Origin of the sequence: Brenneria roseae subsp. roseae (assembly GCF_003115845.1) — a bacterium.
Classification (GTDB): domain Bacteria; phylum Pseudomonadota; class Gammaproteobacteria; order Enterobacterales; family Enterobacteriaceae; genus Brenneria; species Brenneria roseae.
On sequence record NZ_KZ819025.1, the window covers coordinates 1 to 230,686 of the forward strand.

200 protein-coding genes, 3 tRNA genes, 1 other RNA gene and 6 pseudogenes (1 of these 210 cut by a window edge) are annotated in these 230,686 nt (G+C 51.4%); 112 read left to right on the forward strand and 98 right to left on the reverse strand.

Annotated elements, in window-relative coordinates; translation table 11 throughout:
• Nucleotides 1-328: 328 nt before the first annotated feature.
• Nucleotides 329-622 carry a type II toxin-antitoxin system TacA family antitoxin gene (locus DDT52_RS06110; protein WP_136155584.1) on the forward strand — a complete coding sequence of 98 codons (294 nt, stop codon included), beginning with the start codon at nucleotides 329-331 and terminating at the stop codon, nucleotides 620-622.
• The gene (locus DDT52_RS06115) at nucleotides 619-1,113 is read left to right on the forward strand and encodes a GNAT family N-acetyltransferase (protein ID WP_136155585.1); all 495 of its coding nucleotides are present in this window, start codon (nucleotides 619-621) and stop codon (nucleotides 1,111-1,113) included. The genes DDT52_RS06110 and DDT52_RS06115 overlap by 4 nt, the downstream gene beginning before the upstream one ends.
• Before the next feature lie 486 nt (nucleotides 1,114-1,599).
• On the opposite strand, the pseudogene DDT52_RS06120 reads toward DDT52_RS06115, so the two are convergent.
• Nucleotides 1,600-1,820, reverse strand: a pseudogene (locus DDT52_RS06120) (transposase); the annotation flags it as partial.
• A 49-nt stretch (nucleotides 1,821-1,869) separates the two neighbouring features.
• Nucleotides 1,870-2,612, reverse strand: a pseudogene (locus DDT52_RS06125) (IS630 family transposase); the annotation flags it as partial.
• Between the two features lie 268 nt (nucleotides 2,613-2,880).
• On the opposite strand from DDT52_RS06125, the gene DDT52_RS06130 reads away from it, so the two are divergent.
• On the forward strand, nucleotides 2,881-3,972 hold the full coding sequence (locus DDT52_RS06130) for a hypothetical protein (protein WP_136155586.1): 1,092 nt from the start codon (nucleotides 2,881-2,883) through the stop codon (nucleotides 3,970-3,972).
• A 682-nt stretch (nucleotides 3,973-4,654) separates the two neighbouring features.
• Here DDT52_RS06130 and DDT52_RS06135 read toward each other — a convergent pair.
• From DDT52_RS06135 to mobC, 5 genes are all read right to left on the reverse strand, one after another.
• The gene (locus DDT52_RS06135) at nucleotides 4,655-5,629 is read right to left on the reverse strand and encodes a retron St85 family RNA-directed DNA polymerase (RefSeq protein ID WP_136155587.1); all 975 of its coding nucleotides are present in this window, start codon (nucleotides 5,627-5,629) and stop codon (nucleotides 4,655-4,657) included.
• Nucleotides 5,616-6,566, reverse strand: a complete 951-nt coding sequence (locus DDT52_RS06140; protein ID WP_136155588.1) for a retron St85 family effector protein — start codon at nucleotides 6,564-6,566, stop codon at nucleotides 5,616-5,618. Before DDT52_RS06140 ends, DDT52_RS06135 begins: the two co-directional genes overlap by 14 nt.
• A gap of 531 nt (nucleotides 6,567-7,097) precedes the next feature.
• The gene (ccdB, locus tag DDT52_RS06145) at nucleotides 7,098-7,403 is read right to left on the reverse strand and encodes a type II toxin-antitoxin system toxin CcdB (protein ID WP_136155589.1); all 306 of its coding nucleotides are present in this window, start codon (nucleotides 7,401-7,403) and stop codon (nucleotides 7,098-7,100) included.
• Between the two features lie 2 nt (nucleotides 7,404-7,405).
• A complete protein-coding gene (gene ccdA, locus DDT52_RS06150; RefSeq protein ID WP_136155590.1) occupies nucleotides 7,406-7,624 on the reverse strand; it encodes a type II toxin-antitoxin system antitoxin CcdA in 219 nt (72 codons plus the stop codon).
• Between the two features lie 58 nt (nucleotides 7,625-7,682).
• Nucleotides 7,683-8,426 (reverse strand): MobC family replication-relaxation protein, encoded by a 744-nt coding sequence (gene mobC, locus DDT52_RS06155; protein WP_136155591.1) that lies wholly within the window; start codon nucleotides 8,424-8,426, stop codon nucleotides 7,683-7,685.
• Nucleotides 8,427-8,518: 92 nt separating this feature from the next.
• Between mobC and DDT52_RS20900 the strand changes: the two genes are divergently transcribed.
• Complete coding sequence (locus DDT52_RS20900) at nucleotides 8,519-8,740, forward strand: hypothetical protein (protein ID WP_168709745.1); 222 nt, start codon at nucleotides 8,519-8,521, stop codon at nucleotides 8,738-8,740.
• Nucleotides 8,741-9,211: 471 nt separating this feature from the next.
• Here the strand turns inward: DDT52_RS20900 and DDT52_RS06165 are convergent.
• Nucleotides 9,212-9,546, reverse strand: a pseudogene (locus DDT52_RS06165) (hypothetical protein).
• A gap of 185 nt (nucleotides 9,547-9,731) precedes the next feature.
• Between DDT52_RS06165 and DDT52_RS06170 the strand changes: the two are divergent.
• Both DDT52_RS06170 and DDT52_RS06175 read left to right on the forward strand, forming a co-directional pair.
• Nucleotides 9,732-9,923, forward strand: a complete 192-nt coding sequence (locus DDT52_RS06170; RefSeq protein ID WP_136155592.1) for a YlcI/YnfO family protein — start codon at nucleotides 9,732-9,734, stop codon at nucleotides 9,921-9,923.
• A gap of 302 nt (nucleotides 9,924-10,225) precedes the next feature.
• Nucleotides 10,226-11,146: a 5'-nucleotidase gene (locus DDT52_RS06175; RefSeq protein ID WP_136155593.1), complete on the forward strand. Its 921-nt coding sequence runs from the start codon at nucleotides 10,226-10,228 to the stop codon at nucleotides 11,144-11,146.
• A 216-nt stretch (nucleotides 11,147-11,362) separates the two neighbouring features.
• Here DDT52_RS06175 and DDT52_RS06180 read toward each other — a convergent pair.
• The 4 genes and pseudogenes from DDT52_RS06180 to DDT52_RS06195 form a co-directional block, all read right to left on the reverse strand.
• Nucleotides 11,363-12,624 (reverse strand): annotated as a pseudogene (locus DDT52_RS06180) (tyrosine-type recombinase/integrase).
• 544 nt (nucleotides 12,625-13,168) lie between these two features.
• Nucleotides 13,169-14,098, reverse strand: a complete 930-nt coding sequence (locus DDT52_RS06185; protein ID WP_136155594.1) for a nucleotidyl transferase AbiEii/AbiGii toxin family protein — start codon at nucleotides 14,096-14,098, stop codon at nucleotides 13,169-13,171.
• Nucleotides 14,085-14,867, reverse strand: coding sequence for a type IV toxin-antitoxin system AbiEi family antitoxin domain-containing protein (locus tag DDT52_RS06190; protein WP_136155595.1), 783 nt, complete (start codon nucleotides 14,865-14,867; stop codon nucleotides 14,085-14,087). The genes DDT52_RS06185 and DDT52_RS06190 overlap by 14 nt, the downstream gene beginning before the upstream one ends.
• A 342-nt stretch (nucleotides 14,868-15,209) precedes the next feature.
• Nucleotides 15,210-16,142, reverse strand: coding sequence for a COG2958 family protein (locus DDT52_RS06195; RefSeq protein WP_136155596.1), 933 nt, complete (start codon nucleotides 16,140-16,142; stop codon nucleotides 15,210-15,212).
• Nucleotides 16,143-16,516: 374 nt separating this feature from the next.
• On the opposite strand from DDT52_RS06195, the gene DDT52_RS06200 reads away from it, so the two are divergent.
• From DDT52_RS06200 to DDT52_RS06215, 3 genes are all read left to right on the forward strand, one after another.
• Complete coding sequence (locus tag DDT52_RS06200; protein ID WP_136155597.1) at nucleotides 16,517-17,116, forward strand: ash family protein; 600 nt, start codon at nucleotides 16,517-16,519, stop codon at nucleotides 17,114-17,116.
• On the forward strand, nucleotides 17,113-17,334 hold the full coding sequence (locus DDT52_RS06205) for a helix-turn-helix domain-containing protein (protein WP_136155598.1): 222 nt from the start codon (nucleotides 17,113-17,115) through the stop codon (nucleotides 17,332-17,334). The genes DDT52_RS06200 and DDT52_RS06205 overlap by 4 nt, the downstream gene beginning before the upstream one ends.
• 754 nt (nucleotides 17,335-18,088) lie before the next feature.
• Nucleotides 18,089-18,958, forward strand: coding sequence for an integrase domain-containing protein (locus tag DDT52_RS06215; RefSeq protein WP_136155599.1), 870 nt, complete (start codon nucleotides 18,089-18,091; stop codon nucleotides 18,956-18,958).
• A 258-nt stretch (nucleotides 18,959-19,216) separates the two neighbouring features.
• Here DDT52_RS06215 and DDT52_RS06220 read toward each other — a convergent pair whose 3' ends face one another.
• Together DDT52_RS06220 and DDT52_RS06225 are read right to left on the reverse strand one after the other, a co-directional pair.
• Nucleotides 19,217-20,476: a tyrosine-type recombinase/integrase gene (locus tag DDT52_RS06220; protein WP_136155600.1), complete on the reverse strand. Its 1,260-nt coding sequence runs from the start codon at nucleotides 20,474-20,476 to the stop codon at nucleotides 19,217-19,219.
• 163 nt (nucleotides 20,477-20,639) lie between these two features.
• A tRNA-Phe gene (locus DDT52_RS06225) sits at nucleotides 20,640-20,715 on the reverse strand.
• Nucleotides 20,716-21,377: 662 nt separating this feature from the next.
• Here DDT52_RS06225 and DDT52_RS06230 point away from each other — a divergent pair.
• Complete coding sequence (locus DDT52_RS06230) at nucleotides 21,378-23,534, forward strand: ornithine decarboxylase (RefSeq protein WP_136155601.1); 2,157 nt, start codon at nucleotides 21,378-21,380, stop codon at nucleotides 23,532-23,534.
• 117 nt (nucleotides 23,535-23,651) lie between these two features.
• Here DDT52_RS06230 and DDT52_RS06235 read toward each other — a convergent pair whose 3' ends face one another.
• Nucleotides 23,652-24,284, reverse strand: a complete 633-nt coding sequence (locus tag DDT52_RS06235; RefSeq protein WP_136155602.1) for a TetR/AcrR family transcriptional regulator — start codon at nucleotides 24,282-24,284, stop codon at nucleotides 23,652-23,654.
• Between the two features lie 278 nt (nucleotides 24,285-24,562).
• Here DDT52_RS06235 and DDT52_RS06240 point away from each other — a divergent pair, with 278 nt between their 5' ends.
• Both DDT52_RS06240 and DDT52_RS06245 read left to right on the forward strand, forming a co-directional pair.
• Nucleotides 24,563-25,774 carry a Tm-1-like ATP-binding domain-containing protein gene (locus DDT52_RS06240; protein WP_136155603.1) on the forward strand — a complete coding sequence of 404 codons (1,212 nt, stop codon included), beginning with the start codon at nucleotides 24,563-24,565 and terminating at the stop codon, nucleotides 25,772-25,774.
• Between the two features lie 9 nt (nucleotides 25,775-25,783).
• Nucleotides 25,784-26,625 (forward strand): annotated as a pseudogene (locus tag DDT52_RS06245) (phosphoenolpyruvate hydrolase family protein).
• Nucleotides 26,626-26,706: 81 nt separating this feature from the next.
• Here DDT52_RS06245 and mltC read toward each other — a convergent pair.
• The 3 genes from mltC to mutY are packed head-to-tail and all read right to left on the reverse strand — an operon-like array spanning nucleotide 26,707 to nucleotide 29,209.
• Nucleotides 26,707-27,780: a membrane-bound lytic murein transglycosylase MltC gene (gene mltC, locus DDT52_RS06250; protein ID WP_136155604.1), complete on the reverse strand. Its 1,074-nt coding sequence runs from the start codon at nucleotides 27,778-27,780 to the stop codon at nucleotides 26,707-26,709.
• Nucleotides 27,781-27,833: 53 nt separating this feature from the next.
• A complete protein-coding gene (locus tag DDT52_RS06255) occupies nucleotides 27,834-28,106 on the reverse strand; it encodes an oxidative damage protection protein (protein ID WP_109052742.1) in 273 nt (90 codons plus the stop codon).
• Complete coding sequence (mutY, locus tag DDT52_RS06260; protein WP_136155605.1) at nucleotides 28,103-29,209, reverse strand: A/G-specific adenine glycosylase; 1,107 nt, start codon at nucleotides 29,207-29,209, stop codon at nucleotides 28,103-28,105. Before mutY ends, DDT52_RS06255 begins: the two co-directional genes overlap by 4 nt.
• 164 nt (nucleotides 29,210-29,373) lie before the next feature.
• On the opposite strand from mutY, the gene trmB reads away from it, so the two are divergent.
• From trmB to DDT52_RS06275, 3 genes are all read left to right on the forward strand, one after another.
• Nucleotides 29,374-30,093, forward strand: coding sequence for a tRNA (guanosine(46)-N7)-methyltransferase TrmB (trmB, locus tag DDT52_RS06265; RefSeq protein ID WP_136155606.1), 720 nt, complete (start codon nucleotides 29,374-29,376; stop codon nucleotides 30,091-30,093).
• A 1-nt stretch (nucleotide 30,094) separates the two neighbouring features.
• Nucleotides 30,095-30,439: a YggL family protein gene (locus tag DDT52_RS06270; protein ID WP_136155607.1), complete on the forward strand. Its 345-nt coding sequence runs from the start codon at nucleotides 30,095-30,097 to the stop codon at nucleotides 30,437-30,439.
• A gap of 200 nt (nucleotides 30,440-30,639) precedes the next feature.
• Nucleotides 30,640-31,353 carry a YggN family protein gene (locus DDT52_RS06275; RefSeq protein WP_136155608.1) on the forward strand — a complete coding sequence of 238 codons (714 nt, stop codon included), beginning with the start codon at nucleotides 30,640-30,642 and terminating at the stop codon, nucleotides 31,351-31,353.
• A 136-nt stretch (nucleotides 31,354-31,489) separates the two neighbouring features.
• On the opposite strand, the gene DDT52_RS06280 is transcribed toward DDT52_RS06275, so the two are convergent.
• From DDT52_RS06280 to mutH, 4 genes are all read right to left on the reverse strand, one after another.
• Nucleotides 31,490-32,530: an NADP(H)-dependent aldo-keto reductase gene (locus DDT52_RS06280; protein ID WP_136155609.1), complete on the reverse strand. Its 1,041-nt coding sequence runs from the start codon at nucleotides 32,528-32,530 to the stop codon at nucleotides 31,490-31,492.
• A gap of 268 nt (nucleotides 32,531-32,798) precedes the next feature.
• Nucleotides 32,799-33,017: a YgdI/YgdR family lipoprotein gene (locus DDT52_RS06285; RefSeq protein WP_136155610.1), complete on the reverse strand. Its 219-nt coding sequence runs from the start codon at nucleotides 33,015-33,017 to the stop codon at nucleotides 32,799-32,801.
• 287 nt (nucleotides 33,018-33,304) lie between these two features.
• Nucleotides 33,305-34,021, reverse strand: coding sequence for a TerC family protein (locus tag DDT52_RS06290; protein ID WP_109052754.1), 717 nt, complete (start codon nucleotides 34,019-34,021; stop codon nucleotides 33,305-33,307).
• Nucleotides 34,022-34,229: 208 nt separating this feature from the next.
• Nucleotides 34,230-34,913 (reverse strand): DNA mismatch repair endonuclease MutH, encoded by a 684-nt coding sequence (gene mutH / locus DDT52_RS06295; RefSeq protein WP_136155611.1) that lies wholly within the window; start codon nucleotides 34,911-34,913, stop codon nucleotides 34,230-34,232.
• A gap of 698 nt (nucleotides 34,914-35,611) precedes the next feature.
• On the opposite strand from mutH, the gene rppH reads away from it, so the two are divergent.
• The 4 genes from rppH (at nucleotide 35,612) to thyA (ending at nucleotide 40,283) form a co-directional block, all read left to right on the forward strand.
• Complete coding sequence (rppH, locus tag DDT52_RS06300; protein WP_109052756.1) at nucleotides 35,612-36,145, forward strand: RNA pyrophosphohydrolase; 534 nt, start codon at nucleotides 35,612-35,614, stop codon at nucleotides 36,143-36,145.
• A gap of 12 nt (nucleotides 36,146-36,157) precedes the next feature.
• Entirely contained in the window at nucleotides 36,158-38,404 is a 2,247-nt protein-coding gene (gene ptsP, locus DDT52_RS06305; protein WP_136155612.1) for a phosphoenolpyruvate--protein phosphotransferase, read from the forward strand.
• Nucleotides 38,405-38,582: 178 nt separating this feature from the next.
• Nucleotides 38,583-39,449, forward strand: a complete 867-nt coding sequence (gene lgt / locus DDT52_RS06310; RefSeq protein ID WP_136155613.1) for a prolipoprotein diacylglyceryl transferase — start codon at nucleotides 38,583-38,585, stop codon at nucleotides 39,447-39,449.
• A gap of 39 nt (nucleotides 39,450-39,488) precedes the next feature.
• Nucleotides 39,489-40,283 (forward strand): thymidylate synthase, encoded by a 795-nt coding sequence (thyA, locus tag DDT52_RS06315; protein ID WP_136155614.1) that lies wholly within the window; start codon nucleotides 39,489-39,491, stop codon nucleotides 40,281-40,283.
• 195 nt (nucleotides 40,284-40,478) lie between these two features.
• Here thyA and potE read toward each other — a convergent pair whose 3' ends face one another.
• The 3 genes from potE to speFL all read right to left on the reverse strand — a co-directional run bounded on the left by potE (nucleotide 40,479) and on the right by speFL (nucleotide 44,447).
• Nucleotides 40,479-41,795 carry a putrescine-ornithine antiporter gene (gene potE / locus DDT52_RS06320; RefSeq protein ID WP_136155615.1) on the reverse strand — a complete coding sequence of 439 codons (1,317 nt, stop codon included), beginning with the start codon at nucleotides 41,793-41,795 and terminating at the stop codon, nucleotides 40,479-40,481.
• A gap of 59 nt (nucleotides 41,796-41,854) precedes the next feature.
• On the reverse strand, nucleotides 41,855-44,041 hold the full coding sequence (speF, locus tag DDT52_RS06325) for an ornithine decarboxylase SpeF (RefSeq protein ID WP_136155616.1): 2,187 nt from the start codon (nucleotides 44,039-44,041) through the stop codon (nucleotides 41,855-41,857).
• 301 nt (nucleotides 44,042-44,342) lie between these two features.
• Complete coding sequence (gene speFL / locus DDT52_RS06330) at nucleotides 44,343-44,447, reverse strand: leader peptide SpeFL (protein WP_136155617.1); 105 nt, start codon at nucleotides 44,445-44,447, stop codon at nucleotides 44,343-44,345.
• A 793-nt stretch (nucleotides 44,448-45,240) separates the two neighbouring features.
• Between speFL and DDT52_RS06335 the strand changes: the two genes are divergently transcribed.
• From DDT52_RS06335 to recD, 8 genes are read left to right on the forward strand one after another with little or no spacing between them, the layout of a single operon-like run.
• The gene (locus DDT52_RS06335) at nucleotides 45,241-45,744 is read left to right on the forward strand and encodes a prepilin peptidase-dependent protein (RefSeq protein ID WP_136155618.1); all 504 of its coding nucleotides are present in this window, start codon (nucleotides 45,241-45,243) and stop codon (nucleotides 45,742-45,744) included.
• Entirely contained in the window at nucleotides 45,738-46,319 is a 582-nt protein-coding gene (locus DDT52_RS06340; protein ID WP_136155619.1) for a prepilin peptidase-dependent protein, read from the forward strand. The genes DDT52_RS06335 and DDT52_RS06340 overlap by 7 nt, the downstream gene beginning before the upstream one ends.
• Nucleotides 46,316-46,771 carry a YgdB family protein gene (locus DDT52_RS06345; protein WP_247595494.1) on the forward strand — a complete coding sequence of 152 codons (456 nt, stop codon included), beginning with the start codon at nucleotides 46,316-46,318 and terminating at the stop codon, nucleotides 46,769-46,771. Before DDT52_RS06340 ends, DDT52_RS06345 begins: the two co-directional genes overlap by 4 nt.
• Nucleotides 46,772-46,778: 7 nt before the next feature.
• Nucleotides 46,779-47,201, forward strand: coding sequence for a prepilin-type N-terminal cleavage/methylation domain-containing protein (locus DDT52_RS06350; protein WP_136155828.1), 423 nt, complete (start codon nucleotides 46,779-46,781; stop codon nucleotides 47,199-47,201).
• 31 nt (nucleotides 47,202-47,232) lie between these two features.
• A complete protein-coding gene (gene recC / locus DDT52_RS06355) occupies nucleotides 47,233-50,625 on the forward strand; it encodes an exodeoxyribonuclease V subunit gamma (RefSeq protein WP_136155620.1) in 3,393 nt (1,130 codons plus the stop codon).
• Between the two features lie 36 nt (nucleotides 50,626-50,661).
• On the forward strand, nucleotides 50,662-53,610 hold the full coding sequence (gene ptrA, locus DDT52_RS06360) for a pitrilysin (RefSeq protein WP_136155621.1): 2,949 nt from the start codon (nucleotides 50,662-50,664) through the stop codon (nucleotides 53,608-53,610).
• On the forward strand, nucleotides 53,607-57,155 hold the full coding sequence (gene recB, locus DDT52_RS06365) for an exodeoxyribonuclease V subunit beta (protein ID WP_136155622.1): 3,549 nt from the start codon (nucleotides 53,607-53,609) through the stop codon (nucleotides 57,153-57,155). The genes ptrA and recB overlap by 4 nt, the downstream gene beginning before the upstream one ends.
• A gap of 5 nt (nucleotides 57,156-57,160) precedes the next feature.
• The gene (gene recD, locus DDT52_RS06370) at nucleotides 57,161-59,029 is read left to right on the forward strand and encodes an exodeoxyribonuclease V subunit alpha (RefSeq protein WP_136155829.1); all 1,869 of its coding nucleotides are present in this window, start codon (nucleotides 57,161-57,163) and stop codon (nucleotides 59,027-59,029) included.
• A gap of 33 nt (nucleotides 59,030-59,062) precedes the next feature.
• On the opposite strand, the gene DDT52_RS06375 is transcribed toward recD, so the two are convergent.
• Nucleotides 59,063-60,088 (reverse strand): LacI family DNA-binding transcriptional regulator, encoded by a 1,026-nt coding sequence (locus tag DDT52_RS06375; protein WP_136155623.1) that lies wholly within the window; start codon nucleotides 60,086-60,088, stop codon nucleotides 59,063-59,065.
• Nucleotides 60,089-60,446: 358 nt separating this feature from the next.
• On the opposite strand from DDT52_RS06375, the gene DDT52_RS06380 reads away from it, so the two are divergent.
• Nucleotides 60,447-61,643, forward strand: coding sequence for an L-talarate/galactarate dehydratase (locus tag DDT52_RS06380; protein ID WP_109052768.1), 1,197 nt, complete (start codon nucleotides 60,447-60,449; stop codon nucleotides 61,641-61,643).
• A gap of 99 nt (nucleotides 61,644-61,742) precedes the next feature.
• Nucleotides 61,743-63,056, forward strand: a complete 1,314-nt coding sequence (locus DDT52_RS06385; protein ID WP_136155624.1) for an MFS transporter — start codon at nucleotides 61,743-61,745, stop codon at nucleotides 63,054-63,056.
• A gap of 125 nt (nucleotides 63,057-63,181) precedes the next feature.
• Here the strand turns inward: DDT52_RS06385 and argA are convergent, their stop codons facing one another.
• The gene (argA, locus tag DDT52_RS06390; RefSeq protein ID WP_136155625.1) at nucleotides 63,182-64,510 is read right to left on the reverse strand and encodes an amino-acid N-acetyltransferase; all 1,329 of its coding nucleotides are present in this window, start codon (nucleotides 64,508-64,510) and stop codon (nucleotides 63,182-63,184) included.
• 419 nt (nucleotides 64,511-64,929) lie between these two features.
• Between argA and amiC the strand changes: the two genes are divergently transcribed.
• Complete coding sequence (amiC, locus tag DDT52_RS06395) at nucleotides 64,930-66,171, forward strand: N-acetylmuramoyl-L-alanine amidase AmiC (RefSeq protein ID WP_136155626.1); 1,242 nt, start codon at nucleotides 64,930-64,932, stop codon at nucleotides 66,169-66,171.
• Nucleotides 66,172-66,319: 148 nt separating this feature from the next.
• On the opposite strand, the gene DDT52_RS06400 is transcribed toward amiC, so the two are convergent.
• Both DDT52_RS06400 and DDT52_RS06405 read right to left on the reverse strand, forming a co-directional pair.
• Nucleotides 66,320-66,396 (reverse strand) — tRNA-Met (locus DDT52_RS06400).
• A 48-nt stretch (nucleotides 66,397-66,444) separates the two neighbouring features.
• Nucleotides 66,445-66,521 (reverse strand) — tRNA-Met (locus DDT52_RS06405).
• A gap of 471 nt (nucleotides 66,522-66,992) precedes the next feature.
• Here DDT52_RS06405 and mltA point away from each other — a divergent pair.
• Entirely contained in the window at nucleotides 66,993-68,240 is a 1,248-nt protein-coding gene (gene mltA, locus DDT52_RS06410) for a murein transglycosylase A (RefSeq protein WP_136155830.1), read from the forward strand.
• 113 nt (nucleotides 68,241-68,353) lie between these two features.
• Here the strand turns inward: mltA and DDT52_RS06415 are convergent, their stop codons facing one another.
• The 8 genes from DDT52_RS06415 to DDT52_RS06450 all read right to left on the reverse strand — a co-directional run bounded on the left by DDT52_RS06415 (nucleotide 68,354) and on the right by DDT52_RS06450 (nucleotide 77,370).
• The gene (locus tag DDT52_RS06415; RefSeq protein WP_136155627.1) at nucleotides 68,354-69,271 is read right to left on the reverse strand and encodes a 4-hydroxy-tetrahydrodipicolinate synthase family protein; all 918 of its coding nucleotides are present in this window, start codon (nucleotides 69,269-69,271) and stop codon (nucleotides 68,354-68,356) included.
• Between the two features lie 43 nt (nucleotides 69,272-69,314).
• Nucleotides 69,315-70,001, reverse strand: a complete 687-nt coding sequence (locus DDT52_RS06420; protein ID WP_136155628.1) for a TetR/AcrR family transcriptional regulator — start codon at nucleotides 69,999-70,001, stop codon at nucleotides 69,315-69,317.
• A gap of 71 nt (nucleotides 70,002-70,072) precedes the next feature.
• Entirely contained in the window at nucleotides 70,073-71,293 is a 1,221-nt protein-coding gene (locus DDT52_RS06425; RefSeq protein ID WP_136155831.1) for a M20 aminoacylase family protein, read from the reverse strand.
• 26 nt (nucleotides 71,294-71,319) lie between these two features.
• On the reverse strand, nucleotides 71,320-72,099 hold the full coding sequence (locus DDT52_RS06430; RefSeq protein ID WP_136155629.1) for an SDR family oxidoreductase: 780 nt from the start codon (nucleotides 72,097-72,099) through the stop codon (nucleotides 71,320-71,322).
• 4 nt (nucleotides 72,100-72,103) lie between these two features.
• Complete coding sequence (locus DDT52_RS06435) at nucleotides 72,104-73,840, reverse strand: ABC transporter ATP-binding protein (RefSeq protein ID WP_136155630.1); 1,737 nt, start codon at nucleotides 73,838-73,840, stop codon at nucleotides 72,104-72,106.
• Entirely contained in the window at nucleotides 73,837-74,748 is a 912-nt protein-coding gene (locus DDT52_RS06440; protein ID WP_136155631.1) for an ABC transporter permease, read from the reverse strand. The genes DDT52_RS06435 and DDT52_RS06440 overlap by 4 nt, the downstream gene beginning before the upstream one ends.
• A gap of 1 nt (nucleotide 74,749) precedes the next feature.
• Complete coding sequence (locus tag DDT52_RS06445) at nucleotides 74,750-75,736, reverse strand: ABC transporter permease (RefSeq protein ID WP_136155632.1); 987 nt, start codon at nucleotides 75,734-75,736, stop codon at nucleotides 74,750-74,752.
• 47 nt (nucleotides 75,737-75,783) lie between these two features.
• Entirely contained in the window at nucleotides 75,784-77,370 is a 1,587-nt protein-coding gene (locus DDT52_RS06450; RefSeq protein ID WP_136155633.1) for an ABC transporter substrate-binding protein, read from the reverse strand.
• Between the two features lie 454 nt (nucleotides 77,371-77,824).
• On the opposite strand from DDT52_RS06450, the gene DDT52_RS06455 reads away from it, so the two are divergent.
• Both DDT52_RS06455 and tcdA read left to right on the forward strand, forming a co-directional pair.
• Nucleotides 77,825-80,083 carry a molybdopterin-dependent oxidoreductase gene (locus DDT52_RS06455; RefSeq protein WP_136155634.1) on the forward strand — a complete coding sequence of 753 codons (2,259 nt, stop codon included), beginning with the start codon at nucleotides 77,825-77,827 and terminating at the stop codon, nucleotides 80,081-80,083.
• Between the two features lie 46 nt (nucleotides 80,084-80,129).
• Nucleotides 80,130-80,948 carry a tRNA cyclic N6-threonylcarbamoyladenosine(37) synthase TcdA gene (gene tcdA, locus DDT52_RS06460; RefSeq protein ID WP_136155635.1) on the forward strand — a complete coding sequence of 273 codons (819 nt, stop codon included), beginning with the start codon at nucleotides 80,130-80,132 and terminating at the stop codon, nucleotides 80,946-80,948.
• 11 nt (nucleotides 80,949-80,959) lie between these two features.
• Here the strand turns inward: tcdA and csdE are convergent, their stop codons facing one another.
• Entirely contained in the window at nucleotides 80,960-81,415 is a 456-nt protein-coding gene (gene csdE, locus DDT52_RS06465; RefSeq protein ID WP_136155636.1) for a cysteine desulfurase sulfur acceptor subunit CsdE, read from the reverse strand.
• Nucleotides 81,416-81,423: 8 nt separating this feature from the next.
• Nucleotides 81,424-82,629 carry a cysteine desulfurase CsdA gene (gene csdA, locus DDT52_RS06470; RefSeq protein WP_136155637.1) on the reverse strand — a complete coding sequence of 402 codons (1,206 nt, stop codon included), beginning with the start codon at nucleotides 82,627-82,629 and terminating at the stop codon, nucleotides 81,424-81,426.
• A 184-nt stretch (nucleotides 82,630-82,813) separates the two neighbouring features.
• Here csdA and DDT52_RS06475 point away from each other — a divergent pair, with 184 nt between their 5' ends.
• From DDT52_RS06475 to rlmM, 4 genes are all read left to right on the forward strand, one after another.
• Nucleotides 82,814-83,035, forward strand: a complete 222-nt coding sequence (locus tag DDT52_RS06475) for a YgdI/YgdR family lipoprotein (RefSeq protein WP_109052784.1) — start codon at nucleotides 82,814-82,816, stop codon at nucleotides 83,033-83,035.
• A gap of 369 nt (nucleotides 83,036-83,404) precedes the next feature.
• Nucleotides 83,405-84,328, forward strand: coding sequence for a transcriptional regulator GcvA (locus tag DDT52_RS06480; protein ID WP_136155638.1), 924 nt, complete (start codon nucleotides 83,405-83,407; stop codon nucleotides 84,326-84,328).
• A 52-nt stretch (nucleotides 84,329-84,380) separates the two neighbouring features.
• Nucleotides 84,381-84,776 carry a DUF423 domain-containing protein gene (locus DDT52_RS06485; protein ID WP_109052786.1) on the forward strand — a complete coding sequence of 132 codons (396 nt, stop codon included), beginning with the start codon at nucleotides 84,381-84,383 and terminating at the stop codon, nucleotides 84,774-84,776.
• Complete coding sequence (gene rlmM, locus DDT52_RS06490; RefSeq protein WP_109052787.1) at nucleotides 84,769-85,869, forward strand: 23S rRNA (cytidine(2498)-2'-O)-methyltransferase RlmM; 1,101 nt, start codon at nucleotides 84,769-84,771, stop codon at nucleotides 85,867-85,869. The genes DDT52_RS06485 and rlmM overlap by 8 nt, the downstream gene beginning before the upstream one ends.
• A 109-nt stretch (nucleotides 85,870-85,978) precedes the next feature.
• Here the strand turns inward: rlmM and xni are convergent, their stop codons facing one another.
• From xni to queF, 3 genes are all read right to left on the reverse strand, one after another.
• Nucleotides 85,979-86,743, reverse strand: a complete 765-nt coding sequence (gene xni / locus DDT52_RS06495; protein ID WP_136155639.1) for a flap endonuclease Xni — start codon at nucleotides 86,741-86,743, stop codon at nucleotides 85,979-85,981.
• A gap of 133 nt (nucleotides 86,744-86,876) precedes the next feature.
• Nucleotides 86,877-88,241, reverse strand: coding sequence for a nucleotide 5'-monophosphate nucleosidase PpnN (ppnN, locus tag DDT52_RS06500; protein WP_136155640.1), 1,365 nt, complete (start codon nucleotides 88,239-88,241; stop codon nucleotides 86,877-86,879).
• Between the two features lie 191 nt (nucleotides 88,242-88,432).
• Nucleotides 88,433-89,302 carry an NADPH-dependent 7-cyano-7-deazaguanine reductase QueF gene (gene queF / locus DDT52_RS06505; RefSeq protein WP_136155641.1) on the reverse strand — a complete coding sequence of 290 codons (870 nt, stop codon included), beginning with the start codon at nucleotides 89,300-89,302 and terminating at the stop codon, nucleotides 88,433-88,435.
• A gap of 69 nt (nucleotides 89,303-89,371) precedes the next feature.
• Between queF and syd the strand changes: the two genes are divergently transcribed.
• The 4 genes from syd (at nucleotide 89,372) to DDT52_RS06525 (ending at nucleotide 92,244) form a co-directional block, all read left to right on the forward strand.
• Nucleotides 89,372-89,920 (forward strand): SecY-interacting protein, encoded by a 549-nt coding sequence (gene syd / locus DDT52_RS06510; protein WP_136155642.1) that lies wholly within the window; start codon nucleotides 89,372-89,374, stop codon nucleotides 89,918-89,920.
• Nucleotides 89,921-90,601: 681 nt separating this feature from the next.
• Entirely contained in the window at nucleotides 90,602-90,982 is a 381-nt protein-coding gene (locus tag DDT52_RS06515; protein WP_136155643.1) for a YqcC family protein, read from the forward strand.
• Nucleotides 90,975-91,772 carry a tRNA pseudouridine(65) synthase TruC gene (gene truC, locus DDT52_RS06520; protein WP_136155832.1) on the forward strand — a complete coding sequence of 266 codons (798 nt, stop codon included), beginning with the start codon at nucleotides 90,975-90,977 and terminating at the stop codon, nucleotides 91,770-91,772. The genes DDT52_RS06515 and truC overlap by 8 nt, the downstream gene beginning before the upstream one ends.
• Before the next feature lie 16 nt (nucleotides 91,773-91,788).
• The gene (locus tag DDT52_RS06525; protein WP_136155644.1) at nucleotides 91,789-92,244 is read left to right on the forward strand and encodes a flavodoxin; all 456 of its coding nucleotides are present in this window, start codon (nucleotides 91,789-91,791) and stop codon (nucleotides 92,242-92,244) included.
• A 54-nt stretch (nucleotides 92,245-92,298) separates the two neighbouring features.
• On the opposite strand, the gene DDT52_RS06530 is transcribed toward DDT52_RS06525, so the two are convergent.
• From DDT52_RS06530 to map, 4 genes are all read right to left on the reverse strand, one after another.
• Nucleotides 92,299-92,688, reverse strand: coding sequence for a DUF3461 family protein (locus tag DDT52_RS06530; RefSeq protein ID WP_136155645.1), 390 nt, complete (start codon nucleotides 92,686-92,688; stop codon nucleotides 92,299-92,301).
• A gap of 185 nt (nucleotides 92,689-92,873) precedes the next feature.
• On the reverse strand, nucleotides 92,874-93,701 hold the full coding sequence (dapD, locus tag DDT52_RS06535) for a 2,3,4,5-tetrahydropyridine-2,6-dicarboxylate N-succinyltransferase (protein WP_109052795.1): 828 nt from the start codon (nucleotides 93,699-93,701) through the stop codon (nucleotides 92,874-92,876).
• A 28-nt stretch (nucleotides 93,702-93,729) separates the two neighbouring features.
• Complete coding sequence (gene glnD / locus DDT52_RS06540; RefSeq protein ID WP_136155646.1) at nucleotides 93,730-96,414, reverse strand: bifunctional uridylyltransferase/uridylyl-removing protein GlnD; 2,685 nt, start codon at nucleotides 96,412-96,414, stop codon at nucleotides 93,730-93,732.
• Nucleotides 96,415-96,615: 201 nt separating this feature from the next.
• Entirely contained in the window at nucleotides 96,616-97,410 is a 795-nt protein-coding gene (map, locus tag DDT52_RS06545; protein WP_136155647.1) for a type I methionyl aminopeptidase, read from the reverse strand.
• 350 nt (nucleotides 97,411-97,760) lie between these two features.
• Between map and rpsB the strand changes: the two genes are divergently transcribed.
• From rpsB to tilS, 19 genes are all read left to right on the forward strand, one after another.
• Complete coding sequence (rpsB, locus tag DDT52_RS06550; RefSeq protein ID WP_109052798.1) at nucleotides 97,761-98,486, forward strand: 30S ribosomal protein S2; 726 nt, start codon at nucleotides 97,761-97,763, stop codon at nucleotides 98,484-98,486.
• A gap of 114 nt (nucleotides 98,487-98,600) precedes the next feature.
• Nucleotides 98,601-99,458 carry a translation elongation factor Ts gene (gene tsf / locus DDT52_RS06555; protein ID WP_136155648.1) on the forward strand — a complete coding sequence of 286 codons (858 nt, stop codon included), beginning with the start codon at nucleotides 98,601-98,603 and terminating at the stop codon, nucleotides 99,456-99,458.
• A 144-nt stretch (nucleotides 99,459-99,602) separates the two neighbouring features.
• Entirely contained in the window at nucleotides 99,603-100,334 is a 732-nt protein-coding gene (gene pyrH, locus DDT52_RS06560; protein ID WP_109052800.1) for a UMP kinase, read from the forward strand.
• 254 nt (nucleotides 100,335-100,588) lie between these two features.
• Nucleotides 100,589-101,146, forward strand: coding sequence for a ribosome recycling factor (frr, locus tag DDT52_RS06565; RefSeq protein ID WP_109052801.1), 558 nt, complete (start codon nucleotides 100,589-100,591; stop codon nucleotides 101,144-101,146).
• A 226-nt stretch (nucleotides 101,147-101,372) separates the two neighbouring features.
• Nucleotides 101,373-102,575 (forward strand): 1-deoxy-D-xylulose-5-phosphate reductoisomerase, encoded by a 1,203-nt coding sequence (ispC, locus tag DDT52_RS06570; protein WP_136155649.1) that lies wholly within the window; start codon nucleotides 101,373-101,375, stop codon nucleotides 102,573-102,575.
• A gap of 200 nt (nucleotides 102,576-102,775) precedes the next feature.
• A complete protein-coding gene (gene ispU, locus DDT52_RS06575) occupies nucleotides 102,776-103,537 on the forward strand; it encodes a (2E,6E)-farnesyl-diphosphate-specific ditrans,polycis-undecaprenyl-diphosphate synthase (RefSeq protein WP_136155650.1) in 762 nt (253 codons plus the stop codon).
• A gap of 9 nt (nucleotides 103,538-103,546) precedes the next feature.
• The gene (cdsA, locus tag DDT52_RS06580; protein WP_109052804.1) at nucleotides 103,547-104,404 is read left to right on the forward strand and encodes a phosphatidate cytidylyltransferase; all 858 of its coding nucleotides are present in this window, start codon (nucleotides 103,547-103,549) and stop codon (nucleotides 104,402-104,404) included.
• A gap of 16 nt (nucleotides 104,405-104,420) precedes the next feature.
• On the forward strand, nucleotides 104,421-105,776 hold the full coding sequence (gene rseP, locus DDT52_RS06585; protein WP_136155651.1) for a sigma E protease regulator RseP: 1,356 nt from the start codon (nucleotides 104,421-104,423) through the stop codon (nucleotides 105,774-105,776).
• Nucleotides 105,777-105,811: 35 nt separating this feature from the next.
• On the forward strand, nucleotides 105,812-108,244 hold the full coding sequence (gene bamA, locus DDT52_RS06590) for an outer membrane protein assembly factor BamA (RefSeq protein ID WP_136155652.1): 2,433 nt from the start codon (nucleotides 105,812-105,814) through the stop codon (nucleotides 108,242-108,244).
• A 128-nt stretch (nucleotides 108,245-108,372) separates the two neighbouring features.
• Nucleotides 108,373-108,870, forward strand: coding sequence for a molecular chaperone Skp (gene skp / locus DDT52_RS06595; protein ID WP_109052807.1), 498 nt, complete (start codon nucleotides 108,373-108,375; stop codon nucleotides 108,868-108,870).
• Between the two features lie 3 nt (nucleotides 108,871-108,873).
• Nucleotides 108,874-109,896, forward strand: coding sequence for a UDP-3-O-(3-hydroxymyristoyl)glucosamine N-acyltransferase (gene lpxD / locus DDT52_RS06600; RefSeq protein WP_136155653.1), 1,023 nt, complete (start codon nucleotides 108,874-108,876; stop codon nucleotides 109,894-109,896).
• Nucleotides 109,897-110,113: 217 nt separating this feature from the next.
• Nucleotides 110,114-110,587 (forward strand): 3-hydroxyacyl-ACP dehydratase FabZ, encoded by a 474-nt coding sequence (fabZ, locus tag DDT52_RS06605; protein ID WP_210732682.1) that lies wholly within the window; start codon nucleotides 110,114-110,116, stop codon nucleotides 110,585-110,587.
• A 4-nt stretch (nucleotides 110,588-110,591) separates the two neighbouring features.
• Nucleotides 110,592-111,380, forward strand: a complete 789-nt coding sequence (lpxA, locus tag DDT52_RS06610) for an acyl-ACP--UDP-N-acetylglucosamine O-acyltransferase (RefSeq protein ID WP_136155654.1) — start codon at nucleotides 110,592-110,594, stop codon at nucleotides 111,378-111,380.
• A 3-nt stretch (nucleotides 111,381-111,383) separates the two neighbouring features.
• Nucleotides 111,384-112,532 carry a lipid-A-disaccharide synthase gene (lpxB, locus tag DDT52_RS06615; RefSeq protein WP_136155655.1) on the forward strand — a complete coding sequence of 383 codons (1,149 nt, stop codon included), beginning with the start codon at nucleotides 111,384-111,386 and terminating at the stop codon, nucleotides 112,530-112,532.
• Nucleotides 112,529-113,125 carry a ribonuclease HII gene (gene rnhB / locus DDT52_RS06620; protein ID WP_136155656.1) on the forward strand — a complete coding sequence of 199 codons (597 nt, stop codon included), beginning with the start codon at nucleotides 112,529-112,531 and terminating at the stop codon, nucleotides 113,123-113,125. The genes lpxB and rnhB overlap by 4 nt, the downstream gene beginning before the upstream one ends.
• 80 nt (nucleotides 113,126-113,205) lie before the next feature.
• Nucleotides 113,206-116,688, forward strand: a complete 3,483-nt coding sequence (dnaE, locus tag DDT52_RS06625; RefSeq protein ID WP_136155657.1) for a DNA polymerase III subunit alpha — start codon at nucleotides 113,206-113,208, stop codon at nucleotides 116,686-116,688.
• 12 nt (nucleotides 116,689-116,700) lie between these two features.
• Nucleotides 116,701-117,660, forward strand: coding sequence for an acetyl-CoA carboxylase carboxyl transferase subunit alpha (gene accA, locus DDT52_RS06630; RefSeq protein WP_136155658.1), 960 nt, complete (start codon nucleotides 116,701-116,703; stop codon nucleotides 117,658-117,660).
• A 160-nt stretch (nucleotides 117,661-117,820) separates the two neighbouring features.
• A complete protein-coding gene (locus DDT52_RS06635) occupies nucleotides 117,821-118,210 on the forward strand; it encodes a VOC family protein (RefSeq protein WP_109052815.1) in 390 nt (129 codons plus the stop codon).
• A 3-nt stretch (nucleotides 118,211-118,213) separates the two neighbouring features.
• Complete coding sequence (gene tilS / locus DDT52_RS06640; protein WP_136155659.1) at nucleotides 118,214-119,527, forward strand: tRNA lysidine(34) synthetase TilS; 1,314 nt, start codon at nucleotides 118,214-118,216, stop codon at nucleotides 119,525-119,527.
• A gap of 86 nt (nucleotides 119,528-119,613) precedes the next feature.
• Here the strand turns inward: tilS and rof are convergent, their stop codons facing one another.
• Together rof and DDT52_RS06650 are read right to left on the reverse strand one after the other, a co-directional pair.
• Nucleotides 119,614-119,874, reverse strand: a complete 261-nt coding sequence (rof, locus tag DDT52_RS06645) for a Rho-binding antiterminator (protein WP_109052817.1) — start codon at nucleotides 119,872-119,874, stop codon at nucleotides 119,614-119,616.
• Nucleotides 119,861-120,061, reverse strand: a complete 201-nt coding sequence (locus DDT52_RS06650) for a YaeP family protein (RefSeq protein ID WP_109052818.1) — start codon at nucleotides 120,059-120,061, stop codon at nucleotides 119,861-119,863. The genes rof and DDT52_RS06650 overlap by 14 nt, the downstream gene beginning before the upstream one ends.
• Before the next feature lie 239 nt (nucleotides 120,062-120,300).
• On the opposite strand from DDT52_RS06650, the gene DDT52_RS06655 reads away from it, so the two are divergent.
• Nucleotides 120,301-120,849 carry a YaeQ family protein gene (locus DDT52_RS06655; RefSeq protein ID WP_136155660.1) on the forward strand — a complete coding sequence of 183 codons (549 nt, stop codon included), beginning with the start codon at nucleotides 120,301-120,303 and terminating at the stop codon, nucleotides 120,847-120,849.
• A gap of 147 nt (nucleotides 120,850-120,996) precedes the next feature.
• Complete coding sequence (nlpE, locus tag DDT52_RS06660; RefSeq protein WP_136155661.1) at nucleotides 120,997-121,689, forward strand: envelope stress response activation lipoprotein NlpE; 693 nt, start codon at nucleotides 120,997-120,999, stop codon at nucleotides 121,687-121,689.
• Nucleotides 121,690-121,753: 64 nt separating this feature from the next.
• Here nlpE and mutS read toward each other — a convergent pair whose 3' ends face one another.
• Nucleotides 121,754-124,321, reverse strand: coding sequence for a DNA mismatch repair protein MutS (gene mutS / locus DDT52_RS06665; RefSeq protein WP_136155662.1), 2,568 nt, complete (start codon nucleotides 124,319-124,321; stop codon nucleotides 121,754-121,756).
• A 146-nt stretch (nucleotides 124,322-124,467) separates the two neighbouring features.
• Between mutS and DDT52_RS06670 the strand changes: the two are divergent.
• A pseudogene (locus tag DDT52_RS06670) lies at nucleotides 124,468-124,871 on the forward strand (integrase); the annotation flags it as partial.
• An 851-nt stretch (nucleotides 124,872-125,722) separates the two neighbouring features.
• On the opposite strand, the gene DDT52_RS06675 reads toward DDT52_RS06670, so the two are convergent.
• The 10 genes from DDT52_RS06675 to grxB all read right to left on the reverse strand — a co-directional run bounded on the left by DDT52_RS06675 (nucleotide 125,723) and on the right by grxB (nucleotide 136,462).
• On the reverse strand, nucleotides 125,723-127,453 hold the full coding sequence (locus DDT52_RS06675) for a nitrilase-related carbon-nitrogen hydrolase (RefSeq protein WP_136155663.1): 1,731 nt from the start codon (nucleotides 127,451-127,453) through the stop codon (nucleotides 125,723-125,725).
• A 105-nt stretch (nucleotides 127,454-127,558) separates the two neighbouring features.
• The gene (locus DDT52_RS06680) at nucleotides 127,559-128,200 is read right to left on the reverse strand and encodes an ANTAR domain-containing response regulator (protein WP_136155664.1); all 642 of its coding nucleotides are present in this window, start codon (nucleotides 128,198-128,200) and stop codon (nucleotides 127,559-127,561) included.
• On the reverse strand, nucleotides 128,190-129,356 hold the full coding sequence (locus tag DDT52_RS06685) for a transporter substrate-binding domain-containing protein (RefSeq protein WP_136155665.1): 1,167 nt from the start codon (nucleotides 129,354-129,356) through the stop codon (nucleotides 128,190-128,192). Before DDT52_RS06685 ends, DDT52_RS06680 begins: the two co-directional genes overlap by 11 nt.
• Before the next feature lie 69 nt (nucleotides 129,357-129,425).
• Complete coding sequence (locus DDT52_RS06690; protein ID WP_136155666.1) at nucleotides 129,426-130,415, reverse strand: acetamidase/formamidase family protein; 990 nt, start codon at nucleotides 130,413-130,415, stop codon at nucleotides 129,426-129,428.
• 52 nt (nucleotides 130,416-130,467) lie between these two features.
• Entirely contained in the window at nucleotides 130,468-131,187 is a 720-nt protein-coding gene (locus DDT52_RS06695) for an ABC transporter ATP-binding protein (protein ID WP_136155667.1), read from the reverse strand.
• The gene (locus DDT52_RS06700) at nucleotides 131,184-131,918 is read right to left on the reverse strand and encodes an ABC transporter ATP-binding protein (protein ID WP_136155668.1); all 735 of its coding nucleotides are present in this window, start codon (nucleotides 131,916-131,918) and stop codon (nucleotides 131,184-131,186) included. Before DDT52_RS06700 ends, DDT52_RS06695 begins: the two co-directional genes overlap by 4 nt.
• Nucleotides 131,915-132,943: a branched-chain amino acid ABC transporter permease gene (locus DDT52_RS06705; RefSeq protein ID WP_425591537.1), complete on the reverse strand. Its 1,029-nt coding sequence runs from the start codon at nucleotides 132,941-132,943 to the stop codon at nucleotides 131,915-131,917. The genes DDT52_RS06700 and DDT52_RS06705 overlap by 4 nt, the downstream gene beginning before the upstream one ends.
• 78 nt (nucleotides 132,944-133,021) lie before the next feature.
• A complete protein-coding gene (locus DDT52_RS06710; protein WP_136155670.1) occupies nucleotides 133,022-133,891 on the reverse strand; it encodes an ABC transporter permease subunit in 870 nt (289 codons plus the stop codon).
• A 98-nt stretch (nucleotides 133,892-133,989) separates the two neighbouring features.
• Nucleotides 133,990-135,234 (reverse strand): urea ABC transporter substrate-binding protein, encoded by a 1,245-nt coding sequence (locus tag DDT52_RS06715; protein WP_247595496.1) that lies wholly within the window; start codon nucleotides 135,232-135,234, stop codon nucleotides 133,990-133,992.
• Nucleotides 135,235-135,826: 592 nt separating this feature from the next.
• On the reverse strand, nucleotides 135,827-136,462 hold the full coding sequence (gene grxB, locus DDT52_RS06720) for a glutaredoxin 2 (protein ID WP_136155671.1): 636 nt from the start codon (nucleotides 136,460-136,462) through the stop codon (nucleotides 135,827-135,829).
• Nucleotides 136,463-136,764: 302 nt separating this feature from the next.
• Between grxB and DDT52_RS06725 the strand changes: the two genes are divergently transcribed.
• Together DDT52_RS06725 and mltB are read left to right on the forward strand one after the other, a co-directional pair.
• Complete coding sequence (locus DDT52_RS06725; RefSeq protein ID WP_136155835.1) at nucleotides 136,765-137,106, forward strand: zinc ribbon domain-containing protein YjdM; 342 nt, start codon at nucleotides 136,765-136,767, stop codon at nucleotides 137,104-137,106.
• A 124-nt stretch (nucleotides 137,107-137,230) separates the two neighbouring features.
• Nucleotides 137,231-138,313, forward strand: a complete 1,083-nt coding sequence (gene mltB / locus DDT52_RS06730) for a lytic murein transglycosylase B (protein WP_136155672.1) — start codon at nucleotides 137,231-137,233, stop codon at nucleotides 138,311-138,313.
• On the opposite strand, the gene DDT52_RS06735 is transcribed toward mltB, so the two are convergent.
• From DDT52_RS06735 to DDT52_RS06755, 5 genes are all read right to left on the reverse strand, one after another.
• Nucleotides 138,307-139,014, reverse strand: a complete 708-nt coding sequence (locus tag DDT52_RS06735; protein WP_136155673.1) for a GGDEF domain-containing protein — start codon at nucleotides 139,012-139,014, stop codon at nucleotides 138,307-138,309. The two genes, mltB and DDT52_RS06735, sit on opposite strands and share 7 nt — an antisense overlap.
• 7 nt (nucleotides 139,015-139,021) lie before the next feature.
• Entirely contained in the window at nucleotides 139,022-139,465 is a 444-nt protein-coding gene (locus DDT52_RS06740) for a DUF1987 domain-containing protein (protein ID WP_210732683.1), read from the reverse strand.
• A 1-nt stretch (nucleotide 139,466) separates the two neighbouring features.
• Complete coding sequence (locus tag DDT52_RS06745; RefSeq protein WP_210732684.1) at nucleotides 139,467-140,018, reverse strand: SiaB family protein kinase; 552 nt, start codon at nucleotides 140,016-140,018, stop codon at nucleotides 139,467-139,469.
• A 17-nt stretch (nucleotides 140,019-140,035) separates the two neighbouring features.
• The gene (locus DDT52_RS06750) at nucleotides 140,036-141,277 is read right to left on the reverse strand and encodes a SpoIIE family protein phosphatase (RefSeq protein WP_136155674.1); all 1,242 of its coding nucleotides are present in this window, start codon (nucleotides 141,275-141,277) and stop codon (nucleotides 140,036-140,038) included.
• Between the two features lie 84 nt (nucleotides 141,278-141,361).
• A complete protein-coding gene (locus tag DDT52_RS06755; RefSeq protein ID WP_247595498.1) occupies nucleotides 141,362-142,468 on the reverse strand; it encodes an alpha/beta hydrolase in 1,107 nt (368 codons plus the stop codon).
• A gap of 439 nt (nucleotides 142,469-142,907) precedes the next feature.
• Here DDT52_RS06755 and DDT52_RS06760 point away from each other — a divergent pair, with 439 nt between their 5' ends.
• Nucleotides 142,908-143,639, forward strand: coding sequence for an FCD domain-containing protein (locus tag DDT52_RS06760; RefSeq protein ID WP_136155676.1), 732 nt, complete (start codon nucleotides 142,908-142,910; stop codon nucleotides 143,637-143,639).
• Between the two features lie 126 nt (nucleotides 143,640-143,765).
• Here the strand turns inward: DDT52_RS06760 and DDT52_RS06765 are convergent, their stop codons facing one another.
• Entirely contained in the window at nucleotides 143,766-145,298 is a 1,533-nt protein-coding gene (locus tag DDT52_RS06765) for a mannitol dehydrogenase family protein (protein WP_136155677.1), read from the reverse strand.
• A gap of 294 nt (nucleotides 145,299-145,592) precedes the next feature.
• Between DDT52_RS06765 and uxuA the strand changes: the two genes are divergently transcribed.
• The 5 genes from uxuA (at nucleotide 145,593) to DDT52_RS06790 (ending at nucleotide 151,741) form a co-directional block, all read left to right on the forward strand.
• On the forward strand, nucleotides 145,593-146,786 hold the full coding sequence (gene uxuA / locus DDT52_RS06770) for a mannonate dehydratase (RefSeq protein ID WP_136155678.1): 1,194 nt from the start codon (nucleotides 145,593-145,595) through the stop codon (nucleotides 146,784-146,786).
• Nucleotides 146,787-147,051: 265 nt separating this feature from the next.
• A complete protein-coding gene (locus DDT52_RS06775) occupies nucleotides 147,052-148,101 on the forward strand; it encodes a type II asparaginase (protein WP_210732685.1) in 1,050 nt (349 codons plus the stop codon).
• Nucleotides 148,102-148,346: 245 nt separating this feature from the next.
• A complete protein-coding gene (aroL, locus tag DDT52_RS06780; protein WP_136155680.1) occupies nucleotides 148,347-148,868 on the forward strand; it encodes a shikimate kinase AroL in 522 nt (173 codons plus the stop codon).
• Between the two features lie 138 nt (nucleotides 148,869-149,006).
• Nucleotides 149,007-149,291, forward strand: a complete 285-nt coding sequence (gene ppnP, locus DDT52_RS06785) for a pyrimidine/purine nucleoside phosphorylase (RefSeq protein WP_109052837.1) — start codon at nucleotides 149,007-149,009, stop codon at nucleotides 149,289-149,291.
• Nucleotides 149,292-149,950: 659 nt separating this feature from the next.
• Nucleotides 149,951-151,741 carry a methyl-accepting chemotaxis protein gene (locus DDT52_RS06790; RefSeq protein WP_136155681.1) on the forward strand — a complete coding sequence of 597 codons (1,791 nt, stop codon included), beginning with the start codon at nucleotides 149,951-149,953 and terminating at the stop codon, nucleotides 151,739-151,741.
• Between the two features lie 83 nt (nucleotides 151,742-151,824).
• Here the strand turns inward: DDT52_RS06790 and rdgC are convergent, their stop codons facing one another.
• Nucleotides 151,825-152,754, reverse strand: a complete 930-nt coding sequence (gene rdgC / locus DDT52_RS06795) for a recombination-associated protein RdgC (protein WP_136155682.1) — start codon at nucleotides 152,752-152,754, stop codon at nucleotides 151,825-151,827.
• A gap of 141 nt (nucleotides 152,755-152,895) precedes the next feature.
• Here rdgC and mak point away from each other — a divergent pair, with 141 nt between their 5' ends.
• Nucleotides 152,896-153,807 carry a fructokinase gene (gene mak, locus DDT52_RS06800; RefSeq protein WP_136155683.1) on the forward strand — a complete coding sequence of 304 codons (912 nt, stop codon included), beginning with the start codon at nucleotides 152,896-152,898 and terminating at the stop codon, nucleotides 153,805-153,807.
• A gap of 12 nt (nucleotides 153,808-153,819) precedes the next feature.
• Here mak and DDT52_RS06805 read toward each other — a convergent pair whose 3' ends face one another.
• Together DDT52_RS06805 and sbcD are read right to left on the reverse strand one after the other, a co-directional pair.
• Entirely contained in the window at nucleotides 153,820-157,503 is a 3,684-nt protein-coding gene (locus DDT52_RS06805) for an AAA family ATPase (protein ID WP_136155684.1), read from the reverse strand.
• Entirely contained in the window at nucleotides 157,500-158,723 is a 1,224-nt protein-coding gene (gene sbcD, locus DDT52_RS06810) for an exonuclease subunit SbcD (protein ID WP_136155685.1), read from the reverse strand. Before sbcD ends, DDT52_RS06805 begins: the two co-directional genes overlap by 4 nt.
• Nucleotides 158,724-159,113: 390 nt before the next feature.
• Here sbcD and phoB point away from each other — a divergent pair, with 390 nt between their 5' ends.
• From phoB to proY, 6 genes are all read left to right on the forward strand, one after another.
• Nucleotides 159,114-159,803 carry a phosphate response regulator transcription factor PhoB gene (gene phoB / locus DDT52_RS06815; protein WP_109052848.1) on the forward strand — a complete coding sequence of 230 codons (690 nt, stop codon included), beginning with the start codon at nucleotides 159,114-159,116 and terminating at the stop codon, nucleotides 159,801-159,803.
• Nucleotides 159,804-159,830: 27 nt separating this feature from the next.
• Entirely contained in the window at nucleotides 159,831-161,153 is a 1,323-nt protein-coding gene (phoR, locus tag DDT52_RS06820) for a phosphate regulon sensor histidine kinase PhoR (protein WP_136155686.1), read from the forward strand.
• A 119-nt stretch (nucleotides 161,154-161,272) separates the two neighbouring features.
• A complete protein-coding gene (locus DDT52_RS06825; RefSeq protein WP_136155687.1) occupies nucleotides 161,273-162,310 on the forward strand; it encodes a PstS family phosphate ABC transporter substrate-binding protein in 1,038 nt (345 codons plus the stop codon).
• A gap of 214 nt (nucleotides 162,311-162,524) precedes the next feature.
• Nucleotides 162,525-163,631, forward strand: coding sequence for a cobalamin-independent methionine synthase II family protein (locus DDT52_RS06830; RefSeq protein ID WP_136155688.1), 1,107 nt, complete (start codon nucleotides 162,525-162,527; stop codon nucleotides 163,629-163,631).
• 576 nt (nucleotides 163,632-164,207) lie between these two features.
• Nucleotides 164,208-165,527, forward strand: a complete 1,320-nt coding sequence (gene brnQ / locus DDT52_RS06835; RefSeq protein ID WP_136155689.1) for a branched-chain amino acid transport system II carrier protein — start codon at nucleotides 164,208-164,210, stop codon at nucleotides 165,525-165,527.
• Nucleotides 165,528-165,603: 76 nt separating this feature from the next.
• Nucleotides 165,604-166,965 (forward strand): proline-specific permease ProY, encoded by a 1,362-nt coding sequence (gene proY / locus DDT52_RS06840; RefSeq protein ID WP_136155690.1) that lies wholly within the window; start codon nucleotides 165,604-165,606, stop codon nucleotides 166,963-166,965.
• A gap of 81 nt (nucleotides 166,966-167,046) precedes the next feature.
• Here proY and DDT52_RS06845 read toward each other — a convergent pair whose 3' ends face one another.
• From DDT52_RS06845 to DDT52_RS06855, 3 genes are all read right to left on the reverse strand, one after another.
• Complete coding sequence (locus DDT52_RS06845; protein WP_136155691.1) at nucleotides 167,047-168,318, reverse strand: mechanosensitive ion channel family protein; 1,272 nt, start codon at nucleotides 168,316-168,318, stop codon at nucleotides 167,047-167,049.
• Between the two features lie 241 nt (nucleotides 168,319-168,559).
• Nucleotides 168,560-169,162 (reverse strand): peroxiredoxin C, encoded by a 603-nt coding sequence (locus DDT52_RS06850; RefSeq protein WP_109052855.1) that lies wholly within the window; start codon nucleotides 169,160-169,162, stop codon nucleotides 168,560-168,562.
• Nucleotides 169,163-169,364: 202 nt separating this feature from the next.
• Complete coding sequence (locus DDT52_RS06855) at nucleotides 169,365-169,946, reverse strand: ACP phosphodiesterase (RefSeq protein WP_136155838.1); 582 nt, start codon at nucleotides 169,944-169,946, stop codon at nucleotides 169,365-169,367.
• 113 nt (nucleotides 169,947-170,059) lie between these two features.
• Between DDT52_RS06855 and queA the strand changes: the two genes are divergently transcribed.
• From queA to secF, 5 genes are all read left to right on the forward strand, one after another.
• Nucleotides 170,060-171,127, forward strand: coding sequence for a tRNA preQ1(34) S-adenosylmethionine ribosyltransferase-isomerase QueA (gene queA / locus DDT52_RS06860; protein ID WP_136155692.1), 1,068 nt, complete (start codon nucleotides 170,060-170,062; stop codon nucleotides 171,125-171,127).
• 132 nt (nucleotides 171,128-171,259) lie between these two features.
• Nucleotides 171,260-172,405, forward strand: coding sequence for a tRNA guanosine(34) transglycosylase Tgt (gene tgt, locus DDT52_RS06865; protein ID WP_136155693.1), 1,146 nt, complete (start codon nucleotides 171,260-171,262; stop codon nucleotides 172,403-172,405).
• A gap of 99 nt (nucleotides 172,406-172,504) precedes the next feature.
• Nucleotides 172,505-172,837, forward strand: coding sequence for a preprotein translocase subunit YajC (yajC, locus tag DDT52_RS06870; RefSeq protein WP_048635837.1), 333 nt, complete (start codon nucleotides 172,505-172,507; stop codon nucleotides 172,835-172,837).
• Nucleotides 172,838-172,864: 27 nt separating this feature from the next.
• Complete coding sequence (gene secD, locus DDT52_RS06875) at nucleotides 172,865-174,712, forward strand: protein translocase subunit SecD (protein ID WP_136155694.1); 1,848 nt, start codon at nucleotides 172,865-172,867, stop codon at nucleotides 174,710-174,712.
• Nucleotides 174,713-174,722: 10 nt separating this feature from the next.
• Nucleotides 174,723-175,691: a protein translocase subunit SecF gene (gene secF, locus DDT52_RS06880; protein WP_109052859.1), complete on the forward strand. Its 969-nt coding sequence runs from the start codon at nucleotides 174,723-174,725 to the stop codon at nucleotides 175,689-175,691.
• 69 nt (nucleotides 175,692-175,760) lie between these two features.
• On the opposite strand, the gene DDT52_RS06885 is transcribed toward secF, so the two are convergent.
• On the reverse strand, nucleotides 175,761-176,330 hold the full coding sequence (locus DDT52_RS06885; protein WP_136155695.1) for a SadB/YajI family lipoprotein: 570 nt from the start codon (nucleotides 176,328-176,330) through the stop codon (nucleotides 175,761-175,763).
• 217 nt (nucleotides 176,331-176,547) lie between these two features.
• Between DDT52_RS06885 and nrdR the strand changes: the two genes are divergently transcribed.
• From nrdR to pgpA, 6 genes are all read left to right on the forward strand, one after another.
• Nucleotides 176,548-176,997 carry a transcriptional regulator NrdR gene (gene nrdR, locus DDT52_RS06890; RefSeq protein WP_109052861.1) on the forward strand — a complete coding sequence of 150 codons (450 nt, stop codon included), beginning with the start codon at nucleotides 176,548-176,550 and terminating at the stop codon, nucleotides 176,995-176,997.
• Between the two features lie 52 nt (nucleotides 176,998-177,049).
• Complete coding sequence (gene ribD / locus DDT52_RS06895; protein WP_136155696.1) at nucleotides 177,050-178,186, forward strand: bifunctional diaminohydroxyphosphoribosylaminopyrimidine deaminase/5-amino-6-(5-phosphoribosylamino)uracil reductase RibD; 1,137 nt, start codon at nucleotides 177,050-177,052, stop codon at nucleotides 178,184-178,186.
• Between the two features lie 210 nt (nucleotides 178,187-178,396).
• A complete protein-coding gene (gene ribH / locus DDT52_RS06900; protein ID WP_109052863.1) occupies nucleotides 178,397-178,873 on the forward strand; it encodes a 6,7-dimethyl-8-ribityllumazine synthase in 477 nt (158 codons plus the stop codon).
• Between the two features lie 27 nt (nucleotides 178,874-178,900).
• Nucleotides 178,901-179,320: a transcription antitermination factor NusB gene (gene nusB / locus DDT52_RS06905; RefSeq protein WP_109052864.1), complete on the forward strand. Its 420-nt coding sequence runs from the start codon at nucleotides 178,901-178,903 to the stop codon at nucleotides 179,318-179,320.
• Between the two features lie 142 nt (nucleotides 179,321-179,462).
• On the forward strand, nucleotides 179,463-180,452 hold the full coding sequence (gene thiL, locus DDT52_RS06910) for a thiamine-phosphate kinase (RefSeq protein WP_136155697.1): 990 nt from the start codon (nucleotides 179,463-179,465) through the stop codon (nucleotides 180,450-180,452).
• Nucleotides 180,433-180,945, forward strand: coding sequence for a phosphatidylglycerophosphatase A (gene pgpA, locus DDT52_RS06915; protein WP_136155698.1), 513 nt, complete (start codon nucleotides 180,433-180,435; stop codon nucleotides 180,943-180,945). Before thiL ends, pgpA begins: the two co-directional genes overlap by 20 nt.
• A 63-nt stretch (nucleotides 180,946-181,008) precedes the next feature.
• Here pgpA and DDT52_RS06920 read toward each other — a convergent pair whose 3' ends face one another.
• The 5 genes from DDT52_RS06920 to xseB all read right to left on the reverse strand — a co-directional run bounded on the left by DDT52_RS06920 (nucleotide 181,009) and on the right by xseB (nucleotide 185,728).
• Nucleotides 181,009-181,920, reverse strand: coding sequence for a type III effector (locus tag DDT52_RS06920; protein WP_136155699.1), 912 nt, complete (start codon nucleotides 181,918-181,920; stop codon nucleotides 181,009-181,011).
• 68 nt (nucleotides 181,921-181,988) lie between these two features.
• On the reverse strand, nucleotides 181,989-182,423 hold the full coding sequence (locus DDT52_RS06925; protein ID WP_136155700.1) for a CesT family type III secretion system chaperone: 435 nt from the start codon (nucleotides 182,421-182,423) through the stop codon (nucleotides 181,989-181,991).
• Nucleotides 182,424-182,549: 126 nt separating this feature from the next.
• Nucleotides 182,550-184,415, reverse strand: a complete 1,866-nt coding sequence (dxs, locus tag DDT52_RS06930; protein ID WP_136155701.1) for a 1-deoxy-D-xylulose-5-phosphate synthase — start codon at nucleotides 184,413-184,415, stop codon at nucleotides 182,550-182,552.
• A gap of 156 nt (nucleotides 184,416-184,571) precedes the next feature.
• Nucleotides 184,572-185,483 carry a (2E,6E)-farnesyl diphosphate synthase gene (gene ispA, locus DDT52_RS06935; protein WP_136155702.1) on the reverse strand — a complete coding sequence of 304 codons (912 nt, stop codon included), beginning with the start codon at nucleotides 185,481-185,483 and terminating at the stop codon, nucleotides 184,572-184,574.
• Between the two features lie 2 nt (nucleotides 185,484-185,485).
• Nucleotides 185,486-185,728: an exodeoxyribonuclease VII small subunit gene (gene xseB, locus DDT52_RS06940; RefSeq protein WP_109052871.1), complete on the reverse strand. Its 243-nt coding sequence runs from the start codon at nucleotides 185,726-185,728 to the stop codon at nucleotides 185,486-185,488.
• A gap of 249 nt (nucleotides 185,729-185,977) precedes the next feature.
• Between xseB and thiI the strand changes: the two genes are divergently transcribed.
• Nucleotides 185,978-187,426 (forward strand): tRNA uracil 4-sulfurtransferase ThiI, encoded by a 1,449-nt coding sequence (gene thiI / locus DDT52_RS06945; protein ID WP_136155703.1) that lies wholly within the window; start codon nucleotides 185,978-185,980, stop codon nucleotides 187,424-187,426.
• 46 nt (nucleotides 187,427-187,472) lie between these two features.
• Here the strand turns inward: thiI and DDT52_RS06950 are convergent, their stop codons facing one another.
• Complete coding sequence (locus DDT52_RS06950; protein ID WP_210732686.1) at nucleotides 187,473-188,336, reverse strand: MurR/RpiR family transcriptional regulator; 864 nt, start codon at nucleotides 188,334-188,336, stop codon at nucleotides 187,473-187,475.
• Nucleotides 188,337-188,570: 234 nt separating this feature from the next.
• Between DDT52_RS06950 and DDT52_RS06955 the strand changes: the two genes are divergently transcribed.
• The 5 genes from DDT52_RS06955 to DDT52_RS06975 are packed head-to-tail and all read left to right on the forward strand — an operon-like array spanning nucleotide 188,571 to nucleotide 193,677.
• On the forward strand, nucleotides 188,571-189,623 hold the full coding sequence (locus DDT52_RS06955) for a polyamine ABC transporter substrate-binding protein (RefSeq protein ID WP_136155704.1): 1,053 nt from the start codon (nucleotides 188,571-188,573) through the stop codon (nucleotides 189,621-189,623).
• A gap of 49 nt (nucleotides 189,624-189,672) precedes the next feature.
• Entirely contained in the window at nucleotides 189,673-190,818 is a 1,146-nt protein-coding gene (locus DDT52_RS06960; RefSeq protein ID WP_136155705.1) for an ABC transporter ATP-binding protein, read from the forward strand.
• Entirely contained in the window at nucleotides 190,811-191,719 is a 909-nt protein-coding gene (locus DDT52_RS06965; RefSeq protein WP_136155706.1) for an ABC transporter permease, read from the forward strand. Before DDT52_RS06960 ends, DDT52_RS06965 begins: the two co-directional genes overlap by 8 nt.
• Before the next feature lie 7 nt (nucleotides 191,720-191,726).
• Entirely contained in the window at nucleotides 191,727-192,569 is an 843-nt protein-coding gene (locus tag DDT52_RS06970; RefSeq protein WP_136155707.1) for an ABC transporter permease, read from the forward strand.
• Between the two features lie 10 nt (nucleotides 192,570-192,579).
• Entirely contained in the window at nucleotides 192,580-193,677 is a 1,098-nt protein-coding gene (locus tag DDT52_RS06975) for a DmpA family aminopeptidase (RefSeq protein WP_136155708.1), read from the forward strand.
• Between the two features lie 51 nt (nucleotides 193,678-193,728).
• On the opposite strand, the gene yajL is transcribed toward DDT52_RS06975, so the two are convergent.
• Both yajL and panE read right to left on the reverse strand, forming a co-directional pair.
• The gene (yajL, locus tag DDT52_RS06980; RefSeq protein WP_136155709.1) at nucleotides 193,729-194,319 is read right to left on the reverse strand and encodes a protein deglycase YajL; all 591 of its coding nucleotides are present in this window, start codon (nucleotides 194,317-194,319) and stop codon (nucleotides 193,729-193,731) included.
• Nucleotides 194,282-195,190, reverse strand: coding sequence for a 2-dehydropantoate 2-reductase (panE, locus tag DDT52_RS06985; protein WP_136155710.1), 909 nt, complete (start codon nucleotides 195,188-195,190; stop codon nucleotides 194,282-194,284). The genes yajL and panE overlap by 38 nt, the downstream gene beginning before the upstream one ends.
• A 280-nt stretch (nucleotides 195,191-195,470) precedes the next feature.
• On the opposite strand from panE, the gene DDT52_RS06990 reads away from it, so the two are divergent.
• A complete protein-coding gene (locus DDT52_RS06990) occupies nucleotides 195,471-195,962 on the forward strand; it encodes a YajQ family cyclic di-GMP-binding protein (protein WP_136155711.1) in 492 nt (163 codons plus the stop codon).
• A 36-nt stretch (nucleotides 195,963-195,998) separates the two neighbouring features.
• Here the strand turns inward: DDT52_RS06990 and DDT52_RS06995 are convergent, their stop codons facing one another.
• From DDT52_RS06995 to DDT52_RS07030, 8 genes are all read right to left on the reverse strand, one after another.
• Entirely contained in the window at nucleotides 195,999-197,366 is a 1,368-nt protein-coding gene (locus DDT52_RS06995) for an MFS transporter (RefSeq protein WP_136155712.1), read from the reverse strand.
• A 179-nt stretch (nucleotides 197,367-197,545) separates the two neighbouring features.
• On the reverse strand, nucleotides 197,546-198,436 hold the full coding sequence (cyoE, locus tag DDT52_RS07000; protein WP_136155713.1) for a heme o synthase: 891 nt from the start codon (nucleotides 198,434-198,436) through the stop codon (nucleotides 197,546-197,548).
• 14 nt (nucleotides 198,437-198,450) lie between these two features.
• Nucleotides 198,451-198,783: a cytochrome o ubiquinol oxidase subunit IV gene (locus DDT52_RS07005; protein WP_136155714.1), complete on the reverse strand. Its 333-nt coding sequence runs from the start codon at nucleotides 198,781-198,783 to the stop codon at nucleotides 198,451-198,453.
• Complete coding sequence (locus DDT52_RS07010) at nucleotides 198,780-199,397, reverse strand: cytochrome o ubiquinol oxidase subunit III (RefSeq protein ID WP_136155715.1); 618 nt, start codon at nucleotides 199,395-199,397, stop codon at nucleotides 198,780-198,782. The genes DDT52_RS07005 and DDT52_RS07010 overlap by 4 nt, the downstream gene beginning before the upstream one ends.
• Nucleotides 199,387-201,378: a cytochrome o ubiquinol oxidase subunit I gene (gene cyoB / locus DDT52_RS07015; RefSeq protein ID WP_136155716.1), complete on the reverse strand. Its 1,992-nt coding sequence runs from the start codon at nucleotides 201,376-201,378 to the stop codon at nucleotides 199,387-199,389. Before cyoB ends, DDT52_RS07010 begins: the two co-directional genes overlap by 11 nt.
• A 4-nt stretch (nucleotides 201,379-201,382) precedes the next feature.
• Nucleotides 201,383-202,345 (reverse strand): cytochrome o ubiquinol oxidase subunit II, encoded by a 963-nt coding sequence (cyoA, locus tag DDT52_RS07020; RefSeq protein WP_136155717.1) that lies wholly within the window; start codon nucleotides 202,343-202,345, stop codon nucleotides 201,383-201,385.
• 417 nt (nucleotides 202,346-202,762) lie between these two features.
• A complete protein-coding gene (gene ampG / locus DDT52_RS07025; RefSeq protein WP_136155718.1) occupies nucleotides 202,763-204,247 on the reverse strand; it encodes a muropeptide MFS transporter AmpG in 1,485 nt (494 codons plus the stop codon).
• Nucleotides 204,248-204,310: 63 nt separating this feature from the next.
• Nucleotides 204,311-204,889, reverse strand: coding sequence for a lipoprotein (locus tag DDT52_RS07030; protein ID WP_136155719.1), 579 nt, complete (start codon nucleotides 204,887-204,889; stop codon nucleotides 204,311-204,313).
• A 326-nt stretch (nucleotides 204,890-205,215) separates the two neighbouring features.
• Here DDT52_RS07030 and bolA point away from each other — a divergent pair, with 326 nt between their 5' ends.
• From bolA to DDT52_RS07080, 9 genes are all read left to right on the forward strand, one after another.
• Complete coding sequence (gene bolA, locus DDT52_RS07035; RefSeq protein ID WP_136155720.1) at nucleotides 205,216-205,530, forward strand: transcriptional regulator BolA; 315 nt, start codon at nucleotides 205,216-205,218, stop codon at nucleotides 205,528-205,530.
• Nucleotides 205,531-205,834: 304 nt separating this feature from the next.
• A complete protein-coding gene (gene tig, locus DDT52_RS07045; RefSeq protein ID WP_136155721.1) occupies nucleotides 205,835-207,139 on the forward strand; it encodes a trigger factor in 1,305 nt (434 codons plus the stop codon).
• Between the two features lie 392 nt (nucleotides 207,140-207,531).
• Nucleotides 207,532-208,155 carry an ATP-dependent Clp endopeptidase proteolytic subunit ClpP gene (clpP, locus tag DDT52_RS07050; RefSeq protein ID WP_109052891.1) on the forward strand — a complete coding sequence of 208 codons (624 nt, stop codon included), beginning with the start codon at nucleotides 207,532-207,534 and terminating at the stop codon, nucleotides 208,153-208,155.
• Nucleotides 208,156-208,317: 162 nt separating this feature from the next.
• Nucleotides 208,318-209,592: an ATP-dependent protease ATP-binding subunit ClpX gene (gene clpX, locus DDT52_RS07055; protein WP_136155722.1), complete on the forward strand. Its 1,275-nt coding sequence runs from the start codon at nucleotides 208,318-208,320 to the stop codon at nucleotides 209,590-209,592.
• A 191-nt stretch (nucleotides 209,593-209,783) separates the two neighbouring features.
• Nucleotides 209,784-212,168: an endopeptidase La gene (lon, locus tag DDT52_RS07060; protein ID WP_136155723.1), complete on the forward strand. Its 2,385-nt coding sequence runs from the start codon at nucleotides 209,784-209,786 to the stop codon at nucleotides 212,166-212,168.
• A 196-nt stretch (nucleotides 212,169-212,364) separates the two neighbouring features.
• The gene (gene hupB / locus DDT52_RS07065) at nucleotides 212,365-212,637 is read left to right on the forward strand and encodes a nucleoid-associated protein HU-beta (RefSeq protein ID WP_109052894.1); all 273 of its coding nucleotides are present in this window, start codon (nucleotides 212,365-212,367) and stop codon (nucleotides 212,635-212,637) included.
• A gap of 403 nt (nucleotides 212,638-213,040) precedes the next feature.
• Complete coding sequence (gene ppiD / locus DDT52_RS07070; RefSeq protein WP_136155724.1) at nucleotides 213,041-214,921, forward strand: peptidylprolyl isomerase; 1,881 nt, start codon at nucleotides 213,041-213,043, stop codon at nucleotides 214,919-214,921.
• 138 nt (nucleotides 214,922-215,059) lie between these two features.
• Nucleotides 215,060-215,422, forward strand: a complete 363-nt coding sequence (locus DDT52_RS07075; protein WP_136155725.1) for a helix-hairpin-helix domain-containing protein — start codon at nucleotides 215,060-215,062, stop codon at nucleotides 215,420-215,422.
• Nucleotides 215,423-215,532: 110 nt separating this feature from the next.
• Complete coding sequence (locus DDT52_RS07080; protein ID WP_136155726.1) at nucleotides 215,533-215,937, forward strand: acyl-CoA thioesterase; 405 nt, start codon at nucleotides 215,533-215,535, stop codon at nucleotides 215,935-215,937.
• A gap of 120 nt (nucleotides 215,938-216,057) precedes the next feature.
• Here DDT52_RS07080 and queC read toward each other — a convergent pair whose 3' ends face one another.
• A complete protein-coding gene (queC, locus tag DDT52_RS07085) occupies nucleotides 216,058-216,753 on the reverse strand; it encodes a 7-cyano-7-deazaguanine synthase QueC (protein ID WP_136155727.1) in 696 nt (231 codons plus the stop codon).
• 125 nt (nucleotides 216,754-216,878) lie between these two features.
• Complete coding sequence (locus tag DDT52_RS07090) at nucleotides 216,879-217,955, reverse strand: PLP-dependent cysteine synthase family protein (RefSeq protein WP_136155728.1); 1,077 nt, start codon at nucleotides 217,953-217,955, stop codon at nucleotides 216,879-216,881.
• Between the two features lie 117 nt (nucleotides 217,956-218,072).
• Between DDT52_RS07090 and DDT52_RS07095 the strand changes: the two genes are divergently transcribed.
• The 3 genes from DDT52_RS07095 (at nucleotide 218,073) to DDT52_RS07105 (ending at nucleotide 222,165) form a co-directional block, all read left to right on the forward strand.
• A complete protein-coding gene (locus tag DDT52_RS07095; RefSeq protein ID WP_109052900.1) occupies nucleotides 218,073-218,534 on the forward strand; it encodes an Lrp/AsnC family transcriptional regulator in 462 nt (153 codons plus the stop codon).
• An 81-nt stretch (nucleotides 218,535-218,615) separates the two neighbouring features.
• Entirely contained in the window at nucleotides 218,616-220,385 is a 1,770-nt protein-coding gene (locus DDT52_RS07100; protein WP_136155729.1) for a SmdA family multidrug ABC transporter permease/ATP-binding protein, read from the forward strand.
• Nucleotides 220,378-222,165 carry a SmdB family multidrug efflux ABC transporter permease/ATP-binding protein gene (locus DDT52_RS07105; RefSeq protein ID WP_136155730.1) on the forward strand — a complete coding sequence of 596 codons (1,788 nt, stop codon included), beginning with the start codon at nucleotides 220,378-220,380 and terminating at the stop codon, nucleotides 222,163-222,165. Before DDT52_RS07100 ends, DDT52_RS07105 begins: the two co-directional genes overlap by 8 nt.
• Nucleotides 222,166-222,337: 172 nt before the next feature.
• Here the strand turns inward: DDT52_RS07105 and DDT52_RS20905 are convergent, their stop codons facing one another.
• Nucleotides 222,338-222,490 (reverse strand): hypothetical protein, encoded by a 153-nt coding sequence (locus DDT52_RS20905; RefSeq protein ID WP_168709746.1) that lies wholly within the window; start codon nucleotides 222,488-222,490, stop codon nucleotides 222,338-222,340.
• Nucleotides 222,491-222,613: 123 nt separating this feature from the next.
• On the opposite strand from DDT52_RS20905, the gene glnK reads away from it, so the two are divergent.
• Both glnK and amtB read left to right on the forward strand, forming a co-directional pair.
• The gene (gene glnK / locus DDT52_RS07110; RefSeq protein ID WP_002208627.1) at nucleotides 222,614-222,952 is read left to right on the forward strand and encodes a P-II family nitrogen regulator; all 339 of its coding nucleotides are present in this window, start codon (nucleotides 222,614-222,616) and stop codon (nucleotides 222,950-222,952) included.
• 36 nt (nucleotides 222,953-222,988) lie between these two features.
• Entirely contained in the window at nucleotides 222,989-224,275 is a 1,287-nt protein-coding gene (gene amtB, locus DDT52_RS07115; RefSeq protein ID WP_168709747.1) for an ammonium transporter AmtB, read from the forward strand.
• 113 nt (nucleotides 224,276-224,388) lie between these two features.
• On the opposite strand, the gene tesB is transcribed toward amtB, so the two are convergent.
• A complete protein-coding gene (gene tesB / locus DDT52_RS07120; protein ID WP_136155732.1) occupies nucleotides 224,389-225,252 on the reverse strand; it encodes an acyl-CoA thioesterase II in 864 nt (287 codons plus the stop codon).
• Nucleotides 225,253-225,603: 351 nt separating this feature from the next.
• Here tesB and DDT52_RS07125 point away from each other — a divergent pair, with 351 nt between their 5' ends.
• Complete coding sequence (locus DDT52_RS07125; RefSeq protein WP_136155733.1) at nucleotides 225,604-226,197, forward strand: YbaY family lipoprotein; 594 nt, start codon at nucleotides 225,604-225,606, stop codon at nucleotides 226,195-226,197.
• Between the two features lie 22 nt (nucleotides 226,198-226,219).
• Here DDT52_RS07125 and DDT52_RS07130 read toward each other — a convergent pair whose 3' ends face one another.
• Nucleotides 226,220-226,540, reverse strand: a complete 321-nt coding sequence (locus tag DDT52_RS07130; RefSeq protein WP_109052906.1) for an MGMT family protein — start codon at nucleotides 226,538-226,540, stop codon at nucleotides 226,220-226,222.
• A 185-nt stretch (nucleotides 226,541-226,725) separates the two neighbouring features.
• Here DDT52_RS07130 and ffs point away from each other — a divergent pair.
• Nucleotides 226,726-226,822, forward strand: an RNA gene (gene ffs, locus DDT52_RS07135) — signal recognition particle sRNA small type.
• A 496-nt stretch (nucleotides 226,823-227,318) separates the two neighbouring features.
• On the opposite strand, the gene DDT52_RS07140 is transcribed toward ffs, so the two are convergent.
• The 5 genes from DDT52_RS07140 to DDT52_RS07160 form a co-directional block, all read right to left on the reverse strand.
• Nucleotides 227,319-227,522, reverse strand: a complete 204-nt coding sequence (locus DDT52_RS07140; protein ID WP_009114000.1) for an HHA domain-containing protein — start codon at nucleotides 227,520-227,522, stop codon at nucleotides 227,319-227,321.
• Between the two features lie 56 nt (nucleotides 227,523-227,578).
• Nucleotides 227,579-227,947 (reverse strand): Hha toxicity modulator TomB, encoded by a 369-nt coding sequence (gene tomB / locus DDT52_RS07145; RefSeq protein WP_109052907.1) that lies wholly within the window; start codon nucleotides 227,945-227,947, stop codon nucleotides 227,579-227,581.
• 552 nt (nucleotides 227,948-228,499) lie between these two features.
• A complete protein-coding gene (gene ykgO, locus DDT52_RS07150; protein ID WP_072036587.1) occupies nucleotides 228,500-228,643 on the reverse strand; it encodes a type B 50S ribosomal protein L36 in 144 nt (47 codons plus the stop codon).
• A 17-nt stretch (nucleotides 228,644-228,660) separates the two neighbouring features.
• Nucleotides 228,661-228,909 (reverse strand): type B 50S ribosomal protein L31, encoded by a 249-nt coding sequence (locus tag DDT52_RS07155; RefSeq protein ID WP_136155734.1) that lies wholly within the window; start codon nucleotides 228,907-228,909, stop codon nucleotides 228,661-228,663.
• A 157-nt stretch (nucleotides 228,910-229,066) separates the two neighbouring features.
• Nucleotides 229,067-230,686, reverse strand: partial view of an efflux RND transporter permease subunit gene (locus DDT52_RS07160; protein ID WP_136155735.1) — the 3' portion only. 1,527 nt of this gene lie beyond the right edge of the window; the window shows 1,620 of its 3,147 coding nt (coding positions 1,528-3,147); the start codon falls outside the window, past its right edge; its stop codon occupies nucleotides 229,067-229,069.

Sequence of the window (230,686 nt, forward strand, 5' to 3'; positions counted from 1 at the left end):
CAAAGTCCTGGCCGGCAGGCCAGGACTTTGTCATCAATCTGAAACCAGCCGTTAGGCTGGTTTCTTTAAATCAGAGGTGCCGGACTCGGAATCATTCAGCTTTCTATTAAGTTGAAATACAGCATAAATTTTAACCGCATCTATTGTCAAGACCCGTGGATTGACCCGTATTTTAATAGATAGATCAGAATGATGGGTCACATGCGATAAAGAAATGCCCGGTTCGTTCCTTTGGTTCGATTCCCTATGATACCGATAAATCGTAATGACATTAGCGTTACGGTTGCTGTATGATTAATATCCAGAGAGTAGGCCGGAGGATAACATCATGCCAGTGACGAACAACGTTTCTGTTAAACGCGAAACATTGAATTTGCGCATCAAGCCCGCTGAACGCGATCTGATCGATCGTGCAGCGAAGGCCAGAGGAAAAAATCGTACTGATTTTGTCCTTGAGGCCGCTCGTGCTGCCGCAGAGGAAGCGTTGATCGATCAGCGCATCATCATGGCAGATCCTGATGCTTATCAGGAATTTCTTGCTCGTTTGGATCAGGCTCCTGCACCAAATGCCGCGCTGCGAAAAACCATGCAAACGCCTGCACCGTGGGAACAGAAAAAATGATTTCCGCCCCTGAGCCACTCCGCGCCGAACATGTACTATCTTCCTTCTGTTGCGGCGTGGAGTCTATGGACAACTGGCTGAAACAGCGGGCGATGAAAAATCAGGTCACTGGCGCATCACGAACTTTCGTCAGTTGCGATGGCGCTAAAGTGTTAGCGTATTATTCATTGGCTTCCAGTGCCGTAGCAATGAATGCCGCCCCTGGACGTTTTCGCCGCAATATGCCCGATCCGATTCCGGTGGTAGTGCTGGGACGTCTGGCGGTGGATACGTCATTGCATGGTCAGGGAGTTGGCCGGGCGCTGGTACGAGATGCTGGGCTGCGGGTGATTCAGGTTGCTGAGACTATCGGCATTCGCGGGATGCTGGTTCATGCGCTATCTGACGAAGCGCGGGATTTTTACCTACGGGTGGGGTTTGAGCCTTCACCAATAGACCCGATGATGCTGATGGTGACGTTGGGGGATTTGGTGGGGAGTTTATCAATTTGAAATTGATGTTTTGCCTGTGCATCTCAAAAATGAATAGTTTGTTGTAGCTGGATACTTAGATTGGTACACAAGGAATGTCTGGAGCCCTGTAGAGGGTAAACTACGGTGGGAGGCGGGAACTGAACGGGGAAAGATTCAATGTTGTTGCTCATTAGACCTTTTCTGGTCGGCTCTTGTTCATACAGCGAACAGCGTTAGTCTGGCGAAAAATCGGTGAGTGTGATGAATACAGTATTTTTGTAACCGTAGGTTAAGCTTCTTGTGGAGACCTACGCTGGCTATGAGCGGACACCTCAACTACGGCGGGTGCGAATTCACCGTAAGCTGCTTAAATTACGTCTAATATTTATTGAAATGTCTGTGAAACTGAATGATCATCCATCAAGGTAAAGTCTAACGATCAAGCTGTCCTAAATGTCCTGGTCACTTGTCTAGCTTGGTAATTGACAGCTCAAGCGATTTTGCCCGCATACTGACACAACTTTAATCTGGGAAACGCAGCGAGATTTCCATTAGTGCAAAAATGGAATCAATAAATCCCTGTGCGGCCTGCAGGTTCAGGCGGAACATGCGTTTAACCACCAGAACAGTGGGAATAGCAAGGTCGGAATAGCACTAGGATTTCCCCATTATAAGAGTATTGCAGACTCATACCAGTCCAGAATGGCCTTGTTGTCCAACAAGAAAGTGGCAGAGCCACGGTTGATGAGGGCTTTTCTGTAAGTGCTCTAAATAGCTTCGCATATTACCGCTCCATTTTGCCAGTCCGTGTTGATTGTTGGGGAACGGCGATGCAGCATTCATAAACTGATTTACCTGTTCCAGTAACTGCCACATATATCGGCATTGATGATTTCGCGTTATGGTTTCGTGTAACGACAACCACAGCTGTTCTATCGGATTCAGCCACGGCGAGTACGTCGGCAGGAACAGTAACCGGAACTTCTTGTTCTCTGCCAGCCAACGCGCCACTTTGCGGCTTTTATGGATGATGTAGTTATCCACGACCAGCGTCATAGTTTTCACTCGCCGGTAAGTTCGGCGTAATGTTTCTAATAGTTTGATAAAAAAGTCAGAATTCTTGCTGCCGCCGCTGACGTAGTGGACTCGTCCCGTACCCGAATGGAGCGCGCCAGCCAGATAATGTTTTTGATTCTGCCCCGGTGTAACAATGCGTTTTTGTTGCCCTTTTGGCATCCAGTCCGCACCGATTTTCGGGTTCAGGTCGATATCGACTTCATCCTGATAGAACACGGGATGGTCCGTCCGGGCCTGAGGCTTTTTAGTCCTTCAACACCATGTAAAGTAAACCAATTTATCCATCTTCCAACGGATGAGCGAGCGGCACAAAGCATTTTGGCAACGTCGGTAACGGTCATTCCCTGATGAAGCATCAGCATGGCAATGAGCCGTCTGGCATGGTTTTTATCACGGGTTTGTTGGGCTTCTTTTCTCATCAGGCGTCGTTCTTCATCGGGGATAAATGCTATGATCGGCATAACTCAGTCCGGTTGGTGATTTGTGATGTTTGGCGATTGATCAGATCGCACAATTCGGACTGAGTTCCCTTCAGGTGATCTACTATTTTGCGAAGTTATTTAGTTAGTGATTCTGAATTTCTGCTTCGCCACTAGACTTCCTGCGTCATAAGGATGATGCGTGATCTGATCCTGTCATTTAGCAAAAGTTCGATTTATTAAACAAACTCGGTATTAGGTGTAAACTAAACCCATAATATTCTAGAACGAGATCTGGAGATTGATGAAAATGGATAAACGCTCTGATATTAAATTCATAAGACCCTGTCATTTTATATATGAAGACGGAAAAAAACTTACTCCAGAGTATACTTTACAGCTATTGAAAAAGAGAAGAGTGGTTCAGATAAACTTAGATAACTGCTCGCTTCAGAGGATGGAGGAATTATCACCAACCGCCACCTTAGAGGATGTACGAAGAGTCGGATTATTACCTTTGGTTGAATTATTACAAACCGGAGAGGTATGTTTGACAGCAATCGGAGTAAATGAGATGCCTGACTCGTGGGTTGAAAAATCCATGGCAGCATATCAGAACTTTTGCCGTCTATTCTGGCCAGGCCATATTGACGACCCTGATGCAACGTTCAGAGATTACTCTTCAGATCCTGAGAAAAATAAGGTTCTTTTTCAGGATCTGTCAGATGAAGCCAGGACAGTTTATGGGTTTCATTACGTGCCAATGCTTCAAATACAAAACATCAAACTTAGCTACAAATCCTTCACGCCTGAAAAGAAATTTGAGATATATCTCTTTAGCATTATTAACTTTATTGACATTATTAGCGCTTACGATCTTGAAATTGCTAAATACGCTTTCTGGGATATCGATTCAAATACAATAAATTGCTTACCAGAACAAATCCATAAACGGCGAAAATACATAAAAGCAAACTTTTACAGAAATGGAAGTAGTTTAGAAAAATGTCGTTGGCATGCTTTTGATTCAGCAATGGATTTGCATTGGTTGACAGGAGCAAACTTCTCTGAAGATATAGGTTCTCATATTACTATTAGAGGAGAAAAAATTATTGTTGAACATTGGGTTGGTACTACCGATCATAAATTGTACTATATTTCGAAAGACATTCATCATGTATATCATGATGGCTCAACTATGAAAGCACTCATGTCACCAAGAGAAGGTGAGCTTTCTGAATTTAATTACTGGAAAAGTGTCGATCGTCTTGCGGAAAACGTGCTTAGGTTCAGACAGCAATCAAAAAAAGGTATGCCGTCAAACATTACTGAACGCATAGATTTAGCAGTGAAGGTAATTGAAAAAGAATTATCAATATATTTTGATTCTGTCAAAAAATAAGGGTCTAGATTATTTTAGTAAGTGGGAAGCAAGTCGTCTGGGGTCTAACTGTACTATCTGTATATATAAATGGTTAGTAGCTCAAGTGACCTGCCTCCAGGTTAAATATAAACGTCAAGAGCTTTAGGGATTTTCTACTATTCCAGTTCTATATCCTAGAAGAGGAAATGACATATTTCCTAACTCTTCGATTTCGATAAAACGCTCAAAGATCTCCAGTCTGGGCAGGTCATTTATCGGGATACTTACACCACCAATGCTGTTTTAAAGTGTAATAGTTATTTTTAATAAGGCCGTTTATGGCGGCCTTGATGCAAATTTACTATATCTTGCCAGATTCTAAGGATTATAGTAAATTTTATTAATTACATCCTTAATGAATGGAAAATCATAAGTTTTGCAATCATTCATTAGGAATTTAAGAAAATGATCTTTTTCCTCATTTGGGAATATGAATTGAAAGTCATAAGGTGACCTGCTCCCCGTTGATTAATACACCGCGATGTTAGTTATGTCTTCATCAGCAATGTGAGGGCATCCCCATGAAGAAGCGTATTTCCGACTAACAGATCATCAACATCCTCCGCGAGCTCGAAGGCGGGGTTTCTGCCTAGGAACTCTGCCGCAAGCATGCTATTTCAGACACAACCTTCTACACTTTATTTGTAGTACATATGATTTACTATATCTCCTTATGAGGAATTAGATCCGATCGAGTGTAATTATTTTCTATTTTTTTTATTTCCTTAAAATATTTTCTGGATATTTTGGTATAAAAGTTTGCATCAGCATTTTTTACATAAGCTAAATATCCAGAGAGGATGTTTATTTCATTCTCATCTAATCCTTTTTTGTTTAAATGACTTAGATATAATCTTATCTTATCTTTCATTTTCTTATGAATAGTTAAATGACTATCATGACATATTCTCAATCCAGTAATAATTGCACTTCCACCAGAAGAACTGCATATTTTTAACTTTTGTTCATTTAAATGAAAGGTGGCATTGCATTTATCAACGCTTTTTCTAATAATAGAAATTAACGCTGAGTGAATCCCTTTTTTGCAAGACGAAATCACTAGGTCATCAGCGTATCGTGTGTATATAGGGTTTGCGTCATTAATGTTATTTAATTCCGATTGGATTATTTCATCAAGCTCTCTTGCTATAAAGTTTGCTATGAAAGGTGATGTTGGAAAACCAATTGGGAGAGTTTTTTTGGGTCCGATAAAACAAGCTTCTTTTATTGTTTTTAATAAGTCATTGTCATATTCTTTGGGGAAGTTTATATCTGCTCTGTACTTATTGAATGTGTATGAAAAATCCTCAAAATTTATAGAGGGGAAAAAATCTTTAATATCGGCTTTGACAAAATATTTATTCTTAGATTTTGAGTGTCTTAGTGCATTATCTTTTATTGACCTGTTTTTTATAAATGCAAATGCTGCATCATTTAGTGGAATTAAACAGAAAACCCGCTGTAATAACCAATACTGTAAAACTTTTCTTTTGGCAGATGGATGATAAATAACTCTGATACCCCCATTTCTTTTAGGTATAGTCCACCTTCTTGGTTCTTCAGGGGAGGATAAAATATCAAAAACAAAACCTTTTTTCATTTTTAGATCATTTTCTATCAAATCATATAGCATCATAAATGAGTCGTCTTGGATAGTTTTTAAGTATAAATGACTTGAAAATGGATGATACTGAATCTATGTCAAAATCATATTTTAGATGATGAATTCTTTCGCGTGAGAAATAACAATCTTGTCTGTCAGCATCAATGATATTTATCGCTCGTAATATTCCCAGATGCTTTTGAATCGGTTTTTTATATGAAAAACTATCACCAAATATTTTTGAGCATATTTCAATTATTTCTCTTAGATTTAATGGGCCAAAAATGAAAATCAAGTCGTGAATAAATCTTACTGAGTCCTTATCGAATTTTAGATGAGGGTTAAGATTTTCTTTGGCTAAAGTTCTAGAATTTGTTCGTGTATTTGGATATAGTATTTGGTAAAGAGAGTTAAAAATATCACCTATTCCATCAACTCGCTCAATTGAAGATTTCCCTTCAAGCATATTATAATGTAATAGGTTTTTGTTTTTAGTTACATCTTTTATCGCTTTCACCGGACCATGGTTTATAAAAGAATTTGCATTTATATATTTAGTATCATTAATAACTATTAGTTTTTTCCTTAATTCTTTACTATATGAAAATGCTCCTAATTCAGCAAACGATGAGTAACTTTCGAGTACAATTACTATGGAGTCGGCTAAGTTAGATAGTTCAGTTTCTACATCTAGTAAATTATCAGATAAACTATTATTTGAATTGGTCGTAAGTTCTTTAAAAACTAGCTCAGCTAAGAAGAAATGACAGTTAGGAAGATTTCTATATGAGAAATTTAAAAGTTCTTCTCTTCTAGCAGAGGGAGAGCCATTTTCTCTATTAGCACCGCATAAGAAAACAAATTTTTTCACATTGCCTGGGCATTTTACTTTCCCATTTTCCAAGAAATAATCAAATGCCGTTATTGCCCTATTTAACTCAGTCTTGGATCTGTTTAATTGCATAAGCATCAAAAATACTCCGCGACATATAAATTATATGTCAAAAATCAATTAAGTATTTAGTCTTAAAATAGTAACCAAACCTACTAGAGCACGTCATTCAGTTTCCTGAGCGACGGCCACCAGCCGCCGCTCAGGAAACTGAATGACGGGCATTGGTTAAATCTTAGGCGAAACCGTGGTTCACGGCCCGATGAGCTTATGCCCATAAATTGCTAGGTTTGGTTTTATTAAAGGTTCCATATTTTTTATATAAATACAAGATATTTTAACGTTTTATTGACTTTTATTGGGCGGGGAATTCATGTTAACAATGATATCTTGAAGTAATTATTTGATATATATGGTTTAGTTTTCCGCTTGTTCAGGGTGTTAGATCCAAGTAATCTGCCTGCTATTCCATCATTTGCTTACATTTCCCTGTATGCATTTTGGTAAACCGCGCAGTTCGCTTTTAAAGATCTTCCGACATACAGATTATGTCCCCCTGGGAGAGTTTCCATGCGTGATGCTCATTCACTAATCAATATAGAATGGCTCTCAAATCCCCCAAAACATAAGATTAATAGCATCCTTAATCTCATCCGCATACTCCCCAAGATCCGCAATTTCTCCACCAATCACCTCAAAAGGAATGCTCGACAGCTCCGTAGTCATCAGTCGATAATCTTCCCCAACGATGCGGATCAGAGGGAACAGCATTTTATTCACTTTCTCAGACAGGTGATGCGACTCGATAAGCGGAATGACCATGCGCCGTTTTGGTGTCTCGACAATATCACTTTGCACATCAACAAACATTTTGTAGTGACTGGCGCGTTTGTATTGATAAACAATAAATTGCATGATTACCAGTTCCTGTTTTCATCCGCAAAGGAGCCATTCTGTGCGATAAATCGGGCGACTTCCTTCATCCCTTCGCGGTTTTCCTTCTTCCACTCCTCAGCTTTTATACGGCGGGCTTCTTTGCCAATGACATCGTTCACCAGCCCAGAAATATTGACTCCGGCAGCACTCAGAACCTGATAATTGTCTTTGTCTACGGTAACGCTAACGCGGTGTTTCATGATGGTGCTCCTATTTTATGCATACTGTTAGTATATACTTTGCATGATTGTTCGGCAATTAGCCAAAATTCAACGCTAACCCCCTCAACTCCTCAAACGTATAAACCCGAAAAACATGGCGGTGCTTCGTTTCCAGCGCGATGTGCTGATGATTCACGATGACGTGTTTGATGCTATTGAACAGCAGTTCGATAGCCCGTTTTTTCTGTGGGTCTGGCACGATGTAGAAAACGTACATCCAGAGCTTTTGAGTACGCGCCAGTAAATGGTTGGCGATAATCGACTGGTAGCGGGCTTTAGTTTTCAAGCGGCGTTCGGTTTCAATCGCGATGACCGTTCCATTCGGGAGTGTTATTACCCCATCCGGGCGGTGTTTGGTCTGATAACGGCGGCTGAATACCGGGCAGTCGCCGTGAAGCCGCCCATAAGCGCCTTTCTTTTCTAAAATAATCCGAGCGAGCTGGTTATCAAGGTGATGCTCCAGCGTCCAGCCGGTGATTTTGGCAGGCTCAAAGCGTGCAGGAAAAACGTCATCATCTGGCGTAACGACAGCGGCCAATCCGTTGTTGGTTATCCCCCACAGTGAGATTTTCTCTATCCTTGTGCAAAACGTCTGCTTTTGAATGAATCCCATGTTGATGGCTTTTGCCAGCAACAGATAAAGCGGCTTGTGATTTTTATAATCAAAAAGCAGCATCAGCGTTTTAAAGTCGCTGTAGGTTTCTTCTTTCAGAAAGGTGAGCAGAAGTCGCATTTTTTCGTGACTACGCGCCCGGCGTTTACGGTAATTGGAAATAAGCATGGTTCCTTCTTCGCATTTTACGGGGGGGCTCTTTCGGTTTTATCGCCTCATGGCTTCGGCTCATATTTCCGTGAATGGCATGGGTCCATGCGATGCGCCGACAGCGTGAGGCGAATGCGATGGCCGCTTCGCAGCCATGCGCCGGAAAATACATTTCCCGGCACAAAACGGCGTGCGCCAGTTCATGCGGGCTGGACGCCCTTATTGCCTGTCGCATGGGGGTAATGTCGCGGCTGGACGCCACGCCAAAACCCCCTAAGGTCAACGGCGGCACACCGTCGCGCCTCGCTACCGGCTGGTGGCCGGAGACTTAGCCACGACGGTGTGCGGGGCTGATGCCCCCCAAATAGACCGGCGCGTGGGCGCGTCTTTTTGCTCGCTGGGGCGGCAAAATTTATTCGGCTCCCCCCGGCCTGCTCGGTTTCCCTTGGGGGAACGCTCGCGGGTGGGTTCGGGCGACGCAAATTAGCAATTTTTGCGAAATTGAATTTACTCGCCTCACTCCACGGGTGAATGCCCGCGAGGTGCAGGCATTCACCCGCCTAACCCCGTCGCGTCTTGCATTGTGGCTGAATGGCCTGTTGAGCGCTGTTAGCGTTGCGAAAATAAAACGTGTTGGCATGTCTACCCCGCTGAAATCAGCCAGTAGGAAAGGCTATCGTGAAAGGGCGGTGTTGCCTGCAAACAACTCAATATCGAATAGGAAGAATTATTGTTATTCAGCCTCGGACGTAAAGCTCTGACCTAACGGCAGAGCTTTAATCAGGCAGGCTATATTCAAATGGCTATCTGGCGGTGAGTGAATGTGCGCGTTTGTGCATCGTGGTAAGGGCAGGGATGAGTAAACTGATTGCGGTTAACCCATGCCCCAACTGGCACAAACTTTCTGGCGTCGATTCGCACACGTCATTATCGGCAAAGGTAATCAGCGCATCGCCAATGAAATTCAGACAATGGCAAAGCCCGGCCTGTGTTTCGGCGCAATACTCAGTGACCAGCGAGAGTTCGTTATTGTCCATGTTTGAAAAATTCAAATGAGCCAGCGCGGCACTCATGGCCGGTTCTCATAATCCGGCAGTGATTGATAGGACGAGCCCGTGTTACTATCGGTGTCAGCCATAGCATTAGTCCTCATAATGTTGTGGTCAGAAGCCCGGTTAGTGTTGGCGCACTGCCGGGTTTCGTTTTTCACCATGAATTCGCTCTTGGTGTTCATACACCTTAACGCTAGGTGCACATACACTTCAGCGTGTTTAAAAATATTTTTCCTTGTATAGTGTGCGTTCAGCGAGAAAGGAAAACGACATGCCTACAGGTTCTAAAAACAAGCGTTCAATCACAAAGGGAATTCGCTTCCCGCATGAGCTTATCGAAGAAATAAACGCCAGCGTTGCGCAGGAGAAAACGGAAGATCCCGATGCTAATTTTTCAGCTTGGGTTCTGGATGCTTGCAACCGAAAACTGGCAGCGCCAAAACGCGATAAGCCTATTAAATAATAGTCTGTATTTTTAATCTGCATTGTACGAAATTGAAAAGGAAGGATGCGATGAATCTTGTGAGTGAAAAGCTTACGGTGTAGATTAATCGGAGACGAAAACTTCGTTTACACTCTCCGTGCAGGCTGCGTAAATATTAGCAAGTTCCCAATATTGGGGGAATCGAATATATGGGTTTATTATTTTTAATAGATAGTCCCTCTGAAGAATAGTGAAATTTATCGCGGTTGAATTTTTTTCATTTTCATCTGATAGAAAAAACCATTAGTGTTATAAATATTTATTTTAAGGATAATGAGTTTATGGCATACGATCTTGAAAGTCGCTTAGTCATCGGTGTAGCATCCAGCGCAGTATTTGATTTGACCGAATCAGACGAGGTATTCAAAAGTGAAGGGGAGGAAGAGTATCGGAAATTTCAAGAATCAAACTTGAATACTCCTTTGCCAACAGGAATTGCATACCCTTTTATAAAGAGATTACTTGCTTTAAATGATTTAAGTGATGACACTTTAGTTGAAGTTGTATTACTGTCAAAAAATGATCCAGATACAGGTCTTAGGGTCATGAAAACAATTGAACATTATGGTTTAAACATAACTCGTGCAATATTTATGCAAGGTAGGTCTCCCTATGAGTATATACCAGCATTAAATATTTCTTTATTTCTATCGGGAAATAAAGAAGATGTTGATGTTGCAATTAAATCAGGATTTCCAGCGGGCAGAGTTCTTGACTCAAAATTCATTGATGATGAGACTGATAATTCTCTTCGAATCGCATTCGACTTTGATGGTGTTCTTGCTGATGACTCTTCCGAATCTGTTATGCAGGCATCGGGGCTTGATGAATTCCATGCTAATGAAGTGAAAAATGTTATGGAGCCTCATACTCCTGGCCCCCTTAAGGAGTTTTTGGTCAGAGTTTCAAAGATTCAATCTGTGGAAGAGAAATATAAAATATCTCATCCAGAGTATGAGAATCGCCTCAGAATATCTATAGTAACTGCAAGGAATGCTCCTTCACACGAAAGAGCTTTGAATACACTTAAGAAATGGGGAGTTATGACGAATGATGCATTTTTCTTGGGAGGAATAGAGAAAAGAAAGGTGCTTAGTATTTTAAAACCTCATATTTTTTTCGATGATCAGTCTAGCCATCTGCAACTTGCTAGCTCCGTAGTTCCTTCAGTACATATCCCATTTGGAATAACGAACCAATGAAATATATCTTCGTATTTTAATCGTGATATATATCAAATATTTTTCATAATATCATGATTTTTTCTGCTAGAAAATTAGGTAACTCGGCTTCGATTCATAAGAGGGCTTTGGCAGAATGCTCAGGTGCCAAAAGATACTCGAATGATTTTATGACAACGCTCCTGACGGATTTTCTATCACATAGAAAGCCCGTCAGAAGCCAACAAGCGCAGCGCGTTAGCCCGCCGTATAACTTCGCGCATAAATATACGGCGCGACATATCCTTCGCGGCTGACGTCCAGATAATCCGACCACCACTGCATCATTTCGATTCTGGCTTCCAGATGCTCCGCTTTATGCACGTAGGCAGCTCGTACGCCGTTTCGCTCTTTGTGACTCATCTGCCGCTCAATAGCGTCTTTTGACCAGCGTCCCGACTCGTTCAAGGCGCTACAGGCCATGGTCCTAAAGCCGTGGCCGCACACCTCGGTTTTGGTGTCATAGCCAATCACGCGCAGCGCCTTGTTGAAGGTGTTTTCACTCATCGGCTTGTTCAGGGTATGTGCGCCCGGAAAAACGAAGACCGATTCGCCAGAAATCGCCTGAATCTGTTGCAGCAGGGCGACCGCCTGCCGTGACAGCGGCACCAGATGTTCATCCCTCATCTTTGCGCCACGCTCTGAGAACCTTACGCCTTTTACGGTTTCACGCTTTGCAGGTACTGTCCAGATATGGGCTTTCAGGTTGAACTCATCCCAACGGGCGAGTCGCAATTCGCTGGCTCGCAGAAAAACATGCAGATTCAATTCCAGCGCCAGACGAGTCAGCATCCGGCCTTTATAGCTATCCATCTTCTCCAGTAGTTCAGGCAGGCGTTTCAGCGGCAGGGCGGGGTGGTGTTGGGTCACCACCGGGGTCACGACGCCATCCAGATCGTAAGCCGGATTATATTTAATCACGCCCTGCTGTACCGCGTGGCGCATGATTTTGGTCAGATGCTGACGTACCCGCCCGGCGACGTCATGCACGCCTTTATCGTCGATGGTTTTAACCAACTGCGCCAGATGGCGGGTCTCAATCTGAGCGATATCCATCGCGCCGATATCGGGAAAACGTAGCGTTTCAGGCAGGTGAGGATCTTATCGGCGTGAGCGTCCGACCAGAGCTTAAGGCAACTGGTGTGCCATGCGGTGGCGATGTACTGAAAGGTGCGGGATTCATCAACGGCGGTATTATCCGTTTTGCGGATCAAGGAAGGGCTGATGCCGGACGCCAGCAGTTTACGCGCCGTGTCGCGCTTTTCACGGGCTTCCGCCAACGTAATCTGAGGATAGCGGCCAAAGGCCAGACGGTTTTCCTTACCGCCGAAGCGATAGCGGAAATACCATAACTTAGCGCCGCTGGCGGATACCGTCAGGTACAGACCTTGCGAATCGGTAAGTTTGTAGGATTTTGCGAGAGGTTTGGCTGCGCGGATTTTACTGTCATTCAGGGCCATGTGAGGGTCTCCTTCGTTCATCGAACTGAACGACCCGCAATCTGACCCCAAATTTTCCGGATACGAAGGGATAAATCAAAACGTATCGGGAAAGATTTTTACGCCAACTTATTGAATTACATACACATGGGGATTTATAAGGAGGCATAAAAAAGGAAAGGTGGCGGACTCGGAATCATATCGACGATTAACATGCTGTTTATTATTGGTTTAATTGCGAAATTATTGAAACAGAGCCCCCACTAAAGCCCCCATAAAAAATCGCTTTGTTTTTGTGAGGGTTATCACGATGAATCGGTGTGTTGGCGGTGAACCGTTTCGTTATGTGCGGAGTTAGGTCCACACATAACGGCCTGAAGTCCACATATCATGGTGCTAAACGAAGGGACAACATATGAATTAGGTGTTTTTGAGATAATGTATTGAAATGGATATGATTAGTTTATTGATTTAATTTGTATTTTTTTTGTTTTTTTGAGATATCGTCAGAATTCAGTTGAGATAATTAAACATCATGGCTCAATCTAGTCCCTCTGAACCCTGATCAAAAGCACTGTTCTAGAATCCTCTCAAGCTTGCTCACCGCCGCCGCATACTTAGCCGGATTTTTAGCGTTCAGCACCGCTAAGTTACGTTGTTTCCAGCGAATGGCGGGAAGATACTGAATATCAGGATAGCGATACAGCGACCAGTCAGGGTTGTTTTGCTTATAGCTGAGTAAGAACTGTCGATCCTGAGCGGTAAAATGAGATTTCAATGCCTGCGGTAGTAGAGTCGTTACTGATAAAAGCGATTCCAGAGAAGTCTCCTGCTGCGTCATTCCTGAAAATTCCTGCTGGTATAGCGTGGCGATCCGCGCCGTGTCCCAGTTTGGGGCCAGCAGTTCGGCTATGGGACGTGGATGACCTGCCAGATAACAAAGAAAACCATCAAAAATCTCACGTGTCAGGCTCGGTTTCTTCAGCATATTCAGTACGTCAAACAGATCGCGTGGATGCTGACGATCGAGTGCGGCGCAGATTTTACCGCCGTAAAGATCTGCCAGTGAGACGACATTTATGGTGGTAAAACCGTATTCCATTTCCACCTGCTCGCATACTGGCATCTCTGTTGGTGGCAACAGCAATCCACGCCAGACCGGGCTGACTTCAATCTTTATCTGCGCATCAGCGGCGTTAACGATGATGCGCTTTTCATCGGCTTTATTCTCCTGCCGAATAGCTGTGATCCCCGCTCTGCCGTTCAGCGATTCCGTAATACGCATTAAGGCGTCATTGATGGCCGACAGATCGGTATCGCGGTCCATGAAGGTTTTATAAACCAGATCGATATCTACCGATAGACGAGGGAAATTCTGCACAAATAAATTAATTGCCGTACCGCCTTTCAGCGCGAAACAGGACTCTCTCGCTACATGCGGCAGAGCCGTCATCAACAGCTTGACCTGTCGGGCGTAAATATCACGCTGATCCATCTTCGACTCCTTCTGGTTTAAATTCCTTGGGGACAGTGATCTGATAATCCGGTTCCAGCCAGCCGCCAGAGACGATTTGCCGCTTTCCTGCACCTGTTTCTATGCGGTGTTGATCGAGATACTGAAAATAAGGATGTCCGTTGCGTTGCGCGAGATAGAGCACCACCCGATTGGTTTTAATCGAATGACTGGCGCAGAGCAGCGCCTGTAATTTACGAGGGCTGAGAAGGTTCAGCCCTTGAAACAGAGTGTCGGCATGTTCAAACGAGATCTGTGCGGGAACGCCGCTGGCGATTTCATACGCGGCAAGTTCCGGGCAACTGCCCATTAATCTCCGATCGCCGATTTTCAGTTCTGTAGTGAATGGTGTTACATCAGCGGACAGGCCCGACGTATATAGCGTGACAAAGGTGGCGGATTGTTTAAAGGTGGCGAACCATCCTGGTAGCTTGACGTAAGCCGGGAGCGTGAGCCAGACCTGCGGCCTGCCCGGTTCGGTATAGTGAGCATGGCCCTGTAGCGCAAGACTGGTCAGCCCTGCCACCCGCACCGGTTTTTCCCACTGCGTTTGCAGGCAAGAAACCGCATCGACCCAGTCTGGTTCACGGCCCGTCCGACAGTAAACGCCATGCGCGATCCGCCTGAGCCAGCCGTTCTGTACATAGCGGTAAGAGAGCTTACGATCTATGCCGTTGCAGGTGAGCCATGACTGGAGAAGCACCTGACCGGGTAGGGTGTTTTGCATCAGCCAGTTTAGATAGTTTGTCAAATGCCGCCTCTGGATCGACAAAAAACTAAATTATTAAACCAATATATTACGTGACTGTGTACAGATACAATGTTTGGTTTAATTATTTTTGTAAAAGTCGATTAAAGAGCGACATTAAAGATAAAATATAAACGAATGTTCTATGTGGCAGGAGGATACCCGATTAATGAAATATCATATTGCCAGTCTGACACGGTTAACTGGCAGTGTGGCGTCTATCTCTTCAGACCAAGCAGGAGCAACCACCGTTACTTGTCTGTAGTACTGATCATTATGCATAAATACTTCCTGAACTTGAATAATGATCCATCACTGATGTATAGAGCAAAGGGGAGTGATGCGCTACTTATTCCATAACGCCTTATGTACTTTTCCGGTCTGGTGATACTCAGCCACTAGATCGATAAACTCTTTAAAGTCTTTGTTCTCTTCCACCAGCCGGTTAACAGATTGCCAGTCGATGCTGGTCCGCTCGCGCGCCGGGATCAACGTCTGGCTATTGCCCGGGTCCTGTGGGTTAAGCAGGATCACCCCAATGCCGTGCAGCGCGCACAGCATCTGAAGCTCTCGCTCAACGCCGCGCTGCTTATCTTCGTTAATCTCGGTGGCGACCAGATAGCCAAAGTGCGCCCAGCTTGAATTGCTCACTGCCTGAAAGAAACATTCGCGCACGTTGCTACGGTTAAGCTGTCGTTTTACTTCAAATGACCACAGGCGGGTTAAACGCCCTTCACTATGGCGGACACAGTTTTGCACCACGGTATCCCAGCCCTTATCAAGAGGCTGCAACGCAACAATATCGGGATAAAGCCAGTGGTTGGCCCCCAGGCCTTTGTTGTTGCTTGAGCGCTTCTCATCAATACGGCGGCAGAGTAAATCCTCTTCTTCAGAGAGATACTCAATCAGCAACGGATAAAGCGCATGTTCAGAGAAACTCACCGTTTCCGCCGAAGGTACCGGGGTGATATCAGAAGGCAATTGCACCTGAGCCCCGGCCGCAGGCTCGCCTCCCCAATAAAACAGCCTAGGTCGGGGCTTATCACGCGTCATTACTAACGGGCACATGGCTTTTGCCTTCACGGTGCGGCTACCGCCCACCTCTGCCGTTATCTGGCTCAAAAAAGCGTCATCGCTGGCAAAACGCGGATTCTTACGTTTTTCAGCCAACTCATCCGCATAGGTTTCGATGATTTTTTGCGCCAACTGACGAGCAGTAAATTGCTTATCAGGATTCGCCTGTAATACGTTGATAATCATTTGGGGACGACTGGTCATGGACACGCCTGTAAGAGCCACATTCAACGCAGGTAGCGCTGATGTCTTTGGTTAATAACTCCTGTAAAGGTACTCAGTTTACCTTTACAGGGTAGAAGAACCAAGATCGGTGTCATCTTGCATAACATTTCTGAAATGATGGTTGAATCTCACTTTCATTGCGATAGCGATCGCAATAACTTCAACTAGTTAACACCACTCTATATGGTATTACGAAAAACACGATAACCCCCTTGCCGTTTATTCCCTGTCGCGCTATCTTTAAACCGCACCTGCAAAATCAGGTGTCGGGATTGGTCTCCTGAAATACTTCATTGGCGACATAGGACGCGCCAGCGTCTTTTTTTATGTCGTATGCTTAGCTATGCCGAATTATGGTGGGCTGGGCGGGGGCACCGCAAGGTGCGCCGGTGTCCGATGAGGCCGGTAAGACCAACTCCGTTCAGTCCACCACCCGCAAGATTGGTCTCTTCGGTGGTGGTAATATTCCTTACTCATCGGAGGCTGCCACTATGGCTACAACCCTCAACCAGACTCACCCGTTACTCACTGTTCCTTTCAGCACCGCTACGGATTTCACCGTACTGGCCGATCATTGTGAAAAGTGCGCAGATACTCAGGCGGAAAGCTACGATCCTGTACTGAAGATGGCTCTCTGCGGTCGGCTTGCCGCCGGTCTTGCGCTGCTGAAACCGGGCCTAAGCGATCCCATTCCGCCTCACCTGATAGACAGCCTGACCGTTGATACCTTGCCCACAAACTCTCCCCGTTTTGCCCCCGATGCGGATACGCTTTGCGATTACTGTTTTACCCTGACTCAGCTTCTGCTTTGCCGGATGTTTCCGCCACAAGCGGAAGAACAATTGCGCTGGCTCTTAGCGGAACTGGTTGATTACTTTGCTTCTGAACTGAAAGCCCCGCGCTGGATACGTACAGCGGATGGTGTGAAATGTATTGATGAGGAGGCGGCATGAATCAACAGGACTGGCATCCCGCCGATATTATTGCGGCGCTGAAAAAGCGGGGAACGTCGCTGGCGGCGGTTTCGCGTAACGCGGGGCTGGCCTCTTCCACGCTGGCGAATGCGCTAACAAAACACTGGCCCAAGGGAGAACGGCTGAGTGCGGAAGCGTTGGGTGTTGCGCCTGCGGAAATCTGGCCTTCCCGTTACCGCAAGCCAGAGGAGCACTAAAGTAAAACAATCTATCCCGCCCTGTTATCGGCGAACGCGGATAACAGGGCGGGAGAAAGCAAGCGAAGCGCGGCAGCTTGTCATTCATAAAATGGCGAAGAAATCAACAAACAACTGTGTAAAAGCAAAAAACAGTTTTCCCTTTCCGCGTTATTGCCACGGGTGTAAGTTTTCGCCTGCACAAAATGCTTCACGACCTGAGAGAAGCGCCTGATGAATCAGGATGGTCAATCCCTTACCGGCGGCTACCTTTGCAAACCGCCGGGCCATCCTACCGATGGTTAAGGTCATCCTTCACTCTCTGCTCCAATCTATAAACATGACAGGCTTTGCTGCCGCGTGACCGCGATCCTGAACCAGAATTTTCAATTTTCACTCACTGCGCCAGTCCAGTGCGTCACTTTAACCGCGCCAAGCGGGAAAGTGACGCACCAGCGCTATGTTACTGCACCAGACAATTCCACTGCGCCAACGCACGGCGAGATTCTGACACCGTGATTTCACCCACTTTCACTCACAGGAGAACTTGAACCGATACCGGAGGGGGATCAGGACGATCCGGGGGATAACCCGCACAAGCGGGCGGCTGTTCAGAGAGCACAACCGAAGCCCCACAACACCTCAACGGTTGCCGCCCCGGCGCTCAGGTATCGTTCGCAGCTCCGACAAAAAATCAGGGGCTATCGGCCTATGCGCCGGGGAAGGTTGTATCTGTTTTGGATTTTGCGGCAATCATGAAAAGGGGAAAGAGAACATGGGCATTCTGGAGCAGGAAATGAAAACGCTGGCGCGACAGGCGGGCGGCAGTCATAAAACCGTTCACGACCGTATGGCGCTGGCGCAACGATTTTGTGAGCGCTTACTGGGGCAGAATGTACAGATCCGGCGGGTGGAGCAACTGAAAGCGCGGCATATTGAAAGCTATATCCGGGAACGGCTGGAACGGGGCATAACGAAACGTAGTCTGCAAAACGAGATGGCAGCGATCCGCTGTCTGCTGAAGCAGGCCGGGCGTGATCGTTTGGCCGCCAGTGAACGGCTGTCCAATAAATCGCTCGGTTTGTCCGGCGCATCCCGCAACGGCACCCGGCAGGCCATTACGAAGGAGCATTATCGGCAGGTGCTGGAAACCGCTCGCGCAAAAGACGCCAGAATGGCGGCGGCACTGGAACTTTCAAGGTTGATGGGATTACGTTCACAGGAAGCGGTGCAGTGCGCGCAATCGCTCAGAACGTGGAAACAGGCGCTGGAGCGTGGTGAAATCCGGCTCACCGTGGTTTTTGGCACCAAAGGCGGACGGCCTCGCGAAACGGTAATTCTGGATGCTGGCGCAGTCAGAAAAGTGCTGGAAAATGCGCTGGCTGTGACGGAACAACGCAACGGCAGGCTGATTGATAAACCCGACCTGAAAAGCGCGATGAAATACTGGCACGGTCAGGCGTCGCGTATCGGCTTGACCGGCGCATATTCCCCGCATTCATTGCGCTACGCCTGGGCACAGGATGCTATTCGCCATTATCTGGCGCAGGGATTCAGTGAAAAAGAGGCGCTGGCGCTGACGGCGATGGATCTGGGCCACGGCGATGGGCGCGGGCGCTATGTGGCGCAGGTTTATGGGCGTTGAAACGAAGGAGTTATTCTTATCTCTGGTGCAGTAAAAAGAAAAAGGGCCGAAAGGGTAAAGGGATGCCAAGGGTAACAGCGCCAAACCGGAAAGGGCCAAAGGGCTGAAAAGGCCGTGATTGGCGCTGTTCTATGTTCGTTCGACGGGGAATCTGGTGCAGTTCTGCGATTTTCCGGCGTCAGTGAACTGGAGCAAGTAAAAAAAGCAGATCCCCCGCTGGCGCAGAGATCTGCTTTTCGGCGTCAATCAGTCGCGGGTTCAGGCAACCTGAATATGCCTCTCAAAACGGTAAGCCGGGATGAATTTCTGCCGACAGGCGTCGAGATAGTCCGACCACCATTGCATCATCTGTGTGCGTTCGTCGAGGTGCTCCGCCTTGTGGATATACGCGGCGCGGACGTGGTTACGCTCTTGATGGCTCATCTGCCGCTCCACGGCGTCTTTCGACCAGCGCCCGGACTCAATCAGCGCGCTACAGGCCATCGTGCGAAAGCCTTGACCACACACGTCCACTTTTGTGTCATATCCAATCACTCGCAGCGCTTTGTTGATGGTGTTTTCACTCATTGGCTTACGCGGATCGTGGTCGCCGGGAAATAACAACTCGCTGTTACCGGACAGCAGTTTTAGCTGCTTCAGTATAGTTACCGTCTGTGTTGACAGCGGCACCAGATGCGGTGTTTTCATCTTCGCGCCGCGCTCTGAATAACGCACGCCCGGAATGGGTTCACGTTGCGCGGGGATGGTCCACATTGCGGCATCCAGATCGATCTCCGTCCAGCGGGCAAAGCGTAGCTCGCTGGAGCGAATAAAGATCAGCAGGTTAAGCTGCACCGCCAGACAGGTTAGTAATCTGCCGGAATAGCCTTCGATCCGTTCCAACATCTCCGGCAGCTTCTCCAGCGGTAGGGCGGGGTAGTGGTTTTTTGGCGGCGGCGCAATGGCTCCGGCCAGATCGTTGGCAGGGTTGCTGGCAATCAGTCCCTCCTGCACTGCATAGCGCATGATCGCCGTGGTGCGCTGCTGTATTCGTGCGGCGGTTTCCAGATTGCCTTTTCTTTCCGCCACCCGCAGCGGGATTAGCAGGTCAGCCGTTTTCAGGTCGGCAACGGGGAGTTTACCGATCAGCGGAAAGACGTGCAGTTCCAGCGAGTGCAGGGCTTTGGCGGCATGGGCTTCAGTCCAGCGGATATTACCCGCCACCCACTTGCGGGCGATCTCTTCAAAGGTATTGCCGTTTTTGCGCGAATGTTTCTCCTGCTGCTTTTTTACGCCGGGATCGTCGCCTGCGCTGAGTACCGCACGGGCTTCCTCACGCAGTTTACGGGCATTTGCCAGCGTGACGGTGGGGTAAGCGCCAAACGCCAGCTTTTTTTCCTTTCCGCCAAAGCGGTACTTAAGATGCCAGAGCTTGGAACCGTTGGATTTGATCAGCAGGTATAAGCCCTGCGCGTCACTGAGTTTGTAAGGTTTATCGAGCGGCTTGGCGTTGCGGATGGCGGTATCAGTCAGAGGTATGGTGGGGGCTCCATAGTTTATCGAACCGACGGGCCCCCAATTAAGCCCCCAAAAACTACGGATGTCAAAAAATCTGGCAGTACCTATTGGTACTCCAGATTCTTATCAACTTACTGATTTTTCAATGTTCCCGGACGCATAAGGGCATCCTGAAACTAAATTATGGTGCCCGGACTCGGAATCGAACCAAGGACACGAGGATTTTCAATCCTCTGCTCTACCGACTGAGCTATCCGGGCAACGGGGCGCATTAAACCGTATTGGCTGCATGTCGTCAATGTGTTTCTGTCACAAACCCGCGTGCTTGCTCTATTTTCAGGCAAAAACGGTGTTCTTTCACCGTTTCGTTTCTCCTTTTCGTGCATCAGTATGGCTGCGGTTTGATTCGCGCCGCGGTTTTTGGGCAACGTCATATTTTGCGGTAAAAAGGGGGGGTGCCGTTTCTTGAATTTGATGAAAAATAATGCCAATATTGCGCGGTTTTCAACTTTCTATTCATCTGAACTCCCTGTTCACCTGTGGCTAAAGAGGGCTGCTGATATGTCGGATTCATTGTTCATGGCGCAAAATCAGTGCGCCGGATCTGTGATGATGTCATGGCGTTTTTCTCGTTTTAGCCGCGTTGTTGGTGCATTTTCCTGTCGATTATCCTTTGCCACCATGCGGTGAGGCGTTCGTACGCTCGCTGTTAGGCATGAGTAAAAATAGAGTCTCCCTCTGATTTTACTGATGTCTATCGGATGGTGCTGGCTCCAGTTTTTCCATTCTTAACCTACAGTCATGATTGTGGGCGTCATACGCCTGTCGTGACTGATTGACATTGTGATTGGTCGGGATTGTTATCCCTGCGCTGTGTCTTCCGGGCACGTACACTCATCCTTAACCGTTTGGGTTTGGTTAAATGAAACAGTTAAAAATTGCGGCTAATGCGGCGGTTGCCCGTCGTTTAATCACTACACGTGAAATTGTCGCGCTGAGTCAGACTGACTTTACTGATGTGGCGGCAGTGGTTGTTTCCGTTGAGGAAGCCCGTAGCGGGATTCTGTCGATATTGCATCACACCGGCTTTACCATTCCCGCCTTTGTCGTCAGGGAGAATGATGCGGATTCACTGGCTGAAATGTTGCCGACGGGCAGCGAGTGGTTACTGTTGGATGCTGCTGGCGAGCATGCGGATGTGCTGGAACATGCTGCGCAAGGCTATCAGGATGCATTGCTGCCGCCATTTTTCGATACGCTGACCAAGTATGTCGAGATGGAGAATACGACTTTCGCTTGTCCTGGCCATCAGGGAGGACAGTTTTTCCGCAAGCACCCTGCCGGGCGGCAGTTTTTCGATTTTTATGGCGAAAATATTTTCCGTTCCGATATTTGTAATGCCGACGTCAGGTTGGGCGATTTGCTGATTCATGAAGGGGCCGCGAAAAAGGCGCAGAAGTTTGCCGCACGCGTGTTTAACGCCGATAAAACCTATTTTGTTCTGAATGGGACTTCGTCGGCGAATAAGGTGGTGACCAACGCATTGCTGACCCGCGGCGATTTGGTGTTATTCGATCGCAACAACCATAAGTCGAATCATCACGGCGCCCTGATTCAGGCTGGGGCCACGCCCGTTTACCTCGAAACGGTGCGTAATCCTTTCGGCCTTATCGGTGGGATTGATGCGCACTGTTTTGATGAAGCCTATCTGCGTAATCTGGTGCGTGACGTCGCGCCGGAGCGTGCCGATGAACAGCGTCCGTTCCGTTTGGCGGTGATTCAGCTTGGCACTTATGACGGTACGATTTATAACGCGCGTCAGGTGGTCGACAGCATCGGGCATCTATGTGATTACATTCTGTTTGATTCCGCGTGGGTGGGATACGAGCAGTTTATTCCGATGATGGAACAGTGCTCGCCACTGCTGCTTGATTTGAATGAAAACGATCCGGGGATCTTTGTTACCCAATCGGTGCATAAACAACAGGCCGGCTTCTCCCAGACTTCGCAGGTGCATAAGAAAGATACGCACATCAAAGGGCAAAAACGCTTTTGCAACCATAAGCGATTCAATAATGCGTTCATGTTGCATGCCTCCACCAGTCCGTTCTATCCGCTGTTCGCGGCGCTGGATGTGAATGCCAAAATGCATGAAGGTAACAGCGGACGCCGCTTGTGGCTGGATTGTGTGAAGCTCGGTATTGATGCGCGTAAGCAGCTGTTTTCGCGTTGTTCTTTGATCAGGCCGTTTGTTCCTACCACGGTGGCGGGGCTTCCCTGGCAGGATCATGATACGGACGTGATTGCGCATGACGTGCGTTTTTTCAACTTCGAACCGGGCGAGAAATGGCACTCGTTTGAGGGATACGCGCAGGATCAGTATTTTATCGATCCGTGTAAATTGCTGCTAACAACGCCGGGTATTGATGCGATCAGCGGCGAATATACCGATTTTGGTATTCCCGCCACGATCCTGGCAAATTATTTGCGTGAGTACGGCATTATCCCTGAGAAATGCGATCTTAACTCGATCCTGTTCCTGCTGACGCCTGCGGAAGACAGCCTGAAAATGCAGCGTCTGGTTGAGGCACTGGTTTATTTTGAGGCAATGATTGCCCGTGACGCGCCGCTGAGCGAAGTGTTGCCGAGTCTGTATCAAAAGTATGAACAGCGTTATCGCGGCTATACGCTGCGTCAACTCTGTCAGGAAATGCATGACTTTTATGCCAGTCACCAGGTGAAAGATCTGCAAAAGGCGATGTTCCGTAAGGCGTCACTGCCGCAGGTAGCCATGTTGCCGCAGGATGCAAATAGCGCTTTTGTTCGCGGTGAGATAGAACTGGTGCCAATTGCGCAGATTGAAGGCCGTATCGCGGCAGAAGGCGCGCTGCCTTATCCGCCGGGCGTGCTGTGCGTGGTGCCGGGGGAAATCTGGGGCGGGGCGGTTCAGCGCTATTTCCTGGCGTTGGAAGCCGGGGTTAACCTGCTGCCGGGATTTTCCCCCGAATTACAGGGCGTTTACAGCGTAGCCGAAGAAGATGGCACTAAACGTCTGTATGGCTATGTGATCGAGCAGTAAAAGCCCGAGCTTGGGGAGGTACTGGCGGCGTTATCGCCGCTTATCGCGCTTTGTCATCACCTCGCCTCGGGTTAACGAGGCGTTTATCTTTCAGCGCGCCTGTTTTCACGGGGATTTTTACTTTTCCTGCGTTGACGGCAGCAATTCCGCATCCTCTTCCGCCTGTCGCAAAATCGCTTTGGCAACCCACTGCGTAACATCCTGAATGCCGTTTTCGTCCAGATCCCAAATATCTTTCAAAACCAGAAAAACCTCGGAACCATAAATGAGCGACAGTGCATGAATCACGCGTTGCTGTGCGTCGGCGGAGATTTTACCTGTTAACGGTTCCACCGCTATTTTGAGCAGGCGTTTACGGTTACCGCGTTCCAGTTTTTCAGTGGTTACGCGATTGGAACGGCGGTTGGCCCACTGTTGAAGTGAGAGTTGTAATGCGGCGCGCAACGCGCCTTCGTGTTGCAGCATCCGTGGATAGGCAAAATGCAATAATTCCTCAACCCGTTGCCTGGCATCAGGCTGAGTGGGATGCCACGACAGCACCGGACCCAGACTTTCGCCAACGACGGCAGAAACCAGTGCGCTTTGCGTGGGGAAATACCGATATGCCGTGGCGCGTGAAAGTTGAGCCGCATTGGCAACGTCGGTGATCGAGGGAAAAATGCCCTGATCGAACATGTTAATTGCCGTATCGACGAGCAGTCGGCGGGTTCTTGCTCGTGTAGATGTTAGTTTGTTATCCCTTTCAATCACATGGACCTCATTTTATTTGCGGGCCGGGCGGGAGAGCGCCATTGTCCAAACTATAACAAGATGAGTGATTCTTGTACCACGTCAAGCTTTTTTCTAACAGAAGCAATGAGGGGAGAATATTAAATGATACTCAAGTCTTATTTGTGAATTTAACGGTTGTTTTTTTGATACTACAGTCTCAATATGATTTAAAAATAATCTATCTTATCTTTACTTTTAAATAATTAATAACAATATCAGTAGCTAATGATTCCCGTTGCTGGTGAGAGGAATACCCTATGAAAAAGGTAGTTGGCAGCGTTTACATTGCAACAACATCAGATACTAAAGGGAAAGAACAGAATTATGTCCGCGATCTGATTGCGGCGACAGGTCTGAAAACGGTCACGGTAGACCTCTCGACAACATCACCGTCGGCTGCCTCTCCGGCGGATATTAACGCCTCAACGGTTGCCGCTTACCATCCACAAGGCGCAGAAGCGGTATTTTGCGGCGATAGAGGTCGGGCGATTCACGCAATGGCCGTTGCCTTTGAACGCTTTATTCTGTCACGTCACGATGTCGCCGGATTGATTGGGCTGGGCGGCTCGAGCGGTACGGCGCTGATTACGCCGGCGATGCAGATTTTGCCCATTGGTTTGCCAAAGCTGATGGTATCGACGATGGCATCTGGCGACATTTCCGGTTATATCGGCGCCAGTGATATCAGCATGATGTATTCCGTGACCGATGTTGCCGGCTTGAACCGCATTTCCCGCCAGGTGCTGGGTAATGCCGCGCACCAGATTGCCGGAGCCGTAAAATTTCATATTCAGGAAAGCCACGACGCTAAGCCGGCCATCGGTCTGACCATGTTTGGCGTCACTACTCCCTGTATTCAGGCGGCCAGTAAAGCGCTGGAAGAGGAATTTGACTGTCTGGTGTTCCATGCGACCGGTAGCGGCGGCAAGGCGATGGAGAAGCTGGTGGACAGCCATCTGCTGGCCGGAGTGCTCGATCTGACCACGACGGAAGTATGCGACCTGTTGTTTGACGGCGTGCTGGCCTGTGGGCCGGAGCGTTTTGATGCCATTGCCAAAATGCAGGTGCCCTGTGTGGCGTCCTGCGGCGCACTGGATATGGTGAATTTGGGTGCGCCGGCCAGCGTACCGGAGAAATACGCCAACCGTCTGTTTTATAACCATAACGCTCAGGTCACGCTGATGCGCACCACGGTGGCAGAGAATATCGCCATGGCGCAATGGATCGGGGAGAAACTCAATCGCTGTGAAGGCGAAGTGCGCTTCTTGATCCCGGAAGGCGGTTTTTCCGCTCTGGATGCGCCGGGTCAGGCTTTCTGGCATCCCGAAGCGCGTGATGCCTTTATAAATACGCTGGAACGTATTGTTCAGCAAACAGAAAAACGGCGGATCGTGCGTCTGCCATTCCATATTAACGATCCTTTATTCGCCAACGCCGCCGTTGAGGCGTTCCGCGCAATATTTAACTAAAAGGGGAACATGATGTCTGCGATACGTCGTCAGCAGTTGTTAGCAAAATTCAGAGAGATGATTGCTCGCCGGGAACCTATTATTGGCGGTGGAGCGGGGACCGGGCTTTCCGCAAAGTGCGAGGAAGCGGGTGGGATTGATTTGATCGTGATTTACAATTCCGGTCGTTACCGCATGGCGGGACGCGGTTCGCTGGCCGGTCTGCTGGCTTACGGTAACACGGTAACGCCAATGAAATCGTGGTGGATATGGCGAAAGAAGTGCTGCCGGTGGTGCGTCATACACCCGTTTTAGCGGGCGTGAATGGCACTGACCCGTTCTGCCAGTTCGATAAATTTCTGGATGATCTGAAGGCGTTGGGTTTTTCCGGCATGCAGAACTTTCCGACGGTCGGCCTGATTGATGGTAACTTCCGCGCCAATCTGGAAGAGACGGGGATGGGATATGGGCTGGAAGTCGAAATGATCCGCCTGGCGCATGAGAAGGACATGTTGACCACGCCTTATGTGTTCAGCGCCGCCGATGCGGTTGCGATGACGAAGGCGGGAGCGGACATTATTGTGCCGCATATGGGGTTAACCACCGGCGGTAATATCGGCGCGGAAACCGCGCTTACGCTGTCGGATTGCGTCCCGCTGATTAACCAGTGGGCTGAAGCGGCCAAAGCCGTGCGTAAAGACGTGATAGTGCTGTGTCATGGCGGGCCGATTTCAACGCCTGAAGATGCGCAGTACATCATGGACAACTGCCCGCAGTGTGATGGGTTCTATGGCGCAAGCTCAATGGAACGGCTGCCGACAGAAGTGGCGTTAACAGCCACGACGCAACAATTCAAAAATATTAAACGTTAAGTTTCCGACACCACTTGGCGTCAACATCAGGTATTGAGTTAAGCCTCTGGAGATGTGACTCCAGAGGCTTTTTTCGCAGCTTTAGCGGCGGTAATTTTTCTGCGCGGTATTCACCTTGTACAGATAGCGTCGGGATTCGGCTGACGGATGTTTGGTCGTCAGCGTATCGTATACCTCGCCCGGCGACATTTTGTTGATAACACTGACCGCCCGATTTCTGTCGCTGGAGAATACCCGCAGTACGCTGCCCGCGCCGCCGTTGTAGGCGGTGATCACGGCGTAACGCCGCGAGGTTGGATTCTCGATGCCGACCAGATAGCTGTTTTTCAGAATCGACAGATAGGCGGTGCCTGCATCGATGTTATTTTCCGGATCGAACAGATAGCTGCGGCTTGGCTGACCCCATTTCCCTTTCATTTTGAAGACATCGCGGCCTGCGCTGTGCTGGACCACCTGCATCAAACCGAGTGCGTCAGAGCGGCTTACCGCATAAGGGTTGAAACTGGATTCTGTCTGCATGATGGCCAGAATCAACGACTCTTCAATGCCATAGCGATCGGCGGCTTTACGCACCAGCGGCAGATATTTGTGCGCACGTTTATCCAGATGGTTGGGGACCAGTTGAATGGTGACGGACCAGATAATATGCAGCCCGGAGTTCCGTTTCTGCAAACGGTTCTGGAGCAGATAATCAGCAAAACTGGCGGCTCGGCCTTCCCAGCGGATCGGCTGACCCGTGTTATCCAGCACCTGACCGTACAGCATCGGCTCCCGGCTGATCTGAATATCATTGGCGTCCGAGTAAAGATCGGTATTGGTGGCGTCGTCACCCATCAGCAGGGTGGTAATAATCGCCTGACGCAGGCTGACGACGGAATCGGTTGCCGAAATAGTTTCAATGGTGATGGTACCGGCATCGAAGTTAATGTGGCTACGCGTCTGGTATTGATCGGTATATTTTACGTAATCTTTCGGCCCGGCAATCAGGACTTCGTTCATGCCCCAGATATTCTCAATGTTATGGGCGAATTGCCCCATCAGAATATCAAAGGCGTTGGTATCCTTGATAAATGCTTCATTGTCAGCGCTACCTTTGTTTCCTGAGCAGGAAACCAGTAACGGTGCGATAACCAGCAGAGCTAAAATTTTCTTCATATAAAAAGCCGTGTCGGAATAAAGACGTAACAGGGTCAGCGGACCCTGCGGTATCAATGACTCGGAGGCGTATAGCCTTCGATATTCACGTCCTTACCTTCAAACAGGAATTTGATCATTTCCTGTTCCAGCAGCTTACGATCGGCGACATTCATCATGCTGAGTTTCTTTTCGTTAATCAGCATGGTTTGCTTGGTTTGCCATTGCGCCCAGGCCTCTTTGGAGATCTCGTTATAGATGCGTTTCCCCAGATCGCCCGGATATAGCTGAAAATCCTGCCCTTCGGCATCGCGTTGTAAAAAAGTGCAAAAAATCGTTCTGCTCATGCTTCTTCCTCATCAATTGCGCAGGAATGTAATTGTGCTGACTGCGGTTGGGTCAACTCCCGTAGCAGGCGTTCAACCGGGGTAGCCAATCCGACCGAAGGCGGTTGCGCTAAGTTATACCAGAGACCTGCGCCTTCATCCATGCAGACCCCTTTGGGCGAGATATCCATTGTTGAGACGTCCAGCCAGAGTGGTACGACATCCAGATGGAAATGGCTGAATGTATGGCGGAATGCGACGAGCTGCCGCAACCCGTCAGCGTTCAGACCGCGTTGTTGCAGCCAGAGTTCCAATTCACTGCGTTCGCTGAACTGCGGAAAGCAAAATAGTCCGCCCCATAGCCCGACGGCAGGGCGCTGTTGCAGCCATACTTTTGATCCCTGTTGCAGCAGCAGAAACCAGCCGGTTTTCTCCGGCAGCGTTTGTTTGGGCTTTTTGCCGGGATACTGCGCCCAGCTATGGTTGGCATAAGCGATACAGCCGGTATTGAGCGGACACAGCTCGCATTTGGGGCGACTGCGAGTGCACACCATGGCGCCTAAATCCATCATGGCCTGATTGAACTGGCTGACGCCTTCGGCGGGTGTGACGTCTTCGCTTAACGTCCACAGCCGCTTTTCGACATCTTTTTTACCCGGCCAGCCGTCAACGGCGTAGCAGCGCGCCAGTACGCGTTTTACATTGCCGTCCAGAATCGGGTAGTGCTGTCCCAGCGACAGCGACAGGATGGCGCCGGCGGTGGAGCGGCCCACGCCGGGTAAATCGGCCACTTCATCAAACGTGGCGGGGAACACGCCGCCGTGTCGGGAAGCGACGATCTGCGCCGCTTTATGCAGGTTACGAGCGCGAGCGTAATAGCCCAGCCCGGTCCACAGGTGCAGCACTTCGTCCAGCGGCGCATTCGCCAGGGCGTTTACATCGGGGAAACGGGCCATAAAACGCTGAAAATAGGGAATGACTGTGGTGACCTGCGTTTGTTGCAACATCACTTCTGACAGCCATACTTTGTAAGGCGTTTTCTCTAGCTGCCATGGCAGGGTTTTGCGGCCATAACGCTGATACCAGTTCAGCACCTGGTGCGCGAACTGTTGCGCTTGCATCATAAAATGGAATCACTATCCGGCAGGTAAAAGTCTGACAGCGATTCCAGCACAGAGTCATTGTGCTGTAAACCGGAACTTTCCGAGGCAGTAGACTTGCTAAACCACGGTATCCTTGCATAATGCGCGTTTCCTTAATGAAATCGGACAGACAGTAAGCACTTTTTATGATTAACAACGTCATCTCACCGGAATTTGATGAAAACGGACGCCCACTGCGTCGCATACGCAGTTTTGTTCGTCGTCAGGGACGTCTGACCAACGGGCAGCAGCTGGCGCTGGATAACTATTGGCCGGTGATGGGCGTGGAATATCAGACGGAGCCGCTGGTATTCGCCTCGCTGTTTGGCCGTGAAGCGCCGGTGGTGCTGGAAATTGGTTTTGGCATGGGCGCGTCGTTGGTGACCATGGCGACGCAACATCCGGAGCAGAATTTTCTGGGCATTGAAGTGCATCTGCCGGGCGTGGGCGCCTGCCTCTCTTCCGCGCATGATGCCGATGTCGGCAACCTGCGCGTTATGTGTCATGACGCGGTGGAAGTGCTGGAAAACATGATCCCCGATGGTTCGCTGTCGATGGTACAGCTTTTCTTCCCCGATCCGTGGCATAAAGCCCGGCACAACAAACGCCGTATTGTGCAGGCGCCTTTTGTGGAATTGGTACAGCGCAAGCTGAGGATCGGCGGCGTTTTTCATATGGCGACAGACTGGGAACCTTATGCGCAACATATGCTCGAAGTGGTGAGCGCTGTCGCAGGCTATCGCAACCTTTCTGATAATAATGACTATGTTGAGCGGCCGGCATCACGTCCGCTGACGAAATTTGAAGCTCGCGGCCAGCGTTTAGGGCATGGTGTTTGGGATCTGATGTTTGAGAGGATGATATAAAATGGCACAAGCTCGTAGCCGTCGTTTACGTAAAAAACTACACATTGATGAGTTTCAGGAATTAGGTTTTTCAGTCAGTTGGCGTTTCCCGGAAGGGACCAGCGTCGAAGATATCGATCGGATAGTGGACAAGTTTGTCGATGACGTAATTGAACCGAACGGTCTGGCGTTTGAAGGCAGCGGCTATCTGCAATGGGAAGGATTGATCTGCTTGCAGAAAATTGGTCATTGCACCGATGAACACCGCCAGTTGGTCAGCCGCTGGCTGGAAGAGCAGAAACTGACGGATGTTAAAGTCAGCGATGTGTTCGACATCTGGTGGGATCTGCCGGAAAACCTGCTGTAGCCGCAGTTGAGTAACAGGCTGAACCTGATTTCAGGGACGCGGATAAAGGGATGGGATTAGCGAGTCGGCTGTTCCATCCCGTTATTCCGTGCTTTCACTGAGGGAAATTGGCGTATTAGCCTCGTCTTCAGCTGCCTTCTTATTCAGCAGAGGGCGTGCGTCATATCCCGCAGTTGCCGTTGTTTTCTTCAGGAGAAAATATGTTGCGTAAAATGACTCTCGGTTTGCTGCTGTTACTGTCCTGGCAGGCTCAGGCGGAGTACCAGTGTAGCGTTAACCCGCAGGATGATATCATCATCAGCCCTCAGCATGTGCAGGTTGTCGGCGCCAGTGGGAATTTACAGATTTCACCGCAGGGAGACATTATACGTAACGGAACGCCGTTGACGCTGGACGCCACGCAGCGCCAGCAGTCGCAAGCCTATCAGGCCGATCTGCGCCAGCAAATTCCATGGATCGATCAGGGTGCTCAGCAGCATCTGGAAAAAGCGCGCGTCGCGCTGGATAAAATCATTGTGCAGGAGCTGGGCAGCGACAGTAATGTGCGTAACCGGCTGACTACGCTGGATAAGCAGCTCAAGCAGCAGATGAATCGCATTATTGAACACCGTAGCGATGGATTGACCTTCCACCATCAGGCGATCAAACAGGTTGAGCAGGATGGCAAGCAACTTGTACAGCAGAGCATGGGCGGTGTTTTGCAGGATAGTCTGAATGAGATGGGGGTTAAGCAGATGTCCAACGGCGGTAACCCGTTGCAGGCGATGATGGGGAATCTCGGCGGTTTACAGAAAGCGATTCAGACCGAGTGGAATAATCAGGAAATGGAATTTCAGAGCTTTGGCCGCGATGTGTGTAACCGCGTCATATCGTTGGAGAATCAGCGCAAGAACTTGTTGCAGACGTTAAAATAGTCTCTACCCGTCATGACTGCGGAGGCAGGCGATGCGCCTGCCTCCGCGTCGCTATCAAATACCGAACCCCGGTTACTTGCCCCGTCCATGAGGCTTGTTCTTTAATGCGCAGTGGCGATGTCGCAATATAGAGAAATCAAGGCGCCGGGAAGGTAAAACGGCGGTGTATCGCTTCCAATTCGTTGAGAATCTCGCTATCCAACGTCAGTTTCTGACTCGCCAGATTGATCCTGAGCTGCTCCACCGAGGTTGCTCCCAACAAGGTCGTTGCCACAAACGGCTGCTGACGGACGAAAGCCAGCGCCATTTGCGCCGGATCCAGGCCGTGCTTCTGCGCCAGCGCGACGTACTCGGCGGTAGCCTGCTGAGCGTGGGGCGACGTGTAGCGGGTAAAGCGGCTGAACAGCGTATTACGGGCACCTGCCGGTTTTGCGCCATTAAGGTATTTTCCCGTCAGCGTACCAAAAGCCAACGAAGAATATGCCAACAACTCTACGCCTTCATGCTGACTGATTTCCGCCAGCCCGACTTCAACGCTGCGGTTGAGCAGGCTGTACGGATTTTGAATCGACACAATGCGCGGCAGGTCATGTTTCTCGGCCAGATGCAGATAGCGCATCACGCCCCAGGGCGTTTCGTTGGACACGCCGATATAACGAATCTTACCGGCCCTGACTTGCTCATTCAGGGCTTCCAGCGTCTCCAGCAGGGTAACGGCCGGTTTATCCTCAGTATACTGATACCCCAGTTTGCCAAAACAGTTGGTTTGGCGTTGCGGCCAGTGCAACTGATACAAATCAACATAATCGGTGTTCAGGCGCTTAAGGCTTGCGTCCAATGCGTCACGAATGTTTTTACGATCCAGCGCCTGCTGTGGGCGAATGGCGCTATCATTGCCGCGCACGGGACCGGCGACCTTGCTTGCCAGAATGAGCTTCTCACGCCCACCGCGGGATTTCAGCCACGAACCAATATAGCTTTCGGTCAGCCCCTGGGTTTCTGGCCGTGGCGGAACCGGGTACATCTCTGCTGTGTCAATCAGGTTAACACCAGCGGCAATGGCGTGATCCAACTGTGCATGCGCTTCAGCTTCACTGTTCTGTTCGCCAAAGGTCATCGTGCCAAGGCCCAGCACACTTACTTCTAAAGAACTATGGGGAATACGGTGATATTGCATTGCCTGCTTCCTTGTATGTCTGAAAATAGCAGATGTATCGCTATACCCGTCATCTTTCCAATTGCGGAGACGATGGTTTTCTCTCCGGCTGGTGACTATGCCATTTCGGCGTTGGGAGGGGAGAGGGGTTGCCGTTTTCCTGCAACGTGAAATCTTTTGGGATGACACACCTGAATTTGACTATAACGAAGCCGCGCGATGTGGGGAAGCCTCTTTACTCTCTGACGGGGTGGTATTGGTGTCGGGCAGGGAGAAAAATATCGACCAGTCAGCGTTCGATAATCTGAGAAATGTTATCGCTGTTAATCTGTTTTTCGTTTCCATGTTCATCAATGTAACTGAGCATTCCCGTCTCTTTATCCAGAACCGGCTTATTTTGTGTCAGCAGCATCTGGCCCTCTTTCGTTGCCATGACATACCGGCTGGAGCAGCCGCAAAGAGTGAATAATATCACCAGCGCCACTGCCATTTTTACCCGTACTTTCATCGTTATCTTTACCTGTTTCACCTGCCTTTCGACAGCAAAAAAATTGAAGGTTCTTGAACAAGTCTAACAAATAGTCCGTGGGGATTAAGTAGGAATAATGGAAAAAACTAATGAGAAAACGGTTAATTTTGGTTAAAACGAACGACGGAATATGTCAGAACGAAGATGGAAAGAACAAGATGCAGAAATAACGCGGTGCGAGGCGTTGTAAAGCGTGCCTCATCACCGCATTTTCTTCATTATGCCCTGTCGCGCCCGGTTTGAAGGAGGAAACACGCTGCGGGCGATTAGTCGGCCTCTTTGGCTTTTTTGCCGCGCAACAGGTTCAGGGCTTCGACAGACATTGAGAAGAACATCGCAAAGTAAATATAGCCTTTCGGTACATGAATATCGAAACTTTCCAGAATCAGCGTGAAGCCGACCAGGATCAGGAATGACAGCGCCAGCATTTTGACGGACGGATGACGTTCGACGAACTCTCCGATGGTGCGGGCGGAAAACATCATCACGCCAACCGCGATAACCACGGCGGCCATCATAATAAACAGGTGATCGGAAAGCCCTACCGCCGTGATCACGGAATCCAGGCTGAAAATAATATCCAGCAGCATGATTTGCACGATCGCGCCGAAGAAAGAGTGCACCTGTGACGCATGTTCTTCTGAGCTCCCTTCCACGGTTTCATGGATTTCTTTGCTCGATTTCCAGATCAGGAACAGGCCGCCGAAAAACAGGATCAGATCACGGGTAGAAATATCATTACCCAGCACGGTAAATAAAGGATTGGTCAGGCGGATCACCCAGGCAATCGAAGCCAATAGTCCCAGACGCATGAGCATGGCGCCCATGAGACCGATACGGCGGGCCTTATTTTGCTGAGCTTTAGGAAGTTTGGAGACAACCAACGACAGGAAAATAATGTTGTCGATGCCAAGAACGATTTCCAGAATAGTTAGCGTTCCCAGCGCCAACCAGGCATTCGGATCAACAATCCAATCAAACATTGTATCAATACACCTTAAACGAAACGTAAACGATATTATACGCCGCTACATGAGTAAACGGGCAAGTGAAAGTGTGGTTGGCGGTACTCTTCATCTTTTTTCGGGCATACAGAGGTGCGGGTTTCCCGGTTTATTTCCCCATAAACGCAGGAGCGTTTTTCAACGTCACGTAGTGACGGCCCACAGGGTGACGGGCAAGGACAGCCCGTCATAAAAAATGGCGCGCCAGCAGCGGCGTGGTAAACGTTTTCTTCAGATAGAAGCCACGGGGCAGCGTCATGATGGGTTGCCCGAATTCACCGATTGCTTCCGTCAGGACGCGACTGTTGGCGGCTTTGGGACGCAACTGTAGCACTTCCCCATGACGCGCCGTGATGCTTTCAACTTTTCCGAGCACAATCAAGTCCATTAATTCTTCCCAGTCGCGGCGCAGTTGTTCTTCCTCTTCTTCGCTTGGGCTCCAGATGAGCGGCGTACCAATTCGTCGTTCACCTAACGGAATCGGCCGTGAGCCTTCAACCGGAATCCACAGCACGCGCGCCAGCTTGTGCCGAACGTGGCTGCTCTTCCAGGTGACGCCGCTATTGCCGGTCAGCGGCGCGACGCAGACAAATGTGGTTTCCAGCGGTCGGCCCTGTTCATCAACAGGAATGGTTTTCAGTTCAATACCGATATCGGGAAAATCCTGCTCGGGTTTACTGCCCGCGGTGGCGCCCAGAAAACGTTCCAGCAGAATGCCAATCCAGCCTTTATCACGTTTCAGGGTTTCCGGCAGCGGCAGTCGGGCAATGCCGGCCAGCTCAGCCAGATTGTAGCCCGCAAGCGATTGGGCTCGCTGTAGTAATTCCTGTTCATTATGTGGTGGCGCAGTAAGAACCGACGGTGAATTCATGGCATGTCTAACCTGATATTTTCCGCTCAAAAAAAACACAGCGGGTGAAAAACATTAATGCACCGTCTGAGAGACGGCTGAGGAATTCAATAATAGCATGATTCGTAGCGCTTTTTTTTAGTGTGAAAACGAGAGGGGGATCCGGTTTTTCAAACTGTGCACTTGTAGAAACCAACAATGAACAGGATCTTACACCAGGTTATCCACAGATTTCTTGGATAACCTGCATAAAGATGGATTACTGGTTTGATTTACAGCCTTGACGTCGGCGCTTTTTGCTGTTTTTGCTTATTTATTGTCTGATGTCGCCATTGCATCTGTGGATAAAATCGACATAGAACGATCTTTCGCCAGCACGGCGTTGATCATCATTCGATCAGGATCCTTTGCGGTGATTTTGCTGTGAAGAATATGCTTAATTTTATGAAAAAAAAGCAGTATTTTTTAACTCCGTCAGCAATTCTTTATCTGCAAAAAATAAGTTTTACTCACTTTTTCATGGGTTCTGCACAAAGATGTCCACAGAAATAGTGAATAAACCGGCATTCCTTGACTTCATATGTTTATAACTTTGCTTTGATCTGTGGGTTATCTTCATTTTATTAGAGTGATAACTGCGCTAAGCAGTGGTTTACCGTCTGCCGGGAGTGTGAAACAATCAGGTTATCTTTGCATTTAAAGTTTATCGAGGTAGTCCGGTGATCGATGATGATGGCTACCGCCCGAACGTTGGTATCGTAATCTGTAATCGGCAGGGACAGGTGTTGTGGGCCCGTCGCTACGGTCAACACTCCTGGCAGTTTCCTCAAGGGGGGATAAACCCCGGAGAGAGCGCGGAGCAGGCGATGTACCGTGAGCTGTTTGAAGAAGTGGGTCTGAAGAAAAAAGATGTCCGCGTTCTGGCATCTACCCGCAACTGGTTACGTTATAAGTTACCGAAACGTTTGGTGCGTTGGGATACTAAACCGGTCTGTATCGGCCAAAAACAAAAATGGTTTCTGCTACAGTTGATGTGTAATGAGTCTGATATCAATATGCAAAGCAGTGGCACGCCTGAGTTTGATGGCTGGCGTTGGGTCAGTTACTGGTATCCGGTTCGTCAGGTTGTGTCTTTCAAACGTGATGTTTACCGTCGCGTAATGAAAGAATTTATCAGCCCGGTGATACAACTCCAGGAGAATACGGCGGCACGGACGGCACCACCGTCTGGCTCCCGACGAAAAAGAGGGTAATTCACGCACATTATGCTCACGCGTTTGCGAGAAATTGTCGAAAAAGTAGCCTCAATGGCTCGCCTTAATGATGCGCTGGAAATCCTGGTCAATGAAACCTGTCAGGCAATGGACACGGAGGTCTGTTCGATTTATCTGGCTGACCACGATCGCCAATGCTATTACCTGATGGCAACGCGCGGGTTAAAGAAACCGCGCGGCCACGCGGTCACATTGGAGTTTGGGCAAGGGGTGGTCGGTCTGGTCGGTCAGCGCGCCGAACCGATTAATCTGGCTGATGCCCGTACTCATCCCAGTTTCAAATTTATTCCCGCCGTAAAAGAGCAACATTTCCGCTCTTTTCTGGGCGTCCCCATTATTCATCGTCGTCAACTGCTGGGCGTGCTGGTCGTCCAGCAGCGTGAACATCGCCAGTTTGACAAGAATGAAGAGTCATTCATGGTCACGCTGGCGACGCAGATGGCGGCCATTCTCTCTCTATCTCAGATTAAGACGCTGTTTGGTCAATACCGTCAGACGCGAATTAATGCGCTGGTCGCCGCGCCCGGTGTGGCGATCGCGTCGGGCTGGCAGGATTGTAGCCAGCCTTCTCTGGATCAGGTTTTCCCCGCGTCAAGTCTGGACCGCGAACGTGAACGTTCCCGGCTGACGCGGGCGTTGGAAGAGGCCACGGCGGAGTTCCGGCGTTTCAGCAAACGTTTCAGCGCCAGCGCCCAAAAAGAAAGCGCCGCGATTTTCGATTTGTACTCTCACCTGCTGAATGATGCGCGTCTGAAGCGCGAACTGTTTCAGGAAGTGGACGCCGGCAACGCGGCGGAATGGGCGGTCAAACTGGTGATTGAACGTTTTGCGGCCCAGTTTTCCAATTTGCAGGATACCTATCTGCGTGAACGGGCCGGGGATTTGCGAGCGCTGGGCCAACGATTGTTGTTCCATCTTGATGACAATGCGCAAAGCATCGGGCAGTGGCCCGAGCGTTTCATTCTTGTCGCAGATGAACTGACGGCCACCTTACTGGCGGAGCTTCCCCCGGAACGTCTGGCTGGCGTGGTGGTATACGACGGCGCCGCCAATTCCCATGCCGCGATTCTGGTGCGGGCAATGGGGATCCCTACGTTAGTCGGCGCGGATATTCAGCCCGAACTGCTCCATCAGCGTCTGCTGATTATTGACGGCTATCGTGGCGAGCTGCTGGTGGATCCTGAACCTGTGTTGGTGCAGGAATATCAGTGTCTGCTGATTGAAGAAAATGAACTGACCCGTCTGGCGGAAGACGATATGGAACGTCCCGCCGTTCTGAAAAGTGGCGAGCGCATTCAGGTCATGTTGAACGCGGGGTTGAGCGCGGAGCATGAGAAACGGTTTATCAATCAGGTCGACGGCGTCGGTCTGTACCGCACCGAAATCCCCTTTATGCTCCAGAGCGGTTTTCCATCTGAAGATGAACAGATGGCGCAATATCAAAGCATGCTGCAACTCTATCCGTCACGTCAGGTCATGTTGCGTACGCTGGATATTGGCGCGGATAAACCGTTGCCTTATTTGCCCATCAGCGAAGAGAATCCTTGTCTGGGCTGGCGCGGTATCCGTATTACGCTCGATCAGCCGGAAATCTTTTTGATTCAGGTTCGCGCCATGCTGCGGGCGAACGCGCATCTTGGCAACCTGAATATCCTGCTGCCGATGATCAGTAGTCTGGATGAGGTTGATGAGGCCCGGCGCCTTATCGATCAAGCGGCGGGTGAAGTGGAGGAAATGCTGGGGTTTCCACAGCCTAAGCCACGCATCGGTATCATGGTGGAAGTCCCCTCCATGATTTTCCTGTTGCAGCATCTGGCTTCCCGTATTGATTTTGTTTCGGTTGGCACCAACGATCTCACTCAGTACCTGCTGGCCGTCGATCGCAACAACGCCCATGTCGCTTCCCTGTACGACAGCCTGCACCCGGCTATGCTCCGAGCGCTGAACCTCATCGCGATTGAGTGTCAGCGTCACAACATTGCGCTTTCCGTGTGTGGCGAGATGGCGGGGGAAGCATTAGGCGCATTGCTGCTGACCGGGCTCGGGTATCGCACGTTGAGTATGAATGGTCGTAGCGTTGCCCGCATTAAGTACCTGCTGCGCCAGATCGCGCTGCCCGACGCGCAGTCTCTGGTACAGCAACTGCTGAATGCGCGAACCGCCAGCGAAGTCAGACAATGGGCATCGATCTTCATCGAAGAACGCGGACTGGGCGGATTGGTCCGTGGCGGACGCTGATTCCTGCCGATTTTAAGGGAAGGCTTTACAGATCTTTTCCCTGCCGGATAACCACCGGGTCTGCTGCGCTATGCTATGATTCGCAGCCGCGGTTTGCAGGAAAGGATGATATTCCTGCCCTGGCATATCAATGCTCCCCGCCTGCGGGGGGATAATACAACAAAATATGTGGTGAACGATGACGACGAGCTATCTGGCGTTTCCTCAGTTTGATCCAGTGATTTTTTCAATTGGCCCGGTGGCGCTGCACTGGTATGGACTGATGTATTTGGTTGGTTTTGTGTTCGCCATGTGGCTGGCTGGCCGTCGGGCTAACCAACCGGGCAGCGGCTGGAAGAAGGATGAAGTCGAAAACCTGCTGTATATGGGCTTCCTCGGTGTCTTTGTCGGCGGACGTCTGGGCTATGTCCTGTTCTATGCATTTCCATCGTTTCTGGAAAACCCGCTCTATTTGTTCAAAGTCTGGGATGGCGGCATGTCGTTCCACGGTGGTCTGGTGGGCGTGATTTGCGTTATGCTGTGGTTTGCCCGCAAAACCAAACGGCATTTTTTTCAGGTATCTGATTTTATTGCACCTTTGATTCCATTCGGTTTGGGCGCGGGGCGTCTTGGAAACTTTATCAACGGCGAACTGTGGGGGCGTGTCACAACCAATACGCCATGGGCCATGCTGTTTCCCGGCTCACGCAGTGAAGATCTGGAACTGGCGGTCAGCAATCCCCAATGGCAGGCTATTTTCAATCAATACGGCATGTTGCCGAGACATCCATCCCAGCTGTACCAAATGCTGCTTGAAGGGGTACTGCTGTTTATCATATTGAATGTGTTTATTCGTAAACCCCGCCCGATGGGCAGCGTTTCGGGGCTTTTCCTGATTGGCTACGGTCTGTTTCGGATTATTGCCGAATTTTTCCGCCAGCCGGATGCGCAACTGGGCCTGTTCGGCGGTTTCTTCAGTATGGGGCAGATTCTTTCACTGCCGATGGTGATCGTGGGCATCCTGATGATGGTGTGGGCGTATCGCCGCGAACCAGTACAGCAGTAATTGTCAGCCGTCATTCTCTAATATTTGTGGTGAGGTAGTATGAAACAGTATCTGGATCTGATGAAAAAAGTGCTTGATGAAGGAACGCCCAAAGCGGACCGCACCGGCACCGGCACCCGCTCTATTTTCGGTCATCAGATGCGTTTCAATTTGCAGGAAGGTTTTCCGCTGGTCACGACCAAGCGCTGTCATCTGCGATCCATTATTCATGAGCTGCTCTGGTTTCTGAATGGCGATACCAATGTTGCCTATCTGCATGAGAACAAAGTCAGTATTTGGGACGAGTGGGCAGATGAAAACGGCGATCTCGGGCCGGTTTACGGGAAACAGTGGCGCGCCTGGGGCGCGGCCGACGGACGTCAGATCGATCAGTTGAAAAAGGTACTGACGCAGTTGAAGCAGGATCCGGACTCCCGCCGCATTATTGTTTCAGCCTGGAACGTCGGGGAACTGGACAAAATGGCGCTGGCGCCGTGCCATGCCTTTTTCCAGTTCTATGTCGCCGATGGTAAATTATCCTGCCAGCTATATCAGCGCTCATGCGATGTGTTCCTGGGGCTGCCGTTCAATATCGCCAGTTATGCGCTGCTGGTGCACATGGTGGCGCAACAGTGCGATCTGGACGTGGGTGATTTTGTCTGGACCGGCGGCGATACGCACCTCTATAACAACCATATGGAGCAGACTCACCTGCAATTGAGCCGTGAGCCGCGCGCGCTGCCGAAACTGGTGATTAAACGCCGTCCCGATACGCTGTTTGATTACCGTTTTGAAGACTTTGAGATCGAAGGCTACGATCCGCACCCGGCAATCAAGGCGCCGGTGGCGATTTGATCGCTATCGCGTAGAAATGGACGTTGATGGCAAAGCTTGTCTCCTCCGTCATCCCCGCGCGGGCGTGACATATTAGGGCCCGACGTTGCGAATAGCGGCGTTGTCAGCCGTCAGAATGGCCGCTTTTGCGGCCATTTTTGTTCCTGATAATGTTATCCCTTCGCACCTTTCATTGTTTCGCAGGGATAGGATTACTCAGCTATTGTGGCGAGGTATTTCAAACCGCGGTGATACCAGACCATATAGCGTCCAGCCCAGGAATGTCACAATCGCGCCATACATCATTGCTTCCTCGCCAGACGAATACAGCGCATAGAAGCTATATATTGCCCCAGCCAATGCGATCGCGTTTGTCGTGCGAGCCTTCCCGGAGGCCACGTTTGCCTGTTTCTGGATAATACAGACCGCCGCCATGGAGAGAATATAAGGAATGATATTAGTGACGACCGCCAGATTAACCAATACGTTGAATTGCTTGTTCAGTGAAGGGCTAATCGTCAGCAGGGACAGCAGCGACTGGATAATAACAATCGCCAGCATACCCTGTACCGGCGCATCAAACTTATTGAGTTTAGAGAACAGTTTTGGGAAATAACCGCTGTCGGAAGAGGATTTGAACACCTGCGCAATAGTAAACTGCCATCCCAGCAGCGAACCGCAACAGGACATAACCATCAGCGCCATAATGATTTTACCGACTGCCGGCGTAAACATCTGTGCGAAGGCCAGTCCGAAAGGCGCGGTGGAGTTGGCCAGGTCCATGTTCGGTACTATACCGGCGATCACGTTGGTTGAGATAATATAAATGATGGCGGCTCCCAGGGTTCCTCCGAGAACGGCGATAGGTACGTTCTTTTCTGGGTTATCCACGGCTTCCGAATTGGCACACGCCGATTCCATTCCCAGAAATGCCCATAAAGTCATCGCAATAGACGAGCCAACCGCTTCAAACGTCGGGACATTATGCGGGTTCCAGGAGGACACGTACAATTCGGGACTGAACCAGAACCAGCCAATCACGGATATACCGGCGACAGGAATGATAACCCCCCATACGGTGATGCCGCTAATCTGCCCGGTAATGCGTGCGCCGGCGAAGTTGGGGAGGGTACATATCCATAACACGCCAATTGTCGCCAGACCGATGCTGAGAGGGCTCAGGCTGATTCCGAAGAATTCGGTGCCGTATCCCACTGCCGAAATGGCAATCGCTACATTGGCAATGAGCAGCGACACCCCATAGGTATAGTTCGCCATAAAATTACCGGACTTACCGAAAGTATATTCGGCATAACCGCCCATACCACCGCTCTTGCGGCTGAACATCCCGCATTTGGCAAACGCATAGGCCAGCGCCATTGAGCCGACGGCCGTAACCAGCCAGGACACGATAGAAATTGTTCCGACTTCGGCTAACTTGGTCGGCAACATGATAATCCCTGACCCCATCATGTTGACGGCGGTTAGAATAGTGAGCTGTAGCACGCTCATTTTATTTCTGGATTTACTCATCATCTGTTCCTTAACAAACAGGTCAGCGGAGAGAATGATCTCCGCTGAGATCATTCCGATCAGGCATTTTTGCTGACAGGTTCGTTTTTAATCACATAGCCGTAAGCGCGCTTGCGTCCGTCCTCGTCCTGGATATAAACCCCTTGCAATTCAGGGGCGAAGCCCGGCAGGCGGTTGATCCCTTCTTCCAGTGCCAGGAAGTAGTGCTGCACCGGGCCATTCCATCTTTCTCCCGGTACCACGCATAGCACGCCCGGTGGGTAAGGGAGTGCGCCTTCCGCGGCGATCCGGCCTTCGATATCGGCCAGCGCAACCAGTTCGACATTACCGCGCACAAATTCGATATTGGCTTGCTGCGGATTCATAACGGAATGCGGGAAATAGGCCTTACGGAACATCTCTTTTTGCAACGTTTTGACGTCGTTTCTGACGTACAGATCGTGCATTTCCTGGCAGAGTCGGCGAAGTGTGTAACCGCGGTAACGTTCCTCGTGATTACGATAAATGCCGGGGAGCACTTCGGAGAGCGGCGCATCTTCTTCCAGCAGGCGTTCGAATTGAGCGATCAGTGCGACCAGATGGCGCATCTTTGCCATATCCTCTGCTGGCGTCATCAGGAATAAGATCGAGTTGAGATCGCATTTTTCCGGCACGATCCCGTTTTCACGCAGGTAATTGGCCAGAATGGTCGCAGGTACGCCAAACGCTTCATATTCCCCGGTTTTGACATCAATGCCCGGCGTCGTTAGCATCAGTTTGCATGGGTCGACAAAATACTGATTTTCCGCATAATTTTCAAATGAATGCCAACGCTCGTTCGGCACGAAATTGAAGAAACGAAGATCGTTGGCCATTTCTTCCGTCGGGTATTCTTCCCATTTCTGACCATCGACCGTGGTCGGGATGAAAGGGCGGATGTAATGGCAGAGTTTCAGCAGCAATTTACGCGTTTCAATCCCGTTTTTGACGCACTCCATCCACATTTTTTTCCCGCTTTCACCCTCGTGCATTCTGGCATTGACATCCAGTGCCGCAAATAAGGGATAGAAGGGGCTGGTGGAAGCATGCATCATAAAGGCGTTGTTCATGCGTTTATGATTGACGTACCGTGCTTGTCCCTTGATATGGCTGTCTTTTTTATGAATCTGGGATGTTTGAGAGAAGCCAGCCATTTGCTTATGTACGGACTGTGTGACCAGAATACCCGGATCGTTTTCGTTCAGCTCCAGCAATAGCGGAGAACAGGCGTTCATCATTGGAATGAACTGCTCATAACCTACCCAGGCGGAATCGAACAATATGTAGTCACACAGGTGGCCGATTTTATCGACAACCTGGCGGGCGTTATAAATCGTGCCGTCGTAGGTGCCCAGTTGGATCACGGCGAGCCTGAAGGGGCGTTGCTCCGATTTCCGTTCTGGCGCCACTTCTGCAACCAGCTCGCGCAGGTATTTATCTTCAAAACAATGTGCGTCGATTCCCCCGATGAAACCAAACGGGTTGCGGGCCGTTTCCAGGTAAACAGGCGTCGCGCCTGCCTGAATCAGAGCGCCATGGTGGTTGGATTTATGATTATTACGGTCGAACAGCACCAAATCGCCGGGACTTAATAGCGCGTTTAATACCACTTTATTTGAAGAAGAGGTCCCATTGAGAACGAAATAAGTTTTATCGGCGTTGAAAACCTTGGCGGCGTGCTGTTGGGCCAGACAAGGCGCACCTTCATGAATGAGGAGATCGCCCATTGCCACATCCGCGTTGCAAAGGTCGGAACGGAAAAGCGTTTCGCCAAAGTAATCAAAGAACTGCTGGCCAGTCGGGTGGCGACGGAAGAATTGCCCGCCCTGATGTCCCGGGCAGTCAAACGCGGTATACCCCTGTTCTACGTAATCGACCAGTCGTCCAAAGAAAGGCGGGAGCAACTCGCTTTCATATTTATCTGCCACCGATGTTAGCTGCCTACCGTAATAATCCGCATTGCCGTCATTCAATTCGAAAACGCCTCTGACGCGCAGCAGATAGTTTGCCGGTATGTTTTCACCCTGGATTACAGCAATAAAAACAGGTAAATCGAATGCGGTCTGCTCTATCTTATCCAGCATCCCTGATACCGCATCCTGTAAGGAAAGTACTGCGGCACAGACATCAATAAATGATGTGTTTTTAATATCAACTGTTTCACGCTCGGTATTGAAACTATGGATAACATCTGAACTAACGGCTACTTTTAAATTAAGCTTAGCCATAATATCCTCTTTTTTTAAATACGGTCATGCCTATGCATGGAATAAGTTTGCATATAAAGGTATTGCCTGTTTTTTTCGCGCAGGAATGAGCGGTAAAGGAAATAAATGACCTTTACGGGGTTTCTGGCGAAAATACGAGTATCTCTCTTCGAAAAATAAATTATTTCGAATAATAAATGGTCTGATTAATGTGATAAAATATGAGCTACCCTAGACGAAGTTATCGTCAGGCAGATTTTTACACATGTATTAAAGAAAACATGACCATCCTGAAAAGGGATACTCAGTTTTTGAGGTAGGTTTATCTGGCGTTGAAAAGATGAAAGTCAAAGCAGCTGCGGTGGGACATTTGCATTATGTGGGTCGTGCGCCTGATGTGGGCAGATTTTCTGTTGTTGTTTTCCACTTTTTCCTCCTTATAACTATTCATTGAGTCTTATGACTCGGTGCCAGTATATTGCATAAAATATAAGTTTTTGTGATTCACTTCAAAAAAATTCCTTCATTTTTAAATAATTATTCATTTTGTATTCATTTTTAATTGCATAAACAATGCATACTTTTTTCTTATGGGTGCTGAAGGCCAGATGTGATATGCAACAGTTTTTGTCATTGGTACCACGCCCATGCCTTTATTTTTCTGGTAAATGCTCATTTTTTTACCATAAAAGTAAAAAAACTGTTAATGGTTGTGTTTTTTATGTGGAATTAGCTAATGACTAGCTATGCAATTAAAATAAAGCTATACGCATTATATTTCGACTTTGGGAAACGTGTTATTTATAGCTGTGAATAGATTAAACGTTGAGGATCGGTATGTCTGAATGAAATGGACTTTTGTGATCAGCGGTGCTTCGAGGTTTCATTACCCTGTAGCGTCAGGCGCTTTTATTCTACCATTTGCTTAAGACATGTTTTCCTTTGTGGAAAAGTGCGGTTGTAAGTATGAATGGGATATACGATCTATTTAATCATCTGATGAAAGACACGTTTTCTGACTATTCTTTCCCGCTAACATATTCATATTTTCGATAAAAGAATATTTAAAGATAGAGATGCCCATGCAATGCTTCCCTGTATTTCCTGACGCTTCGCAAGTTTTTCCTGCTGTTACATCGTTGCAATAAATCATTGCGTATCGGTATGTATAAAAGTGCTAATGCGCTGTATTTAATGGCAAAAGTACCTAGTCTGTCGTCATGAATATACGAAATCGGCAACGGCGGGGGTTTACCTTGCTTGAGATATTAGTCGTCTTAACCATTGTCGCTCTGTTGGCTGGCGGCAGTATGCACGCCTGGATCGGCTATCAACAGGCGCTGCGTCTGGAGCAGAGCGCACAGCAACTACTGGATTTTTTTAACCGGGTTCAGGCCAATGCCTATTGGCATAATAAAACCCGCACGGTACGGCTGATACAGCAGGGAGAACGCTGGTGTATGGTCAGTGATGCTGAACCGCAGGAGGAAAATACGGCCTGCCGTGAAGAGAACCTTCTGCAATATGTCCGCACAACCAAAGAGATTTCGGTATCGAAGGCGACCAGCAATAGTTTTGCTTTTTATGGTTTGCGCAGTACCGCGCAGGCCGGTCACATTACGCTGATGAATTCGGCGGGAAAGTTACGCCTGATCATATCCGTTCGCGGACGTATGCGTCTGTGCAGTGAAGAACAGCCGGTTCTGGCGATCCCGCTATGTTGAGACCTGTGCATATGGGCTTCACGTTGCCCGAAATTCTGTTGGCGCTAAGCCTGAGCAGCCTGATTATGCTATCCGCAGCACAGTGGTATCCCATTTTGCGCAGCCAGAGCCAAAACAGTGCGCAATATTTCCGCCTGGAACAGTTATTCAGTCAGGCGGCTTCCGGTATTGAAAAAGATATTCGTCGTGCTGGTTTTTGCGCGGGAGCGTGTCAGGGAACGTCGATAACCCTGGGGCACTATCCGGGAGAAATGGCCAATAGCTGTCTCAATGTCTCTTACGATCTGAATCGCAATGGAGCCTGGGACGGAGGAGAGCAGCAGGAAGAAGAGTCGTTTGGTTATCGCCTGCGTGCCGGGGCGCTGGAGATTCAAAGCGGGGCACACAACTGTTATGGCGATCGTTGGGAGAAACTCTTTGATCCGCAGGAAGTGATTTTGACGTACTTTCATGTACGGCCATTGGGGGGAACGACGGGAGCCCGGTTGTACGAATTGCAGCTGACGGGGTTCTGGACAAAACGTCCTGCCATTCAGCGCACGATCACGCGGTTGATTCTGGGGCGGAACCAATGAAAAGAGCAGAACAGTACGGCAGCAGCACGCTGGTCATGGTGATGTTGATTTCCGTTATCGGGCTGCTGCTCATGTCTGGCCTGCAACGCCAGCTTGATGCGGCCATACAGATGGGAAATGATGAGCGCCATTACCTGCGGGCGTTTAATCAGGCATTATCTTCCCTGAATTGGGGTATGCATTTAGACTGGCCCCCGCTACAGGATGACTGGACGTGTCAGACGCTGGCAGCCGATGCGCTGAACGTATGCCTGAAAAGGGCTTCTGATGAAGGGCTGGGGTTATTGCGCGGGGAAGGTTTGCTGCCGTCTCAGCATCGGCCGCTTTTTCTGTACCAGCGGGTGGCTTTCTCTGGCCTGGCATCAGAGCGTATTACGCTTCAGATCGTTTCCCGTGGCTGGCTGGATTTTTGCCCGGATAAACAGGCGGGGCGCTGCGTTGAGCCGGAATAAAGCCGCGATGACCGGAAATATCTACCCGCAGAGAGGGTTTAGTCTGCCGGAAACGCTGGTCGCGGCATTATTATTAACGGTGTCGCTGCTGGGGTTACTGCAATATCACCAGATATTGCAACAGTCATTTCTGCATCAATGGCAGCAGCGGCAGGCATGGCGGCTGCTTGTGCAGCAGTTGGAAGCGTATGAGGCGGGAGTGAAGTACACTATAGGGTTCAATGATAACGCGGGCTCTAACGACAAGATTAGTGACAAAACGGCGCTTGATCGCGCGACCGGGTCTGGACAAGAGTGGCGGTTCAGTTTGTCGGAACAAATGATGACGGCTGAATGCAGGAAAGTGACGGCGGCCATCGTTACGCCGGGAAATTATCAGGCACAGCTCACCCGCTGGTTTTGTCCGGCGGCGCAATCCGTCAGTGGATAATTCGTCACACAGTGGCATGACAGGAGCCAGAATGTTTACGGTTTATCATTCCAACCAGTTGGATATTTTGAAAAGGCTGATGGTCGAGCTGATGAGGCGTCAGCCGCTTCAGGATCCTTTTCAGCAGGAAGTCATTCTGGTGCAAAGTCCCGGAATGGCTCAGTGGTTGCAGATTGAACTGGCCGGACATTTTGGGATTGCCGCCAATATCCATTTCCCACTGCCCGGCGTTTTTTTGTGGGAGATGTGCCGTCACGTTTTACCCGATATACCGAAAGAGAGCGCTTTCAGCAAAGAGGCGATGACCTGGAAGCTGATGCATTTGCTGCCTGAACAGCTGGATCAGCCTGATTTTGCGCCTTTGCGCCATTACCTACAGGATGATGACGATCAGCGCAAGCGCCACCAGCTTGCCGGACGTATTGCCGATCTCTTCGATCAATATCTGATATATCGTCCGCAGTGGATCGCTCAATGGCAAGCGGGTAACCAGGTTGATGGCCTTGGCGGCAACCAGCCCTGGCAGGCGGCTTTGTGGCGCGCATTGGTTGATTATACCCGGGAACTGCAACAGCCTGACTGGCACCATGCGATCTTGTACCAGCGCTTTATTCAAACGCTGGAACAGGCGAAAACCTGCCCATCCGGGCTGCCGCCCCGGGTTTTTATCTGTGGTATTTCCGCTTTGCCGCCGATCTATTTGCAGGCGCTGCATGCGCTGGCCCGCCATATTGATGTGCACCTGCTGTTTACCAACCCCTGCCGCAACTACTGGAGTGACATTCAGGATTATAAGTTTCTGGCCAGGCTGAAAAATAGCTATCGCCGATTGCATCGCTGGGACGGCGCTCAGCCTGAAAGCCACCGCCCCTTATTTCGCGATCCGCAACGGGCCGATGGATTGTTTAATGCCGAAGGGGAACAGCGTCTTAATAATCCGTTATTGGCGTCCTGGGGGAAGTTAGGCCGCGATCAATTGTATCTACTGGCTGAACTCGATGCGGTACAGGAAGTGGATGCGTTTGTGGATCTGGACGGCGATAACCTGCTGCAAACCCTGCAACGCGATATTCTGGAACTGGAAGATCATGCCGTGGTGGCCGTTAGTAGGGAATCGTTGGCAACCAGCTTGAAGAAGCGTCCGCTGGAGCATCACGATCGTTCTGTTGATATCCATGCCTGCCACAGCCCGCAGCGTGAAGTGGAAGTGCTGCACGATCGGCTTTTGGCCATGATGGCCGACGATCCGGAGCTGACGCCGCGCGACATCATTGTCATGGTGGCGGATGTCGACGGCTATACGCCGTTTATTCAGGCGGTATTTGGTAATGCCCCGGCAGAACGCTATTTGCCTTTCGCGATCTCCGATCGGCGCGCACAACATGCTCACCCGGCACTACAGGCGGTGATCAGCCTGCTGGATTTACCCAACAGCCGTTTTACCGCCGAGCAGGTGCTGGCTTTGCTGGAAGTCCCTGCGTTAGCGGCGCGGTTCGGCATTCAGGAAGAAGGGCTGCGCCGCTTGCGGCTATGGGTCGTGGAGTCGGGTATTCGCTGGGGGTTGGACGACGATAACGTCCGGGAACTGATGCTCCCGCCGACCGGACAGCACACCTGGCGTTTCGGGTTGACGAGAATGCTGTTGGGCTACGCCATGGACAGTCAGGCCGGAGACTGGCAAGGCGTGTTGCCTTACGATGAATCAAGCGGTCTGGTCGCCGAGCTTGCCGGGCAACTGGCCGAATTGCTGATGCAGCTTAACGTGTGGCGCCAGCGCCTGCGTCAACCCCGCACGTTAGTGGAATGGTTGCCCTTGTGCCGCCAACTGCTGGAAACCTTTTTTGACGCGGATAGTGACACGGAAGCCGCGTTGGCATTGATCGAGAAACAGTGGCAGCAGGTGCTTGGCATGGGAACGGCGTCCCGTTATCCACAGCCGGTGCCGGTTTCGCTGTTGCGCGACGAACTCTCCCGCCGGCTTGATCAGGAGCGGCTCAGCCAGCGTTTTCTGGCTGGCTCAATCAATTTCTGTACGCTGATGCCGATGCGTTCAATTCCCTTCAAGGTGGTTTGTCTGCTGGGAATGAATGACGGTGTTTACCCGCGAACCTTGCCGCCCCTTGGGTTCGATCTGATGGGGAAAAGTACCAAACGTGGCGATCGCAGCCGCCGCGATGACGATCGCTATCTGTTTCTGGAGGCGATGCTATCTGCGCAGAACAAGCTGTATATCAGCTATATCGGCCGTTCTATACAGGATAACACCCGCCGCTATCCTTCCGTGTTGGTCAGTGAACTGATGGAATACATTGCGCAAAGTCACTATCTGTCGGGGGACGAAGCGCTCGATATTGATAGCAGTGCGGAGCGGGTTATGCGTCATCTGTGTCGCGAACATAGCCGGATGCCGTTTGATGCAAAAAACTTTCTGGCGGCGCCGACGCCGCAGAGCTTCGCCGCGGAATGGCTGGCGGCGGCCAACCGGCAGGGGCGACCACAGCCTGACTTTGACTGTCAGCTACCGCAGGAACGCTATACCGACATCAGTCTGGACGATTTAAAACGTTTTTATCGGCACCCGGTTCGGGCTTTCTTTCAGCTCCGGCTGGGCGTGGGGTTCATGCTGCAAAACGATGAACTGCTGGATGAAGAGCCATTTACCGTCGACAACCTGAGTCGCTATCAGTTAAATACTGAACTGCTTAACACGCTGATTGTTGAAGAAGATCCTGAACGGTTATACCGGCGCGTCCGTGCTGCGGGCGGACTGCCCTTTGGCGCATTTGGCGAACTGTACTGGCAGGCTCAGCAAGAGGAAATGGCGGAACTGGCCGCGCGCATACGTGAGGACATGACGCCGGGTATGGCGGATAGCCTGGAAATCGATATCCGAATTGATGACATGCATCTTCGTGGCTGGTTAGCCCAGGTACGGCAAGATGGTTTATTGCGCTGGCGTCCCGGAAAACTCTCCATGACAGACGGCATGATTTTGTGGCTGGAGCATCTGGTTTATTGTCTCTCGGGCGGGAAGGGGGAAAGCCGGATGTATGGACGTGAAAAAACGGCATGGCGGTTTGCCCCCATGTCAGAGAAGCAGGCTCTTGAGTTTCTGCAACAGATGCTGGATGGCTATCAACAGGGCATGAATAAGCCACTCCTGCTGCTCAACAAATCGGGCAGCGCGTGGTTAACGCAGTGTTATGACCGTGAAAGTGATAGTATTCAATGGGATGATGAAACGCAGAGCAAGGCTCGCGCCAAACTGCTATTAGCCTGGCAAGGCAATATGGGATTTCCCGGTGAGGGTGAAGACGACTATCTGCAACGAATTGTGCGTGAATTGGATGAAAGACGAATGAATGCGGTCATTGAGGCGGCGCAAATCTGGTTGCTGCCGCCGATTCGTTCTAATCTGGCTTGATTGATGTTGAATACGTGAAGGCTATTGGAGAATTGCATGCGTAAACAGTTTGTCTGGATTACCGGATTGTTTTTTTTATTCACTTTCTGGCTTCCACTGAGTTGGGCTGATACGGGTTGGCAGCCCCTTGCTCAGACTATCCGTAAAAGTGAGAAGGATCCGCGTCAGTACCAGGCGATAAAACTGGATAATGGAATGACGGTACTGTTGGTTTCAGATCCGCAGGCCACGAAATCCCTGGCTTCATTGGCCTTGCCGGTGGGATCGCTCGAAGATCCGAACAGTCAACTGGGGTTGGCGCATTATCTGGAACACATGGTTTTGATGGGTTCCAAACGTTATCCCGAGCCTGAAGCGCTGTCAGAGTTTCTGAAAAAACACGCCGGCAGTCACAATGCCAGCACCGCGTCTTATCGCACGGCATTTTATCTGGAAGTGGAAAACGATGCGCTGCAACCTGCGGTGGATCGTCTGGCCGATGCCATTGCCGAACCTCTGCTTGATCCGGTGAATGCCGACCGTGAACGTAATGCGGTCAACGCCGAAATGACCATGGCGCGCTCCCGTGATGGTCACCGCATGGCGCAGGTCGGCGCAGAAACGTTGAACCCCGAGCATCCCAGCGCGCGCTTTTCCGGGGGCAATCTTGAAACGCTCAGCGATAAGCCCGGCAGTAAATTGCATGATGAGCTGGTGAAGTTTTACCAGCGCTATTATTCCGCCAATCTGATGAAAGGCGTGATTTATAGCAATCAGCCTCTGCCTGCGTTGGCAAAACTGGCTTCGGAGACCTTTGGCCGCATTGCCAATCATCAAGCCAGCGTGCCCGCGATTACGGTTCCTGTTGCGACCGAAAAACAGCGCGGTTTGATGATTCACTATGTCCCGGCACAGCCGAGAAAACAGCTGCGCATTGAATTCAGGGTCGATAACAACAGCCAGGCATTCCGTAGTAAAACCGATACCTATATCAGCTATCTGCTTGGTAACCGCAGCCAGAATACGCTGTCTGACTGGCTACAGAAGGAAGGGTTGGTTGAATCGATTGGCGCGGGCGCCGATCCGATGGTCGATCGCAACGGCGGGGTTTTTGCAATTTCAGCATCGTTGACGGATAAAGGGCTGGCGCAGCGTGATGAAGTCATCGCCGCAATATTCAGTTACTTGCAGCAGATTCGCCGCGAGGGTATTCAACAGCGCTATTTTGACGAAATCGCCCACGTTCTGGATCTGGATTTCCGTTATCCGTCCATCAGCCGTGATATGGATTACATCGAGTGGTTGGTTGATACCATGTTACGGGTGCCGGTCGAACATACGCTGGATGCCATGTATCTTGCCGACCAATATGATCCCAGGGCGATTGCGGAACGTCTGGATGTCATGACGCCGCAGAATGCGCGTATCTGGATGATTAGCCCGAATGAGCCGCATAACAAGGTGGCCTACTTTGTTGAAGCGCCTTATGAAGTCAATAAGATTCCGGCAGAAACGTTTGCCAAATGGAAAACGCTGGGACAGAAGATTTCATTGTCGCTGCCCGCAGCCAACCCTTATATTCCCAATGATTTTTCTCTGATCAAAGGCGATACCCGTCTGACTCATCCGAAAGTTCTGCTGGAGGAACCGGGGCTGCGTGTGCTGTATATGCCAAGTCGTTATTTCGCGGATGAGCCTAAAGCTGAAATTACCTTGCTGCTGCGCAATCAGGAAGCCCGCAGTACCGCGCGTAATCAGGTGTTGTTTGCGCTGAATGATTACCTCGCCGGTCTTGCGCTGGACGAATTGAGCTATCAGGCATCGATTGGCGGGATTAGCTTTTCCACCAAAAGCAATGATGGCCTGGTGATTAACGCTGATGGCTACACTCAGCACCTGCCGCAGCTCTTTCTGGCGCTGGCCGAGGGTTATTCCTCGTTTACCTCGACAGAAGAACAGCTGGAGCAGGCCAAATCCTGGTATCTGCAACAGCTGGACTCGGCAGAAAAGGCAAAAGCGTTTGAACAGGCCATACAGCCAATCCAGTCGCTGTCTCAGCTGCCGTACAGTGAACGCGAGGAACGCCGTCACTTGCTGAAAGACATCAACTTGCAGGAACTGGCTGATTATCGGAAGGATTTACTGCAAAAAGCGACGCCGGAAATGCTGGTGGTAGGTAATCTGCAACCTGAAAAGGTCACCGAACTGGCGAGAACGCTGAAAACCCGCCTGAACTGCGGCGGCGAAACGCTTTGGCGTAGTGATGAGGTCAGGATCGCCCAACCGCAGAAGGCCAATATGCAGCGCACGGGCAGCAGCACCGACTCTGCGTTGGCCGCGGTTTACATTCCTGCCGGTTATACCGAAACGCAAAGTATGGCGTACAGTTCAGTGCTGGGGCAGATTATTCAGCCCTGGTTCTACAGTCAACTGAGAACGGAAGAACAGCTTGGCTATGCGGTGTTTGCTTTCCCGATGTCCGTCGGGCGGCAATGGGGGATGGGTTTCCTGCTGCAAAGCAACAGTAAACAGCCGGCCTATTTGTACCAACGTTATCAGGATTTTTATCAGAAGGCGGAAAAGCGCCTGCGCGGGATGAGCGAGGAAGAGTTTGCGCAATATAAACAGGGCGTCATCAATGAGTTGAGCCAGCGCCCGCAAACGCTGAGCGAAGAAATCAGCCGTTTGCGCAATGACCTGGACCGGGAGAACTTTGCGTTTGATACCCGTGAGAAGTTGATTGCTGAAGTTAAACCGCTGACGGTGGGGCAACTGGCGGATTTTTTCCAGCAGGCGTTAACACCGCAAGGGTTGGCCGTGCTGTCGCAAATTTCCGGCAGCCATCATGGTAAGTCGGATTATGCCGCGCCGCAGGGATGGACGACCTATCCGAATGCGTCTTCATTACAGAAAACGTTGCCCGTTGATAGCTCGCCGGCAATCAATAAAGCACCTGTTTCCTCGTCTGAAACCGCAACCTCTGTCAACAAGGCAACGGCAAAATGAAACAGGCTGCGCCGCAATCATTAAACGTCATGACGTTGCCGCTCTTGGGAGAGCGGCTGATTGAGGCATCGGCAGGTACAGGGAAAACCTACACGCTGGCGGCGCTGTATCTGCGTTTGCTGCTGGGGTTGGGAAAGCAGTCTGCCTACCCGCGTCCGCTACTGGTTGAGGAAATCCTGGTCGTCACATTTACGGAGGCGGCCACAGAGGAGCTTCGCGAACGTATTCGGGAGAAAATCCACGTATTGCGTATTGCCTGTATTCGTGGGGAAAGCCAAGAGCCGCTGCTGTCGGAACTGTTGGCTGAAATCCCGGATCGTCAGGATGCGGCAGAGACGCTATTGTCTGCTGAACGGCAGATGGATGAAGCGGCGATTCACACTATTCATGGTTTTTGTCAGCGGATACTGAGTACCAATGCATTTGAGTCCGGCGTCCTGTTTGAACAGGTGCTGATAGAGGATGAGCATCCGTTACGTCGTCAGGCCTGCGCGGATTTCTGGCGGCGCTACTGTTATCCGCTGCCAATGGATATCGCACGCGTTGTCGGTATGGAGTGGAGCGGGCCGGAGAGCCTGCTCGCCGATCTGATGCCTTACCTGCAAGGTGAAAGTCCGGTTTTTCGCCACCCTCCCGATGAGGATGAAACGCTGATAAGCCGGCATCAGAAAATTGTTGCCGTTATCGATGCTTTTAAACGGCAGTGGCTGGTTTCAGTGGCGGAACTGGAAGAGGTGATCAACGCATCCGGTGTGGATAAACGCAGTTACAGCAGCAAAAACCTGCCTAACTGGTTGCAGAAAGTCACACAGTGGGCAGAACAGCAGACGCAGGATTATCAACTGCCAAAAGATCTGCAACGGTTTAGCCAACCGATTCTGGCGGAGAAAACCAGAAAGGGCGAAGCGCCTGAACACGCGGTGTTTGAGGCTGTCGAGCGTTTACTGGAGGAATCGCTTTCTTTGCGCGATGTTGTCATCGTGCGCGCGCTGAGCGAAATTCGTCAGTCTGTGCGTGAGGAAAAACGACAGCGCGCGGAATTGGGCTTTGACGATCTTCTCAGTCGGCTGGATGAGGCGTTGCAACAGCCGGGAGGCGAACAGTTAGCCAGTTCCGTGCGGCAACGTTACCCCGTTGCGATGATCGACGAGTTTCAGGATACCGATCCCCAGCAATACCGTATTTTTCGCGCGCTGTATGGTGGGCAACCGCAGTGTGGTCTGCTGTTGATTGGCGATCCCAAACAGGCGATATACGCATTCCGCGGCGCGGATATTTTTACCTACATGCGCGCTCGATCTGAAGTGAGCGCGCACTACACGCTGGGAACCAACTGGCGCTCATCGCATCCGATGGTGCAGGGCGTGAACCGCTTATTTCAGCGCCTTGAATGCCCGTTTATTTTTGAAGACATTCCTTTTCTGGCGGTTGAACCCGCAGCGCCTAAACGCGATCTGGTTTTTGAGGTTGCCGGCGTGCCTCAACCCGCGCTGCAATTTTGGCTGACGGGTGAGGAAACCATTGGCGTTGGGGATTATCAACAGTTAATGGCCCGGCAATGTGCGCTACAGATTCGGGACTGGCTGGCGGCCAGCCAACGCCGGCAGGCCTGGCTGGGTACCGGTAAAGAACGGCGTCTGGTTCAGGCGTCCGACATGAGCGTTCTGGTGCGCAGCCGCCATGAGGCCGCATTGGTGCGGGAGGCGTTGGGCAGGCTGGCTATTCCATCGGTCTATTTGTCCAATCGCGACAGCGTTTTCACCACGCCGGAGGCCCGCGATATTCTGTGGATCTTGCAGGCGGTGCTGGCCCCGGAACAAGAGAGAACATTACGCAGTGCGATGGCGACCTCATTGATGGGGTTGGATGCCCCGACGCTGGATGCTTTGAGTCATAGTGAAGACGACTGGGATGAACGGGTCGAAGAGTTTGCCGACTACCGCACGCTTTGGCGACTGCGTGGCGTACTGCCAATGCTGCGCGCGCTGATGAGTCGGCATCAACTGGCTGAAAACCTGCTGGCCAGCGATGATGGTGAACGGCGGTTGACCGATGTGCTGCATATTGGTGAATTATTGCAGGATGCCTCATCGGCGCTGGATAGCGAACATGCGTTGGTGCGCTGGCTTTCGCAGCAGATTATTCAGCCTAATCCACAGGCGGAGAATCAGCAGTTGCGTCTGGAAAGCGATCGTCATTTGGTGCAGATCGTGACGATCCATAAATCGAAAGGGCTGGAGTATCCGCTGGTCTGGCTGCCTTTTATCAGTAATTTCCGGGTTCAGGATCAGGGCATTTATCATGACAGAAGCAGCTATCAGGCTTTGCTCGATCTGCGTAACGGCGAAGCGAGCCAGGCGCTGGCGGAAGAAGAGCGGCTGGCTGAGGATTTGCGCCTGCTGTATGTGGCGCTGACTCGTTCGATCTATCATTGCAGCGTTGGTGTTGCGCCGTTGCAACGTTCACGCAGGAAAAGCGAAAGCAGCGATATGCACCAGAGTGCATTGGGCTATTTGCTCCAGAGAGGCAAAGAGGCCGATGCGGCAACGCTGGTGGCCGAGCTTAAAACACTGGCCGGAGACGGCGTGGCCGTAACCCTTGCACAGCCTGGCGAGGAACAACCATGGCAACCCGATGAACCTGCTCAGGTGACGTTGCAGGCCCGCCGCAACGAGCGGGTATGGCGCAATGGCTGGCGAGTGACCAGCTATTCCGGTTTGCAGCAGCACGGTTCCTCCGTCGCGCAGGATTTGATACCTCGTCTGGATATTGAGGCGATGGGAGAACGGCAGGAAGAGCCGGAAACGTTGTTTACTCCGCATACGTTTCCACGAGGCGCGAGTCCGGGAACGTTTTTACATGGCCTGTTCGAGACACTGGATTTTACCCAGCCAGTGGATGACGCATGGCTGGCCGAACAGCTGTTATTGCAAGGTCTGGATACTGCCTGGCATCCGGTGTTGCGGTCGTGGATGGCGGTGATTTTGACCACGCCGCTCAACGATGACGGCATTACGCTATCGGCGCTGGACGCACGGCATAAACGCGCGGAGTTGCAGTTTTATTTGCCTATTGAGGCGCCGATGCAGGCTGCACAGCTTGATGAACTGGCGAAACGAGATGATCCGCTGTCTGCCCAGTGCCCTCCGCTATCATTTCAGCAAGTGCAAGGTATGTTGAAAGGGTTTATCGATCTGGTGTTCTGCTGGGAAGGGCGCTATTACCTGCTGGACTACAAATCCAATTGGCTGGGCGCAGATGCCAGTGCTTACACGCAGCCTGCGATGGCGCAGGCGATGGCCGAGCATCGTTATGATTTGCAATATCAGCTTTATAGTCTGGCGTTACACCGCTATTTGCGTCATCGCATTGCGGACTATGACTATGAACGGCACTTTGGCGGTGTGTTTTATCTGTTTTTACGTGGGATCGACGAACGCTACCCCGGTAACGGGGTGTTTTATTGTCGGCCACAGGCTGCTTTTGTCGCCGGATTGGACCGGTTGTTTCAGGGGAGCCAGGCAGAAGAGGCCGATACGCCATGACTACCATGATTGACTTACTTGAAATGGCATTGCAGCGTCGGCTGCTGCGCCCGCTGGATATGCAATTCGCCAGAATGCTGGCTGATGATGAACACCCTCATTTATTGTTGGCGGCGGCCTGTCTGAGTGCTCAGTCTGGCGCGGGTAACGTGTGTTTGCCATTGGAGAGACTTCAGCCGCCATGGTTATTCGATGGCCGCGACCATGAACTGGCTCAGCGGATCGGGGCATTGCTTGGACAGCCGGACGTTGCAGCCTGGCAGCGGCATTTATTGGCATCGGCAGCGGTCAGCGATGGCAGCCGGCCGACGCCGCTGGTGTTGCAACAGAACAGGCTGTATCTACAGCGAAGCTGGCAAAGTGAAGGACGCGTAGCCGCATTTATTGCCGGCGGGCATCAGGCATTGCCCAATGATGAGCCGCAGATTCGTACCGTGCTGGATAGCTTATTTCCTGCGGTAGACGGTGAGGTTAACTGGCAGAAAATTGCTGCTGCGGTGGCGTTGACCCGGCGTATCGCCATTATTTCCGGCGGCCCGGGAACGGGAAAGACCTCGACGGTTGCCAAACTACTGGCCGCGCTGATTCAGTTGAACGGCGACGGGGACGCGTTACGAATTCAGTTAGCGGCGCCGACGGGTAAGGCGGCGGCCCGTTTGACCGAATCTCTGGGGACGGCATTGAACAACCTTTCGTTGGGTAATGCGCGCCGTGACGCTTTTCCACAGGAAGCGGCAACGCTGCACCGTTTATTGGGGGCGGTGCCGGATAGTCAGCGTCTGCGTCACCATCAGGGCAATCCGTTGCATCTGGATGTGTTGGTCGTGGATGAAGCCTCCATGGTTGACCTGACGATGATGGCTAACCTGATCGCCGCTCTGCCTGAACAAGCCAGACTTATCCTGTTGGGCGATCGCGATCAGCTTGCTTCTGTAGAAGCGGGCGCGGTGCTGGGCGATATCTGCCGTTTTGCCGAGGCTGGATATAGCCGTAACAGGGCGCACCAGCTACAGCGTTTGACGGGCTGCCAATTGGATGAGATGAGCACGGAAAGTCAGGTCACCGTTGGAGACAGTATCTGCCTGTTACGCAGAAGCTATCGTTTCGATCAGCACTCAGGGATCGGACAGTTGGCGCTGGCGGTGAATAACGGCGATGAACCGCGGGTGCGGGCCGTATTGAATGGCGCTTTTGCGGATATCACCTGTTGTCCGCTGTCGGAAACGGAGGATTACCCGCGTATTCTGGAGCAGAGCGTCGAGGGGTACCGGGACTATTTACAGCGTATGGCGGCCGGTGAGCGTCCCGAGGCGGTACTGCTGGCGTTTCAGCGTTACCGTCAACTGTGCGCGTTGCGTGAAGGGCCGTTCGGCGTCGCGGGGCTGAATCCGCGTATTGAACAGGCGTTGCATAAAGCCGGGCTTATCAGTCGAAATCGCAATCCGCTCAACCGTTGGTATATGGGGCGTCCGGTGATGATCGAACGAAACGACGCGGTGCTGGGCTTGTTTAATGGTGATATCGGTATCGCGCTGATGAGTGAAAAAGGTGAATTGCGAGTCTATTTCCAATTGCCTGACGGCAAGCTCAAAGCCGTCGCGCCCAGCCGTTTGCCGCCTCATGAAACCGCCTATGCGATGACGGTACACAAATCACAGGGATCGGAATTTGAGCATACGGCGCTGGTGTTGCCAAACCACTATTTGCCGGTGTTAACGCGCGAACTGGTCTATACCGCGATTACCCGCGCACGCAAGCGTTTGTCGCTGTTTGCGGATATGAATATCCTGTGTCGGGCAGTAAAAACACCAACCCAACGGCATAGTGGGCTGGTGGAAAGAATCATCATGATGTCTTCTGGCAAGACAGTATAACTTCCGGTGTAATGTTATGTTTTATAAAAAATATTATGATGATTCCCGCTCAATCAGTGAGAACCCGATATCGACGATTGGGTCGGAGATCGGTTTGCCTTCAATTTTGTCCGCCAGCATCATGGCCGCGTCTTTGCCAATTTTCCAGCGGTCGATCCTGACCGTCGTGATCGACGGGGTGTTGTGCGCCGCAAAATTCAGGTCGCCAAACCCGATGACCGCCAGTTTGTCCGGTACGCTCAAACCTCTTGTTTCTGCTTCCATGATGGCTCCCTGAGCGAGAGTATCAGAACTGCAAATGATGACATCGAACCTGTTGTTATCCTCTGCAAACAGCATGCTCAATCCCTGACGGCCCAGCGCCAGCGTTGCCGGTAGCGGCACCGTAATTTCATGAACATGGCAATCTGGTTTCTTTTGTATAATCTCATAGATCCCTTTTTTTCTTTGTCCCGCTCTTCTGTCCTCGGTCCAAAGCAGACCAAATTGTGAATAGCCTTTATTTAAGAGGTACTGGCCAATCGTATTGCCAATTTTTTCATGGGAAAATCCGACCAGCATATCAAGCGGCGTGGGCGTTAAATCCCAGATTTCAACGACGGGAAGATTGGCGTTCAGAATAATTTTCTTGAGCGCAGGGGAATGATGAATGCCTGTAAGCACAATGCCATCCGGGCGACGCGAGAGAATAGTCGTCACGATATCGGCTTCGGACTCATGCGTGTAGCCGGCAACGCACAGCAGCATATGATAACCGCGAGTAGCCAGTTCGTCGCTGATAGCCTGAACCGTATCAACAAACATGCTGTTATTGATTTGAGGGATGATGACGGCGATGAGTTTGCTGCGTTTTGAGGCTAACCCTCCCGCTAACATGTTAGGAATGTAACCTGTCGCGCGGATGGCTTCCATGACGCGGGACAGGGTCACTGCCCGAACAATTTTGGGATTATTCAATGCTCTGCTGACGGTCATCGGCGAAAGCCCCGCCGCTCTGGCCACATCTTCCAGTGTGGGGGGGCGTGTCGGGTTATTGATAGCGTGTTTATCACTCTTCACTCGATGTTCCCCAATGTGTTCCTGACTTCCTGCATATCAGATTATCGTTGAAGTGGGTCATTTTCCAGCCAAGATTTATGAATAAGGATGATGTGTGCCGGATTGCGCCTGCTCCGATCGGGGAGGTATATTCCCTGCGCGTGACTTTTTCCTGATCCTGTGCGTTTGCATGAAATGATTGCGCTACCATTGTGATTTTTCATCATGAATATCATCTGTTTATTAATGGTTATTTTGTCGTTTTAGTCTCTTTTTCGGTTAAATTGTGATCTGTTTTGCATTCATGTGTTCTTTTTCTGTTCATTTCTGATATTTGGATTAATTATGTTAGCGCAATCATTCATGAAGGAGAAAGAACATGACACTTAGCGCTAATTCAGATGCCGTGAGCTACGCGAAAGCGAGTAACGCCAAAACTGCCGCTGATACCGGGGATAGAATCGAGTGGGTAAAAATTTCGTTGGCTTTTTTGCCACTGGCGACGCCGGTCAGTGATGCCAAGGTTCTGACCGGTCGGCAAAAACCGCTTACCGAAGTCGCTATTATTTTTGCTGAAATCCACAGCCGGGATGGGTTTGAAGGCGTCGGCTTCAGCTATTCGAAACGAGCGGGCGGACCGGGGATTTACGCTCACGCCAAGGAAATTGCAGATAACCTGATCGGCGAGGATCCCAACGATATAGACAAGATTTATACCAAGCTGCTGTGGGCTGGCGCGTCTGTTGGCCGCAGCGGTATGGCGGTACAGGCTATTTCCCCTATCGACATCGCATTGTGGGATATGAAAGCCAAACGCGCCGGGTTGCCGCTGGCGAAGCTGTTGGGCTCTCACCGTGATTCCGTGCAGTGCTATAACACCTCCGGCGGGTTCCTGCATACGCCGCTGGAACAGGTTTTAAAAAATGTAGTCATTTCGCGGGAAAGCGGCATTGGCGGGATCAAGCTGAAAGTGGGGCAACCCAATACGGCGGAAGATATTCGCCGTCTTACCGCCGTGCGCGAAGCGTTGGGAGATGACTTCCCGTTGATGGTGGACGCGAATCAGCAATGGGATCGTGAAACAGCCATTCGTATGGGACGGAAAATGGAAGCGTTTAATCTCATTTGGATTGAGGAACCGCTCGATGCTTACGATGTTGAAGGTCACGCTGCGCTGTCTGCTGCCCTTGACACACCGATTGCCACCGGCGAGATGCTGACCAGTTTCCGTGAACACGAACAATTGATTCTCGGTAATGCCAGCGATTTTGTTCAGCCTGATGCGCCACGCGTTGGCGGGATTTCTCCCTTCCTGAAAATCATGGATCTGGCGGCGAAGCATGGACGCAAACTGGCGCCTCATTTCGCTATGGAAGTGCATTTGCACCTGGCTGCGGCGTATCCGATTGAGCCCTGGCTGGAACATTTCGAATGGTTGAATCCACTCTTTAATGAGCAGCTTGAGTTACGTGATGGCCGCATGTGGGTTTCCGATCGTCTGGGGCTTGGTTTTACCCTGAGTGAACAAGCAAGAAAATGGACGGCGTTGACCTGCGAGTTTGGTAAACAACCCTGATATGTCACGTGACTGATATTTCCCTTATCAGTCACGATAATTAACTGTACCTCTACTTATCTAATTAAATGCAACCCTCGTTGACAGGAGTTGTCTGCCATGAATACATTAAAAAAACGCACCAATGTTCGATATACGATATTAATTTTCCTTTTTTTAGCAACGGTTTTTAATTATGCAGATCGTGCGACACTTTCGGTTGTCGCACCTTTCATGAGTAAAGAATTAGGCTTCGATCCAGAGGTGATGGGGTTTGCTTTTTCTGCCTTTGGTATTTCCTACGTCATTATGCAAATTCCCGGAGGATTATTACTCGATAGATTTGGTTCACGACTGGTATATGGCTTTGCTTTGATTGCCTGGTCTATTGTCACGATGTTTCAGGGGACGATTTATCTGTTTACCTCCCCTCTCGTTGCGCTGGTTGTTCTGCGTTTGTTAATGGGCGCGATAGAGGCACCTGCGTTTCCGGCCAACAGCCGTCTCAGCGTTCAGTGGTTCCCGGATAAGGAACGAGGGTTCGTGACCTCGGTTTATCAGGCGGCCCAATATATTTCCCTGGGGATTGTTACGCCATTAATGACGGTGATTTTACATAATTTAAGCTGGCATTATGTGTTTTATTATATCGGCGCAATTGGTGTTGTTTTGGGAATATTCTGGTTTATCTATGTTCAGGAGCCGTTTAAACATAAAAAAATTAATCAAGAGGAACTTGACTATATCCATTCTGGCGGCGGGGAACCGACTCTCGGCGTTAATAAGAAGAAAGAGAAAATTACTTTTTCACAAATTAAACTTGTCTGCGTTAACCGAATGATGATTGGTGTTTATATCGGCCAGTTTTGCGTTACGTCTATCACCTGGTTCTTTCTCACCTGGTTTCCAACTTATTTATATCAGGCGAAAGGGATGTCAATATTGAAAGTCGGCTTGGTCGCTTCCATTCCCGCTATCGCCGGATTCATCGGGGGATTAATCGGCGGAATATTTTCTGATTATCTGTTACGACGCGGCTATAGCCTGACAATATCGCGCAAACTTCCGATTATCTGCGGCATGTTGCTGTCATGCACCATTATTACCGCTAACTATACCAGTTCAGAAGTGGTGGTTATTGGCGCGATGAGTCTGGCGTTTTTTGCCAAAGGATTTGGCAATCTGGGATGGTGCGTATTAAGCGACACCTCTCCCAAAGAAGTGTTGGGCATCGCGGGCGGCGTTTTTAACATGTGCGGTAATATGGCCAGCATCATTACGCCTCTGGTTATCGGCTTTATTTTATCCTCCACTCAATCGTTCGATTACGCCATTTTATACGTGGGTTCGATGGGGGGAATCGGTCTTATTGCTTACTTGTTTATTGTCGGGCCGTTGGAGCGAATCAAAATAGCTGCCGTGCCGGCGCAATAACTTCAGGTGATTGGTGTCCCTGTGACACATGCTGTTCCGTGGATTTGAACTCCTCCGGAACAGCAATTTTTTACTGCGGGTTGATGCGCGGCCATCACGTATCGTCGCCAGGTGGCCGGTAAGTCTCAGGCCAGATCCAGCACCAGAATTTTTGACCGACGCTGGTAGTTGTACAGGGCCTGCTTTTTCTTCGGCAGCATTTCCACTTCGGCGGGTAAAAAACCGCGTTCCTGGAACCAGTGAATGCTGTGGGTCGTCAGAACAAACAGTTTGCTCAGCCCTTGCTGGCGCGCCTGAGACGCAATCCGCTGCAACAGCATGTCACCGCGTGAAGAACTGCGATAGTCAGGATGCACCGCGACGCAGGCCATTTCGCCGATGCTCTCTTCCGGGAAAGGATAGAGCGCCGCGCAGGCGATGGTCAGGTTATCGCGCACCACCACGGTAAACTTGTCGATTTCCATTTCCAGCTGTTCACGCGAGCGTCTGACCAGAATACCCTGCTGTTCCAGCGGACGAATCAGTTCCAGAATCCCGCCAATATCGTTAATCGTTGCCCGCCGCACCTGTTCGGCGCTTTCCATCACGATTTGCGTACCAATACCGTCACGGGAGAACAGCTCTTGCAGTAAAGCGCCGTCGTCCTGATAGCTAATCAGATGGCTGCGGCGCACGCCGCTACGGCAGGCTTTAACCGCGCCGCGCAAAAATCTGACCGTACCGGAGTGGTAATCGCCATCCGCTTCCAGCGCTTCAATCCGCCGCTGGGCATCATCCGGGAACAGTTCGGAAATAATATTGCCTTCTTCGTTGATCACGCCCTGGGAAGAGCAGAAACCAATCATTTTTTCGGCTTTGAGCTTGATCGCCAACTGAGTGGCGACTTCTTCAGAGGTCAGGTTGAAGCTTTCACCCGTAACGGAAACCGCGACCGGCCCCAGCAGGACAATCGCGCCGCTATTTAACTGGCGGTGCAATGCTTCTTCATCAATTCGGCGGATGCGTCCACTGTGGCAGTAATCCACGCCATCATCAACGCCAAGAGGCTGGGCAATGATGAAATTGCCGCTGACGACATTGATGTGCGCGCCCTGTAGCGGCGTATTATTCAAACTCATGGACAGCCTTGCGGTGATGTCCAATTGCAGCATCCCTGCGGCCTGCTTAACCAGTTCCAGCGTGACGCTGTCTGTGATGCGGGTATTTTTGTGATAGCGAGGTTCGTAGTGATGCGTTGTCAGATTGGCATCGATCTGCGGACGGGCGCCATAAACCACGACCAGCTTGATTCCCAGACTATGCAATAGCCCGATATCATTGACGATGTTGGCGAAGTTTTCATGCTCGATGGCTTCTCCACCCAGCATGATGACAAACGTTTTGCCGCGATGGGCATTGATATAAGGAACTGAATGGCGAAAGCCTTGAACCAGTTCTGTACTACGTTCCTTCACTGCGAGCCCTCTTTTGAATTTTTATTCGTAATTTTTGTATTTTTATTCTTTATGAGGCAAAAGGCAAGGGCTAAGTAACGGGGCGGGAACCTGTGCGATAAATTCAGCATTCATCCCGTTTATTCCGTCATTCTTTCTGCCGTGGGGACTGAACAATCGGATTTTTCAACGTATTCAAACCGATACCTTATTCACGGTTTGGTCATGCGGTAACTGACCATATTTTCGCCGGTTCAGTTAAGGCTATAGCCAGAAAGTGTCAGGGGAAGCGCGCGCTTTCGGTTTGAAAGCGATAAAGATATAAAGCATAAACATGATTTTTGCATGACAGCGCAGGGGAGATTCGTTAAAGTTTTTGACAATTTTCTTATTTTTGTTTTCAGCTTTTGCCAATGGCACCGTAATCAGACCGGAGTTGCATGTCTTATTCGAATCACAATCTGACTCGGCGGCGCTTGCTACAAAGCGCGGCAGCAACCTGGCTGTTAAGTGTGAGCGGCGTCGGGCTGGCAGCGACAGCGCAGGTTATTGCCGTGCGCGTCTGGCCTTCCTCTTCTTATACCCGCGTCACGCTGGAATCGAATCTTGCGCTGAAATACAAACAGTTCACTCTCAGCAATCCGGATCGGATTGTCGTGGATATTGAGAATATCCATCTGAATAGCGTGTTGAAGAATATCTCCGGCCAGTTCCAGCAAAACGATCCGCTGATTAAAGCCGCCCGTATTGGTCAGTTTGATAAAAATACGGTGCGGCTGGTGCTGGAATTAAAGCAAGGCGCCAGCACCAAGCTGTTTACGCTGAATCCGGTGGCGGAATTCAAGCATCGCCTGGTTGTCGATCTTTATCCGGATATCGGCAGGTATGACAACGAAGACGATCCGCTATTGGCGCTGCTGGAAGACTATAACAAAGGTGAACTGGAACGTACGTTGCCCGCGGAAGCGCCGAAAGCGGGGAGGGCGGGGCGCGATCGCCCGTTGGTCATCATGCTGGATCCCGGTCACGGCGGCGAGGACCCCGGTGCGATTGGTAAAAACAAGACGCGTGAGAAAGATATCGTGTTGCAGATCGCCCGGCGCCTGCGTACTTTGATCGATCGTGAATCCAATATGAAAGCGTATATGACCCGTAATGAAGATGTGTTTATTCCATTACGGGTGCGGGTGGCGAAAGCGCGCAAGCAGCGGGCCGATCTGTTTATCTCGATTCACGCGGACGCGTTTACCAATCGCGCGGCCAGAGGTTCATCGGTATTCGCACTTTCCAAGAAAGGGGCAACCAGCACGGCCGCCAGCTTTCTGGCGCAGACGCAGAACGAATCGGATTTGATTGGCGGGGTCAGCATGAGCGGCGATCGTTATCTCGACCATACCATGTTTGATCTGGTGCAGACGGTCACGATTAGCGATAGCCTGAAATTCGGTAAAGAAATTCTGACGCGGCTGAGTAAGGTGAACCGTTTGCATAAAAACAGTGTCGATCAGGCCGGCTTTGCAGTATTAAAAGCGCCGGATATTCCTTCTGTTCTGGTGGAAACCGCATTTATCAGCAATCTTGAAGAAGAACGAAAGTTACGCACCAGCCATTTTCAGCAACAGATTGCGGAGTCTATTCTGGCCGGGATCAAAGCCTATTTTGCCAGTCAGTCGGCACGATAAGCGAAAGCGCGGGAGTATGCGGTTATCCGTCAGGAATCGATGGGGATTGTTGCAAAGCGTAGTGATGCGATAAAGGGGATGGATACGGGAAGGGGTGTTCCAGAAAGCAAAAAACACCCGTCAGGGTGTTTATTCTATGATAATCAATTGGTTGCGGGGGCCGGATTTGAACCGACGACCTTCGGGTTATGAGCCCGACGAGCTACCAGGCTGCTCCACCCCGCGTCCGTCTTGATATCTTGTTTTCTCTGATGGTCAACACACATCAGTAATTGGTTGCGGGGGCCGGATTTGAACCGACGACCTTCGGGTTATGAGCCCGACGAGCTACCAGGCTGCTCCACCCCGCGTCCGTGGAAGCGCACTATACTCTGCATGAACTTCGATGCAACCTATTTCTGTAAAAAATACGGGATCGCCGGTTCAGGTGCTGAATTTACCGCCTGATAGTCTGTTTTTTAAACGTAATATGCTGGGTTTTATGCTGTGGTCTTGCTGACAGCGACTGTTCGGGCCGTTGTTTATGCAATGTTATAAACCGCTTTTGCGATTTGAGGTTGATGATAAAGTACGCTGAGCGGCGATAATGGGTAGATCGTAAAGACGCTGCAAGTACGTCCCTGTAAGCTCGGGCCGCGCCATTCCTGGCGCGGACGCTTTACTCTTCTATCCCATCATCACCGTTCTGATGCTGTGAACCGGTTTTTCAGCAGTCGTAAACCGCTTTCGCGATTTTTTGGAGAGGCGCGTTTCTTTATCTATAGGCGTTTGTTATCGTTCGGCGGTGGGTCTACATGATGTCAAAAGAGAGCGCAATGAAGATGAAAGGATGTTGGGGAAAATATGTGCTGACTGGCCTGGTGATTGCCATTCTGGCGGGGTGTCAGTCCAGACCGACCGATCGGGGACAGCAGTATAAAGACGGACACCTTAATCAGCCGCTGGAACTGGTGAATGAGCCTAATGCAACGGGGAAACCTGTCAATGCGCGCGATTTTGTCACGCAGGTTTCGGAAATCAGGGCTGCTTCTCCGAGTCTCTATACCCGCAACACCAACACCTTTCAGGCGATCGAAAACTGGATGATGTCTGGCGCCGATACGCGCGAACTGAGCAAGTTCGGCTTGAGCGCCTGGCAAATGGAAGGGGTGGATAACTTCGGCAACGTTCAATTCACTGGCTATTACACACCCGTACTGCAAGCCCGCTATACCCGCCAGGGAGAATTCCGCTATCCGCTCTACGCCATGCCGTCACGCGGTAAGACGAACCGTCGTCTGCCGGATCGCGCTTCTATTTATTCCGGCGCATTAGATGACCGTCTGATTTTGGCCTGGAGCAATTCGCTGGTGGATAATTTCATGATGGAAGTGCAGGGCAGCGCCTACATTGATTTTGGTGACGGTCGCCCGCTCACGTTCTTTGGTTATGCCGGTAAAAACGGCCATGCCTACCGCAGTATCGGCAAGGTGCTGATCGATCGTGGCGAAGTTGCCCGTGAAGATATGTCCATGCAGGCTATTCGCCAATGGGCGGAACAGCACAGCGAATATGAAGTTCGTGAACTGCTGGAGCAAAATCCGTCTTTTGTGTTCTTTAAACCGATGATGTCTGCGCCAGTCAAAGGCGCCAGTGCCGTCCCGCTGGTGGCGAAAGCCTCCGTTGCCTCTGACCGTTCGCTCATTCCGGCGGGGACGGCCCTGCTGGCTGAAGTGCCGCTTTTGGATAATGAAGGAAAGTTTACGGGTAAGTATGAAATGCGCCTGATGATTGCGCTGGATGTCGGAGGGGCGATTAAAGGCCAGCACTTCGATATCTATCAGGGCATTGGTCATGAGGCCGGACATGCTGCTGGCTTCTATAACCACTATGGCCGGGTATGGGTACTGAAAACAACGCCGGAAGCGTTTTCAACGCCGTTTACGACGGCCAGCAAGGGTGACGGGCAGGAATTGCCTGTCATAAAAAATAACCCGAGCGACGGGACATTGTTCAATTCGGCGCAAAATAGCCCTGCGGTGAATGTCAGCAATTCAGGATCGTTATTGGTCAGTAATCCGCAAAATTGATTATGTTCTTTTATTGCGTCTCAAAGGAAATCGGGCAGCGCTGCTCTTTGAGCCGTGAATCTGAGCCGTCTGAATACCAGACGGCTTTTTCATGGGTTCAAATAAAACGGGAATTAGCTTTTAAAACCGTATTTGCTGCTCAAGCCTAATTCGTTAACGAGGCGAACGCCGGTCTGCAAGGCTTCACCCTGTAAATCCCGCAGCGGCCGGCGCAGACTGCCGGCGGGTAAACCAACGGCCTTCATCAGGGATTTCACCGCGATGGGGTTGATCGCTGAGTAGGTGTAGTGCAACAGGGGCAGCAAATGCTGGTAGGCTTTGCGAAAGCGCTCGGCATCATCGCCGTTTTTCCACGGACGAGAAATCTCCGCCAGCTCTGCCGGGGCAATATTACCCGTCATATTCGCGGTCCCATGACCGCCTAATGACATGGTCGGTATCACCAGGCCCAGGTTGGGTGAATCGCAGCACATTACTGAAACGTCCGGATTACCCGCCAGCACCTGCGCGACCTGTCCGACCCGGGTGGTGGACTCTTTATGAATAACATAGTTGGGATGCTTGAAAATACGCAGCAGGGAAGTCCAGTGCAGATCGGTTTTCACCCGTGGCGGGTTGTTATAAATCCCCAACGGTAAGTCGGTGGCGTCGGCGATTTCCAGAAAATAGTTTTCGATGTCGCTTTCGCTGGCGCAAATGTAAGCGGGCGCGGCGATAATGGCGCCGTCTGCGCCGTTATCCCTGGCAAAGCGGACATAGTCAATGGTGGTATCGGTGTTATTGCCGGTGCAACCATAAAACAGCTTCATCTTATTGGTGTTGTACTGTGCGGTACGGCGGATGATCTCTTTTCTCTCCTCTACGGAAAGCATGGAGACTTCCCCGGTGGATCCCATGATCAAAACGGCGGCCGTACCGTTGTCTTCCTGGAATTTTAATAACGCTTCAAATGCACCGAAGTCGACGCTGCCATCTTCATTGAATGGGGTAATCAGGGCAACAAACGACCCTTCAATTTTTTCTCTGCTCATGTCTCGTTCCTGTCGGTTTAGTCATGCTACGGGTAAATAAAAATCAGGACTGAAGCGGCCTGGCGATAAAACCAGCCTCAACAAAACGTAATAAGTGCGCCAGAACGCGATCGTCATCGCTGTTGTCGCACAGCCCTTTGGATAACAGCGCCAAACGGCCGGAACGCGGATCGGCATCGGTCAGAACGTGCATGGCGGCGCCGCGGGTAAATTCATAACGCCAGATAATGTCTGCCCGGGATAATTCAGGCAGTGTGCGGGAAAAGGCATCGATAAAGCGGTGAGCCACCTGATCAAACTGGGCGGAAAGCAGGGCGGTCACCCCCAGACCCGGCGTGGCGCGCAGATGTTGCAGCAGGCGCACCACAATGCGTCCGCCGTCGGGGGTGCGGGCCGTTTTGACCAACGGACGCAATAGCGCATCCAGCAACGCGGCGACGGGAGGCGTATCGCCGTGATAGGTCTGCTCAACCTTATCCAGCAGGCGCGTTCTTTCTTCATTCAATGGCCCCAGAACCGCGTCCAGAACGGCGCTCAGCAACCCATCTTTGGAGCCGAAGTAATAATTCACCGATGCCAGATTGACGTTGGTTGCTTCGGTGATTTCGCGAATTGTGGTCAGTTCACTGCCTTTGCAGGCAAAAAGCGTGATCGCTTCACGCAGGATGCGTTGTTTGATGTCTGCTTCTTTTTCTTTGTTTTGCGCTGTGGTTTTCAGTAAGGCCACCATGATTCATCCTTTTTGTGTTACGCATGACGGCGAAAGCAAAACCGCCGTGCTTTGATATAGCCGCGTGGTGATTAAACCGGCCGCATTTCCTGATAGACCAGCGTTGCCCAATAGCGGATCCCTAATGGGATCAACGCGTCATTAAAATCGTAATGCGGGGTGTGCAGATGGCGCACTTCCTCGTCATTTTTGCCGCTATTCCCCAGCATCATGAAAGCGCCGGGGCGCTGTTCCAGCATGAAGGAAAAATCCTCTGCGCCTAACAGCGGCGTCATTGCCGTTTCAACCTGCTCAATGCCCACAACCTGCACGGCGGCGTTAATCGCCTGTTGGGTGACATGGGCATCGTTAATCAACGGCGGATATTGATGTTCATAGGTCACCTCCGCCGTGGCGTTAAAGCCCTGAGCGGCATGTTGAGCCAGTTCACGCAGACGCGTTTCCAGTAGCTGACGAATAGCGGGTGAGTAACTTCGCCCGGTTCCTTTCACGATGACCCGATCGGGAATAACGTTAGGCGCATTGATGCTTCCCGCCTGAATATGACCGATGCTGAGCACCGCCGCTTCCATCGCCGGAACGTTGCGGCTGATGATGGTTTGCAGACCAAGCATAAATTGCGCAGCGGGCAGCGTGGGATCGATCGATAAGTGGGCGCCAGAGCCGCCATGTCCGCCAGTCCCGTGAAAAATGACCTGCCAGGTGTCGCTGGCACCCAGCATCGGCCCGCTGCGAATGGAGAATTTGCCTGCGGTAATGCCGGGTTTATTGTGCAAACCAAACAGCCGGTTGCAGGGGAAACGCGTCAGCAGGCCGTCGTTCAGCATGGCAAGCCCGCCGCCTAACCCTTCTTCCGCTGGCTGGAAAATAAAATGTACCGCACCGGTAAAATCCGGGTGCTGTGACAGATAGCGCGCAGCGCCGAGCAACATCGTGGTGTGACCGTCGTGGCCGCAGGCATGCATTTTCCCGGCATGCGTCGAAGCGTAAGGCAGATCGGTTTTCTCGCTGATGTACAACGCATCCATATCTGCCCGCAGGCCAATACGGTCTTCACCGGGATAACGGCCGTGCAGCGTGGCGACGACGCCGGTTCCCCCGATACCGGTTGTGACGGCAAGCCCCCACGCCGTCAGTTTTTCGGCCACCAACCGGGCGGTGGCGAACTCTTCAAAGCCAATCTCCGGGTGTTGATGAATGTGATGACGAATGGCAATCAGCTCCGGTAAAAAGTCCTGAATAGCCGATTCCATTGCCTGTTGATCAACAGGAGGGAAAATTGACGCGGTCATCATGCGTTTCCTGTATTCGATATCATTTAAAACGTGCCGGGATAGCTGCCGCCATCGATCAGCAGGTTTTGGCCGGTAATATAACCGGCCTGCGCGGCGCACAGAAAAGCGCAGACGGCGCCGAACTCTTCCGGCCGACCGTAGCGTTTCGCCGTATTGGCGGCGGCCCGTTCACGCTGAATAGCGGTGAAATCCCGCCCCGTTTGCTCAGACAGCGACTGAATGTGTTGCCATTGTCCTTCGGTGTCAAAAATTCCCGGCAGGATGTTATTAATAGTCACGTTGTGCTCAACGACCGTCCGGGATAGCCCGGCGACAAACCCGGTCAGTCCGGATCGCGCGCTGTTGGACAGGCCCAGTTCAAGCTGGGGGATCTTCACGCTGCGCGAGGTAATATTGACGATGCGGCCAAATTTGCGTGCGCTCATGCCATCGACCACCAGACGAATCATTTCGATCGGGCCGAGCATCATGCTGTCGAGGGCGGCGATCCAATGTTCGCGCTGCCATTCGCGGAAGTCTCCCGGCGTCGGGCCGCTGGCGTTGTTAATCAAAATGTCGGGTTGAGGACAGGACGCCAGTGCGGCGGCGCGTCCGGCTACCGTGGTGATATCGGCGACGACAGCCGCCGGACGATGGCCGGTTTGCCGGTAAATATCCTGCTGTGCGTTTTGTAATACCGCTTCGGTGCGCGCCAGCAGCGTGACATCGACGCCTTCTCGCGCCAGCTGTAAGGCCGCGGCTTTACCCAGCCCCCGATTGGCTCCCCAGACCAGCGCTTTTTTCCCCTGAATACCCAGATCCATACGGTTAAACCTCCTGAATAATTTGCTGGTTTACGGGCGTGACGGCGCTGATGTTCGTCTGCCGTTGGCGCAGCAGCGTTTCCCGTTGTCCACCGGGCACGGCATCAATCAGCCTACGGGTATAAGGGTGCTGCGGCTGATGCCAGATGCTGTGGTGATCGCCGCTTTCCACGCAGCGTCCGTTTTGCATGACCATGACCCGATCGGCGATATAACGCACCACGGCGAGATCGTGGGAGATGAACAGCAGCGACAGCCCCATTTCATTTTTCAACTCAACCAGCAGGTTAAGGATTTGCGCCTGAATGGAGACATCGAGTGCGGAAACCGGCTCATCGCAAATCACCAGTGAAGGACGCACCACCAGCGAACGGGCGATGCCAATACGCTGGCGTTGTCCGCCGGAGAATTCGTGAGGGTAGCGATTCAGGCTGCTTTGCGGCAGCCCGACGCGATCAATGATGCTGCCGATCGCCTGCTGCCGCTGCGAGCGATTGCCAATGCCATGCACAATTAACGGCGTCTCAAGAATGTGCTGAATGCTGTGACGCGGGTTCAGCGAGGCGTAAGGGTCCTGAAAGATCATCTGCACCCGCTGACGCAGCGCCTTCAGCCGTGACTCTTTGAGTGAGGTTATGTCCTGTCCGTCAAAAATGATCTGCCCTTGAGAGGGCGACAACAGACGCAGAATGGTTTTTGACAGGGTGGATTTTCCGCAGCCGGATTCGCCAACCAGCCCCAGGGTTTCTCCCGGCAGTATATCCAGTGAGACGTCGTTAACGGCGGTGACCTTGCCCTGTGTCGTCTGATATTCGGTGTGAATATTTTTTAACGACAGCAGCGGTCGCTGACCGGCTTCACTGTCGCGGTGGGTTAGCGGCGGCGGGGTGAGCAGCGTAAATCGTGATTCTTCAGCCGCATGGTCGTGATGAATTTCCGCCAGCCGGCTGGTGCGGTAATGTATGTCCTGATCCATATGCAGGGAGGTTGCCAGCAGCCCGCGGGTGTAATTGTGAGCCGGCGATCGGAACAGATGGGCGGTCGGCGCCTCTTCCACTTTTTGCCCGGCATACATCACCGCGACGCGATCGGCCCACTGCGCCACCAGCCCAAGATCGTGGGTGATCAGCAGCAGACTCATGGATAACTCATGCCGCAGGTTATCCAGCAGTTCCAGAATCTGGGCCTGAATGGTGACGTCCAGCGCGGTGGTCGGTTCATCGGCAATCAACAGGCGCGGCTGACAGGCAACCGCCATGGCGATCATTACCCGCTGGCGCTGACCGCCTGACAGATTGTGCGGGTAGTCATCAACGCGGCGTGCGGGTTCCGGGATTTTGACCAGATCCAGCAGGTCGATAGCTCTGGCTCGGGCCGCCGCTGGGGACAGTTCTTCATGCAGCCGCAGCGTTTCGATAATCTGCTGCCTGATGGATAACACCGGGTTGAGCGACGTCATCGGCTCCTGAAAAATCATCGACAGCGCATTACCGCGTAGCTGGCGCATCTGACGATCCGGCAAGGTGAGCAGGTCTTTTCCATCGAACAGGATACGTCCGCTGATTTCCCCCGGCTCAGCGACCAGCCGCATCATCGAGAGCGCGGTAGCGGATTTTCCGCAGCCGGATTCACCGACCAGCGCCAGCGTTTCGCCGGCATTGATGGTGAGATTCAGCCCGCGGACGGCCTGATGGCCGGGAAATGTGACGCGCAAATCCTGAATATCCAATAGTGGGTTCATGCGCTTCTCCCCCGTAAGCGTGGATTCAGGGCATCGTTCAGGGCGTCGCCCACCAGATTCAGCGACAGTACGGTCAATACCAGTGCGGTGCCGGGGAGCGCGGTCAGAAACCAGGCGGTACGCAGCGATTCCCGGCCTGCGCCGATCATACTGCCCCAGCTCACGCGGTTCGGATCGCCAAAGCCCAGAAACGACAAAGCGGACTCAATCAGAATGGCCGATGCCACCATGACCGAGGTGGTGACGATAATGGACGGTAAGGCATTGGGCAGCATTTCCTGAAAAATGATGCGCACGCTGGAAAACCCCTGACTGCGCGCGGCCAGTACAAAGTCGCTTTCGCGCAGCGAACGGAATTCGGCGCGCACCAGACGGGCGATCGTCGGCCACGAGGCAATCCCGATCGCCAGCGAAATCAGCGAGACGGAAGGCGAGCCGATGGCGACCAGCACCACGACCAGCAGGAAGGTGGGAAAAGTCTGGAACAGTTCGGTAATGTGAACCAGTATGTCGTCCACCCGGCCGCCAAAATAACCGGCCAGCGCGCCAACGACGGTGCCAATCAGCAGACTGACAACCACTGCCGAAAAACCAATCTGCAATGAAACCTGTGAACCGTGGACAATACCGGCGGCGACATCACGCCCCAGAGAATCGGTGCCCAGTGGAAATTCGGGATCCTCACCCGGCCACAAAAAAGGCTGGGCGACCATATCCAACGGATCGCCGGGATACAAAAAAGGGGCGAGTGCCGCCATCAGAAAAACCGCGGTGAGTAAAAACAAACCCGCCATTCCCGCCGGATTGCGGATAAATGCGCGCACTTCCGGCGGCAGGCGAAATGGCGTTTTCAACGAATGGAGCGCCGCCTTCTTATGGGTGAGATTATCGGGAGCAAGGTTATTCATATCAGCGAGCCTTAATTCGGGGATCGAGCCAGGATTGCAGTAAATCCACCAGCACGTTAGCCAGAATGACCAGAAACGCGGAGAGCAGCAGGACGCCGAGCAACACGTTGAAATCACGCGCCATGACCGCTTCCAGCGCCAGACGGCCCAGCCCCGGCCAGCTAAAGACCGTTTCGACCACGGCGGCGCCGCCCAACAGATTGCCAAAGTGCATGCCGGCGACGGTGGTGATCGGTAACAGCGCGCAGCGCAGAATGTGCCTGACGGTGACCATCAGTGGCGATAAGCCTTTGGCATGCGCGGTACGGACAAAATCCTGTTGGGCGATTTCCAGCATGGCCGCGCGGGTCAGGCGCGCATAAATCGCAATGAAAAAGCTGCTCAGCGCCAGCACCGGGAGAATCGCGTGCTGCACCATATCTTTGACATGCGCCCAGCCAGTCAGATTTGCGCCGATGGTGACATTCCCCCCGCTCGGCAGCCAGTCGAGGTGAACGGAAAACAGGATCAGCGTCATCAGGCCGATCCAGAATCCGGGAGTGGAGTAGAGCAGCAACGCCAGTAAGGAAAGAAGGCGATCGGGCCATTTCCCTGCCCAGACGGCCATTACGGCGCCCAGTAGAATCCCGATAATAATAGCGACGACCTGCGACAGCAGCATCAGGAACAGCGTACCGGGCAGGCGGGACATAATCAGATCCATGACCGGGGCGTTGTAACGCGGTGAAAAACCGAGGCTGAACTGCGCCAGATTGCTCAGATAAACGTACAGCTGTTGCAAAATGGGTTGATCGAGACCGAACTGGGCGCGCAGGTGCGCCATGGTGGCTTCGGTTGCACTGCCTGACTCGCCTGCCAGTACGTCAACCGCATCTCCCGGCACCAGTTGCAGCAGGAAAAATACCAGCACGATGATACCAACCGCCGTGGGCAGTGCATGGAGCAGGGTGCGTCGCAATGCGCGTCCGATTCGTTCTAATGTATTCATCGCATACCTTCATGAGGAAACCCCTGCCGAACAGGGGTAACGCCGTATTACTGATCAAGCCACACGTCAGCCAGGCTGCCGTTGACGCCCTGAATATCGGTCAGGTGGTTATGCACGCGTTTGTTGTAGATCGTCAGGCGTTTAATCTGGAGCAGGTTCAGATCGGGGATGTCGTTTGCGATGATGCGTTGGAACTGTTTGTACCCTTCCACACGCTTCGCCGGATCGGTTTCCACCGAGGCTTGCTCCAGCAGACGATCGACTTCCGGGTTGCTGTAATGCGATCCGTTGCCGAAGGGGACGCCGGGCTTAAAGGTTTTCGACCAGTACAGACGCTGTACGCCGACCGCGGGATCGAACAGGTTGGAAATCGAGCCGTTGTTGAAATCAAAGTCGCGATCGGTGTAAACGCGCTTAACGAAGGTGGCAAAGTCCTGAGAACGGATGGTCACATCAATACCGACTTTGGCCAGTGAAGACTTAAGATATTCGGCCACGCGTTTAAAGCCGTCGCCATACGGCATGTAGTCATGTGTCAGCTTGAAGCGGATACCGTTTGCCTGACGCGGGAAGCCGGCTTCATCCAGCAGCTTGTTGGCCGTAGCGATATTGAAGTCATAAGGCGACGGCGTACTGTCATGGAATTGCGCCAGTTCAGGGGTAATCGACGTCGGTGAATTCACCGCATAGCCGTACCACACCACGTTTTTCAGCACCTCGCGGTTAATACTGTGGGCAATGGCCTGACGGACTTTCAGGTTCTTCAGGTAAATATTATCCAGATTAAATTCGATACGGGTTTGTGTCGGGCCGTAACCGTAACCACCGGTCTCAATCCCCAATTTGCTGTTTTTCTTGATTCGATCAATTTCACTTAATGGCACCGGCGATTCGCTGCCGAGATCTAGCGCGCCCGTTTCAAAGGCAATGGTGCGTGTCGCCGCGTCAGGGATGAATTTCACCACCAGCTTGTCAATATAGGGCTTGGGGCTATCCCAATAATCAGGATTACGTTCATAAATAATATGGCTGCCGCGCACCCACTCTTTAAATACATAAGGGCCGGTTCCGATCGGCGCCGTATTATGCGGATTACTGCGAATATCGGTCCCTTCATATAAATGCTTAGGAATAATGGGGGCTTCATTGGCTGAAAATGCGCTCAGCAGATAAGGCGCAGGCTGTGACAATTCAATAATGGCGGTATAGGGATCGGGCGTTTTCACCGCGGTAACACTGGCAAAAGTGCCTTGCCCGCGTGAGTTATATTGCTTGACGGTCAGAATGGAAAACGCCACATCCGCGGAGGTGAAATCCTGTCCGTCATGCCATTTCACGCCTTTACGCAGGTGGAAAGTATATTGTTTGCTGTCTTGACTGACCGACCACTCCGTCGCCAGCGCCGGCAGCGGATTTAGATTGAAATCATAATTCAGCAACCCTTCAATAACTTTTGAGTTGACCTTGAGGATCGGGCCTGCGGTACTGACCAGCGTGGTCAGTACCGGCGGTTCTGGTTCAACCAGAAAATTCAGGGTTCCGCCGCGCTTGGGGGCCGGTTCTTCAGCCTGGCCTGCCAGACTGAAGAAGGAAGAAGCCAGAATCAGCGCTGACAATAATAGATTTTTTTTCATATTTCCCGTCCGTATACGGAGACGTTGTTCTCCGTTTTTATTTTTTTGAATGACAAACAACGCATTGGCCGAGGGATGGCAGGCCACAAAAAATTGCCGAAACAAACCGTTTCTCTTCAGAGAGGAAGAGAAGCAGGAAATAAATCAGGCAGGGTTAATTCAACATCGGGGCAGTAATGAAATAACGTCATTACCTGTGCTGTATGGCGTAACGATTTTCATGCTGGTTTCCTGGTTTTGAATAATAGTTTTGAATAATCACTGAATAATAAAAATGGATAAGCTTCTGTGTGCTTTTCTGGTTAAACCCTATCCTAACGATCGTTTTAAACGAACGTTTAAATATGGATAAGCAATCTCGGATTATGCATAAGTCATTCACTACTCAGATTATTGGGGAAGAGGCCGATTCGGGGTATTATCCACCCTGCTAACTATTTATTCTGAGGTTGTCATGTCGATTAAGCGTTATCCACACCTTGCTCATTGGGGCGCGTTTACCGCCGTTGTTGAGGATGGGAAATTGATTCGCTGCGAACCCTTTGCGGACGATCCTTCTCCTTCTGCAATGCTCGACTCTATTGTTCCACTGGTCTATTCCGAACGCCGTATTCGCCGTCCTTCGGTGCGTCGTTCATGGCTGCAACAGCGTGAGAACAGCGATCGTTCTCTGCGGGGTAAGGAAGATTTTGTTGAGGTTGACTGGGACGTGGCGCTGGATCTGGTTGCCGCAGAGAACCGTCGCGTTCGCGATCGATATGGCGCCGACGGGCTGTTTGCCGGCTCTTATGGCTGGTCTTCTGCCGGACGTTTCCATCATGCCCGTTCGCAGGTGCGACGCTTTTATTTTTCCGGCGGCGGCGCGGTCGATCAGCAGGGCAACTACAGTTGGGGAGCGGCGCAGTTTTTCCTGCCCTATGTCATCGGTACGTTTCATCCCCTGACCGGTAAAGTGACGGAGTGGCGCAGCGTTGCCGAGCACTGTGAGATTTTCCTCGCCTTCGGCGGTTTGGCGCTGAAAAACGCTCAGGTTGCTTCCGGCGGCGCCGGGCATCATACGCTCAAACCCGCGCTGGAAAAGCTGGTGGAAAAAGGCATCCCGGTGATTAACGTCAGCCCGATGCGCGATGATTGCCCGGCGTTTGTTAACGCCGAATGGATCCCTATTCGCCCAAATACCGATGTGGCGCTGATGCTGGCGCTGGGGTATGAAATCCAGCGGCTGGGCGCGGACGATAAAGCATTTTTACAACGCTACTGCGTGGGCTACGAGCAATTGACGGATTATCTGCTCGGACGCGGGGATGACATTGCCAAAACCCCGGAGTGGGCCAGCGCCATCACCGGTATTCCGGCGGAGCGTATCCGGCGTCTGGCGCGTCAGCTCATCGGCGTGCGCAGCTTTATTACCTGTTCCTATTCCGTTCAGCGTGCGCACCGTGGCGAACAGCCTTACTGGATGATGATTGCGCTCTCCTCCATGCTCGGGCAGGTTGGTTTGCCGGGCGGCGGCTTCTCGTTCGGGCACGGCTCGATGAACAGCGTAGGCAATGAACGTATTGCAACGCCTGCGCCTGCGTCACCCTCCACGCCGAACGCCGGTCGGGCGATCCCCGTCGCGCGCATCGCCGATATGCTGCTCAATCCGGGCGAACCGTACACCTTTCAGGGGGAAACGCACACCTATCCTGATATTCATCTGATCCACTGGGCGGGGGGAAATCCCTTCCATCATCATCAGCAGCTGAACCGGCTGGTGGAAGGCTGGCGCAAGCCGGATACGGTCATCGTTCAGGATATCGTCTGGACGCCCGCGGCGCAGATGGCGGATATCGTGCTGCCGGTGACCACCACGCTGGAGCGTAATGACATCGGCGGGTCGTCCCGCGATCGTTTCATTTTTGCCATGCATCAGGCGATTGCGCCTCAGCATCAGGCTCGTCATGACTTTGATATTTTTAGCGAGTTGGCGGAGCGACTGGGCTATCAGGAGGCGTTCACGCAGAACCGCAATGAGCGGGAATGGCTGGAAACGCTCTATGCTGATTGCCGGGAAAGACAGAAAGAGACTGCGCAATCCTGGCCGTCATTTGATGAATTCTGGCAGCAGGGGCATGTCGAAATCCCGATGGATGAGAAGCCATTCGTGTTCTTTGAAGATTTCCGCCGCGATCCGCAGCGGCACGCGTTGCAAACACCAAGCGGTAAGATAGAGCTGTTCAGTTCTACCATTGCCGGATATGACTATCCGGATTTCGCTCCGCATCCTGAATGGCGTCCGCCGGTTGAATGGCTGGGCGCGTCGGAGACTAAAACATGGCCGCTGCACTTCATTTCTATCCAGCCTTCCGATCGACTGCACAGCCAACTGGCGGCAACGCCGCAGGTAGCGGCTAATAAAACCGCAGATAAGGAGACGCTCTATATGCATCCGCAGGATGCGGCGGCGCGCGAAATCACCGATCGTTCACTGGTGGAGGTCAGAAACGATCGCGGCCGTATTCTGGCGGGCGTGCAGATTACCGACGGTGTGACGCCGGGCGTGGTGATCATGTCCACCGGCGCCTGGTTTGAACCGGGATTTGGGCGTAAAGAATGGCACCCGGTCGAGCAATCGGGAAATGCGAACGTACTGACGCTGGATATCGGCACCTCTTCATTGACTCAGGGGCCGAACGCCATGAGCTGTCTGGTGGATGTGGTGCGGGTTTAGCGCTATCCTGTGACGTTTTTATTTTCCAAGTCAAAGGTTGGTTGTAATGAGTACGCAATTATCCGAAGCCTATTTACAGCGTTTCGGCGGCACTGCGCGGCTATATGGTCAGCAGGCGCTGGCGCTGTTTTCTCAGGCTCACGTCTGCGTGATTGGCATTGGCGGGGTGGGCTCATGGGCCGCGGAAGCCTTGGCCCGCACCGGGATCGGCGCGATCACGCTGATCGATATGGATGATGTGTGTGTCAGCAACACCAACCGGCAGATTCATGCGCTGCGCCAGCATACCGGGCAGGCAAAAACGGAAGTGATGGCGGAACGCATTCTGGCAATTAACCCGGAATGCAAGGTGACCTGCGTGGATGATTTCATCAGCGCCGGGAATGTGGCGGAATTACTCAACCGCAATTTCAGCTATGTCATTGATGCTATTGATAGCGTGCGCCCCAAAGCGGCGCTGTTGTCGTACTGTCGCCGCTATAAAATCCCGGTGGTGACCACCGGCGGCGCGGGCGGGCAAATTGATCCTACGCGCATTGAAGTGGCCGATCTGGCGAAAACGATTCAGGATCCGCTGGCGGCAAAACTGCGTGAACGGTTGAAGCACGACTTCAACGTGGTGAAAAACAGTAAAGGGAAGCTGGGGATTGATTGCGTATTCTCCAGCGAACCACTGGTCTACCCGCAACCTGACGGCTCGGTGTGTGCGTCCCGCAGCACTGCTGAAGGCACGATGCGCATGGACTGCGCTTCTGGTTTTGGCGCTGCAACCATGGTGACGGCAACCTTCGGTTTTGTTGCCGTGTCTCATGCGTTGAAGAAGATGATGGCGAAAATGGTGCGGGAATCGGCACAACGGAAGTAGCGTGGCGTATTTTACTTTCCGGCGGCAACCTGTTCGGTGATAGTTCTGATTCTGGCCGATAGCGCGGCCAGCCCACCAGACCGTGAGGCGCTGAGCTGAGCGCGTAGCCCCAACCGATCGAACAAGGTCAGCGGATCTTCCTGTAATAAAATCTCAGCCGTTTTTCCTTCGACCGAAGTGAGTAAAACGGCCAGTAGCCCACGGACAATACGTCCGTCGCTGTCACCGTAAAAGTGCAGCGTGCCGTCTTCCTGACGTTGATAGCCTAGCCAGACACGATTCTCACAGCCTGACAGCGAAATGGCGTCGTTTTTCAGCGCTTCTGGCAGGGCAGGCAGTTCTTTAGCCAGTAAAATCAACTGCCGGTAACGTTCTTCCCAGGAGCGGCAGGCATCGAAACGTGCTTGTAAATCCGCTACGCGGATTTGGCGTCCGAAAGGATGAAGGGTGTTTGTTATGTCAGTCATGGTGTCCGTTAATCTGCCAGAAGTTCAAAAGCATTGCCCATCGCCGTGATGAGCGATGCGACGTCCTGCTCGTTATTGTATGGCGCAAACGATGCCCGTAGCGTGCCGCTGATCCCCAGTGCGGCCATCAACGGTTGGGCGCAATGATGGCCGGCCCGCAACGCTATGCCGCTTTCCGCCAGCAACGTCACCAGATCGCTATGATGGACGCCTGCGAATTCAAACGACAACACGCTGGAATCGGAACGGCGGAAGCTGCGGAAACCGGGGAACTGCGCCAGTTGTGCCTCCGCCAGACGGGCCAGATTCCGACTGTGTTGTTCCGCCGCTTGCCAATCCAACGGCGATAGCCAGTCCAGGGCCGCGGAAAGCCCAAGTACGCCGGCGATGTGCGGCGTACCGGCTTCAAATCGATGAGGAATGTCCTGCGGCGTAAATCCGTCAAAGGAGACATGGGTCATCATCTTGCCGCCGCCGTGCCAGGGGGGCATCTGTTCCAGCAGCGCGGTTTTCCCGTATAGCACCCCTAACCCCGTCGGCGCATACAGCTTGTGTCCTGAGAATGCATAAAAATCGATATCCAGCGCCTGAACGTCAGGAGGGCTGTGCGCCATACCCTGCGCGCCATCGACCATGACCACCGCGCCATACTGATGAGCAAGCTGAACGGCTTTTGCCAGATCGGGCCGACCGCCAGTGACGTTGGACATTTGTCCCAGCGCCAGCAGTCGGGTTCTTGGCGTCAGTAAATCAGCAAGCTGATCGATATCCGGTAACCAATCCGCGCCGACAGGCAACTTTATCACGCGTGCACCGGTCTGTTCCGCCACCATCAGCCAGGGTATTAAATTAGCGTGGTGTTCCGCTTCGCTGACAATGATTTCGTCACCCGGTTGAAGGCGTGGACGGGCATAGCTTTGGGCAACCAGATTGATGGCTTCCGTGGTGCCTTTCGTCCAGACAATGGCGCGCGGATCTTCCGCATGAAGACGCGTAGCCACCTGTTCCCGCGTATGCTCGAAACGTTGCGTCAGCGCCCGTGCCGCCTGATGCTGGCTGCGGTGAACCGTACTGTTTTCCGTGCTGTAGAAGCGCTGTACAGCGTCAATGACGATTTGGGGTTTCAGGGCGGTTGCTGCGCTGTCCAGATACACGGCGCTATCCCTGAGCGCGGGAAACTGCCGGCGGAACGTTGTGGCGTTAAACGGTGTCATGATCATCCTCTTTTGGGGTGTCAGATCCTGTCCCATTTTGCCGGGGGAAACAAGTTTAGGACTATACCTAGTGCCGCTTTATGGAAAAACGAGGAAATTTTGCTACGCTTTAAAATGTTAATTTTCAGGATTTCCTGACGGATAAAGTTAACCAGAAGACATTTTAATTTACTTGGAGTTAACTATGAAGAATAAAATCTCTATTTTTGCCGCTATTATTATGGCTTTTTCTCTGGCAGCCTGTTCCAGTAATTACGTCATGCATACGAATGACGGACGCACCATCATCGCAGAGGGTAAACCTAAAGTAGATGATGAAACCGGTATGATCAGTTATACCGACGCCTATGGACTTCAACAGCAGATCAACCGTGATAATGTAAGGGAAATGACCAAGGCGGAGTGATTTGACTGACGCGATCATGGCGGTGTACAGATAAAATGTACGCATAAAAAAAGCACCGCATCTGCGGTGCTACATATAAAATCACTATGGACAGACAGGGTAAATTGTACAGGAAGTGAAATAAGGTAGACTCGCTACCGCGTCTGAAAAGGCAGACAATAAATAGCAAACACAACATCACAACCACAAGCCAAAAGCACCTCAGGTCGCCCCTCCGCACTTTTCGTTCCGGCTCAGGAAGTTGCGCTAATATAGGTATTTGCTGGTACATCCTCAACGGACAATTTATAATGTCTCGGATTATAAAAACTAATAGATAAATGCACGTATCAAAAGTGTTGTTTATCGGTAAATAAAAGAATTTTATTCATGTCAAAACGTCTACCTCCGCTCAATTCTTTGCGCGTATTTGATGCCGCGGCTCGCCACCTGAGTTTCACGAAAGCGGCGGAAGAATTGTTCGTTACCCAGGCAGCGGTCAGCCATCAGATGAAGTCGCTCGAGGATTTTCTAGGGCTTAAATTGTTTCGCCGCCGCAATCGCTCTCTACTTCTGACGGAAGAGGGTCAGAGTTACTATCTTGATATTAAAGAAATTTTCTCTTCCCTTAATGAAGCGACCCGGAAATTGCAGTCGCGGAGCGCTAAAGGCGCGTTGACGGTCAGCCTGCTGCCCAGCTTTGCTATTCATTGGCTGGTTCCCCGTTTGTCGAGTTTTAACTCTGAATATCCGGGCATTGATGTACGGATTCAGGCCGTTGATCGGGATGAAGACCGATTATCGGATGATGTGGACGTCGCCATTTTTTATGGCCGTGGCAACTGGCCTGGACTACGGGTGGAAAAATTGTATGCCGAATATCTCCTGCCAGTTTGTTCGCCCGTGTTGTTAACCGGCAATCATCCGTTAAAATCGCCGGACGATCTGGTCGCGCATACCCTGCTGCATGACGCGTCGCGTCGCGACTGGCTAGCTTATACGCGTCAGCTTGGCGTGCAGATTAATGTGCAGCAGGGGCCGATTTTCAGCCATAGTGCGATGGTGCTCCAGGCGGCAATCCACGGACAGGGTGTGGCGCTGGCGAATAACGTGATGGCGCAGACGGAAATTGAAGCCGGACGATTGGTGTGTCCGTTCAACGATGTTTTGGTCAGTAAGAATGCTTTTTATCTGGTATGCCATGACAGTCAGGCGGAACTGGGTAAAATAGCCGCCTTTCGACACTGGATCCTGGCTCGGGCCGCCAGCGAGCAGGAAAAATTTCGTTTCCGCTATGATAACAGTACGCGCTGAGACGCAGAGCGTCGAGTCTCAGATTCACAGATAATTCTATTGGATAACAACGATGAATAGTCGTTTCATGCTGATTTTTTCTGCCGTCAGTGGCTTTGTTTTTGTTGCACTGGGGGCATTTGGCAGCCACGTGTTAAGTAAAACATTAGGTCCGACCGAACTCGCCTGGCTACATACCGGGCTGGAGTATCAGGCATTTCATACGCTGGCCATTCTGGCGTTGTCGATCGCCATGTATCAACGCACCAATCTCTGGTTTTACTGGAGTAGCGTTTTTCTGGCCTTGGGGACGGTGTTGTTCAGCGGTAGTCTGTACTGTCTGGCGCTTTCTCACCTGAGGCTGTGGGTTTACATCACGCCGATTGGCGGATTCTGTTTTCTGGCTGGTTGGCTGTTAATGTTAGTTGGCGCATTGCGTCTGAAGAGAAAGGCTGAACGCCATGAATAAAGTTATTCTGTACTGCCGTCCGGGATTTGAAAAAGAGTGTGCGGCAGAAATAACGGAAAAAGCAACGCATCATAATGCTTATGGTTTTGCCAGAGTAAAAGAGAACAGCGGCTATGTGATTTTTGAATGTTATCAGCATGAAGATGCCGAACGGCTGATAAAGGAACTGCCGTTCCATGAGTTGATTTTCGCCCGTCAGATGTTTGTCAGCGGCGAATTGCTGCGTGACCTGCCGCCGGAAGATCGTATTACGCCGATTGTTGGTATGTTAACCGGTGCGATTGAGCGTGCGGGCGAATTACGCGTCGAAGTGCCTGACACCAATGAAAGCAAAGAGCTGATGAAGTTCTGCCGCAAGTTTACCGTGCCCCTGCGTGCGGCGCTACGTGAGAACAAGATCCTGCTGGGGTATGAAAAAGCTGACCAACCCGTGGTGCATGTGCTGTTTATCGCTCCCGGCTGCTGCTATGTCGGTTACTCGCACAGTTTTAATAATTCTCCATTTTACATGGGGATCCCGCGCCTGAAGTTCCCGTCAGATGCCCCCAGCCGTTCGACGTTGAAACTGGAAGAGGCTTTCCACGTTTTCATCCCTGCGGATGAGTGGGATGAACGGCTTGGCAGCGGCATGTATGCGGTTGATTTGGGCGCATGTCCCGGCGGCTGGACTTACCAGCTCGTGAAACGCAGCATGATGGTTCACGCTGTGGATAATGGGCCGATGGCGCCCAGTTTGATGGATACCGGACAGGTGATGCATCATCAGGCCGATGGTTTCCGTTTTGAACCGCCGCGTAATAACGTTTACTGGCTGGTGTGTGACATGGTGGAAAAGCCGGCCAAGGTAACCAGCCTGATCGCCGACTGGCTGGTAAAGGGCTGGTGTCGCGAAGCGATATTCAACCTGAAACTGCCGATGAAAAAGCGTTATGAAGAAGTGTCGCAGAATCTGGCTTTGCTAAATGAGCGTCTGGCGGAGAGCGGTATTAATGCGGAAGTGCATGCCAAACAACTGTACCACGATCGTGAGGAGGTGACGGTTCATGCGCGGCGTTTCTGGAGCGCGGTACCGGGTCGGCGCGACGAGCGCTAGCGCTTGCTATCAGGGGCGGCGGCAAGGGGGGCGGACACCCCCCCTGCGCGATGTTTTCTGATACCTGTTTGTCGCGTGCCGTTCTTCACAATGGCAGGGAAATTGACTATCAGTGGTTGTTCTGCGGTAACCGTAACTGTTGCAAATTGCCATTCAGCGCCAGATCGGTGATGAGCGTCGATACACGGCGGCTGACAAACGCCATTTCCTTTTGTTGTTCAAGCTTGTTTCGCCATTTCTCCGGTACGTTCGCCAGATCCTGATAAAGCGCATCCAGACTGCCCGCCTGTTGCAGTAATTGCACGGCACTTTTGGGGCCGATACCGCTGACGCCCGGGATCTTGCTGCTGCTGATGCCTGCCAATCCCCAATAATCAGTAAGCTGTTGCGGCGACACGCCGAACTCCTGCTGGACGAAAGGTAGATCCAGCCAGCGCTTCTGAAAATAATCACGAATCTGGATCATCGGCGCCAGTAGCTGGCAGTAGCCTTTATCCGTTGAAACGATCGTCGCCTGATGTCCGGAATTTGCTACTTTGGTCGCCAGCGTAGCGGCCAGGTCGTCCGCTTCATTGCCCGGTGAATGCCAACAGCAAACGCTCATCCCGGCAAAGGCTGCTTTGATCTGCGGTAGCTCCTGTCTGAGGTTCTCCGGCATTGGCGCTCGCCCGGCTTTGTAGTCAGGTAAAATCTGGTGTCGCCAGCTGGTGTTGCGATCTTCATCATCAAACACGGCAACGGCGTGGGTCGGCTGACTGTGCTGCAATAACTGATTCAGCGCATGTAGACAGGCGGGTACGCAGGGGGAACCCTGTACCGCATGAATTCGGCGTATCAAATTAAGTGCATCGACAATCAGCAGATGAACCGGCATAAATAGCTTCCTGATGGTGTGGTCGTACGGGGAAGCCCGGCTTCCCCGTACAGGGCTGATGAATCGGACCGATAAAACCAACCCGATTCGTTTTCACCGCTTGGCCGCGCTGTCGTATTAAGACGTAAGTGCGCTATGCGCAAATCTCGTAGCAGGGAATATACGTACTGCCGGGGAGCTTCATGCGCTGCTGCGCGACAAAACCCTGTAGCAGTCTATCCATGCTCTTCATGAGCTGCGTATCGCCATGGATCTTATACGGCCCTTGCTCCTCAATTGCCCGGATCCCCACTTCCTTGACGTTCCCGGCAACGATGCCTGAAAACGCCCGCCGCAGCGCCGCCGCCAGCTCTTCCGGCGGCTGATTGCCATGCAGATTCAGGTTAGCCATGTTTTCGTGCGTTGGCTCGAATGGCATCTGCAAACCCGGCGCAATCCGCAGTGACCAGTTAAAGCTGTAAGCATCTCCCGTGTGTCTGCGGCTTTCCTTGACCAACGGCATTGATTTTTTCATTTGACGAGCCACTTCTGCGGCGTCATTGATGACGATAGAGTAGTAGCGGCGCGCCTGACGTCCTAACGTGCCGACAATAAACTCGTCCAGTACGCGGAAATAATCGGCGCTCTCTTCTGGGCCGGTCAGAACAATCGGCAGCACTTGCTCGCTGTTTTCCGGATTCATCATAATGCCCAGCAGGTAAAGGAACTCTTCTGCGGTTCCGACCCCTCCGGGGAAAATGACAATGCCGTGCCCGATGCGTACAAACGCTTCCAGCCGTTTTTCGATATCCGGCATGATAAGCAGTTCGTTCACCAGCGGATTCGGTGGTTCAGCCGCAATGATGGAAGGTTCCGTCATCCCGATAAAACGGCCGTCTTTATAGCGCTGCTGCGCATGCCCGACCGCAGCGCCTTTCATCGGCGCCTCCATCGCGCCGGGGCCACAGCCGGTACAGATGTTCAGTTCACGCAGACCAAGCTGGCTGCCGACTTTACGGGCATACAGGTACTCGGTTTCGTTGATTGAATGCCCCCCCCAACACACCACCATATTCGGCTCTTCGCCTACATGCAGGGCTCTGGCATTACGCAAAATGGAAAAAACCAGATTGGTAATGTGCGTAGAATTTTCCAGATTCAGATTCTGATAGCGGCCCGCGCTGGCAATCTGTCCGTTAACAAACAAAATGTCGCGCAGAACGGCAAACAGGTTGGCCTGCAATGAACGAATGATGTACCCGTCAACAAAGGCCTCTTCAGGTGGATTGATCAATTCCAGTTTCACGCCACGTTCACGACGCAGCACGTTAATGTCGAAGCTTTCATAACGTGAAAGCAGTTCCTTACTGCTGTCCGTCTGGCTACCTGAGTTTAAGACGGCAAGAGAACAGTTACGAAACAAACGATAGAGATCGCTGCTGGCAGTGCTTTTCAGCATGTCCACTTCCAACTGCGATAACAAGTCCATAGACCCTAATGGGCTGATATGTGTAATCAATTTTACTCCTTGATACGAAATATAATCCGCCATTCCGCTGATGGCGGAAAAGACTCATGCCGGTACAGAGGCTTTGGGAAAGTATGATCTCTGGCCTTCAGACTTTTCCATTGCTTCACCTTAACGTGGCGCCATCATTTTTTCCAATCATGGCTGTGTGCCAAAACATAATGTTGCGTAATGTTTCGCATTTATTGACGTGGTAGCCGCCCATTCGGTGCGATAAACGCAGTATTACTGCGCCACGGATTGATATCCAGCCCGCCCCGGCGAGTATAACGGGCATAGACGCTGAGGGTCTCCGGCTGGTAATAACGCATCAGGTCGTTAAAAATGCGCTCCACGCATTGCTCGTGAAATTCATTATGATGACGGAACGACACGATGTAACGCAGCAGGGCTTCCCGGTTGATTCGTCTGCCACGATAGTGGATTTGCACTGAGCCCCAGTCGGGTTGGTGGGTAATAAGGCAGTTTGATTTCAACAGATGGCTGACCAGCGTTTCTTCGACTACCCGATCGTCTTCCATCGACGAGGCCCCATCCGATGCGCCGGGAATCAGATAGTCCGCGTTGAATTCGTAGCCGTCGATACGGATATCCTGATCGTCGATACATTCCCCTGCAAACCGGGCAACCGGCAGACCTTCCAGTTCGCTGAGCTTGAACAGTGTGACGCTGACCTGACCTTGCGCGCAGCGGCCAAGATCCTTTATCAAGGTCGTGCGAACCGCCTCCCAACTATCAAATTGGGTCTGATTAAAACTGTTGAGATAAAGTTTGAAGCTTTTAGACTCAATCAGATTCAGGCTATTCGCCTCCAGATGCATTTCACCGACGGCCACCTGGGGTACGCCGTTTGGGTTGAGCCAGGAAAGTTCGTAGAGTGTCCAGATATCGGCGCCATGGAACGGCAGGCTATCCGGGAAAATGCCGAGCGGCTCGCGATTAAGACTGCGTGGCACCGGCTGTAATAGTCCGGCATCGTAACGATCGTGATAAGGTGTGGGTTTCCCCAGCGTCAGTCCGCTCAGGGCCTGATGCTTGTCATAGACGGACATGCTGTTACCTGATTAAAAAGATATCATGGCGAGTAGTGTAACCCGACTAACAGAACGATGAGAAAAATTATGGATTGTGACGTCTCCCAGGCATTGTCAGCATTTACCCAGCGTTATATTGAACTCTGGCAGCGGGAAACCGGCCATTCTCCCGCCAGCGACGCTTTATATGGCGTGCCTTCCCCCTGCATTATCGAAACCCGGGAAGAGACGGTTTACTGGTTGCCGCAGCCGTTTTCGCCTGCCTCGGCGCTGGATGGCGTCGAGAGAGCATTGGATATCAGCCTGCATCCGGATATTCATGCTTTTTACACCACCCAATATGCGGGTGATATGACGGCACAATTCGATTCGCGTTCATGTACCCTGCTACAGGTCTGGAGTGAAGGCGATTTCATCCGTATGCAGGAAAATCTGATTGGGCATCTGCTGACCCAGAAGCGCCTGAAGTTATCGCCGACACTATTTTTGGCGACCACGGATTCCGAAATGACGATGGTGTCGCTGTGCAATGTTTCCGGGCAGGTTCTTCTGGAAGAGTTTGGTACAAAGCGGCATCAGATTCTGGCTCCCACGTTGGCCGGGTTTCTCTCTGGACTTTGTCCGCAGATAAGCTAATGATTAATCATGTTTCACTTTTGGTCATGTGAGAGATCTCTTACATTTGCTGTGCGAGATATCTTATCTTTCATGTGAAGGTTGAGTGTCATTTTTATTTTTCCATTATTAATTAGTCTGTTATGTTTAAACTTTTTCTTTTTGCAGAAAGCTTTTTGATAAACATTGTCATTTACCTCTTGCCGAACCCTAACAATTAATACATCTTATTACTTAAGTTAGTAACCGGTTACAGTGGATTTGACGGTTATTATCAGTAATCGGTGGACCAGTTATGACGCGCTTGGTACACCTGTACTTTTCAGGATGAAACGCGTTTTCAGGATGAAATCAGGGACACCTCCAGGACGGAGACTGAGAGCCGACGAGGAGTGTCGGTGGGGCTGGAGCCTAAAGGGATTGAATCATGGATGATACAGGATGGCCAAGTCAGGAAGAAAGTCGGACGACTACACGGACAGTGGGTTAGGAAGACCGTCACGGAAAAGTTTTCACGGATGAGCAGGGATGCAAAAGTGTAGCGGGATAGCTATAAAACGAATCGGGGGTACTGGTAATCAGTACCCCCATTTTTTTGCTTATTTTTAGCGTAGGGTTCACCAAAGTGTGAATATTGGGCGAGACTGATATCAATGCTATGCTTTGCCGCCTATTGAACAGGCTTCAGTTGTGAGAAACCGCATGAGTATAGAGAATCAGGTTCGTCAGTCTTTATTCGATCTTGAACGCGTTTTAAGAGATAGCCCTTTCTGGGAAGTGTCGCCACCGGACGCAGCGGCTTTTAACAGTGTTGAACCCTTCTGCATCGATACGATGTCTGCTGTTCAGTGGCTCCAGTGGGTGCTGTTGCCGCGTATGCATGCATTACTGGACAACGGCGCGCCGCTACCTGAAAAATTCTTACTGTTGCCTTATTTCGAAGAAGCGCTGGATGGCGTGTCGGAAGATATCGAGCCTGTTTTGCTGTGTGTCGGTCAACTCGATGCGCTGTTCATCAAGAATGAGCAAGGGCGTTTTGATCTTGATGAAGACGGCGCTTCTGATGAAAACAGCGATGCTTGAGATCATTTATCAGGATGATCATCTGGTTGCAGTCAACAAGCCTGCTGGTTGGCTGGTGCACCGCAGTTGGTTGGATCGTAAAGAAAAAGTCGTGGTGATGCAGACTCTGCGCGATCAGATTGGTCAGCATGTCTATACGGTTCATCGCCTGGACAGGCCGACATCAGGCGTACTGCTACTGGCGTTATCCCGTGACGTGGCGCGTTCATTGTCTCAACGGTTTGAACAGCATCAGATGCAGAAAATCTATCACGCGGTGGTGCGGGGTTATGTATCAGATGACGGGGTGATTGATTACGCGCTGACGGAAGAACTGGATAAAATCGCGGATAAATTTTCCAGCCCCGATAAAGCGCCGCAGCCTGCCGTCAGTCATTATCGTTCTCTGGCTCAGGCTGAGATGTCCGTGGCAATAGGCCGCTATCCGACATCACGTTATAGCCTGCTGGAGTTGACGCCGCAAACCGGACGCAAGCATCAGTTGCGTCGTCATATGTCACATATTCGCCATCCCATTATCGGTGACAGCACACATGGCGATTTGCGACAGAACCGTGGGATGGAAGCGAATTTTGCCTGCGGCAGATTGATGTTGCATGCCAGCCAGTTGAATTTGTCCCACCCGGTGAGCGGGGCGTGGCTTACTTTGCGGGCCCGTTGGGATTCGCCATGGCAGGGTGTAATGTCACAATTCGGTTGGCAAGGCATTCTCCCTGACTTTGAAAGGGTTGAGTTTCCTGACGCATCGGGTCAGGATAGCGGGCATTTCATCTCATCAGGCATTAAATAAAAAGGGAGTCGGAAGCATGGCGCAGATTGGTATTTTTGTTGGTACGGTCTACGGGAATGCACTTCTGGTAGCTGAAGAAGCGGAGAATATCCTCAGAGAACGCGGGCATGAGGTCAAGGTTTTTGAGGATGCCTCGCTGGAGGAATGGCTCGAGTATCGCGATCGTTACGTGCTGGTGGTGACGTCGACGACGGGGCAGGGGCAACTGCCTGACTCGATTGCTCCTTTGTACGTGGCGCTGCGCGAGAAGGGGGGTTATCAGCCGGATTTGCGCTATGGATTGATTGCGCTGGGTGACAGTAGCTACGAGAACTTTTGCGGCGGCGGTCATCAGTTTGATGAGTTACTGCGGGAGATCGGCGCTAAACGCCTTGGTGATGTTTTGGACATTGATGCTATCGAACACCCGGAACCGGAAGTGCTCTCCTGCCCGTGGGTTGAGCAGTGGGCTGAGTTGGTAGAGGCGCAGTAAGATGAGAAACGGGAGATTAAGCTCCCGTTTTCGTTGACGAGATCGTGGGGGGAATCAGCGATTTTTAGTCAGCTTTTCCAAATCGGTTTCGATCTCGGCGATTTTGTTTGAAACAACGCTTTCCAGATGACGCAGATCGTCAAGGATTTTGCGTTTCAGATCCACTTCCACCTGTTCGTGCTGACAGATTTGATCAAGTTCATCAATGACATAACGTAAGTTTGGACTGATTTCGTTGATCTCTTTATAACCCTGCCCCGCGTTGTCGGCCATGATGGTTTTGCGCTGGCGCGGATATTTGAACTTCACGCTTTTGGCGAAAAACTCGCCTTTGTCCTTGCGGAAGTATATTTTCAGAATGTCGTTGCTGGCCTCCTGGCGCAGGCTATAGCGATCAATATCGTCGGGATTGGTTATCCCCAGGCTTTTCAGATTGTCATACATAGCGCCACCTTTTTGATTTTAAAATAACGCGTTTATCATACTGATAAACGGTTCGTTCCATCTGTGACGGCCCGCCATAAAAATCGCCGGGAACGATGTTAAACGTCGCCGGCGACGGCCCGCAGGGTGACGGACAAGCTGCCCGTCATAAAAAATGGCGGGTTAAATAACCCGCCAGATTCAGTTTAGTCGATGGAGCGTAATAACTCATTAATGCCCACTTTACCGCGGGTTTTCGCATCCACTTTTTTCACAATCACCGCACAGTACAGGCTATGGCTGCCATCTTTGGACGGCAGGTTTCCGGATACCACCACGGACCCGGCAGGTACGCGGCCGTAGTGAATTTCGCCTGTTTCGCGATCGTAAATTCGGGTGCTCTGGCTGATGAAAACACCCATCGAAATGACGGAACCTTCTTCAATGATAACGCCTTCAACCACTTCGGAACGGGCGCCGATAAAACAGTTGTCTTCGATGATGGTCGGGTTGGCCTGTAACGGTTCCAGCACGCCGCCAATGCCGACGCCGCCCGACAGGTGGACATTTTTACCGATTTGGGCGCAGGAGCCGACGGTTACCCAGGTATCCACCATCGTACCTTCATCGACATAGGCGCCAATATTGACATAAGAAGGCATAAGAACGGTATTGCGGGCGATGAAGGCCCCGCGGCGTACGCTGGCGGGAGGAGCAACGCGCACGCCTTCGCGCTGAAAACGTTCCTCATCATAATCCGCGAACTTCATCGGAACCTTGTCGTAATAGCGGGTTTCCGCGCCTTCAATGATTTGGTTATCGTTAATACGAAAAGAGAGCAGCACGGCCTTTTTAAGCCATTGATGTGTGACCCACTGGCCGTCAATTTTTTCCGCGACACGCAGCGCACCGCTGTCCAGCAGGCTGATGGCCTGATTGACCGCTTCACGCGTCACGGTGTCTGCGCTTGCCGGTGTGATCTCGGCGCGGCGCTCGAAAGCAGTTTCGATAACGTTCTGTAGTTGTTGGTGCATCCTGTTTTCTCTTTCCTGATTGTGAAAATTAACTCAATGGTACTTTATCGTTTGGGTTTAGGGCCTCTGTCAACCGTTCTTGCAATTTAAGGCGCAATTCCGGTTTGAGGGCCCGCCTGTCGCTGTCGGCGAGGATAAACAAATCTTCTACCCGCTCACCAATGGTGGAGATTCGGGCGCCGTGCAATGAAAGATTCAGGTCGGAAAATATTTCGCCGATACGGGCCAACAGACCTGGCTGGTCGAGTGCGCTGAGTTCCATATAGCTGCGCCGGTCTGTATGCGTAGGCAAAAAATTGACCTCGGTGGGGACGCTGAAGTGACGCAGCTTCGGCGACGGGCGACGCATGCGCGGATGCTGATAATCACGCTGCGTCAGCGCCTGTTCCAACGCATGACGAATCATTTCGTGGCGATCCTGCGCCAGCGGGCTGCCATCCGGCTCCAGCACAATAAAGGTATCCATCGCCATGCCGTCCCGGCTGGTGAAAATCTGGGCATCGTGAACGCTTAAATTGCGCCGATCCAGCTCACCCGCAACCGCTGCGAACAGATAAGGTCGATCCGGACTCCGGATGAAGAGCTCCGTACCGCCCCGGCTCGCCTGATGACTGATAAGCACCAGCGGTTTATTGGTATCGTGTTCCAGCAGGTGACGGGCATGCCACGCCAGCTGGTTTGGCGAGTGACGAAGGAAATAATCGGCCCGGCACCGGCTCCAGATATGATGCAGCGCTTCTTCATCAATGTTATCCATCCGTAACAGGGCCAGCGCTTGCAGACGATGGTGGCGTACGCGTTCGCGCAGATCCGGGGTATTTTGCATTCCCCGGCGCAGCTGTTTTTCCGTCGCGAAATAGAGCTCGCGCAACAGGCTCTGTTTCCAGCTGTTCCACAGCGTTTCATTGGTCGCACAGATATCCGCAACGGTCAGACTGACCAGATAACGCAGACGCGTTTCACTCTGTACTTCGGTGGCGAATTGCTGAATAACCGTCGGATCCTGAATATCCCGACGCTGTGCGGTAACCGACATAAGTAAATGACGGCGCACCAGCCAGGAAACCAGCTGCGCTTCCCGTGAGTTCAATCCGTGCAGCGCGGCAAATTCGAGCGCATCTTGCGCGCCCAGTTCGGAGTGATCGCCGCCGCGGCCTTTGGCGATGTCGTGAAACAGCGCGGCGAGCAGCAGTAATTCTGGCTGCGGCAAACGAGGATAGAGTTCTACGCACAGCGGATGGAGCGCACGGGTTTCCTCATCGGAGAAACTTTCCAGCTTCATCAGTACCCGGATGGTATGTTCATCAACCGTGTAGGCATGGAACAAATCAAACTGCATCTGGCCGACGATATTTCCCCACTGCGGCATGTAGGCCCACAGTACGCTGTGACGGTGCATGGGCAGCAGCGCACGGCTTACGGCATGCGGATGGCGCAGCATGTTCATAAACAGATGCCGGGCTTCGGGAATGGTGCACAGCGGACTGGCAAGGTGGCGTCGGGCGTGACGAAGCTGACGTAGCGTTGTCGAATAAATTCCCGTGATATCGCGGTTACGCACCATCAGGTAAAACATGCGCATGATGGCTTCCGGCTTCCGGATAAACAGCGTCTCGTCACGCAGATCAATCAGACTGCCGCGCAGTTGAAATTCTTCATCGATCGCACGCGGTTTTTCATTGGCTTCCAGCGCGAGAATGGCTTCATCAAACAATTGCAGCAGCATCTGATTCAACTCGCTAACGCGGCGAGTCATACGGAAGAAGTCCTTCATCATGCGCTCTACCGGCGCGTTTCCTTCTCCCTGATATTGCAACAACTGCGCGACGTTGAGCTGTCGGTCGAACAGCAGCCGGTTATCATAGCGTGGCAGCATCAGGTGTAAGGCAAACCGAATACGCCATAGGAAGCTCTGGCATTCATTCAGCTCTTTGCGTTCCGCTTCGGTCAAAAAGCCAAAGCCCACCATTTCATCAAGCGAGGTCGCGCCAAAATGACGGCGTGCCACCCACAATAGGGTATGAATATCGCGCAACCCACCCGGGCTGCTTTTGATATCGGGTTCGAGATTGTAACTGGTGCTGTGATAGCGCTGATGACGTTCCTGCTGTTCGGCGATTTTAGCCGGAAAGAAGGTTGACGACGGCCAGAATTCTTCGCTGAATACCTGTTTCTGCAAATTGAGGAACAACGCCACATCACCGCATATCATGCGCGATTCGATCAGGTTGGTCGCAACGGAAATGTCGGCTCGGCCCTCTTGCAGACACTGTTCCAGCGTTCTGACGCTGTGACCGACTTCGAGTTTAATATCCCACAGTAAGGTAATGAATTTGCCGACGAGCTGTGAATCTTGTTCGCTAAGTTTATTCTGACTCAGAAACAGCACGTCAATATCGGAGAGCGGATGCAGCTCGCCGCGGCCATAGCCGCCAACCGCGACCAGTGCGGTCTGCGAAATTTTTTCAAAGCCATAAAAGAACCATAGCCGTTGCAACAGGCGATCGATGAAAAGCGTCCTGGCATCAATCAGCGTTTCCGCACTGACACCGGATTTGAATTCGCAGCCTAACCAGCTTTGAAATTGTTCCAGTTGCCGCTTCAGCGTCTGGCAGTTCAGCATATCGTCGCTGTATGTCAGCGGCGAGGCTGGAGGTTGAGCAACCACGGTGGATTGCGCAGGACTATCTGGCGAAAGGTTTTTTTGGATCATAATGCGCAGCCCATAACAAATCGCTGTGAGTGATGTTAAATGCCGCTTTCAATGCAATGAAGCGACATGGTCAAGACAGACTGCCATAAAAAATCGCCGGGAGCGATTTTAAACGTCGCTTGCGACGGCCCGAAGGGTGGTGGGCAGGGATAGCCCACCATAAAAAATCGCCGTAAAAAGCCGGCAATTGCCGGCTCGGTATTATGCCTGATGGGCGATGATATTGGGGATGGTGTCATCTTTGCGCAGCGTCATGATTTCGCAGCCGTTTTCGGTTACCACAATCGTATGTTCGTATTGTGCCGACAAGCTGCGATCTTTGGTTTTAACCGTCCAACCGTCTTTCATGGTCCGAATACGGTAATCGCCGGCGTTGACCATGGGTTCAATGGTAAACGCCATGCCGGGCTGCAAAACGACGCCGCCGTCATCCGCATCGTAGTGCAATACCTGGGGCTCTTCGTGGAACCCGGCTCCAATCCCGTGACCACAATATTCACGAACGACGGAGAAGCTGTTTGCTTCGACAAACTTCTGGATTTCCTTACCGAGAGAACGCAGGCGGATGCCGGGTTTCACCATTTTCAATGCCAGATACAGGCTCTCCTGGGTAATGCGGCACAGACGCTCGCCCAGAATCGTCGGTTTACCCGCAATGAACATCTTCGAGGTATCGCCATGAAAACCCTCTTTGATAACGGTCACGTCAATATTGACGATATCGCCGTTTTTCAGGATTTTTTCTTCGCTGGGAATACCGTGGCAGACCACTTCATTAACGGAAATGCAGACCGATTTCGGGAAGCCGTGATAGCCCAGGCTAGCGGAAATCGCATGCTGTTTATTAACGATATGGTCGTGGCAGATCCGGTCCAGCTCTGCCGTACTCACGCCCGGAACAACATGAGGTTCGATAATTTCCAGTACTTCGGCTGCCAGACGTCCGGCGACGCGCATTTTCTCGATGTCTTCAGGAGTTTTGATTGATATTGCCATTAAATATTGTCCGCAAGGTGTCCTGCGCAAGCCGCAGGAATTAAGGTCGGTGATAAAGTAATAACTTATGTTATCAGCCCGGCTATTAGCTTGCCAAATTATCATTCCGAACGACGGCGCGATGCGCAACAAAAGTTGGTGTCTCGGGGGGATTTATGGTATAAAGCGCGCCGATGATCCGGCTGGATATTTTTGTATGATATCTGACCGCATCGACTAAACTCACTTTGTGTATATAACACACACGTGTCGGCACGTTCGCCGGGGTGCTCCAAAGGTTTTCAACCTGCGGAGTCGGCGCAATGGGACACGTGGAGGCTTAACCCCATACTTAATTTATAGAGGTAATCATGGCAACTGTTTCCATGCGCGATATGCTCAAGGCTGGCGCACACTTTGGTCACCAGACCCGTTACTGGAACCCGAAAATGAAGCCGTTCATCTTCGGTGCCCGTAACAAAGTGCACATCATCAACCTTGAGAAAACTGTACCGATGTTCAACGATGCACTGGCTGAGCTGAGCAAAATTGCTTCTCGCAAGGGCAAAATTCTGTTCGTTGGTACTAAACGCGCAGCAAGTGAAGCGGTAAAAGACGCTGCCAACAGCTGCGACCAGTTCTTCGTGAACCATCGTTGGTTGGGCGGTATGCTGACTAACTGGAAAACGGTTCGTCAGTCAATCAAGCGTCTGAAAGATCTGGAGACTCAGTCCCAGGATGGTACTTTCGACAAGCTGACCAAGAAAGAAGCGCTGATGCGCACTCGTGAACTGGACAAGCTGGAAAACAGCCTGGGCGGTATCAAAGACATGGGCGGCCTGCCAGACGCGCTGTTCGTTGTTGATGCCGATCATGAGCACATTGCAATCAAAGAAGCTAACAACCTGGGTATTCCGGTATTTTCTATCGTTGATACCAACTCCGATCCAGATGGCGTTGACTTCATTATCCCTGGTAACGATGACGCAATCCGTGCAGTTAGCCTGTACCTGAGCGCTGTTGCGACTGCCATCCGCGAAGGCCGTTCTCAAGATCTGGCTGAGCAGGCAGAAGAAGGCTTAGTAGAAGCTGAATAATAAGGCTGGCTCATTGGAGCCCTTATTAACCAGGTATTGACATATGTTGGTTAGAGGGGCCTGTCAAGGCCCCTTTTTTACTTATCTCCCCGCGAGATAACCGAGGAAAAGATAATGGCTGAAATTACCGCTGCCCTGGTAAAAGAACTGCGTGAGCGTACTGGCGCAGGCATGATGGAATGTAAGAAAGCGCTGGTTGAAGCGAATGGCGACATTGAGCTGGCTATCGACAACATGCGTAAATCTGGCCAGGCGAAAGCTGCCAAGAAAGCAGGCCGCGTCGCTGCTGAAGGCGTTATCCTGACTAAGATTTCTGCAGACGGCAAATATGGCGTCATCGTTGAGCTGAACTGCGAAACCGACTTCGTTGCCAAAGATGCCGGCTTCAAAGCGTTCGGTGAAGAAGTTGCCGCTGCCGCTTTGAACGATCGCATTTCCGATGTTGACGTTCTGAAAGCGAAATTTGAAGAACAGCGTACTGCGCTGGTGGCTAAAATTGGTGAAAACATCAATATCCGCCGTATCGCTATCCTGGAAGGCGACGTACTGGGTTCTTATCTGCACGGCGCGCGTATCGGCGTTATGGTGGCGGCCAAAGGTGCTGATGACGAACTGATCAAGCACATTGCTATGCACATTGCTGCCAGCAAACCTGAATATGTCAAAGCTGAAGATGTTCCTGCTGATGTGGTCGCTCGTGAGTACCAGATTCAGTTGGATATCGCGGTGCAATCCGGCAAGCCGCGTGAAATCGCAGAGAAAATGGTTGAAGGCCGTATGCGTAAATTCACCGGTGAGATCTCTCTGACCGGTCAGCATTTCGTTATGGACCCAAGCAAAACCGTCGGCGATCTGTTGAAAGAGCACAAAGCCGACGTAATCAACTTCATCCGTTTTGAAGTGGGTGAAGGTATTGAGAAAGCTGAAGTTGATTTTGCTGCTGAAGTTGCAGCAATGAGTAAGCAGTCTTAATAGTAAAAAAAGGGGCCGCCAGTTGGCGGTTCCTTTTTATCCAGCCAAAATAATTTCAGTACATTTGATCGTTCACACTCTGGTGAAGGATGAAGTGTGACGGTAATAACTCCCAATACGACGACAGCCTGTAGGACAAACACCATGGCAACCAATGCAAAACCCGTATATCAACGAATCCTGCTTAAGCTAAGTGGCGAAGCTTTACAGGGAACAGAAGGTTTTGGTATCGATGCGAGCATTCTGGATCGCATGGCTCAGGAAGTAAAAGAACTGGTTGAGTTGAGCATCCAGGTCGGTGTGGTTATCGGCGGTGGCAACCTGTTTCGTGGTGCCGGTCTGGCGAAGGCGGGTATGAACCGTGTCGTGGGCGATCACATGGGAATGCTGGCAACCGTGATGAATGGTCTGGCGATGCGTGATGCGTTGCATCGCGCCTATGTGAACGCTCGCCTGATGTCGGCTATTCCGCTGAACGGCGTATGTGACAATTACAGTTGGGCAGAGGCTATCAGCTTGTTACGCAATAACCGCGTGGTGATCTTCTCTGCCGGTACCGGCAACCCTTTCTTTACGACAGATTCGGCAGCCTGCCTGCGCGGCATTGAGATTGAAGCCGACGTCGTGCTGAAAGCGACAAAAGTCGATGGCGTCTATTCTGCCGATCCGGTACAAGATCCTTCAGCGACCCTGTATGAAACGCTGAGCTATCAGGAAGTGCTGGAGCGTGAGTTAAAAGTAATGGACTTGGCCGCTTTCACACTGGCTCGCGATCATAATCTGCCTATCCGAGTTTTCAACATGAACAAACCAGGCGCGTTGCGCCGGGTTGTCATGGGGGAGAAAGAAGGGACGTTGATCAGTAATAACGGATAACCTTAAAAATAAGGTAATATCCTGTTTTGTTGACAGAAGATAGTATCTACCCGACACGACTCAAGCGGTCGTCAGATAGTCAGTGAACGAACCTGGGCGCTCCTCATCGGTATCGCCGGGGTAAGTGAAAAACGCTGAGTACACCATCAGCTTTGAGTTTTAAGGGGAGACCGCCAGTTCTCGCTGGTATTAATTATTCACCGGGTCATGCGGCGCGTGGCCTGTCAGGCAACCAGTATTCAAGGGTTCACAACGTGATTAATGAAATTAGAAAAGATGCTGAAACGCGCATGGAAAAATGCGTAGAGGTTTTCAAAAACCAGATCAGCAAAATTCGTACTGGCCGCGCATCACCCAGTATTCTCGACGGTATTCAGGTTGAGTACTATGGCAGTGCTACGCCGCTGCGCCAGTTGGCTAACATCGTCGTGGAAGATTCTCGTACGCTGGCGATTACCGTATTTGATCGTTCACTCGGTCCGGCGGTTGAGAAAGCGATTATGACTTCCGATTTGGGCTTGAACCCGTCTTCCGCCGGTACGGTCATTCGCGTTCCGCTGCCGCCGTTGACGGAAGAGCGTCGTAAAGACCTGATCAAGGTTGTGCGCAGTGAAGCTGAACAAGGGCGTGTTTCCGTGCGTAACGTGCGCCGTGATGCCAACGATAAGCTGAAAGCCCAACTGAAAGACAAGGCGATCAGTGAAGATGAAGAACGCCGCGCTCAGGATGATATCCAGAAACTGACTGATGTTTTCATCAAGAAAGTGGATACCGCGCTGGCGGAGAAAGAAGCTGAACTGATGGAGTTTTAATTCCATTAGCCTGATAAGCGTCGCAGGAAGGGCGGGAGTGTATTATTCCGTCTTTTCCGGCGGCGTTTTATTTTTATCAAATTCGTTGGTGCAGACCAGCCCCGTTGGGCGGTAAATCATTTTTTGCCGTGACATCTTTTCTCATAAATATTATGGGCACGTCATGGCAATCTTCTCAGACTGGTGTACCTTCCTGTAATCAAATCCAGTTATTCAGAGCATTTTAATGAAGCAACTGACAATTCTTGGTTCTACTGGTTCTATCGGCGTCAGCTCGCTGGCGGTTATTCAGGCAAATCCAGACAAATTTGCAGTCAAAGCGCTGTCGGCCGGACGCAACGTCGAGCTTATGCTGGAGCAATGCCTGACGTTTCATCCGGCTTACGCCTCAATGGCGGATGAAGTGGCGGCCAAAAGGTTACGCGAACAATTGGCGCAATATGGGTGCCGGACTGAAGTGTTATCCGGAGAGCAGGCGGCCTGTGAGCTGGCAGCCCTGGATGATGTTGATCAGGTCATGGCGGCGATTGTCGGCGCGGCGGGGTTGTTGCCAACGCTGGCGGCCATTCGGGCGGGCAAACAGGTTCTGTTGGCCAATAAAGAGTCTCTGGTTACCTGTGGACGCTTGTTTATGGACGCGGTGGCGCAGAGCAATGCAAAGATCCTGCCGATAGACAGCGAACATAATGCGATTTTTCAGAGTTTACCTGAGCAAATTCAGCGGCAGTTAGGCTATTCTTCATTAGCGCAACACGGTGTTGAGCGCATTGTCCTGACGGGATCGGGTGGGCCATTTCGCGAAACGGCGATATCGGCGTTGGCGGATGTGACGCCCGATCAGGCTTGTGCGCATCCGAACTGGTCAATGGGACGTAAAATTTCGGTTGATTCTGCCACCATGATGAACAAAGGGCTGGAATATATCGAAGCCCGCTGGCTGTTTAATGCCTCCGCGGAACAAATGGAAGTCATCATTCATCCTCAGTCTGTCATTCATTCAATGGTGCGTTATCGTGATGGCAGCGTACTGGCGCAGTTAGGTTCGCCAGATATGCGAACACCGATCGCGCATGCGATGGCTTACCCCGAGCGAGTCACGTCAGGTGCCAAGGCGCTGGATTTCTGCCAGTTGGGAGCGCTGACGTTTTCCGCACCGGACTATGCGCGCTATCCATGTATACAGCTGGCGATAGATGCCTGCAATCATGGTCAGGCGGCGACCACCGCGCTGAATGCTGCCAATGAAATTGCTGTCGCCGCATTTTTACAGGCACAGATTCGCTTTACGGATATTGCCGCCATTAATCAGCATGTGATGGATCAACTTACATTGCCCGAGCCGGCGAGTGTTGATGAGGTTCTTGCTATCGATTTCTGGGCAAGGCAAGCCGCGACGCAAGTGCTGATGCATGGCGGGCAGACTCGATAACGTATTCAGAAGGCACAATTTGTTCATGTGCGGTTGAGGTGGTATAGTCTGCGCCACTCAATGGTCGGCTATGTGACATGCTTAGCGCCGGCGGTAGTATAAAGTTAAGCTGTGATCGTTCACGGCTTTTTTTGCGCTAACGGGGTCTGATGTTACGGAAGGACTGTTGTATTTCTTACTTGAGGAAATAAGTACGCGTTATGCCGTCCGATAATCAAAAAAATGCTGATAATCTGTCGTTTGCCAAACCACGGCACGTCGCCATTATCATGGATGGGAATGGCCGCTGGGCGAAAAACCGGGGAAAACTGCGGATCTTTGGTCATCAGGCTGGCGTAAAATCTGTGCGTCGGGCGGTGAGTTTTGCCGTTAGTCATGAACTTGATGCATTAACACTTTATGCGTTCAGCAGTGAAAACTGGAATCGCCCTGCCCAGGAAGTTACGGCGTTGATGGAGCTTTTTGTCCGGGCGCTGGATAGCGAAGTGAAAAGCCTGCACAAACACAATGTTCGCCTGCGGATCATTGGCGATATCAGTCGTTTTAGTCTGCGTTTGCAAGAGCGGATTCATCGTTCGGAAGCGCTTACAAAAAATAATCAGGGCCTGACACTGAATATTGCTGCGAATTATGGCGGTCGTTGGGATATCATTCAGGGAGTAAGGCGGCTTGCAGAGCAGGTACAGGAAGGAACATTACGTCCTGACAGCATTGATGAAGATTCATTATGCCAATATATTTGCCTGAATGAGCTGGCTCCGGTTGATTTGGTGATCAGAACCGGTGGAGAACATCGCATAAGTAACTTTTTGCTGTGGCAAATTGCTTACGCCGAGCTTTATTTTACCGATGTCCTTTGGCCTGATTTCGATGAACAAGTCTTTGAAGGTGCGCTGAATGCATTTGCACAACGCGAGCGTCGCTTCGGGGGAACAACACCTATCGATGCTGATGCATCCTAGGGGGAACTTTTGCTGAAGTATCGCCTGATTACTGCTCTAATCTTGATTCCGATTGTTATCGCGGCATTGTTTTTGTTGCCCCCGCTGGGATTTACGCTGGTTACGCTGGCTGTCTGCATGTTGGCGGCCTGGGAATGGGGACAGCTGTCAGGGTTTGTCACCTATGGCCAGCGCCTCTGGTTGGCCATTTTATGTGGTTTTTTACTGGCGCTGATGCTGTTGACCCTTCCGGCATATCATTATTCGGTTCATATCCTGCAAATCAGCGCCGCGCTCTGGAGCGCTTTAGTCTGGTGGGGTGTTGCGCTGTTTCTGGTTTTGTCTTATCCCGCTTCCGCATCGCTGTGGCGACATTCCCGCGTTTTGCGGCTGGTGTTCGGGATCGTGACGATAGTTCCTTTTTTCTGGGGGATGGTCGCACTTCGCCAATATAATTATGATGTGAATCCTTTTACCGGCGCATGGTGGTTGTTGTACGTTATGTTGCTGGTGTGGGGGGCAGACAGCGGCGCCTACATGTTTGGCAAACTGTTTGGCAAACGCAAGCTGGCGCCAAAGGTTTCTCCGGGAAAAACCTGGGAAGGTCTTGTCGGCGGGTTGGTCACATCAGCCGTGATTTCCCTGCTGTTTAGCCACTATGCTCCCTTGACCGTGGCGCCATCAACGTTGTTGATTTGTTCTATTGTGGCGGCCCTGGCTTCGGTGCTGGGTGATTTGACCGAAAGTATGTTCAAGCGTGAAGCCGGTATTAAAGACAGTAGTCATTTGATCCCCGGACACGGTGGCGTGCTGGATCGTATTGATAGCCTGACAGCAGCCGTACCGGTGTTTTCCTGTCTGATGCTGTTGATATTTAAAGCTGTTTAGGATGAAACGGTAGAGTATGATGAATTTCCTTTGGAGTCTGGCCGCCTTTATCATCGCACTGGGTGTGTTGATCACCGTGCATGAATTTGGTCACTTCTGGGTAGCTCGTCGGTGCGGCGTTAAAGTTGAGCGTTTTTCCGTCGGTTTTGGCCGGGCATTGTGGCGCCGCCGGGATCGGCTTGGCACGGAATATGTCATCGCGCTAATCCCGCTCGGCGGCTATGTCAAAATGCTCGATGAGCGAGTCGATACCGTCGCACCAGAGCTTCGCCACCAATCATTTAATAGTAAAACTGTCTGGCAGCGTGCGGCTATCGTCAGCGCGGGCCCTGTTGCCAATTTCCTTTTTGCCATCGTCGCGTATTGGCTGGTATTTATTATCGGTGTACCCGGTGTGCGGCCCGTGGTTGGTGAAATATTACCCAACTCCATCGCCTCTCAGGCGGAAATGTCAGCGGGAATTGAACTAAAGTCGGTTGATGGTATCGAAACGCCTGATTGGGATACGGCTCGTCTGGCATTGATCGGTAAGATTGGTAGCCGCGAAGTCGTCATTGACGCTGCGCCTTTAGGTTCCAGCCAGACCGTACGGAAAACGCTGGATTTGCGTGATTGGCAGTTTGAGCCTGACAAGCAGGATCCGGTCATGTCTCTGGGGATGGTTCCCCGCGGACCGCAGATTGAGGCAGTATTGACTCAGGTTCAGTCAGGATCGGCAGCAGAAAAAGCGGGTTTGCAAGTTGGGGACAGGATAGTTAAAGTCGGCGGGCAGGTGTTGACGCACTGGCGTGATTTTGTCACTGCCGTGCGTGACAATCCGGAGCAAAGTATTGCGTTGGATGTCGAACGGGGAGGCGTAACGCTGCCTCTGACGCTGACTCCTGACAGTAAACCTGTTGGCAATGGTAAGGTTGAAGGGCTTGCGGGTGTGTTACCCAAAGTGGCCCCGCTGCCTGAAGAATACAAAACGGTACGTCAGTACGGGCCGTTTAGTGCCATCTATCAGGCGACGGATAAAACCTGGCAACTGATGAAATTGACCGTCAGTATGTTGGGTAAACTGATAACGGGTGATGTTAAGCTGAATAACCTGAGCGGTCCGATTTCGATTGCTCAGGGGGCGGGAATGTCAGCAGATTATGGATTGATTTATTATCTGATGTTTTTAGCTTTAATCAGCGTCAATCTGGGGATCATCAATCTGTTCCCTCTGCCGGTATTGGATGGTGGACACCTGCTCTTCCTTGCAGTTGAAAAACTGAAGGGCAGGCCGGTTTCTGAGCGTGTGCAGGACTTTAGTTACCGCATCGGCACTGTGTTGCTGCTGCTGTTAATGGGGCTCGCACTTTTCAATGATTTCTCTCGCCTCTAAGCGTGAGATTAGGTTAGGAAAAACGCATAACAACGATGGCGATGAAAAAGTTGCTCATAGCGTCGCTGCTGTTCAGCAGCGCCACCGTATACGGTGCAGACGGGTTCGTAGTGAAGGACATTCATTTCGAGGGCCTGCAACGGGTTGCCGTCGGTGCGGCATTACTCAGTATGCCTGTCCGCGTTGGTGATACCGTCAGTGATGATGATATCGGTAATACCATCCGTGCTTTGTTCGCTACCGGAAATTTTGAAGATGTTCGCGTCCTGCGCGATGGCGAAACGCTGATTGTGCAGGTGAAAGAGCGTCCGACAATCGCCAGCGTCACTTTCTCCGGCAACAAGTCGGTGAAAGACGACATGCTGAAGGAGAATCTGGAAGCCTCTGGCGTGCGCGTCGGCGAAGCGCTGGATCGTACCGCGCTTTCCAGCATCGAGAAAGGACTGGAAGATTTCTACTACAGCGTGGGTAAATACAGTGCGTCGGTGAAAGCCGTTGTCACGCCGTTGCCTCGTAATCGTGTTGATCTGAAGCTGGTGTTCACGGAAGGCGTGTCCGCCAAGATTCAGCAAATCAATATCGTCGGTAATAAAGCCTTCAGCTCCGATGAACTGATTTCTCATTTCCAACTGCGCGATGAAGTGCCGTGGTGGAACGTGGTCGGCGATCGCAAATACCAGAAACAGAAACTGTCCGGCGATTTGGAAACGCTGCGTAGCTTCTATCTGGATCGCGGCTATGCCCGCTTCAACATCGATTCGACGCAGGTCAGTCTGACGCCGGATAAAAAAGGCATTTACATTACCATCAACATGACGGAAGGCGATCAATACAAGCTTTCCGGTGTCGCCGTTAAGGGTAATCTGGCCGGTCATTCTGCGGAAATTGAAGGGCTGACTAAAATCGAGCCCGGTGAATTGTATAACGGCACCAAAGTTACCCGTATGGAAGAGGACATCAAAAAGCTTCTGGGCCGCTATGGGTATGCTTATCCGCGTGTTGTCACCCAGCCGGAAATCAATGACGCCGATAAGAGCGTGAAACTGAACATCAACGTTGATGCCGGTAATCGCTTCTATGTCCGTCGGGTCCGTTTCGAAGGTAACGATACTTCCAAAGACTCCGTCCTGCGGCGTGAAATGCGTCAGATGGAAGGCGGCTGGTTAGGTAACGATCTGGTTGAACAGGGTAAAGAGCGTCTTAATCGACTGGGATACTTTGAAAGCGTTGATGTAGAAACTCAGCGTGTGCCCGGTACTGCCGATCAGGTTGATGTGACTTATAAAGTCAAAGAGCGTAACACGGGGACATTTAACTTCGGCGTGGGCTTCGGTACTGAAAGCGGCGTCAGCTTCCAGGCGGGTGTCCAGCAGGATAACTGGTTGGGAACCGGCAACTCCGTGGGTATCAGCGGGACGAAAAACGATTACCAGACCTATGTTGAACTGTCGCTGACCGATCCGTATTTTACCGTCGATGGCGTTAGCCTCGGCGGCCGTATCTTCTATAACAAGTTTGAAGCATATGATGCGGATCTGTCCGATTATACCAACGTCAGCTATGGCGTCGGCAGTACGTTAGGTTTCCCGATCAACGAAAATAACTCGCTGCGCCTGGGTCTGGATTATGTTCATAATGACCTGTCTGACATGAGGCCGCAGGTCGCCATGTGGCGTTATCTGAACTCTGTCGGCGTTAATCCTGAAGTGGTAGTCGAGAACAATAAGTCCAGCGCAGATTTTAAAGCGAACGACTTCTTCCTGAATACCGGATGGGCATATAACAATCTGGATCGCGGCTACTTCCCGACCAAAGGTACGCGGGCTTCCGCCAACGCCAAGGTCGCCATTCCGGGTTCAGACAACGAATACTATAAATTGACGTTTGATTCAGCGACCTATTATCCGCTGACCGACAGCGGTAAGTGGGTCGTTATGGGAAGAGGCCGCGCGGGTTATGCGGATGGCCTGGGCGGAAAAGAAGTGCCATTCTATGACAACTTCTACGCCGGTGGCTCCAGTACGGTACGTGGCTTCCAGTCAAATACCATTGGGCCTAAAGCGGCATACTATAAATGCCAGACTCCGCTGCCAGATTCTTATGCCAACTGCCCGATAGATTCAAGCAATCTGGACGATGCGGTCGGCGGTAACGCCATGGCGGTTCTGAGTGCCGAGCTGATCGTACCGACACCGTTTATCAGTGACAAGTATGCCAGTTCAGTACGTACGTCGTTGTTTGTCGATGGTGGTACCGTCTGGGATACCAACTGGAAAAATACGGACGCCACATTGGCCGCAGGCGTTCCTGATTACAGCAAACCGAACAATTTCCGTATTTCCAGCGGGATCGCTTTGCAATGGATGTCTCCGCTTGGGCCATTGGTGTTCTCCTATGCCCAGCCGGTCAAAAAATACGATGGAGACAAGTCGGAGCAGTTCCAGTTTAATATTGGCAAAACCTGGTAATGTGACGTCGGCAGGTCGTATGCAAGACAAATCGCATGGCGGGCATAGCCAGGAATCCTGATAATGCTATGACGCTATGCACATTGAATGTGTTAAGACACAATTTAGGTTAGGTTGAGGAGTTTATAGTGAAAAAGTGGTTGTGTGCCGCAGGCCTCGGTTTAGCATTGGCTGCATCTGCAAGCGTTCAGGCTGCCGACAAGATCGCGGTTGTTAACGTATCCAGCATTTTCCAGCAGTTGCCGCAGCGTGAAACGGTAGCTAAACAGCTTGAAAATGAATTCAAAGGCCGTGCTTCCGAATTGCAATCAATGGAAAACGATTTGCAGTCTAAAATGCAGAAGCTTCAGCGTGACGGTTCTACCATGAAGGCGAGCGATCGCAGCAAAATGGAAAAAGACGTCATGGCTCAGCGCGAACAGTTCTCTACCAAAGCGCAGGCTTTCGATCAGGACAACCGCCGCCGCCAGATGGAAGAGCGCAATAAAATCCTGAGCCGCATTCAGGACGCGGTAAAAGCGGTTGCCAGCAAAGAAGGTTATGATGTTGTGATTGACGCTAACGCGGTGGCGTATGCCGCCAATGCAAAAGACATTACTGCCGATGTGCTGAAACAGGTTAAATAAACCATGTATTCAATTCGACTGGGTGATTTAGCCCAACAGTTGGATGCACAATTACACGGTGATGGCGATCTCGTCATCACCGGTGTTGCTTCTATGCATTCGGCAAAGTCAGGACAGATTACGTTTCTGTCTGACAGTCGCTATCGTGAGCAATTGACAGGGGCTCAGGCCTCCGCCGTCGTGCTGACTGAAGCGGATTTACCATACTGTCAGGTTGCTGCGCTGGTAGTGAAAACCCCCTATCTGACCTATGCGCGTATGGCGCAATTGATGGATACCACACCACCACCGGCGGCGGATATCGCCCCCAGCGCGGTGATTGCGCCAGATGCCGTATTAGGCAAGCAGGTCGCGATTGGCGCGAATGCGGTGATTGAGTCCGGTGCGCAGCTGGGAGACGGTGTTATCATCGGCCCGGGCTGTTTTATCGGTAAACATGCCCGCATCGGCGCCGGTACCCGGCTTTGGGCGAATGTGACGATTTATCATAACGTTGAACTGGGCGAACAGTGCCTGATTCAGTCTGGCGCGGTGATTGGTTCTGACGGTTTTGGCTATGCCAACGACCGCGGCAACTGGATCAAAATCCCGCAGCTGGGAACCGTCAGAATTGGCGATCGGGTTGAAATCGGCGCAAGCACGACGATCGATCGCGGCGCCTTGGATGATACCATCATCGGCAATGGTGTAATTATTGATAACCAGTGTCAGATTGCGCACAACGTTGTGATTGGCGACAATACCGCGGTGGCGGGTGGCGTCATTATGGCGGGCAGTCTGAAAATTGGCCGTTATTGCATGATCGGTGGCGCCAGTGTGATTAATGGACACATGGAGATCTGCGATAAAGTCACTGTGACAGGAATGGGTATGGTCATGAGACCAATCACTGAACCTGGGGTATACTCTTCAGGTATTCCGTTACAGCCTAATAAAGTTTGGCGTAAGACCGCAGCGCTGGTGATGAATATTGATGATATAAGCAAACGGTTAAAAGCCGTTGAACGAAAAGTCGATCATAATTAGCCGCTGGCGTTTTGTTTCATAGGATGTAAACATACTGGATGAGAAGCGTATAGTCTGAGCTAAACGTATAGTCTGGATGTAAAACGTCCGGGTGCAAGCGAGCGATCTTTCATCAGATAATGTTCGCGTACCAGCGTACGAATCCTTATTTGCGGCCTGCCTGAAGATCCCCCCTTTTAGGGTCTGAGCAGGCCGTGTTGTTGATGGCATCAGTTTTATGGACAGGAAGAGTATTTTGACTACTGACACTCATACTCTGAATATTGAAGAGATCTTAGAATTATTACCGCATCGTTTCCCGTTTTTGCTGGTCGATCGTGTATTGGATTTTGAAAAAGGGAAATTTTTACGGGCGGTGAAAAACGTTTCTTTCAATGAACCCTTCTTTCAGGGACATTTCCCAGGGAAACCCATTTTTCCTGGCGTGTTGATTTTGGAAGCCATGGCTCAGGCAACTGGTATTCTGGCGTTTAAAAGCGTTGGTAAACTGGAGCCTGGCGAGCTGTACTATTTCGCGGCTGTGGACGAGGCGCGCTTTAAGCGTCCTGTACAGCCAGGGGATCAAATGATCCTGGAGGTTGAATTTATTAAAGAGCGTCGCGGAGTTGCACGCTTTAAAGGTGTCGCCAAAGTTGATGGTGAAGTGGCCTGTGAAGCGTCAATGATGTGTGCTCGTCGTCGGGAGGCCTGATAACGTGATTGATCAAACCGCCTTTATTCACCCCAGTTCCATTGTTGAAGACGGTGCCATTATTGGCGCCGGCGCTCATATTGGCCCATTCTGCTATATCGGTTCTCAGGTTGAGATCGGTGCGGGGACGGTGCTGAAATCGCATGTTGTGGTTAATGGCATTACCAAGATTGGCCGCGATAACGAAATCTATCAATTCGCCTCAATTGGCGAGGTGAATCAGGATCTGAAATACGCAGGAGAACCGACTCGCGTTGAGATCGGCGATCGTAACCGTATTCGTGAAAGCGTCACGATCCACCGTGGTACCGAGCAGGGAGGTGGGTTGACTAAAGTCGGCAGCGATAATCTGTTGATGATCAACACGCATATCGCGCACGACTGCGTCATTGGCAATCGTTGTATTCTGGCTAATAACGCGACGCTGGGCGGACACGTTTCCGTTGATGATTTTGCCATCATCGGTGGTATGACGGCGGTGCATCAGTTCTGTATTATCGGCGCGCACGTCATGGTTGGCGGTTGCTCTGGCGTCGCGCAGGACGTTCCGCCTTATGTGATTGCGCAAGGTAACCATGCCACGCCGTTTGGTCTGAATATCGAAGGACTGAAGCGTCGCGGCTTTGAGAAAGACACTCAGCATGCCATTCGCGCTGCTTATAAACTGATTTACCGCAGCGGAAAAACGCTGGATGAGGTAAAACCGGAAATCGAAGCGCTGGCGGTGGAACATCCCGCGGTACAGGCGTTTATTGATTTCTTCGCGCGTTCAACCCGCGGTATTATCCGTTAATCTATGTCAGAACGTCCTGTCGTTATCGGATTGGTCGCCGGAGAAACTTCCGGCGATATTCTTGGCGCGGGGTTGATTCGCGCGCTGAAAGCTCAGGTGCCCAACGCTCGTTTTGTCGGCGTCGCCGGGCCTCGTATGCAGGCTGAAGGTTGCGAAGCCTGGTACGAAATGGAAGAACTGGCCGTGATGGGCATCGTTGAGGTGCTTGAGCGATTGCCACGTCTGCTCAAAATTCGCCGGGATTTGACCCGGCGTTTCACCGAACTCAAGCCTGATGTTTTCGTCGGGATTGACGCGCCCGATTTTAATATTACGCTGGAAGGTAATCTGAAACAGCGTGGTATCAGTACGATTCATTATGTCAGCCCGTCTGTCTGGGCCTGGCGTCAAAAACGCGTTTTCAAAATAGGTAAAGCGACCAATCTGGTTCTGGCGTTTCTTCCTTTTGAAAAAGCGTTTTACGATCGTTTCAACGTTCCCTGCCGTTTTATCGGTCATACCATGGCGGATGCGATGCCTTTGCATCCAGACAAAATGGCGGCGCGAGCGACATTGGGCGTTGGGCCGGATGCCCTGTGTCTGGCGTTGCTGCCGGGCAGCCGCGGTGCGGAAGTCGAAATGCTGAGCGCGGATTTTCTTCATACGGCAGCGCTGCTGAGACAGCGATTTCCCGCGCTGGAAATTGTGGTGCCGCTGGTTAACGGAAAACGTCGTGAGCAGTTTGAGCGGATAAAGAATACGGTTGCGCCTGATTTACCGGTGCATATGCTGGATGGTCAGGCCCGTGAAGCGATGATCGCCAGCGATGCCGCACTACTGGCATCAGGAACGGCGGCGCTGGAGTGTATGCTGGCAAAATGTCCGATGGTGGTGGGGTATCGTATGAAACCTTTCACCTTCTGGCTGGCGCGGAAACTGGTGAAAACGCCGTGGGTGTCCTTGCCAAATCTGCTGGCTGGGCGAGAACTGGTGACGGAACTGCTACAGACCGATTGCACACCGGATAAGCTGGCCGAGGCGCTGCTCCCATGGCTGACGGATGCGGATAAGACCGCGGAACTGCAAACCACATTTTTAGCGTTGCACCAGCAAATTCGTTGCAACGCGGACGAGCAGGCGGCTCAGGCCGTACTGGAATTAGTGAAATCATGAATGAGATGTTTATCTACCCGCAGGCGCACTGCATTGCGGGGGTTGATGAAGTAGGGCGCGGGCCGTTGGTTGGCGCGGTGGTTACCGCCGCGGTTATCCTCGACCCTTCCCGGCCGATTATCGGTTTGGCTGATTCAAAGCAGCTGAGTGAAAAACGTCGGCGGGCGCTTTATGATGAAATCAAAGAGAAAGCATTGTCCTGGAGCCTGGGACGGGCCGAGCCTGAAGAAATCGATCGTTTGAATATTTTGCACGCCACCATGTTGGCCATGCAGCGTGCCGTTGCCGGACTGGCAATCACACCTGATTTTGTTCTGATCGATGGTAATCGTTGTCCTGCGCTCGCCATGCCATCCCAGGCAGTGGTAAAAGGGGATAGCCGTGTTGCGGAAATCAGTGCAGCGTCGATTATGGCGAAGGTCACACGCGATCGTGAGATGGTGGAACTGGATAAACGTTTTCCGGCTTACGGTTTTGCACAACATAAAGGGTATCCAACCGCGTTTCATTTAGAGAAACTGGCGGCTTTGGGCGCAACCGAATTTCACCGTCGGAGTTTCGCGCCAGTAAAACGGGCGTTGGGATTGGCGTAGAACGCCATCATCATTCACTCTCGGCGCGGCGATATGTCTAATTGCCGCGCCGACTAATCGATAAATTCTGGGATCTGGAGATGGCCGAACCACGTTTTGTTCACCTGCGTGTTCACAGTGACTATTCCATGATCGATGGGCTGGCCAAGATCGGGCCGCTGGTAAAAAAAGCGGCGGCGCTGGGGATGCCCGCGCTGGCGATTACCGATTTCACCAACCTGTGTGGACTGGTGAAGTTTTATGGCGGTGCGCATGGCGCGGGTATCAAGCCCATTATCGGCGCCGATGTGTTAGTCGCCAGTGAAGAACTGGGCGATGAACTGGCCCAGCTCACGATACTGGCGATGGACAACGAGGGATACCAGAATTTAACCCTGCTGATTTCACGCGCTTATCAGCGTGGCTATGGCGCTGCCGGCCCAACGATCGATCGCGATTGGCTTATTGAATATCGGCATGGGCTGATTCTGTTGTCAGGCGGACGCCATGGCGATGTCGGCAAGTTCGTGTTGCGTGGAAATCGGATGCAGGCCGAGCAGTGCGTGGCGTTTTATCAGCAGCACTTCCCTGACCGCTATTATCTGGAATTAATCCGCACCGGTCGTCCGGACGAAGAAAGCTATCTGCATTCGGCTGTAGAATTGGCGACAAAACACGGTATTCCTGTGGTTGCCACTAACGATGTGCGTTTTATCAGTGAAGATGATTTCGATGCGCACGAAATTCGGGTTGCCATCCACGACGGTTATACCCTCGACGATCCCAAACGCCCCCGCAATTACAGTGCGCAGCAATACATGCGCACTGAAGATGAAATGTGCGAACTGTTTGCCGATGTGCCTGAAGCACTGATCAACAGCGTCGAAATCGCCAAGCGTTGTAATGTGACTATCCGCCTGGGTGAATACTTCCTGCCACAGTTCCCGACCGGGGATATGAGTACGGAAGACTATCTGGTCAAACGTGCAAAAGAAGGGCTGGAAGAGCGTCTCGAATTTCTATTCCCTGAACTGGAAACACGGACGCAAAGACGCCCTGAATATGATGAACGTCTGGATATCGAACTCAAGGTTATCAACCAGATGGGATTCCCCGGTTACTTCCTGATCGTAATGGAATTTATCCAGTGGTCCAAGGATAACAATGTTCCCGTGGGGCCGGGACGTGGTTCTGGTGCGGGATCGCTGGTGGCCTATGCGTTGAAGATTACCGATCTGGATCCGCTGGAATTCGACCTGCTGTTTGAACGCTTCCTTAACCCCGAACGCGTATCCATGCCTGACTTTGACGTCGATTTCTGCATGGAAAAACGCGATCTGGTGATTGACCACGTTGCGGAAATGTATGGCCGCGACGCGGTTTCACAGATTATTACGTTTGGTACGATGGCGGCGAAAGCGGTTATCCGCGATGTAGGCCGCGTGCTGGGGCATCCCTACGGTTTTGTCGATCGTATTTCCAAACTGGTGCCGCCCGATCCGGGGATGACGCTGGAAAAAGCCTTTGCCGCCGAACCTCAGCTGCCTGAAATTTATGAGGCGGACGAAGAGGTCCGGGCCCTTATCGATATGGCGCGCAAGCTGGAAGGCGTGACGCGTAATGCCGGAAAACATGCCGGCGGGGTGGTGATATCTCCCACTAAAATCACTGATTTTGCGCCGTTGTACTGCGATGCCGAAGGTAACCATCCGGTTACCCAGTTTGATAAAAGCGATGTTGAATACGCCGGACTGGTGAAATTCGACTTCCTTGGCCTGCGAACGCTGACCATCATCGACTGGGCGTTGGAAATGATCAATGCGCGGCGGGCGAAACAAGGGCTTGAGCCGATAGATATCGCGGCGATCCCGCTTGATGATAAGAAGAGTTTCGACATGTTGCAGCGGTCGGAAACCACGGCGGTATTCCAGCTTGAATCGCGCGGCATGAAAGATTTGATCAAACGTCTGAAACCCGACTGCTTTGAAGATATGATCGCGTTGGTGGCGCTGTTTCGCCCTGGTCCATTGCAGTCCGGCATGGTGGATAACTTTATTGACCGTAAGCACGGTCGTGAAGCGATTTCCTATCCTGATATCGAATGGCAGCATGAATCGCTCAAGCCGGTGCTGGAACCGACCTATGGTATTATTCTGTATCAGGAACAGGTGATGCAGATCGCCCAGGTTCTGGCGGGATATACGCTGGGCGGGGCCGATATGCTGCGCCGGGCGATGGGTAAAAAGAATCCGGTCGAAATGGCCAAACAGCGCGGCGGTTTTGAAGACGGCGCCAAATCGCGCGGCGTAGATGGCGAACTGGCGGTTAAAATCTTCGATCTGGTAGAAAAATTTGCCGGCTATGGGTTTAACAAGTCGCACTCGGCGGCTTATGCGCTGGTTTCCTATCAGACGCTATGGCTGAAAGCGCATTATCCTGCGGAATTCATGGCGGCGGTGATGACCGCCGATATGGATAACACCGATAAAGTGGTGGGGCTGGTTGACGAATGCTGGCGGATGGGGTTAAAAATCCTGCCGCCGGATATTAATAGCGGGCTTTACCATTTCCATGTTAACGATGACGGTGAAATCGTTTACGGTATCGGGGCGATTAAAGGCGTGGGTGAAGGCCCGATTGAAGCCATTATCGAGGCGCGTAATCAGGACGGTTATTTCAAAGAACTGTTTGATCTTTGCGCCCGGACGGATATCAAAAAGCTGAACCGCCGGGTGCTGGAAAAGCTGATCATGTCCGGGGCATTTGATCGTCTTGGGCCACACCGTGCCGCGCTGATGAATTCATTGGGCGACGCGCTGAAGGCGGCCGATCAGCATGCCAAAGCGGAAGCGATCGGTCAGGTCGATATGTTCGGCGTCCTGGCGGACGCGCCTGAACAGGTTGAACAATCCTACAGTACGGTTCCGCCCTGGCCGGAGCAGGTGGTGCTGGATGGTGAAAGGGAGACGCTGGGGCTCTATCTGACCGGCCACCCGATCACCCAGTATCTTAAGGAAATCGAACGTTATGCCGGTGGCTTGCGTTTGAAAGATATGCACCCGACGGATCGGGGGAAAATGACCACTGCCGTCGGGCTGGTGTTGGCTGCCCGGGTAATGGTGACCAAGCGGGGAAACCGCATTGGTGTCTGTACGCTGGACGATCGTTCCGGTCGCCTTGAAATTATGCTGTTTACCGATGCATTGGAAAAATATCAGCATTTGTTGGAAAAAGACCGTATCCTGATCGCCAGTGGCCAGGTCAGCTTTGATGACTTCAGCGGCGGGCTTAAAATGACCGTCCGCGAGTTAATGGATATCAGCGAAGCGCGGGAAAAATATGCGCGCGGGCTTGCTATCTCGCTGACTGACAGGCAAATTGATGACCAGCTATTAAACCGTCTCCGCCAATCGTTGGAACCCCATCGGTCGGGGACGATCCCAGTGCATCTCTACTACCAGCGAGAAGATGCGCGTGCCCGGTTACGTTTCGGTGCTGCATGGCGAATAACGCCGACGGATACGTTACTGAATGAGCTGCGCACATTAGTGGGGAATGAGCAGGTGGAACTGGAATTTGACTAATATAGGAATACTATGAGTCTGAATTTTCTTGATTTTGAGCAGCCGATTGCAGAGTTGGAAGCGAAAATTGACTCGCTGACCGCAGTCAGCCGTCAAGACGAAAAATTAGATATTAATCTGGACGAAGAAGTTCAGCGTCTGCGTGAGAAGAGCGTTGAACTGACGCGTAAAATTTTCTCCGATCTGGGGGCCTGGCAGGTCGCTCAGTTGGCGCGTCACCCACAGCGTCCGTATACGCTTGATTACGTTAAGCATATCTTTACCGACTTTGATGAATTAGCGGGCGATCGCGCCTATGCTGATGATAAAGCGATTGTCGGTGGGATTGCGCGTCTGGATGGTCGTCCGGTGATGATTATTGGTCATCAGAAAGGGCGTGAAACCAAAGAAAAAATCCGTCGTAACTTTGGTATGCCGGCGCCGGAAGGTTACCGCAAGGCGCTGCGACTGATGGAAATGGCTGAACGCTTCAGGATGCCGATTATCACCTTTATCGATACACCGGGCGCTTATCCCGGCGTCGGCGCGGAAGAGCGCGGTCAGTCAGAGGCGATTGCGCGTAACCTGCGTGAAATGTCGACGCTGCGTGTGCCGATTGTCTGTACCGTTATTGGCGAAGGCGGTTCTGGCGGCGCGCTGGCAATCGGCGTTGGCGATAAAGTCAACATGCTGCAATACAGCACCTATTCTGTTATTTCCCCGGAAGGTTGTGCCTCTATCCTGTGGAAAAGTGCGGACAAAGCGCCGCTGGCCGCTGAAGCGATGGGCATTACCGCACCGCGGCTGAAAGAGCTGAAAATGATTGATAGCGTTATCCCTGAGCCGTTGGGATCGGCGCATCGTAACGTTGCCGCGATGTCGGAGTCGTTGAAAGCACAATTGCTGGCCGATCTGCTCGATTTGGACAGCCTGAGTGAAGAAGAACTGCTCAATCGTCGTTATCAGCGTCTGATGAATTACGGCTACTGCTGATTTTATTCATTACGCTGTAATCTGAAAGTCTGCGATCAGCAATGGGAGCGGACTTTTTGCTATTATGAGCACCATGCGGGCGCGTGAGGTGTTATCCGTCTTTAGAAAATTATCTGTCGATTATCATCCCATTCACCATACATAGTACAAGCAGGTACTCATGCTAAAAATCCAGGATATTCATCATATTGCGATTATTGCCGCCGACTATGAACGCAGTAAGGCATTTTATTGCGATGTGTTGGGTTTTTCGCTGCAAAACGAGGTGTATCGTGCCGGGCGAGATTCATGGAAAGGTGATTTGGCATTGAACGGCCGGTACGTTATTGAACTGTTTTCTTTTCCCTCACCTCCGGCGCGGGTCAGTCAGCCTGAGGCATGCGGCCTGCGGCATCTGGCTTTTGCCGTTGAGAACGTTGAATTGGCGATGGCTTCGTTGACCGATGCTGGTGTGAGCTGCGAACCGGTGCGCATCGATCCTGAAACGCAACGACGATTTATTTTTTTCCGCGATCCTGATGGATTGCCTTTAGAACTGTATGAGGTTTAAACCGTGACGATCGCGGAAACCTTGCTTGATTCAGTGGCTGAATGTACTGCGGGCCATCGGCATATACTGATGGCGTACAGCGGCGGTTTGGATTCCAGCGTGTTATTGCATCTCCTGGTCACATTACGCCTGCGTGATGACCGGGTTATCCGTGCCGCTTATGTGCATCATGGTCTGAATCCGCTGGCGGATAGTTGGGCGGAACATTGTCGGCACTGCTGCCAGCAGTGGCAGGTGCCTTTTGCTTCGCTGCCCGTGACGGTGGATGCGCAAAACGGCGGAATTGAAGCGGCGGCAAGGGAGGCGCGCTATCAGGCTTTGAGTGCGCATTTGCAGGATGACGAGGTATTGCTGACGGCACAGCACCTTGATGACCAGAGTGAAACTTTTTTGCTGGCGCTCAAGCGCGGCAGCGGACCTGCCGGGCTTTCCTCCATGGCGGCTTGCGCTGAGCTTGATGGCCATCCGTTATTACGACCGCTGTTAGCATTCTCGCGGCAACAGTTGGAACAGTATGCGGCGCAGCATCAGCTGAGCTGGATTGAAGACAACAGTAATCAGGATGCTCGCTTTGACCGGAATTTTTTACGTCATCGGGTGCTGCCACTGCTAACCCAGCGTTGGCCGCATTTTTCTTCGGCCGTGGCGCGCAGTGCGCAACTGTGTGCTGAGCAGGAACAACTGCTGGATGAACTGCTGGCTGAGTCGCTGCACGCCTTGTGTCAGCCTGATGGGGCACTGAGTATTGCAGGATTGCGCCCATTGAGTCCGGTGCGTCGTTTTGCGTTGCTGCGCCGTTGGCTGGCAGGAAACGGCGTACCGATGCCGGCACGCGATCAACTACACCGGTTATGGCATGAAGTAGCGATCAGCCGTCAGGATGCAGAACCTGTGTTGCAGCTTGGTCAATGGCAAATCCGGCGTTTTCGTCAGTATCTCTATGTTCTGCCGCTGATGTCGTCACTAAAAAACTGTGTCTTGCCGTGGCAACCACAATCGGGACCGCTGGCATTGCCTGATGGGCTGGGATCGCTGGCATTGGCCGAGCACGGAACCGCTATTCGCCCACCGCGTGCGGAGGAGCCTGTCAGCATTCGTTTTACCGCCAGCGGCATGCTCTATATTGTTGGCCGATCGCATGGGCGTCAGCTCAAGAAGCTGTGGCAGGAGATGGGCGTGCCGCCGTGGTGGCGCGACAGGACGCCGTTGGTGTTTTATGGCGAACAACCCATCGCCGCGCCTGGACAGTTTGTGACGCGGGAAGGGCAGGCTGAAGAAAATGGTCCATGCTGGCATATTGACTGGCGTAAAACCTGAGTAGTGATCTCTGAAGGCTGAAATGAAAACGGACAACCAGGGGCGTGTACACAGGTTGTCCGTTTTGAAGAAAAGCTTGCGGGGCGTCAAGATTCGCTGACGACGACTTTTCCTATTTCCGGATGGCTGAAGCTGACAATGTGATCGAGTCGCAGTTCACGTGTTGAACCCGCCTCTTCGATCACCAGGTATTCCACATGTTTACGTGAGATCATATCACTGGCCTTGCCGGTAACGATCTCACCACTACGCAGTTCCAGCGTCAGCGTTAAGTTTTGCTGACAGGTCGCTTCCAGGTTGTCGTAATCATCACAGTTGATGGGTTGATATTCGTTACTCATTGACATAATCGCTCACCAATAAGTTAGCGGCGGCATAGGCCGCCTGTTCCCTGACAGAGGATGGCAATGCCGTATTCGCGGCGATTTCATCCAGGGTTTTCAATACACAACCCAGCGCGTCGGGTATATAGCCCAGATCGCCGCTGGCGATCTCTGCGTATAAGCGGCGTACTAATTCACAGTATTGTTGCACTATATCCTCCCTTGAAAGCTTAACCCGGTAGACATTCATGCATCATCACTTTGACTGCATCTGATGTTGTAAGCCTACGAAGATAAACTCTATTTATCCAGACGACTATAGCATAGGCTCCGTCAGGATATCAGTATTCCTCAGATACCTAATCTATCAGTTACGTGGCGGATATCACCTTTACTGTGAGGATAGTACGAACTCAAGTACACTGTCAGCGGATAAATACGAGGTAACAGATGGCATTAAAAGCAACGGTTTACAAAGCAACGGTGAATATCGCGGACATGGATCGTCATTTTTTCCATGACGCCAGCCTGACGATTGCCCAACACCCTTCAGAAACAGAGCAGCGCATGATGTTGCGTTTGCTGGCGTGGATCTGTCATGCGGATGAAAATCTACGCTTCACCAAAGGGTTAAGTGCTGACGATGAGCCGGAAATCTGGTTGCGCAATGACACCATGGAGTTGGAGCTATGGATTGAACTGGGGCTACCGGATGAAAGGCGACTGAAAAAAGCCTGTAACCAGTCGCGTGCGGTCGTTCTGTATGCCTATAGTGACCGTGCCGGACAGGTATGGCGGCAAAATATCGCAGATAAAATCGCCGGGTATAAAAACCTGACCGTTCGTTTTCTTGACGATCGCCAACTGATTCAGCTTACTGCGCTGGCTCAGCGCAACATGACGCTACAGGCGACGTTGCAGGAAGGAACGATCTGGTTGTCGGATGATAAGAATAGTCTGGAAATCACTTTTGCCGACTGGCAAATTGCCCGGAAATAACAGAGATGAACAAAAATTAGGGCAAAATAGCAGGGATAAAGCATAAAAATGGTGTTCTTTATATCTTTTATACCGATCGGTTGTTCTACATAAAAGCGATTCGGTGTATTTGTTTGAGCACCTGACAAACGCAGCAGGATGATAACGATGAAAAAAATGGCTCTCGGTATGCTGTTTCTGGCAGGTATTTCTGTCCTGATAGGATGCCATACGCGCTCACAAATGCAGGAAGAACCACTTAAGCCTATGGCACAAAGCTACCGCGGCACGCTCCCCTGTGCCGATTGTGAAGGTATTGATACTTCACTGTTTTTGGAGAAGGACGGTACGTTTATTCTGCGTGAGCATTACCAAACCACACGCGCAGGCGCCAATACCTTTGCTGAGTACGGGCAGTGGCGAAGAACGGCGGATATGCTGGTGTTAACCAACAGTCATGGTGAGAAACGCTACTTTCGCCCGACGAATGATGGTCTTGAAATGCTCGACCAGCAAGGCGTCGTGATCCAATCGTCTTTGCCTTATCAGTTGAAAATCAGTGAACAACCGCTACCGGATACTCCCATGCTGATGAAAGGTATGTATCGTTATATGGCGGATGCCGCGACCTTTGCTGATTGCGCGACCGGTAAAACCTTTGTGGTGCAGAATAATATCCAACTGGAAAGGCGCTACCTAAAAACGGTAACCGAAGCAGGCAACCCCGTATTTACGACATTTACCGCTCATTTTGCGATCGTCCCGTCGATGGAAGAAGGACGGATGACCAAAGCCCTGATCCCCGACAAGGATAACGTGAGAATGAATGCGCAAGGGCGCTGCGATACGCGGGTGGAGTAGTTGGCAACATAAAGGCGCTGATGGGGTCAGCGCCTTTTTTGATATGACGATGGAATTTTCCGGCTTACAGCATTTTCTTCAACTGATACAGCCAGTCCAGCGCCTGACGTGGCGTTAACGCGTCTGGATCGATGGATTCTAACGCTTCCAGCGCAGGCGACGGTTCTTCTTCATTTCCCAGCAGTGCCAGCTGTGCGCCATCAATGTGGCTGGCTGACGCATTGTTGGATAGCGTTTCCAGCTCTTTGAGCTTTTGGCGTGCTCGCTTGATGACATCTTTCGGCACGCCCGCCAACGCCGCCACCGCCAGTCCATAACTTTTGCTGGCGGCGCCATCCTGAACGCTGTGCATAAATGCGATAGTGTCACCATGCTCGCGCGCGTCCAGATGCACATTGACGACGCCTTCCATTTTTTCAGGCAGATTGGTCAGTTCGAAATAGTGGGTTGCGAATAGCGTCATGGCTTTGATGCGGTTAGCCAGATTTTCAGCACAGGCCCAGGCTAAGGATAAACCATCATAGGTTGATGTTCCGCGACCGATTTCGTCCATCAGTACCAGACTATTTTCCGTGGCGTTATGCAGGATATTCGCGGTTTCCGTCATTTCTACCATAAAGGTTGAACGACCGGAGGCCAGATCGTCAGCGGCACCCACGCGGGTGAAAATGCGATCCACCGGGCCAATAACGGCCTGATCGGCGGGAACGAAGCAGCCAATGTGCGCCATCAGCACGATCAGCGCCGCCTGACGCATATAGGTGCTTTTCCCGCCCATATTCGGACCGGTAACGATCAGCATGCGGCGCTGCGGAGAAAGAGACAGTGGATTCGAGATAAAGGGTTCACTGAGAACCTGTTCCACCACCGGGTGACGCCCGCCAACAATCTTGATGCCAGGTTTGTCGCTGAGCGTCGGACAGACATAGTTCAGCGTATCCGCGCGCTCCGCCAGATTGGTCAGCACATCCAATTCGGCGAGGGCCGCCGCACTTTGCTGAAGTTCGGCCAGATGGGGCAGCAGCAGGTCGAACAGTTCGTCATAGAGGGCTTTTTCCAATGCCAGCGCCTTGCCTTTGGAGGTCAGCACCTTGTCTTCATATTCTTTCAGTTCGGGAATGATGTAACGTTCGGCATTTTTCAGCGTTTGGCGGCGTACATAATGTATCGGCACCAGATGACTTTGGCCGCGGCTGACCTGAATATAATAGCCGTGTACGCCATTAAAACCGACCTTGAGCGTATCCAGCCCCAGTTTCTCACGCTCGCGGATTTCCAGCCTGTCCAGATAATCACTGGCGCCGTCAGCCAGCGCCCGCCATTCATCCAGCTCGGCATTGTAACCCGGAGCAATCACGCCACCGTCGCGAACCAGTACCGGCGGGGACTCGATGACGGCACGTTCAAGTAGCGCCTGTAGTTCGTCGAATTGCCCAATCTGGCTCACTAGCTGACGGATAGCGTCCGTTTCCAACGGCGCCAATTGGGCGCGAATATCGGGAAATTGCTGGAAAGCATGGCGCATGCGCGCCAGGTCGCGCGGACGGGCGGTGCGAAGCGCCAGACGCGCCAGAATACGTTCCAGATCGCCGACCTGACGCAGAGAAGGCTGCAATTCAGGTGCAATGTTTTGCAGTGCGCTGATGGCCTGCTGACGCTGCGTTAATGCGGCAATATCCCGGCTGGGCATATGGATCCAGCGTTTCAACATCCTGCTGCCCATGGGCGTGACGGTACAGTCGAGCACGGCGGCCAGCGTATTTTCCGTTCCGCCGGACAGATTCTGCGTCAGTTCCAGATTACGCCGTGTGGCGGCATCCATGATGATGCCATCCTGCTGACGTTCCATGGTGATGCTGCGGATATGCGGCAGGGAGGTACGCTGGGTATCTTTGGCATATTGCAGCAGACAGCCTGCCGCCCGCAGCGCCGGCTTGGCCTGCTCAACGCCAAATCCGGTGAGATCGCGCGTGCCGAATTGCAGATTGAGCTGCTGACGGGCGGTATCCAGTTCGAATTCCCACAGCGGACGGCGGCGCAGACCATGACGATGTTCAATCAACTGCATGGACTCAAATGATTCGGGATAGAGCAGTTCGGCTGGATTGGTGCGTTGCAGCTCGGCAGTCATGGTTTCCTGATCGGCAGGTTCGGTGATCTGGAAACGGCCGGAACTGATATCCAGCGTGGCATAGCCGAATCCGCGGCCATCCTGCCAGATAGCGGCCAACAGGTTGTCTTGTTTTTCCTGTAGTAATGCTTCGTCACTGATGGTGCCGGGGGTTACGATGCGTACGACCTTGCGCTCTACCGGCCCTTTGCTGGTGGCCGGATCGCCGATTTGTTCGCAAATGGCGACGGATTCGCCCAGTTGCACCAGCTTGGCAAGGTAGTTTTCAACGGCGTGATGCGGTACGCCGGCCATGGGGATGGGCTCACCGGCAGAAGCTCCCCGCTTGGTCAGCGAAATATCCAGCAGCTGAGATGCCCGTTTGGCATCGTCATAGAACAGCTCGTAGAAGTCACCCATGCGATAAAACAGCAGAATTTCCGGATGTTGTGATTTCAACTTGAAGTACTGCTGCATCATGGGCGTGTGGGCGGTGATGTCCTTGTCAATAGACTCATTCATATTGATTTTACTCGGTTTTTAGTCTTTCAATCGGATCAGGTGGCCGCTTGTAAAATAGTCAAAAACCTACCTGAACCCATAAATTTGTATACTAGATAAGATGTGATCACCATCCTGTCTGGCTGATATACATTTGGACGACTTAGATGAATATGACACTCAATCAGTCTATTATAATCAATAAGTTATCTGTTGATGTGAAACCAGCCTTCGATCCCGAAGGGCGTATCATCCGTGTTCCAAATCCTGAACGAAAACCCTATCTTATCACCGATAATCACCGTGATTCACCCGTAGGTTTTGGTGTAAAAATCAGTACTACTAAAAAAACCGATATCATCCAGCGACAGGTAGATCCCGGGCAACGGACGGCAACCGGGGTAAAGCACCACAGGAAGTTATCAGAGCCACGATTGGAAATGTATCGGATTTTGCCAATATCGATCAGACACGCGAAACGGCTCGCAACTTTGCTCAGACGATGGAACAAACGAAGCGAAGTCCGTATGCGATCAGAAAAGAAATCAATGTGGCTGAACTGACCATCAGTTTTCAGTGGGTTAGTCAATAGTCGTTATTAAGCGATGTGTATGATTTATAATGGTTTCAATAATCAATAATTATCACGGTAATTATTTGGATTGAGTTAATGCCGATGAGAGAAAAAACCAAAAATGTAGACCATCGATATACTAAAAAATGGCTGATTAGCCCATTTTTTCTTTGTTTTTTAGATAGGAATATGATTTATATGCTAAATTAATTGGTCCAAGATAATATACAAAAAAAGAGGAAATACTGTAAAAAACAAATGAATTAATATTCCAACAACATCATCTGAAATATTAAATATAACGTTAATGAAAAATGCAGAAATAAGTATAATCGATATAAAACACCCATTATAAAATGTCTTTTTAAATAGTGAGTTAACATTAATAATGTTTCTTAACTATCTTCACCACGAGAAATTATTTTTTCATATGAATAATATTTTCTTGTATGAACCCGTTTTCTAACAGTTCTTTTTCCATCTCCTGATCGTTCATGGTTTTTCCTTTTTTATTAGTTTATATGATTTATATGCCAAATTCATAGGTATTATATAATATACTAAAAAAAGAAATATCATCGTAAAGAAAAAATATACCATAACCACAATCATGTCGTTTTTTATAAATAGATTTACTATAAGGATAAAGTTTTCAGATGTATAGTTATCGTGATCATTATTTGCGCATAATTAATAACGGTAAGATGAAAACGTTAGCGGATGGCATCGGGCCATTTGAAGTTTACCCCTTTCTGCAAGGCCGTCGGGTAACTGGCTGAATCAGGACAGTTCCACCAGGCAGAAAATCTGACGGGGAACTATCCTGCCCGATCCAGCCGGGTAAAAGTCTAACTGACGATCAACGGGGTGTAGTGATGCGGCAAGCGCATGGCCACCAGATCTTTTCTGCGCACCACGTTGGTTGGGTAATCGCTGTTGGCGACCGGACGGGTATCAATCCGCTGGGTGACAATCTCCTGTTCCTGCCACAATACCTGTTCATCTCGAGGGAAGCGGAAGGTTTCCGGACCAAAAATGCCGCTGAAACCGCCGCTGGCGCCGTCTACATGATTAGCGAAGGCCAGATAGAGATTATTTTCCCCGGCTCGGGTTCGCATGAGATGCCAATGTAAGGGATCGGCGCCTGTCGGGATCGGGTAATTCTGTTTCACCGCACTGCCGGCATGAGAGCCGGTGAAGCCGCCAGATAATGCGGCGGAACAGGCCAGAATATCGCAGCCTGCCAGTGCCAGAATACGAGCCGCTTCCGGCAGCAGGAGATCGTTGCCCAGCAGCAAACCGATGCGCCCCAGCGGGGTATCAAAGGTTAACCACTCGTCCCCTGCGGATGCCCACTGCTGGTCGGATTCGCACAGGTGCATCTGGCGATAGCGTCCGATGACGCCCTGCGGGCCGAATAGCATCTGCGTATTGTAGTAGGCGTCACCCGCCTGTTCTGCCATTCCTATCACCAGATGTATCCGCAGTTTCATGGCTAAGCGCGTCAGGTTCTGCACGGCAGGGCTATCTGCGGTTTGAGCATTGGCGGTTGGCGTAGCGTTTCCCGTCAGCGCACGTTCCGGGAACACCAGTAATTCGCTGCCTTGCTCGCGGACGGCTGCTTCGGTCAGCATAATAATCTGTGCCAGATTGTCATCAACCTGTTCACCCGGAGTGTATTGCGCCACGCTGATACGGCTTTGGCGGCCTGCCGGCAACGGGCGATGTCCGTAAAGCCCGAAGAAATCCTGCGGATTCCATAAGAAGCTGTCGCTAAGCAGTGACTGGTAATGGTTGGGGCGGCGCTGGCTGAGCACCGGTTGGCCCAGTACCTGATGCTGGCGGCTTCGGCGGATATCAATGTCGGCAAAGGCGATACCGTCGCCATCATCGATAACGGCGGCGATGTGGCCGTCGGGTTCGATGATGCAGCTACCGCCGCTGAACTGCACGCCGCGCTCCAGACCCCAGCGGTTACTTTCAATCAGGTAGCAGCTGTTTTCCATTGCACGGCTAATCCAGTAGGGGGCGGGGGTTCGCTCCGCCAGCCAGTTGCTAATGTGGCAAATAATGTCCGCACCGCCCAGCGCCAATAAGCGCGCGGTTTCCGGATAATGAATATCCATGCAGACCAGCATCCCGATACGGCCAATTGGCGTATCAAAGACCTGATGACCGAGATCGCCCGCGGCGGCCCATTTGGGTTCGGAAATATAGGGATGAGTTTTGCGATGGCAGCCAATGACGCCCTGCGGGCCAATCAAAACGGCGCTGTTGTAATACAGCGACGTGGCGGCATCCGCTTCCGGCATGCCGAGTACAATATAGCATTGATAACGCTGCGCTAATTCTGCAAAGCGTCCGGTTGTGTCACTGGGTATGGTTTCGACCAGTGGCGCGATTTCATGACGGTCGTACCAGCAGTAACCCGTCGTGCCCATTTCCGGCGTGGTGATCAGTTTTGCCCCCTGTTGGGCAGCCTGCTCCACCATCGCCAGCAACTGACGAATATTGTCTTCTTTGGCGGCCAACGTCGGTTCAAACTGCACGGCCGCAGCGAGAAAAGGGGCGATAGGCATCATTATCCTCACAAATGGTTAGGGGTTCTGGTATTGGCGTCAGTCCTGTGACATTCCTGCGCAAGGCAGCCTGAAGGCAGGCTGACGTTTATCGGCCGGCTGCGCTTATCCGTTTTTACGGCTATTGGTACTGCCCGGCGTGGTCCATGAAAAAATATCGTTGGCCTGAATCAGGGCGCAGGCAATTTCCTCAACGGTGATACGTTTATCCATCGCCTGGTGACGCAGGATTTCATAAGCCTGCTCTTCGCCGATATTGTGCATGCGCATCAAAATGGCTTTGGCCTCACTCACCTGACGCAAACTGAGCATCTTTTTTTCCAGCCTCTCGATGCGATCGGCCATTTGCCGACGCTGCTGGGCATGGTGCAGCGCAAACACCATGGTAGACAGCAGCCCGGAAGCCCTGACCGGTGTCGTGATGGTCGCGCTTGCCCCCATACTCAGTGTCTGATCGATAAACGTCGGATTTTCGTAGCTGCTGATGGTGATCAATGCATGCTTGTTGAGATCGAGCCAGGGCACCTCCGGTTCAGGGCGATCGGATTGCAGGGCAAAAAAGATCAAATCGGTATCGGCAGGCAGCGTCTCGGGAACGGGCCAGTACGCCCGCACCTTAAAGCTCATCCGTCGCAGGTGATTGGTCAGGGTTTCGCCATCGGCATCATCCGGATGCAACACCACACAGCGAATTCCCCGGCTGAGTAATAAGGCGGTTGCACTGGCGCGTGGGTCGCTATGGCGCATTGGGATACTCCACTTTTGTCAGTTTAGTGACCCAGTCTCCCTGAATCTGATTGGTCATATAGGGATCCGGCGCGACGATCCGGCGTGACTCTCGCACTATGGTGAATTGTCCTGATGCGTTTGCTTTGCCGATACGGGGATAGAGTCCGGTGTGCTGATTGAGCGGATCGATGCGAATTCGCCCCTGTGGTGCGTCGAATTCGCTGCCGCGCAGTGCGGGCAATAGATGATGAATACTGTCGCTGTCACACTCCTGCATGGCTCTGGCAAACAAATGCACCTGGCTGTAGGTGGCCTCCCAGTTCAGATCGGTATTCACATCCGGCCCGAACTGCTGGTGGAATTGTTCGAGCGCGGCCTGATTGGCCTTACTGTTGATGCTCTGGAAATAAGGCGCGGAGGTGTAATGCCCGACCGCCAGCTCCGCGCCCATCATGGCAATCTCGGTTTCTGACGTATTCAAGCTGCCGATCGGCATACGGGCGGGATCGAGCCCGGCTTCATGATAGGCTCGATAAAGAAAAGGCACGGTCTGACCGACGACGGTGCTGAAAATAAAATCCGGCTGTTTTTTCCTGATATCCTCCACCACCGGCAAAAACGCTTCGTATGGCGCGTTCAGCGCCAGATAGCGTTCCCCGACGACGGCCCCATCAGGATATTGCAGAATCAACTCCTGCATATTGCGATTGCTTTCGTAGGGGTACACGTAGCGTGAGCCGATCATGTACACCCTCGCCCCAAAATGACTGGCGAGATAATCAGCCAGTTGGACGCAGTTTTGGTTGGGCGCCGCACCGCCGTAGAGAATATTTTCCGAGAACTCAAAGCCTTCATACAACTGGGAGTAAAACAGCAGGCGCTGATATTTCTCCACAATGGGCGACATGGCCTTACGACTGCTGGAGGTATAGCCGCCAAAGATCACATTGACGTTGTCTGAGACGATCAACCGCTCGGCCAGCGCGCGGAACCGGGTATCCTCTGATTGAGGATCGTAATGTATCGCGTTCAGCAATCGGCCGTTAATCCCACCGTTCTGGTTGATTTCAGTAATGGCCTGGGTTGCCCCGCGCAATTGCGACAGTTCCAATGCCGCCGTCACGCCGCTGGAAGAATAAAGTAAACCAATATTGACTGGTGTGGCTGAACCCATATAAACCTGCTTGTTTGGCTAAAATAGCGGTTACGCTCCGCCCGGTATCCGCAAATACCGGGCGGACGATCATTGCACGAGTAATGTCTTGTTGAGCATGGCGCCGACGGTGTATTTGGGATCGACCATATTACCGAGGCGTACTTTGCCGCACTGGCTCAGCAGCATGTAGGCATCCCATTGCTCGAAACCAAAGTCTTCCACCAGCCAGTAGATCAAGTCGCGATAGGCGATACGCGTCGCATCTTCCAGCGGGCGCGCACTGCCGATACTCATGATGGATTCCGCGTTTTCCATTCGTGGCCACGAGAGCTGCCAGCGCTTGATCAGATCCACTTTGATGGTGGTAATCGAACTGAACTCTACCGCCGTGCCGCAGATTTCGCCGTCTCCCTGACAGGCGTGGGCATCGCCGATAAATAAACGTCCGCCCGGCGAGCGCACCGGCAGATAGGTAATACTGCCGGGGCCGATATCCGGTACATCCATGTTGCCGCCGTGGTTATCCGGGGTCAGAGAGTTGATGGAGTCTATTTCCGGGGAAACGCTCAGCGTGCCGATATGCGGTTTGTAAGGCAGGGTATGGCGTTTACTCCAATAAACCTTCTCACTGTCGAGTTTGATCATCCGTACCTTTTCCGGCAGCGGATCGTTGAGCATCGCAGTCAGATCGGTGCCGGTCAGCCCGCCGAAATGCGGGATCATGGCGCAGATCCCGTAGGGGTTGGCGCCACGTGGGAGCATGGATTCGATATACACCGCCAGCACATCGCCTTTTTCGGCGCCGTTGACCATGATGGGGCCGTTCTGCGGATTAAGAAACGGCATTTTCAGTAACGCGCTGGGCATGTCCTGTTCGGATTTGATCGCGCCTTCAAATGCATCCCGGGTATCGACAATCACCCGATCGCCGGGATCAATCGTCAGTACCGGCGTGGAATAAGGCCCGATGGTGTAGTGAAATTCTTGTTGCATCTCTTCAGTCAGGTGATGGGTGACCGGTTTACGTCCCGCACCCACGCCGCGTTTGCTCATGATTGAGTCTTCAAGCCATTTCATAGGTTGTTCTCCACCGAAAAATAGAGTGAGTCAGACATCCGGGCGTGACGGATCACAACGCCAGATGACGGCGCATCAAAAGGTCATCGGAAAGCAGGGGTTGCGTCAGGATTTCAATCACCTGACCTTTATCCATCACACAACAGCGCTGAGCGGCGCGTTGGATCATGGCGATATCCTGTTCGACCAGAATCACGGCGACCCGCAGTTCACGGGCGATACGCACCAGCGTGTCGGCAATGATGTGGACAATGGAGGGCTGTACCCCTTCAGACGGCTCATCAAGCAGTAATACTTTGGGTGAACCGACCAGCGCCCGGGCGATGGCCAACTGCTGTTGTTCGCCGCCGCTCATGGTGCCGGCCTTCTGTTTCAGCCGCTGACGTAAAATAGGGAAATACTCCAGTACCCGCTCCAGCAGATCCTGGGCGAATTCGCGGTGCTCGCGGACAAACTGCATACCAACCTGAAGGTTTTCCGCCACCGTTAAGCCGCTGAATATTTCGCGCCCCTGTGGAACATAGCCAATGCCCAGTCTGGCCCGGCGCTGCGAGGTCGCCTGCGTGATATCGGTTTCCCCCAGCATGATGCTGCCCTGCCTGACGGGCACTGAACCAATCAGGGTGCGCATCAGCGTGGTTTTACCGACGCCGTTACGGCCAATCACCCCTAAAACTTCGGCGGCATGCAGTTGCAGCGTCGCGCCATTCAATACTTGTCCGCCGCCGTAGCCGCCGGTGACACCATTTACCTGCAATAACACGTCGTTCATCCGGCTTTCCCCAAATAAATGTCCGCGACATCGTCCTGTGCCAGTACCTGTGCGGCTTCACCATCGGCAAACACTCTGCCGCCGTGCAGCACGGTGACCCGTGATGCGATTTGGCGTACAAAGGTCATATCGTGTTCCACCACCATCAGCGTCAGGCCGTCCTGCTGCATCTGTTTAATCAATTCACCGGTGAGATAGGTTTCTTCCACCGATAACCCCGCCACCGGTTCGTCAAGCATCAGCAGTGCCGGTCGCAGCGAAACGGCCATGGCGATTTCCAGCCACTGTTTTTTGCCGTGTGATAAATTTCCCGCCAGTTGACGCCTTTCTGCGCTTAGCTTGAACCGGTGCAGCAGTTCATCGATGCCGGCGGCCTCATGCCGAACCTGTGGCCGCAGGTGGTTTAAAGACAGTTGCAAATGTTGTTCCACGCTGAGGTCGGGAAAAATGCCAGGAATCTGAAATTTGATGCTCATACCCATCTGGATGCGTTGAAAGGGGGCGAGCGTATTCAGCCGATTTTCAAAGAAACGGATTTCACCGCCGCTTGGCGTATGCTCCCCGGTGAGCAATTTGAAAAACGTGCTTTTCCCCGCTCCGTTCGGACCGATGACACAGCGCACTTCGCCGCGGTGGATTTGCATGTCCACCTGATTAATCACCTGAACGCCGCCAAAGCGTTTGCTCAGCCCTTTGGTTTCAAGGATCAGTTCCTGGGGTGTCTGGTTCATGGCTGTGCCCCTTTATGTTGCACATCGTTATGTTGTGTATCGCGATCGGTTTGATGTTTGGCGGTCAGACGGCTGATTTTTTCCGCCAGCCACGGCAGCAATCCATTTGGCGCGGCCAGAACCACAAACAGCAGGATAAAACCCAGCAGGATCATGGCGTATTCACTGCCATAGACCGCCAGCCACTGTGACAGCCATACCATCAGCGCGGTGATGACCACGGTGCCGAAGATATTTTTGCGCCCGGCGGTGGCGACCCAGATAACCGGCATGGCGGCGGCGGTCAGTCCCATGGATGACGGCGTGATGTAAGAGCCCCAGATGGTGTAAAGCGCGCCGGATAACCCGGATAGAACGCCGCCCAGAATGAAGACCAGCAGTTGATAACGGCGGATGTCTATTCCGAGCATTTCCGCCCGGCGGGGATTTTCACGAATGGAGGCCAGCGTTAAGCCGAAATTGGAGCGCAGCAGACGGCGAACGCCCCAATAAATAGCGGCCAGCAGCAGGACAATCAGGTAGTAAAAGGCATTTCCCTCCAGCGTAAACCGTTCACCGTCCAGACCGGGCAGCGAGAGCGGCGGCATCCCGGACATACCGTTGAAGCCGTTGAGGCGTGCACTGCCGATGGTCCACTGTGGTCCCGCGGTCTGGGACATGAAGGTTTCGAGCACCAGCGTAAAAGAGAGCGTGACGATGCCGATGAAAATACCGGTAACGCCACCGTAGAACATCAGGTAACCCAGCGCGGCGGCGACCGCCGCCGCCATCAGCAGGGCGAACAACAGCCCGCTCCAGGTTGCCAGCACGCCATCGCCAAAATTGAGCGTCATCACGCCGTAGGTATAGCCCGCCAGCCCGAAGAAAGCGGTTTGTCCGAAGGAAAGAATGCCGCCGTGGCCCCACATGGCGGCCAGACCGATAGCGCAAAAAGTCCACAACAGAAAATAGGCGAAATCACCGACCAACGCGTCATCGAGCACTAGCGGCAGCAGCAGGGCGACGGCGAGAATGACCCCGGTCATCAGTGTGCCGTTGCTCAGACTGCGTTTTTGCGCGCCGCCAGTAGAAACATTAACAGAAGTCATCGTCACATCAGGCTCCTAACGGTTTCGGGTAAACAGGCTGCCAACGCCGTTCGGCAACAGGCGGATCACCAGCACAGCGGTCAGCAACAGGCCAATCTGCCCCGCTAACTGTCCGTACCAGGAATTGAGTCCGGTCTGGATTGCCCCTAACACCATCGCTGCGGGAATGGTGCCAACCAGTACGTTTGCGCCGCCAACCACCACCGAAACAAAGGCTTGCACAATAAAACTGCTTCCCATGGTCGGTACGGCCGTCAGCGTGGGGGCATAGATCGCGCCCGCCAATCCGGCGAGTCCGGCGCCGAGGGCGAAGGTCAGCGTATAGATTCGGTCGGTTTCCAGTCCGAGGCAGGCGGCCATGCGCGCATTTTGAATGGTGGCTCGGGCGCACACGCCGTAATTGGTGTGGAAAAACAGCCAATACAGCACCATCAGTACGGCAATGGCGATCAGCGGGAGGATGGCCCGATAGGTGGCGAAAGAGTAATCGCCAAGGGTAAATGAGCCGAAAGGGGTGGAAAGCCCTTCCAGCGAGGGGCCCGCAATCAGCAACATGCTCTGCTGTACAATCAGGCTGATGGCCCAGGTGGCGACGACGGAGTCATACAGGCGGCCATAGAGATGGCGCACGACCAGTCGTTCCACTACGCCGCCGGCAAAGGCGGCGGCCAGCGTGCCGGTCAACATGGCGAGCGGCAGCGGCAGACCTGCCTTGTTCATCAGAATGGTGACGTAGGCGCCGCACATGATGAATTCGCCGTGTGCGAGGTTGATCACGCCCATCATGCCGAAAATTACGGCCAGACCGAGTGCGGCCAGCACCAGATAGGCGAAGTTATCGCCGAACTGGTAAATCACGGAGTAAAGAAAGGATAGCGTTAACATCTGCGGGCAATCCTTGGTGTCCTGACTGACACAGCAAATAAAAGATGACGTCAGAGAGAAGGGGAGAGAACGGCCGCCTCTCTGACGCAGGACATAAATCAGGCCTTCGGCGGATTAGACGGGGTGTACTGGCTGGTATCCGGTTTAACCGGCAGGTTGCAGCCTGCTTCACCCAGCCAGTAAGGCTTGATGTCGTTCCATACCTTCGGTATTTCGATGGAATGGTCGTCTTTTACATGGGCCAGATAGATGGTGTGGCTCAGGTGATGACTTTTCGGATCGATACAGACTTGGCCGGATGGGCCGTCAGTACAGATATCGCCGGCTTCCAGCGCGTTACGCACGGCCACCATATCGGTGCTGCCGGCTTTTTCCACCGCCATCTTGTACAGATAAACGGCGTCATAGGCATTGGCGGCTTCCTGATTGATATAAGGCTCGTTAGGGAATTTGGCGCGGAAGCGCTGTTTGAAGTCGTTGCTGGCCGGCGTATCCACTTCTTCAATGTAGTTGGCGGTGATGTACATGTCTTTCAGCGCGGGCGCTTTGAAACGTTTATGTTCATAAGCCTGGCCGACGTTGACGGAACTGCCCATCGGCAGATCGAGTTTTGCCGCTGCGGCCTGCTCGTAATATGAGGATTGATTGGCGCCGACCAGTAACGTCATCACAAAGTCAGGTTTGGCTTTCTGAATGTTTTGGATGGTTTGACCAAACTGCGATACGCTGAGCGGGATAAATTCCTCACCCACCATCGTGCCGCCGTTTTCTGTGACGATCTTGCGCACCCATTCGGCGGAGATTTGCCCAAAGTTATAGTCAGCCGCGATGGTGTACACTTTCTTGCCGTATTTCTCCATCATCCACGGGATCAGCGTTGAGAACTGTTGTTCCGGGACGGCGCCGGTCACGAATACGTTACTGTCGCACACGCCGCCTTCATACTGGTTGTTGTACCAATACATCTGCTTTTCACGATCCATAATGGGACGGATCGCTTCGCGTGAGGCGCTGGAAAATGCGCCGAAAATGACGTCGACTTTGTCGTTGTTAATCAGGCGGCGCGCCATTTGCTGAAACCGGGTGTTATCGGATTGCGTATCGTATTTCACCAGTTCGATCGGACGGCCGAGTATGCCGCCTTTGGCATTGATCTCTTCAACGGCGAGTTCTGTCGCATGAATCTTGGGTATGACGGGTAAGGCAAAGTTACCTGATGCATCTTCCAGCAAACCTATTTTTACCGGTTTTTCTGCCGCGCCGGCCATACCTGAGTAGGTCACGGCAAATGCGGCTGCCAGTGCGAGCGGTAACGCGGCGTAATGACATTTCATTCTGGACATAAATACCCCTGGCGTTGGTGTGAAGAATGGGTGTGAAAATGGGTCTGAAAAAAAAGCAAAAAAAAAGCCCGGCAACGTCGGATGACATTGCGAGGGCTCTATTGCCATAACCACAAGCCGACAGCGTTGGCGTTCTTGCGGATAAGTCGCGGTTACTATAAGAAGCGATTCAAAACGTTGTCAATGGTAAATTTTCCAATAAAAATCAAATGGTAAACCGTGATGCTGTTGCACCGCCGCGGGGCGTTTGTTGCACGAAAAACGAACAGGGGAATGACGGCGGTTCAAATATCGCTAACTTACGGAACATAATCATAAAGCGAATGGAGCCTGGCTTGACCAATCGGCATCGAATCCAGCAGTTGAGGAACGATTGTTAATCAATTGCACTATTTAAGTAACTGAAAAAAATTTACTGAAGGGGATTTGAGCGAGGAGAAAAATCGGTTTACGCGAGCGGATCACGACACGCCAGAGTAAGCATATTGTTATCACGACTACCGCTTGTGCCCTTACGCTGTTCCCCTTTGCGCGAGGTCGCAGGTAAAGGCACGATTAGCACGAGTAGGTTACTGACGGTGTTTTGACACGATTACAGCGCTTTATCAGTCAGAAGATCGACCTTGGTCGCATTCGCCACGCGTTCGACATAACGGGAAACGTTCGGCCCCAGCTTAATGCCTTTCACGATGGTCAGCGAACGGAGAATCGGGAACAGAATGAAATCCGTGGTAGAGATGTCGGCGTGCTGCGCCAGCAGAGGTTCAAGCGCCGCGAGCTGTTGCTGAACGTCTGAGATCATTGCCGGGGTATCGGCAAGCAGGGCATCCAGATCGCCAAAGGCTTTCTCTTCGCGTTGCAGATAGGCCTGACGAGCTTCAGGCTGGGCCAGTTCCTTAAAGTCAGCTTTGGTGAAGCGAGGAACGGCCAGGTTGAAAATGGTGCCCGCGGCCGCTTTGCTCCATGCCTCGATCGCCGGGTCTACCGGTTTATCCGCCACCAGCGGCGCTTTGAGGCTGTCCACATAGTGAACGATGTCCATACTTTCCGGCATGTAGCTGCCATCGTCCTTTTGAAGAATAGGTACGACTTTGCGTCCGACCATACGGGTAGGGGTCTCCACGTCGCCTTCCATGATAATGCACGGCTCGAAAGGAATGTCTTTCAGCCCAAAAATCATGCTGGCTCTGGCGCAAAATGGACAATGTTCGTAGATGAAAAGTTTCATTTCCCAATCCTTTAATGAGAGATCAATGACGGACCCCGAATGTTATACCGGATCCAATCTGGCAATCTGTATCAGAGTAATCCACGGCGTGGGCTGTGGCAAAATGTCCGGGTAATTATGGCTGCTGTTTTTTACGATAAGCGTCAATAAGGTACGTTGAAGCATCGCTTTGTCTTTGCATAAAAATGTCACAAATCCTGCATCACTATCAAAAAACATCATAAAAAGGTAAAATAGCGACTATGTGGTAATTACCGTATGATTTTATTTATCTTTATTATTATTTTTTCAGGAGTTTAATGATGCAGCCGTTACCGAATTGCCCAAAATGCAGTTCCGAATATACCTGGCAGGATGGCGAAATGCTTAACTGCCCTGAATGTGGTCATGAGTGGGCGGCTGGCGGTGAAGAGGCTGTTCAGGAAGACGGGCTGATCGTCAGAGACGCCAACGGTAATCTGCTGGCCGATGGCGATACCGTTACGGTGATTAAGGATCTGAAGGTAAAGGGCAGTTCTTCATCGCTGAAGATTGGCACTCGCGTAAAAGGCATTCGTCTGGTGGAAGGCGACCATAACATTGATTGTAAGATTGATGGTTTTGGTGCGATGAAACTGAAATCCGAGTTTGTGAAAAAAAACTGATAAGCCACGCCCCTGTCACTCATTAGGACAGGGCGCATCAATGAGCGCATATTCTGGTTTTTTCATGTCAGGCAATGTTTTACCATAGCCGCTACTCTTCTTTACCTGGTTATACGGATATCCGATGCGTCATTTGGTGACTCTTCTTCCACTGTTTGCTGTGCTCTGTGCCTGTAGTAGTAAGCCAACGCCTTCAGTGGAAGCGCCTCAGGGCACCGCTGCTGTCAAAGGTGGTTTTTTGCTTGAGCCTGCGCATGTGGGCCATTTGCAGGACGGTGATTTTGCCTTTAATCCGACAACGTCAGCCTTTGTTGACAAGATGGTGAGAGAGCATGGTTTCGACCGCCAGCAGTTGCACGATGTGTTGGCGCAGACAAAACGGCTCGACTGGGTGATTCGTCTGATGGATCGGCAGGCGCCGAGCGCCGGCGTTCCGTCAGGACCGAACGGCGCGTGGCTCCGTTACCGCAATCAGTTTATTACCCCGGATAACGTGCGGAATGGCGTGGCGTTCTGGGATCAATATCAGGATGCGCTGCAACGTGCCTGGGAAGTTTACGGCGTGCCCCCGGAGATTATTGTCGGCATTATCGGCGTAGAAACCCGTTGGGGCAGAGTGATGGGCAAGACCCGCATCATTGACGCCCTCGCGACGTTGGCGTTTGCCTATCCGCGTCGTGCCGCGTATTTTTCCGGCGAACTGGAAACCTTCCTGTTGATGGCTCGCACTGAAGATAATGATCCGCTCAGCCTGCGCGGTTCCTATGCCGGAGCGATGGGTTATGGGCAGTTTATGCCATCATCGTTCAAAAACTATGCGGTGGATTTCGATGGTAATGGCCATATCAACCTGTGGGATCCGGTCGATGCCATTGGCAGCGTCGCCAATTACTTCAAAGCGCACGGCTGGGTTAGCGGAGCGGCTGTTGCGGTACCGGCGACAGGACAGGCGCCGTCGCTGGACAACGGTTTCAATACGCGTTATTCCCTCGCAACGTTGCAAGCCGCCGGATTAAGGCCGCAAAGCACGCTGGGCGGTTACGAAGAAGCCAGCTTACTGCGTCTCGATATCGGTAGCGGATACCAATACTGGTATGGGTTGCCGAATTTCTATGTTATTACCCGTTACAACCACAGTACCCATTACGCCATGGCGGTATGGCAATTGGGTGAAACGGTTGCCCGCTATCGCGCTGGGATTCAATGATGCTCAACCCGGTTTCGGCCCTGATTTTTTGCCCGGTACAAGGCGATATCCGCCGCGCCATAAAGCGCGTCAAAATCGGTTTTGGCCGGCGCCCAGCTAACGCCGAAGCTGGCGGTGACCAACTGCTGGGGTAAGGCATCCAGCGGCATTTTATTGAGGCTGTGGTGAATATTTTCGGCGGTTATCACGGCCTGCTTCAGCGTAAAACCATCCAGCAAAATGGTGAACTCCTCACCGCCGACTCTGCCGATGCTACCGGTATCCGCCAGCACGCTTTGTACCCGCGACATTAACTCACGGATGACGCTATCCCCGGTGGGATGGCCATAGACGTCATTGATCCGTTTGAAGTTATCGATGTCCAGTACAATGAGCGCGGCCTGATTATGTTCCAGCGTTTGGTTGATACGATCAATGATGGCGCCGCGATTGTAGACGTTGGTCAGCGGATCGTGAGTGGCTTTGTATTCCAGTTCGATTGCCAGTTTATGCAACTGCTGATTCAGGCGGTTCAATTCTTTTTCTGCACGGTCGCTGCGGGAAATCAAACGGTGGGATTCTCTGACCAATCGCTGATAGTGCTCGGTGAGCGCCAGCAGCGTATCCCGATAAACCTCTGCCGGCATGTCCTGCTGGTTGGCGATGCGACGGGCGGCGAGCAAGATGTCATATTCCGGTGTAAATAGCTCAAAAGTGCTCATGGTGTATTCACTCCAAAATTTGACCGTAGAAAGTGAGTGCCGGAAAATCGATATGCAGCTCTTCGCCGAATTCCTCGGCGATATCATCGTCCTTGTCGTAGTACCAATACAAGCGCACCGGGATCCCCTGTTCAGCCGCCTGATTTAACGTATTGAACAGGCTGAACAGCATCTTGGTGCTGGAGCTGTTGAAATAAATCAGCGATACATGAACCTCGATGGCGGCGGGAGGATGGCGGGGAGGGGAGGCGTCTTCCTCATCGGTATCGGTGAGCCACTGATTGAGATAATTTTCGATTTGCGCAATCAGGGGGCGATAAAACGCGGCCGCATTTTCAGGATAGGATTCACCCGAAAGAGAAAGCCGATGGGTGTCAAAGTCGAAATCTACGGCCGGAGTACAGGGCGTTCCTGCGATATGGAGATTATCCATGTTGTCTGTGTGTGTCATTTCAAATAATCGCCTTCAGATAAAACGTAGACAGTCCCGTTGATGAATCCGCCTGAAAAGTAAACTGAAGCGGTTCGCTGGCATCACGTGCGACAGTCAGTAATCCCATATCGGCGCCTTTGCTCCATGGCGGCGTTTTATCGCGCAGTGAGGCCTTGTAAGCGTGCTTGATTTCATCGATTGTCATATAGCGCAAGGGTTCAAGGCGTATCCGCAGCTTTTCGATATCATCCGGGTGAACTTGATTTGCAGAGAGTAAGAAATATTTTCCGTTTTCAAAACCAATGCAGACAGAACCATGGCGGACTTCATTCGGTTGATTAACGATGGCTAAATCGGTAGCGGAATAGCGGATAATATTCTGTACCATTTCAATAAAAGCAGAAAACAGTTTCCTGCGGATGCCGGCGGGAACCTGTTTTTTTTCAAGCTGTAACCGCACCGTTTCAGCCAATGAACTAATAATGTTCTGTGAGAAGTACCCGACGTAATACAGGGTGATGTCGTGCTGGTGTGTGGCGTCGAATAATTCGGTGTACTTAATCTCTGACATGATCTTGCTCCACCTGATTAAGCCAATGTCGAAAAGTATCGAAAGCCCCAAAAAGTCAGATCGTCCCTTCTTATCTGATGCCCCTGATATGTTCGATGTTCTTGTAATAGTTGGCTTGCAAGCTCACGCATCGGCCGTTCCTGATGATGCAGCAAGAACGCCTGCAAATGGCGTTTGCCGAACATGATGCGCCGTTCGCCACCGACTTGATCCGTCAGCCCGTCGGTGGTGGTAAATACAAGGTCGCCATCGTTTAGCGTCAGTTGGTGGTTCGGCCACTGATAATGGTAGGGGGTATTGGTATAGCCGACCCCCATCCGGTCGATCTCGAGTACGCTTACCTGTCGGGTTTGCCGGGCCACTCTGAACGCGGCCATGCGGGCGTTGGCCCAGGAAAGCGTATTTTCAGCGGTATTGCAAAACATCACAATCGCGTCGCAGCCGTCGTTGGAGGAGGACTGATGTTCTTCATCACGCTGCCCAAGAGTGTCTTTGATATGCTGATTAATCCCCTGAAGCAGCAGCGCCGGTATTTCCGGGCCATACTGAGTCAGAGACTGTTCCAGTGCAGAGGAAAAAATCAGCGTCATAAAGGCGCCGGGCACACCGTGTCCGGTACAATCCGCGACCACCGCCAGCCAACCGCCCTGGTAGGTTTTGAAGTAATAGCAATCGCCTCCGACGCAGTCGCGCGGTTCCCATGTCAGACACCATTCCGCCAGCGAGCGGGACATGGCTTGCCGCGACGTAGCCAACATCGCTTCCTGAATCACGCGGGCATACTCAATGCTTTGCATAATCTGCTGATGCTGCTGCACGTGCATGGCGGAAACCGCTTTGATCAGATCAATCCCTAAACCGATACCGATGTAGCGGCCGTTTTTGGTAATGATAAAACCATCGGTCAGTGATTTGTCGCCGGTAATGACCGTTTGATCCGCGACGGTACTCAACGATGCCGAGGCATCGATAATCAACGGATTCTTATCCATAAACGCAATGCAGCTCTTTTTATCATAGAGCTCACGGTAAAAAGGCCGGGACATTTGCGACATAAAAATATGACGGTTAATCAGCCCGAAAGGTCGGCCATTTTCGACGACGGGCAGACTGACCAACTCTTTGTTTTTGCCGAACAGCTGTAACACCGTGGCATTATCGGTATCGGGTGAAACGTCTGGCGTCGGGATACAAAGATCCTGCGCTTTGGGCTGGGCCCAGATGCTGGGTTGAAGGCAAGGGGCAGACATACCGGTCATGATATCTCTTGGATGGTGACTATTCTGACCTCAACATAGGCGATTTTGATGACCGAATAATGACACCTGGCCAAAAGCGGCGCGTCAGTCGTCTGCCAATACGTTGTTCATGACCTGCGTTTGCCAGTTGAAATAGGGATTAAAGGTCAGGCGTATGTGGGTTTTGCCATCTTCCTGATAGCCCCAGTCGGAGTACCACAGCGCATTTCTGTCCTGACACTGCTGCGGATTGGCATGGGTCTGTCCGTTGGCGCAGATAATCACCGTACCAGTCAGACCATATGTTTTATTTTCCGGCGAGAACAGCACCGACATGTGTGAAAACTGGCTGATACGCCATTCGGGCAGGCGATCGCTGCGGATTAGCACGCGTGAAGAATGGGGGTGGGCAGGGGGATCGCCATACCAGATAAGCCGGCTACGCGAATGGGTGAATTTTCTGTCGAACAGATCAAACAGGTAGGCGCTATCCAGCACCGAGTCATGCTCAGTCAGCACCATTAACACAGGTTTGTCATAGGTTTTATCCGCCAGCCGTGACCGTACTGCCCGGCTGGAATAATAGAACTGAGCGAAACCGTTGGTTGGGACCACCATGTAGCGCGTTGCCAACTGTTCGGGGTAACCGGGGCGGGGTTTAAGCAGCCAGTCGGTGAAAACCGACAACACCGGCGTCAGGAAATCGTACTTTTCATTGGATTTGATGGCGGGAGAAAACAGCACCAGTCCTTGGATTTCAGGGTGTTCGAGGGCATATTCCAGCACCAGATTGCCGCCGGTGGAAAATCCGCCCAAATAAATTTCATTTACGTCTTTACTGAGGATCGCCGCCTGTTCGGCGACGACTCTGCGCCAGTCGTCGACGGTGATGTGCAGCAGATCTGCCGGACGCGTCCCATGCCCCGGCAGCAGGACGGTTCTGACCAGAAAACCCTGTGCGGCCAGCTGTGACGTGATATCGGTAAAGGAGCCGGGCGCATCGCCCAGTCCGTGAACCAGCAGCATTCCTTTCGTCACCGGACCCGCGGGATGTGCTTCCTGCGGCGTATTCCAGCTCAGCTCCATGCCCTTATCATTGGTCTGGAATGCCCGGTGCTGAGCGACCCAGCTTGTCGTCTCCTGTTGATAACGGGCAAATGACGATTGCCCGAGCGGCATCATGTCATGTTGTTTGCCGCTGCAACCCGCCATCAAAAGCAGGCAAACGGCGACAATCAGGCCGGAGAAACGGTTTATTACCTTTGTCGGGATATCAGAGAAGAAAGTCGGCTTTTCCATTGATGATCGTTGCAGCATCCGTCGTCGTTATCCTTTTATCTGAAGCGTAACGTGAATCATCGGTAATCGGCATAAAAATCATTCAATACCTATTCCCTCATCTTTCAGGTCGCGGGTGTATTGGTTACCTTCCTGCCTCTCGAAATCGATTGGGTATAGTATAAAAGCGTTCCCATGCCGCCAGCTATCTGAATGTGTTTCAGGCGTACCAACCTGCTATTTATGCCATGTTTTCCATGGACGGTGTTTCCGGGCTTCGTGTTATACTTTAGGCTAATTGGGTGACTGGTTGGCTTTTTTGGTCTGGCCAATTTAAGGTTATGGCGGACGTCTGATAAAAGGATAGGGTAGTATGCGGTTATATCAGCAAATTGGCGGCAATATCCGGGCCGAAATACTGGAAGGGAAATATCAGATTGGCGATCGTCTGCCTCCGGAGCGGGATATTGCCGAAGTGTTTAACGTTAGCCGTAGCGTGGTGCGTGAAGCCTTGATCATGCTGGAACTGGAAAAGCTGGTGGAAGTACGCAAGGGTTCCGGTGTTTATGTCATGCAAATTCCCGAGGCATTGGAAAAAAACCATGAAGCGGACAGCGGTTATGGCCCGTTTGAACTGATGCAGGCCCGTCAGTTACTGGAGAGCGAGGTCGCGGCCTTTGCCGCCATGCAGGCGACTAAAAGCGACATCATCAAGATGCGTCAGGCCATTGAGCAGGAAAAAATTTCCCTGGAAAACGGCAGCGTGGACGAAAGCGCTGACGAACAGTTTCACTGTCTGTTGGCACAGTCAACGCAGAACAGCGTACTGGCCAATATGGTGTATGAGGTGTGGCAGGCGCGTAAACGCAGCCCGATGTGGCAGGGCATCCACTCCCATACGGATGATTTCAGCTACCAGCGCCAGTGGCTTGACGATCATGAAACCATTCTGCGAGCCGTCTCCCGGCGCGACGCGAAATTAGCCCGTCAGGCGATGTGGCAGCATCTGGAAAATGTGAAGGATAAACTGCTGGAAATCTCAAATGTGGACGATCCCGCATTCGACGGCTACTTATTTGAATCTATTCCACGGATGGAGTTATGAACGGCGCTGAATCCACATAACGGTGGATTCAGCGATTCCTGACTCAGTTCTGTTACGTCAGGGAAAACCTCTTTTTATGCGTGATGTACCGAATTGGCCGTCACCGGCTTCAATCCGGAATCGGGGCTAAAACAGTTCCGCTACCGCCGCTTTGGCGCCACGAGTCTGAAGGGTTTGGTAAGCCTTAATCAGCTGCGCGACAAACGCTTCATTTTGCGGTAAATCTTCCCCAAATACCGCCGTCAGCGCCAGCAGTCCGCGAACGCGCGGTTCACCCTCTTCCGTCGCACTGACAATGGCTTGAAGTTGTTCCGCCATCGGATCGCGTATATCGATAGCCTGACCGGCATCGTCAGTACCGCTGACATAGCGTATCCAGCCCGCTACCCCCAGCAGCAAACAGCGGTAATCGCTGCCGTTACGAAGATGCCAGCGAATCGAATCCAGCATGCGCTGCGGTAATTTTTGCGTGCCGTCCATGGCGATTTGCCAGGTCCGGTGCTGCAACGATGGATTTTCATAACGGGTAATGAGCCGGTCTGCATAGTCAGCCAGATCGACCCCCGTCACCCGCAGGGTCGGCGCCTGCTCATTTAGCATCAGGTAGTGGGCGGCACGGCGGTAATTGTCGTCTGTCATGCAGTCGTTGATGTGCTGATAGCCTGCGAGATAGCCGAGATAGGCAAGAAAGGAGTGGCTGCCGTTCAGCATGCGCAATTTCATTTCTTCAAACGGCAGTACATCGTCGACCAGCTGTGCGCCGGCGAGTTCCCAGGCGGGACGTCCGGCGACGAAGTTATCTTCCACCACCCATTGGATAAACGGTTCACAGGCAATGCCGCATGGGTCATTGATGCCCAGCGTATCGGCGATTTCCTGCAATGTTTCCGGTGTTGCGGCAGGAACGATACGGTCGACCATGGTATTGGGGAACGACGCGTGCATTTCAATCCAACTGGCGAGTTCGGTCGATCTCAATTGCGCCAGCTCGAGCACCGCGCTTTTCAGGATATGTCCATTTTCCGGCATGTTGTCGCAGGAAAGCAGCGTGAAAGGCGGCAAACCGCGTTCGCGGCGAACCCGCAGCGCTTCCACCAGAACGCCCGGCGCCGATGCCGGCGCATCCGGCATTTCCAGATCCATCTTGATCAACGGATTTGCCCGATCCAGATTTCCGGTACTGCGGTCGATACAGTAGCCTTTTTCGGTAACCGTCATTGAAACAATGGCAACCTGTGGTTCTGCCAATTTTTCTATTACCGCCGTTATACCTTCCAGCCGCGCATGCAGGGATTCATTGACTGACCCGATAATTATCGCCTGATGGCTGCCAGCGCCTTTCTCCAGCACGCTGTAGCGGTGTGCCTGTTGGCGCAGGCTTTTAAACAGGTTTTCACTGCCGAACAGGTTGACTTCACAGATACCCCAGTCGCCGCCCTGTTGATTGAGCACCCGATCGGTAAACAGGGCCTGGTGCGCACGGTGAAACGCGCCAAAACCAATGTGTACGATACGACTTTTCAACGCTTTACGGTCGTAGCGCGGTTGTGATATTTCAGCCGGTAAGGGATGCGTGGCGATATTGATCGCAGCATTGGCTGACGTTCCAATAGTGCTTTCTTTGCTTGATGACGTTTTTTCGGCAATAACGGTTTTCATACGACCCCTCTGAGTATCCTTTCCCCTGACTGTGCTGTTTGTGCGTGCGCCGGGAAAGTATAATAAATATGTCAGACCAAAATGGCGTAACTGTATAAATAATGCTCAATTAAAGGCTTTTTTGAGATGAATATGGGGATTAATGTAAAGCTTACTGGCCTTAAATAAAATTTGTTTGTCCAAAATTAGCTATTTTTGTGCAACTGATCAACCAATTTGGTTTTTTGTTTGACACGAAAATCGGTTGATGTAGGCTTTGGTTATCTCTTTAAAAGATCGAAAAGGTAACTCTGTATGGAACAAACCTGGCGTTGGTACGGTCCGAAAGATCCCGTCTCACTTGATGACGTTCGGCAGGCGGGGGCTACAGGCGTGGTCACGGCACTGCATCATATTCCCAATGGTGAAGTCTGGTCGGTTGAGGAAATTGAAAAACGCAAAGCCGAACTGAAGGCTAAAGGGCTGGTATGGTCGGTGGTGGAAAGCGTTCCGGTACATGAAGCGATCAAAACGCAGACGGGGAATTACCCGCATTATATCGCCAACTATCAGCAATCATTGCGCAATCTGGCGCACTGCGGCATCGATACCGTCTGCTATAACTTTATGCCCGTGCTGGATTGGACCAGAACCGATCTGGAGTATGTGTTGCCAGATGGTTCTAAGGCGCTGCGATTCGATCAGATCGCCTTTGCCGCGTTTGAACTGCACATTCTGAAACGCGTCGGCGCCGAACGTGACTATACGCCTGAAGAGCAGACACAGGCCGGGGCCTATTTCAAGGCAATGAGTGAAGAGGATATTGCCCGGCTGACGGCAAATATCATTGCGGGTCTGCCGGGTTCGGAAGAAGGCTATACGCTGGAACAATTCCACGAACGTCTGGCGGAATATGACGGCATCGATCATGCGAAGCTGCGTGAGCATCTGGGGTATTTTCTACAGCAAATTGTTCCGGTTGCGGAAGAAGCCGGGATTCGTCTGGCGATTCATCCTGACGATCCGCCGCGTCCGATCCTGGGACTGCCGCGCGTGGTTTCTACTATTGATGATATGCACTGGCTGAAGCAGACCGTGGACAGCATCAATAACGGTTTTACCATGTGTACGGGTTCTTACGGCGTACGGGCGGATAACGATCTGGTTCGGATGATTGAAACCTTCGGCGATCGCATTCACTTTACCCATCTGCGCGCAACCTGCCGGGAGCAAAACCCGAAAACTTTCCATGAAGGCGCTCATCTGCAAGGGGACGTGGACATGGTGGCGGTAATCAAAGCGATTTTGACGGAAGAGTTACGCCGCCAGAATGCGGGAGATTTACGCCCGATCCCAATGCGTCCGGACCACGGTCATCAGATGCTGGACGACCTGAAGAAGAAAACCAACCCCGGCTATTCGGCGATTGGACGTCTTAAAGGGCTGGCGGAGATTCGTGGCGTCGAACTGGCGTTGAAGCGTACTCTGTTCCCTGAATTGAAGCAGTAATACAGTAATGATGAAGTAAAACAGACCGTGCTCAGCACGGTCTGTTTTTTAGTTTTGAATAACCGCGCCGGAAATTTGAAGTATACGAGATATATCAATGATTCTATGACGAAAGCTATACAGGCAGAAGGCTCTGGGGCATCATACGGGCCAATGCCAGCGCTTCGTCGGCAGAGGGATACGTCATCAACTAACAGGCGGTCGTTCTTAATCTGTGCTGTTGTGGCTCGGCTTGCCGTCTAAGCGAATTAGGTTGGTATAGGTTATGAAAAGGATGTTTAAGTCATTATTTGTGGTTGTTTTGGTCTGTTTTTCTGCCCTGAGCAGTGCGGCGGAAAACCTGCCTAACATTGTAATTCTGGCGACGGGCGGCACCATTGCCGGTTCCGCGGCGGCGAATACGCAAACTACGGGCTACAAAGCCGGGGCATTAGGCGTGGATACGCTGATTAATGCGGTACCGGAGTTGAAAACGCTGGCCAACATTAAAGGTGAGCAGGTTTCCAATATTGGTAGTGAAGACATGACCAGCGATGTTTTGCTGAAACTGAGCAAAAAGGTCAATGAACTGCTGGCGAGCGATGATGTTGATGGTATCGTCATCACGCACGGTACGGATACGCTGGATGAGTCGCCTTATTTCCTCAACCTGACGGTAAAAAGCGATAAACCCGTTGTTTTCGCTGCGTCTATGCGCCCTGCAACCTCGATCAGCGCAGATGGTCCGATGAACCTGTATGGTGCGGTGAAGGTCGCGGCAGATAAAAATGCGCGTGGCCGCGGTGTGATGGTTGTACTGAATGACCGTATCGGATCCGCGCGTTTTATCAGTAAAACCAACGCATCAACGCTGGACACGTTCAAAGCGCCGGAAGAAGGTTACCTTGGCGTGATTATCGGCGACAAAATCTATTACCAGAACCGTTTGGACAAGATTCACACCAACCGCTCGGTTTTTGACGTGGCTCATCTGGAAAAACTGCCGGCGGTCGATATCATTTATGGCTATCAGGACGATCCTGAATACATGTATGATGCGGCGATAGCGCATGGCGTCAAAGGAATCGTGTATGCGGGCATGGGCGCAGGCAGCGTCTCCAAACGCAGTAACGCCGGCATCCGCAAAGCGGAAAGTAAAGGGATCATTGTTGTTCGTTCCAGCCGTACCGGCAGCGGTGTCGTTCCGCCGGACGCCAGTCAGCCAGGTTTGGTCTCCGATTCGCTGAATCCGGCGAAATCACGTATTCTGCTGATGCTGGCATTGACGAAAACGACGAATCCGGCAGTGATTCAGGAATATTTCCATACTTATTAACCGACGTATCAAGGCGCTCGAAAGCAGTTAATGCGTCTGTATCCTGCAACATGAAAGGGTTAAGATAGGTATGGTAGCCCCGTTATTTATTACGGGGCTTTTTTCTGTGGCAATAGTGAACATTTCCTGATGGTAAAGAGGTGGTGCGGTTGTGGTATCCGCGAACGTTGCCAATATGATTTAACCGGCGTTGATGACCTGACAGTAAGATGATGATGCTCAAAACGGGCTTGGTGAAAAATTAGATGACACAACCCATTTTTATGGTTGGTGCCAGAGGCTGTGGGAAAACCACGGTCGGGGAGCAACTATCGCGGGCGTTGGGATACGACTTTGTCGATACTGACGTATTTATGGAACAAACCAGCAAAATGACCGTAGCCGAGGTTGTGGCTCAGGAAGGATGGCATGGTTTTCGGCAGCGTGAAAGTCTGGCGTTGCATCAGGTAACGTCGAACCGCAGCGTGGTTGCCACGGGCGGGGGGATGGTGCTTGCGGAAGCGAACCGGCGCTTTATGCATGAACGTGGCGTGGTGATTTATCTTCACGCCAGCGCGGATTTGCTGGCGCAACGGCTTGAGGAAAACCCGCAGGATCAGCAACGGCCTACGCTCACCGGGCGGCCTATCGCTGAAGAGATGGCCGATGTGCTGGCCGCGCGCGAAGCGCTTTATCGCAATGTCGCTCATCATATTATGGATGCGACACAGGACCCGATGAGGATTGTGGCCGATGTGATGCGTGTGCTGCGCTTGTCGGCCGCATAGTGCGGAAAAGCGAAACCGCAAAATAATCACCCGTTGGTGTTACCGATAGCGCACTTTCATTGAATAGATAGTGACAGTGGTCCGGTTCTCCTTTTAAGATGAATTTCCTTGGTTTTTTTCGATTATAGGTGCCGCGCTATGCTGAATGTAAACGAGTATTTTGCAGGGAAAGTGAAATCTATTGGCTTTGACAGCGGCAGTATTGGCCGTGCCAGTGTTGGTGTGATGGAGGCGGGCGAGTATACGTTTGGTACGGGAAGCGCTGAAGAAATGACCGTGATTACCGGCGCACTGAAAGTGCTGTTGCCAGGCGCGCCAGACTGGCAGATATTTATGCCGGGCGACTCGTTTTTTGTTCCGGCACAGAGTGAATTCAACTTACAGGTAGTGGAAGCGTCTTCCTATTTGTGTAAATACCTGTAGTTTCTTCTTTTCTATTTAGTCAGATATTTAGCGCCGCTTTTCGTATTTATGAAAGCGGCGTTTTTATTTTATGTCTTACCGATTCCAATAGTGTTTTCTAGCGTATAACGCGTTACTGTTACTATATCATGTTGGCTGTGCGTTTAATGTATATCATCACTTTAGCCATGATGTGAATTTCGCCGCGTCTCTGTTTTTATATTCAGCGTAATTTTAACGCTTTTGTAATAAGCAGCGGCGCTATGTTTGGGAAAAATCTTATACCGCGAGTCGGCGTCGCCCGTCATACCGGCTTCATCGATATCTGACGCATGGTTGAACGCCTGGTGACAGGGTTCTTCTTACTACCCGATTTCCACCGTCGTCAGGCGGATAATGGCGTGATTACTCCGTATTGTCGTCATGATGAGATATACATTTTTTTTATGGAATAAAGATGGTTTTATATGCTGGTTATTTTATTTTCCATATTAAATTAGTCTGTAATTATATTTATTTTTGATTTTAATATCTCATTTCTACCATAAAGATGGTTGATGATGTTTAGGTGTTCCGACTTATTTTCTCGCTAAACCAAAGCTATTTAATGTGAACTGGCTCAAGTTTTATTTTATGGTGCCGTTATGAGCTATATAACAATTCTATGCTAAGAGTCTCCTATGTTAAAAACGACGCGATCCCGCATTTTAGCGGCTTGTACTGCTATTGTTGTACTTTCTTTGGCGATAAATACTTTCCTTAACTACACCATTGCGAATAATTCGAACGAGGAGTCCATCAGGAATATGCTGAACTCCGTGGCGACCAGCCACAGTACGGCGATCGGTGAATGGGTGGAATCTAAAACGCTGATGGTTACCGCACTCCATGACAACGTGCTGACCAATGATGATCCTGTTCCCATGTTTCAGCAGATTGCCGCCTCAGGCGGGTTCATTAATGTTTATATGGGATATGAGGATAGAACGGCGAAGTTTTCCGATTCCGAAGGCATTCCCGCTGATTACGACCCGACAATCCGTCCCTGGTATCAACAGGCGGTGAAGGAAGGAAAACCGGTTGTTACTGATCCTTATGTCGATGTGTCGACCAAAGAGCTGATTGTCTCTGTCGCGGCTCCGGTGTTGGACGGCAACTCGGTCAAAGGGGTATTGGGCAGCGATTTGACGATGCAAAGCGTGATTGAAAACGTGAAGTCAATCAATCCGACGCCCGCCAGCTTTGGCGTGCTGATCGCGAAGGATGGCACGATTATCGCGCACCCTGATGAAAATCTCACCTTGAAGAATATCACCGAGATTGCGCCGGATATTCATCTGGCCGAACTGTTGACGTCAACAACGCCTATGGATGTTGACGTCAGTGGCGCCACGAAGCTGATGCTGGCTCAGCCGATTAGCGGCACTGACTGGTATATGCTGGTGGCGCTGGATAAAGCGGAAGCGACAGAGGGCATGCGTTCTTTGCTGTTCACCTCTGTTGGTTCGCTGCTGGTGATTGCTTTACTGGGTTCGCTGGTGGTTGGGTTCATGATCACGTCAACGCTGAAGCGTTTGCTAATGATTCGTGATGCGATGGATGATATCAGCAATGGTAATAACGATCTGACTCAGCGCCTGCCTGATGAAGGGCACGATGAGGTGGCTCAGATAGCGCGTTCATTTAATACCTTTATCGACAAGCTCAGCCTGGTGATGATTCAGATCCGGGATATCAGCTCCTCGCTTCAGGTGGCGGCGGATGAAATATCAGCCGGGAATAATGATCTTTCATCGCGTACGGAGTCGGCGGCTTCCAGCATTCAGCAAACGGCGGCGGCGTTAGAGCAGATCTCTGCAACGGTGACGCAGTCTGCCGGATCGGCCCAGCAGGTGAATTCAAAAGCGCTGACGCTGGCGGAGGATGCGAGCACGGGAGGGAAGGTTGTTTCCGATGTGATCGTCACGATGGAAGATATTGTTGCCGCCTCCGGAAAAATTGGCGATATCATCGGCGTGATCGATGGAATTGCATTCCAGACCAATATTCTGGCGCTCAATGCCGCCGTTGAAGCGGCCCGTGCGGGTGAACAGGGACGCGGATTCGCGGTGGTCGCCTCGGAAGTTCGTAATCTGGCCCAGCGTAGTGCTCAGGCCGCGAAAGAAATCAAGGTGTTGATTGAATCGACCGTTGGCAGTGTGTCGTCAGGTTCCGTACAGGTTCGTCAGGCCAGCGATACGATGAACGAAATCGTCGGCGGCGTATCGACGGTAACGTCGGTGATGTCTGAGATTACGCACGCAGCGGATGAACAAATGCGCGGAATCAATGAAATCAACAAAGCCGTGGCGCAACTCGATTCCATGGTGCAGCAGAATGCGGCATTAGTGCAGGAATCTGCCGCCGCTTCTGCCGCGTTGCAGTCTCAGGCAGAAGAACTGAACGCGGTGATAGGACACTTCCGGGTGTAGTCTGAGGCGTTTTACCGGGTGAGTCATGCAGATGCCCACTGACGTGATAACGTTGGTGGGCATTATTTTGTCAGACGAGCGGATCAGCGCTTGGCTTCACCGCCGAGCGCTTCAATCAGATTACCGATCAGTGCTGCCAGTTCGCTGGTCATCAGAATAAAATCGGCGTCGAAACGCTGCGCAAAATCATCCCGGTCAATGTCATCATTCTGCTCACGTAACGTATCCGAGAATTTCAGTCTTTTCAGTGAACCATCATCCGACAACACCAATTGAAGGCGTTCCTGCCAGTCCAGCGCCAGCCTGGTGACCACTTTACCCGCTTCAATGTGTACCGCGATCTCGTCACTCACCAGATCCTGCTTTTTACAGCGAATAACGCCACCGTCTTCCAGAATGGCTTTCAACTCAGCCTCATCCTGTAGGGTAAAACCCGCCGGCGGTTCGCCGGAACGTACCCATTCTGTTAACGTAAGTTCTATCGGATTTTCCATGGTAAGCGGCACAACGGGCAGCGAACCCAGCGTTTTACGCAACAGCGCCAGCGTGTCTTCGGCTTTTTTGGCGCTGGCCGCATCCACCATGATCAGGCCATTTACCGTATCAATCCATAGCCAGACCTGACTGAACCGGCTGAAAGCTCGCGGTAGCAGGCTGTGCAGCACTTCGTCTTTCAGCGAATCTTTCTCGGTCTTTTTCAGCTTGCGGTGTTGCTCCGCTTCCAGGCGCTCGATTTTGGCTTGCAGCGTTTGTTTGATGACCGGCGAAGGCAGGATTTTCTCTTCTTTGCGGGCGCAGATAACTATCTGCCCATTAACCGCGTGTGTTAACGCATCACTGTGAGAACCCATTGGCGATACCCAACCGGTTTTCATCATGTCCTGACTGCCACAGGGTGTAAAAGCAAAACTACTGAGCTGTTTTTCCAGCTCGTCCGCAGACAAAACATGATCTTTGGACAAAACAGAGTCCCGACTTAAGCGGTAAATCATTAAATTTTTAAACCACAGCATGGTGTTATCCCTGACTGGGGCGCGCAGATTTGCGCGCGGGTTCATTGATGCAGCGCGCATGATAACGAATTCGGCGAGCTAATGTAGAATAAAATGAGATTATTCAGCGTCGGCTGAATGGTGAAATGTAAGGGGGACAGGGTGCGAATAGGCATTGATCTGGGTGGAACAAAAACGGAAGCGATCGCGCTGGATGACGGCGGTCAAACGTGTTTTCGCCAGCGCGTGGCAACGCCGAGAAATGATTACGCTGCAACGATCAACACCATCGCGTCGCTGGTGGACGCTGCCGAAAAAGCAACGGGCGGTGAAGGCAGCGTGGGCGTCGGTATCCCCGGCACGATCTCGCCGTTTACCGGCAAAGTAAAAAATGCGAATTCCACCTGGCTGAACGGCCAGTCGTTGGATAACGATTTATCCCGCTTGCTCGGGCGGCCAGTGAGGGTCGCCAACGACGCCAACTGTCTGGCGGTGTCGGAAGCGGTAGACGGCGCGGCCGCCGGAGAGAAAACGGTTTTTGCCGTGATTATTGGTACCGGCTGTGGCGCCGGGATCGCCCTTGACGGCAAAGTGCACACCGGCGGCAATGGGATCGCCGGTGAGTGGGGACATAATCCGCTGCCGTGGATGGATGATGAAGAACTGCTCTATCAGCGCGCAGTGCCCTGCTATTGCGGTAAAGCGGGCTGCATTGAAACGTTTATTTCCGGTACCGGGTTTGCCACCGACTATCAACGGCTAAGCAGACAGGCGCGCAAGGGGGAGGCGATTGTTGCGCTGGCGGAACAGGGCGACAGGAGGGCGGAACAAGCCTTGCAGCGCTATGAACGGCGCCTGGCAAAATCGCTGGCGCATGTCATTAACCTGCTCGATCCTGACGTTGTGGTGTTGGGCGGCGGCATGAGCAACATACCGCGCTTGTACCAGACCGTTCCTGCGCTGTTGAAACAGTGGGCGTTTGGGGGTGAATGCACAACCCCCGTGCGTCAGGCAATGCATGGCGATTCCAGCGGTGTCCGTGGGGCCGCCTGGCTCTGGCCCCTCAGCCGGTGAGACGATGAGAAGCTAAACGGAAAATTCAGGGGCCAGACGGCTGAGCCCTAAACCGTTGACTTTTTCTACTTTGATTTGCACCGGGATCCGCTCCTTCATGGCCTCTACGTGACTGATGACGCCAATCGTCTTACCGGACGCATTGAGGTTATCCAGTGCATTCAGCGCGGTATCGAGGGTTTCGGCATCCAGCGTGCCAAAGCCCTCATCCAGAAAGAGCGAATCGATACTGGTTTTATTGCTCACCAGGTCGGAAAGGGCCAGCGCCAGCGCCAGACTGACCAAAAAGCTCTCGCCGCCAGACAGCGTGCGGGTATCCCTGATGGCATCGGCCTGCCAGGTATCCACAACCTGTAGTTCCAGCTCTTCGCTGGTTTTTCGCTGTAGCAGATAACGCCCATGCAACCGGGAAAGCTGCTGATTGGCCAGATACACCAGATGATCCAGCGTCAGTCCTTGTGCAAAGCGCCGAAACTTGTCTCCTTTTTGTGAACCAATCAGGTCGTTGAGACAGCTCCAGTCGTCATAGTGCTGCTGGCTTCGCGCAATTTCGGCCAATAGCGTCTGCTGATTTTGACGATGTCGGCGGTCATCGTTGAGCCGCTGGCGGATTTCGCCCTGCTGCTGGTGATTTATTTTCAGTCTTTCATGATGCTCGGATAGCGCTTGCTCAATGGATTGCGGGGTGGCGTCCTCGGCGAGAGTGTCTGGCCGTTGCTGCTGGTGGACGAGTAATTGCTGTTCGGCCTGCCGATACAAAGCAATTGCCTGCTGTAATGCCTGAGACAATTTTTCTTTCCATGCCTGTAGCTCATGACGTTCCTGCTCATCAAGCAGGGCATTATTGAAAGCCGACTCATCGGAGAAGCGGCTTTGTTGTAAGGCTTGAACAAAGGCCCGTTCGGCCTGTTGGGCCAACCCGGCAACGCGGGTTTGCTGCTGTAGGACGCTGCTCAGTTCACCAGTAAGACGGTTGAGGGCCGACTCCGCCTGTTGGCGTTGTTGCTGTATCTGCTGACAGGCTTGTTCATACTGCCGGCTGAGCTGGCGAAGTCGGTCGCTGACTTCCGCCGTCTGCTGGTGGCCAAAAAGCCGCTGCCGCTGCTGCTGACATGCGCTTAACTCGTTGAGTAACAAGCTCTGTTGTTGTGTTAATGCCTGTAGCTGTTGCGTTGTTTCCTCAAGCGAATTGGTCAGATGCTGGTATTCCGCTTCCAAAGCCGTCAACTGATTTGAACGCTGCTGTAATTCCAGTTCGGTGTCTTTCCAGCGCTGCCATTCTTCCGTTCGCTGCGTCAGCCAGGCGGCTTGTTCTTCCCCGTCTGGCAGGGACAGCGCGAATGCCTTTAACGTATTCTCCAGTGTCTGCCGATGCTGTACCTGCTGTATTTGCCTCTGTTGCAGTAACTGTTGTACCTCGGCCTGCGCATTTTTCAGCGTTTGCCGTTGCTGATGATTCAGGGCAATCGCTTGCCGGGTGTGTTGCAACGCGGTATTGGCATTAGTCAGTGAATCCTTACTTTCCTGCCACTGCTTTTGTGCCTGCTCCCGGACCAAAATCTGCTGCTGAATCTGTTGTTCCCACGTTTCGCTTTGCGTCAGCCAGTCCGTGACGTCAGCGGACTGTTCGGGCGTAAACTCCACTTGTAAGCGCTTACTGACATCTTGCCACTGTTGCAGCAGCGTCTGGTATTCATCATCAAGCCGGGAAGCGTCATCGGACAGTTGTTGACGCTGTTGATTTAATGAGGCGAGGCGCGCATCGCTCCGTGCCAGCGCGCTTTCCAACTGGCTGGTTTCCTGCCGCAGTTGAAGCAGACGCCGCTCGGTTTCCGATGGCTGTAGCGCCTGGTAACTGGCAATGGCCGGGTGATGCGGGGAACCGCACAGCGGGCATGCCTCACCCGGCTGCAAGCGGCTACGCTCGTCTTCCAGTTTAACAATGCGCAATTCCAGCTGATAACTTTTCTCCAAATCGATCAGATGATCGTGACGTTGTTCCCACGTTTTCCTTTGCTGTTTCTGCTCTGTATCCTGCTGTTGGATGCTCTCCCGCAGTTGTTTTTGCTGATTTTCCACCTGTTGCTGACGGAGATTCAGCCGCTGAAACAGCGCCTGCGTGGTTGCCAGTTGCTGACGTTCAGGGCGTAACGCAATGGACTGACTAAGCTGGTGATGCAGTGCGGCAATGGGCTGCCCGGCTTCCTGAGATGCCAACGTTTGCTGCTGTTGGGTGAATTGTTGCTGTGCGTGATCGGCCGCAGCCTGTTGCCCGGTCTGCCGTGTGGCTAACGCTGCATCGTCCAGCCTTAACTGTTCCTCCTGTTCGGTAAAGGCGGATTGTTTTTGACATAGGGTTGATATCTCATCTTGCAACTGCTGCTGACGTTGAAATTGCGTCCGCCACAGGGAGAGATTTTCTCCCCAGTGTTGATGATGGGGATGCTGTCGTTGGTAGGTCTTTAGCTGTTCAAACTGCTGTTGGGTCGACTGGCGTTGCTGCGCGGTTTGAGATTGCTTTAGCTGCGTCGCTTTTTGACGCTCTGCGGCGAGCTCCCGCTCCTGCCGCTGCTTTTCCGTTTGTTGTTGCAGCGTTTTGATCTGGTGATCGAGCGGAATTACCTGCTCATTCATCAGCGTTTCTTGCTGCTGGCGGTTGTCCGTATGTTGACGCAACGCTTGAGTGGCTTGAGCTTCCTGCTCGCGCAGCGCGGTTAACGTGGCCGCCTGTGATTGCTGCTGTTCCGTCAGCCGGGCGAGCTGGTGTGACAGTTCGACACACTCCCGCTGGTAGCGATGCTTTTCCTGTTGGAGCGGGCGGAGTTTTTCTGCCGGTTCGCTTTGCGCCAGTTTTTCAAATTTCGGCTGGGCCTGCAACATGGCGGTTTCGGCCGCGGTGTGCTGCGTTTTTGCCGTAGCGAGGGATGATTGACGCTGTGCCAGTTGTTCGAACCAACGTTGATGAGTCAGTGCTTGCTCACGTTCTGCATTAACGGCCTGTTCCTGCCGGAATAGCGATTCAAGCTCGCTTTCCAGTTGCTGACGCTGTTCTTCATTCAGCAGTTCAATCCCAGAGGCTTTGGCCTGTAAGGTATCCAGCGCGCTTTTCGCCTGCTTATGTTTGTCAAAGACACGCTCGGAAATAAGTCCGTAAATGTCTGTGCCGGTCAGTTCTTCCAGCAGTTCCGCCCGTTCATTGGGATGGGCATTGAGAAAGGCGGCAAACTGCCCCTGTGACAGCATCATGGAACGGGTGAAACGGTCAAAATTCAGCCCGGTGATGTCGGCGGTCATCGCCAGTTTTTCCGTCAGTTTTTCACACAGGATCTTGCCGTTCTCAATCAGCGCCAGTTCGGCTTTCGGCGTTTGCAGATTGCCTTCCGCCGCGTTTCTGGCGCGCCGCTGGCTCCAGAAGGCGCGGTAGCCAACGCCTTTGACCTCAAATTCCACCTCGGCCAGGCATTCCGCCGTGCCGCGCGTCATGATTTCATTATGGCTGGCGGTGATGCCTTCGAGCCGCGGCGTTTCGTGGTAGAGCGCCAGACAAATGGCGTCCAGCAGCGTGGTTTTCCCCGCGCCGGTCGGGCCGGTAATCGCAAACAACCCGTTGTTGGAAAACGGCGCCTGAGTGAAGTCAATTTTCCATTCGCCTTTCAGGGCATTGAGATTTTTTAAGCGCAGGCTGAGTATTTTCATTCGGCGTGTTCATCCTGTTCCAATTCATTAACCACCTGTCCATATAGCGAACGCACGCGCTGTCGGCGGGGTTCCTCCAGATCGGCGGCCGTCGCCAGCCGGCGTTCAAAAACCTCATGCACGGTCAGTTCATCCAGCGTCTCTTTTTCCTGGCGGGCGATGGCCTGCTGCTGCTCACGGTTGCGTCGCAGCAGCAAAACCTCAACGGGTAAATCGTCGGTCAGCGCCTGAATGCGTTTCTGTAGATCGCTCAAATAAGCCTGCGTGGTGACTTCAATATCCAGCCAGACGGGGGGCTCCCCTTGATAATCGCTGAAGGTGGCGAGCTGATGTTCTATGTCCGCCAGGCTGCCTTTGATCAGCTGCATCGGCTGCGTCACCGGCACGGGAAGCGCATCAACGACCGGGGGAGCATCCGGTGCAAATGTCACCAGATAAACGGATTTTTCGCTGCTTAATTCATCAAAACTCAACGGGATGGGAGAACCGCTATAGCGAATATGGGCGCTCTGCGTCACCCGCTGCGGACGGTGGATATGACCAAGAGCAATATAGTCGGCAGAGGGAAACGCCTGAGCCGGAAACGCGTCCAGCGTGCCGATATAAATATCCCGCACCGAATCGGAGGCGGTGACGCCAACGGTAGTCAAATGTCCGGTTGCAATGATGGGAAGAGGCAATCCCAGCGCATCGCGCTGCTGGCAGGCCAGTTGATAACACTGCTCGTAGTGTGCGGCGATGGCATCCAGCAGGGTCTGTTGTTTTTCCTCACCGGATTGTCCTGCCCGGCTGGTCATGATATCTCGCGGGCGTAAAAACGGGATGGCGCAGAGGATTGCGCCTGGCTGACGTTGACGGTTTTCCAGCACCATCACCTGCTTGCCAGGATCGCCGTCGGTACTGGCGATGACCCGCGTATTCAGGCAAGCCAGCAGATCCCGGGACTCATTTAACGTGGCGACGGAATCATGATTACCGCCCAGCACGACAAGCTGGCAGCCAGTTTGTTGTAGCTCGACAACAAAACGGTAATACATTTCCCGGGCGTAGCTGGGCGGCGAACCATTATCAAAGATATCTCCTGCTACTATTACTGCATCCACCTGATGCTGTTCGACCTGAGCGATAAGCCAGTGCAGGAAAGCTTGATGCTCGGCCGCGCGGCTTTTGGTATAAAAATACTGTCCCAGATGCCAGTCGGCGGTGTGAATAATACGCATGGAGCTCCCTGAATGACGGTTATTGCAGTGCCAGTGATTATAAACAGTCATCGTAACGGCTGTCGTCGCGAAAACCCGCTTTTGGAAAGCGGCTCGAAAATACGTTGTCGAGCTGAAAGGAAGCGGGTCGTCGCAAGCGACGTTGAAAAACGCTCTAGGCGTTTTTTTACTCGCCCCATCCCTGGGGCTCGCCCTATGGGCCGTTACTCCGTAACGTTGAAAAACGCTCCAGGCGTTTTTTTACTCGCCCCGTCCCTGGGCTCGCCCTGCGGGTCGTCGCAAGCGACGTTGAAAAACGCTCCAGGCGTTTTTTTCATAAAAATGTCACAAAACTGACGCATAATGCACGGCGTATGCTAACAGCGACGATGACTAACGACAGGATTAACAATGGCAAGACGCATATTGGTCGTAGAAGATGAAGCACCGATTCGTGAAATGGTATGCTTCGTTCTGGAGCAGAACGGCTATCAGCCAGTCGAAGCTGAAGATTATGACAGTGCGGTCAAGTTGCTCTCGGAGCCTTTTCCTGAACTGGTGCTGTTGGACTGGATGCTGCCCGGCGGTTCTGGCCTGCAATTCATTAAGCATATGAAGCGTGAAGTGCTTACCCGCGAGATCCCCGTTATGATGTTGACCGCGCGCGGTGAAGAAGAGGACCGGGTCCGTGGTCTTGAAGTCGGTGCGGATGATTACATTACCAAACCGTTTTCGCCGAAAGAACTGGTTGCGCGCATCAAGGCCGTGATGCGGCGTATTTCGCCGATGGCGGTGGAAGAAGTGATCGAAATGCGTGGATTGAGTCTCGATCCGTCTTCCCATCGTGTGACGACGGAAGAGCATGCGCTGGATATGGGACCGACGGAGTTTAAGCTGCTGCACTTCTTTATGACTCACCCGGAACGGGTTTACAGTCGGGAACAGTTGCTGAATCACGTTTGGGGCACTAACGTTTATGTTGAAGATCGTACCGTTGATGTTCATATCCGCCGATTGCGCAAAGCGCTGGAAACCAGCGGTCATGAAAAAATGGTACAGACGGTTCGGGGAACGGGGTATCGTTTTTCAACGCGTTACTGAAGGTAGTTGTGCCGGAGAAACATTAACGTGCTAGAACGTCTATCGTGGAAAAGGCTGGCATTGGAGCTGGCTTTTTTTTGCTTACCCGCTGTTTTGCTGGGGCTTATTTTTGGCTATTTACCCTGGTTTTTACTGACCGCAGTTTTGGCCGCCCTGTGCTGGAATTTTTACAATCAGCTCAAACTTTCCTACTGGCTTTGGGTCGATCGCAGCATGACCCCGCCACCGGGCCGCTGGAGCTGGGAGCCCTTGTTTTACGGCCTTTATCAGATGCAATTGCGTAATCGCCGACGCCGACGTGAGTTGGCGCTGTTGATTAAACGCTTTCGCAGCGGAGCGGAATCCCTGCCGGATGCGGTGGTCATCACCACGGAAGAGGGAACCATCTTCTGGTGTAATCATCTGGCGCAGCACCTGCTGAGTTTTCGTTGGCCGGAAGATAACGGTCAAAATATTCTTAATTTGCTGCGCTATCCTGAATTTGCCCGCTATATGAGCAGGCGTGATTTCAGCAAGCCGCTGACCCTGCAACTGAACAATTCCCACCATGTTGAATTTCGCGTGATGCCTTATTCGGAAGGACAGTTACTGATGATGGTGCGTGATATTACGCAGATGCATCAGCTTGAAGGGGCGAGGCGTAATTTTTTCGCCAATGTCAGTCATGAATTACGCACCCCGCTGACCGTATTGCAGGGCTATCTGGAGATGATGCAGGATGAAACGCTGGATCGCTCGCTACGCAATAAGGCGCTGAATACCATGCAGGAACAGACGCGGCGCATGGATGGGTTGGTGAAGCAACTTCTGACGCTCTCACGGATTGAAGCCGCCGCCGCGATCGATTTGAATGAGAAAGTCGACATGCCGCTGATGTTGCGCGTATTGCAGCGTGAAGCGCAAGCCTTGAGTCAGGATCGCCATGAGATTGTGTTCCGTGTGAATGACAATCTTCAGGTATTCGGCAATGAAGAACAGTTGCGCAGTGCGGTGTCGAATCTGGTGTATAACGCGATCAATCACACGCCGCCCGGGACGCGCATAGAAGTGTGCTGGCAGAAGATCCCGCAAGGCGCACAGTTTCAGGTCAGCGATAATGGCGCGGGCATTGCGCCTGAGCATCTGCCGCGTCTGACCGAGCGCTTCTATCGCGTTGATAAAGCCCGTTCGCGGCAGACCGGCGGCAGTGGGTTGGGATTGGCGATTGTGAAACATGCGCTCAGTCACCATGACTCCCGGCTGGAAATCATCAGTGAGGAAGGGTTGGGTTCCCGCTTTGTGTTTACCCTGCCGAATAGGTTGATTGTTCCCGCCTCTCTGGCTGAGAATACCGTGAAACCCTCTGTCTGACGGAAAACGCTATTCATGACATCTCATGCCGATCGTTTAAATACCGGGGCCGCCGGGATAACCACGTCGCGGGGCGTCCCGGCAGGGGCTTTGTCTCTCTGTTCAGGCGATGTTAATTCATGAAGTCCGTCATTAACGCTTCCTGCGTTTTTTTATGGCGGGCTATCCCTGCCCGCCACCTTAACAGGCCGTTGCAGGCAACGTTAAAAAACGCTCCCTGCGTTTTTTTATTGCTGGTGAGTCTTTGCTGCGCCGCGCAGCCGCGTCAAATGCTGGCCGGTAACCTTTCCAGCGCGGGGTCGGATACGTTGGCCAATTTGATGTCTTTCTGGGCCGCGGACTTTAGTCAGTATTATCCCGGCGTGAATTTGCAGATTCAGGCGGCGGGATCCTCTTCCGCACCGACTTCTCTGGCTTCTGGCGCCGCTCAGCTGGGACCCATGAGCCGCGCCATGAAATCCAGCGAGATTGATGCGTTTGTCCAGCATTACGGTTACCCGCCGCTGGCGGTTCCCGTGGCAATGGATGCGCTGGTGGTGCTGGTCAATCAGGATAATCCTTTGCCGGGGCTGAGCTTGTCTCAACTGGATGCCATTTTTTCAATGACCCAGCGCTGCGGTGGCCGGAAGCCGATTAAGAATTGGGGCGATCTGGGATTGAACCGCGATTGGGAAACGCGAGCGATATTGCGCTACGGACGAAACTCGGCCTCCGGGACATACGGATTTTTTAAGCAGCGTGCCCTATGCGGCGGTGATTTCCTGCCTCAGGTGAACGAACTTCCCGGTTCGGCGTCGGTGGTTCAGGCTATTGCGGCATCGACGAACGCAATTGGGTATGCCAGCGTCGGTTTTCGCACCAGTGGAGTAAGAATGGTACCGCTGGCTTCGGAGGGGACGGACTATGTTTTCCCTTCTACCGAGAATATCCGCAGCGGACTCTATCCATACACTCGCTATCTTTATATCTATGTCAATAAAGAACCGGGACAACCGTTGGAAGCGTTGACCGCGGCGTTTCTGGAGCGAGTGCTGTCGGATACCGGACAGTCGCTGGTTAGTCAGGATGGTTATTTGCCGTTGCCTGAAGAGACCCGCCAATTAACCCGGCTCCAACTTGGTCTGAGTGAATCTCAACCGCCCGCTTTTGCGCACTGATGCAGCGGATAACGCGCAACATGAATTTTATTCATGTTATGTGAAAAATCTTCTATTGCTCCGTTTTTCCTCACATGACAGGATGTCTGCATATTTAGACGTCCAGATGTCTATAGTGTCTGGAGTGTAACTATTTAATCAGGTAAATATTTCATAATGAAACTATCTGTCTGCCGCCGTTTATTGCGTATGGATGGATTGTCAGGAGCAACATATGGCTAAAACACGTCCTCCATTTCGCGCTGATGTCGTCGGCAGTTTACTGCGTCCGGAAGCGGTCAAGCAGGCTCGTATTCAGTATCAGGCTGGCGAGATTAGCGCTTCACAGCTGCGTTCAGTTGAAGATCGGGAGATCTTGCGCGTGGTCGAATTACAGCGTAAAACCGGCCTTCAGGTGGTGACCGACGGTGAGCTTCGCCGCGCCTGGTGGCATTTTGATTTTTTTGCCGGGTTGCATGGCGTGGAGCGCTATGAAGCGGAACAGGGAATTCAGTTTAACGGCATCCAGACCAAATCCCATGCGATTCGCGTGATTGATAAAGTCAGCTTTAATCCGCAGCACCCAATGCTGGACCATTTCCGCTATCTGAACGGTATTGCCGGCGATGCGGTGGCCAAAATGACGATCCCCAGCCCCAGCGTGATGCATTTTCGTGGCGGTCGTAAAGCCATTGATAATAAGGTTTACCCGGATCTGGCCGCGTATTTTGACGATCTGGCGCAAACCTGGCGTGACGCGATCCATGCGTTCTATGACGCGGGTTGCCGCTATCTGCAACTGGATGACACTGTCTGGGCTTATCTGTGTTCCGACGATCAAAAACGTCAGATCCGCGAGCGGGGAGAAGATCCTGAACAACTGGCTCGTATTTATGCCGATGTGCTGAATAATGCGCTGGCGGATAAGCCAAATGATCTGGTGGTCGGGCTGCACGTGTGCCGTGGAAATTTCCGCTCTACCTGGATTTCTGAAGGCGGTTATGAACCTGTGGCGGAAATACTGTTTGGCAAAGTCAATGTGGATGCTTTCTTCCTGGAATATGACACTGAGCGTGCGGGTGGTTTCGAACCGCTGCGTTTCATTAAGCCGGGACATCAGCAGGTGGTGCTGGGATTAATTACCACCAAAACAGGGGCGCTGGAAAGTGTGGAGGCGGTACAGGCTCGTATTGCTGAAGCGGCTAAGTTTGTGGATATCAAACAAATTTGCCTCAGCCCACAGTGTGGATTTGCTTCGACCGAGGAGGGGAACTCCCTGACGGAAGAACAGCAATGGGACAAACTGAAGCTGGTGGTCGATATTGCCAGCCGCGTATGGTGATGATTTGCACTAACGGCTAACCATGTCGGTTATCTTTATAACCCCGGAGACTGGTTCCCAGCTCCGGGGTTTGTTCTGCTCTGCATTCCCTTCCTTGTCTGAATTTCCTTTATTGCCATGATGAAACTATTGGGCATTTCGAGCGCAATCGGCGCGCGAAGATGGCTTTTTTTGTTCAATAAGTTTTATTTATGACCTAATCACGCATTATTTATCAATTTATGTCAGATTTATTGCGTTGTTATACTTATAAATGCACAAATCATGTATTAAGCAATTACGCATTTATAATTTTATATACTAAAAATTGAAGTTTAAATGGCTTAAGGCTCTGGTTTTTGGATCTAACCTTGTCTTTTTACGCTATAAACGTTTTACTTAGCCCCCAATATGGCTGCAAGAAAAAATATGACGCCGATACCCTCCAAGAGTCGGGCAGATGTCCGTCATAAATCTATTGGGTATAAATCTGCACATTGACCGTGTGACTAACTGTCCTGATGGGATGCTGAAGGACAGCGACCAGCAGCACAGGTACTCCTTTTTATCGATTTATACAGGCAACACAACATAATTATGAGTCATCGTTTAACGTCCAAAGATATCATGGCATTGGGGTTTATGACCTTTGCCTTATTTGTCGGCGCGGGGAACATTATCTTCCCGCCGATCGTGGGGTTGCAGGCAGGCGAGCATGTCTGGATCGCTGCGGTTGGTTTTCTATTGACCGCGGTAGGATTGCCGGTACTGACCGTGATCGCGCTGGCGCGTGTCGGCGGAGGCATTGATGCGCTCAGTTCGCCTATTGGCAAAAAAGCCGGTGTTGTGCTGGCCACGGTTTGCTATCTGGCGGTTGGTCCGTTGTTTGCCACGCCGCGTACGGCAACGGTTTCCTTTGAGGTCGGCATCGCGCCGCTGGTGGGGAATGGGGCTTCTCCGCTGTTGATCTACAGCCTGATTTACTTTGCGATTGTCATCGGTATTTCGTTGTATCCCGGTCGACTGCTTGATTCGGTCGGGCACGTACTGGCGCCGCTGAAAATTGCCGCGCTGACGGTACTCGGCATTGCTGCCGTGTTCCTGCCTGCCGGCCCGCATATCCCGGCGAGCGAGGCATATCAGTATGTGCCTTTTTCCAACGGTTTCGTGAACGGTTACCTCACCATGGATACCCTCGGGGCAATGGTGTTCGGTATTGTGATTGTCAATGCGGCGCGTTCGCGTGGCGTGCAAAGCGCCGCGCTCCTTACCCGCTATACCGTGTGGGCGGGTCTGATTGCGGGACTCGGCCTGATGTTGGTGTACCTCAGTTTGTTCCAGTTGGGTTCAACCAGCGGCGCGCTGGTGCCGGACGCGCAGAATGGGGCTGAAATTCTGCATGCCTATGTCCAGCATACTTCCGGCAGCATGGGCAGCAGCTTTCTGGCGCTGTTGATCTTTATTGCCTGTATGGTGACGGCGGTGGGCCTGACCTGCGCCTGTGCGGAGTTTTTCTCGCAATATCTGCCGTTCTCTTACCGTACGCTGGTCTTTGTGCTGGGCGCGTTCTCGATGGTGGTCTCTAACCTCGGCCTGAGTCATTTGATTCAACTGTCTATTCCCGTGCTGACCGCGATTTATCCGCCTTGTATCATTCTGGTTCTGCTGAGTTTTACCCTGCGCTGGTGGCATAACAGTTCGCGCATTGTGGCGCCAGTCATGTTGATCAGTCTATTATTTGGCATCATTGATGGTATAAAATCCTCCGCTTTCAAAACGCTGTTGCCAGAATGGAGCCTGAATCTGCCCCTGAGCGAGCAAGGGCTGGCATGGTTACCGCCATCCATGCTGGTGTTGCTGGCAACCGTGATTTATGACCGCCTTTCCGGCCGTCAGGAAGTGACGGTACATCAATAACACGATGCGTTTTTGATTTATGTACCACAGGTTATTTGCCTGTGGTTTTTCTTTTTGTCGACAGGGTTGCTTATCTATGGAACAACAATCCACTAAGCTCAAGCGTGGGTTAAGTACGCGGCATATCCGTTTTATCGCCCTGGGTTCGGCGATTGGTACCGGGCTATTTTATGGCTCCGCCAGCGCTATCCAGATGGCCGGCCCCAGCGTATTGCTGGCCTATCTGATCGGTGGGGTAGTGGCTTATATCATCATGCGGGCGCTGGGGGAGATGTCAGTCAATAACCCCCAGTCGAGTTCTTTCTCGCGCTATGCTCAGGATTATCTTGGCCCGTTGGCGGGCTACATTACCGGCTGGACCTACTGTTTCGAGATGCTGATCGTCGCCATTGCGGATGTAACCGCATTCGGCATTTATATGGGGGTGTGGTTCCCGGCGGTACCGCACTGGGTGTGGGTGCTGAGCGTGGTGCTGATTATCGGCGCTATCAATCTGATGAATGTGAAAGCCTTTGGGGAACTGGAATTCTGGCTCTCTTTCTTCAAGGTCGCCACCATTATCATCATGATTATCGCCGGTATTGGCATTATCGTCTGGGGGATAGGCAACGGTGGAGAGCCGACCGGGATTCATAATCTCTGGACCAACGGCGGATTCTTCAGCAATGGCGTGATGGGGATGATCCTCTCCTTGCAATTGGTGATGTTCGCCTACGGCGGCGTGGAAATTATCGGGATTACGGCGGGTGAAGCGCAGGATCCGAAGAAATCCATCCCACGCGCCATTAACTCGGTGCCGTGGCGTATTCTGGTGTTTTATGTCGGCACGCTGTTCGTCATCATGTCGATTTACCCGTGGAATCAGGTTGGCACCGGCGGCAGTCCTTTTGTGCTGACGTTCCAGAATATGGGGATTACCGCTGCGGCCAGTATCCTGAATTTCGTCGTCATCACCGCATCTCTGTCAGCGATTAATAGCGACGTGTTTGGGGTGGGACGCATGCTGCATGGCATGGCGCAACAGGGGCATGCGCCGGAAGTGTTTACCCGCGTTTCGAAGCGCGGCATTCCGTGGGTGACGGTGGTCGTCATGATGTTGGCGTTGCTGGTTGCGGTGTACCTGAATTACATCATGCCGGGCAAAGTGTTTCTGGTCATTGCATCGCTGGCGACGTTCGCGACGGTCTGGGTATGGATCATGATCCTGTTCTCTCAGATTGCCTTCCGCCGCGGGCTGAGCCGTGAAGAAGTGAAAGCGCTGGCGTTCCCGTTGCGTGGCGGTGTGATAACCTCCGTATTCGGCATCATTTTCCTGTTCTTTATTATTGGGCTGATTGGTTACTTCCCGGATACGCGCGTGTCGCTTTATGTCGGCGTCATCTGGATTGTATTGCTGTTGATCGGCTACATGATTAAGAAGAAGTACCAGCAGCAATAATTGAAATCCGGCGATGCTGTCGCTCGCTGGTTTGGGCGGGGATGCGATGAACGTGACCGCATCCCCGCGCCGGCCCGTTTTTTAACGGGCTGAAACGACCTGTCGCGCCAGCGCTTGCATATCATATCCGGTCGGCGTCTGATGGACGCGCAGATCGAATTCGGGCATGACCGCAAAGATATGATCGAAGATATCAGCCTGTATGCTTTCATACTCCACCCAGGCCGTTGTATTGGTAAAAGCATAAATTTCCAGCGGCAAGCCTTCCGGCGTCGGCGCCAACTGGCGAACCATCAACGTCATGCCTTTATGGATGCCTGAGTGTGCCCGCAGATAAGCCTGTAAATAAGCGCGAAATGTCCCCAGATTGGTTAATCTCCGCCCGTTGAGCGGCGATGAGAGGTCAATCTCTGACTGGGTATTATGCTGCTTTAATTCACTGGTTTTGTTCTCAAGATACGGTGAGAGAAGTTTGCTGCGCAGTAACCGATCCTGCTCTTCCTCCGTCATGAAATGTACGCTGGTAGTATCAATATTGATGCTGCGTTTGATGCGCCGACCTCCTGATTCCGACATCGCGCGCCAGTTTTTGAAAGAATCCGATATCAGGGCATAGGTGGGGATGGTGGTGATGGTATTGTCCCAGTTTTTGACTTTAACCGTTGTCAGCCCGATGTCGATTACCGCGCCGTCCGCACCGTATTTCGGCATTTCCAGCCAGTCTCCCAGCAACAGCATGTCATTAGCCGAGAGCTGGATACCGGCCACCAATCCCATAATCGGATCTTTGAAAACCAACATCAGCACCGCGGCCATCGCACCCAGACCGCTGATCAGAATTAACGGCGATTTCCCTATCAGCAGTGATACCACCATAATGCCGACCACGATGGTTGCGATCAGCTTCAGACTTTGAAATATCCCTCGCAGAGGCATCTGGGTGGCAATTTTTGAACGTGAGGAAACGGTACGCAGGATATCAAGGAGCGAGAACAGCACCAGCAGCGCGAAAATCATGATCCAGACCTGAGAGCAGATCACCAGGGCTTCACGGGTTTCGCTTTGGGACGGCAGCCACAGAACCACCTGAATATTGAGAATAATGCCCTGTAGCAGAAAGGCCAGACGATTAAACAGATTATGTTGCGTCAAGATCTGCTTCCAGCCCGGCGCGCTGTTGTCATCCGCTTTATGTAACGAACGTAATACCATTCTTTTCAATACCACCTGATGAAGAATCAGGTGGATGATGGCTGAAATCAGCAATATCAGCCCCAGAACAATCAGTAGGGCAATGATGTCCGCGTAGTGCATTCCTTCGTTTTTCAACCACAGCGACAGGTTTTGTTGCATGCGTTCTCCTGTTATTCCAGTAAATCGATCCAGCATTAAGGATGGGTAATCTAAGGCTAAGGGATTGCTGCTCTCGGTCAACCTTTTGTTTCAAAAGGTTTGTTTCATACGCAGATGAAAAGCGGTATCGCCCTGAAAAGCCGGCGGGTAGAGGCATGGCGGGCATCATAGTAAAAAAGCCGATTGGCGTTGGTCCAACCGGCTTTTTGCTGCCGTTCTCTCAGTGGGAATGTGCGGGGAATTACAGTTTGTCTGCGTTTTCAGACAGGTATTTCGCCACGCCGTCTGGCGACGCGCCCATACCCGATTTCCCTTTTTCCCACTGTGCAGGGCAAACTTCGCCGTGTTCTTCATGGAATTGCAGCGCATCGACAGTACGCAGCATTTCATCAATGTTACGGCCCAGCGGCAGATCGTTAACGACCTGATGGCGAACAACGCCGGTTTTATCAATCAGGAAAGAACCGCGCAACGCAACGCCCGCTTCCGGGTGTTCGATGCCGTAAGCTTTCTGAATTTCGCGTTTAACATCAGCAACCATGGCGTATTTCACTTCACCGATGCCGCCTTTGTCCACCGGGGTTTTACGCCATGCGTTGTGAACGAATTCAGAGTCGAAAGAAACACCGACAACTTCGACGCCGCGTTTTTGGAATTCAGCGTAGCGGTGGTCGAATGCGATCAGTTCTGACGGACAAACGAAAGTAAAATCCATCGGCCAGAAGAAGATCACAGCCGGTTTCCCGTTGATATGTTCTTTCAGGTTGAAATTTTCAACGATTTCGCCACTGCCTAAAACAGCCGCAGCGGTGAAGTCAGGGGCTTGACGAGTTACCAGGACCATAATTACTCCTGTAAATTATTGTTAATGATGGATTGATATAGAAAATCAGGGCCAGTATAGGGATTCGGCCAGACGGAATACAGTTAAAGCGAACAATCAATGAGATAGTTTTTGCCTATTGAAGCAATCGATAATTTATCTCAATAACTTAAATTACCCTTTTCATTTAAAAGGGCAAATAGCAATAACCAATGTTGCAAAGTTAGAGTTGCCGGGTCTTCGCTAATTGCATCATCCGTGGATAAAACTGCCAGAATAATGTTTCAAACCGGTGATAGTGCTGCTCAATATCGCTAAATGAGCCGGACAGCGCCGCCAGTTTGGGACGTCTTATCGACATTCTGTGCAGCACATCCGCAATAAACGGCAGTTCCGCATAACGTTCCATCCAGCGCTCAGGCCAGAGATAGTGGTTCAGATTCTGGAAACGATCGGGCGTTTTCGCCAGATGCGGCGTAATTTGCAACTGCGCCTGTTTGACAAAACAAGGCAGTGAAACGTCGGGTTCCATCTGTTCCCAATGTTTCGCCAGAAAATGATCCCACAGAACATCGAGGGTAATCGGCGCTACCCGGCGGTAATCGTCACTGAAATACTGACGCGCCTGCCTGATTTCCGGCAGGTTATCGATCAGGACATCAACCCGGCGATGTAAGCGGATACCCGCGACAATATCCTCAGCATAGCTGCCCTGAGGATTGCCTCGAACAAAATCCGCCATCAGATTGCCTAACAGCGAACTGTCAGCCAGCGTGGCCAAATGGAGGTGGGCAAGAAAATTCATCGCGACAGTATAATGCATTCTGCGACTCAGGTGCTTATTTCTTGCAGCCGGACGCTTGCGGCTCTAGACTAGGCCGCCCTTTTTTAATGTATGAAACAGCTAAGTGAATTGCCATGCGCGTTGCCGATTTTTCATTTGAACTTCCCGAATCACTGATTGCTCATTATCCACAGGCTCAGCGCAGCGGTTGCCGCCTGTTGTCGCTGGATGGGCCGACGGGAAATCTGACGCACGGCATATTTACCGACTTATTGAATAAACTTGATGCCGGCGATTTGTTGGTGTTCAACAATACGCGAGTGATTCCCGCCCGGTTGTTTGGCCGCAAAGCCAGCGGCGGCAGGCTTGAAGTGTTGGTGGAACGCGTACTGGACGAGCGCCGCGTTCTCGCGCACGTTCGCGCCTCAAAAGCGCCGAAGCCCGGCACAGAACTGTTGCTGGGTGATGATGAAAGCGTCAGGGCAACGATGGCTGCTCGTCACGACGCGCTGTTTGAACTGCATTTTGACGATGCCCGCGACGTATTGACGATTCTGAATGATATCGGCCATATCCCGCTGCCTCCTTATATCCATCGTCCTGATGAAGATGCCGATCGCGAGCTCTATCAAACCGTTTACAGCCAGCGGCCGGGCGCGGTAGCGGCGCCAACGGCAGGGTTGCATTTTGATGAGCCCCTGCTGGCCGCTTTAAGGGAAAAAGGCGTGGAGATGGCCTTCGTTACGCTGCATGTCGGGGCGGGAACATTTCAGCCCGTGCGTGTTGAAACGATCGAAGATCATGTGATGCACGCTGAATATGCCGAAGTACCGCAGGACGTGGTCGATGCCGTGCTGGCTTGCAAGGCGCGCGGAAACCGGGTTATTGCGGTGGGAACAACCTCCGTCCGCTCTCTGGAAAGTGCGGCGCAGGCCAGCGAGAACGCACTGATCGCCCCGTTTTTTGGCGATACCCGTATTTTTATCTATCCCGGTTATCACTATCAGGTGATCGACGCGCTGGTCACGAATTTCCATCTGCCCGAATCAACATTAATTATGCTGGTGTCGGCATTTGCCGGGTATCGGAACACGCTGTCCGCCTATCGGCAGGCGGTGGAAGAACAATATCGGTTTTTCAGCTATGGCGACGCGATGTTTATTACGCGCAACCCTATGGCTGAACAGGAAAAAATAAACTAGTTTCCGCAGTGCGGGCGGAATCGGATCCGCGCCTAAGAATGGGTTAACCTGCTCGCCGCAGACCAGGTTCTGTCAGGCGATTTGGCATTATTAATAACAACATCAGACTGTTTTTCTGATGCTGGAGGCTAAGTGAAGTACGAATTACACAAAACAGATGGCCGTGCCCGTCGCGGCAGGATGATTTTTGAGCGTGGCGTGGTGGAAACCCCGGCATTTATGCCCGTAGGGACTTACGGTACGGTTAAAGGCATGACGCCGGAAGAGGTCAAAGACACTGGCGCGCAGATACTGCTCGGCAATACCTTCCACTTGTGGCTACGTCCGGGCCAGGAAATCATGAAGCTGCACGGCGACTTGCATGATTTCATGCAGTGGCATGGACCGATTCTCACTGATTCCGGTGGTTTTCAGGTGTTCAGCCTGGGCGATATCCGCAAGATTACGGAAGAGGGGGTTCATTTCCGTAATCCCATCAATGGCGACTCGATTTTCCTCAGCCCGGAAAAATCGATGGAGATTCAATACGATCTCGGTTCCGATATTGTCATGATTTTTGATGAGTGCACACCTTATCCCGCTGACTGGGATTATGCGAAGCGCTCCATGGAAATGTCGTTGCGCTGGGCGAAGCGTAGTCGTCAGCGTTTTAACGAATTGAATAATAAGAACGCACTGTTCGGAATTATTCAGGGTAGTGTTTACGAAGATTTACGTGACGTATCTGTAAAAGGACTGGTAGACATTGGTTTTGATGGGTACGCTGTGGGCGGTTTGGCAGTCGGTGAGCCGAAAGAGGATATGCACCGGATTCTGGAGCATGTTTGTCCGCAGATCCCGGCAGACAAGCCGCGTTATCTGATGGGGGTCGGCAAGCCGGAAGATTTGGTGGAAGGCGTTCGTCGCGGTATTGATATGTTTGACTGTGTCATGCCAACGCGTAATGCGCGTAATGGTCATTTGTTTGTTACTGACGGCGTGGTGAAAATCCGTAATGCCAGGCATAAGGATGATGTCAGCCCGCTTGATGAACACTGTGATTGCTACACGTGTCGCAATTATAGTCGCGCTTACTTGCATCATCTCGACCGTTGCAACGAAATACTCGGCGCACGGCTCAATACCATTCATAATTTGCGTTATTATCAACGTTTGATGGCGGGTTTACGTCAGGCCATTGAAGAGGGTAAATTAGAGCACTTTGTGATGGATTTTTACCAACGGATAGGCAAACCCATTCCGCCGCTGGCTGAAAAAGACGTTGCGCAGAGCAACTAGCAGCTGGTTTTAATGTGGATTCAGTATCATTCACTTTTGTAGTGTTGGTAACTTATCTTTTTGATAACTTATCTTTTTGACAAAAAAGAGGAAATTTAAATGAGTCTTTTTATCTCCGATGCTGTAGCAGCGACTGGCGCTCCGGCTCAGGGAAGCCCGTACTCTCTGGTTATTATGCTGGCCGTTTTTGGTCTGATTTTCTACTTTATGATCCTGCGTCCTCAGCAAAAGCGCGCCAAGGAACACAAAAAGTTGATGGATTCCATTAGCAAAGGTGATGAAGTATTAACCACCGGCGGTCTGGTTGGCCGTGTGACCAAAGTGTCCGAGACTGGCTACATCGCAATCGCGTTGAACGATACCAATGAAGTGGTAATCAAACGTGATTTCGTGGCTGCCGTGCTGCCGAAGGGCACTATCAAAGCCCTGTAATTTTTGATTTTCCCGAAGGGAACTGCCGTGTTAAACCGTTATCCTTTGTGGAAGTACCTGATGCTGATCGTGGCTTTGGTCATCGGTCTGCTCTATGCGCTTCCTAACCTATATGGTGAGGATCCGGCGGTACAAGTTACTGGCGCGCGAGGTATCGCCGCCAGTGAAACGACGCTGATCCAAGTCCAGAATGTATTAAAAGAACAAAATATCACCAGTAAGTCGATTGCATTGGAAAATGGTGCGATTCTGGCTCGCTTCTCTAACCCGGACGTACAGATCCGCGCGCGTGAAGCCCTCCTGAATGAACTGGGCGACAAGTTTGTGGTGGCGCTCAATCTGGCTCCGGCAACCCCTACATGGTTACGTGTACTGGGTGCGGAACCGATGAAGCTTGGTCTTGACCTGCGTGGCGGTGTTCACTTCCTGATGGAAGTGGATATGGATACGGCGCTGGGCAAACTGCAAGAGCAGACCATGGATTCTTTGCGCAGCGATCTGCGTGAGAAAAATATTCCTTACGCCGCCGTGCGTAAAACCGACAATTACGGTGTCGAAATCCGTTTCCGCGATGGGCAAACGCGCGATGAAGGCGTCAACTATCTGACGTCCCGCCACCGTGATTTGGTTATCAGCGGCAGCGGCAGCAACCTGCTGCGCGCGATAATGAGCGACGGACGTCTGCGTGAAGCGCGTGAATACGCCGTTCAGCAGAATATCACTATCCTGCGTAACCGTGTAAACCAACTGGGCGTCGCTGAGCCGCTGGTGCAACGTCAGGGCGCTGACCGTATTGTTGTTGAATTGCCGGGTATTCAGGATACGGCGCGGGCAAAAGAAATTTTGGGCGCGACGGCGACACTGGAATTCCGTCTGGTGAACAGCGATGCCGATGTGACGGCGGCAGCCAATGGGCGCGTGCCGGGTGATTCTGAAGTGAAAAACATGCGTGACGGTTCACCGGTTGTGCTGTTTAAGCGCGTCATCCTGACGGGCGATCACATCACCGATTCCACATCAAGCAATGACGAATACAACCGCCCTCAGGTGAATATTTCGCTGGACAGCGCCGGTGGCAACACCATGTCCAACTTCACCAAAGACAGTATCGGCAAGCTGATGGCGACGTTGTTCGTCGAATATAAAGACAGCGGCAAGAAAGATGCAAACGGCCGTGCCGTGCTGGTGAAACAGGAAGAAGTCATTAACGTGGCGACCATTCAGTCACGTTTGGGCAACAGCTTCCGTATCACGGGTATCGATAATCCGAATGAAGCCCGCCAGCTTTCACTGTTATTGCGCGCCGGCGCATTGATTGCGCCAATCCAGATTGTGGAAGAGCGTACTATCGGGCCGACGCTGGGTATGCAGAACATTACTCAGGGCCTGGAAGCTTGCCTGTGGGGGCTGGTCGCGTCCATCGTCTTTATGGTGGTTTACTACCGTAAGTTTGGCGTGATTGCGACAACGGCGCTGGTTGCAAACCTGGTATTGATCGTCGGCGTCATGTCACTGTTGCCGGGGGCGACGTTAACCATGCCGGGTATTGCCGGTATTGTATTGACGCTGGCGGTTGCCGTTGATGCTAACGTATTGATAAACGAGCGTATTAAAGAAGAGCTGAGAAATGGACGTTCTGTCCAGCAGGCGATTCATGAAGGTTATAAAGGCGCATTTTCCAGTATTGTGGATGCCAACCTGACAACCTTGATTACTGCCGTGATCCTTTACGCTGTGGGTACTGGTTCGATCAAAGGCTTTGCCATCACAACGGCAATCGGGGTGGCGACCTCAATGTTTACGGCGATCGTCGGTACTCGTGCCATCGTTAACCTGCTTTACGGCGGCAAACGCATTAACAAGCTGTCTATCTGAGGAGTGCGTTGTGGCACAGGATTATACTGTTGAACAACTAAACTACGGACGCCGGGTCTATGACTTTATGCGTTGGGACAACATTGCGTTCCTGATTTCAGGTTCGTTGTTGATCCTCTCGCTGATTGTTATGGGCGTGCGTGGTTTTAACTGGGGGTTGGACTTCACCGGCGGTACGGTGATTGAGATCAACCTCGAAAAACCGGCCGATCTGGATCTGATCCGTGATTCATTACAGAAGGCCGGATTTCACGATCCGCTGATCCAGAATTTCGGCAGCAGCCGTGACGTGATGGTGCGTATGCCGCCAAGTGTCGGTACATCCGGTCAGGAACTGGGGAACCGCGTGCTGAGCGTGATCAATGAAGGAACCGAACAACACGCGACGGTAAAACGTATCGAGTTTGTCGGTCCCAGCGTGGGGAGCGAACTGGCGCAGGCCGGTGGTATGGCTCTGCTGAGCGCGCTGATCTGTATTCTGATCTATGTCGGTTTTCGTTTTGAGTGGCGCCTGGCTCTGGGAGCAGTCATTGCGCTGGCGCATGACGTGATTATCACGATGGGCCTGTTGTCGCTTTTTCAGATTGAAATCGACTTAACCATCGTCGCCTCGTTGATGTCGGTTATCGGTTACTCGCTGAATGACAGTATCGTGGTGTCAGACCGTATTCGTGAGAACTTCCGTAAGATTCGTCGTGGGACGCCTTATGAAATCATGAATATCTCGCTGACTCAGACGCTGAGCCGTACCATCATGACATCCGCCACGACGCTGGTGGTGGTCCTGATGTTGTATATCTTTGGCGGTTCGATGCTTGAAGGCTTCTCGCTGGCGATGCTGATCGGCGTGTCAATCGGTACGGTATCTTCTATCTACGTTGCGTCCGCTCTGGCTTTGAAACTGGGCATGAAACGCGAACATTTGCTGATACAGAAGGTCGAGAAAGAGGGGGCGGATCAGCCTTCGATTCTGCCTTAAGCAGTACAAACGAAAAGGAAAAACCCCGCATCGCGGGGTTTTTTTATGCGGACTATCCTGCTCGCCACCCTACGGGGCTTCGGTAGCCGCAACAGGAGGCGGAGCCGGTACTTCCTCCAGATGATGCAAACGAATAAACCCTAACTGTTCCGGCGCCAATCCGCTGAGACGTAGCTCAATCACCGCTTCGGCTTTTGGTAACAGCGTTGGCGTAACAATAAATGACTGGGTCTGCATATCGCTGGTTAACGGTTTACCACTGACGGGATCGATTTGTCCCCAGTCTAGCTGTGCGCTGAACGCGGGGAGTCTGGCCGAGTCGATTGTCCGGATATGCAGTAATGCGCGTGTTCCGTTGGCCTCAGTTTCGACATGGCTGAGTGAGACGCTGAGCTTGCCGATGTTGCTCTGCAAAATAGCATTATTTTGCGCAGCAGGAAGCAGGTACACGCCGGACGTTGATTGCACATTCAACGCGTTCTGCTGTTCCAGGGCCGTGGCCTGGTCGGTGAGTGTCTGCAACTGGTGATTTAACTGATTCAACTGGTTCTGTAACTTTGGCATCTGGCGTTGTTGCGCACAGCCAGCCAGGATAAGCAAAGCGGGCAAAATAACGAGCATACGATAGCGGGTTCTCATTTCTGCTGTTCCCCTTTGATGTTTTATTTACACTAATCCTTGGTTCCTTTTGCTGACAGTGTAGCTGTGATTACGGGCAAGTCATAGACGACCCCGCTTTTTTCATGCTGTTGCCTGAGCATGCGAATCCCTTCGCAACAATGCTCAGGAGTTTTGGTTACACTGTTAATTCAGGGTAAACTGTCTTTACGTTAAGGATTCCTGGTCAGGAAACATCATGCATTGTCCATTTTGTTCCGCTGTTGATACCAAAGTCATTGATTCCCGTCTGGTTGGTGAAGGCTCGCAGGTGCGCCGGCGTCGGCAGTGTCTGGTGTGTAATGAGCGGTTTACCACATTTGAAATCGCGGAACTGGTCATGCCTCGGATCGTAAAAAGCAACGATGTGCGCGAACCTTTTAATGAAGATAAATTGCGCAGCGGCATGCTTAAGGCGTTGGAAAAACGGCCTGTCAGTTCTGATGATGTTGAGATGGCGATCAATCACATCAAGTCGCACTTGCGTGCAACGGGTGAACGTGAAGTGACGGCCAAAATGGTCGGCAATCTGGTCATGGACGCACTGAAAAAACTGGATAAGGTTGCCTATATCCGGTTTGCGTCGGTGTATCGCAGCTTTGAAGATATTCGTGAATTTGGTGAAGAAATCGCTCGTTTGCAGGATTAGACCTGTTTGACAGTTTGTTTGTCTTTATCGCCAGAAACAAGAGGTTCAGGGAATGACTATTCCGCAGAATAATGCGATGCAACCGCACGATGAGCCCTATATGGCCCGGGCGCTTGAGCTGGCTCGTCGTGGCCGTTTTACCACATCTCCTAATCCAAATGTTGGCTGCGTGATTGTTCGTGACGGCGAAATTGTCGGGGAAGGTTATCACCTGCGTGCGGGGGAGCCCCATGCGGAGGTGCATGCGCTGCGTATGGCAGGGGAGCGAGCCCGCGGCGCAACCGCTTATGTCACGCTGGAGCCATGCAGCCATCATGGCAGAACGCCGCCTTGCGCTGATGCGCTTATCGCCGCAGGGGTTTCTCGCGTTGTCGCCGCTATGCAGGATCCCAATCCCCAGGTGGCGGGGCGAGGTCTGCATCGTCTTCAGCAGGCGGGTATCGAAGTGAGCCACGGTTTGATGATGCCTGAAGCGGAGAAAGTTAATCTCGGCTTTCTGAAACGTATGCGTACGGGATTCCCTTACGTGCGATTGAAAATGGCGGCTTCGCTGGACGGACGCACGGCAATGGCATCAGGTGAGAGCCAGTGGATTACGTCCGTGCAGGCGAGACGCGACGTGCAGCGTTTTCGCGCTGAAAGCGCTGCTATTCTAAGCAGCAGCGCAACGGTAATGGCTGACGATCCATCATTAACGGTGCGTTGGCAGGAACTGGATGCGGATACTCAACGAGCTTATCCCGAAGCGAATGTTAAACAGCCTGTGCGGGTTATTGTTGATAGCCAACAGCGTGTGACGCCGCGGCATCGTCTTATTTCTCAGCCGGGCCAAACCTGGCTGGCACGCCTCCAGCAAGATGAGCAGCTTTGGCCTGACAGCGTCGAGCAACTGAGGTTGCCTCCGCATCATGGCGGGGTGGATTTGGTCGCACTGATGATGATTCTGGGTAAGCGGCAGATTAACTCCGTGTGGGTTGAAGCTGGCGCGAATCTGGCCGGCGCATTATTAAATGCGGGCGTGGTCGATGAGCTTATTGTGTATCTCGCGCCAAAGCTTTTGGGGGAGCATGCCCGCCCGTTGTGTGTGCTGCCGGGATTGAGTGCGCTATCGCTGGCTCCTGAGTTTGAATTCGGGGATATCCGTCAGATCGGGCCGGACTTGCGTTTGCGATTGAAACCGAAAACGTAGCGCCGACTGGTTAGCGCAATGAGATTTGTGTCACGCCGACTGTAGACACAACCGGAATAGCGACCACTTCGCCCGTAAATTTTCGTTAGCCAGACGGCAATCGCGTGCTGGGCGCGATTGGGTCCGCATCGGACAAAACCGGATACGTAACCGGAAGAATATGATAGAATCCGCCCCCCTGCGGGGTATTAAGACCAGATAAGGAAAGCTATGAACGTTATTGAAGGTATTGTCGCTACTCCTGATGCCCGCGTGGCGATTGCGATTGCACGTTTTAACCACTTTATTAATGACAGCCTGTTAGAAGGCGCGATTGATGCGTTAAAGCGTATCGGTCAGGTTAAAGACGACAATATTACCGTGGTTTGGGTGCCTGGCGCCTATGAGCTGCCGTTAGCCGTTCGCGCGCTGACCAAGAGCACGGAAAACGGTGGCTACGACGCAGTGGTTGCGCTGGGAACGGTTATCCGCGGTGGAACCGCCCATTTTGAATTTGTTGCCGGCGAATGCAGTTCCGGGTTGTCCCATGTTGCCATGAGCAGTGAAATCCCCGTTGCATTTGGGGTCCTGACGACTGAAAGCATTGAGCAGGCGATCGAACGCGCTGGCACGAAAGCGGGTAATAAAGGTGCAGAAGCTGCCCTGACCGCGCTAGAAATGATTAATGTATTGAAAGCCATCAAGTAAGCCTGATTATTAAGTAAGGGGAATTCCGTGAAACCTGCTGCTCGTCGCCGCGCCCGTGAATGTGCGGTTCAAGCGCTTTATTCCTGGCAGTTGTCTCAGAACGATATTGCCGATATTGAACTACAATTCCTGAGCGAGCAGGATGTCAAAGATGTCGACATTACCTATTTTCGTGAACTGCTGGCAGGGGTCGCCGCTCAGGCTGAGACGCTTGATCGGTTGATGGCGCCTTTCCTGTCACGTCAACTCGATGAACTGGGTCAGGTGGAAAGGGCCATTCTGCGTCTGGCGATGTTTGAACTCAGCAAACGCGACGATGTCCCTTATAAGGTGGCCATTAACGAGGCCATCGAACTGGCCAAGGTGTTTGGCGCAGAGGATAGCCATAAGTTTGTGAATGGCGTACTCGACAAAGCCGCGCCGTCTGTAAGAAAAACGAAGAAATAAACCCAATGGATTTCGGATTGCAGGACGTTATCGTTTTGAACAACGCAGCGCATCTGTAACTTGAAAGACGAAGGGTATAAGTGAGTCAAGGCCGGATATCCGGCCTTGATCTCGTCTGGATTAAACGCTGGCTGGAAAGGTTATGGTTGAAGGTGAGTTTGACCTTATTGCCCGCTATTTCAATCGGGTCGGAAGTTCACGTCGGGATGTTGAATTAGGTATCGGTGACGATTGTGCGTTACTGACGGTGGCGGAAAAGCAATGGATGGCAGTGAGTACCGACACGTTGGTATCCGGCACGCATTTCCTTCCCGATATTAATCCTGCCGATCTGGGTTACAAATCATTGGCGGTGAATCTTAGCGATTTGGCTGCAATGGGGGCCGATCCTGCCTGGCTGTCCCTGGCCATTACTCTACCTGAAAATAACAGCGACTGGTTGTCCGCCTATAGCGATAGCCTGTTCACGTTGCTCGATTACTACGGTATGCAACTCATCGGCGGCGATACGACGCGGGGTCCGCTAAGCCTGACGCTGACGATTCACGGTCTGGTCCCGGCTGGCCGGGCGTTGACCCGACGTGGAGCGCGAATTGGCGACTGGATTTATGTGACGGGCTCGTTGGGGGACAGTGCCGCCGGATTGGCGATTTTGCAGAACCGATTACACATTGCCAATCGCGAAACCCGACAGGTGCTGCTCCAACGCCATCTGCGCCCGCAGCCAAGAATACTGCAAGGTCAGGCGCTGCGCGATCTGGCCAATTCGGCGATTGATCTTTCCGACGGTTTGATTTCCGATCTGCTGCATATCCTGAAAGCCAGTGAATGTGGGGCTCGCATCAATCTGGATGCCATTCCCCGATCGCACTGGTTGCGTGGCTGTGTTGATGAGCAACACATCGATGAAGAGCAGGCATTGCGTTGGACTCTTTCAGGCGGCGAAGATTACGAACTGTGTTTTACGGTACCTGAAATTAATCGTGGGGCTTTAGATGTTGCACTCGGACATTTAGGCGCCGACTATACGTGTATCGGGCAAATCGGGCCTTCATCAGAAGGATTGCGGTTCTTCCAGGGTGAGAAAGAGGTTGAGTTGAACTGGAAGGGATATGACCATTTTAGCGAGTAAAACTAAAAAGGCAGATACCGCCAAGAGTCGGCTACGTCTGAGTAATCCATGGCATCTGCTGGCAACCGGGTTTGGTAGCGGTTTATCACCCTGGATGCCTGGCACAGTGGGGTCGCTGGCGGCGATCCCACTGTGGTATTTCATGTCTTTTCTTCCGCTGGAGCTTTATTCGCTGCTGGTCATGCTAAGTATCTGCATCGGCGTGTATCTGTGCCATCAGACGGCTAAAGACATGGGCGTTCACGATCATGGCAGCATCGTCTGGGATGAGTTTGTCGGCATGTGGATAACGCTGATGGCGTTACCGGTGAATGAATGGCAATGGGTCGCCGCGGGTTTTGTGGTGTTTCGCTGTCTGGATATCTGGAAACCCTGGCCCATCGGCTGGTTTGATCGCAATGTGCACGGCGGAATGGGGATTATGATTGACGATATCGTAGCCGGCGTGATTGCCGCCGGGGTTCTGTATGGCGTGGGCTATTATTGGCCGTGATAACCGCCGATGCTGCTGCTTTTGCATCAACGCTGCCGTGGCGATTTTAATAAATATTCGGTATTACCAACGATAAGGGGAATTATCCCAGGCATGTTGCGCTGCACGTTGTCGGGATACGGTCGGCTGCGCGATATCGTCCATTGATTTGGCGTTGAACATATGGGTCGAATAGCGTGTGCTGGGGTCTTTGGCGACGGTTTTCTCATCGAACATGTCGGCGGTAACCTCGCTTTGGGCAAACCATTCCAGAAAATCCGCGCCGATTGGGGGAAGGTTTTCCTCAGCGAGATAGTGATCGACTTCCGCCGTGGTGACGTGCCGTATGCTATTCAACGCCTGAGCGCCGGGCAAGGGATCGGCGTTGCGCGCTCGCTGATATTCGGCCCCCGGGTAAGGATTGCGCCTGATTGTTTGATCCAGCGTGGCTGCCGAGGGATACCTGACCCAGGGATCGACGACCACGGTGTTTCTCTCTCCCCAGTTTTGATCGCGCGGATCGCCAATGAGCACGTATTTATGATCCCAATCGCTGTCGCCCACCAGCAGCACCGGCGCATTGATGCGCTGCTGAGCCAGCAGCGCATAGCTTAAATCGGACGTTTCTTCGCAGTTACCCGCCTGATAGCGGGCGGCTTGTCGTGAGTTGGGGATGGGCGCGTCCTGTGAAGATTTCTCTCTGTGCATTAACGCTCGCGCCGAGCTCTCTCCGCCGGTATAAATCATCTCCACTTTTTGGTTGCCTGCGCCGTAAGGCAGCATCATTTTCACTTTACGCAGGGTTTCCTGCGCCAGTTGCAGATGCTCCATCGTGGACGAGCTTACGTTGATGCGTTTTCCTTCATAAGCGCCAGTACCCAGCTCTTGCGCGCTGACAGCGTTATGCAATTTGACAACGCGCTCCTGGTTGAAATTTTCCAGCGGATTTACCGTAATACCACCGGGGAAATATCTGTTATGTACGGTGTTGACCATGTGTCTTCCTTATTAAAATGTGTGAAAACAGACAGAGGGGGACACTCGCATCTATTACGCAACACAGATTATTTCTCGGAGACGGGTTCCATTTGCCTGGTTATCCACCTTTTCAGCTCGGATGCCGTGTCAATAAAGGTGCCCACCAGGTTATAGGTTTCTGCTTGATCCAACTCGGCCAGCGCCTGGCGACATGAAAGTACAACCTGCATCTTATTGATATCAAAACCGATATTGAAAACCGGATGCCTGGTGTTCCACAGGTTCATGGATAGCAGCGATAGCAGAATAGGCGGAGGTATCGTAACGCCATCTGCCAATGTGACTACCGCGCTCATGATATTCAGGTAACCTTGCTGGTTGCCTAACAGAATGACCTGAAGTCCATTTTCCAACGTCATGATATAGACGTTGTGTCCATTTTCTTCCGCTTTGGCCGTATCAATTTGGTACTGCTTCATCAGTTTGGATATGACGATATGAAAACCGCGCATACTGCTCATGCTATTCCCCTCTTTTGATACCCTGAGTGGTGCGGCAGTCTGTCTGGTTCCGTTTAGAAATGAGAAAAATCAGCAAGACGCGGAATAACGCTCTCGCATGCGTTATTCCGCGTTTGGTATGGTGGGTCAGGCCAGCCAGGCCGCGATGCGCCGCTCAATTCCCTGAGCGTCCAGATCGAGGTCTGCGCGAATTTCTTCCTGACCACCCTGCGGGATAAAGGTATCCGGCAGGCCAAGATTGAGTACGCTGACGGCAAGGCGTTTCGCCATCAGGAACTCGTTGACGCCGCTGCCGGCACCGCCCATGATCGCGTTTTCCTCAAGTGTGACAAACGATTGATGAGAGGCGGCCAGTTCCAGAATCAATGCTTCATCCAGCGGTTTGACAAACCGCATATCCACGAGGGTAGCGTTCAGTTTGTCCGCCACTTTTTGCGCTTCCGGCAACAGCGTACCGAAGTTAAGGATGGCGAGATCTTCTCCCTGCCGACGAATAATACCTTTACCGATCGGCAATTCAGCCAGGGGGGTCAGTTCCGCACCCGTACCGTTACCGCGTGGATAACGCACGGCCGTCGGGCCTTTATGATAATGGTAGCCGGTATGCAGCATCTGACGGCATTCGTTTTCGTCGCTGGGCGTCATGATGATCATGTTCGGGATACAGCGTAAAAAGGAGAGGTCAAACGCGCCCTGGTGGGTTTGTCCATCCGCGCCGACAATACCGCCGCGATCGATGGCAAACATCACCGGTAAATTTTGAATGGCGACGTCATGGATGACCTGATCGTAGGCCCGCTGTAAGAAGGTGGAGTAAATAGCGACAACCGGGTTATAGCCTCCCACCGCCAGACCGGCGGCGAAAGTGACGGCGTGCTGCTCGGCTATCGCCACATCAAAGTATTGCTGTGGATAGTCTTTTGAGAACTGAACCATGCCTGAACCTTCGCGCATGGCGGGGGTAATGGCCATCAGTTTGCTGTCTTTGGCTGCGGTTTCCTGTAGCCACTGACCGAAAACCTTGGAGTAGGTAGGCAGCGCGCCGTCTTTGCTTTTCGGTAATGTTCCGCTGGCGGGATCAAACCTGGGCACGGCATGCCAGCTAATCGGATCCTGCTCGGCCGGCGCGTAGCCTTTGCCTTTTTTGGTCATGATATGCAGCAATTGCGGACCTTTCAGGCTACGCATGTTTTTCAGCGTATGAGCCAGCGCCTGCACATCGTGACCGTCAACCGGACCGATATAATTAAAACCGAGCTCTTCAAACAGGGTTCCCGGCACCACCATGCCTTTCAGGTGTTCTTCGGTGCGTTTTACCAGTTCTTTGATCGGCGGCAGGCCGGATAACACTTTTTTACCGCCTTCGCGCAGGCTGGCGTAAAGTTTGCCGGACAGCAATTGCGCCAGGTGGTTATTCAACGCCCCGACGTTTTCCGAGATCGACATTTCATTGTCGTTCAGCACCACTAACAGGTCAGAACGGATATCGCCGGCATGATTCATTGCTTCAAAGGCCATGCCGGCGGTAATGGCGCCGTCGCCAATCACACACACGGTGCGGCGACCTTTCCCTTCACGCTCTGCGGCGACAGCCATGCCTAATCCGGCGCTGATGGACGTCGATGAGTGACCGACGCTCAATACATCGTATTCGCTCTCATTGCGCCACGGGAAAGGGTGCAGGCCGCCTTTCTGGCGGATAGTGGAGATACGATCGCGGCGTCCGGTCAGGATTTTGTGCGGGTAGGCCTGATGTCCTACATCCCATACCAGATGATCGAAAGGCGTGTTGTAGACGTAATGCAAGGCAACCGTGAGTTCAACCGTCCCTAATCCTGAGGCGAAATGACCGCTTGAACGGCTGACGCTGTCCAGCAGGTATTGACGAAGTTCATCACACAGCTTCGGCAGACTTTCTTTCGGCAGCAGGCGAAGTTCATCGGGGGTTTCCACTATCGCCAGTGTAGGGTATTTCGCTGTATCAAAACTCATTAGAGACTCATTAAGAGGTTTTTATACCTTTATTTTTCAATTTGTTGCGGTGCCGGCTTTTCCAGAACGCCCGATTGTGTTCACCAAGCCTCAGAATATTCGCTTACTGACTGCCTGACCGCATGTCGAAATCTATTGGGTATAGGTTGATATTTATTACTTATCGCGCTCAACGATGAAATTCGCCAGCGCCTGTAATGGCGCAATATCCAGTGGTATCGGACTGGATGCCGCCAAATCATCCAGAGAAGTCAGTGACTCCTGATAGAGATCCCGTGCTTTTTCGCGTGCGCGCTCCAGTCCCAGCAAACCAGGGTAGGTGCTTTTGCCCAACTGTTGATCGGCCCCCTGATGTTTGCCAAGCGTGACCGTATCACCCACCACATCCAAAATATCGTCCTGCACCTGAAATGCCAATCCAATCGCATTGGCGTAGCGATCGAGATACGGCAACGCGCGCCGGCCAGCGTCTCCCGCCGCCAGAGCGCCCAGTCTTACCGCCGCTCTGATCAATGCGCCAGTCTTGTGACGATGGATTTGCTCCAGTGCCGCCAAATCCACCTGATGGCCTTCTGCCGCCAGGTCCAGTGCCTGACCGCCGCACATGCCGGCAACCCCGCTGGCCTGCGCCAGTTCGGACAGCATCGTCAACCGATCGCGATCGGAAACCCGTGGCATGGGGGCGTCAGCCAAAATAGAAAACGCCAGCGTTTGCAACGCATCACCCGCCAGGATGGCGCTGGCTTCGCCAAATTTTATGTGACAGGTTGGCTGACCGCGGCGCAGATCGTCGTTGTCCATTGCCGGCAGGTCATCATGGATTAGCGAATAGGCGTGAATACATTCTACCGCCGCGGCGGGCGCATCCAGACTTTCCAGAGCGACACCAAACAGTTCACCAGTGGTATAGACCAGAAATGGCCGCAGCCGTTTGCCCCCTAACAATGCACCATAGCCCATGGCATTAACCAGTGGACTACTCTGAAAGGGAAGGGCGGCGATATAGTGGCTTAATGTACGGTTTGTACGCTGATAGTGAGCATTCAATTGCTCTGCGAAATCAACCATAGCTATTCACTATCCGGGGTAAACGGCGACAGGGTTGCATCAGGCTCGTCACTCAGCAAGATCTGTACCCGCTGCTCTGCCTGCTGCAACTTTTGCTGTCCCTGACGTGCCAACTGTATTCCGTGCTCAAACTCATTCAGCGCCTCTTCCAATGGCAACTCACCCGACTCCAGTCGGGTAACGATTTTTTCCAGCTCGTTCAGTGAGTTTTCAAAGCTGACTGGCAGCTCTGGTTTCTTGGGCATAGGTATTGAGTCCTGGTTTATACGCTGTTGCCATATCACAGCATAGCGTTATTTTGCGTTTAATCACCCACGGATGACCATACAATTATACGGTTAAAGCGCACAGTATATCTTCATATAATGATATACTCCGCGCCCTGGATGCTATTGGTAAAATCATCCTTGTGATGCTGATTTTACCGATAACGTGATTTTAGTGCTCAGGGGTAAATTTATTTACGCCTTTCTGATCAAGTAACGACAGCCACCATGAAGTTTATCATTAAATTGTTCCCGGAAATCACCATCAAAAGCCAATCTGTGCGGTTGCGCTTTATCAAAATTCTAACCGGTAACATTCGCAACGTCTTAAAACACTATGATGAAACGCTGGCGGTTGTCCGTCACTGGGATCATATCGAAGTTCGGGCAAAAGAAGAAAGTCAGCGTGAAGCTATTCGTGATGCATTGACGCGCATTCCCGGTATCCACCACATTCTTGATGTTGAAGATCGCGCCTATACCGATGTTCACGACATTTTTGAGCAGACGCTGGCGCTGTATCGCGAGCAACTGGTCGGAAAAACGTTCTGCGTGCGCGTAAAACGTCGCGGTAAGCATGAGTTTAGCTCTCAGGACGTTGAACGCTATGTCGGCGGCGGCCTTAATCAGCATATCGAAACGGCGCGGGTGAACCTCTCCTCGCCGCAGGTTACGGTTCATCTGGAAATCGATCAGGATCGTTTACTACTGATTAATGCCCGCTATGAGGGGATCGGCGGCTTTCCGATTGGGACACAGGAAGATGTGCTGTCGCTGATTTCGGGCGGTTTTGATTCGGGCGTTTCCAGTTATATGTTGATGCGCCGCGGCTGTCGCGTGCACTACTGTTTCTTTAATCTGGGCGGCGCCGCTCATGAAATCGGCGTGAAGCAGGTCGCACACTATTTGTGGCATCGTTATGGCAGTTCACACCGGGTGCGTTTTATCGCCATTGATTTTGAGCCGGTAGTCGGTGAGATTCTGGAAAAAGTCGATGACGGTCAGATGGGCGTGGTACTTAAACGCATGATGGTCCGCGCCGCGTCGCAGATGGCGGAACGCTATGGCGTACAGGCGCTGGTAACGGGAGAAGCGCTCGGGCAGGTTTCCAGCCAGACGCTTACCAACCTGCGTTTGATTGATAATGCGTCTGATACGTTGATTCTGCGTCCGCTGATTTCCCATGACAAAGAGCACATCATTAAGCAGGCGCGTGAGCTGGGTACGGAAGATTTCGCCAAAACGATGCCGGAATACTGTGGCGTGATTTCCAAGAGTCCAACGGTAAAAGCGGTGAAGTCGAAAATTGAAGAGGAAGAAAGCCACTTTGATTTCGCTATTCTGGATCGCGTCGTCAGCGAAGCTCGCAATATCGATATCCGTGAAATTGCCGAGCAAACCCGTCAGGAAGTCGTTGAAGTAGAAACGGTGGTGGCGTTTACGCCGACCGATGTGCTACTGGATATTCGTGCGCCGGATGAACAGGAAGACAAACCGCTGTCGCTGACGGATATTCAGGTGAAGACGCTGCCTTTCTATAAGTTGAGTACGCAATTTGGCGATTTGGATCAGAGTAAAACCTATCTGCTTTATTGCGAACGTGGCGTGATGAGCCGTTTACAGGCGCTTTATCTGCGTGAGCAAGGATTCAGCAATGTGAAAGTGTATCGCCCTTAGTCACATTGGAATCGGCCCTGTCTCGGTGATCAGGGCGGTTACTTCTTTATGAACGATAAAGCTTCAGACATTTCACCCGATTTTCATACGCCTCCAGCCGGTGTTTGAGCTGCTCTTTATTTTTTGATGCGACACAGTGTAGCAACACATTGAGAGCGCTGGCCAAACCGCCGGTTGATTCCAGAATCAACCCGGTTTTAGTCGTCATGGTCACGATGTAGGGCGTATTCATATATTTGGCAATGCCATACTCATCGGTAAACACCACCAGATCGGCGTTTTCTTTTATGCACTCATTGGCGAAAGAGACGCCAGCCTCGGCGTAAGGCGCAATGTCGATTAAAATCACACAGCAATGCTTTTCATAGCTATCAAGCCATTGACCCAGTACGCCGCTGTATAAATCCAGAAATTCAACGTCAGAGCGGACGAGTGATAGCCGATTGGAGAAATCCTCAGCCATCCCGCGAATGGTCTGAAAACCACAGATGAACACTTTCTCCGCGTTGCATACGCGCTCAACAATCTCCTGCCAGTGCTGGCTGCCAAGCTGTTCCCAGAATTTAACCAGTGCATCAATCTCTTTATTGAGGTGAATGGTTAAATCATCCGATTGTTGCTCAACCCGTGCCAGCAAAGTGGTATTCAGCAATGATTGCACCCGGACGTCATCACGCAGGTCTTCTTTTAGCCCCTGTAATCCTTTGTAACCTAAGCGGCGCAGAAATCGGCTGACGGTATTAGGGCTGACGCCACTTTTTTGGGCAAGTGTTGCACCATTTTCAAACGCAATCCCCTCCAGATTGGCCTGAATGTATGCCCACAGCGTGCGCTCTGTCGGGGTTAACTTGCCGTCCAGACTCTCTATTCTTTCTGTAATCATGCGCTCACCCGATTGATTTGTTGACATAATAATACCGTTTTTTCTCTATTGGGTAATTAAATACCATTTTAGGGGTGTCAATGGCATAAAGATTGCAGTTTTATACGTGAAGACATAAATATGTCATAAATTACGCTGATAGCAAAGATGAAGCCTGTAACCCTATCGTGATCCTATCAGCCATTCAATCAGGCGCCTGTCTCATCAAGGATGGTTTATTCGCCGATGTATCCGGCAGACGCCACTCGACGGAGAGTCAACATGTCTATTCGCGTTGTGAAAACCGCTAAGTGCATTTGTTTATCTCTGCTGGCATCCGCCATGCTGACCAGCCTGTCAGCACAGGCCGCCGGTGAATTACGTCTGTATAACTGGGGTGATTATATTAATCCGGCGGTATTAACGGCATTTACCAAAGAAACCGGCATCAGTGTGAAACTGGATACTTATGGCAATAATGAAGAGATGTTGGCTAAAATTCAGGCGGGCGCCAGTGGCTATGATATCGTTTTCCCCTCCGTTCATATGCAGGATGTCATGGCGACGCTCAATCTGCTGGAAAAAACGGATATTCATCAGGCTGCGGACTTCGGCAATATTGACCCACAGTTTTTGCGTGCTAAAACGGATCCCAGGGGGGAATATTGCCTGCCCTATGCCTGGGGCAGCGTGGGTATTTTCTATAATAAAAATAAGGTAGATAAACCCATCACCTCCTGGCGTGATTTTTTTGCCGAAGCGGAGCAGGGTAAAAAAGTGATTATGCTTGATGATATGCGTGAAACGCTCAGCGTTGGGCTTATCGTCAATAATAAATCGGTCAATACCCACAGCAGCGATGATTTAAAACTGGCGGCTGATTGGCTGACGGCCAAAAAACCTCTGGTATCAGCCTTTACCTACGAAAGTATTCCATTAGTTCAGTCCGGCGATGTCGCCGCCGCGCATTATTTTGTCGGTGCGCTGATGTATGTCTCACAGGATCCCGATAATCTCGCCTATGTTATTCCTGAAGAAGGGGCGACCATGTATCAGGAAAATATGTGCGTGTTGAAAAATGCGCCAAATAAAGAGAATGCCAAAAAATTTATGGAATTCTTTCTGAAGCCGGACATTGCGGCGATGAATACCGCTCAGCAAATGAATGGTACGCCCAATCGTAAAGCGATTGATTTATTACCGGCGAGTTTAAAAAACAATCCGGCCGCCAACCCTCCCGCGGATGTCAAGGCCCGGCTACAGATATTTGAGGATCTGGGCCAATATCTGCGCCAATACGATCGTGTCTGGACCCGGTTCCGCAGCGCGAATTAATGATTATTTATATTCATGGATTTTTTAACTTACCCTTGCCGGAGTTATTATGAATGATAGTCATAACTTCCGTTCGGTCGTTACTCTGAATAATGCGGTTAAATACTATCGGACCCCGGAAGGGGGGAGTGTAAAAGCCCTGGATGGCATTAATTTGCAGGTGGCGGATAATGAGTTCGTCACTTTGCTGGGGCCTTCCGGCTGTGGAAAGACCACTTTGCTCCGAATTATCAGCGGTTTTGAGTCTCTGGACAGTGGCGAATTACAGATTCTGGGAAAGAAAGCCAATGAAATTCCGGCCCATCATCGACCGGTAAATACCGTATTTCAGAGTTATGCATTATTTCCGCATCTGAATATTGCCGATAACGTGGGCTACGGATTGGATGTACAGGGGGTGCTGCGCACCGAGCGCAATCGCCGGGTGGCTGAAACGCTTGAGATGGTGGGGATGCAGGGCATGGAAAAACGCAAACCCTCGCAGCTTTCGGGTGGTCAGCAGCAGCGAGTGGCGCTGGCCAGAGCGATCGTCAATCGGCCTACCTTGTTATTGTTAGACGAACCGCTCTCCGCTTTAGATCGTAATTTGCGGCAAAGTATGCAGCTTGAGCTTAAACGGCTGCAAACAGAACTGAAAATTTCTTTTATTTTTGTCACCCACGATCAGGAAGAAGCCCTGACCATGTCAGATCGCATCATTGTGCTCAATGGCGGGAAAATACAGCAAATGGGCGATCCGACCGCGGTTTATGATCAGCCCGCTAACCGTTTCGTGGCGGGTTTTATTGGGGAAAGTAATCTGATCGATGTTTGTATTACAAATATCGCACCGCATCATCTGATATTAACCAGTTCTGCCGGTGATGTGTTTACCGCCACGATGAAAGCCGGCGTAACGCATCAGCAGGGACAACGCTGGCAGTTATTACTGCGCCCGCAGCACTTTCTTTTGCAAAAAACCGGTGATGATAGCGCGCAATACGCCAGAATTGACGGTATTGTGCGGCAAGTCATATTCATGGGTAAGGATATTGAGATTATTTTTCATTCGGGAAAAAACGAATCTCTCAAGGTATTGATTGGCAACCGTTCATTAACGGCTCCGCCGTTATTCAAATCAGGCGATCCTATTACACTCTGGTATGACATCGCTTCCTGCCACTTGCTGCCTTATCAGGAGGAAGCGCATGTCTAAATTGGCGGTCACACGGAAATTGAAGTTGATCGGGTTATTATCACCGATCGCTGTGTTATTAGGCGTGTTCTTTTTGATACCGCTTGCCATTATGATTATTTTCAGTTTTCTAACGCCGGGGTTGTATGGCGGTGTGGAGTGGCATTTCTATCCGGATAATTATGGCCGTATATTAGGCTGGGCCGATGGACAATTTGAAGAGTTTGATATTCTGTATCTGGAGATCATTGTTACCTCCATCCGTATTGCGTTGACCAGCGTCATTATTTCATTGCTTATCTGCTACCCTATTGCCTTCTGGGTAAGTAAAAAGTCGATAAAAGTACGTAATTTTTTATTGTTCATTATCACGCTCCCTTTTTTTGCCAGCCTGGTAGTGCGCCTTTATGCGTGGGTGCTTATTCTGCGGCCAACCGGGTTTCTTAATAATATTTTGCAGCGTGCCGGGTTGATTGAACAACCCCTTAATCTTATCTATACGGAAATGGCGGTGCTGATTGGAATGATCTACGTCTATATTCCTTTCATGTTCTTGCCGGTTTATGCCAGCGTGGAAAAAATTGATCGCAGTTTGATTTATGCCTCTTATGACTTAGGGGCTAATCACTGGAAAACATTCTGGCGTATTATCTTCCCGCTAACGCTGCCCGGTATTATTGCCGGCTCGGTTATGGTTTTTATTCCGGTATTAGGCAATTTTATTGTTCCCTCATTGCTTGGCGGCGCCAGAGTCATTATGGTGGGAAGTTTGATCGAACAACAATTCTTGTCTGCCCGTAACTGGCCCTTTGGTTCTGCGATTTCAATGCTGTTAATGTTGATGGTGTTATGCGTATTGATACTTAATTTTTACCTCACCCATCATCGCACGGGTACTGATTCAGTCAGTCAGATTAAATAGGTAACGTATGAAAAAGCCCTTTTTTTCTCGTTTGATTAAGTGGTCGCTGGATCTTTATGGTCTTGCCTTTTTTATTTTTCTTTATTGCCCTATTTTATTGATTGTGATTTATTCGTTTAACGCTAATCCTATTAATATGATGATCTGGCAAGGGTTCAGTTTTGACTGGTATCTATCGTTGTTCGGTTTTGACAATAAGCTGAACGATAGTGCCTTATATATCGATTCAACCAGTCAATTATTGCAGGCGCTGAAAAATAGCCTGATTGTCTCACTGAGTACCACGATAATATCAACAATAATCGGTACGATAACCGCATTAGTTCTGGCGCGGTATCGCTTTAGATTGCAAGGTTTTTATCGACTGCTGTTATATGTTCCCATGATGATGCCGGATATCGTTCTGGGTATTGCGCTATTGATATTTTTTGTCAATGTCGGCATTCCTCTGGGGAAAATATCTATTATTATCGGCCACTGTACTTTCTTGTGCAGCTACGTCTTTCTTATTGTCAGCGCACGACTGGCGGGGATGGACGCCCGATTGGAAGAAGCGTCGGCGGATTTGGGCGCCAATTCATGGGTAACATTCAGACGAATTACGTTGCCGATGATTCTGCCCGGCGTTATCGGCGGCGCATTACTGGCCTTTATTATTTCATTGGACGATCTGGTCATTACCTATTTTATTTCTGGTGTTGATGCAACGACATTGCCGGTACAGATATACGGCATGATAAGGCGGGGAATCAAACCGGAAATCAATGTGATCGCGACGTTATTAATTCTTAGCTCGTTATTGATCGCTGCTGTCGGACTGTATATCAGAAGTCGGCGTGTACATGATTAAAGGAAATATTATGTCAAAACCAAGGGCTCGTCAGTTGGGATTACGATTCGCCGGCCAGACGGGCATCCATAATGCCATCACCGATGTGCCGGGGGTTCTGGTTGGCTATCAGACAATAAATGGTATGAGCCATACCAAAAAACAAATTAAAACCGGGGTTACCGCGATTTTACCGCGCGGGTATCAAACTGAGCCGGAGCCAGTCTGGGCGGGCTATCATTCGCTCAATGGCAATGGCGAGATGACCGGCACCCACTGGATAAAAGATGGCGGTTATTTTGTCGGCCCGGTCTGCCTGACCAATACGCATTCTACCGGCACCGTACATCAGGCCGCCGTTCGCTGGATGATTGAACAATACCATGAAACCTGGGACCGGCATCATCTCTGGGCGATGCCGGTCGTTGCCGAAACCTATGATGGTGTTATTAACGATATCAATGGGTTGCATGTGACCGTTGATGATGCGCTGGCGGCGCTGAATGCCGCGCATGCCGGACCGCTGGCCGAAGGAAATATTGGGGGCGGGAATGGTATGATTTGTTACGGATTTAAAGGCGGGACCGGAACATCATCACGCTGTTTTTGCATTGATGGGGAAAATTACACCTTAGGCGCATTAGTGCAGGCGAATTACGGACAGCGATCGTGGTTTAATCTTTTTGGCGTGCCGGTAGGTAAAATAATGGATGCCGAACTGCCGGAGGCGCTGACGCGAGAACGTGGCTCAATTATCGTGGTACTGGCGACCGATGCGCCGATTATGCCGCACCAGTTACAGCGTCTGGCCAGACGGGCGGGGTTAGGCATCTCTCAGTCGGGGAGCCCCGGCGGGAATAATTCCGGGGATATCTTTCTGGCTTTTAGTACTGCGAACGCCGCTCCGCTACCGCAGATTTCAGAAGCCCATCTGTCCTTTCGCTATTTAAACGACGAGTGTTTCGACGAGATTTATCTGGCGGCGGTGGAGAGTACGCATGAAGCGGTTATTAATGCCATGTTGGCGGCAGAAGACAGCGCCATGCAAAAACCACAAGGGATTTGTAAGGCGATTGATCCGCAGGCGCTCTATAACCTGTTGAAAGCGGAGAATCCCTCGGCGGTTTGATAAGGGAGAAAACCGTGCGGGTTTATCCTGTTTGCCCTGAAAAGAAGGGAGTCAATCCCGATAGTTGTAAATACCGGGCGGCAATATGAGCTGAGCGGCTATCTCCGCCGCTTTTGCCTTGCCCAGTAACAGGTCGATCAACTTCAGAGCAAAATCCATACTGGTTCCCGGTCCCTGCGTGGTTAATAGATTGACGCGCGGATCGTAAACCACGCGTTTTTCCATCCACTTTTCAGGTGAGATCTTCTCTTTTAAATCCGGGTATCCGGTCATGTTGCCGACGGGGAAAAGCTGGTGGTGTTCAAGCACCAGCGCTGGCGTGGCGCACATTGCAGCCACAATCTTTCCATCCTGATTGGCCTGACGAACACATTCCACCAGTAGGGGGCTGTCCCGGAAACATTCGGCGCCTTTCAGCCCGCCGGGTAACACCAGCGCATCAAAATGACGGTCCGCAACTTCCACCAAAGGGGCGTCAGCCAGTAACCGGACACCCCGTGAACAGGTAATTTCGAGGTTACCGTCACTGGCGACGCTGGCGAGAGTCACCTGAATTCCAGCCCTGACCAACAGGTCGATGGTCGTGACCGCTTCGGTTTCTTCACTACCAGGAGCCAGACACACCAGTACCGACGCGCTCATATTCATTTTCCTTACGCTTGATTTGTTCGAAAAGACGGCTATTTTCGGGTAACGTCAGGCCGTGGATACGAGCCCGGCGCAGCAGATAGCCGGTAATGTAGTCAATCTCGGTATGACGTTGCGCCATGATGTCTTGCAGCATCGATGACGTATTGGCCGCGGTATTCTGAATGATTTGTTCAATATAGAGCTGCAAACTGTCACGTGACGTATGAAACCCTTCGCGATCCATCACTTCGGCCACTTCCTGACAAAGCGATTTAATTTGTTCCGGGTAAGCCTGCAATCCGCCATTCGTACACTGATAGATCGCGGTCAGCGGATTGATGACGCAGTTTGCCGCCAGCTTAAGCCAGCAGGTCGCAGTAATGTTATTGTGCCAGGCTACATCAGGTAATGCTTGATGCAAAATTTCGGCAAAATGGCTTTGCTGGTCGCCATCATTAATCGATCCGATATGCGTGGTTCCCGGGGCCACATGAACCACCGTGGTCGTATCACGGCGCGCTGCGTGGGTGGTAATGCCGATAATCAATGGTTGCCTGTGCGCAGGCAGTTCTTCGCGCGTGCCCATTCCGTTATGCAAAAGCAAAATGGTGCAGTGCGGATTGAGCTGCGGTAGTAAGGCGGCGACGGCATCGGAAACCTGCCAGGCTTTCAATGTCACGAGCAATAGCTCGCTTTGCGCCAGATGATCGGGATCGTTCGCCGTCAGATTAAGGTTACAGTGTTGGCCATTCAACATGATCACATTGACGGAACAAAATGGTTGCGGGATCCGCAGCCACCCCTGAACATCATGTCCCTGCTGATGTAAAGCGGCAAGCCACAGCTGGCCGATGGCGCCGCAACCAAGAACGGTTATTTTCATTTGACTCTCCCTTTGTTATTGATACGGGAACTGTCGTTCTTGTATCGGCCATTCACAGACCATAATTCGCATCAATATCCATTTATACCCGTTATCTTTCAACTCGCAACCGAGTTAAGAATCTTGTCCCGATACCAGATGTTCTGGGTCTGTCAGGCTAATCAGCGATTACGGCAGCGTAAAAGCTGAGCGTCATAAACCTGATAGCGACTCGTATTTTGTTTATGACAAAGGAGCGGTTATTATGCTCGCCAGATCAAACTTGTCAGGAGAACAAATTATGCCATCTTTCGATATTGTTTCGGAAATTGATATGCAGGAAGTTCGCAATGCGGTGGAAAACGCGACGCGAGAGTTAGGCACCCGCTGGGATTTCCGCAATGTTCCGGCCAGCTTTGAACTGAATGAAAAATCACAGAGTATCAAGGCGGCCAGTGAGTCAGATTTTCAGGTTCAGCAATTGATCGATATCTTGCGTGAGAAACTGATGAAACGCGGCATTGAAGGCGGCTCGCTGGAAATCCCTGAAGAAATGGATCATAGCGGTAAAACCTACAGCGTTGAGGCTAAACTGAAGCAGGGTATTGAAAGCACGCTGGCGAAAAAGCTTGTGAAGCTGATTAAAGACAGCAAGCTGAAAGTACAGGCACAAATTCAGGGTGAACAGATTCGCGTGACGGGGAAATCCCGTGACGATTTGCAAGGTGCGATGGCGTTGGTGCGCGGCGCCGATTTGGGGCAGCCATTTCAGTTCACCAATTTCCGCGATTAAAGTATTTGCAGGCCAGCGAACGCTGGCCTGTTTGTGTTATGGCGCGCTGCTGACCAATGCTTCCAGCTGTTTTCTGCTGGTTTTTTTATTGTCTATTTTGACATAGGCGCTGTATTCATCGGGTACGATGATCACTTCTGCCACCCCGGGCTGCGTGCGCATTTTCTGCTCGAGTTCGTTGTCACTTAATGCCAAATCGGAAAGCGTAATTCTCAGGCTGCTCAGATATGGCGGCTCCTGCATGGTCAATCCGACCAGTAACCAGATGGCGGCAATTACGGTTCCCGCAATAAAGACAAAGGACGCCCCGTACAGTTCGAAAAGCCCCCCGCCGAGGCTGCCGCCGATCGCCACGCCAAGAAACTGGGTGGTTGAATAGACGCCCATCGCCGTACCTTTATAGCCAGCGGGTGATTCTTTGCTGATAAGTGAAGGCAACAGCGCTTCCATCACGTTGAATGCCAGAAAAAATAGCTGAACCCCGAAAATAATCTGCCAGAGATGGTTTTCCGCCTGCCATAGCACCAGTTCCGCCGCGATGAGCACGGCGATACAACCGACAAACACCCGTTTCATCCGGCGTTTTAATTCGGCATAAATAATAAAGGGCACAACGCCGGCGAAGGAAATCAGCATGGTGACCAAATAGACTTTCCAGTGGTCCTGCGGCGGTAAGCCCGCTTTTTCAAGTACCCTTGGCAGCGCAACGAAGCTGGACATCAGCAGGATATGCAGACACATAATGCCGAAATTCAGCTTCAGCAGTCGGCTATTCGCCAGGACTTTATGAAAACTGCCGCTTACGATGGCCGATTCCCGATTGAGAATGTGCGCTGGCGCAGCGGGAATCATCGTGAGCGTGATGAAAATTCCCACCAGAGACAGCACCGTAATGCCCCAGAAGAGCGCCTGCAATCCAAACGCATGCGTGACGATCGGACCGACAACCATGGCAATAGCAAAGGTGACGCCGAAGCTGACGCCAATAAATGCCATGGCTTTGGTGCGATTCTGTTCGCGCGTCAGATCGGAAAGCAGGGCCATGACGGCGGCGGATATTGCGCCCGAACCTTGTAAGGCCCGGCCAAGAATAATTCCCCAGATTGAATCGCTGAGAGCGGCAATGATGCTTCCCAAGGCAAAAATCAGTAACCCGCCAACGATTAACGGTTTTCTGCCGACGCGATCCGACAGCAGCCCAAACGGGATCTGAAAAATAGCCTGCATCAGACCATAGATGCCGATCGCAATACCGATCAGGGCCTCACTGGCGCCTTGCAAGGCCATACCGTAGGTGGTCAGAACAGGCAACACCATAAACATGCCGAGCATGCGTAGCGAAAATACTGTTCCCAGTCCCCATGTGGCGCGCAACTCACCAGGCGTCATCTTGTTATCGTTCATTCATACCTCTGGAAAACCGTCGGCGCTATTCTAGTTCGTTACCCGCCCAGCAGTAAACGAGAGCTTTGTTACGTTATTTAGCGAAAGAGTAGAGCGAGGAAAAAAGAAAAACAGGCGGAGGAGGAGCCGCCTGTTTTACATGATTTGATACTGCTTATATCTGGTATTGAACCACGACGTTAACGTAAGTAGGTCAGCAAGACCTCATGTGCCGGAGCCATTGAGTCAACGGACATCATGACGCTCAGTGAGGTGATGGCGACAATGGAAAACACAAACAGTTTTCTTGCCCATACCCGGTCGTCATTGGCATTTTTATAGCCCGACAGCGCCATTCCCAACCACCATACGCTGACCGCTGCGGCGACAACCAGATATTTGTAACCGGCATAGCCGCCCAGAGACAGCATCAGCGTGGCAATCATAAACGCGAGGATATAGAGCGTAATATGATGCTTTGCGACGGAAATTCCCTTAACCACCGGTAAAACCGGGATATTGGCGGCCTGATAATCTTTGAGCCGGAAAATGGCAATCGCGTAGGAGTGGGGCATCTGCCACAGACTGAAAATCAGCAGCAGAATCAGGGCGCCCGCATCGAACTGGTTACTGACGGCACAATAGCCGATAACCGGCGGCGCGGCGCCTGACAAACTGCCAATCAGCGTCCCGTAAACAGAATGACGCTTCATATACAGACTATAAACACCGACATAAACCACAAATCCCATCACCGCCAGCCACATGGCCAGCGGATTGGCTGCGATATACAGTAGTGCGAAGCCTGCAATACCCAACAATGAAGCGTAAACCAGCGTTACCTTCAGTGAAATCAATCCTTTTACCAGGACGCGATTTCTGGTTCTCTCCATTTTTTTGTCGATATCGCGGTCAATAACGTTGTTAAACACGCAACCAGACGCAACGACCAGCGATACGCCGAACAGGGTGGAAAGAAACAGGGGATAATTAATGCTGCCTTGGGCAGCAAGAAGAAATCCGCCAATCACAGAAATTAGATTACCGAAAATAATTCCTGGTTTAGTGACTTGCAGGTATTGCTTAATCATCTTTGACGGCTCTGTTACTGGATCATCATGTTGTGGTGTGCGCTCATCATAATCCAGATGGAACCCACGACGACAATCGCGATAATCAGGACGGTAAACACCAGGGCCACCACATTCCACCGTTCTTCAGACGACGTATTCAGATGCAGGAAGTACACCAGGTGCACCAGAATCTGGATAACCGCACATCCCAGAACGGTCAGAAGAATCACGTTATGTGAGGCTGAACCGGCCATTACCATACCGAAAGGAATGACTGTCAGAATAACGGACAGAACAAATCCAATCAGATAGGATTTAACGCTACCGTGGCTGGCGCCAGCATGATCGGTTGTTGAATGACTCATTGCATCGCCCCCAGCAGGTAAACAACGGTGAATACACAAATCCACACCACGTCAAGGAAGTGCCAGAACAGGCTCAGGCACATCAGGCGGGTTTTGTTTGTTGACGTCAGGCCGCGTTTGGAAACCTGAATCATCATGATGGTAATCCAGATAAGGCCGGCGGTAACGTGGATGCCGTGCGTGCCGACCAGCGCGAAGAAGGCTGACAGAAACGCGCTGCGATCCGGACCGTAACCCTCGGCGATCAGGTGATGGAATTCATAGATTTCCATCGCGATGAACATCAGACCGAACAGGAAGGTCAGACCCAACCAGGCATTGACCTGAGACTGGCTGCCTTTGTTCATCGCAATCATCGCCATGCCGTAGGTAATACTACTGAACAGCAGGGCGAACGTTTCCACCAGAACGAAAGGCAGCTCGAAAATGTCCTTTCCTGTCGGACCGCCAGCGGTACCATTAACCAGCACTGCATAGGTTGCGAACAAAGACGCAAACAAAATACAGTCGCTCATCAGGTAGATCCAGAAGCCGAATACTTTGGTGGCTCCGGCATCATGGTGCCCATGCTCGGCATGGGCGGCATTATGGTTAGTCAGAGTTTCAGTTGACATTTTTCAGACCTGCTTTGCTGAGTTGATCAAAATTCTGATTCTCAATTTGTTCAATTTCCTTAACCGGGACGTAGTAATCCACATCCTGATTAAAGCTATGCACAATCCAGGTCACAATCATGCCGGCAAAACCGATGATTGCCATCCACCAGATGTGCCAGATCATGGCAAAACCGAACACCAGGCTGAATGCAGAGATAATCACACCTGCGCCGGTATTCTTCGGCATATGGATCTCTTCATAACCAGCCGGTTTTTTGTAGGCTTCGCCTTTCTCTTTGACATCCCAGAATGCGTCGCGATCGTGAACGTGCGGTACGGTAGCAAAGTTATAGAACGGCGCCGGAGACGAGGTGGACCATTCCAGCGTACGCGCATCCCATGGGTCGCCCGTCAGGTCGCGGTTCTGATCGCGATCACGGATACTGATGTAGAACTGTACGACCTGACACAGTACACCAATACCGATCAGCACGGCGCCCATAGACGCGACAACTAGTAACGGGTGGAATTCCGGGTTGATTTGCTGGCTCAGACGACGGGTCATGCCCATGAAGCCCAGTGCGTACAGCGGCATAAAGGCGACAAAGAAGCCGATGATCCAGAACCAGAATGCGCGCTTACCCCAGGTTTCGTTAAGGGTGAAACCAAACGCTTTCGGGAACCAGTAAGTGATACCGGCAAAGCATCCAAACACCACACCGCCGATGATCACGTTGTGGAAGTGTGCGATCAGGAACAGGCTATTGTGCAAAACGAAGTTGGCGCCAGGCACGGCCAGCAGTACCCCGGTCATCCCACCGATGGAGAAGGTGATGATGAAGCCAGTGGTCCACAGCATGGCGGAATGCGGCTGAATACGGCCCTGATACATGGTAAACAGCCAGTTGAAGATTTTAACCCCGGTCGGGATTGAAATAATCATGGTGGCGATACCAAAGAAGGCATTCACGTTCGCGCCAGACCCCATGGTGAAGAAGTGGTGCAACCAAACGATAAATGACAGGACGGTAATGGCGATGGTTGCCCATACCAGCGAGGTATAGCCAAACAGACGTTTTTTACAGAATGTGGCCACCACTTCAGAATAAATACCGAACACCGGCAACACCAGAATGTAAACCTCAGGATGACCCCAGGCCCAAATCAGGTTGATGTACATCATCATGTTGCCACCCATATCGTTGGTAAAGAAATGGGTGCCGAGATAACGGTCAAGCGTCAACAGCGCGATCGTAACCGTCAGAATCGGGAATGCGGCAATAATCAGAACGTTGGTGCACAGTGCCGTCCAGGTAAATACCGGCATTTTCATCAGGGTCATGCCGGGCGCGCGCATCTTCATTATGGTGGCAAAGAAGTTTACGCCGGTCAGCGTGGTGCCCAGACCGGATATCTGCAAACTCCATATCCAGTAATCGACCCCGACTCCGGGACTGTACTCCTTACCGGAAAGCGGCGGATAAGCGACCCAACCGGTTTGCGCGAACTCACCCACGCCCAGAGAGAGGTTGATCAAAATGACGCCGGCCACGAACAGCCAGAAGCTCAGGGAGTTCAGGAACGGAAAGGCCACGTCGCGGGCGCCGATTTGCAGCGGAACGGCGAGGTTCATCAAACCGACCACGAACGGTGTCGCCACGAAGAAAATCATGATAACGCCGTGGGCGGTGAAGATTTGATCGTAATGGTGGGCGTTAAGGAAGCCTTCTTGCCCGGCAGAGGCGAGAACCTGCTGGCCGCGCATCATGATGGCATCGGCAAAACCACGCAGCATCATCACCAGCGCGACGATGATATACATGATACCGATTTTCTTATGATCTACGGAGGTGAACCATTCGGTCCACAGCCATTTCCACTTGCCAAAGTAGGTTAGCGCCGCCAGCAGCGCCAGACCGCCGACAATGATCGCCGCGACGGTGACCATGATGATGGGTTCATGATACGGAACCGCTTCAAGTGTAAGTTTTCCGAACATCGTATTATCCCTCGGCTCCTTGGTGCGAGCCATGCTCGCCCATGTTCATACTCTCATCGTGCGGCATGTTTTCATCGTGCTTCATGCCTTCACCATGATGTTGCATGTTCATGTCGTCGCCTGTGAATTTGCGAATAATATTGTTGAACAGATCCGGTTGAACACTGGAGAAGTATTCTACGGGATGATATTCACTTGGCTGAGCCAGTTGGTTGAATTCATCCATGCTGTTGAGTGTCTTGGAAGACGCACGGACGTTCGCAACCCACTGGTCGAACTCCTGCTGGGTTGGCGTGGCGATGGCGGTAAACTTCATGCCAGAGAAGCCTTTTCCGCTGTAACCACCGGAAATGCCGTCATATTTGCCAGGCTCATTGGCAATCAGATGCAGCTTGGTTTGCATACCAGCCATTGCATAAATCTGTCCGCCAAGACGAGGAATGAAGAATGAGTTCATTACCGAGTCGGAGGTGATTCTGAACGTAACGGGCGTGTTCGCAGGGAAGGCGAGTTCATTGACGCTGGCGATCCCCAGATCCGGGTAAACAAACAGCCATTTCCAGTCAAGCGAAACCACTTCAACATTAATCGGCTTGATGTCTGATTCCAAAGGCTTGTACGGGTCAAGCGAGTGGCTCGTTTTCCAGGTAATGGTGGCGAGAATGATGATAATGATAATTGGCACAGTCCAGACAACGGCTTCAATCTTGTTGGAATGTGACCAATTCGGAGTGTATTTAGCCTTTTCGTTGGAAGCACGGAACTTCCAGGCAAAGGCAATCGTCATTATGATGACGGGTATGACGACGATCAACATCAGCCCAATGGCAGTCAGTATTAACGATCGTTGCTCTAACCCGACCTGTCCTTTGGGATTCATCAATGCCATATCGCAACCGCTGAGTAGTGCAGTGGCTGCAAATAAAGACAACATCCCAAAAATTTTATTGTATTTCCTGAGTCTCATCTAGCGACCTCAATAACAAGGGCTCTATTGTCATTTCACGCGAGCGGGCATTTTACGGGAAGGTTACTGTACTGTAAACATGATTAAGAGTATGTCAGCCTGTTGTTGCTGTTTTTTGCCTTGATTGTCACAAAGGCAACATAAAAATAAAAAATGATGATATAAAACAGTGAATTAAAGTGTCGTGCCGATAAAAGTATGGATGGATAATAAAAAATTACAACCATGTACGAGTTTTATTTCCGTAACGGTAGTATTTTCTGCATCAACCAGTGATTCGCCATAAAACAGAATTAGCTCGGAAAAATATTCATCGTGGTGAAATAAATCTTTTTCTTACCCAATTATTAAAGAGAAAAATAATTTTATAAGTGGATAAAGACGCGGGTAAGGCGTTTTTATCCCCAAAAACCCTGCTTACCGGGAGCCCGACAGGGGAGATTTCAGCGAAAGGTAGTCCAACAGACTCCCTAACAGAATACCCAAAAGAGCCAGCCCGCTACCTGCGATCAACAAATACTCCGCCGTCAGCGCCTGGGCTGTCCATCCCAACGCATTGGTGATCAAGAGCATCAACCACAATCCCAGCAGGCTTGACCCGATAGCGAGCATACGCAAAGCCGTTCTGTAGTAATAAGGAAAGGAATTCCGTAACTGGAAGCTATCGGTTTTCTGTGTATATTCCAGCGTATTGCGGCATATCAGCAAAAGGAACAGGCCGGGCAACGCGGCAACAATCGAGAAGAGATAGAACCACGTCCACCCGTAGATTTCTACAAACCAGCCCGCAATCGGACCAACGTACACCCGGCCTACCGCAGAAAGGGCGGAGAGCAGGGCGAATTGGGTGGCGGAAAACGATTTGTTGCACAGCGTCATCAATAGTGCCACAAATGCCGCGGTTCCCATCCCGCCGCACAGATTTTCCAGAAACACGGCGCTGGCCATGGTAAACATATTTTTATCGGTAATGGCCAGCAGCCAGTATCCGGCGTTGGACACGGCCTGAAGAATACCGAAGAGCATTAACGCGCGGAACAGCGTCAGGCGCTGCATCAGCAAGCCGCCATAAATGGCGCCGGCAATGGTGGCAAACAGCCCCAGCGTTTTGTTGACCAGACCGACATCGCCGGCGTTAAAACCGACGCCGCGGATCAGAAAGGTGGTAGTCAGGCTGGCGGCGAAGGCATCGCCCAATTTGTACAGCACGATAAGCAGCAGGATGAGCCACGCATTGTTACGTGCGAAAAAGTCGCGTAACGGGGCGACGATCGCCTGTTCCATAGAACGTGGCGCCGGCTGAGTGTTATTCGGTTCCGGCGCCAGCAGCGTGGAAATCACGCCAATCAGCATTAATCCGGCCATGAGCCAGTATGTCGCCTGCCAGCCTAACAGCCTGTCCGCAATCCACAACGCCAGACCGCCTGAAACCAGCATCGCCAGACGATAGCCCAGTACCGACGTGGCGGCGCCGGTGCCGCGTTCTTCCGGCGCCAGCAAATCTGTTTTATAAGCGTCAAAAACAATATCCTGCGACGCCGAGCAAAACGCGACGAGTACGGCCAGAGCGGCAAGCCACCAGAGATCGCGGGCTGGATTCATAAACCCCATGCAGACAATAGCGACAATCAGCAATAGCTGGCTTACCAGCAGCCATCCGCGTCTGCGTCCCAGAAAAGGCGGGGTATAACGGTCCATCAGAGGGGACCAGAGGAATTTGAATACGTAGGCCTGACCGACCAGAGAGAAAAAACCAATGGTTTTCAAATCAACGTTTTCAACGGTCATCCAGGCTTGTAACGTGCCAGAGGTGAGCGCCAGCGGTAATCCTGACGCGAAGCCAAGCAATAACAGAAAACGTGAATTGCGTTGGCTGAACAGATTGATGATACGACTAAACATGAAAGACCCTTTTCCGTTGCGCTGCGAGGAAAATCCGTGCGCAACGGAAGCGGATGAAAAAGATTAACGCGCGTTTTCTTTGATGAAGGCGCTGACGCTGGTGTCCTGAGCCATGTCGTTAATGACATCGCTTAACACTGTATTAACGGCATTGGTAATGTTCTGATTGTTTGCGGTAAAGGCGCCCTGAACGTTATAGGTCGCACGGTAGTTTTTCACCTGCTTGTTGCCGTTTGCCGCTTGAGCCAGGATAGAGATATCGGCTTTGGTGGTGATGTTGTAACGCAGGTTTCCTTCAGAAACATCGGCATACAGATTATTAACGACGATCTGTAACGCCACCGGGCCGCCAGTACCAATCATGTAGCCACGGGCCGTCATTTGTTTTTCCAGCGCTTCCTGCAACAGGAAACGCAGATCGCGCGAAGGGGTCAGCGTAATCAATTGCCCATCGCGGTTCACTTTAGCCAGTGCCTGATCGGCACGCTGATCGGCGCCATTAATGCTGATAGTGACGCCCATCAGCGTTGGGTCTTGTGACGGAAGGCTAATGTTCGGCGTAACGTTCAGCGTATTGCTCTTGGCGGCGCATCCGGCAAGCAGGACCACGGCCAGAAGAGGGAAAAATAATTTTCTTAACATTCGCATTTTCTCAGTAATGATTAGGGGTGGTTAGCTGATAAAAATTCCTGATATCATATCATTGCCGCAGGCGGGGGAAAGAGCGGAGTGCAAGTAATTTATCCTGAAATGCATCTTTTCCTCGGCTTTGCCCTGGCAAAAATCGTTTTTATCACATCACTGCCACTGAAGATATGTCATTAGGTTGCGATTTATTATCTGTCAGCAGTTGTGTTATCGACCATAACGGCTTGAAAAACAGCTAAGATTAAAGTGATTCGGGGATCTGTAAGTGACAGGCATGTTTAGCTGGTATCAGACTTTTCCAAAGCCGAAAGGGTGGCCGTATGATGCGTGAAACGATAGAAGAAAAACTGCGTGTGGAATTTGAACCCGTCCACCTGGAGGTGATTGATGAAAGCTATCGTCACAACGTGCCAGCGGGGGCGGAAAGCCATTTTAAGGTGGTTATGGTCAGCGATCGTTTTGTGGGGGAGCGGGTTTTAAGCCGCCATCGTGCCATCTATACGGTGCTTGCCGCCGAACTGGCGAGTACGGTACATGCGTTGGCGTTGCATACCTATACGGTAACGGAGTGGAGCAGTTTGCAGAATGCCGTGCCTTCATCGCCGCCTTGTGGTGGCGCGGGTATCCTGTCGTAAGTCTGGGATATAACCCGTTTCGAACCTTTTCGATACGGGTTATTCATAAAAGTGTGAATCTCTCGCTGCAATAGTCTTTCTGCCGTCCTCGACTCAACCTGTCTATATCGCTATAATGCCGCGTCTATTTTTCCGGAATGTATTCGGGACGCTTCTGACTACAGGGAACAAGGGCGGGTAAATACGCCATCGTCCGGTTCTGTGAGGCTTTTTTCAATACATGTCGACCATGTTTGGGCAGGCTTTGCTGTTGTGAGAATAGTTTTGGGGTTGACCGAGCACTGTGATTTTTTGAGGTAACAAGATGCAAGTTTCTGTGGAAACCACTCAAGGCCTTGGGCGCCGTGTAACGATTACCGTTGCTGCTGACAGCATTGAGAGTGCGGTTAAGAGCGAACTGGTCAACGTGGCCAAAAAAGTACGTATTGACGGCTTTCGTAAAGGCAAAGTGCCGATGAATGTTGTTGCTCAGCGTTATGGTGCCTCTGTGCGTCAGGATGTGCTGGGCGATCTGATGCAGCGCAATTTTGTCGATGCCATCATCAAAGAAAAAATTAACCCGGTTGGCGCGCCGAACTATGTTCCGGGCGAATACACCGCGGGTGGCGACTTCACTTACTCTGTCGAGTTTGAAGTGTACCCGGAAGTGGAATTGAAAGGTCTGGACGCAATCGAAGTTGAAAAACCGGTTGTTGAAGTGACAGACGCCGATGTTGATACCATGCTGGAAACGCTGCGTAAGCAACAGGCTACCTGGAAAGAAACCGATCGCGCCGCCGCGGCTGAAGACCGTGTTACCATCGACTTTACCGGTACTATCGACGGTGAAGAGTTTGAAGGCGGCAAGGCTTCTGATTTCGTCCTGGCAATGGGCCAGAGCCGCATGATCCCGGGCTTTGAAGACGGCGTTGTTGGTCACAAGGCTGGCGAAGAATTCACCATTGACGTGAACTTCCCTGACGATTACCACGCTGAAAACCTGAAAGGTAAGGCGGCTCAGTTCGCCATCGTTCTGAAGAAAGTGGAAGAGCGTGAACTGCCGGAACTGACTGAAGAGTTCATCAAGCGTTTCGGCGTGGATGATGGTTCCCAGGAAGGCCTGCGTGCCGAAGTTCGCAAAAACATGGAACGCGAACTGAAAGGCGCCATTCGCAACCGTATTAAGACTCAAGTTCTGGACGGTCTGGTTAAAGCGAATGAAATCGATGTTCCGGCCGCACTGATCGACGGCGAAATTGATGTTCTGCGTCGGCAGGCTGCACAGCGCTTTGGCGGTAACGAAAAACAAGCGTTGGAACTGCCTCGCGAACTGTTCGAAGAGCAGGCAAAGCGCCGTGTCGTTGTTGGCCTGCTGTTGGGTGAAGTCATCAGCACCAATGAGCTGAAAGCGGATGACGCGCGCGTCAACACCCTGATCGAAGAGATGGCTTCTGCTTACGAAGATCCGCAGGAAGTGATCGAGTTCTACAGTAAAAATAAAGAGCTGATGAACAACATGCGCAATGTTGCTTTGGAAGAGCAAGCGGTGGAAACCGTGCTTTCCAATGCGAAAGTGGTTGAGAAGTCAGTCAGCTTCAACGAACTGATGAACCAGACTGCCAGCGCATAAGTATCATTCTGCTGCTGTATCAGGGAATATATTCCCTGACAACAAAGCCCGTGGCCTGATGGCGCGGGCTTTTTTCTGTTTGCAGCCATCGCTGATAACCGATTTGTCCTGAACAGGATGACCTGACTTGCACTATCATTAACAATAAAGAACGGATGCGGTTAAGAGGCCGGGCGTTATTGCTGATAACTCTTTAATATAAAACAATTGATAGTGTAAGCTTGAAAAGCGAGGCGTGAGCCCCAAATAATTGGAATAACGGCGGGCGCATGAGGGGTTTCGATATAACCAGGTTGATTGAGTGACGCCGGTGCGTGAGCATGGTCATCACCCTTTATCTCAAGTAGAATCGAACAAGAACGACGCCGACGCATTTTATCTAGGAGACGTGAATGTCATACAGTGGCGAACAAGAAAGACAGGCACCTCATATGGCTTTAGTGCCGATGGTGGTTGAACAAACCTCTCGTGGGGAGCGTTCTTACGATATTTATTCCCGTCTGCTGAAAGAACGGATAATCTTCCTGACCGGTCAGGTTGAAGATTATATGGCAAACCTGATTGTGGCGCAGATGCTGTTCCTTGAAGCCGAAAATCCGGAAAAAGATATTTTCCTGTACATTAATTCTCCAGGTGGCGTCATTACCGCGGGTATGTCCATTTACGACACGATGCAGTTCATTAAACCTGATGTGAGTACGATCTGTATGGGACAAGCGTGTTCTATGGGATCGTTCCTGCTGGCCGCAGGAGCAAAAGGCAAACGTATCTGCCTGCCGAATTCACGGGTGATGATTCACCAGCCGCTGGGCGGGTTCCAGGGACAGGCAACGGATATTGAAATCCACGCCAAAGAAATACTGAAAGTGAAAGCCAGAATGAATGAATTGCTGGCAAAACATACTGGGCAGCCTATTGATGTTATAGAGAGAGACACAGAACGAGACCGTTTCCTCTCTGCCAATGAGGCGGTAGACTATGGTTTGGTAGACTCTGTATTCACGCACCGTGAATAATATTCTGCTATGTTAACAGTCTATAGTGGCTAAAAATCAGTGTACGACCGATAGTCTGTAATGCGATGTTTTTTGCGTGTATTGGCTATAAATGTCGGCGTTCGCTGTAGCGATATCGCTGTGGTTGGCCTGCGGGCAAAAGACTAAGAAGAGGTTTGACTCATGACAGATAAGCGCAAAGACGGTTCAGGAAAGTTGCTGTACTGCTCTTTCTGCGGCAAAAGCCAGCATGAAGTCCGAAAGCTGATTGCCGGGCCGTCAGTGTATATCTGCGATGAATGTGTGGACTTGTGTAACGACATTATTCGCGAAGAAATTAAAGAAGTGGCGCCGCATCGTGAACGCAGCGCATTGCCGACGCCGCACGAAATCCGCCGACACCTTGATGATTACGTTATCGGTCAGGAACAGGCCAAAAAGGTCCTGTCCGTCGCGGTATACAACCACTACAAGCGGTTACGTAACGGTGACAGCAGCAATGGTATCGAACTGGGCAAAAGTAATATCCTGCTGATTGGCCCAACGGGTAGCGGTAAAACCCTGCTGGCTGAAACACTGGCTCGTTTCCTCGATGTGCCATTTACCATGGCCGATGCAACAACGCTGACTGAAGCCGGTTATGTGGGTGAAGACGTTGAAAATATCATCCAGAAACTGCTACAGAAATGCGACTACGATGTGCAGAAAGCGCAGCGTGGCATTGTCTATATCGATGAAATCGACAAGATTTCACGTAAATCAGACAATCCGTCTATCACTCGCGACGTGTCGGGTGAAGGCGTTCAGCAGGCATTGTTGAAACTGATTGAAGGCACTATCGCTGCGGTTCCGCCGCAGGGTGGGCGTAAACATCCTCAGCAGGAGTTCTTGCAGGTTGATACTTCCAAGATCCTCTTTATTTGTGGCGGGGCGTTTGCCGGTCTGGATAAGGTTATTGAGCAGCGTACCGATACCGGGCGTGGTATCGGCTTTGGTGCAACGGTGAAAGGTTCTGCTGAGAAAGCGACCGAGGGTGAACTGTTGAGCCAGGTTGAACCGGGCGATTTGATCAAATTCGGTTTGATTCCCGAATTTATTGGCCGTTTACCTGTGGTGGCAACGCTCAAGGAGCTGAGTGAAGACGCGCTGATTCAAATTCTGCGTGAGCCGAAAAATGCACTGACCAAACAGTATCAGGCGCTGTTTAATCTGGAAGGCGTCGAGCTGGAATTTCGTGATGAGGCCCTGACGGCAATTGCGAAGAAAGCCATGGTACGCAAAACCGGCGCCCGTGGTCTGCGCTCCATTGTCGAAGCGGCATTGCTGGATACCATGTACGATCTGCCATCATTGGAGAGCGTAGATAAGGTTGTCATTGATGAATCAGTGATTGCCGGCCAGTCTGAACCTCTGCTTATCTACGGCAAGCCCGAGGCTCAACAAGCGTCCGGCGAATAATTAGCCAAAAAAACAGTCCTGAAAGATAAAAATGGGGGATTTTATCCCCCATTCGCTTTTACACGCATTCTGGTCGTTGAATGTAAGATATTTATCCCCATATACTCGAATACCTATTTGGTGAAACCCGTGAAGATCGTGTTTCACGAGATTCCCTTAACCTGGCGGAAACGAAACTAAGAGAGAGCTCTATGAACCCTGAGCGTTCCGAACGCATAGAAATCCCCGTATTGCCGTTGCGCGATGTGGTGGTTTATCCGCACATGGTGATTCCGTTGTTTGTTGGTCGGGAGAAGTCGATTCGGTGCCTTGAAGCCGCAATGGATCATGATAAAAAGATCATGCTGGTGGCACAGAAGGAAGCCTCAACGGATGAGCCAAGTATTAACGATCTTTTCTCGGTAGGGACGGTAGCCTCAATTCTTCAAATGCTGAAACTGCCGGACGGCACGGTTAAAGTGCTGGTCGAAGGTTTGCAGCGTGCGCGTATTACGACATTGTCCGACAGCGGCGAGCATTTTGCCGCACAGGCGGAATACCTGGACTCCCCGGCGATTGATGAGCGTGAGCAGGAAGTTCTGATGCGCACGGCAATCAATCAGTTTGAGGGATATATCAAGCTGAATAAAAAGATCCCGCCGGAAGTTCTGACGTCGCTGAACAGCATTGATGATGCGGCGCGTCTGGCTGATACCATTGCTGCACATATGCCTCTGAAACTGGCGGATAAGCAGTCGGTACTTGAAATGTTCGATATTACGGAACGTCTTGAGTATCTGATGGCGATGATGGAATCTGAAATCGATCTGTTGCAGGTCGAAAAACGTATCCGTAGCCGTGTTAAGAAGCAGATGGAGAAAAGTCAGCGTGAGTACTATCTGAATGAGCAGATGAAGGCCATTCAGAAAGAACTCGGCGAGATGGACGATGCGCCGGATGAACACGAAGCGTTAAAGCGCAAGATTGAAGCGGCAAAAATGCCGAAGGAAGCGCGTGAAAAAACCGAAGCGGAACTGCAAAAGCTGAAAATGATGTCGCCGATGTCGGCTGAAGCGACGGTTGTCCGTAGCTACATTGACTGGATGGTTCAGGTTCCATGGAATGCGCGTAGCAAAGTGAAGAAAGATTTGCTGAAAGCGCAGGAAATGCTGGATACCGACCATTACGGTCTTGAGCGTGTGAAAGAACGCATTCTGGAATATCTGGCCGTACAAAGCCGCGTCAGCAAAATCAAGGGACCTATCCTGTGTCTGGTCGGGCCGCCGGGAGTGGGTAAAACCTCGCTGGGGCAGTCCATCGCTAAAGCGACTGGACGTCAGTATGTTCGTATGGCGCTGGGTGGGGTACGTGATGAGGCCGAGATTCGCGGTCACCGCCGTACTTATATCGGTTCCATGCCGGGCAAGCTGATTCAGAAAATGGCCAAAGTCGGGGTGAAGAATCCGCTGTTCCTGCTGGATGAGATTGACAAGATGTCATCCGACATGCGCGGCGATCCGGCGTCTGCTTTGCTGGAAGTGCTTGATCCTGAGCAGAATGTTGCTTTTAACGATCACTATCTGGAGGTCGATTACGATCTCTCCGACGTGATGTTTGTTGCGACATCCAACTCAATGAACATTCCGGCGCCGCTGCTCGATCGTATGGAGGTGATTCGTCTTTCCGGCTATACCGAAGATGAAAAACTGAACATCGCCAAACAGCATCTGCTGCCAAAACAGATTGAGCGCAACGCGCTGAAAAAAGGCGAGTTGTTGGTGGAAGACAGCGCGATTGTCGGGATTATCCGCTATTACACCCGTGAAGCGGGCGTGCGTAGTCTGGAACGTGAAATTTCCAAACTGTGTCGCAAGGCGGTCAAAACGCTGTTGATGGATAAATCTGTTAAACATATCCAGATAACGGGCGATAATCTTAAAGATTTCCTCGGCGTACAGCGCTTTGACTATGGCCGGGCGGATGATGAAAACCGTGTTGGTCAGGTGACCGGGTTGGCCTGGACGGAAGTAGGCGGCGACTTACTGACGATTGAGACCGCCTGTGTTCCGGGTAAAGGCAAGTTGACGTATACCGGTTCGTTAGGTGAAGTGATGCAGGAGTCTATCCAGGCCGCGCTCACCGTAGTTCGTGCCAGAGCGGAGAAATTGGGTATCAACGCGGATTTCTATGAGAAACGCGATATTCACGTTCACGTTCCTGAAGGGGCGACACCGAAAGATGGGCCAAGCGCGGGTATTGCAATGTGTACCGCGCTGGTGTCCTGTTTGACCGGTAACCCGGTACGGGCTGACGTGGCGATGACAGGCGAAATCACCTTACGTGGTTTAGTGCTGCCTATCGGTGGTCTGAAAGAGAAACTGCTGGCCGCGCATCGTGGCGGCATCAAAACGGTATTGATCCCGGATGATAACAAGCGTGATCTTGAAGATATTCCGCAAAACGTGATTGCCGATCTGGATATTCATCCAGTGAAACGCATCGAGGAAGTGTTGGCGTTAGCGTTACAGAATGCGCCATATGGTATGCAGGTAGTGAACACAACGGCGCCTGAGGCGAAAACAGCCAAGGCAAAATAGTGACCTATAGCAAAAACCATTGATAAAAGCAGGGCTGGTGAGTTAAATCGTGCTTGCCAGCTTTTTTTTGTACCGCTAAGTTAGAGCACTGTTGGCTTTAGCTGTAACTTGCTAAGGTCTGGCAGGATTGATATAAAGCTACGTGTCGTGTTTTGGGAAACTAGCGCGATAATAGAATTTCAGAGGGGATGAGAGAGTGAACAAGTCACAATTGATCGACAAAATTGCCGCAGATGCTGATATTTCCAAAGCGGCGGCAGGGCGTGTGTTAGATGCAATTATTGGTTCCGTTACCGAGTCTCTGAAGGAAGGGGATGATGTCGCTTTGGTTGGTTTCGGTACTTTCTCAGTGCGTGAACGCGCTGCTCGTACCGGCCGTAACCCTCAGACTGGTAAGGAAATCAGTATTCCTGCAGCGAAAGTACCGGGCTTCCGTGCTGGTAAATCGCTGAAAGACGCCGTTAACTGATTATTACGTCACAGGTTTGGTGTGTAACACGCTGTGTTGCCAAACATTACCTGACGCAGAGATATTGGTAAGGTAAGATACGAGGCGCATCATTTTATGATGTGCCTTTTACTATGACGGGCTATCCTGCCCGTCACCCTTTGGGCCGTCGCAAGCGACGTTGAAAATCGCTTCCGGCGATTTTTTATGACGGGCTAATACCCTGCCCGATACCCTGCGGGTCGTTGCGGAGCAACGTTGAAAAACATTCCTGATGTTTTTTTACCGGCAATTCAGGTTACGATTGTCGGACAAAAGCGTAATGCGCCCTGGCTTTGTTTGCGGGCTACAGCAATGGCAAGGATGTATGGCTTCGGCCAGCGCGGGGAGTATTATCCATTCTACAGCGGAGTGTTGTCACATTATGATGGACAATTTACGCGCGGCCGCTAATAACGTCGTGCTCAAAATTATTCTTGCTTTGATCATTGCATCATTCGTTTTAACCGGCGTTGGTGATTATCTTATTGGTGGTTCCGGAGACTATGCGGCAAAGGTAAATGGTCAGGAAATTACCCGTGCCCAGTTGGAACAAGCGGTACAAAACGAACGCAATCGTCAGCAGGAAGCATTGGGCGAGAATTTCTCCATTCTTGCGAGTAATGACGGTTATATGCAGAATCTGCGTCGGCAGGCTCTTGCTCAACTGATTGACGAAGCATTGCTGGATCAATATGCCAATAAACTTGGGCTGAGTATCAGTGATGAACAGATTAAGCAGGCGATTTTCTCTGTTCCTGCGTTTCAAACCAACAACCGTTTCGATAACGAAAAATATCTGGATCAGGTTCGCCGTCTTGGACTGACGCCGGATGTCTATGCCCAACTGTTGCGTAAACAATTAACGTCGCAGCAGCTGATTCGTGGTTTCGGCAATACCTCGTTCCTGCTTCCCCAGGAAATCGACAATCTGGTAAAACAGGCGGCTCAGGATCGCGTGGTTCGACTGGCGACGATAGATGTTGAAGCCAGGGCCAACGCGCTGAGTGTTTCTGATGAAGAAATTCAGAGTTATTACGATCAGAACAAGAACAGCTTTATCGCACCTGAAGCGTTCAAAGTGAGCTATATCACGCTGGATGCCGCGGGGATCATGGATAAAACCACGGTCAATGACGATGATATCGCCGATTTTTATGAAAAAAATAAAAATGACTATTCTCAGCCAGAGCGTAAGAAATTCAGCGTCATTCAGGTAAAAACCGAAGCGGATGCACAGACTGTTTTGGATGAACTGAAGCAGGGTGCCGATTTTGCTGCGTTGGCGAAAGAAAAATCGACCGATGTGATTTCAAGCCGCAACGGTGGTGATTTGGGCTGGATGGACGAAGGTTCCACCGTTGATGAACTCAGGCAGGCTGCGCTGACCGAAAAAGGGCAGGTGTCCTCAGCAATAAAATCCTCTGTGGGATATTTGATTGTTCGTCTGGACGATATTCAGCCGCCGCAGGTTAAACCGCTGAGTGAGGTTCGTGCTGACATCGCCGCCAAAGTGAAGCAAGAAAAAGCGCTGGACGAGTATTACGCGCTGCAACAAAAAGTCAGCGAAGCGGCAAGCAATGACAACGAATCTCTGGCTTCCGCTGAAGAGGCCGCCGGCGTCAAAGCTACGCAAACGGATTGGTTTACTCGTGAACAGCTCCCTGCCGCACTGAATTTTCAGCCGGTTACTCAGGTGCTCTTTGATGGCGCATTGCTGGGTGATAACGGCGCGCCCGGCAATAACTCCGATGTCATCAATGTGGATGGCGATCGTGCTTTCGTTATTCGTATTACTGACCATAAAGCGGAAACCACGCGTCCGTTGGATCAGGTTCGCGATCAGGTAACGCAGATGGTTAAACGCCAGAAGGCAGAGCAACAGGCTCGCGTTGATGCTGAAAAAATTCTGGCCGATCTGAAACAAGGTAAGGACGATACGTTGAAAGCGGCCGGTCTGAGCTTTGGCGAAGCGAAAACGCTGTCCTCCATTTCTCAAGGCGACGTAATGACGGAATCTATTTTCGCTCTGCCGTATCCGGCCAATGATAAACCGTCTTACGGGATTTCTCAGGATCAGACGGGCAATGTGGTCCTTGTCGCATTGGATAGTGTGACGCCGCATCCGCTAAACGATCAACAAAAAGAGCAATTTTCCAGCCAGATACAGCAAAGCTCACTGGGTTCTCTTTTTGATGCGCTGCTGACCAGCTTACGTAGCGAAGCCGAAATCAAGATGGGCAACGCCGCTCAGGAGCAGCAATAAGCTCCGCATAAATTTGCAAACCGTTGCAATAACAAAAGGCCGCTTTCGCGGCCTTTTCCACATTTAAATTCCTCCGTTTGCGGCGAACTCAGACCTGCGGCAAGGTAGCGATGCTGTCAAACACAAGGAGGAAACAGCATGAAAAAATCAGGAATAAAAGCGCTTTGTCTGGTAATTGGGATGAGTTTGTCAGGGTTACCGTTAATCGTTCAGGCAACCCTGAAGGCTGATGATACGGCGACGGCGGCAAAATCTGTTTCATCCGAGCAAAAGGTGGAAAAAGTAAACTTGCCTAACGTTGATGAGGATGAAGTAAGTATCAACATGGGAACCGCAGCAGAACTGGCTGAAGTGATGAACGGCGTTGGCCTTAAGAAAGCCGAGGCCATCGTCACTTATCGTGAGCAAAATGGCCCTTTCACGCAGATTGAGCAATTAAAAGAAGTACCAGGGATTGGCGCCGCGCTGGTAGAACGTAATCTCTCCCGATTAAAACTGTGATGTTGTTCGCAACCGAGTGGTGAAATGCTGTTCGGTTGCGAGCTTCTGCTAGGCTAAATATCAGGTCATACCAGTCTTGTGAGTCTTGTCGCTATGGGAGTATTGGCTTGATGCAGAGTTTTATCACCGTTCGTGGGTATCACATTGATGTTTATCAGCATGTCAACAATGCACGATATCTGGAGTTTTTAGAGGATGCGCGCTGGCAATGGCTGGAAACGCTGCCAACCTTTGACTGGATGAATCGAAACAACATTGCCTTTATCGTGGTAAATATCAACATCAACTATCGTAAGCCCGCAGTGTTAGGGGATAAATTGCGTATCGATAGTGAGTTTTTACAATTGAATACTAAAAGCGGTGTGATCAGTCAGAAAATAACTCGTCAGTCTGATGACGAAAGTATTGCTGATGCTTTGCTGACGTTCGTCTGCATTGATTTGTTAACGCAGAAGGCGTTGCCGCTTGAAGGTGAGCTACTGGAACATTTGAATGATATCCGCCATGAGGGATAGCGCAGGGGAATAAATCAGATGTCTCCCGCTGTCTATCGTTAGCATCAGGGAAACTCAGGCTATTCAGGCAAGGCGATCATTGGTGGGGATACCGCCTTGCCTGAACCTGGCTCTGTTTGATTATCTTAAACCAGTCTTATTCTTCAGGGCCGACATAATATTGGCCGGGTCGCTCTGATATTGCTCCAGACCGTTAGCGCGTAAATGGCAGGCTGCGCAATGACCACAACCATCGCCTTTAATACCGTTGTAGCACGTCAGGGTATGATGGCGGATGATATCCAACTGTTGATAATAATCCGCCAGTGCCCAGGTTTCTGCCTTGTTGAGCCACATCAGCGGTGTTTCAAACCGGATATCACGTGCGATCCCAAGTACGATGGCTTGATTCAGGGCTTTGACGAATTCATCCCGGCAGTCGGGATAGCCGGAGAAGTCTGTTTCACACACGCCGGTAATGACGGCCTCCGCGCCAACCTGATAGGCATAAATGGAGGCCAGCGTCAGAAAAAGGATGTTTCTTCCGGGAACGAAGGTGCTGGGCACGCCCTGTACATTGGCGTCATAGTCAGGGACGGGAATATTTTCCCGGGTCAGGCTGCTGGCGGCTAATTCATTCAGCAAACCCACATCAAGAACCTTATGTGCGGCGACACCTAAAGTCAGCACAAGCTCTTTGGCGATATCAATTTCTGCCCGATGACGTTGTCCGTAATCGAAAGTAATGCAGTGGACTTCATCATATTGTTGCAGAGCCTGAATCAGGCAGGTTGTGGAGTCTTGTCCACCGCTAAAAACGACAACAGCGCGCTTCATTCTTCATTCACCTTGACGCAGTGTGAACCTCAAGGTATACGCGAGACCCTGAGGTATAAAGCGGGTATGTTACCTGAAAAACCGTCACCGTTCAGCGATGTCGGTATCTTCTGGATGAACCTGGGTCAGGCCATATTCAGCGCTGCTGCATCTTTGCATGCTGTTTTGGCACTCAGCCTATTGAGATAGGGAGTGAGGTCACCGATATTTTTTTCGACCCAGGCGCTATTGTAGTAGGTGTCCAGATAGCGTTCGCCGCTATCGCATAACAGGGTAACAATCGCGCCTTGTTTACCTTGAGCGACCATCTGTTTTGCCAATTGCAGCATTCCCCAGACATTGGTGCCGGTAGATGCGCCGACCTTGCGGCCCAGAATACCTTCCAGCCAGTAGAGCGTGGCAATACTGGCCGCATCGGGTACTTTGATCATGCTGTCGATGACGTCAGGAATAAACGACGGTTCCGCTCTTGGGCGGCCGATTCCTTCAATTCGGCTACCGCATTCGCCGGTAATCGAACGATCGCGTTGTTGATAGCAGTCGTAGAAAACCGAGTTTTCCGGGTCCACGACCACCAGCTGTGTATTCAAGCCCTGATAGCGGATATAACGCCCCAGCGTTGCCGATGTGCCACCGGTTCCCGCGCTCATAACGATATAATCTGGTACTGGATGAGGTTCACGGGACATCTGTCGATAGATGCTGTCGGCGATGTTATTGTTGCCGCGCCAGTCGGTAGCTCGCTCCGCGTAGGTAAACTGATCCATATAATGACCATTCAATTCCTTGGCCAATTGTTCTGAAGCGGCATAGATCTGTCCGGCTTGTTCGACAAAGTGGCAGCGACCACCATAAAAGGTAATTTGTTCTATTTTTCGTTTGGCGGTGTGGGCGGGCATAACGGCGATAAAAGGTAACCCCAGCAGGCGGGCAAAATAAGCTTCGGAGACGGCGGTACTGCCGGATGACGCTTCGATAATCGGCGAACCTTCCTTTATCCAGCCATTGCACAGTCCATAAAGAAAGAGAGAACGAGCCAGACGGTGTTTCAGGCTGCCGCTTGGGTGCGTACTTTCGTCTTTTAAGTAGAAATAGATACCGGGATAGTCCGGCAATGTCAGGCGGATGAGATGCGTATCAGCAGAGCGTTGGAAGTCAGCGTCTATTGCGCTGATAGCCTGTTTTACCCAGGTGTTGTTCATGATGTGGACCCATTTGCGCAGTGATGGGATTAGCTTAGCGAGTTTTCCGGAAAAAAAGGTTGTCTTTTTATCTTCTAATACGCGAAATTAGAGAAAAATTTTCTACGGAATGACGCCATGCTAGATAAAATAGATCGCACTTTGCTGAGCTTGTTGCAACAGGACTGTACGCTGTCGCTTCAGTCGCTGGCGGAATCGGTAAATCTGACGTCAACCCCATGCTGGAAACGGTTGAAGCGTCTGGAGGAAGAGGGATACATCCGGGCGCGCGTCGCCTTGCTGGATAACGAACGGCTGGGGCTGGGGCTTACCGCATTTGTCCTGTTGAAGACGCAACAGCATAATAGTGTCTGGTATCAGACGTTTACCAGCGTCGTATCGGAAATGCCCGAAGTCTTGTCTTTCTATCGGATGGCGGGAGAGTATGATTACCTGATGCAGGTACAGGTCGCTGATATGAAAAGTTATGATGATTTTTATAAACGCCTGGTAAACGGTATTCCCGGTTTGGTTGATGTCACATCCAGTTTTGCCATGGAACGTATTAAGCACACTACCGCACTACCTTTATCACTATGATTGATTATCATTCATAAGCTTTCTGTATAATCATTTTTCTGAGTTCATAATGACTCTTCTGGATATTGGAATTAAAACTGCGTGAGACTGTTTGCTCAACTAGGTTGGTATTTTCGTCGCGAATGGCGACGTTATGTCGGGGCGGTGGCGTTACTGATTGTCATTGCCATCCTGCAACTGTTACCCCCAAAACTGGTTGGGGTTATTGTTGATGGTGTCACCCGGCATAACATATCCACGGCTGAGGTTATGCAGTGGATCGGCGTGATGCTGCTGACGGCCATCATGGTCTACCTGTTGCGCTATATCTGGCGTGTGTTGCTGTTCGGCGCATCTTATAAATTGGCAGTTGAACTACGCGAAGACTTTTATCGGCAATTGAGTCGCCAGCATCCCGCCTTTTATCTTCGTCATCGTACCGGTGATTTGATGGCGCTAGCCACAAATGATGTTGACCGTGTGGTTTTTGCTGCGGGAGAAGGGGTGCTCACGCTGGTTGACTCCATGGTGATGGGATGCGCGGTTCTGATTGTTATGTGCACCCAAATCAGCTGGCAGCTGACACTGCTGGCGCTATTGCCCATGCCAGTGATGGCGCTGGTGATCAAACATTATGGCTCCCAGTTGCATCAGCGTTTCAAAGTGGCTCAGGCTGCATTTTCATCTCTCAACGATCAGGCGCAGGAAAGTCTGACCAGTATTCGCATGATTAAATCATTTGGGCTGGAAGACTATCAGTCTCGTCGTTTTGCGCAGGTTGCGGCGGATGCCGGAGCCAAAAATATGCATGTCGCACGGGTTGATGCGCGCTTTGATCCCACCATTTATATCGCGGTAGGGCTGTCTCACCTGTTGGCTATCGGCGGCGGCAGCTGGATGGTTATCAATGGTTCGTTGACGCTGGGACTGCTGACCAGCTTCGTGATGTATCTTGGGCTGATGATTTGGCCGATGCTGGCATTGGCATGGATGTTCAATATCGTTGAACGGGGAAGCGCCGCTTACAGTCGTATTCGGCAACTTCTGTCAGAGGAACAGGTGGTGGCGGAAGGTTCTGCCTGCCTGCCTGCCGGGCGGGGAACGTTAAGCGTCAATATTGATGAGTTTCACTATCCCGAAATCCCGCGTCCTGTTTTGAATAATGTCCGCTTTACGCTGGAACCGGGCAGAATGCTTGGCCTCTGTGGCCCGACCGGTTCGGGAAAAAGCACGTTACTGGCATTGATTCTGCGACATTTTGATATTAAATCGGGCGATATCCAGTATCACAACCTGCCGTTGTCTGATATCCGGTTGGATGAATTGCGCCATCGTTTTGCCGTCGTCGGGCAAACGCCTTTCCTGTTTTCTGATACCGTGACCAACAATATTGCGTTAGGGCGACCTGATGCCACCCGGCAACAGATTGAGCAGGCCGCACGGCTTGCCAGCGTACATGAGGATATTCTGCGTCTTCCCCAGGGGTATAAAACCGAAGTGGGCGAGCGAGGTGTGATGCTGTCCGGCGGCCAGAAACAGCGGATCGCCATTGCCCGGGCCTTACTGCTGGAGGCAGAAATTCTGGTGCTGGATGATGCGCTATCGGCGGTCGACGGACGTACAGAGTACCAGATTCTGCAAAACCTGAAGCAGTGGGGTGAGCAGCGTACATTGATTATCAGCGCTCATCGCCTGTCGGCTTTGACTGAGTCCAATGAGATTCTGGTTCTGCAACAGGGGCATGTGGCTCAGCGCGGTCATCATCGTGAGCTGTTGGCGCAACCCGGCTGGTATCGCGATATGTATCGCTACCAACAGCTGGAGGCCGCCCTGGATGATACGCCGCAGGCGGAAGGAGCGGGGGATGAATAGCCCTAAACAGCTTTGGCCGACGTTGAAGCGGCTGCTGGCTTATGGCTCACCGTGGCGCAAGCCGTTGGCATTCGGCGTGGTGATGCTTTGGATCGCCGCCGCGGCAGAGGTTTCCGGTCCGGTATTGGTGAGTTACTTTATTGACCATCTGGTGGCAAAAGGCGAATTTCCGTTAGCGATAGCCGCCGGTCTGGCCATGGTGTACATCATGCTACAGATTCTGGCTGCCGCGCTGCATTATTTCCAGGCGCTATTGTTCAACCGGGTCGCCGTAGGCGTAGTACAGCAGTTGCGAACTGATGTGATGGATGCCGCTTTGCGTCAGCCGCTCAGCACATTTGATACTCAGCCGGTGGGCCAGCTGATATCGCGTGTAACGAACGACACCGAGGTCGTGAAAGATCTGTATGTCATGGTTGTCTCGACGGTATTACGCAGTGCCGCGCTTATCGGTGCCATGCTGGTGGCGATGTTCAGTCTGGATTGGCGCATGGCTCTGGTTGCCCTGACGATTTTCCCTGCGGTGATCGCCGTCATGGCGATTTACCAGCGATACAGTACGCCGATTGTGCGCCGGGTGCGGAGCTATCTGGCGGATATCAATGATGGTTTTAACGAAATCATCAACGGCATGGGCGTGATACAGCAGTTTCGTCAGCAGGCCCGTTTTGGTGAAAAGCTGGGGGCGGCCAGCCGTGAACATTATCTGGCGCGTATGCAGACACTGCGCCTGGATGGGTTTCTTTTACGTCCGTTGCTCAGTCTGTTTTCTGCCATGGTCTTGTGCGGCCTGCTGCTGCAATTCGGTTTCAGTTCAGTGGGTTCTGTGGGCGTCGGCGTCCTGTATGCCTTTATTAACTATCTTGGCCGCCTGAACGAACCATTAATTGAGCTGACGACACAGCAGTCCATGCTGCAACAAGCTGTTGTCGCCGGTGAGCGTATATTTGAACTGATGGACGGCTTGAAGCAACGTTACGGTGATGATGAGCGTGAGCTGGTCAGCGGTAGTGTCGAGATCGATAACGTTTCTTTCTCTTACGGCGCGGATCAGAAGAGCGTGTTGCAGCATATTTCGCTGACGATCCCAGAGCGGGGATTTGTTGCGCTGGTGGGGCATACCGGCAGTGGTAAAAGTACGCTGGCAAATTTGCTGATGGGGTATTATTCGCCGAATGAGGGAGAAATTCGTCTGGACGGACGTCCATTGCAAACGTTGTCACATCGGGTACTGCGGCAAAATGTGGCCATGGTGCAGCAGGATCCGGTTGTTCTGGCGGAATCGATGTATACGAATGTAACGCTGGGACGTGATATCAGTGAGGACGAAGTCTGGCGGGTATTGGATATCGTCCAACTGTCTGAGTTGGTGCGGTCGTTTCCAGAAGGATTGCATACGCGCGTGGGTGAACAGGGCAATAACCTGTCTACCGGACAGAAGCAACTGCTGGCAATAGCCCGTGTGCTGGTGCAAACTCCCAAAATTTTGATCCTTGATGAAGCGACCGCGAATATTGACTCGGGTACGGAGCAGGCGGTTCAGAAAGCGCTTAACGTCATTCGTGAACAAACGACGTTGATCGTGATTGCCCATCGGCTCTCAACGATCGTCGAGGCGGATACCATTATGGTGCTCCACCATGGACAGACTGTCGAGCAAGGGACGCATGAACAGCTGCTGCGTCGGCAAGGGCGATATTATCAAATGTATCAACTGCAATTAGTTGGAGAAGAGCTGGCGGCCGCCGAAGGCAGTGAGCAGACGCTCCCCGTTTTATAAACCTCAATTTTATAAACCATCAATGCACCTGAACATGTGAGGCTGAACCACAGCCTCTTCATGACTTCGCACCATCACTAGGCATATCTATTCTGTTTTTAGCCCATATGCACTGAAACTTGGCGTAATGCACTAATTTGGTGCGCGTTGTGCCCCGCTTTTTTGTGGCCTATCATCCCTGGCGGTCACCCTTACGGGCCGTCGCTGAAGCGACATCAAAAATTTCTCCCGAAAATTTTTTGATTTTCTTCTCCCGATAGCGTTTTTTCCAGCTTGTAGCCGGCCTTAACCGCTTTCCCTCATCGATCTGAGCCAGAGAAATCATTTATGGCACACCCTTTGCTTTAATAATCACGTGCAAGGTGATTCGAGATGATCGTAATCCGAAAAATGTAATTCTAAATAGTGGCGGGCGTAAGTCTGAACTTAATGGTTAGGGGGAAGATGAATGAAACTGGTTACTGTGGTGATAAAACCATTCAAGCTGGAGGATGTGCGTGAAGCATTATCTTCTGTCGGCATCCAGGGGCTCACCGTCACTGAGGTGAAGGGCTTTGGACGCCAGAAAGGGCATGCTGAGTTGTATCGTGGCGCAGAGTACAGCGTTAACTTTCTGCCGAAAGTAAAAATCGATATCGCTATTGCTGATGATCAATTGGACGAAGTTATCGATGTGATCAGCAAAGCTGCCTATACCGGGAAAATTGGCGACGGTAAGATTTTTGTCGCCGAACTGCAAAGGGTGATTCGTATTCGTACCGGTGAAACTGACGAAGCCGCACTTTAACACCTGACTTAGATTCGTAAATAGGGATGGATGAAAATGAAAAAACTTGTCTCCTCATTAGGTCTGGGTGTAGCTGCTTTGCTCCCGTCCTGGGCGATGGCTGCAGCTCCAACGATCGATAAAGCGGATAACGCTTTTATTATGATTTGTACCGCTCTGGTACTCTTTATGACTATACCTGGTATCGCACTGTTTTATGGCGGTTTGATCCGTTCAAAAAACGTGCTTTCCATGTTGTCACAGGTGATAATTTCTTTTGCGCTGGTTTGTATTTTATGGGTCGTCTACGGCTATAGTCTGGCGTTTAGCGAAGGTAACGCTTTCTTTGGCGGTTTTTCCAACTTTATGCTGAAAGGCATCGCCATTGATTCGATTACCGGCACATTTTATCAGTACGTTCATGTTGCTTATCAGGCTTCTTTCGCCTGTATCACCGTCGCGCTGATTGTGGGGGCTATTGCTGAACGTATTCGTTTCTCTGCGGTGCTGATTTTCGTTGCGCTGTGGCTGACGTTCTCTTACCTGCCGATGACGCACATGGTGTGGGGCGGTGGCTATCTGGCTGCGGATGGCGCTCTGGACTTTGCCGGTGGTACCGTGGTGCATATTAACGCCGCTGTTGCCGGTCTGGTCGGTGCCTATCTGTTGGGCAAACGTGCCGGTTTCGGTAAAGAAGCGTTGAAACCGCACAATCTGCCGATGGTATTTATTGGTACGGCAATTCTGTACATCGGTTGGTTCGGCTTTAACGCCGGTTCTGCCGGTGCGGCGGATGAAATTGCCGGCCTTGCCTTCCTGAATACGGTTGTTGCTACCGCCGCTGCGATTCTGGCATGGGTTGCCGGTGAGTGGATGGCTCGTGGCAAACCTTCTCTGTTGGGTGCCTGTTCTGGTTGTATCGCGGGTCTGGTTGCCATTACGCCGGCTGCGGGTACTGTCGGCGTCGGTGGCGCGTTGATCATCGGTCTGGCAGGTGGTTTTGCTGGTCTGTGGGGCGTTACCGTACTGAAAAGATGGCTGCGTGTTGATGACCCATGTGATGTGTTCGGTGTTCACGGCGTATGCGGTATCGTAGGTTGCATCCTGACGGGTGTCTTTACCTCCGCTTCTCTGGGTGGCACTGGGTACGAGGAAGGCGTAACCATGGCTCATCAGGTTTGGGTACAGTTGTTCAGCGTTATCGTCTGCTTCGTGTGGTCTGGCGTCGCAGCGTTCATCGCGTTCAAAGTTGCGGATATGATTGTTGGTCTGCGTGTTCCTGAAGAACAAGAACGTGAAGGTCTGGACGTCAACAGCCATGGCGAAAATGCTTACAACCAGTAAGTAACGACGTTAGGTTTATCAAGTCCTGCTGATATAAATTGAAACAGGGCGCGAGATAATTCTCGCGCCCTGTTTTCTTGTGGCGGGCTGGTGTCTAAGGCAGCATGGGTTTTTTAATGGGCGTGGCGGCGCATTACGCCTTCCTGAATGCTGGAGGCGATCAAAACGCCTTCGCGGGTATAAAACTGTCCGCGAACAAAACCTCTGGATCCCGATGCGGATGTACTTTCTACGGTATACAGCAACCAGTCATCCAGACGGAAAGATCGATGGAACCACATGGAATGGTCAATGGTCGCGACCTGCATTCCAGGTTCGAGGAATCCGACGCCATGGGGTTGCAGCGCCGTTAACAGAAAATTGCAATCAGACGTATAGCCAAGCAGATACTGATGAGTGCGTTCATCATCCGGTAACGGACCGTTGGCTCTGCACCAGACATGTCGTACTGGTTCTTCGACTTTCCCTTTTAGCGGATTATGAAACTTCACGGGGCGCATCTCGATTGGCCGTGGCCGGGTGAATTTATCCCGAAACTGAGGGGGTAATAAATGCGCCATGCTTTGTGCAATCTCTTGTTCTGACTTGAGTTCTTCAGGTGGTGTGACGACGGGCATCACGTTTTGGTGCTCAAAACCCACTTCATGACTCTGAAATGACGCTGTCATGTAGAAAATCGGTTTGCCATTCTGAATCGCACTCACCCGGCGGGCGCTAAAACTGTTGCCGTCACGCAAGTTCTCTACATCGTAGATGATGGGTTTCCGGCTATCGCCCGGTAGCAGAAAATAGCTATGGAATGAGTGAATGCGTCGTTCGGTCGGGACGGTTTGTTTAGCCGCGGACAGTGCCTGACCAACGACTTGTCCGCCAAAAACCTGACGCAGCCCTAAATCATCACTTTGTCCCCGGAACAGTCCTTCCTCAATTTTCTCCAGATTCAGGATGTCGAGAAGGTTTTGTAGTGCCTGGCTCATGGTGTCGGCCTCGTTGGTTGATAATGGTTTGTACTCTTTATCTTCAAATTGAGGAGCGTTCGCATCCTTCTCTATCTAACCGATGGTCCTGCCTGAATGTCAGGAAACCGAACGGCTACTGTATTTCAACTAATTGAAATAGTCATTGTTTTAAAGCCATGATGCTGTCAGGCAGCCTATTGTGGGATTAAGTGATTTACGGGTTTGGTTTAATCATTTAAATCATCTCGCATGAGAATATCAGAATTTTGCACACATCATTATTGTGTTAAGTGAACCATACTACTTAAGGAACGCCGGTTTTTCTGATACCGGCAGTCTGACAGGAATAAATAAAAGGAGACTGTCCGAATGAAATTATGGCATATCTTAGGTATCACGTTATCAATGGCGCTGTCAGCGTGTGCCGATAGGGGAGACTATGGCGCTTCCCCTCAAACCGGAGCGCCAATCACCGGTGCATCGTCTCAAAATCCAGTCGTTTCAATGCCTGCGGTCAGCGGTACAGTGAATATTCGCCAACGTATCGCTTTACCGGCCAATGCGGTTTTAACGGTGACGGTATCTGATGCGTCACTCTCCGATGCACCTTCAAAAGTCATTACCCAGCGCGTAATGCGTACCGATGGCAAACAGGCGCCTTTCTCGTTTTCTTTACCGTATAACCCGGCTGATATCCAGCCTAATGCGCGTATTCTATTGAGTGCGGCGGTTGCGATAGATAACAGAATCGTCATGGTGACGGAGAATGTTTTACCGGTTATCTCCAATGGGGCGAATAACGCCGATCTGGTCCTGGTTCCGGTCGCTTCGGTTCCGTTACCTACCAGCCATTCAGACTCGGTATTATCTCCGGCTGAGCAGGCCCAAAGTTCAGGAACGCTACAGCCATCCACCACGACATCGCCCATGATATCTTCACCGCCTGTACAGTCGGGCTGGTAATCGGTAGACAGTACGCACAGAGCTAGGGTGCGTACTGCCACTTGAAGCGTCGCAGATCGATCTTGCCGTAGCGGTCAAAGACAATCCCTTCTGACAACAAGGCGGATTTTTGGCGCTGATAGTCTGCACCAATGAGCGATATTTCACCTTTGCGATTAATCACCCGGTGCCACGGAAGTTTGCTGTCATTGGGTAAGCGCTTTAACACGCCGCCAACTTGTCTGGAGGCGCGTGGAGAGCCAGCCAACATCGCCACTTCACCATAGGTCGTTACTTTGCCGTAAGGGATGGCCGCTACAATTTGGAAAATACGCTGGCGAAAATTGTCATTTTCTCCTGTCATCAACGCGTTCCTGTCTTTTTGAGTTTGGCACAGTGAAGAAAAGTGTATAGTGACATAGCAGTATGAGTAAGAAAACACCGGTTGGGATGTGTTAGCTTGCAATTGGCCATCCCATCACCGATAATGCCCACCGCTCTTTAGCAAGATAGCAAAATATCTTGTCATCGAGTCGTCAATGGAGGCTCTGTCGGTTCTCCCGCAACATTAACCTGTGGACTCGGTCAGGTCCGGAAGGAAGCAGCCGCAGCAGGAGTCGTGTGTGCCGGGATGTAGCTGGCAGGGCCTCCACCAATTTATCTCCCGTATTAATTTTCTTTGGTATCCAGAAGAGCGTTTGTTTATCGCTGCTGGTGTTTTCCCTGTTTAAGAAGAATCAGACACGTTGTGCCGTGAGTAGTGCTTTTGTCTATTCCGTTATTGCCTGCCTATCGCGTATTTATCTATCATCCCGGATATCACTCAAGCCACTGACTCGTATAAGAACGAACCCGATTGCGCGTTTGCCTGCCAGTGTCTCGAAATCTATCGGGGGGATATATAAAGAATAGTTTTGGTTATTGATTGGGCTATCAATGAGGCTGGTAAAAATGAGGCGCGGCTGGAATTTAATAATGTTTATAAAAAAATACTATACTAATTATTGCTTTCATTGCGAATACACTTTGTTACAAGTTTGGCTTTATTACTACATTAATAAACAAAACAAGAGTGATGGCCGATAAAGGGTTATCGGCACAATGTATTTTATATCAACGTTTGTATACTTTGCGTCTGAGAATTAACGAACGTATTTCCATACCGCGGTGGGGACTTTGTCATAAAGCTTGTTCATCGTCAGTTCTGCCAGACGGTGGTCCGCTGCGGAATAGAACATCTCCAGCTCATCATTAGAGAGTTCATACTTGTTTTTCTCAATAACGCGCTCAAGCGTGTCAATGGTTGTGCATTTACGTAAACGCATCAAATAATCGATTTTTTTCATAATGGCCTTTGTGCAAACAGTACCTGGTGGTTAATAAATATAAGATAAATTATTGCTTAAGTTTTAGCAGGCGTACAGATGTTCGCTTCTGAGAACATTCCGAATAATTTGTCTTTAGATTTCTGCCAACGGCGTAGCTCGGCGTCATTGATGCCGTAGTTGCTAAACAAAACGTAGGTATCATCTAAATACTTTTCAACCTGCTGGGAAAGCTTGTTTTCGTCAGGGTATTTTATTTTAAATGTGAGAATAAATGTAGCGATATGCTCAATAAGTTCATTTAATTGGAGATTGATCGCAGATGTAGGGTCATTGACCCAGCCGTGACTGCTATCGCCTAACGTTGCAATGCTTTCGTCGCACAGATTCTCACATAAGAATCTGAGTTGGGCAATATCATAATGTTTCGGTGTGTACTCATCCATATCAATCCCTCCGTTAAGCCGTTATTCAGTGTTACTTCGGTTAACACCTGGTAAACAGGTAGACTGACGAAACTCATAGAAGATTTTAGCCATGTTTCTGTATTCATGACGTTACGATCAAAATCGTTATCTCTATGATTCTGACAGTCATAAATTAGGCAACAACGACTACTGTACTTCCTGATATCAACAAGCTCACTTTCTACTTTAATACTAACACATGGCGTCTAAACTATACCATGCCGATACAAATTACGTCATTCCCCTATGACTATAGCAAAATCGTCAGCAAGATTCGCGGGTAATAGATAAGCTTTTCGAGGCTATTTTTCAGGATTAAATGATCGTCATTTTGATGATGTGAATAGTCAGAGAATAATCTTGATATTAGATAACCAAATTAATTCTGTTATAAAATCGAGATGGCGAGGTGATCCCATAAGAGAGGTGTGGTGATATTATCTTATTGTTTTATCTATTTTTATTTAATGGTTTATAAAAAAAGCTCCATTACATGCATAACAGAGCTGGCGTAATTTTATAAGAAAATCGTTAACCTTTTTTCTTTTTCCTGCCTTGTACGGCCTTAAAACGTGGATTGCTTTTACATATAACATAGACGCGTCCACGGCGGCGTACCACGATACAGTCTTTATGACGGTTTTTTGCCGATCGCAGCGAGCTAAGTACCTGCATATGAATAATTCCTCTCTTTACTTAAAGAAGTGTCCAAAACGTTGCTGGAAGCGAGCCGTGCTGCCTTCTTTCGCATATTCTTTCTGCTTCCCGGTATAGTAAGGGTGAGATGCCGAAGAAACATCAATAGTGACATAGGGATAGCTGACGCCTTCCAGCTCGATGGTGCGATCCGTTCTGATGGTTGAGCCAATACGGTAGTACACGCCGGCACTGGTATCATGGAATACCACTGTCCGATAATCAGGATGAATATTTGCTTTCATAGTCGCCTTAAATGTTATGTTATAACATATCTATATATTGCGCTTTTTTGCCACATGAATCAACCCTGATATTTGAGTGGTTACTTTGATTTGAGGCTGAGGAAAGCGGGCAGTAAAAAGGCCGCATTCGCGGCCTTGGAGAGCAGTGGATTAAGCCTTAGTGAGGCTCTACCTTGTGATGCTGTTCTGACTCGTCAATCTTCTTTCCGAAGCGGCGGCGTACCACCACAAAGAACACTGGAACGAAGAATATCGCCAGAACGGTAGCGGTGATCATCCCACCCATCACGCCTGTACCCACGGCGTTCTGTGCACCGGAACCGGCACCTGAGCTGATAACCAGCGGCAGTACACCAAGAATGAAGGCAAGTGATGTCATCAGTATTGGGCGCAAACGCATACGGACGGCGTCCAACGTTGCTTCAATCAGACCCTTGCCTTCTTTCTCCATCAGGTCTTTGGCAAACTCGACGATCAATATGGCGTTTTTCGCGGATAACCCTATGGTTGTCAGCAGGCCTACCTTGAAGTAAACGTCGTTTTCAAGACCACGCATATTGGCGGCGATCAACGCGCCAATAATACCCAGTGGTACAACCAGCATGACGGAGAACGGGATAGACCAGCTTTCATAAAGCGCCGCCAGACACAGGAATACCACAATCAATGAAATAGCATAGATTGCAGGAGCCTGATTACCTGACAAACGTTCCTGGTAAGACATACCCGTCCATTCGTAACCGATGCCTGTGGGCAATTTGGTCACAAACTCTTCCATCAATGCCATGGCTTCACCCGTACTCTTGCCTGGAACGGCTTCCCCCTGGATTTGCATGGAAGGCTGGCCATTGTAACGTTCCAGACGTGGTGAACCATATTCCCAATGACTTTGGGTGAACGCCGAGAATGGCACCATCTGTCCGTTACTGCCGCGGATATACCAGGCCTTGATATCATCCGGGAGCATACGGAAAGGCGCATCCGCCTGAACGTACACTTTTTTCACGCGGCCGCGGTCGATAAAGTCATTCACGTAGCTTCCGCCCAGGGCTGTCGCCAGTGTCGCGTTGATATCCGCCAAGGAAATACCCAGCGCCTGTGCTTTTTCATGGTCAACATCAAGTCGGAACTGCGGTGTATCTTCCATGCCGTTAGGTCGAACTTTCACCAGCGTGTCAGGACGCTGAGCGGCCATACCCAAGAGTTGGTTACGGGCCTCCGTCAGTTTTTCGTGACCGAGGTTAGCCTGATCGATCAACTGGAAGTCGAAACCGGTAGCAGTACCCAGTTCGACAATCGCAGGGATGTTGGCTGCAATAACGATAGCCTCTTTAATTTGGCTGAATACGGCGTTGGCTCTGCCGGCGATAGCGGTAACTTTATTTTCATCGCCACGACGCTCGTTCCAGTCTTTGAGACTGGCGAACGCCAATCCCGCATTCTGGCCGCGGCCAGAAAAACCGAAACCAGTAACCGTAAAGACTGATTGAACGTTGTCCTTTTCATTCTCCATGTAGTATTTGGACACACTGTCCATGATTTTCTGGGTATTTTCCTGCGTTGCACCTGCGGGTAGCTGCACAATATTCAGCAGAACCCCCTGATCTTCGTCCGGCAAGAAAGAACTTGGCAAACGCAGGAACAGGAGCGCCAGACCCACAACAATGAGCAGATAGACGACCAGATAACGACCCGTGCTGCGCAGGATATTTGCTACGCTGTCGGTGTAATGGTGAGAGCTTTTTTCAAACAGTCTGTTGAACCAGCCGAAAAATCC

What these genes read in the sequence shown, in the direction of transcription:
- DDT52_RS06685 (WP_136155665.1), bottom strand. Translation starts at nt 129,356, where the DNA reads ATGGGTTCAGCCACACCAGTCAATATTGGTTTACTTTATTCTTCCAGC.
- DDT52_RS06995 (WP_136155712.1), bottom strand. Translation starts at nt 197,366, where the DNA reads ATGAACGATAACAAGATGACGCCTGGTGAGTTGCGCGCCACATGGGGA.
- cyoA (WP_136155717.1), bottom strand. Translation starts at nt 202,345, where the DNA reads ATGAGACTCAGGAAATACAATAAAATTTTTGGGATGTTGTCTTTATTT.
- DDT52_RS06290 (WP_109052754.1), bottom strand. Translation starts at nt 34,021, where the DNA reads ATGTTTGATTGGATTGTTGATCCGAATGCCTGGTTGGCGCTGGGAACG.
- mltC (WP_136155604.1), bottom strand. Translation starts at nt 27,780, where the DNA reads ATGAAGAAAATTTTAGCTCTGCTGGTTATCGCACCGTTACTGGTTTCC.
- DDT52_RS06110 (WP_136155584.1), top strand. Translation starts at nt 329, where the DNA reads ATGCCAGTGACGAACAACGTTTCTGTTAAACGCGAAACATTGAATTTG.
- DDT52_RS06170 (WP_136155592.1), top strand. Translation starts at nt 9,732, where the DNA reads ATGCCTACAGGTTCTAAAAACAAGCGTTCAATCACAAAGGGAATTCGC.
- truC (WP_136155832.1), top strand. Translation starts at nt 90,975, where the DNA reads ATGCTTGAGATCATTTATCAGGATGATCATCTGGTTGCAGTCAACAAG.
- lpxB (WP_136155655.1), top strand. Translation starts at nt 111,384, where the DNA reads ATGTCAGAACGTCCTGTCGTTATCGGATTGGTCGCCGGAGAAACTTCC.
- DDT52_RS07005 (WP_136155714.1), bottom strand. Translation starts at nt 198,783, where the DNA reads ATGAGTCATTCAACAACCGATCATGCTGGCGCCAGCCACGGTAGCGTT.
- DDT52_RS06455 (WP_136155634.1), top strand. Translation starts at nt 77,825, where the DNA reads ATGTCGATTAAGCGTTATCCACACCTTGCTCATTGGGGCGCGTTTACC.
- DDT52_RS06415 (WP_136155627.1), bottom strand. Translation starts at nt 69,271, where the DNA reads ATGAGCAGAGAAAAAATTGAAGGGTCGTTTGTTGCCCTGATTACCCCA.
- uxuA (WP_136155678.1), top strand. Translation starts at nt 145,593, where the DNA reads ATGGAACAAACCTGGCGTTGGTACGGTCCGAAAGATCCCGTCTCACTT.
- DDT52_RS07105 (WP_136155730.1), top strand. Translation starts at nt 220,378, where the DNA reads ATGAATAGCCCTAAACAGCTTTGGCCGACGTTGAAGCGGCTGCTGGCT.
- DDT52_RS06830 (WP_136155688.1), top strand. Translation starts at nt 162,525, where the DNA reads ATGGCTAAAACACGTCCTCCATTTCGCGCTGATGTCGTCGGCAGTTTA.
- DDT52_RS06790 (WP_136155681.1), top strand. Translation starts at nt 149,951, where the DNA reads ATGTTAAAAACGACGCGATCCCGCATTTTAGCGGCTTGTACTGCTATT.
- DDT52_RS06440 (WP_136155631.1), bottom strand. Translation starts at nt 74,748, where the DNA reads ATGAATAACCTTGCTCCCGATAATCTCACCCATAAGAAGGCGGCGCTC.
- DDT52_RS07010 (WP_136155715.1), bottom strand. Translation starts at nt 199,397, where the DNA reads ATGTCAACTGAAACTCTGACTAACCATAATGCCGCCCATGCCGAGCAT.
- DDT52_RS06975 (WP_136155708.1), top strand. Translation starts at nt 192,580, where the DNA reads ATGTCAAAACCAAGGGCTCGTCAGTTGGGATTACGATTCGCCGGCCAG.
- lon (WP_136155723.1), top strand. Translation starts at nt 209,784, where the DNA reads ATGAACCCTGAGCGTTCCGAACGCATAGAAATCCCCGTATTGCCGTTG.
- tesB (WP_136155732.1), bottom strand. Translation starts at nt 225,252, where the DNA reads ATGAGCCAGGCACTACAAAACCTTCTCGACATCCTGAATCTGGAGAAA.
- ykgO (WP_072036587.1), bottom strand. Translation starts at nt 228,643, where the DNA reads ATGCAGGTACTTAGCTCGCTGCGATCGGCAAAAAACCGTCATAAAGAC.
- DDT52_RS06760 (WP_136155676.1), top strand. Translation starts at nt 142,908, where the DNA reads ATGCGGTTATATCAGCAAATTGGCGGCAATATCCGGGCCGAAATACTG.
- DDT52_RS06715 (WP_247595496.1), bottom strand. Translation starts at nt 135,234, where the DNA reads ATGTCCAGAATGAAATGTCATTACGCCGCGTTACCGCTCGCACTGGCA.
- mutY (WP_136155605.1), bottom strand. Translation starts at nt 29,209, where the DNA reads ATGATGCAAGCGCAACAGTTCGCGCACCAGGTGCTGAACTGGTATCAG.
- DDT52_RS06740 (WP_210732683.1), bottom strand. Translation starts at nt 139,465, where the DNA reads ATGACACACACAGACAACATGGATAATCTCCATATCGCAGGAACGCCC.
- syd (WP_136155642.1), top strand. Translation starts at nt 89,372, where the DNA reads ATGGATTGTGACGTCTCCCAGGCATTGTCAGCATTTACCCAGCGTTAT.
- DDT52_RS06710 (WP_136155670.1), bottom strand. Translation starts at nt 133,891, where the DNA reads ATGTTAACGCTATCCTTTCTTTACTCCGTGATTTACCAGTTCGGCGAT.
- dnaE (WP_136155657.1), top strand. Translation starts at nt 113,206, where the DNA reads ATGGCCGAACCACGTTTTGTTCACCTGCGTGTTCACAGTGACTATTCC.
- DDT52_RS06885 (WP_136155695.1), bottom strand. Translation starts at nt 176,330, where the DNA reads ATGAGAACCCGCTATCGTATGCTCGTTATTTTGCCCGCTTTGCTTATC.
- DDT52_RS07140 (WP_009114000.1), bottom strand. Translation starts at nt 227,522, where the DNA reads ATGAAAAAAATCGATTATTTGATGCGTTTACGTAAATGCACAACCATT.
- DDT52_RS06185 (WP_136155594.1), bottom strand. Translation starts at nt 14,098, where the DNA reads ATGGATCAGCGTGATATTTACGCCCGACAGGTCAAGCTGTTGATGACG.
- DDT52_RS06475 (WP_109052784.1), top strand. Translation starts at nt 82,814, where the DNA reads ATGAAGAATAAAATCTCTATTTTTGCCGCTATTATTATGGCTTTTTCT.
- proY (WP_136155690.1), top strand. Translation starts at nt 165,604, where the DNA reads ATGGAACAACAATCCACTAAGCTCAAGCGTGGGTTAAGTACGCGGCAT.
- DDT52_RS06850 (WP_109052855.1), bottom strand. Translation starts at nt 169,162, where the DNA reads ATGGTCCTGGTAACTCGTCAAGCCCCTGACTTCACCGCTGCGGCTGTT.
- csdE (WP_136155636.1), bottom strand. Translation starts at nt 81,415, where the DNA reads ATGACTGACATAACAAACACCCTTCATCCTTTCGGACGCCAAATCCGC.
- trmB (WP_136155606.1), top strand. Translation starts at nt 29,374, where the DNA reads ATGATTAACAACGTCATCTCACCGGAATTTGATGAAAACGGACGCCCA.
- DDT52_RS06805 (WP_136155684.1), bottom strand. Translation starts at nt 157,503, where the DNA reads ATGAAAATACTCAGCCTGCGCTTAAAAAATCTCAATGCCCTGAAAGGC.
- rdgC (WP_136155682.1), bottom strand. Translation starts at nt 152,754, where the DNA reads ATGCTGTGGTTTAAAAATTTAATGATTTACCGCTTAAGTCGGGACTCT.
- thiI (WP_136155703.1), top strand. Translation starts at nt 185,978, where the DNA reads ATGAAGTTTATCATTAAATTGTTCCCGGAAATCACCATCAAAAGCCAA.
- ccdB (WP_136155589.1), bottom strand. Translation starts at nt 7,403, where the DNA reads ATGCAATTTATTGTTTATCAATACAAACGCGCCAGTCACTACAAAATG.
- lpxD (WP_136155653.1), top strand. Translation starts at nt 108,874, where the DNA reads ATGTATTCAATTCGACTGGGTGATTTAGCCCAACAGTTGGATGCACAA.
- recC (WP_136155620.1), top strand. Translation starts at nt 47,233, where the DNA reads ATGTTTACGGTTTATCATTCCAACCAGTTGGATATTTTGAAAAGGCTG.
- DDT52_RS06705 (WP_425591537.1), bottom strand. Translation starts at nt 132,943, where the DNA reads ATGACCGGGGTCATTCTCGCCGTCGCCCTGCTGCTGCCGCTAGTGCTC.
- DDT52_RS06755 (WP_247595498.1), bottom strand. Translation starts at nt 142,468, where the DNA reads ATGGCGGGTTGCAGCGGCAAACAACATGACATGATGCCGCTCGGGCAA.
- cyoB (WP_136155716.1), bottom strand. Translation starts at nt 201,378, where the DNA reads ATGTTCGGAAAACTTACACTTGAAGCGGTTCCGTATCATGAACCCATC.
- DDT52_RS06350 (WP_136155828.1), top strand. Translation starts at nt 46,779, where the DNA reads ATGACCGGAAATATCTACCCGCAGAGAGGGTTTAGTCTGCCGGAAACG.
- DDT52_RS06200 (WP_136155597.1), top strand. Translation starts at nt 16,517, where the DNA reads ATGGTGGGCTGGGCGGGGGCACCGCAAGGTGCGCCGGTGTCCGATGAG.
- DDT52_RS06845 (WP_136155691.1), bottom strand. Translation starts at nt 168,318, where the DNA reads ATGCAACAAAACCTGTCGCTGTGGTTGAAAAACGAAGGAATGCACTAC.
- DDT52_RS06195 (WP_136155596.1), bottom strand. Translation starts at nt 16,142, where the DNA reads ATGACCAGTCGTCCCCAAATGATTATCAACGTATTACAGGCGAATCCT.
- DDT52_RS06920 (WP_136155699.1), bottom strand. Translation starts at nt 181,920, where the DNA reads ATGGTCAACACCGTACATAACAGATATTTCCCCGGTGGTATTACGGTA.
- DDT52_RS06825 (WP_136155687.1), top strand. Translation starts at nt 161,273, where the DNA reads ATGAAGTCCGTCATTAACGCTTCCTGCGTTTTTTTATGGCGGGCTATC.
- grxB (WP_136155671.1), bottom strand. Translation starts at nt 136,462, where the DNA reads ATGAAACTTTTCATCTACGAACATTGTCCATTTTGCGCCAGAGCCAGC.
- panE (WP_136155710.1), bottom strand. Translation starts at nt 195,190, where the DNA reads ATGAAAATAACCGTTCTTGGTTGCGGCGCCATCGGCCAGCTGTGGCTT.
- rof (WP_109052817.1), bottom strand. Translation starts at nt 119,874, where the DNA reads ATGTCAATGAGTAACGAATATCAACCCATCAACTGTGATGATTACGAC.
- DDT52_RS06430 (WP_136155629.1), bottom strand. Translation starts at nt 72,099, where the DNA reads ATGGATCTGGGTATTCAGGGGAAAAAAGCGCTGGTCTGGGGAGCCAAT.
- DDT52_RS06215 (WP_136155599.1), top strand. Translation starts at nt 18,089, where the DNA reads ATGGGCATTCTGGAGCAGGAAATGAAAACGCTGGCGCGACAGGCGGGC.
- DDT52_RS07030 (WP_136155719.1), bottom strand. Translation starts at nt 204,889, where the DNA reads ATGTTAAGAAAATTATTTTTCCCTCTTCTGGCCGTGGTCCTGCTTGCC.
- DDT52_RS07075 (WP_136155725.1), top strand. Translation starts at nt 215,060, where the DNA reads ATGAAAAAATCAGGAATAAAAGCGCTTTGTCTGGTAATTGGGATGAGT.
- DDT52_RS20900 (WP_168709745.1), top strand. Translation starts at nt 8,519, where the DNA reads ATGCGCCGACAGCGTGAGGCGAATGCGATGGCCGCTTCGCAGCCATGC.
- glnD (WP_136155646.1), bottom strand. Translation starts at nt 96,414, where the DNA reads ATGATCCAAAAAAACCTTTCGCCAGATAGTCCTGCGCAATCCACCGTG.
- DDT52_RS06135 (WP_136155587.1), bottom strand. Translation starts at nt 5,629, where the DNA reads ATGATGCTATATGATTTGATAGAAAATGATCTAAAAATGAAAAAAGGT.
- DDT52_RS06115 (WP_136155585.1), top strand. Translation starts at nt 619, where the DNA reads ATGATTTCCGCCCCTGAGCCACTCCGCGCCGAACATGTACTATCTTCC.
- potE (WP_136155615.1), bottom strand. Translation starts at nt 41,795, where the DNA reads ATGAGTAAATCCAGAAATAAAATGAGCGTGCTACAGCTCACTATTCTA.
- DDT52_RS06700 (WP_136155668.1), bottom strand. Translation starts at nt 131,918, where the DNA reads ATGAACCAGACACCCCAGGAACTGATCCTTGAAACCAAAGGGCTGAGC.
- DDT52_RS07080 (WP_136155726.1), top strand. Translation starts at nt 215,533, where the DNA reads ATGCAGAGTTTTATCACCGTTCGTGGGTATCACATTGATGTTTATCAG.
- DDT52_RS06530 (WP_136155645.1), bottom strand. Translation starts at nt 92,688, where the DNA reads ATGTATGACAATCTGAAAAGCCTGGGGATAACCAATCCCGACGATATT.
- DDT52_RS06855 (WP_136155838.1), bottom strand. Translation starts at nt 169,946, where the DNA reads ATGAATTTTCTTGCCCACCTCCATTTGGCCACGCTGGCTGACAGTTCG.
- DDT52_RS06680 (WP_136155664.1), bottom strand. Translation starts at nt 128,200, where the DNA reads ATGCGCCATAGCGACCCACGCGCCAGTGCAACCGCCTTATTACTCAGC.
- DDT52_RS06140 (WP_136155588.1), bottom strand. Translation starts at nt 6,566, where the DNA reads ATGCTTATGCAATTAAACAGATCCAAGACTGAGTTAAATAGGGCAATA.
- ampG (WP_136155718.1), bottom strand. Translation starts at nt 204,247, where the DNA reads ATGTTTAGTCGTATCATCAATCTGTTCAGCCAACGCAATTCACGTTTT.
- tig (WP_136155721.1), top strand. Translation starts at nt 205,835, where the DNA reads ATGCAAGTTTCTGTGGAAACCACTCAAGGCCTTGGGCGCCGTGTAACG.
- speF (WP_136155616.1), bottom strand. Translation starts at nt 44,041, where the DNA reads ATGGCTAAGCTTAATTTAAAAGTAGCCGTTAGTTCAGATGTTATCCAT.
- bolA (WP_136155720.1), top strand. Translation starts at nt 205,216, where the DNA reads ATGATGCGTGAAACGATAGAAGAAAAACTGCGTGTGGAATTTGAACCC.
- rpsB (WP_109052798.1), top strand. Translation starts at nt 97,761, where the DNA reads ATGGCAACTGTTTCCATGCGCGATATGCTCAAGGCTGGCGCACACTTT.
- rlmM (WP_109052787.1), top strand. Translation starts at nt 84,769, where the DNA reads ATGAATAAAGTTATTCTGTACTGCCGTCCGGGATTTGAAAAAGAGTGT.
- DDT52_RS06765 (WP_136155677.1), bottom strand. Translation starts at nt 145,298, where the DNA reads ATGAAAACCGTTATTGCCGAAAAAACGTCATCAAGCAAAGAAAGCACT.
- accA (WP_136155658.1), top strand. Translation starts at nt 116,701, where the DNA reads ATGAGTCTGAATTTTCTTGATTTTGAGCAGCCGATTGCAGAGTTGGAA.
- DDT52_RS06750 (WP_136155674.1), bottom strand. Translation starts at nt 141,277, where the DNA reads ATGACCGGTATGTCTGCCCCTTGCCTTCAACCCAGCATCTGGGCCCAG.
- DDT52_RS06285 (WP_136155610.1), bottom strand. Translation starts at nt 33,017, where the DNA reads ATGAAAGTACGGGTAAAAATGGCAGTGGCGCTGGTGATATTATTCACT.
- DDT52_RS06775 (WP_210732685.1), top strand. Translation starts at nt 147,052, where the DNA reads ATGAAAAGGATGTTTAAGTCATTATTTGTGGTTGTTTTGGTCTGTTTT.
- DDT52_RS07155 (WP_136155734.1), bottom strand. Translation starts at nt 228,909, where the DNA reads ATGAAAGCAAATATTCATCCTGATTATCGGACAGTGGTATTCCATGAT.
- DDT52_RS06950 (WP_210732686.1), bottom strand. Translation starts at nt 188,336, where the DNA reads ATGTCAACAAATCAATCGGGTGAGCGCATGATTACAGAAAGAATAGAG.
- DDT52_RS06130 (WP_136155586.1), top strand. Translation starts at nt 2,881, where the DNA reads ATGGATAAACGCTCTGATATTAAATTCATAAGACCCTGTCATTTTATA.
- queF (WP_136155641.1), bottom strand. Translation starts at nt 89,302, where the DNA reads ATGTCCGTCTATGACAAGCATCAGGCCCTGAGCGGACTGACGCTGGGG.
- mobC (WP_136155591.1), bottom strand. Translation starts at nt 8,426, where the DNA reads ATGCTTATTTCCAATTACCGTAAACGCCGGGCGCGTAGTCACGAAAAA.
- DDT52_RS06960 (WP_136155705.1), top strand. Translation starts at nt 189,673, where the DNA reads ATGAATGATAGTCATAACTTCCGTTCGGTCGTTACTCTGAATAATGCG.
- DDT52_RS06230 (WP_136155601.1), top strand. Translation starts at nt 21,378, where the DNA reads ATGAAACAGTTAAAAATTGCGGCTAATGCGGCGGTTGCCCGTCGTTTA.
- thiL (WP_136155697.1), top strand. Translation starts at nt 179,463, where the DNA reads ATGGTTGAAGGTGAGTTTGACCTTATTGCCCGCTATTTCAATCGGGTC.
- DDT52_RS07090 (WP_136155728.1), bottom strand. Translation starts at nt 217,955, where the DNA reads ATGAACAACACCTGGGTAAAACAGGCTATCAGCGCAATAGACGCTGAC.
- queC (WP_136155727.1), bottom strand. Translation starts at nt 216,753, where the DNA reads ATGAAGCGCGCTGTTGTCGTTTTTAGCGGTGGACAAGACTCCACAACC.
- queA (WP_136155692.1), top strand. Translation starts at nt 170,060, where the DNA reads ATGCGCGTTGCCGATTTTTCATTTGAACTTCCCGAATCACTGATTGCT.
- DDT52_RS06335 (WP_136155618.1), top strand. Translation starts at nt 45,241, where the DNA reads ATGAATATACGAAATCGGCAACGGCGGGGGTTTACCTTGCTTGAGATA.
- DDT52_RS07130 (WP_109052906.1), bottom strand. Translation starts at nt 226,540, where the DNA reads ATGACAGGAGAAAATGACAATTTTCGCCAGCGTATTTTCCAAATTGTA.
- DDT52_RS06205 (WP_136155598.1), top strand. Translation starts at nt 17,113, where the DNA reads ATGAATCAACAGGACTGGCATCCCGCCGATATTATTGCGGCGCTGAAA.
- DDT52_RS06480 (WP_136155638.1), top strand. Translation starts at nt 83,405, where the DNA reads ATGTCAAAACGTCTACCTCCGCTCAATTCTTTGCGCGTATTTGATGCC.
- phoB (WP_109052848.1), top strand. Translation starts at nt 159,114, where the DNA reads ATGGCAAGACGCATATTGGTCGTAGAAGATGAAGCACCGATTCGTGAA.
- ispU (WP_136155650.1), top strand. Translation starts at nt 102,776, where the DNA reads ATGCCGTCCGATAATCAAAAAAATGCTGATAATCTGTCGTTTGCCAAA.
- nlpE (WP_136155661.1), top strand. Translation starts at nt 120,997, where the DNA reads ATGAAAAAAATGGCTCTCGGTATGCTGTTTCTGGCAGGTATTTCTGTC.
- sbcD (WP_136155685.1), bottom strand. Translation starts at nt 158,723, where the DNA reads ATGCGTATTATTCACACCGCCGACTGGCATCTGGGACAGTATTTTTAT.
- clpP (WP_109052891.1), top strand. Translation starts at nt 207,532, where the DNA reads ATGTCATACAGTGGCGAACAAGAAAGACAGGCACCTCATATGGCTTTA.
- DDT52_RS06990 (WP_136155711.1), top strand. Translation starts at nt 195,471, where the DNA reads ATGCCATCTTTCGATATTGTTTCGGAAATTGATATGCAGGAAGTTCGC.
- rnhB (WP_136155656.1), top strand. Translation starts at nt 112,529, where the DNA reads ATGAATGAGATGTTTATCTACCCGCAGGCGCACTGCATTGCGGGGGTT.
- rseP (WP_136155651.1), top strand. Translation starts at nt 104,421, where the DNA reads ATGATGAATTTCCTTTGGAGTCTGGCCGCCTTTATCATCGCACTGGGT.
- DDT52_RS06270 (WP_136155607.1), top strand. Translation starts at nt 30,095, where the DNA reads ATGGCACAAGCTCGTAGCCGTCGTTTACGTAAAAAACTACACATTGAT.
- DDT52_RS06745 (WP_210732684.1), bottom strand. Translation starts at nt 140,018, where the DNA reads ATGTCAGAGATTAAGTACACCGAATTATTCGACGCCACACACCAGCAC.
- yajL (WP_136155709.1), bottom strand. Translation starts at nt 194,319, where the DNA reads ATGAGCGCGTCGGTACTGGTGTGTCTGGCTCCTGGTAGTGAAGAAACC.
- DDT52_RS06280 (WP_136155609.1), bottom strand. Translation starts at nt 32,530, where the DNA reads ATGCAATATCACCGTATTCCCCATAGTTCTTTAGAAGTAAGTGTGCTG.
- DDT52_RS06385 (WP_136155624.1), top strand. Translation starts at nt 61,743, where the DNA reads ATGAATACATTAAAAAAACGCACCAATGTTCGATATACGATATTAATT.
- ispC (WP_136155649.1), top strand. Translation starts at nt 101,373, where the DNA reads ATGAAGCAACTGACAATTCTTGGTTCTACTGGTTCTATCGGCGTCAGC.
- lgt (WP_136155613.1), top strand. Translation starts at nt 38,583, where the DNA reads ATGACGACGAGCTATCTGGCGTTTCCTCAGTTTGATCCAGTGATTTTT.
- thyA (WP_136155614.1), top strand. Translation starts at nt 39,489, where the DNA reads ATGAAACAGTATCTGGATCTGATGAAAAAAGTGCTTGATGAAGGAACG.
- dapD (WP_109052795.1), bottom strand. Translation starts at nt 93,701, where the DNA reads ATGCACCAACAACTACAGAACGTTATCGAAACTGCTTTCGAGCGCCGC.
- DDT52_RS06690 (WP_136155666.1), bottom strand. Translation starts at nt 130,415, where the DNA reads ATGAAATGGCTTGAAGACTCAATCATGAGCAAACGCGGCGTGGGTGCG.
- brnQ (WP_136155689.1), top strand. Translation starts at nt 164,208, where the DNA reads ATGAGTCATCGTTTAACGTCCAAAGATATCATGGCATTGGGGTTTATG.
- DDT52_RS06240 (WP_136155603.1), top strand. Translation starts at nt 24,563, where the DNA reads ATGAAAAAGGTAGTTGGCAGCGTTTACATTGCAACAACATCAGATACT.
- DDT52_RS06675 (WP_136155663.1), bottom strand. Translation starts at nt 127,453, where the DNA reads ATGCCTATCGCCCCTTTTCTCGCTGCGGCCGTGCAGTTTGAACCGACG.
- pgpA (WP_136155698.1), top strand. Translation starts at nt 180,433, where the DNA reads ATGACCATTTTAGCGAGTAAAACTAAAAAGGCAGATACCGCCAAGAGT.
- ppnP (WP_109052837.1), top strand. Translation starts at nt 149,007, where the DNA reads ATGCTGAATGTAAACGAGTATTTTGCAGGGAAAGTGAAATCTATTGGC.
- DDT52_RS06425 (WP_136155831.1), bottom strand. Translation starts at nt 71,293, where the DNA reads ATGACCGCGTCAATTTTCCCTCCTGTTGATCAACAGGCAATGGAATCG.
- ppiD (WP_136155724.1), top strand. Translation starts at nt 213,041, where the DNA reads ATGATGGACAATTTACGCGCGGCCGCTAATAACGTCGTGCTCAAAATT.
- DDT52_RS06515 (WP_136155643.1), top strand. Translation starts at nt 90,602, where the DNA reads ATGAGTATAGAGAATCAGGTTCGTCAGTCTTTATTCGATCTTGAACGC.
- nrdR (WP_109052861.1), top strand. Translation starts at nt 176,548, where the DNA reads ATGCATTGTCCATTTTGTTCCGCTGTTGATACCAAAGTCATTGATTCC.
- DDT52_RS07125 (WP_136155733.1), top strand. Translation starts at nt 225,604, where the DNA reads ATGAAATTATGGCATATCTTAGGTATCACGTTATCAATGGCGCTGTCA.
- ispA (WP_136155702.1), bottom strand. Translation starts at nt 185,483, where the DNA reads ATGGTTGATTTCGCAGAGCAATTGAATGCTCACTATCAGCGTACAAAC.
- ptrA (WP_136155621.1), top strand. Translation starts at nt 50,662, where the DNA reads ATGCGTAAACAGTTTGTCTGGATTACCGGATTGTTTTTTTTATTCACT.
- DDT52_RS06420 (WP_136155628.1), bottom strand. Translation starts at nt 70,001, where the DNA reads ATGGTGGCCTTACTGAAAACCACAGCGCAAAACAAAGAAAAAGAAGCA.
- clpX (WP_136155722.1), top strand. Translation starts at nt 208,318, where the DNA reads ATGACAGATAAGCGCAAAGACGGTTCAGGAAAGTTGCTGTACTGCTCT.
- tomB (WP_109052907.1), bottom strand. Translation starts at nt 227,947, where the DNA reads ATGGATGAGTACACACCGAAACATTATGATATTGCCCAACTCAGATTC.
- amtB (WP_168709747.1), top strand. Translation starts at nt 222,989, where the DNA reads ATGAAAAAACTTGTCTCCTCATTAGGTCTGGGTGTAGCTGCTTTGCTC.
- DDT52_RS06955 (WP_136155704.1), top strand. Translation starts at nt 188,571, where the DNA reads ATGTCTATTCGCGTTGTGAAAACCGCTAAGTGCATTTGTTTATCTCTG.
- yajC (WP_048635837.1), top strand. Translation starts at nt 172,505, where the DNA reads ATGAGTCTTTTTATCTCCGATGCTGTAGCAGCGACTGGCGCTCCGGCT.
- cyoE (WP_136155713.1), bottom strand. Translation starts at nt 198,436, where the DNA reads ATGATTAAGCAATACCTGCAAGTCACTAAACCAGGAATTATTTTCGGT.
- recB (WP_136155622.1), top strand. Translation starts at nt 53,607, where the DNA reads ATGAAACAGGCTGCGCCGCAATCATTAAACGTCATGACGTTGCCGCTC.
- DDT52_RS07095 (WP_109052900.1), top strand. Translation starts at nt 218,073, where the DNA reads ATGCTAGATAAAATAGATCGCACTTTGCTGAGCTTGTTGCAACAGGAC.
- DDT52_RS06525 (WP_136155644.1), top strand. Translation starts at nt 91,789, where the DNA reads ATGGCGCAGATTGGTATTTTTGTTGGTACGGTCTACGGGAATGCACTT.
- DDT52_RS06435 (WP_136155630.1), bottom strand. Translation starts at nt 73,840, where the DNA reads ATGAACCCACTATTGGATATTCAGGATTTGCGCGTCACATTTCCCGGC.
- DDT52_RS06925 (WP_136155700.1), bottom strand. Translation starts at nt 182,423, where the DNA reads ATGAGCAGTATGCGCGGTTTTCATATCGTCATATCCAAACTGATGAAG.
- ribD (WP_136155696.1), top strand. Translation starts at nt 177,050, where the DNA reads ATGACTATTCCGCAGAATAATGCGATGCAACCGCACGATGAGCCCTAT.
- DDT52_RS06485 (WP_109052786.1), top strand. Translation starts at nt 84,381, where the DNA reads ATGAATAGTCGTTTCATGCTGATTTTTTCTGCCGTCAGTGGCTTTGTT.
- ccdA (WP_136155590.1), bottom strand. Translation starts at nt 7,624, where the DNA reads ATGAAACACCGCGTTAGCGTTACCGTAGACAAAGACAATTATCAGGTT.
- fabZ (WP_210732682.1), top strand. Translation starts at nt 110,114, where the DNA reads ATGGACAGGAAGAGTATTTTGACTACTGACACTCATACTCTGAATATT.
- DDT52_RS06345 (WP_247595494.1), top strand. Translation starts at nt 46,316, where the DNA reads ATGAAAAGAGCAGAACAGTACGGCAGCAGCACGCTGGTCATGGTGATG.
- DDT52_RS06275 (WP_136155608.1), top strand. Translation starts at nt 30,640, where the DNA reads ATGTTGCGTAAAATGACTCTCGGTTTGCTGCTGTTACTGTCCTGGCAG.
- DDT52_RS06635 (WP_109052815.1), top strand. Translation starts at nt 117,821, where the DNA reads ATGCTAAAAATCCAGGATATTCATCATATTGCGATTATTGCCGCCGAC.
- recD (WP_136155829.1), top strand. Translation starts at nt 57,161, where the DNA reads ATGATTGACTTACTTGAAATGGCATTGCAGCGTCGGCTGCTGCGCCCG.
- map (WP_136155647.1), bottom strand. Translation starts at nt 97,410, where the DNA reads ATGGCAATATCAATCAAAACTCCTGAAGACATCGAGAAAATGCGCGTC.
- xseB (WP_109052871.1), bottom strand. Translation starts at nt 185,728, where the DNA reads ATGCCCAAGAAACCAGAGCTGCCAGTCAGCTTTGAAAACTCACTGAAC.
- DDT52_RS20905 (WP_168709746.1), bottom strand. Translation starts at nt 222,490, where the DNA reads ATGATTTCTCTGGCTCAGATCGATGAGGGAAAGCGGTTAAGGCCGGCT.
- glnK (WP_002208627.1), top strand. Translation starts at nt 222,614, where the DNA reads ATGAAACTGGTTACTGTGGTGATAAAACCATTCAAGCTGGAGGATGTG.
- DDT52_RS06735 (WP_136155673.1), bottom strand. Translation starts at nt 139,014, where the DNA reads ATGAGCACTTTTGAGCTATTTACACCGGAATATGACATCTTGCTCGCC.
- xni (WP_136155639.1), bottom strand. Translation starts at nt 86,743, where the DNA reads ATGCCGGTTCATCTGCTGATTGTCGATGCACTTAATTTGATACGCCGA.
- bamA (WP_136155652.1), top strand. Translation starts at nt 105,812, where the DNA reads ATGGCGATGAAAAAGTTGCTCATAGCGTCGCTGCTGTTCAGCAGCGCC.
- DDT52_RS06970 (WP_136155707.1), top strand. Translation starts at nt 191,727, where the DNA reads ATGAAAAAGCCCTTTTTTTCTCGTTTGATTAAGTGGTCGCTGGATCTT.
- DDT52_RS06695 (WP_136155667.1), bottom strand. Translation starts at nt 131,187, where the DNA reads ATGAACGACGTGTTATTGCAGGTAAATGGTGTCACCGGCGGCTACGGC.
- csdA (WP_136155637.1), bottom strand. Translation starts at nt 82,629, where the DNA reads ATGACACCGTTTAACGCCACAACGTTCCGCCGGCAGTTTCCCGCGCTC.
- mltB (WP_136155672.1), top strand. Translation starts at nt 137,231, where the DNA reads ATGCGTCATTTGGTGACTCTTCTTCCACTGTTTGCTGTGCTCTGTGCC.
- DDT52_RS06725 (WP_136155835.1), top strand. Translation starts at nt 136,765, where the DNA reads ATGCAGCCGTTACCGAATTGCCCAAAATGCAGTTCCGAATATACCTGG.
- aroL (WP_136155680.1), top strand. Translation starts at nt 148,347, where the DNA reads ATGACACAACCCATTTTTATGGTTGGTGCCAGAGGCTGTGGGAAAACC.
- pyrH (WP_109052800.1), top strand. Translation starts at nt 99,603, where the DNA reads ATGGCAACCAATGCAAAACCCGTATATCAACGAATCCTGCTTAAGCTA.
- DDT52_RS06255 (WP_109052742.1), bottom strand. Translation starts at nt 28,106, where the DNA reads ATGAGCAGAACGATTTTTTGCACTTTTTTACAACGCGATGCCGAAGGG.
- amiC (WP_136155626.1), top strand. Translation starts at nt 64,930, where the DNA reads ATGTCTTATTCGAATCACAATCTGACTCGGCGGCGCTTGCTACAAAGC.
- DDT52_RS06965 (WP_136155706.1), top strand. Translation starts at nt 190,811, where the DNA reads ATGTCTAAATTGGCGGTCACACGGAAATTGAAGTTGATCGGGTTATTA.
- ptsP (WP_136155612.1), top strand. Translation starts at nt 36,158, where the DNA reads ATGCTCACGCGTTTGCGAGAAATTGTCGAAAAAGTAGCCTCAATGGCT.
- DDT52_RS06380 (WP_109052768.1), top strand. Translation starts at nt 60,447, where the DNA reads ATGACACTTAGCGCTAATTCAGATGCCGTGAGCTACGCGAAAGCGAGT.
- DDT52_RS06445 (WP_136155632.1), bottom strand. Translation starts at nt 75,736, where the DNA reads ATGAATACATTAGAACGAATCGGACGCGCATTGCGACGCACCCTGCTC.
- DDT52_RS06340 (WP_136155619.1), top strand. Translation starts at nt 45,738, where the DNA reads ATGTTGAGACCTGTGCATATGGGCTTCACGTTGCCCGAAATTCTGTTG.
- DDT52_RS06175 (WP_136155593.1), top strand. Translation starts at nt 10,226, where the DNA reads ATGGCATACGATCTTGAAAGTCGCTTAGTCATCGGTGTAGCATCCAGC.
- dxs (WP_136155701.1), bottom strand. Translation starts at nt 184,415, where the DNA reads ATGAGTTTTGATACAGCGAAATACCCTACACTGGCGATAGTGGAAACC.
- DDT52_RS06655 (WP_136155660.1), top strand. Translation starts at nt 120,301, where the DNA reads ATGGCATTAAAAGCAACGGTTTACAAAGCAACGGTGAATATCGCGGAC.
- mutS (WP_136155662.1), bottom strand. Translation starts at nt 124,321, where the DNA reads ATGAATGAGTCTATTGACAAGGACATCACCGCCCACACGCCCATGATG.
- tsf (WP_136155648.1), top strand. Translation starts at nt 98,601, where the DNA reads ATGGCTGAAATTACCGCTGCCCTGGTAAAAGAACTGCGTGAGCGTACT.
- tcdA (WP_136155635.1), top strand. Translation starts at nt 80,130, where the DNA reads ATGAGTACGCAATTATCCGAAGCCTATTTACAGCGTTTCGGCGGCACT.
- mutH (WP_136155611.1), bottom strand. Translation starts at nt 34,913, where the DNA reads ATGAATTCACCGTCGGTTCTTACTGCGCCACCACATAATGAACAGGAA.
- DDT52_RS06450 (WP_136155633.1), bottom strand. Translation starts at nt 77,370, where the DNA reads ATGAAAAAAAATCTATTATTGTCAGCGCTGATTCTGGCTTCTTCCTTC.
- ribH (WP_109052863.1), top strand. Translation starts at nt 178,397, where the DNA reads ATGAACGTTATTGAAGGTATTGTCGCTACTCCTGATGCCCGCGTGGCG.
- mltA (WP_136155830.1), top strand. Translation starts at nt 66,993, where the DNA reads ATGAAAGGATGTTGGGGAAAATATGTGCTGACTGGCCTGGTGATTGCC.